Annotated in this window: 201 protein-coding genes and 1 other RNA gene (2 of these 202 cut by a window edge); 88 read left to right on the top strand and 114 right to left on the bottom strand. The window is 65.7% G+C overall.

The genetic code is table 11. The features are described 5' to 3' along the window. Window positions 1-1,360, bottom strand: the 5' portion of a protein-coding gene (gene yccS / locus PIGHUM_RS11475; RefSeq protein WP_124079718.1) for a YccS family putative transporter. The gene continues 833 nt to the left of window position 1, outside the view; 1,360 of the gene's 2,193 nt are visible here — the first part of the coding sequence; its start codon is at window positions 1,358-1,360; its stop codon lies off the left edge, out of view. A 177-nt stretch (window positions 1,361-1,537) separates the two neighbouring features. On the opposite strand from yccS, the gene PIGHUM_RS11470 reads away from it, so the two are divergent. The 4 genes from PIGHUM_RS11470 (at window position 1,538) to PIGHUM_RS11455 (ending at window position 5,648) form a co-directional block, all read left to right on the top strand. Beyond that, on the top strand, window positions 1,538-2,509 hold the full coding sequence (locus PIGHUM_RS11470; RefSeq protein ID WP_124079717.1) for a thymidylate synthase: 972 nt from the start codon (window positions 1,538-1,540) through the stop codon (window positions 2,507-2,509). A 92-nt stretch (window positions 2,510-2,601) separates the two neighbouring features. Beyond that, the gene (locus PIGHUM_RS11465; protein WP_124079716.1) at window positions 2,602-4,551 is read left to right on the top strand and encodes a putative bifunctional diguanylate cyclase/phosphodiesterase; all 1,950 of its coding nucleotides are present in this window, start codon (window positions 2,602-2,604) and stop codon (window positions 4,549-4,551) included. A 238-nt stretch (window positions 4,552-4,789) separates the two neighbouring features. Then, window positions 4,790-5,101 (top strand): ArsR/SmtB family transcription factor, encoded by a 312-nt coding sequence (locus PIGHUM_RS11460; protein WP_124079715.1) that lies wholly within the window; start codon window positions 4,790-4,792, stop codon window positions 5,099-5,101. A gap of 19 nt (window positions 5,102-5,120) precedes the next feature. Further along, entirely contained in the window at window positions 5,121-5,648 is a 528-nt protein-coding gene (locus tag PIGHUM_RS11455) for a rhodanese family protein (protein ID WP_124079714.1), read from the top strand. A gap of 104 nt (window positions 5,649-5,752) precedes the next feature. Here PIGHUM_RS11455 and PIGHUM_RS11450 read toward each other — a convergent pair whose 3' ends face one another. Together PIGHUM_RS11450 and PIGHUM_RS23885 are read right to left on the bottom strand one after the other, a co-directional pair. Beyond that, complete coding sequence (locus PIGHUM_RS11450; protein WP_124079713.1) at window positions 5,753-6,421, bottom strand: dienelactone hydrolase family protein; 669 nt, start codon at window positions 6,419-6,421, stop codon at window positions 5,753-5,755. Between the two features lie 131 nt (window positions 6,422-6,552). After that, a complete protein-coding gene (locus PIGHUM_RS23885) occupies window positions 6,553-8,085 on the bottom strand; it encodes a methyl-accepting chemotaxis protein (RefSeq protein WP_124079712.1) in 1,533 nt (510 codons plus the stop codon). A gap of 328 nt (window positions 8,086-8,413) precedes the next feature. On the opposite strand from PIGHUM_RS23885, the gene PIGHUM_RS11440 reads away from it, so the two are divergent. After that, window positions 8,414-8,899: a dihydrofolate reductase gene (locus tag PIGHUM_RS11440; RefSeq protein WP_124079711.1), complete on the top strand. Its 486-nt coding sequence runs from the start codon at window positions 8,414-8,416 to the stop codon at window positions 8,897-8,899. 57 nt (window positions 8,900-8,956) lie between these two features. Here the strand turns inward: PIGHUM_RS11440 and PIGHUM_RS11435 are convergent, their stop codons facing one another. From PIGHUM_RS11435 to PIGHUM_RS11370, 14 genes are all read right to left on the bottom strand, one after another. Then, window positions 8,957-9,286 (bottom strand): P-II family nitrogen regulator, encoded by a 330-nt coding sequence (locus PIGHUM_RS11435; RefSeq protein ID WP_124079710.1) that lies wholly within the window; start codon window positions 9,284-9,286, stop codon window positions 8,957-8,959. 11 nt (window positions 9,287-9,297) lie between these two features. Continuing rightward, the gene (locus PIGHUM_RS11430) at window positions 9,298-12,399 is read right to left on the bottom strand and encodes an efflux RND transporter permease subunit (RefSeq protein WP_124079709.1); all 3,102 of its coding nucleotides are present in this window, start codon (window positions 12,397-12,399) and stop codon (window positions 9,298-9,300) included. Window positions 12,400-12,404: 5 nt separating this feature from the next. Continuing rightward, window positions 12,405-13,553: an efflux RND transporter periplasmic adaptor subunit gene (locus PIGHUM_RS11425; protein WP_124079708.1), complete on the bottom strand. Its 1,149-nt coding sequence runs from the start codon at window positions 13,551-13,553 to the stop codon at window positions 12,405-12,407. Next, window positions 13,550-14,794, bottom strand: a complete 1,245-nt coding sequence (locus PIGHUM_RS11420; RefSeq protein ID WP_124079707.1) for a TolC family protein — start codon at window positions 14,792-14,794, stop codon at window positions 13,550-13,552. Before PIGHUM_RS11420 ends, PIGHUM_RS11425 begins: the two co-directional genes overlap by 4 nt. A gap of 85 nt (window positions 14,795-14,879) precedes the next feature. Next, a complete protein-coding gene (locus PIGHUM_RS11415; RefSeq protein ID WP_124079706.1) occupies window positions 14,880-15,404 on the bottom strand; it encodes a hypothetical protein in 525 nt (174 codons plus the stop codon). 42 nt (window positions 15,405-15,446) lie between these two features. After that, window positions 15,447-18,320, bottom strand: coding sequence for an aminomethyl-transferring glycine dehydrogenase (gene gcvP, locus PIGHUM_RS11410; RefSeq protein ID WP_124079705.1), 2,874 nt, complete (start codon window positions 18,318-18,320; stop codon window positions 15,447-15,449). Continuing rightward, a complete protein-coding gene (gene gcvH, locus PIGHUM_RS11405; RefSeq protein ID WP_124079704.1) occupies window positions 18,317-18,697 on the bottom strand; it encodes a glycine cleavage system protein GcvH in 381 nt (126 codons plus the stop codon). Before gcvH ends, gcvP begins: the two co-directional genes overlap by 4 nt. A 67-nt stretch (window positions 18,698-18,764) precedes the next feature. Further along, the gene (gene gcvT, locus PIGHUM_RS11400) at window positions 18,765-19,871 is read right to left on the bottom strand and encodes a glycine cleavage system aminomethyltransferase GcvT (RefSeq protein ID WP_124079703.1); all 1,107 of its coding nucleotides are present in this window, start codon (window positions 19,869-19,871) and stop codon (window positions 18,765-18,767) included. Between the two features lie 43 nt (window positions 19,872-19,914). Next, a complete protein-coding gene (locus PIGHUM_RS11395) occupies window positions 19,915-20,790 on the bottom strand; it encodes an SAM-dependent methyltransferase (protein ID WP_246013124.1) in 876 nt (291 codons plus the stop codon). A gap of 130 nt (window positions 20,791-20,920) precedes the next feature. Then, window positions 20,921-22,135, bottom strand: a complete 1,215-nt coding sequence (locus tag PIGHUM_RS11390) for a BaiN/RdsA family NAD(P)/FAD-dependent oxidoreductase (RefSeq protein WP_124079702.1) — start codon at window positions 22,133-22,135, stop codon at window positions 20,921-20,923. Beyond that, window positions 22,135-24,396 (bottom strand): arginine/lysine/ornithine decarboxylase, encoded by a 2,262-nt coding sequence (locus PIGHUM_RS11385; RefSeq protein WP_124079701.1) that lies wholly within the window; start codon window positions 24,394-24,396, stop codon window positions 22,135-22,137. Before PIGHUM_RS11385 ends, PIGHUM_RS11390 begins: the two co-directional genes overlap by 1 nt. 437 nt (window positions 24,397-24,833) lie before the next feature. Next, on the bottom strand, window positions 24,834-25,397 hold the full coding sequence (gene dcd, locus PIGHUM_RS11380) for a dCTP deaminase (RefSeq protein ID WP_124079700.1): 564 nt from the start codon (window positions 25,395-25,397) through the stop codon (window positions 24,834-24,836). 142 nt (window positions 25,398-25,539) lie between these two features. Further along, window positions 25,540-26,553, bottom strand: a complete 1,014-nt coding sequence (locus PIGHUM_RS11375) for a Bug family tripartite tricarboxylate transporter substrate binding protein (RefSeq protein ID WP_124079699.1) — start codon at window positions 26,551-26,553, stop codon at window positions 25,540-25,542. A gap of 53 nt (window positions 26,554-26,606) precedes the next feature. Next, entirely contained in the window at window positions 26,607-28,097 is a 1,491-nt protein-coding gene (locus PIGHUM_RS11370; RefSeq protein ID WP_124079698.1) for a chlorohydrolase family protein, read from the bottom strand. A 366-nt stretch (window positions 28,098-28,463) separates the two neighbouring features. Here PIGHUM_RS11370 and PIGHUM_RS11365 point away from each other — a divergent pair, with 366 nt between their 5' ends. Further along, window positions 28,464-29,372, top strand: coding sequence for a LysR family transcriptional regulator (locus PIGHUM_RS11365; RefSeq protein ID WP_124079697.1), 909 nt, complete (start codon window positions 28,464-28,466; stop codon window positions 29,370-29,372). Window positions 29,373-29,399: 27 nt separating this feature from the next. On the opposite strand, the gene PIGHUM_RS11360 is transcribed toward PIGHUM_RS11365, so the two are convergent. Then, window positions 29,400-30,071, bottom strand: a complete 672-nt coding sequence (locus PIGHUM_RS11360; protein ID WP_124079696.1) for a TetR/AcrR family transcriptional regulator — start codon at window positions 30,069-30,071, stop codon at window positions 29,400-29,402. A 156-nt stretch (window positions 30,072-30,227) separates the two neighbouring features. Here PIGHUM_RS11360 and PIGHUM_RS11355 point away from each other — a divergent pair, with 156 nt between their 5' ends. Genes PIGHUM_RS11355 through fahA form a run of 3 tightly spaced genes read left to right on the top strand, consistent with a single transcriptional unit; the run spans window position 30,228 to window position 33,058 of the window. After that, window positions 30,228-30,800, top strand: a complete 573-nt coding sequence (locus PIGHUM_RS11355) for a cupin domain-containing protein (protein WP_124079695.1) — start codon at window positions 30,228-30,230, stop codon at window positions 30,798-30,800. Window positions 30,801-30,826: 26 nt separating this feature from the next. Then, a complete protein-coding gene (locus PIGHUM_RS11350; protein WP_124079694.1) occupies window positions 30,827-31,780 on the top strand; it encodes a Bug family tripartite tricarboxylate transporter substrate binding protein in 954 nt (317 codons plus the stop codon). Between the two features lie 9 nt (window positions 31,781-31,789). Beyond that, window positions 31,790-33,058: a fumarylacetoacetase gene (fahA, locus tag PIGHUM_RS11345; RefSeq protein ID WP_124079693.1), complete on the top strand. Its 1,269-nt coding sequence runs from the start codon at window positions 31,790-31,792 to the stop codon at window positions 33,056-33,058. 45 nt (window positions 33,059-33,103) lie between these two features. On the opposite strand, the gene PIGHUM_RS11340 is transcribed toward fahA, so the two are convergent. After that, a complete protein-coding gene (locus tag PIGHUM_RS11340; RefSeq protein WP_124079692.1) occupies window positions 33,104-37,198 on the bottom strand; it encodes a translocation/assembly module TamB domain-containing protein in 4,095 nt (1,364 codons plus the stop codon). 26 nt (window positions 37,199-37,224) lie between these two features. After that, window positions 37,225-39,096, bottom strand: coding sequence for an autotransporter assembly complex protein TamA (locus tag PIGHUM_RS11335; protein WP_124079691.1), 1,872 nt, complete (start codon window positions 39,094-39,096; stop codon window positions 37,225-37,227). Between the two features lie 445 nt (window positions 39,097-39,541). On the opposite strand from PIGHUM_RS11335, the gene PIGHUM_RS11330 reads away from it, so the two are divergent. Both PIGHUM_RS11330 and PIGHUM_RS11325 read left to right on the top strand, forming a co-directional pair. After that, window positions 39,542-40,855: a hemolysin family protein gene (locus PIGHUM_RS11330; RefSeq protein ID WP_124079690.1), complete on the top strand. Its 1,314-nt coding sequence runs from the start codon at window positions 39,542-39,544 to the stop codon at window positions 40,853-40,855. A gap of 157 nt (window positions 40,856-41,012) precedes the next feature. Next, entirely contained in the window at window positions 41,013-41,327 is a 315-nt protein-coding gene (locus PIGHUM_RS11325; protein WP_124079689.1) for a hypothetical protein, read from the top strand. A 48-nt stretch (window positions 41,328-41,375) separates the two neighbouring features. Here the strand turns inward: PIGHUM_RS11325 and PIGHUM_RS11320 are convergent, their stop codons facing one another. From PIGHUM_RS11320 to PIGHUM_RS11310, 3 genes are all read right to left on the bottom strand, one after another. Beyond that, window positions 41,376-42,341, bottom strand: a complete 966-nt coding sequence (locus tag PIGHUM_RS11320) for a Bug family tripartite tricarboxylate transporter substrate binding protein (protein WP_124079688.1) — start codon at window positions 42,339-42,341, stop codon at window positions 41,376-41,378. Window positions 42,342-42,364: 23 nt separating this feature from the next. After that, window positions 42,365-43,324, bottom strand: a complete 960-nt coding sequence (locus PIGHUM_RS11315) for an amidohydrolase family protein (protein WP_124079687.1) — start codon at window positions 43,322-43,324, stop codon at window positions 42,365-42,367. A gap of 113 nt (window positions 43,325-43,437) precedes the next feature. After that, window positions 43,438-44,331, bottom strand: coding sequence for a LysR family transcriptional regulator (locus PIGHUM_RS11310; RefSeq protein WP_124079686.1), 894 nt, complete (start codon window positions 44,329-44,331; stop codon window positions 43,438-43,440). 108 nt (window positions 44,332-44,439) lie between these two features. Here PIGHUM_RS11310 and PIGHUM_RS11305 point away from each other — a divergent pair, with 108 nt between their 5' ends. From PIGHUM_RS11305 to PIGHUM_RS11285, 5 genes are all read left to right on the top strand, one after another. Then, window positions 44,440-45,312: a fumarylacetoacetate hydrolase family protein gene (locus PIGHUM_RS11305; RefSeq protein WP_124079685.1), complete on the top strand. Its 873-nt coding sequence runs from the start codon at window positions 44,440-44,442 to the stop codon at window positions 45,310-45,312. Then, complete coding sequence (locus PIGHUM_RS11300; RefSeq protein WP_124079684.1) at window positions 45,309-46,496, top strand: 3-hydroxybenzoate 6-monooxygenase; 1,188 nt, start codon at window positions 45,309-45,311, stop codon at window positions 46,494-46,496. Before PIGHUM_RS11305 ends, PIGHUM_RS11300 begins: the two co-directional genes overlap by 4 nt. After that, entirely contained in the window at window positions 46,493-47,524 is a 1,032-nt protein-coding gene (gene gtdA / locus PIGHUM_RS11295) for a gentisate 1,2-dioxygenase (protein ID WP_124079683.1), read from the top strand. Before PIGHUM_RS11300 ends, gtdA begins: the two co-directional genes overlap by 4 nt. Window positions 47,525-47,714: 190 nt before the next feature. Continuing rightward, window positions 47,715-48,737, top strand: coding sequence for a Bug family tripartite tricarboxylate transporter substrate binding protein (locus PIGHUM_RS11290; RefSeq protein WP_160142242.1), 1,023 nt, complete (start codon window positions 47,715-47,717; stop codon window positions 48,735-48,737). A gap of 78 nt (window positions 48,738-48,815) precedes the next feature. Beyond that, window positions 48,816-49,808 carry an ABC transporter substrate-binding protein gene (locus PIGHUM_RS11285; RefSeq protein ID WP_124079681.1) on the top strand — a complete coding sequence of 331 codons (993 nt, stop codon included), beginning with the start codon at window positions 48,816-48,818 and terminating at the stop codon, window positions 49,806-49,808. Here the strand turns inward: PIGHUM_RS11285 and PIGHUM_RS11280 are convergent. The 5 genes from PIGHUM_RS11280 to PIGHUM_RS11260 form a co-directional block, all read right to left on the bottom strand. Beyond that, window positions 49,805-50,755, bottom strand: a complete 951-nt coding sequence (locus PIGHUM_RS11280; protein ID WP_124079680.1) for a hydroxymethylglutaryl-CoA lyase — start codon at window positions 50,753-50,755, stop codon at window positions 49,805-49,807. The two genes, PIGHUM_RS11285 and PIGHUM_RS11280, sit on opposite strands and share 4 nt — an antisense overlap. 19 nt (window positions 50,756-50,774) lie before the next feature. Further along, window positions 50,775-52,010, bottom strand: a complete 1,236-nt coding sequence (locus PIGHUM_RS11275) for a CaiB/BaiF CoA transferase family protein (protein WP_425466710.1) — start codon at window positions 52,008-52,010, stop codon at window positions 50,775-50,777. A gap of 26 nt (window positions 52,011-52,036) precedes the next feature. After that, window positions 52,037-53,044: a Bug family tripartite tricarboxylate transporter substrate binding protein gene (locus tag PIGHUM_RS11270; RefSeq protein ID WP_124079679.1), complete on the bottom strand. Its 1,008-nt coding sequence runs from the start codon at window positions 53,042-53,044 to the stop codon at window positions 52,037-52,039. A 368-nt stretch (window positions 53,045-53,412) separates the two neighbouring features. Next, window positions 53,413-54,393 carry a Bug family tripartite tricarboxylate transporter substrate binding protein gene (locus tag PIGHUM_RS11265; protein ID WP_124079678.1) on the bottom strand — a complete coding sequence of 327 codons (981 nt, stop codon included), beginning with the start codon at window positions 54,391-54,393 and terminating at the stop codon, window positions 53,413-53,415. A 111-nt stretch (window positions 54,394-54,504) separates the two neighbouring features. Further along, entirely contained in the window at window positions 54,505-55,584 is a 1,080-nt protein-coding gene (locus PIGHUM_RS11260) for a 4-oxalomesaconate tautomerase (RefSeq protein WP_124079677.1), read from the bottom strand. A 60-nt stretch (window positions 55,585-55,644) separates the two neighbouring features. Between PIGHUM_RS11260 and PIGHUM_RS11255 the strand changes: the two genes are divergently transcribed. Next, complete coding sequence (locus tag PIGHUM_RS11255) at window positions 55,645-56,553, top strand: LysR family transcriptional regulator (protein ID WP_124079676.1); 909 nt, start codon at window positions 55,645-55,647, stop codon at window positions 56,551-56,553. 128 nt (window positions 56,554-56,681) lie between these two features. Here PIGHUM_RS11255 and PIGHUM_RS11250 read toward each other — a convergent pair whose 3' ends face one another. Then, complete coding sequence (locus PIGHUM_RS11250) at window positions 56,682-57,017, bottom strand: thioredoxin family protein (protein WP_124079675.1); 336 nt, start codon at window positions 57,015-57,017, stop codon at window positions 56,682-56,684. Window positions 57,018-57,141: 124 nt separating this feature from the next. Here PIGHUM_RS11250 and metG point away from each other — a divergent pair, with 124 nt between their 5' ends. Next, on the top strand, window positions 57,142-59,205 hold the full coding sequence (gene metG, locus PIGHUM_RS11245) for a methionine--tRNA ligase (protein ID WP_124079674.1): 2,064 nt from the start codon (window positions 57,142-57,144) through the stop codon (window positions 59,203-59,205). Window positions 59,206-59,282: 77 nt separating this feature from the next. On the opposite strand, the gene PIGHUM_RS11240 is transcribed toward metG, so the two are convergent. Continuing rightward, window positions 59,283-59,534: a DUF6356 family protein gene (locus PIGHUM_RS11240; RefSeq protein ID WP_124079673.1), complete on the bottom strand. Its 252-nt coding sequence runs from the start codon at window positions 59,532-59,534 to the stop codon at window positions 59,283-59,285. Window positions 59,535-59,812: 278 nt separating this feature from the next. On the opposite strand from PIGHUM_RS11240, the gene PIGHUM_RS11235 reads away from it, so the two are divergent. From PIGHUM_RS11235 to PIGHUM_RS11200, 8 genes are all read left to right on the top strand, one after another. Continuing rightward, entirely contained in the window at window positions 59,813-60,004 is a 192-nt protein-coding gene (locus PIGHUM_RS11235; protein ID WP_124079672.1) for a DUF3460 family protein, read from the top strand. An 11-nt stretch (window positions 60,005-60,015) separates the two neighbouring features. Then, window positions 60,016-60,891, top strand: a complete 876-nt coding sequence (locus PIGHUM_RS11230; protein WP_124079671.1) for a segregation and condensation protein A — start codon at window positions 60,016-60,018, stop codon at window positions 60,889-60,891. A gap of 57 nt (window positions 60,892-60,948) precedes the next feature. Next, the gene (gene panC, locus PIGHUM_RS11225; RefSeq protein ID WP_124079670.1) at window positions 60,949-61,791 is read left to right on the top strand and encodes a pantoate--beta-alanine ligase; all 843 of its coding nucleotides are present in this window, start codon (window positions 60,949-60,951) and stop codon (window positions 61,789-61,791) included. A 125-nt stretch (window positions 61,792-61,916) separates the two neighbouring features. Further along, window positions 61,917-62,213: a hypothetical protein gene (locus PIGHUM_RS11220; protein WP_124079669.1), complete on the top strand. Its 297-nt coding sequence runs from the start codon at window positions 61,917-61,919 to the stop codon at window positions 62,211-62,213. Continuing rightward, window positions 62,200-62,502 (top strand): cell division protein ZapA, encoded by a 303-nt coding sequence (locus tag PIGHUM_RS11215; protein WP_124079668.1) that lies wholly within the window; start codon window positions 62,200-62,202, stop codon window positions 62,500-62,502. The genes PIGHUM_RS11220 and PIGHUM_RS11215 overlap by 14 nt, the downstream gene beginning before the upstream one ends. Window positions 62,503-62,564: 62 nt before the next feature. Next, a non-coding RNA gene (gene ssrS, locus PIGHUM_RS11210) (6S RNA) lies at window positions 62,565-62,745 on the top strand. A gap of 343 nt (window positions 62,746-63,088) precedes the next feature. Beyond that, entirely contained in the window at window positions 63,089-63,907 is an 819-nt protein-coding gene (locus PIGHUM_RS11205) for a sulfite exporter TauE/SafE family protein (protein WP_124079667.1), read from the top strand. Window positions 63,908-63,932: 25 nt separating this feature from the next. Continuing rightward, complete coding sequence (locus PIGHUM_RS11200; protein ID WP_246013120.1) at window positions 63,933-64,679, top strand: SIMPL domain-containing protein; 747 nt, start codon at window positions 63,933-63,935, stop codon at window positions 64,677-64,679. Window positions 64,680-64,687: 8 nt separating this feature from the next. On the opposite strand, the gene lgt is transcribed toward PIGHUM_RS11200, so the two are convergent. After that, window positions 64,688-65,491, bottom strand: a complete 804-nt coding sequence (gene lgt, locus PIGHUM_RS11195; protein WP_124079666.1) for a prolipoprotein diacylglyceryl transferase — start codon at window positions 65,489-65,491, stop codon at window positions 64,688-64,690. Window positions 65,492-65,716: 225 nt separating this feature from the next. Between lgt and PIGHUM_RS11190 the strand changes: the two genes are divergently transcribed. Together PIGHUM_RS11190 and msrA are read left to right on the top strand one after the other, a co-directional pair. Next, entirely contained in the window at window positions 65,717-66,043 is a 327-nt protein-coding gene (locus PIGHUM_RS11190) for a c-type cytochrome (RefSeq protein ID WP_124079665.1), read from the top strand. Window positions 66,044-66,202: 159 nt separating this feature from the next. Further along, on the top strand, window positions 66,203-66,745 hold the full coding sequence (gene msrA / locus PIGHUM_RS11185; protein WP_124079664.1) for a peptide-methionine (S)-S-oxide reductase MsrA: 543 nt from the start codon (window positions 66,203-66,205) through the stop codon (window positions 66,743-66,745). Window positions 66,746-66,766: 21 nt separating this feature from the next. Here the strand turns inward: msrA and PIGHUM_RS11180 are convergent, their stop codons facing one another. Continuing rightward, entirely contained in the window at window positions 66,767-67,108 is a 342-nt protein-coding gene (locus PIGHUM_RS11180; protein ID WP_124079663.1) for a response regulator transcription factor, read from the bottom strand. Window positions 67,109-67,334: 226 nt separating this feature from the next. Between PIGHUM_RS11180 and PIGHUM_RS11175 the strand changes: the two genes are divergently transcribed. The 3 genes from PIGHUM_RS11175 to PIGHUM_RS11165 all read left to right on the top strand — a co-directional run bounded on the left by PIGHUM_RS11175 (window position 67,335) and on the right by PIGHUM_RS11165 (window position 70,326). Next, window positions 67,335-67,799, top strand: coding sequence for a tripartite tricarboxylate transporter TctB family protein (locus PIGHUM_RS11175; RefSeq protein WP_124079662.1), 465 nt, complete (start codon window positions 67,335-67,337; stop codon window positions 67,797-67,799). A 12-nt stretch (window positions 67,800-67,811) separates the two neighbouring features. Continuing rightward, on the top strand, window positions 67,812-69,314 hold the full coding sequence (locus PIGHUM_RS11170) for a tripartite tricarboxylate transporter permease (RefSeq protein ID WP_124079661.1): 1,503 nt from the start codon (window positions 67,812-67,814) through the stop codon (window positions 69,312-69,314). Window positions 69,315-69,423: 109 nt separating this feature from the next. Then, window positions 69,424-70,326 carry an NAD(P)-dependent oxidoreductase gene (locus PIGHUM_RS11165; protein WP_124079660.1) on the top strand — a complete coding sequence of 301 codons (903 nt, stop codon included), beginning with the start codon at window positions 69,424-69,426 and terminating at the stop codon, window positions 70,324-70,326. Between the two features lie 68 nt (window positions 70,327-70,394). On the opposite strand, the gene mobB is transcribed toward PIGHUM_RS11165, so the two are convergent. The 3 genes from mobB to mobA are packed head-to-tail and all read right to left on the bottom strand — an operon-like array spanning window position 70,395 to window position 72,811. Then, a complete protein-coding gene (gene mobB / locus PIGHUM_RS11160) occupies window positions 70,395-70,925 on the bottom strand; it encodes a molybdopterin-guanine dinucleotide biosynthesis protein B (protein WP_124079659.1) in 531 nt (176 codons plus the stop codon). Beyond that, window positions 70,922-72,214, bottom strand: a complete 1,293-nt coding sequence (gene moeA, locus PIGHUM_RS11155) for a molybdopterin molybdotransferase MoeA (RefSeq protein ID WP_124079658.1) — start codon at window positions 72,212-72,214, stop codon at window positions 70,922-70,924. Before moeA ends, mobB begins: the two co-directional genes overlap by 4 nt. 9 nt (window positions 72,215-72,223) lie before the next feature. Continuing rightward, window positions 72,224-72,811 (bottom strand): molybdenum cofactor guanylyltransferase MobA, encoded by a 588-nt coding sequence (gene mobA, locus PIGHUM_RS11150; protein WP_124079657.1) that lies wholly within the window; start codon window positions 72,809-72,811, stop codon window positions 72,224-72,226. Window positions 72,812-72,949: 138 nt separating this feature from the next. Here mobA and apbC point away from each other — a divergent pair, with 138 nt between their 5' ends. Together apbC and PIGHUM_RS11140 are read left to right on the top strand one after the other, a co-directional pair. Beyond that, window positions 72,950-74,038 carry an iron-sulfur cluster carrier protein ApbC gene (gene apbC / locus PIGHUM_RS11145; protein ID WP_124079656.1) on the top strand — a complete coding sequence of 363 codons (1,089 nt, stop codon included), beginning with the start codon at window positions 72,950-72,952 and terminating at the stop codon, window positions 74,036-74,038. Between the two features lie 143 nt (window positions 74,039-74,181). Continuing rightward, window positions 74,182-75,276 (top strand): helix-turn-helix transcriptional regulator, encoded by a 1,095-nt coding sequence (locus PIGHUM_RS11140; protein WP_124079655.1) that lies wholly within the window; start codon window positions 74,182-74,184, stop codon window positions 75,274-75,276. Window positions 75,277-75,348: 72 nt separating this feature from the next. Here PIGHUM_RS11140 and PIGHUM_RS11135 read toward each other — a convergent pair whose 3' ends face one another. Continuing rightward, window positions 75,349-76,302 carry a hypothetical protein gene (locus PIGHUM_RS11135; RefSeq protein ID WP_124079654.1) on the bottom strand — a complete coding sequence of 318 codons (954 nt, stop codon included), beginning with the start codon at window positions 76,300-76,302 and terminating at the stop codon, window positions 75,349-75,351. A gap of 418 nt (window positions 76,303-76,720) precedes the next feature. Here PIGHUM_RS11135 and thiC point away from each other — a divergent pair, with 418 nt between their 5' ends. Together thiC and PIGHUM_RS11125 are read left to right on the top strand one after the other, a co-directional pair. Beyond that, the gene (gene thiC / locus PIGHUM_RS11130) at window positions 76,721-78,634 is read left to right on the top strand and encodes a phosphomethylpyrimidine synthase ThiC (protein ID WP_124079653.1); all 1,914 of its coding nucleotides are present in this window, start codon (window positions 76,721-76,723) and stop codon (window positions 78,632-78,634) included. Between the two features lie 347 nt (window positions 78,635-78,981). Continuing rightward, window positions 78,982-79,767 carry a thiazole synthase gene (locus tag PIGHUM_RS11125; protein ID WP_124079652.1) on the top strand — a complete coding sequence of 262 codons (786 nt, stop codon included), beginning with the start codon at window positions 78,982-78,984 and terminating at the stop codon, window positions 79,765-79,767. Window positions 79,768-79,813: 46 nt separating this feature from the next. On the opposite strand, the gene thiD (PIGHUM_RS11120) is transcribed toward PIGHUM_RS11125, so the two are convergent. Then, window positions 79,814-80,638 carry a bifunctional hydroxymethylpyrimidine kinase/phosphomethylpyrimidine kinase gene (thiD, locus tag PIGHUM_RS11120; protein WP_124079651.1) on the bottom strand — a complete coding sequence of 275 codons (825 nt, stop codon included), beginning with the start codon at window positions 80,636-80,638 and terminating at the stop codon, window positions 79,814-79,816. A gap of 157 nt (window positions 80,639-80,795) precedes the next feature. Between thiD (PIGHUM_RS11120) and PIGHUM_RS11115 the strand changes: the two genes are divergently transcribed. Beyond that, window positions 80,796-81,095: an antibiotic biosynthesis monooxygenase family protein gene (locus tag PIGHUM_RS11115; protein ID WP_124079650.1), complete on the top strand. Its 300-nt coding sequence runs from the start codon at window positions 80,796-80,798 to the stop codon at window positions 81,093-81,095. 43 nt (window positions 81,096-81,138) lie between these two features. Here the strand turns inward: PIGHUM_RS11115 and PIGHUM_RS11110 are convergent, their stop codons facing one another. Further along, complete coding sequence (locus tag PIGHUM_RS11110; protein WP_160142241.1) at window positions 81,139-83,409, bottom strand: putative bifunctional diguanylate cyclase/phosphodiesterase; 2,271 nt, start codon at window positions 83,407-83,409, stop codon at window positions 81,139-81,141. Between the two features lie 239 nt (window positions 83,410-83,648). On the opposite strand from PIGHUM_RS11110, the gene PIGHUM_RS11105 reads away from it, so the two are divergent. Beyond that, complete coding sequence (locus tag PIGHUM_RS11105) at window positions 83,649-84,329, top strand: protein-L-isoaspartate O-methyltransferase family protein (protein ID WP_124079648.1); 681 nt, start codon at window positions 83,649-83,651, stop codon at window positions 84,327-84,329. 17 nt (window positions 84,330-84,346) lie between these two features. Continuing rightward, on the top strand, window positions 84,347-85,657 hold the full coding sequence (locus PIGHUM_RS11100; protein WP_124079647.1) for a TolC family outer membrane protein: 1,311 nt from the start codon (window positions 84,347-84,349) through the stop codon (window positions 85,655-85,657). 110 nt (window positions 85,658-85,767) lie between these two features. On the opposite strand, the gene PIGHUM_RS11095 is transcribed toward PIGHUM_RS11100, so the two are convergent. The 5 genes from PIGHUM_RS11095 to PIGHUM_RS11075 all read right to left on the bottom strand — a co-directional run bounded on the left by PIGHUM_RS11095 (window position 85,768) and on the right by PIGHUM_RS11075 (window position 90,555). Beyond that, window positions 85,768-86,454 (bottom strand): isochorismatase family protein, encoded by a 687-nt coding sequence (locus tag PIGHUM_RS11095; RefSeq protein ID WP_124079646.1) that lies wholly within the window; start codon window positions 86,452-86,454, stop codon window positions 85,768-85,770. A gap of 37 nt (window positions 86,455-86,491) precedes the next feature. Then, a complete protein-coding gene (locus tag PIGHUM_RS11090) occupies window positions 86,492-87,520 on the bottom strand; it encodes a Bug family tripartite tricarboxylate transporter substrate binding protein (protein WP_124079645.1) in 1,029 nt (342 codons plus the stop codon). A 117-nt stretch (window positions 87,521-87,637) separates the two neighbouring features. Then, window positions 87,638-88,639: an amidohydrolase family protein gene (locus PIGHUM_RS11085; RefSeq protein ID WP_124079644.1), complete on the bottom strand. Its 1,002-nt coding sequence runs from the start codon at window positions 88,637-88,639 to the stop codon at window positions 87,638-87,640. 31 nt (window positions 88,640-88,670) lie between these two features. Continuing rightward, a complete protein-coding gene (locus PIGHUM_RS11080) occupies window positions 88,671-89,525 on the bottom strand; it encodes an amidohydrolase family protein (RefSeq protein ID WP_124079643.1) in 855 nt (284 codons plus the stop codon). A gap of 58 nt (window positions 89,526-89,583) precedes the next feature. Next, window positions 89,584-90,555, bottom strand: a complete 972-nt coding sequence (locus PIGHUM_RS11075; protein ID WP_124079642.1) for a Bug family tripartite tricarboxylate transporter substrate binding protein — start codon at window positions 90,553-90,555, stop codon at window positions 89,584-89,586. Window positions 90,556-90,755: 200 nt separating this feature from the next. Here PIGHUM_RS11075 and PIGHUM_RS11070 point away from each other — a divergent pair, with 200 nt between their 5' ends. The 6 genes from PIGHUM_RS11070 to PIGHUM_RS11045 all read left to right on the top strand — a co-directional run bounded on the left by PIGHUM_RS11070 (window position 90,756) and on the right by PIGHUM_RS11045 (window position 96,560). Then, window positions 90,756-91,820, top strand: a complete 1,065-nt coding sequence (locus PIGHUM_RS11070; protein WP_124079641.1) for a Bug family tripartite tricarboxylate transporter substrate binding protein — start codon at window positions 90,756-90,758, stop codon at window positions 91,818-91,820. 11 nt (window positions 91,821-91,831) lie between these two features. Continuing rightward, window positions 91,832-92,539, top strand: coding sequence for a 4-carboxy-4-hydroxy-2-oxoadipate aldolase/oxaloacetate decarboxylase (locus tag PIGHUM_RS11065; protein ID WP_124079640.1), 708 nt, complete (start codon window positions 91,832-91,834; stop codon window positions 92,537-92,539). Between the two features lie 44 nt (window positions 92,540-92,583). Beyond that, window positions 92,584-93,567, top strand: coding sequence for an ABC transporter substrate-binding protein (locus PIGHUM_RS11060; protein WP_124079639.1), 984 nt, complete (start codon window positions 92,584-92,586; stop codon window positions 93,565-93,567). Between the two features lie 184 nt (window positions 93,568-93,751). Then, complete coding sequence (locus tag PIGHUM_RS11055; RefSeq protein ID WP_124079638.1) at window positions 93,752-94,606, top strand: amidohydrolase family protein; 855 nt, start codon at window positions 93,752-93,754, stop codon at window positions 94,604-94,606. Between the two features lie 10 nt (window positions 94,607-94,616). Further along, window positions 94,617-95,513: a substrate-binding domain-containing protein gene (locus PIGHUM_RS11050; RefSeq protein ID WP_124079637.1), complete on the top strand. Its 897-nt coding sequence runs from the start codon at window positions 94,617-94,619 to the stop codon at window positions 95,511-95,513. Window positions 95,514-95,615: 102 nt separating this feature from the next. After that, the gene (locus PIGHUM_RS11045) at window positions 95,616-96,560 is read left to right on the top strand and encodes a LysR substrate-binding domain-containing protein (RefSeq protein WP_124079636.1); all 945 of its coding nucleotides are present in this window, start codon (window positions 95,616-95,618) and stop codon (window positions 96,558-96,560) included. A 279-nt stretch (window positions 96,561-96,839) separates the two neighbouring features. Here the strand turns inward: PIGHUM_RS11045 and PIGHUM_RS11040 are convergent, their stop codons facing one another. From PIGHUM_RS11040 to PIGHUM_RS11000, 10 genes are all read right to left on the bottom strand, one after another. Then, a complete protein-coding gene (locus tag PIGHUM_RS11040; RefSeq protein ID WP_124079635.1) occupies window positions 96,840-98,879 on the bottom strand; it encodes an acyltransferase family protein in 2,040 nt (679 codons plus the stop codon). Continuing rightward, complete coding sequence (locus PIGHUM_RS11035; RefSeq protein WP_124079634.1) at window positions 98,879-100,195, bottom strand: lasso peptide biosynthesis B2 protein; 1,317 nt, start codon at window positions 100,193-100,195, stop codon at window positions 98,879-98,881. The genes PIGHUM_RS11040 and PIGHUM_RS11035 overlap by 1 nt, the downstream gene beginning before the upstream one ends. Window positions 100,196-100,283: 88 nt before the next feature. After that, the gene (locus PIGHUM_RS24345; RefSeq protein WP_281279075.1) at window positions 100,284-100,406 is read right to left on the bottom strand and encodes a hypothetical protein; all 123 of its coding nucleotides are present in this window, start codon (window positions 100,404-100,406) and stop codon (window positions 100,284-100,286) included. Window positions 100,407-100,472: 66 nt separating this feature from the next. Next, window positions 100,473-101,342 carry a P-loop NTPase family protein gene (locus PIGHUM_RS11030; protein ID WP_124079633.1) on the bottom strand — a complete coding sequence of 290 codons (870 nt, stop codon included), beginning with the start codon at window positions 101,340-101,342 and terminating at the stop codon, window positions 100,473-100,475. Then, window positions 101,332-101,640: a PqqD family protein gene (locus PIGHUM_RS11025; protein WP_124079632.1), complete on the bottom strand. Its 309-nt coding sequence runs from the start codon at window positions 101,638-101,640 to the stop codon at window positions 101,332-101,334. The genes PIGHUM_RS11030 and PIGHUM_RS11025 overlap by 11 nt, the downstream gene beginning before the upstream one ends. 146 nt (window positions 101,641-101,786) lie before the next feature. After that, window positions 101,787-103,079, bottom strand: coding sequence for a 3-deoxy-D-manno-octulosonic acid transferase (locus PIGHUM_RS11020; RefSeq protein ID WP_124079752.1), 1,293 nt, complete (start codon window positions 103,077-103,079; stop codon window positions 101,787-101,789). An 8-nt stretch (window positions 103,080-103,087) separates the two neighbouring features. Then, entirely contained in the window at window positions 103,088-104,083 is a 996-nt protein-coding gene (waaC, locus tag PIGHUM_RS11015; RefSeq protein WP_281279074.1) for a lipopolysaccharide heptosyltransferase I, read from the bottom strand. Window positions 104,084-104,124: 41 nt separating this feature from the next. Beyond that, a complete protein-coding gene (locus PIGHUM_RS11010) occupies window positions 104,125-105,411 on the bottom strand; it encodes an ATP-grasp domain-containing protein (RefSeq protein ID WP_124079631.1) in 1,287 nt (428 codons plus the stop codon). 87 nt (window positions 105,412-105,498) lie between these two features. Next, entirely contained in the window at window positions 105,499-107,058 is a 1,560-nt protein-coding gene (gene pgi, locus PIGHUM_RS11005) for a glucose-6-phosphate isomerase (RefSeq protein ID WP_124079750.1), read from the bottom strand. A 56-nt stretch (window positions 107,059-107,114) separates the two neighbouring features. Next, entirely contained in the window at window positions 107,115-108,488 is a 1,374-nt protein-coding gene (locus PIGHUM_RS11000) for a phosphomannomutase/phosphoglucomutase (RefSeq protein WP_124079749.1), read from the bottom strand. Window positions 108,489-108,773: 285 nt separating this feature from the next. Here PIGHUM_RS11000 and PIGHUM_RS10995 point away from each other — a divergent pair, with 285 nt between their 5' ends. The 10 genes from PIGHUM_RS10995 (at window position 108,774) to PIGHUM_RS10950 (ending at window position 120,865) form a co-directional block, all read left to right on the top strand. Continuing rightward, a complete protein-coding gene (locus tag PIGHUM_RS10995; RefSeq protein WP_124079630.1) occupies window positions 108,774-109,889 on the top strand; it encodes an MraY family glycosyltransferase in 1,116 nt (371 codons plus the stop codon). 366 nt (window positions 109,890-110,255) lie between these two features. Continuing rightward, complete coding sequence (gene glmM, locus PIGHUM_RS10990) at window positions 110,256-111,611, top strand: phosphoglucosamine mutase (RefSeq protein ID WP_124079629.1); 1,356 nt, start codon at window positions 110,256-110,258, stop codon at window positions 111,609-111,611. Between the two features lie 178 nt (window positions 111,612-111,789). Further along, window positions 111,790-112,935, top strand: a complete 1,146-nt coding sequence (locus PIGHUM_RS10985) for an MraY family glycosyltransferase (protein WP_160142240.1) — start codon at window positions 111,790-111,792, stop codon at window positions 112,933-112,935. 11 nt (window positions 112,936-112,946) lie between these two features. Beyond that, on the top strand, window positions 112,947-113,411 hold the full coding sequence (locus tag PIGHUM_RS10980) for a MarR family EPS-associated transcriptional regulator (protein WP_246013116.1): 465 nt from the start codon (window positions 112,947-112,949) through the stop codon (window positions 113,409-113,411). After that, entirely contained in the window at window positions 113,408-114,682 is a 1,275-nt protein-coding gene (gene tviB, locus PIGHUM_RS10975; RefSeq protein WP_124079627.1) for a Vi polysaccharide biosynthesis UDP-N-acetylglucosamine C-6 dehydrogenase TviB, read from the top strand. The genes PIGHUM_RS10980 and tviB overlap by 4 nt, the downstream gene beginning before the upstream one ends. 12 nt (window positions 114,683-114,694) lie before the next feature. Then, entirely contained in the window at window positions 114,695-115,741 is a 1,047-nt protein-coding gene (locus PIGHUM_RS10970) for an NAD-dependent epimerase/dehydratase family protein (RefSeq protein ID WP_124079626.1), read from the top strand. Between the two features lie 99 nt (window positions 115,742-115,840). Next, window positions 115,841-116,851 carry an NAD-dependent epimerase gene (locus tag PIGHUM_RS10965; protein ID WP_124079625.1) on the top strand — a complete coding sequence of 337 codons (1,011 nt, stop codon included), beginning with the start codon at window positions 115,841-115,843 and terminating at the stop codon, window positions 116,849-116,851. Beyond that, window positions 116,848-118,182 carry a UDP-glucose dehydrogenase family protein gene (locus tag PIGHUM_RS10960; protein WP_124079624.1) on the top strand — a complete coding sequence of 445 codons (1,335 nt, stop codon included), beginning with the start codon at window positions 116,848-116,850 and terminating at the stop codon, window positions 118,180-118,182. The genes PIGHUM_RS10965 and PIGHUM_RS10960 overlap by 4 nt, the downstream gene beginning before the upstream one ends. Window positions 118,183-118,382: 200 nt before the next feature. Further along, window positions 118,383-119,603 carry an oligosaccharide flippase family protein gene (locus PIGHUM_RS10955; protein WP_124079623.1) on the top strand — a complete coding sequence of 407 codons (1,221 nt, stop codon included), beginning with the start codon at window positions 118,383-118,385 and terminating at the stop codon, window positions 119,601-119,603. 62 nt (window positions 119,604-119,665) lie between these two features. Continuing rightward, the gene (locus PIGHUM_RS10950; protein ID WP_124079622.1) at window positions 119,666-120,865 is read left to right on the top strand and encodes a glycosyltransferase; all 1,200 of its coding nucleotides are present in this window, start codon (window positions 119,666-119,668) and stop codon (window positions 120,863-120,865) included. A 108-nt stretch (window positions 120,866-120,973) separates the two neighbouring features. Here PIGHUM_RS10950 and PIGHUM_RS10945 read toward each other — a convergent pair whose 3' ends face one another. Then, complete coding sequence (locus tag PIGHUM_RS10945) at window positions 120,974-122,920, bottom strand: acyltransferase family protein (protein WP_124079621.1); 1,947 nt, start codon at window positions 122,918-122,920, stop codon at window positions 120,974-120,976. Window positions 122,921-123,253: 333 nt separating this feature from the next. Here PIGHUM_RS10945 and PIGHUM_RS10940 point away from each other — a divergent pair, with 333 nt between their 5' ends. From PIGHUM_RS10940 to PIGHUM_RS10925, 4 genes are all read left to right on the top strand, one after another. After that, window positions 123,254-124,474: a glycosyltransferase gene (locus tag PIGHUM_RS10940; protein WP_124079620.1), complete on the top strand. Its 1,221-nt coding sequence runs from the start codon at window positions 123,254-123,256 to the stop codon at window positions 124,472-124,474. 20 nt (window positions 124,475-124,494) lie between these two features. After that, entirely contained in the window at window positions 124,495-126,474 is a 1,980-nt protein-coding gene (gene asnB, locus PIGHUM_RS10935; protein ID WP_124079619.1) for an asparagine synthase (glutamine-hydrolyzing), read from the top strand. Between the two features lie 201 nt (window positions 126,475-126,675). Next, on the top strand, window positions 126,676-127,575 hold the full coding sequence (locus tag PIGHUM_RS10930; protein WP_246013114.1) for a glycosyltransferase: 900 nt from the start codon (window positions 126,676-126,678) through the stop codon (window positions 127,573-127,575). A gap of 68 nt (window positions 127,576-127,643) precedes the next feature. Further along, complete coding sequence (locus PIGHUM_RS10925; protein ID WP_124079617.1) at window positions 127,644-128,780, top strand: glycosyltransferase family 4 protein; 1,137 nt, start codon at window positions 127,644-127,646, stop codon at window positions 128,778-128,780. A gap of 41 nt (window positions 128,781-128,821) precedes the next feature. On the opposite strand, the gene PIGHUM_RS10920 is transcribed toward PIGHUM_RS10925, so the two are convergent. The 5 genes from PIGHUM_RS10920 to PIGHUM_RS10900 form a co-directional block, all read right to left on the bottom strand. Then, a complete protein-coding gene (locus PIGHUM_RS10920) occupies window positions 128,822-129,907 on the bottom strand; it encodes an EpsG family protein (protein ID WP_124079616.1) in 1,086 nt (361 codons plus the stop codon). Window positions 129,908-129,932: 25 nt separating this feature from the next. After that, window positions 129,933-132,167, bottom strand: coding sequence for a polysaccharide biosynthesis tyrosine autokinase (locus tag PIGHUM_RS10915; protein ID WP_124079615.1), 2,235 nt, complete (start codon window positions 132,165-132,167; stop codon window positions 129,933-129,935). 13 nt (window positions 132,168-132,180) lie between these two features. Further along, on the bottom strand, window positions 132,181-133,329 hold the full coding sequence (locus PIGHUM_RS10910) for a polysaccharide biosynthesis/export family protein (RefSeq protein WP_124079614.1): 1,149 nt from the start codon (window positions 133,327-133,329) through the stop codon (window positions 132,181-132,183). Between the two features lie 67 nt (window positions 133,330-133,396). Then, window positions 133,397-133,822 (bottom strand): arsenate reductase/protein-tyrosine-phosphatase family protein, encoded by a 426-nt coding sequence (locus PIGHUM_RS24420; protein ID WP_160142239.1) that lies wholly within the window; start codon window positions 133,820-133,822, stop codon window positions 133,397-133,399. 118 nt (window positions 133,823-133,940) lie between these two features. Then, entirely contained in the window at window positions 133,941-135,446 is a 1,506-nt protein-coding gene (locus PIGHUM_RS10900) for a capsule assembly Wzi family protein (RefSeq protein WP_160142238.1), read from the bottom strand. A gap of 372 nt (window positions 135,447-135,818) precedes the next feature. Between PIGHUM_RS10900 and galU the strand changes: the two genes are divergently transcribed. The 7 genes from galU (at window position 135,819) to PIGHUM_RS10865 (ending at window position 142,195) form a co-directional block, all read left to right on the top strand. Then, window positions 135,819-136,661 carry a UTP--glucose-1-phosphate uridylyltransferase GalU gene (galU, locus tag PIGHUM_RS10895; RefSeq protein ID WP_124079611.1) on the top strand — a complete coding sequence of 281 codons (843 nt, stop codon included), beginning with the start codon at window positions 135,819-135,821 and terminating at the stop codon, window positions 136,659-136,661. 6 nt (window positions 136,662-136,667) lie between these two features. Next, entirely contained in the window at window positions 136,668-137,570 is a 903-nt protein-coding gene (rfbA, locus tag PIGHUM_RS10890; RefSeq protein ID WP_124079610.1) for a glucose-1-phosphate thymidylyltransferase RfbA, read from the top strand. Beyond that, complete coding sequence (rfbC, locus tag PIGHUM_RS10885) at window positions 137,567-138,136, top strand: dTDP-4-dehydrorhamnose 3,5-epimerase (protein WP_124079609.1); 570 nt, start codon at window positions 137,567-137,569, stop codon at window positions 138,134-138,136. The genes rfbA and rfbC overlap by 4 nt, the downstream gene beginning before the upstream one ends. Beyond that, the gene (gene rfbD / locus PIGHUM_RS10880; protein WP_124079608.1) at window positions 138,133-139,014 is read left to right on the top strand and encodes a dTDP-4-dehydrorhamnose reductase; all 882 of its coding nucleotides are present in this window, start codon (window positions 138,133-138,135) and stop codon (window positions 139,012-139,014) included. Before rfbC ends, rfbD begins: the two co-directional genes overlap by 4 nt. After that, a complete protein-coding gene (gene rfbB / locus PIGHUM_RS10875; RefSeq protein WP_124079607.1) occupies window positions 139,011-140,039 on the top strand; it encodes a dTDP-glucose 4,6-dehydratase in 1,029 nt (342 codons plus the stop codon). Before rfbD ends, rfbB begins: the two co-directional genes overlap by 4 nt. Before the next feature lie 94 nt (window positions 140,040-140,133). Next, the gene (gene lptG / locus PIGHUM_RS10870) at window positions 140,134-141,297 is read left to right on the top strand and encodes an LPS export ABC transporter permease LptG (RefSeq protein ID WP_124079606.1); all 1,164 of its coding nucleotides are present in this window, start codon (window positions 140,134-140,136) and stop codon (window positions 141,295-141,297) included. Window positions 141,298-141,373: 76 nt separating this feature from the next. Further along, window positions 141,374-142,195 (top strand): symmetrical bis(5'-nucleosyl)-tetraphosphatase, encoded by an 822-nt coding sequence (locus PIGHUM_RS10865; RefSeq protein WP_124079605.1) that lies wholly within the window; start codon window positions 141,374-141,376, stop codon window positions 142,193-142,195. 95 nt (window positions 142,196-142,290) lie between these two features. Here PIGHUM_RS10865 and PIGHUM_RS10860 read toward each other — a convergent pair whose 3' ends face one another. Next, window positions 142,291-143,802 carry a Fic family protein gene (locus tag PIGHUM_RS10860; RefSeq protein ID WP_124079604.1) on the bottom strand — a complete coding sequence of 504 codons (1,512 nt, stop codon included), beginning with the start codon at window positions 143,800-143,802 and terminating at the stop codon, window positions 142,291-142,293. Between the two features lie 212 nt (window positions 143,803-144,014). Between PIGHUM_RS10860 and PIGHUM_RS10855 the strand changes: the two genes are divergently transcribed. Genes PIGHUM_RS10855 through PIGHUM_RS10845 form a run of 3 tightly spaced genes read left to right on the top strand, consistent with a single transcriptional unit; the run spans window position 144,015 to window position 147,050 of the window. Then, the gene (locus tag PIGHUM_RS10855) at window positions 144,015-145,448 is read left to right on the top strand and encodes a mannose-1-phosphate guanylyltransferase/mannose-6-phosphate isomerase (protein WP_187697775.1); all 1,434 of its coding nucleotides are present in this window, start codon (window positions 144,015-144,017) and stop codon (window positions 145,446-145,448) included. After that, the gene (locus tag PIGHUM_RS10850) at window positions 145,445-146,143 is read left to right on the top strand and encodes a nitroreductase (RefSeq protein WP_124079603.1); all 699 of its coding nucleotides are present in this window, start codon (window positions 145,445-145,447) and stop codon (window positions 146,141-146,143) included. The genes PIGHUM_RS10855 and PIGHUM_RS10850 overlap by 4 nt, the downstream gene beginning before the upstream one ends. A gap of 4 nt (window positions 146,144-146,147) precedes the next feature. Further along, complete coding sequence (locus tag PIGHUM_RS10845; protein WP_160142237.1) at window positions 146,148-147,050, top strand: LysR family transcriptional regulator; 903 nt, start codon at window positions 146,148-146,150, stop codon at window positions 147,048-147,050. Here PIGHUM_RS10845 and PIGHUM_RS10840 read toward each other — a convergent pair. The 5 genes from PIGHUM_RS10840 to PIGHUM_RS10820 all read right to left on the bottom strand — a co-directional run bounded on the left by PIGHUM_RS10840 (window position 147,038) and on the right by PIGHUM_RS10820 (window position 151,620). Then, window positions 147,038-147,862 (bottom strand): alpha/beta fold hydrolase, encoded by an 825-nt coding sequence (locus tag PIGHUM_RS10840; protein ID WP_124079601.1) that lies wholly within the window; start codon window positions 147,860-147,862, stop codon window positions 147,038-147,040. The genes PIGHUM_RS10845 and PIGHUM_RS10840 overlap by 13 nt on opposite strands. Beyond that, window positions 147,859-148,743, bottom strand: coding sequence for a sulfurtransferase (locus PIGHUM_RS10835; protein WP_124079600.1), 885 nt, complete (start codon window positions 148,741-148,743; stop codon window positions 147,859-147,861). The genes PIGHUM_RS10840 and PIGHUM_RS10835 overlap by 4 nt, the downstream gene beginning before the upstream one ends. Beyond that, on the bottom strand, window positions 148,740-149,714 hold the full coding sequence (locus PIGHUM_RS10830) for a Bug family tripartite tricarboxylate transporter substrate binding protein (RefSeq protein ID WP_124079599.1): 975 nt from the start codon (window positions 149,712-149,714) through the stop codon (window positions 148,740-148,742). Before PIGHUM_RS10830 ends, PIGHUM_RS10835 begins: the two co-directional genes overlap by 4 nt. An 85-nt stretch (window positions 149,715-149,799) precedes the next feature. After that, window positions 149,800-150,303, bottom strand: a complete 504-nt coding sequence (locus tag PIGHUM_RS10825) for an aromatic-ring-hydroxylating dioxygenase subunit beta (RefSeq protein ID WP_124079598.1) — start codon at window positions 150,301-150,303, stop codon at window positions 149,800-149,802. Between the two features lie 9 nt (window positions 150,304-150,312). Next, on the bottom strand, window positions 150,313-151,620 hold the full coding sequence (locus PIGHUM_RS10820; RefSeq protein ID WP_246013111.1) for an aromatic ring-hydroxylating oxygenase subunit alpha: 1,308 nt from the start codon (window positions 151,618-151,620) through the stop codon (window positions 150,313-150,315). 298 nt (window positions 151,621-151,918) lie between these two features. Here PIGHUM_RS10820 and PIGHUM_RS10815 point away from each other — a divergent pair, with 298 nt between their 5' ends. From PIGHUM_RS10815 to PIGHUM_RS10805, 3 genes are read left to right on the top strand one after another with little or no spacing between them, the layout of a single operon-like run. Next, window positions 151,919-154,759, top strand: a complete 2,841-nt coding sequence (locus PIGHUM_RS10815; RefSeq protein ID WP_246013109.1) for a xanthine dehydrogenase family protein molybdopterin-binding subunit — start codon at window positions 151,919-151,921, stop codon at window positions 154,757-154,759. Further along, window positions 154,756-155,304 carry a (2Fe-2S)-binding protein gene (locus PIGHUM_RS10810; protein WP_124079596.1) on the top strand — a complete coding sequence of 183 codons (549 nt, stop codon included), beginning with the start codon at window positions 154,756-154,758 and terminating at the stop codon, window positions 155,302-155,304. Before PIGHUM_RS10815 ends, PIGHUM_RS10810 begins: the two co-directional genes overlap by 4 nt. 1 nt (window position 155,305) lies before the next feature. Next, entirely contained in the window at window positions 155,306-156,586 is a 1,281-nt protein-coding gene (locus PIGHUM_RS10805) for a c-type cytochrome (RefSeq protein WP_124079595.1), read from the top strand. A 13-nt stretch (window positions 156,587-156,599) separates the two neighbouring features. On the opposite strand, the gene PIGHUM_RS10800 is transcribed toward PIGHUM_RS10805, so the two are convergent. Continuing rightward, on the bottom strand, window positions 156,600-157,514 hold the full coding sequence (locus tag PIGHUM_RS10800) for a LysR family transcriptional regulator (protein ID WP_124079594.1): 915 nt from the start codon (window positions 157,512-157,514) through the stop codon (window positions 156,600-156,602). A 117-nt stretch (window positions 157,515-157,631) separates the two neighbouring features. Between PIGHUM_RS10800 and PIGHUM_RS10795 the strand changes: the two genes are divergently transcribed. Both PIGHUM_RS10795 and PIGHUM_RS10790 read left to right on the top strand, forming a co-directional pair. After that, window positions 157,632-158,618 carry a tripartite tricarboxylate transporter substrate binding protein gene (locus PIGHUM_RS10795; RefSeq protein WP_160142236.1) on the top strand — a complete coding sequence of 329 codons (987 nt, stop codon included), beginning with the start codon at window positions 157,632-157,634 and terminating at the stop codon, window positions 158,616-158,618. 41 nt (window positions 158,619-158,659) lie between these two features. After that, window positions 158,660-159,892: a flavin-dependent oxidoreductase gene (locus PIGHUM_RS10790; RefSeq protein WP_124079592.1), complete on the top strand. Its 1,233-nt coding sequence runs from the start codon at window positions 158,660-158,662 to the stop codon at window positions 159,890-159,892. Between the two features lie 22 nt (window positions 159,893-159,914). Here PIGHUM_RS10790 and PIGHUM_RS10785 read toward each other — a convergent pair whose 3' ends face one another. The 5 genes from PIGHUM_RS10785 to PIGHUM_RS10765 are packed head-to-tail and all read right to left on the bottom strand — an operon-like array spanning window position 159,915 to window position 164,739. Beyond that, window positions 159,915-160,715, bottom strand: coding sequence for an HpcH/HpaI aldolase family protein (locus PIGHUM_RS10785; RefSeq protein ID WP_124079591.1), 801 nt, complete (start codon window positions 160,713-160,715; stop codon window positions 159,915-159,917). Window positions 160,716-160,755: 40 nt separating this feature from the next. Then, a complete protein-coding gene (locus PIGHUM_RS10780) occupies window positions 160,756-161,730 on the bottom strand; it encodes a Bug family tripartite tricarboxylate transporter substrate binding protein (RefSeq protein WP_124079590.1) in 975 nt (324 codons plus the stop codon). 47 nt (window positions 161,731-161,777) lie between these two features. Next, window positions 161,778-162,995 (bottom strand): Rieske 2Fe-2S domain-containing protein, encoded by a 1,218-nt coding sequence (locus tag PIGHUM_RS10775; protein WP_246013107.1) that lies wholly within the window; start codon window positions 162,993-162,995, stop codon window positions 161,778-161,780. Between the two features lie 41 nt (window positions 162,996-163,036). Beyond that, window positions 163,037-163,966 (bottom strand): 3,5-dioxohexanoate:acetyl-CoA acetone transferase, encoded by a 930-nt coding sequence (gene kce / locus PIGHUM_RS10770; RefSeq protein WP_124079589.1) that lies wholly within the window; start codon window positions 163,964-163,966, stop codon window positions 163,037-163,039. Between the two features lie 2 nt (window positions 163,967-163,968). Beyond that, window positions 163,969-164,739 carry an SDR family NAD(P)-dependent oxidoreductase gene (locus PIGHUM_RS10765; RefSeq protein WP_124079588.1) on the bottom strand — a complete coding sequence of 257 codons (771 nt, stop codon included), beginning with the start codon at window positions 164,737-164,739 and terminating at the stop codon, window positions 163,969-163,971. Window positions 164,740-164,888: 149 nt separating this feature from the next. Between PIGHUM_RS10765 and PIGHUM_RS10760 the strand changes: the two genes are divergently transcribed. Together PIGHUM_RS10760 and lldD are read left to right on the top strand one after the other, a co-directional pair. Further along, entirely contained in the window at window positions 164,889-165,815 is a 927-nt protein-coding gene (locus tag PIGHUM_RS10760; protein ID WP_124079587.1) for a LysR family transcriptional regulator, read from the top strand. 49 nt (window positions 165,816-165,864) lie between these two features. Further along, window positions 165,865-167,001, top strand: coding sequence for an FMN-dependent L-lactate dehydrogenase LldD (gene lldD / locus PIGHUM_RS10755; RefSeq protein WP_124079586.1), 1,137 nt, complete (start codon window positions 165,865-165,867; stop codon window positions 166,999-167,001). Between the two features lie 9 nt (window positions 167,002-167,010). Here the strand turns inward: lldD and PIGHUM_RS10750 are convergent, their stop codons facing one another. The 11 genes from PIGHUM_RS10750 to PIGHUM_RS10700 all read right to left on the bottom strand — a co-directional run bounded on the left by PIGHUM_RS10750 (window position 167,011) and on the right by PIGHUM_RS10700 (window position 177,536). Next, window positions 167,011-168,210 (bottom strand): PepSY-associated TM helix domain-containing protein, encoded by a 1,200-nt coding sequence (locus tag PIGHUM_RS10750; protein ID WP_246013105.1) that lies wholly within the window; start codon window positions 168,208-168,210, stop codon window positions 167,011-167,013. 61 nt (window positions 168,211-168,271) lie between these two features. Further along, the gene (locus PIGHUM_RS10745; protein WP_124079584.1) at window positions 168,272-170,659 is read right to left on the bottom strand and encodes a TonB-dependent siderophore receptor; all 2,388 of its coding nucleotides are present in this window, start codon (window positions 170,657-170,659) and stop codon (window positions 168,272-168,274) included. 80 nt (window positions 170,660-170,739) lie between these two features. Next, window positions 170,740-171,735 carry a FecR family protein gene (locus PIGHUM_RS10740; protein ID WP_222929248.1) on the bottom strand — a complete coding sequence of 332 codons (996 nt, stop codon included), beginning with the start codon at window positions 171,733-171,735 and terminating at the stop codon, window positions 170,740-170,742. Between the two features lie 60 nt (window positions 171,736-171,795). Beyond that, window positions 171,796-172,311, bottom strand: a complete 516-nt coding sequence (locus PIGHUM_RS10735) for a sigma-70 family RNA polymerase sigma factor (protein ID WP_124079582.1) — start codon at window positions 172,309-172,311, stop codon at window positions 171,796-171,798. Window positions 172,312-172,415: 104 nt separating this feature from the next. Further along, window positions 172,416-173,180 carry a lysophospholipid acyltransferase family protein gene (locus tag PIGHUM_RS10730; RefSeq protein ID WP_124079581.1) on the bottom strand — a complete coding sequence of 255 codons (765 nt, stop codon included), beginning with the start codon at window positions 173,178-173,180 and terminating at the stop codon, window positions 172,416-172,418. Window positions 173,181-173,284: 104 nt separating this feature from the next. After that, window positions 173,285-174,577, bottom strand: coding sequence for a dihydroorotase (locus PIGHUM_RS10725; protein WP_124079580.1), 1,293 nt, complete (start codon window positions 174,575-174,577; stop codon window positions 173,285-173,287). A 5-nt stretch (window positions 174,578-174,582) separates the two neighbouring features. Then, window positions 174,583-175,530 (bottom strand): aspartate carbamoyltransferase catalytic subunit, encoded by a 948-nt coding sequence (locus PIGHUM_RS10720; RefSeq protein ID WP_124079579.1) that lies wholly within the window; start codon window positions 175,528-175,530, stop codon window positions 174,583-174,585. Between the two features lie 10 nt (window positions 175,531-175,540). Continuing rightward, the gene (pyrR, locus tag PIGHUM_RS10715) at window positions 175,541-176,062 is read right to left on the bottom strand and encodes a bifunctional pyr operon transcriptional regulator/uracil phosphoribosyltransferase PyrR (RefSeq protein WP_124079578.1); all 522 of its coding nucleotides are present in this window, start codon (window positions 176,060-176,062) and stop codon (window positions 175,541-175,543) included. Window positions 176,063-176,095: 33 nt separating this feature from the next. Continuing rightward, entirely contained in the window at window positions 176,096-176,518 is a 423-nt protein-coding gene (gene ruvX, locus PIGHUM_RS10710) for a Holliday junction resolvase RuvX (protein WP_124079577.1), read from the bottom strand. A gap of 198 nt (window positions 176,519-176,716) precedes the next feature. Next, window positions 176,717-177,283, bottom strand: coding sequence for a YqgE/AlgH family protein (locus PIGHUM_RS10705; protein WP_124079576.1), 567 nt, complete (start codon window positions 177,281-177,283; stop codon window positions 176,717-176,719). Window positions 177,284-177,371: 88 nt separating this feature from the next. Further along, the gene (locus PIGHUM_RS10700; RefSeq protein ID WP_124079575.1) at window positions 177,372-177,536 is read right to left on the bottom strand and encodes a rubredoxin; all 165 of its coding nucleotides are present in this window, start codon (window positions 177,534-177,536) and stop codon (window positions 177,372-177,374) included. 136 nt (window positions 177,537-177,672) lie between these two features. Between PIGHUM_RS10700 and thiD (PIGHUM_RS10695) the strand changes: the two genes are divergently transcribed. The 7 genes from thiD (PIGHUM_RS10695) (at window position 177,673) to PIGHUM_RS10660 (ending at window position 185,950) form a co-directional block, all read left to right on the top strand. Continuing rightward, window positions 177,673-178,506, top strand: a complete 834-nt coding sequence (gene thiD, locus PIGHUM_RS10695; protein WP_246013103.1) for a bifunctional hydroxymethylpyrimidine kinase/phosphomethylpyrimidine kinase — start codon at window positions 177,673-177,675, stop codon at window positions 178,504-178,506. A 220-nt stretch (window positions 178,507-178,726) separates the two neighbouring features. Next, complete coding sequence (thiE, locus tag PIGHUM_RS10690; protein WP_124079573.1) at window positions 178,727-179,407, top strand: thiamine phosphate synthase; 681 nt, start codon at window positions 178,727-178,729, stop codon at window positions 179,405-179,407. A 2-nt stretch (window positions 179,408-179,409) separates the two neighbouring features. Continuing rightward, entirely contained in the window at window positions 179,410-180,693 is a 1,284-nt protein-coding gene (gene hemL / locus PIGHUM_RS10685) for a glutamate-1-semialdehyde 2,1-aminomutase (RefSeq protein ID WP_124079572.1), read from the top strand. A 53-nt stretch (window positions 180,694-180,746) separates the two neighbouring features. Further along, window positions 180,747-181,973, top strand: a complete 1,227-nt coding sequence (gene argJ, locus PIGHUM_RS10680; protein WP_124079571.1) for a bifunctional glutamate N-acetyltransferase/amino-acid acetyltransferase ArgJ — start codon at window positions 180,747-180,749, stop codon at window positions 181,971-181,973. A 133-nt stretch (window positions 181,974-182,106) separates the two neighbouring features. Next, window positions 182,107-183,606, top strand: a complete 1,500-nt coding sequence (locus tag PIGHUM_RS10675; RefSeq protein WP_124079570.1) for a Fic family protein — start codon at window positions 182,107-182,109, stop codon at window positions 183,604-183,606. A gap of 164 nt (window positions 183,607-183,770) precedes the next feature. After that, on the top strand, window positions 183,771-184,718 hold the full coding sequence (locus PIGHUM_RS10670) for an ATP-binding protein (RefSeq protein WP_124079744.1): 948 nt from the start codon (window positions 183,771-183,773) through the stop codon (window positions 184,716-184,718). A gap of 110 nt (window positions 184,719-184,828) precedes the next feature. Beyond that, the gene (locus PIGHUM_RS10660) at window positions 184,829-185,950 is read left to right on the top strand and encodes a thiamine phosphate synthase (protein ID WP_187697774.1); all 1,122 of its coding nucleotides are present in this window, start codon (window positions 184,829-184,831) and stop codon (window positions 185,948-185,950) included. A 33-nt stretch (window positions 185,951-185,983) separates the two neighbouring features. Here PIGHUM_RS10660 and PIGHUM_RS10655 read toward each other — a convergent pair whose 3' ends face one another. Together PIGHUM_RS10655 and PIGHUM_RS10650 are read right to left on the bottom strand one after the other, a co-directional pair. Further along, window positions 185,984-186,841, bottom strand: a complete 858-nt coding sequence (locus PIGHUM_RS10655; RefSeq protein WP_124079569.1) for a sulfotransferase domain-containing protein — start codon at window positions 186,839-186,841, stop codon at window positions 185,984-185,986. Beyond that, window positions 186,838-187,731, bottom strand: coding sequence for a phosphoenolpyruvate carboxykinase (ATP) (locus PIGHUM_RS10650; RefSeq protein ID WP_124079568.1), 894 nt, complete (start codon window positions 187,729-187,731; stop codon window positions 186,838-186,840). The genes PIGHUM_RS10655 and PIGHUM_RS10650 overlap by 4 nt, the downstream gene beginning before the upstream one ends. Window positions 187,732-187,842: 111 nt before the next feature. Between PIGHUM_RS10650 and cysC the strand changes: the two genes are divergently transcribed. After that, the gene (gene cysC, locus PIGHUM_RS10645) at window positions 187,843-188,469 is read left to right on the top strand and encodes an adenylyl-sulfate kinase (protein ID WP_124079567.1); all 627 of its coding nucleotides are present in this window, start codon (window positions 187,843-187,845) and stop codon (window positions 188,467-188,469) included. Here cysC and PIGHUM_RS10640 read toward each other — a convergent pair. The 9 genes from PIGHUM_RS10640 to PIGHUM_RS10600 all read right to left on the bottom strand — a co-directional run bounded on the left by PIGHUM_RS10640 (window position 188,447) and on the right by PIGHUM_RS10600 (window position 198,310). Continuing rightward, the gene (locus PIGHUM_RS10640; RefSeq protein WP_160142235.1) at window positions 188,447-189,706 is read right to left on the bottom strand and encodes a nucleotidyltransferase domain-containing protein; all 1,260 of its coding nucleotides are present in this window, start codon (window positions 189,704-189,706) and stop codon (window positions 188,447-188,449) included. The two genes, cysC and PIGHUM_RS10640, sit on opposite strands and share 23 nt — an antisense overlap. After that, window positions 189,703-191,475, bottom strand: a complete 1,773-nt coding sequence (locus PIGHUM_RS10635; RefSeq protein WP_222929247.1) for an ABC transporter ATP-binding protein — start codon at window positions 191,473-191,475, stop codon at window positions 189,703-189,705. Before PIGHUM_RS10635 ends, PIGHUM_RS10640 begins: the two co-directional genes overlap by 4 nt. A gap of 77 nt (window positions 191,476-191,552) precedes the next feature. Beyond that, window positions 191,553-192,047 carry a lasso peptide biosynthesis B2 protein gene (locus tag PIGHUM_RS10630; RefSeq protein WP_124079565.1) on the bottom strand — a complete coding sequence of 165 codons (495 nt, stop codon included), beginning with the start codon at window positions 192,045-192,047 and terminating at the stop codon, window positions 191,553-191,555. A 16-nt stretch (window positions 192,048-192,063) separates the two neighbouring features. Then, the gene (locus PIGHUM_RS10625; RefSeq protein ID WP_124079564.1) at window positions 192,064-194,001 is read right to left on the bottom strand and encodes an asparagine synthetase B family protein; all 1,938 of its coding nucleotides are present in this window, start codon (window positions 193,999-194,001) and stop codon (window positions 192,064-192,066) included. Beyond that, on the bottom strand, window positions 193,998-195,686 hold the full coding sequence (locus PIGHUM_RS10620) for a cobaltochelatase CobT-related protein (protein WP_124079563.1): 1,689 nt from the start codon (window positions 195,684-195,686) through the stop codon (window positions 193,998-194,000). Before PIGHUM_RS10620 ends, PIGHUM_RS10625 begins: the two co-directional genes overlap by 4 nt. Beyond that, window positions 195,679-196,653 (bottom strand): AAA family ATPase, encoded by a 975-nt coding sequence (locus PIGHUM_RS10615; protein ID WP_124079562.1) that lies wholly within the window; start codon window positions 196,651-196,653, stop codon window positions 195,679-195,681. Before PIGHUM_RS10615 ends, PIGHUM_RS10620 begins: the two co-directional genes overlap by 8 nt. 50 nt (window positions 196,654-196,703) lie before the next feature. Next, a complete protein-coding gene (locus PIGHUM_RS10610) occupies window positions 196,704-197,642 on the bottom strand; it encodes a phosphoenolpyruvate carboxykinase (ATP) (RefSeq protein ID WP_124079561.1) in 939 nt (312 codons plus the stop codon). Then, window positions 197,635-197,928, bottom strand: a complete 294-nt coding sequence (locus PIGHUM_RS10605; RefSeq protein ID WP_124079560.1) for a lasso peptide biosynthesis PqqD family chaperone — start codon at window positions 197,926-197,928, stop codon at window positions 197,635-197,637. The genes PIGHUM_RS10610 and PIGHUM_RS10605 overlap by 8 nt, the downstream gene beginning before the upstream one ends. 169 nt (window positions 197,929-198,097) lie before the next feature. After that, entirely contained in the window at window positions 198,098-198,310 is a 213-nt protein-coding gene (locus PIGHUM_RS10600; protein ID WP_124079741.1) for a DNA gyrase inhibitor YacG, read from the bottom strand. A gap of 274 nt (window positions 198,311-198,584) precedes the next feature. Between PIGHUM_RS10600 and PIGHUM_RS10595 the strand changes: the two genes are divergently transcribed. Then, on the top strand, window positions 198,585-199,514 hold the full coding sequence (locus PIGHUM_RS10595) for a sugar phosphate isomerase/epimerase family protein (protein WP_124079559.1): 930 nt from the start codon (window positions 198,585-198,587) through the stop codon (window positions 199,512-199,514). 50 nt (window positions 199,515-199,564) lie between these two features. Here the strand turns inward: PIGHUM_RS10595 and zapD are convergent, their stop codons facing one another. The 3 genes from zapD to PIGHUM_RS10580 form a co-directional block, all read right to left on the bottom strand. Then, window positions 199,565-200,320, bottom strand: coding sequence for a cell division protein ZapD (gene zapD, locus PIGHUM_RS10590; RefSeq protein ID WP_124079558.1), 756 nt, complete (start codon window positions 200,318-200,320; stop codon window positions 199,565-199,567). Between the two features lie 328 nt (window positions 200,321-200,648). Beyond that, a complete protein-coding gene (gene coaE / locus PIGHUM_RS10585; RefSeq protein WP_124079557.1) occupies window positions 200,649-201,317 on the bottom strand; it encodes a dephospho-CoA kinase in 669 nt (222 codons plus the stop codon). After that, entirely contained in the window at window positions 201,311-202,165 is an 855-nt protein-coding gene (locus PIGHUM_RS10580) for a prepilin peptidase (RefSeq protein WP_124079556.1), read from the bottom strand. The genes coaE and PIGHUM_RS10580 overlap by 7 nt, the downstream gene beginning before the upstream one ends. A gap of 336 nt (window positions 202,166-202,501) precedes the next feature. On the opposite strand from PIGHUM_RS10580, the gene PIGHUM_RS10575 reads away from it, so the two are divergent. Next, the gene (locus PIGHUM_RS10575; RefSeq protein WP_124079555.1) at window positions 202,502-203,320 is read left to right on the top strand and encodes a copper resistance protein NlpE N-terminal domain-containing protein; all 819 of its coding nucleotides are present in this window, start codon (window positions 202,502-202,504) and stop codon (window positions 203,318-203,320) included. Window positions 203,321-203,327: 7 nt separating this feature from the next. Here PIGHUM_RS10575 and PIGHUM_RS10570 read toward each other — a convergent pair whose 3' ends face one another. Then, window positions 203,328-205,559: a glycoside hydrolase family 31 protein gene (locus PIGHUM_RS10570; protein ID WP_124079554.1), complete on the bottom strand. Its 2,232-nt coding sequence runs from the start codon at window positions 205,557-205,559 to the stop codon at window positions 203,328-203,330. A 356-nt stretch (window positions 205,560-205,915) separates the two neighbouring features. After that, entirely contained in the window at window positions 205,916-207,805 is a 1,890-nt protein-coding gene (gene mnmC / locus PIGHUM_RS10565) for a bifunctional tRNA (5-methylaminomethyl-2-thiouridine)(34)-methyltransferase MnmC2/FAD-dependent 5-carboxymethylaminomethyl-2-thiouridine(34) oxidoreductase MnmC1 (RefSeq protein ID WP_124079553.1), read from the bottom strand. A 47-nt stretch (window positions 207,806-207,852) separates the two neighbouring features. Here mnmC and PIGHUM_RS10560 point away from each other — a divergent pair, with 47 nt between their 5' ends. Continuing rightward, window positions 207,853-208,722 carry an inositol monophosphatase family protein gene (locus PIGHUM_RS10560; RefSeq protein ID WP_124079552.1) on the top strand — a complete coding sequence of 290 codons (870 nt, stop codon included), beginning with the start codon at window positions 207,853-207,855 and terminating at the stop codon, window positions 208,720-208,722. 6 nt (window positions 208,723-208,728) lie between these two features. Here PIGHUM_RS10560 and PIGHUM_RS10555 read toward each other — a convergent pair whose 3' ends face one another. The 3 genes from PIGHUM_RS10555 to PIGHUM_RS10545 all read right to left on the bottom strand — a co-directional run bounded on the left by PIGHUM_RS10555 (window position 208,729) and on the right by PIGHUM_RS10545 (window position 213,064). After that, complete coding sequence (locus PIGHUM_RS10555) at window positions 208,729-210,075, bottom strand: phospholipase A (RefSeq protein WP_124079551.1); 1,347 nt, start codon at window positions 210,073-210,075, stop codon at window positions 208,729-208,731. A gap of 41 nt (window positions 210,076-210,116) precedes the next feature. Beyond that, window positions 210,117-211,784 (bottom strand): long-chain-fatty-acid--CoA ligase, encoded by a 1,668-nt coding sequence (locus PIGHUM_RS10550; RefSeq protein WP_124079550.1) that lies wholly within the window; start codon window positions 211,782-211,784, stop codon window positions 210,117-210,119. 98 nt (window positions 211,785-211,882) lie between these two features. Further along, a complete protein-coding gene (locus PIGHUM_RS10545) occupies window positions 211,883-213,064 on the bottom strand; it encodes an aminopeptidase (protein ID WP_124079549.1) in 1,182 nt (393 codons plus the stop codon). A gap of 64 nt (window positions 213,065-213,128) precedes the next feature. Here PIGHUM_RS10545 and PIGHUM_RS10540 point away from each other — a divergent pair, with 64 nt between their 5' ends. After that, window positions 213,129-214,334 (top strand): M20 aminoacylase family protein, encoded by a 1,206-nt coding sequence (locus PIGHUM_RS10540; protein ID WP_124079548.1) that lies wholly within the window; start codon window positions 213,129-213,131, stop codon window positions 214,332-214,334. Here PIGHUM_RS10540 and PIGHUM_RS10535 read toward each other — a convergent pair. The 8 genes from PIGHUM_RS10535 to PIGHUM_RS10500 form a co-directional block, all read right to left on the bottom strand. Beyond that, complete coding sequence (locus PIGHUM_RS10535; protein WP_124079547.1) at window positions 214,300-215,583, bottom strand: glycerate kinase type-2 family protein; 1,284 nt, start codon at window positions 215,581-215,583, stop codon at window positions 214,300-214,302. The genes PIGHUM_RS10540 and PIGHUM_RS10535 overlap by 35 nt on opposite strands. 154 nt (window positions 215,584-215,737) lie before the next feature. Next, on the bottom strand, window positions 215,738-216,448 hold the full coding sequence (locus PIGHUM_RS10530) for a glutathione S-transferase N-terminal domain-containing protein (protein WP_124079546.1): 711 nt from the start codon (window positions 216,446-216,448) through the stop codon (window positions 215,738-215,740). A gap of 121 nt (window positions 216,449-216,569) precedes the next feature. Then, the gene (locus tag PIGHUM_RS10525; protein ID WP_124079545.1) at window positions 216,570-217,532 is read right to left on the bottom strand and encodes a 3-hydroxyacyl-CoA dehydrogenase family protein; all 963 of its coding nucleotides are present in this window, start codon (window positions 217,530-217,532) and stop codon (window positions 216,570-216,572) included. Then, window positions 217,532-218,602, bottom strand: coding sequence for a fumarylacetoacetate hydrolase family protein (locus PIGHUM_RS10520; protein WP_222929246.1), 1,071 nt, complete (start codon window positions 218,600-218,602; stop codon window positions 217,532-217,534). Before PIGHUM_RS10520 ends, PIGHUM_RS10525 begins: the two co-directional genes overlap by 1 nt. A 27-nt stretch (window positions 218,603-218,629) precedes the next feature. After that, window positions 218,630-219,598 (bottom strand): Bug family tripartite tricarboxylate transporter substrate binding protein, encoded by a 969-nt coding sequence (locus tag PIGHUM_RS10515; protein ID WP_124079543.1) that lies wholly within the window; start codon window positions 219,596-219,598, stop codon window positions 218,630-218,632. A 191-nt stretch (window positions 219,599-219,789) separates the two neighbouring features. Continuing rightward, window positions 219,790-220,509 (bottom strand): GntR family transcriptional regulator, encoded by a 720-nt coding sequence (locus tag PIGHUM_RS10510; protein WP_124079542.1) that lies wholly within the window; start codon window positions 220,507-220,509, stop codon window positions 219,790-219,792. A 72-nt stretch (window positions 220,510-220,581) separates the two neighbouring features. Next, the gene (locus tag PIGHUM_RS10505; protein WP_124079541.1) at window positions 220,582-221,481 is read right to left on the bottom strand and encodes an alpha/beta fold hydrolase; all 900 of its coding nucleotides are present in this window, start codon (window positions 221,479-221,481) and stop codon (window positions 220,582-220,584) included. 14 nt (window positions 221,482-221,495) lie between these two features. Beyond that, entirely contained in the window at window positions 221,496-222,563 is a 1,068-nt protein-coding gene (locus tag PIGHUM_RS10500) for a tartrate dehydrogenase (RefSeq protein ID WP_124079540.1), read from the bottom strand. Window positions 222,564-222,699: 136 nt separating this feature from the next. Here PIGHUM_RS10500 and PIGHUM_RS10495 point away from each other — a divergent pair, with 136 nt between their 5' ends. Further along, window positions 222,700-223,620, top strand: a complete 921-nt coding sequence (locus PIGHUM_RS10495) for a LysR family transcriptional regulator (protein ID WP_124079539.1) — start codon at window positions 222,700-222,702, stop codon at window positions 223,618-223,620. 25 nt (window positions 223,621-223,645) lie between these two features. Here the strand turns inward: PIGHUM_RS10495 and PIGHUM_RS10490 are convergent, their stop codons facing one another. The 5 genes from PIGHUM_RS10490 to aspA form a co-directional block, all read right to left on the bottom strand. Continuing rightward, window positions 223,646-224,380 (bottom strand): amino acid ABC transporter ATP-binding protein, encoded by a 735-nt coding sequence (locus PIGHUM_RS10490; RefSeq protein ID WP_124079538.1) that lies wholly within the window; start codon window positions 224,378-224,380, stop codon window positions 223,646-223,648. A 37-nt stretch (window positions 224,381-224,417) separates the two neighbouring features. Then, on the bottom strand, window positions 224,418-225,110 hold the full coding sequence (locus PIGHUM_RS10485; RefSeq protein ID WP_124079537.1) for an amino acid ABC transporter permease: 693 nt from the start codon (window positions 225,108-225,110) through the stop codon (window positions 224,418-224,420). 11 nt (window positions 225,111-225,121) lie between these two features. After that, window positions 225,122-225,871: an amino acid ABC transporter permease gene (locus PIGHUM_RS10480; protein ID WP_124079536.1), complete on the bottom strand. Its 750-nt coding sequence runs from the start codon at window positions 225,869-225,871 to the stop codon at window positions 225,122-225,124. Window positions 225,872-226,026: 155 nt separating this feature from the next. Then, a complete protein-coding gene (locus tag PIGHUM_RS10475) occupies window positions 226,027-226,929 on the bottom strand; it encodes an amino acid ABC transporter substrate-binding protein (RefSeq protein ID WP_124079535.1) in 903 nt (300 codons plus the stop codon). Window positions 226,930-227,115: 186 nt separating this feature from the next. Next, window positions 227,116-227,862, bottom strand: the 3' portion of a protein-coding gene (gene aspA / locus PIGHUM_RS10470) for an aspartate ammonia-lyase (protein WP_124079534.1). It continues 678 nt past the right edge of the window; 747 of the gene's 1,425 nt are visible here — the last part of the coding sequence; its start codon lies off the right edge, out of view; it ends in the stop codon at window positions 227,116-227,118.

The raw sequence follows: 227,862 nt of genomic DNA, 5'->3' as shown, positions 1-227,862 counted from the left end.
GCACGGTGCCCAGCACGCGCTGCACCAGCCTGGTCCGGGTGGCGCCGTAGCTGGGCGCGCAGACGAACAGCGTGGTCAGCACGATCCAATAGCCTTGGTCGGGATGCACCAGGTGCAGCATGCCGTAACCGGCCGCCAGGGCCAGTGTCAGCCGCACGGCGTAGCGGAATACGGGCGCGCCGGGCGTCAGCTGCAGGCGCACGCGGTCGATCGCCTCACCCAGCGATTGCGGCGACCGGTCGAACAGGCTGTTGTCCTGCTGCTGCTCGTCCAGCTTGTCGGGATTGCTGGCCTGGCCGAGACGGCGGTCCAGTTCGGCCAGGTTGCCCGACAGCGCCGCCACCGAGCGCAGCAGGCCGGACCACTCCGGACGGCTCTGGCGGCGCAGGTAATCGAGCGAGGCATCCAGGTCGGCGCGCGCCTGCCGCGACGCGTCGCCCGCGTCGAACGGCCGGCGCAGCCGGATCGCGCGCGCCAGCCGGCGGCAGGCCTGCCCCTGCAGTTCCAGCAGGCGCTGGCAGCGGAACAGGATGTCGCTATGGAAAAACGCCTCGGCCAGCTCGTTGTACGGATAGTGCGAGGAACTCGCGCGTTCGTGCACGTCCTGGGCGATGAAATACAGGCGCAGGTAGCGCGCGGTCTTGCGGCCCGGCCTGCTCTGGCCCAGCCTGCTGAAGATGCTTTCCTTGGCGGCATTGAGCGCGGCCACCACCTTGCTATTGAGCTGGGCCAGCGCCAGCCGGCGGGCCTCCAGGTCCACGCCGCGCACCGGCTCGAACAGCGAGGCCTTGCGCACCAGGTAATCGCCCAGCACCGCATACAGCCCCGCCAGCCGCTGCTGCACGGGCTGGTGCACGAACACCGCGGCCCACAGCACCGACAGCGCGCCGTACCAGGCCGCCCCGGCCATCAGCAGCGCCGGCTCGTGCCAGAAGCCGCCATGGCCGCGGCTTTGCTCGACGCCTATGGTGGTATAGATGGCGAGGATCAGGGTCGCATAGCCGATCGCCCGATAGCGTTCGCCTATGGCCCCCAGCATGGTCAGCCAGAAAGTCGATACCACCATGCCCGCGAGGAACAGCCATGGATACGGAAACAGCGCCTTGACCGCGATGGCGGCCACCGCGAAACATGCCAGCGTCACGGCCAGCGCCAGCAGCCGGCCCCGCCAGTTGTCGTCCGTTTCGGCCAGCGCGCAGGCAATGACGCCCAGAAAGGCGGGAATGACCAGGTCCATCCGCTCCTGCTGCCAGCACAAGGCCATGATGCCGGCCAGGGCGATGAACACGCGCAGGGTGTAGACGAAGGGGTCGAGCGCCCAGAGACGGCGCAGCAGAGCGGGCAAGGCGAATGCGGACATGGGAAATGACGGAGAACGGCCTGACGCACTATCGCATGCAGGAGCCGTGCCAGCCACTCATGCGCACCCTATTCGTGCATGAATCGCTGCGGCAGGCCCGCCGGCAGCCTCCATGCGATAATCGACCGGCACATGTCCCTGCCGGCCGCCCGGCCGCCGGCAATTCCCGGCCCGCCCATGAAACAGTACCTAGACCTCGTCCAAGCCATCCTAGACACCGGATCCTGGCAGACCAACCGGACGGGCATACGCACGCTCAGCATGCCCGGCGCCGCGCTGCGCTTCGACCTGCAGCAGGGCTTCCCGGCGGTCACGACCAAGCGGCTGGCGTTCAAGTCGGCCATAGGCGAACTGGTGGGCTTCCTGCGCGCGTCGCGCAGCGCCGCGGAATTCCGCGAACTGGGCTGCAAGGTCTGGGACCAGAACGCCAACGAGAACGCGCAGTGGCTGGCCAACCCGTATCGCACCGGCGACGACGACCTCGGTCCCGTCTACGGCGTACAGTGGCGCCAGTGGCCGGCCTACAAGGTGCTGGATGCCGCCGCCGCGGAACAACTGCGCGACGCCGGGCAGCGCGGTTACGCCCGCGTCGCCGAATTCGTCGAGGGCGGCGCGCCCAAGGTGCTGCTCTACAAGGCCGTGGACCAGTTGCGCCAGTGCCTGGACACCATCCACCAGAACCCTTCCGACCGCCGCATCCTGTTCCACGGCTGGAACTGGGCGCAGATCGAGGAAATGGCGCTGCCGCCCTGCCACCTGCTCTACCAGTTCCTGCCCAACGCGTCGACCGGCGAAATCTCGCTGTGCCTGTACATCCGCTCGAACGACGTCGGCCTGGGCACGCCGTTCAACCTCACCGAAGGCGCGGCGCTGCTGCACCTGGTGGGCCGCCTGACCGGCTACCGGCCGCGCTGGTTCAGCTATTTCATCGGCGATGCGCACATCTACGAGAACCACCTGTCCATGCTGCGCGAGCAACTGGCGCGCGAGCCCTACCCGGCGCCGCAGTTGGCCTTGTCCGAGCGCATTCCCGACTACGCGCAGACCGGCCGATACGAGCCGGAATGGCTGGAAAAAGTGGAACCGGGCGATTTCTCCCTGGTGGGCTACCGGCATCACCCGCCGCTGACGGCGCCGATGGCGGTGTGATCCGCACAAACCAGAAGTAGCGCCGCCGGCCTGGCGCGTGGCACTATCGGGCATGCGGCTTGCAGTCGCAGCGTGCCTACGAACTGCCATTTATGGACACACTGCTCCCCTTTTTCCTCTCCGCATTGACGCCTGTCGCCCTGACTGCCGGCTACGTCGCTCTGCGGGCCTGGCTGCCGGGCAGGGATAACGGCCGGTACCACCTGGCCATCCTGTTCGGCGCCGCCATGTGGCTGACGCTCGTCTCTTCGGTGCGCCCGGGCGACGGAACCCTCGTCGACATGCGGGGCACCATCCTGACGCTGGCCGTGCTGTTCGGAGGCTGGCTTCCCGCCGCCGTGGCGCTCGCCGTCGGCGTGGCGGCCCGGCTCTGGATGGGCGGCGCGACCGCGCTCATCGGCGTGGCAGTCATGGTTTCCACCTATCTGGGCGTCTACGCCATCGTGCGCCTGCTTCCCGGCCTGTTTCCCGCCGGCCGTCCGGCATCGTTCGGCGCCCTCGCGCTGGCTGGCGCCTGGACCGCCCTCAACCAGTTCCTCGCCTTGTGGAGCGCCGGCCTGCAGGCCCATCTGCTCCTGACCATGCCGGCCTCGCAGTTCTGCGTCACGCTCATCGCCGGCGGCTTGCTGATCGTGATCGAACAGCGCACCAACCTCGGCCAGAAGCTGGGCGAACAGCAGGACCTGATGCGGACCATGCTGATCCGGGACAGCGCCACCGGCCTGCTGAACCGGACCGGCTTCTGGCTGGAACTGGGCGCGGCGCTGCGCGCCCTGCCTGGGGAAACCACCCATCAGCTGGCCATCCTGACCATCTCGCTGCGGCGCATGCGGCGCGTCCGGGCGGCCCTCGGACCGAGCGACACGGACGCCCTGCTGCTGGACGCCGCCCGGCGCCTGAACCAGAGCCTGGGCGTGGCATCGCTCGCGCGGCTGGACGACATCACTTTCTGCCTGTACACGCCGGTCGAACACCTGCACGAAACCTCCGGCCTTGCCGAAACCATCTTCCAGGCATTCCGCAAGCCTTTCACCCTGCATGGCGGCGAAGTCCACCTGGGCCTGAACATCGGCGTCAGCGCCGCGCCGGCCGACGGCGACAGCGTCGAAGCGCTGATTGCGCACAGCAACCAGGCGCTCGCCCGCTCCGTCGCTCTGGGCGAGAACAAAATGCAGGTCTACAGCCACGACATCGCCGTCCCGGCGATCCGCCAGTTCAAGCTCGAAGTGGGCCTGGCCCGCGCGCTCGAAACCGGCGCCGAACTCTGGCTGGCCTACCAGCCCAAGGTGTGCCTGCAAACCGGCCGGCTCCACTCGGTCGAGGCGCTGTGCCGCTGGTCGTCGCCGGACCTGGGCAACATCGGGCCGGACGAGTTCATCGCGGCCGCGGAAAGCTCCGACCTTATCATTCCGCTCGGGCTGTGGGTGCTGGAAGAAACCTGTCGCCAGCTCGCCGGCTGGAAGGCGCAGGGGCTGCACGTGCCCGCGGTCGCGGTCAACCTGTCTTCCAAGCAATTGCTCGACCCCGACTTTCCCGACAAGGCCCGCCTGTGCGCGGCACGGCACGGCCTGCCGACCTCGCTGCTCGAATTCGAATTGACCGAGACGGCGATCATGTCCAATCCCGACTCGGCCCTCGCCATGCTGCACGGGATCAAGCAGGCGGGCTTCAAGCTCGCCTTGGACGACTTCGGCACCGGCTACTCCAATATCCGCTACCTGAAGAACCTGCCCGTCGATTACCTCAAGATCGACAAGACCTTCATCGAAGGCCTGGGACGGGACAGCGACAGCGCCGACCTGTGCCGCGCCATCTTCCTGCTGGGCAACGCGCTCGATCTGGACATGCTGGTCGAAGGCGTGGAAACCGAAGCCCAGCGCGTCGAGCTATGCCGCATGGGCTTCCGGCTCGGCCAAGGCTATCTGTTCTCCCATCCCGTGTCCGCGGCGCAGTTCGCGCAGCGGTGGCTGGGTGAAGATGCGCCCATGCCGCTCGAGAGGCAAACGGCCCCTCTCACTCCGGAGCCGACTCCGCGGTCTTGACGCCTTCTTGCCGCCGGCAGCGCCGGGACGCCCAGCCGGCAACGGTGTAGAAAAAACGGTCGAGCCGGCGATGACGATGCGCGCCCGGGTTGCAGTCCTGTCCGCCGCCTGGGCGGCCCCGGCCTTGGACAAGGCGGCCGCGGCGCCCACGGAACCCAGTGCCAGCAAGGCCCCGTCTTAAAATTCTTGCTTGGTTTTTTTATTAGATTAATCTAAATTAGAATTTATTGAAATAATCATGACATTCCGCAAGAAAGACCAGCAGTTCCTGCAGGACGGCGCGGCCAAGGCCGCGGCAATGTTGCGGGCAGTCGGCAACGAGCACCGGCTGCTCGTTCTTTGTCTTCTCATCGAATATGGGGAAATGACGGTCGGCGCCCTGCTCGAGAACGTGGCATTGAGCCAGTCGGCCTTGTCGCAGCATCTGGCCAGGATGCGCGAAGAAGGGCTGGTGACGTTCCGGCGCGAAGCGCAGACGCTTCACTACCGCATCGACAACCCGGACGTCGCCAAACTCATCGCCACGCTCAAGGCCATTTTTTGCCCATGACCCTACAAAGGCCGTAACCATGCCCCTGAAATCCATCTCTCCCCAGGCCGCCCGTGAACTCGTGGACCGGGGCGCCGTTCTGGTCGATATCCGCGCCGCGGACGAGCATGCGCGCGAGCGGATCGCGCAGGCGCGACATGTCCCCATGGAGCGCCTGCGGAGCGGCGGACGGGCTCTCGACGGCGCTTCGGCCGTCATCTTCCATTGCCGCTCGGGCAACCGGACGCGGATGAATGCGCAAGCGCTGGACGCCTGCGCCGCCTGCGACGCCTATGTGCTCGAAGGCGGGCTGGACGCCTGGAAGAAAGCGGGACTGCCCGTCGTTGCGGATGCCTCGCAACCCTTGGAATTGCAACGGCAGGTGCAGATCACCGCGGGCTCGCTGATCGTGCTGGGCGCGGTACTGGGCGCCACGGTCTCGCCGTGGTTCCATGCGCTCTCGGGCTTCGTGGGAACAGGGCTCGTTTTCGCAGGCGCGTCGGGATTCTGCGGACTGGCGCGCGTGCTTACGCGCATGCCCTGGAACCGCAGGGCGCTGGCGGGATGACCGCCCATCGGTTCACTGCCTCGAGATAGCCGGGCACGCGGAAAAAACAAAACGCCGCAGCGCACTGCGGTGCGCTGCGGCGTTCGATCCGGGAAACCGGACGATCAGCCTACGTGCTTGTGCAGCAGCTCGAGCGTGCGCGAGAGCGCGAGATCGGCGGCGGCCTGGTCGAAGGAACCACGCTGTTCGCAGTTGAAGCCATGGCCGACGGGGTAGGTGTAGATGGTCACGCCGGGCTGCGCGGCGCGGACCTTTTCCACGTCCGACATGGGGATGGAGTGGTCGTGCTCGCCGAAGTGGGCGATGGTCGGGATGCGCGGCGTCTGGTCCGCGATCGCGGCGATGCCGCCGCCGTAGTAGGGCACCGAGGCCGACAGGCCATCCAGGCGCGAGGCGGCGGCCCAGGCCACCGTGCCGCCCCAGCAATAGCCCACGATGCCGACCTTGCCGGCTTCGCTGGCGACGGCGGCAGCGGCGGCGACGTCCTTCAGGGCGTCGTCGATCGTGACCTTCTGCATCACTTCCTTGCCCTTGGCGACGTCGTCAGGCGTATAGCCGAGCTGCACGTCCGGCTGCACGCGGTCGAAAAACGCCGGCGCGATGGCCAGGTAGCCTTCTTGCGCATAGCGGTCGCACACGCTGCGGATGTGCGAGTTCACGCCGAAGATTTCCTGGCACACGATGATGCCGCCGCGCGGCTTACCGGCGGGGTCGGCGCGGTAGGCGGAGATAGTGGCGCCGTCAGCGGCGGTCAGTTCGATCTGCGTTCCCATGATTCCCTTGCTTGCGATTGAATAAGTGCTTTGTCCAGCCGGGGCGCACACCGCCCCGGACGCCCAGTGCGCAGCAGCGCACGCCAGCCAAAGGTTGTATCAGAAATCGGGCGGACTGACAGCCCCTTGTCTCACCTGCTGACTTGAACCTTGAATCGGGACGCGGCGGCGGTCAGATCCTGGGCGGTGTCGTTGAGGGCCTGGAATTCGGCGCGCAGGCTGGCGTTGATGGCGAGGCTGGCGTCGGCCTGCTGCGAGAGCTGTTCGACACTGTTCGAGACGACGGCGGCCGCCTTGGCCTCGTCGTCGAGGCCGTCGGTCAGGGCATGGATGACTTCCTTGACCTGGGCTACCGTCCGGTTGACCTGGCCGACCATGCCTTGGGCGCGGCCGGCCAGTTCGACACCCGCGCCGGCGCGCTGCCGAGTTTCCTCGATCTGCGCCAGCGCGGTGTTCTTGCTGTCTTCGATGTGCTGGATGGTCGCGACGATTTCCTCGGTGGCCATGCGCGTCCGCTCGGCCAGCTTGCGCACCTCGTCGGCCACCACCGCGAAGCCGCGGCCGTTCTCGCCGGCGCGGGCGGCCTCGATCGCCGCGTTGAGCGCCAATAGATTGGTCTGCGCGGCGATTTCATTGATCAGGCCGAGCACCTGAGCGATTTCGTCGAACTGCGCGCCGAGCGCGGACAGCGAGACGGCCAGTTTCTCGACCGAACCGAAAATGACGCCGATCTCGCCCGCGGTGGCGCCAACGATGTCCGAGCCTTCACCCATGGTCGTCTCGCTTTCTTCGGTCAGCGCGCGGGCTTCGGCGGCGCTGTTCGACAGATGCTGGATGGTGACGGTCAGTTCCTGTACTGCCGAGGCGATCCGCTGAGTGGCGTCGGTCTGGAGTTCGATCGAGCCGTGGGCCGCCGTGGCGCTGTCCCCCATGCGGGCGGCGCCGGCGGCGATGTGGTCGGCCTGGCCTGTCAGGGTGCCGATGAGCTGCGCCAGGCGCTGCTGCATGGCATAGACCTCGGCCAGCAAAGGCAGGCCGTTCAGGTCGCCAGCCTCCAGGCGGCAGGTCAGGTCGCCGCGGCCGATACGGTGCGCAAGCATGGCGACCTTGGCGCTTTCGAGCGCCTCGCGGCGCAGGCTGATGGCCATGTAGCCGAGCATCAGGACCTCGGCCGCGACGTAGGCCACGTGTTCGGCCACGTCGAGCAACCGGCCGCCGCTCTTGAAGACATAGACGCCGTACTGCGCCTGCTGCAAGAAGTAGAAGCCGATGTGATGGACGCCGATGACAAGCGTCGCCGCCAGCAACGGGCGCCAGTCGCGGTAGAACAACAGGAAGGCCAGCAGCACGAACACCGAGAAGTGGGCTTCGATAGCGCCGCGCTGCAGCTGGATCAGCAGCGCGGCGAGCACCATCTGCGCGCAAGCCATGGCGATGCGCGCCGGCAGGCTGCCGGGCGCGGCGCGCTGGATCAGGACAGGCACGACCAGGGCCGGCAGGCCGACCGCCGCGGCCAGGAGCAGGGCGCCGCCGTACAGGCCTGCGCCGAGCGCGGCCGCCAGCATGACGGCCAGGCTCATGATCATCATCCGGTCGGCCTGCACCTGTACCGTATGAAGCAGGCTTTCGTCGTCGGCAAGCATGCCGGGGGTCCTGGGGGTCATCGTCGTCATCCTCCGCAAAGGTCGAACGGGAGCATGTCCCGCATGCGGAACCACGCCAGGAGCGCCAAGGAATAGACCGCCCAGGCGCCGATGGCCAGCCAGGGCCACAAAGCGCGCCGCGCGCATTGGATCGAATCGTGTTTCACGCCGGGTCCGCTAAAAAACAGCCAGCTGCCACGCGGAAATTTGCGTTACAAGCAATATTTCTGCGGCTAAAGCAACCAAATAGCGTTTATCGGCAGAAAAAAACGGGAATGAACCCTTTTTTGCCGCCGGGCCGCCCCAAGGCAAAGGCGCCCCCCTGGAGGACAGCGGGTACACTACGCCCATGCCTCTCGTCACCCTCGTCGTCGCCTACGCCAGCAACCGCGTCATCGGACGCGACAACGCCCTGCCGTGGCGGCTGCGCGGCGACCTGGCGCATTTCAAGCGCACCACGCTCGGCCATCCCATCGTCATGGGCCGCAAGACCTGGGAATCGCTGGGGCGGCCGCTGCCGGGCCGCGAAAACATCGTGATCACGCGCGATGCCGGCTATACCGCGCCGGGCGCGACCGTGGTCCACACGCTGGACGAGGCGCTGGCCGCGGCGGGGCCGGCGCAGGAAGTGTTCGTCATCGGCGGCGCGCAGATCTACGCCGCCTCGATGGCGCGGGCCGACCGCATCATCGCCACCGAAGTCCACGCCGAGGTGAAAGGCGACGCGTATTTCCCACCCCTGCCCGCCGCGCAATGGCGCGAGGCCGCGCGCGAGCCGCAGCCCGCGGAAGACGGCCTGGCCTACGACTTCGTCATCTACGTGAAGGCCGGCTGAGCGCCCGCCGCGCAAGCGACGCCGGGAAGCCGGCCGGACGCCGCCCGGCCGGCGAGCTCACCCCTCGGACGGCGCATGCCACAGATAGTCGCAGCGCCCCACCTCCGTCATCCAGACCAGGCCGTCGCCCACGTGGCCGGTCACCGCGGCCTGCTTGAGCGCTTCGAACAACTGGTCGGCATGCTCGTCCGCCGCCACGATCTCGATCCGGACCTTGGGCGAAAAATCGAGCAACTGCTCCTTGAGGTTGTGCGGCGGATTGCGCTTGGGCGCGCTGCAGCCCTCCACCTTGGCGATCGTCATGCCGGGGAACCCCGGCGCGCGCATCATCGCCTCCCGAACCTCGTCCAGCCGATTGGGCCGGATCACCGCCTTGATTTCCTTCATGACATTCCCTCCTAGGCTTCGGGTGTTTTCTCGTCGAACCAGCGGTACAGCGTGGGCAGCACCAGCAGCGTCAGCAAAGTGCAAGTGATCAGTCCGCCGATCACCACCACGGCCAGCGGCCGCTGCACCTCGGACCCCGGGCCGGTGGCAAACAGGAACGGCACCAGGCCGAGCATGGCGACGGTGGCCGTCATCATGACGGGCCGGAACCGCATGGTCGCGCCCTCCACCACCGCGGCGTCGAGCGCCTTGCCCTCCAGCCGCAGATTGCGGATGTAGGACACCATCACCACGCCGTTGAGCACGGCGATGCCCCATAGCGCGATAAAGCCGACCGAGGCGGGCACCGACAGGTATTCGCCGGTCACGAACAGGCCGATGATCCCGCCTATGGAGGCGAACGGCAGCACGGTGATGATCAGCGTCGCGTAGCGCACCGAGTTGAACAGCAGGAACAGCACGAAGAAGATCGCCGCCACGGTGGCCGGGACGATGATGGACAGGTGGCCGAGCGCGCGCTCCATGTTCTGGAACTGGCCGCCCCACTCCAGGTAGTAGCCGGTGGGCAGCTTGACCTTGTCCTGCACCACCTGCTGCAGTTCGGCGACGAAGCCGCCCAGGTCGCGGTTCTGCACGTTGATGGCCACCACGACCCGCCGCTTGCCGCCTTCGCGGCTGATCTGCGCCGGCCCGTCGAGCACGTCGATGCGCGCCAGGCTTTCCAGCGGCACGCGCACGCCTTCCGGCGTGGTCAGCAGGATCTGGCGGATCGCCGGCACGTTGCCGCGAAACGATTCGGGCAGGCGCACGGCCGCCGAGAATCGCCGCTCGCCCTCGTAGATGTCGGTCGCCTCCTTGCCGGCGATGGCGACCTCGATCACGTCGTGCACGTCCGAGACGTTCAGGCCGTAGCGCGCGATCGCCTGCCTGTCGATGTTGATGGTCAGGTACTGCTGGCCGCTGACGCGGTCCACGCGCACGTCGCGCGAGCCCTGCACCGTCTCGGCCACGCGCGCGATCTCCTGGGCCTTGTGCAGCAGCCGGTCCAGGTCCTCGCCGAAGACCTTGACGGCTACGTCCGAGCGCACGCCGGTCACCATCTCGTCGACCCGGTCGGAAATCGGCTGGGCCATGACCACCTGCGCGCTGGGAATCACGCGCAGCCGCTTCTGGATCTCTTCGGCGATGTCGTCCTGGGTCCAGCCGTCCGGCCATTCCTCGCGCGGCTTGAGGCTGACGATGGGGGTGGATTCGTTCTGCGCCTGCGGATCGGCCGGGCTTTCGCCGCGTCCGACGCCGGAGATCGCCGACTTCACGCCGGGCACGCCCATGATGATTTTCATGGCCTGCTTTTCCAGCGCGATGGACTCGTCCAGCGAAATGTTGGGCACGCGGTTGATGCCGGGCACGATGGAGCCTTCTTTCATCTCCGGAATGAAGGCGGTGCCCAGCAGCGGCAGCAGCGCCAGCGACAGCGCGAACGCGGTCACCGCCAGCAATACCGTCTTCTTGGCGTTGCCCAGCGCCCAGTGCAGCATGCGCAGGTAGTGGCGCTTCATGAAGCCGATCAGGCGCGTGTCGTGTTCCGCGCCGCCCTTGAGCAGGTAGGACGACAGCACCGGCGACAGCGTCATCGACAGCACCAGCGAAATGGCCAGCGCGATCGCGATGGTGTAGGCCAGCGGCGCGAACATCTTGCCTTCCATGCCCTGCAGCGTCATCAGCGGCAGGAACACCAGGATGATGATGCCTATGCCCGAGACCACCGGCGTGGCGACCTCGGCCACCGCTTTCAGGATGATGCGTATCTTGCTCGCTCCCGTTTCCCGCGCGTGCCCGAGATGAGCGAAGGCGTTCTCCACCACCACCACCGAGCCGTCCACCATCAGGCCTATGGCCACGGCCAGGCCGCCCAGCGACATCAGGTTGGCCGAGATGCCCAGCCGGTTCATCGCCAGGAAGGTCAACAGCGGGGTCAGCACCAGCGTGGCCACCACGATCACCGACGAGCGCACGTCGCCGAGGAACAGGAACAGGACCACCACCACCAGCGCCACACCCTCGAGCAGGACCTTGGCCACGGTCCAGAGCGCGGCATCGACCAGTTCGCTGCGGTCGTAGTAGGGCACGATCTGCAGGCCGCCCGGCAGCATGCCCTGGCCATTGATCTCGGCCACGCGCTGCTTGATCCGGGCCACCACTTCCTTGGCATTGCCGCCGCGCATCATCATGACGATGCCGCCGACCGACTCGGTCACGCCGTTCTTGACCACCGCGCCGTAGCGCACTTCGTGGCCCATGGCGACTTCGGCCACGTCGCGCACGTAGACCGGCGTGCCGCCGGACTCGGCCAGGACAATGTTGGCGATGTCGTCCAGGCTTTCGATCAGGCCCACGCCGCGAATCAGATACTGCTCGGCGTAATGCGGCAGCACCCCGCCGCCGGAATTGGCGTTGTTGCGCGCCAACCCCTGGTAGACCTGCTGTAGCGAGATGCCGTAATGGCTCATGCGGTCGGGATTGACCAGCACCTGGTACTGCTTGACGTAGCCACCCTGGGAGTTGATCTCGGCCACTTGCGGAATGGAACGCAGCAACGGCCGCACCACCCAGTCCTGGACGATGCGGCGCTCGGTCAGCTCCTGCTGGGTCAGTTCGCGGTCGCCGTCGTCGAGCCGGTCCAGGGTGTACTGGTAGACCTCGCCCAGGCCGGTGGAGACAGGACCCAGCACAGGCGTCACGCCGCCGGGCATGCGCGAGCCGATCTCGATCAGGCGCTCCATCACCAGTTGGCGGGCGAAGTACACGTCGGTCGCATCGGTGAACACCAAGGTGATCAACGACAGGCCGGGCTTGTTGAGCGAGCGCATTTCCTCCAGGCCCGGCAGGCCGGTCATCGCGATCTCGATGGGCACGGTGACGAAGCGCTCGACCTCCTCGGGCGAGCGGCCAGTGGCATCGGTGGCGATCTGCACCTGGACGTTGGTCACGTCGGGAAAGGCATCGACCGACAGCTTGCGCATCGCATCCAGCCCCACCACCAGCGCCACGACCGCGAGCACGACGACGATCAGCCGCTGCTGCAGGGCAGCGCGGACTATCTTCTCTAGCATGGCGCTTACTCCGGGTCGATGCCAGTACGCTGGCTATTGAGGTGGAAGGCGCCCGACACGACGATGCGCTCGCCGGCCTTCAGGCCCGAGACGACCACGCGCCTGTCGTCCTGCGAGGACGCGCCCATCTGCACCTGCGTGGCACGGAAACGGCCGGGTTCGGCCTCGACGTAGACGATGTCCTGGTTGTCGGACCGCACCACGGCCGAGGCCGGGATCACCAGCTTCTCGGTGGGCCGGCTGGCGATCAGCATGGTGGCCAGCATGGCCGGCTTGAGCCTGCCGTCGGCGTTGTCGATGGAGGTGCGCACCGATACCGTGCGCGTGCCCGGGTCGACCACCTGGCCGACGTAGATCAGCTCGCCGGCGATCTTGCGGTTGCCCAGCGCGGGTACTTCGATATCGACCGTCTGCCCCGCCGCGACCAGGTCGGCCTGCTGCTCGGGCACTTCGGCAACGGCCCAGACGCGCGAGAGGTCGGCCACGGTGAACAGGGCGTCGGCCGGTTGCACGACCTGCCCGGGCGCGATCTTGAACTCCACGACCGAGCCGTGCAGCGTGGAGACCACGGGCGAGAACGAACTGATCTCGCCGGTCTTGTCCATGTGCGAGACCGCCTTTTGCGACATGCCCAGCACGCGCAGCTGGTCGTACGCGGCGCGCAGCTCGGCGGCGGCCACAGCGTATTCGTTCTCGCGCCGCTGCAGCTCGGCCTTGCCGATCACGTCGGCGGCGAACAAAAGGCGTGCGCGCTCTTGCGCGTTCTGTTGCAGCTCGGACTGCGCCTTGGCCTTGAGATAGGCCAGTTGTGCGCTGCCCAGCTCGGTGCTGTGCAGGCGCGCCAGCACGGTGCCCGGCCCGACGGTCGCGCCCAGCGTGGTCTCGATGTCGGTCACGCGGCCCGTGACGGGCGCGCCGATGCGCGCCATGCGCCGCCGGTCGAAATCGATGCGGCCGGCCACGCGCAATACGTCGCTGAACGGCTCGAGCGCGACGGGCGCGACCTTGACGCGGGCCATCATGGCCTCGTCGGCCACGACCAGGCTCGGGTCCGATTGCTCGACGACGGGCGCGGGCTCGGGCTTTTCGCCGCATGCCGCCAGGGCGAAACACAGCGCGAGCAGCGCCGCGGTGGAAGAAAGACGCGGAATCATAGCGGGGCACCTGCGGAAGAGTTGGCGAGCAGCCGCTCGATTTCTATGGCGGCCGTCTGCAGATCGAATTGGGCGGCGATGAGGTCGTTGCGCGCGGTGCGAAGCACCCGCTGGGCATCCAGGTAGTCGATGATGCCCCGCTCGCCGTAGCGGTAGGCGGCCTCGGCCACGCGCAGCGCGGCCTCGGCCTGGCGCACGATGCCCGACTCCAGCGCGTCCGCCTGCGACGCGGCGATCTGGAACTCCTGGTAGGCCGAGTCCAGCTGTTGGGTCAGTTCGAACTCGCGCGCCTGCATCAGGCTGCGCATACGGATGACCGTGGCCTGGGCCTCGGCCACCGGCCCCTGGCGCCGGTCCCATATCGGCACGCTGACCACTACGCCGATCTGGGTATCACGCACGTCGGGATCACGGCTGGAGGTCGCCTTGAGCGCGACCGTGGGCAGGCGCAGCGAACGCTCGTAATCGACCGCCGACTGCGCGCGCCGCAGTTCGGCGCGGTACTGCGTCAGTTCAGGGTTGCTCTCCAGCATCACGCCGCGCAGCATCTCCAGCGGCTCGAGCGTGCCGGTCAGGCCCATGCGTCCCCGCACCGCGAAGCTCGGCGGCAGGATATCCCCGACCTGCTGGCGCAGGAAGGACTTGGCCTGGTTGACGCGCAGCAAGGCGCTCTGGCTGTTCTTCTGGGCATTGAGCAGCTCGGCGCCGACGCGGATGGCCTCGTACTTGGGCGCATCGCCCACGTCGACCCGGACCTGGGCCCGGTCGTAGAGCTGCTGGGTCAGGGCGAGGTCTTCCTGGGCCGCGGCGAACTCGGCCTCGCGGCGCAGGGTCTCGAAAAAGCCGCGCTTGACCTGCGCGACGAGGTTGGCGATATAGGCATCCTGGCCCGCCGTCGTGATGCGCAGGGTGCCGGTCGCCAGTTCATGGCGCAGGCTGCGCTGGCTGGGCAGGTCGATGCGCTGGGTCACTGCCAGCGTCTGGCCGGTGCCGGCCGCCGCGCCGGGCTGGCGGGCCGATACGCGTCCGGTGGTGAACTCCACTTCGGGATTGGGGTAGGCGCCGGCGGTCGTGATGCCGGCCCGGGCGGCGTCCACGCCGGCCGCGGCCGCCTCCACGCCTTTGTTGCCCTGCAAGGCGAGGGACAACAGCTGGTCGAGCGTGTAGGGCTCCGCGGCAGCCGCCGCGGAGCCGCACAGGCTCGCCAGACACACTGACAGAACGAGTGCGTAGGGTTTCATGATTCTCGAAAAAACGAATACGCGCGACGGCATCCTGCCGTCGCCAAGACGCATGCGGCGCCAAGGGCCGCACGGAGCGAGGGGCTCAGGCGCGCGGTGTCGGCGGCCGGTAGGCGCGAAAGACCGGCGCGGACAGCGGGGAGTGCAGCGGCGCGAGCGGCAGGGCGTCGTCCAGGTCCGGCAGCGCCACCTGGCCGCAAGGCGGCAGGTCGAATTCGTGAGGATCGGGAACGGTTACCGCGTAGCCCGCATCCGGACGCAGCGGGCTGCAGGACAGGCTATCGACGGCGACGTCGTCCAGATCGGGCGCGGAGATCTGCTCGACGATGTCGAACTCCTCGTCCAGGTCGAACTCCCAGCCGGGAAGGTCGAGGGGCTGCTGCAAGACTCCCGGAAAGGAGAGCTGCATCGCGGTCATGGCGGAATCGCCGTGGGCCGCGCCGTGAGCGGACGCATCGGGCAGGGCCATCGCCCGATGGGCGACGATCAGGGCATGCGGGTAATGGCTGATGGCGTGCGTGTCCTGCCGGCACGAAACCGACTCTGCCCACACCCATTGCAGGGGCAGGCACAACAACGCGAAAAACACATACCAGTAACGACCACGCATGGGCGGCATTTTACCGCAGACGGCCAGCCCTGCGATTGGGTCTCATTTCCCGGGCGCCGCCGCGCCGTCCTCCAACGGGCAGGCACACACCAGGTTGCGGTCGCCGTACAGGTTGTCCACCCGCGCCACCGGCGGCCAATATTTGTGTTCGCGCAGCCAGGGCAGCGGATAGGCGGCGCGCTCGCGCGCATAGCCATGGCGCCACGCCTCGGCCAGCAGCATGCCGGCCGTATGCGGCGCATTCCTGAGCAGGTTGTCGGAGGCGTCCTGCGCGCCGGACTCGATCTCGGCGATCTCCGCCCTGATCGCGATCATCGCCTCGATGAAGCGGTCCAGCTCGGCGCGGCCTTCGGACTCGGTCGGCTCCACCATGAGCGTGCCCGGCACCGGAAAGCTCATGGTGGGCGCATGGAAGCCATAGTCGATCAGGCGCTTGGCGACGTCTTCGGCATCGATCCCGCAGCGCTGCTTGATGGGCCGCAGGTCGAGGATGCATTCGTGCGCCACGTAGCCGCCCCGGCCCGCGTAGAGCACCGGGTAGTGGGCAGACAAGCGGCGCGCCACGTAATTGGCGTTGAGGATGGCCACCTGGGTCGCGCGCCGCAGCCCTTCTCCGCCCATCAGCGCGATATAGGCCGCCGGAATGGGCAGGATGCCCGCCGAGCCCAGCGGCGCGGCCGACACCGGGCCGCAGCGCGCCCCGGGCGGCAGGCGCCCGTCCTCGCCCACCGCGCCGGGCAGGTAGGGCGCCAGGTGCGCCTTGACCGCGACCGGCCCCGCGCCGGGTCCGCCGCCGCCATGGGGAATACAGAAAGTCTTGTGCAGATTCAGGTGCGAGACGTCGGCGCCGATGCGCCCCGGGCGCACCAGGCCCACCAGCGCGTTCATATTAGCGCCGTCGAGATAGACCTGGCCGCCGCCCTGATGAACGATGTCGCAAATCTCGCTTATCGCATCCTCGAACACGCCGTGGGTGGAAGGATAAGTCACCATCAGCGCGGCCAGCGCCGGCCCGGCCGCCGCGACGCGGGCGCGCAGGTCCTGCACGTCGATGTTGCCGTCGCGGTCGCAGGCCACGACGGCCACGCGCATGCCCGCCAACTGCGCCGAGGCGGGATTGGTGCCGTGGGCCGAGGCGGGAATCAGGCACAGGTCGCGTCCGGGCTCGCCGCGCGCCGCATGGTAGGCGCGTATCGCCATCAGGCCGGCGTACTCGCCCTGCGCGCCCGAATTCGGCTGGAAGCTGATGGCTTCGTAGCCGGTGATCTCGCACAACGCCCGCGCCAGCCAAGCTTCCAGTTCACGGTAGCCGGCGCTCTGCGCGGCCGGCGCGAAAGGATGCAACGCGGCGAAGCGCGGCCACGTGATGGGCATCATCTCGGCCGTGGCGTTGAGCTTCATGGTGCACGAGCCCAGCGGGATCATGGTGCGGTCCAGCGCGAGGTCCTGGTCGGACAGCCGGCGCAGCCAGCGCAGCATGTCGGTCTCCGAATGAACCGAGCGGAACACCGGGTGCGCGAGGATGGGGCTGCGGCGCGCCAGGTCCTGGGGAATCGCGCACGCGTCGTCGGCCTGCGCATCGTCCGGCATTTCCCCTTCGCACGCCGCGCCGCAGCCTTGGGCGAACACCCGCAGGAGCGCATGCAGATCGTCGCGCGTAACGGTCTCGTCGAGCGAAAGCGCCACGTGCCGCGGGTCCAGCCGGCGCAGATTGATCCCCGCCTCTCGCGCGGCGTTCAGGACGGCGTCGGTATGCGCGCCGGTGCGCAGCAGCAGCGTATCGAAAAAGACCTCATGGACGGCCTCCACGCCCAGCCCGGCAAGCCCCTGCCTGAGCCGGCAGGCCTGCGCATGGACGCGGCGGGCGATGCGCGCGATGCCTTGCGGACCGTGCCAGACGGCGTACATGGCAGCCATCACGGCCAGCAGCACCTGCGAAGTGCAAATGTTCGAGGTCGCTTTCTCGCGGCGGATGTGCTGCTCGCGCGTCTGCAGCGCCAGGCGCAGCGCGGGCTTGCCGGCGGCATCGCGCGACACGCCCACCAGCCGCCCCGGCAGATTGCGCTGCAGGCCGTCGCGGCAGGCCATGAAGGCCGCGTGCGGACCGCCGAAGCCCATCGGCACGCCGAAGCGCTGCGCCGATCCGATGGCGATATCGGCGCCCCATTCCCCCGGCGGCCGCAACACGGCCAGGGCCAGCAGATCGGTGGCGCAGGCGACCACGCCGCCCGCCGCCCTGACCTGCTCGGCAATCGCGCCATAGCGCCGCACCTCGCCGGTGCTGCACGGGTATTGCAGCAGGACGCCGAAACACGCCGGCACGTGATCGGTTTCGTCGCCCGCGACCACTTCGATACCCAGCGCGGCGGCGCGGGTGCGCACCACTTCCAGGGTCTGCGGGTGGCAGCCCTCGGAAACGAAGAAAACATTGCTGGCGGCGCTGGAACTGCGCCGCGCCAGGGTCATGGCCTCGGCTGCCGCCGTCGCCTCGTCCAGCAGCGAGGCGTTGGCGATATCCAGCCCGGTCAGGCTGCACACCATGGTCTGGAATACCAGCAGGGCCTGGAGCCGGCCTTGCGAGATCTCCGGCTGGTAGGGGGTGTAGGCGGTGTACCAGGCCGGGTTCTCGAGGATGTTGCGCTGGATGACCGGCGGCGTATGCGTGCCGTAATAACCTTGGCCGATGTAGCTGCGCAGCACGCGGTTGCCTTGCGCCAGCTCGCGCATCCAGGCCAGCACGCCGGCCTCCGGCCGGCCCGGCGGCAAGTCCAGCGGCTCGGCCGAGAGGATGGCGGGCGGCACCACCTTGCGGACCAGGTCCTCCAGGCTGGCGGCGCCGACCTGGGCCAGCATCCCCGCCACTTCGTCATCGGACGGCCCGATGTGGCGGGACGAGAACGGCAGGTCGGCGGTCACTCGGCCTCGACGGACGCCTGGTAGCCGGCGGCGTCGAGCAGGGCGGCGGTGTCGGCCATGCTGTCGGGCCGAATCTTGAAGATCCAGGCTTCGTAGGGAGCCTGGTTCAGCATTTCGGGGCTGGCGGAGAGATCATCGTTGAAGGCGACGACCTCGCCGGCCACCGGCGCGTAGATGTCGGATGCGGCCTTGACCGACTCCACCACGCCCGCCGTTTCGCCGGCGGCCAGGCGGGCGCCCACCTTGACGTCGCCGACGTACACCAGGTCTCCCAGTTGGTCCTGCGCATTGTCGGTGATCCCCACCACCAGCAGGTCGCCGTCGGCGCGTATCCATTCGTGGGTCTTGGCGTACTTGAGTTCGGGAGGCAGATTCATGGATACGGTCCTGGAAAACGGGTGATGGATGGGATTGTAGTGAACCTTGGCGGCGCCGCGCGCGCCGTCAGGGCTGCGCATCGTCCAGGACCCGGCCGCGCCGCACGAAGGGCAGCGTGCACAGCCGTGCCGGCAGACGCCGGCCGCGGATCTCGACCTCGGCCGCATCGCCGGCAGACGCGCCCTCCGGCACGCGCGCGAAAGCGATGGATGTGCCCACCGTGGGCGACATGGTGCCGCTGGTGACCATGCCCGGCCCGTATTCGGTATGGACCGGCATGTGCGCGCGCATCACGCCGCGGTCGAGCAGCTTCAGGCCCAGCAACTGCCATTTCAGCCCCAGCGACAACGCGGCCCGGCCGACGAAATCGCGCTGCGGGTCGATATCGGCCACGGTCCAGGCCAGGCCGGCCTCGGCAGGCTGCGTCAGTTCGTCCATGTCCTGGCCGTACAGGTTCAGGCCCGCTTCCATCCGCAGGGTATCGCGCGCCCCGAGCCCACATGGAGCCACATCGGCAGCCAGCAGATCGCGCCACAGCGCGGGCGCCTCGGCGGCCGGCAAGATGATCTCGACGCCGTCCTCGCCGGTATAGCCGGTGCGCGCGACCAGCCAGCCGCCGTGCGCCTCGGCCGCGAACGGCGGCAGCGCCTGGACCAGCGCGCCCAGCCGGCTGCGGGCCTGCCCGAGGCGCTGGCGGGCGGCCGGCCCCTGCACGGCGATCATGGCCAGGTCGCGGCGCGGCTCGATCGCCACGTCATGGGCGCCGGCCTGCGCCACGCGCGCCAGCCAGGCGAGATCCTTGTCGGCGCAGCCGGCGTTGACCACCAGCCGGTAGTGCTCGGGCGTCAGCAGATAGACGAGCAGGTCGTCCACCACCCCGCCCTGAGGATTGAGCATGCACGAGTACAGCGCCTTGCCCGGCTCGGCCAGGCGGGCGACGTCGTTGGCGAGCACGTAGCGCAGGTAATCGCGCGCCTGCGGGCCGGCCACGTCGATACTGAGCATGTGCGAGACGTCGAACATGCCCGCGCCGCGCCGCACCGCGTGATGCTCTTCGATTTGCGAACCGTAGGACACCGGCATGGACCAGCCGCCGAAGTCGATCATCCTGGCGCCCAGCGCCAGGTGCTCGGCATGAAGCGGGGTCTGCTTGGACGCTTGCGTGCTGCTCATCGGGTTCCTCTTCCTTCCGCCCGGCGGCACGCCGCCCGAACGGTCACGCGCGCGTCGCGCGCCACGCCGGCGCGCCCTTCGAACGCTCGCCCTCCATGGTATTGCCATCGACCTTGCCGCGATAGACCGCCGTGCCGGCCCTGAACGAAATCTCGTCGCCGCGCAGGACCACGTCCCGCAACGGCTCGCCACCCAGCGTGCCGGACACCTGCTGGAAGGTCTGTTCCAGTTTCAGCTCCTGGCCGCCCAGCTTCCAATTGCCGCCGATCTGGGCCGGCACGATCCACAGCAGCGCCGTGCACCAGGTCTGGCAATCGCCGCCTACGGTCGCCTGCTGGTCGGGCGCCCATTCCCCCATGGGAAAGGAGTTGGACACGATGCGCGTGCCGGGCTTGAGTTCCAGCAGGCGCGGACGCAGGCGGTCATTGATGGCGGGCAGCAGGAACATCGTGATGACGCTGTAGCCGGACAGATTGCTCTCGAACAGATCGGCGGTCGCGAAGGTGGCGCGATCGGCCACGCCGGCCGCCGCGGCGTTGCGCCGCGCCAGGTCGGCCATCTCGGGGTTGTATTCGATGCCGTGGGCGCGTATGCCGCGGCCGGCCGCGGTGATGACCGTGCGGCCATCGCCCGATCCCAGGTCCAGCAGGTTGTCGGCGGGCGTGGCCTGGGCCATTTCGAGCATCTTGTCGACCAGCGCCTGGGGCGTGGGCACCCAGACCACGTCCTTGCCCTGCTGGCCGACCTGCGGCACATAGGCCTGCGACCCGGAAGCCGCCTCCTGCGCCGCGGCCGCCGCGGCGAAAGAGCAAGACAAGGCCAAGGACACCGCCGCCGCCCCTGCCCGCGCGCGGCGCAGGCAGGCAAAGCGGTGCGACGGATGGAACTGCGGCGAACTGCGTAACGGCGCAAGCATCATGGACATCCCCTTTCTGGTGCAGAAATGGACCCTTCCCCTACCCGCTTCACGGAGTACCTGAATGGTAGCTGAATCGGCTTTCGGATGGGGACCGGCATTGCGCGCTGGACGCCGGCGGCACGCGAGACGCTCAGACCGCCTTGCCGCAGGCCGCGCCGGAAGCCCAGGCCCACTGGAAGTTGTAGCCGCCCAACCAGCCGGTCACGTCCACCACTTCGCCGATGAAGTGCAGCCCCGGCACGTTCCTGGCTTCCATGGTCTGCTGGTCCAGTCCGCGGGTGTCCACGCCGCCGCGCATCACTTCGGCCTTCTTGTATCCTTCCGTGCCCGAAGGCACGAGAGTCCAGCACTGCATGCCCTGCGCGAGCTGCCGCAGGGTATGGTCGGGCAGGTCGGCGATACGCTGGGCCTGCTGGCCGGGATGCGTCGCCGCGAGCCACTGCTCGGCCAGGCGGCGCGGCACCATGCCGGCCAGCACGTTGCCCAGTTGCTGGCGGCCGCCGGACTTGGCCGCCAGCAACTGGGCCGCGAGGTCCATGCCGGGCGCCAGGTCGATCACGATGGGCGCGCCGGGCTGCCAGTAGCTGGAGATCTGCAGCACCGCGGGGCCGGACAGGCCGCGGTGGGTGAACAGCAGGTCTTCGCGGAATGCGGCGGCGCGCCGGCCTTCGCCGGTGGCGATATCGACCTCCAGCGCGATGCCTGCCAGCGGCACGAACGGCTTCCACGCCGCCGCGTCGAAGGTCAGCGGCACCAGCGCCGGCCGCGGCTCGACCACCTTGAGGCCGAATTGCCGGGCGATCTTCAGGCCGAAGTCGCTGGCGCCGATCTGCGCCACTGGCAGGCCGCCGGTGGCGATCACGACGCGCGTGGCGCGCAGCACGCCCGACGACGTGCGCAGCGCGAAGCCGCCGGCCGCTTCCCGTTCGACGGCCTCGACGCTGCAGGGCATGCGCCATTCCACGCCACCCGCATCGCACTCGGCGCGCAGCACGCGGATGACGTCTTCGCTGGATTCGTCGCAGAACAACTGGCCACGGTGTTTCTCGTGCCAGGACACGCGATGGCGCGCCAGCAGCGCCAGAAAATCCGCCGGCGTATAGCGCGACAGCGCCGACCGGCAGAAATGGGGGTTGACGGAAATGAAATTGGCCGGGCCCGCGTCGCGGTTGGTGAAATTGCAGCGCCCCCCGCCCGAGATCCGGATTTTCTCCGCCAGCCGGCGGGCGTGGTCGATCAGGACCACGCGCCGGCCGCGCTGGCCGGCCACCGCCGCGCACATCATGCCGGCCGCGCCGGCGCCGATAACGGCGAGATCGAAAACCGCTGCCCCGCCACCAGGCATCAGACGTCCTTCACGCAGTCCACGTAGTGGCGCCGGTCGCCGTTGGGCAGCACCTCTTCCACCAGGCCGTGGATGTCGGTGCCGAAGCCCGGGAACTGGGCATTGAACTTGCGCGCGAACTGCAGGTATTTGACGATGGTCTGGTTGAAGCGCTCGCCCGGGATCAGCAGCGGGATGCCCGGCGGATACGGCGTCAGCAGCACGCTGGTGATGCGGCCTTCGAGATCGTCGATGCCGACGCGCTCGATCTCGCGGTGCGCCATCTTGGCGAAGGCGTCCGAGGGCTTCATCGCCGGCACCATGTCGCTCAGGTACATCTCGGTGGTCAGCCGCGCCACGTCGTGCGCCCGGTACATGTCATGGATGCGCGTGCACAGGTCGCGCAGCCCCACCTGCTCGTACTGCGGATAGTCGTGGCAGAACTCGGGCAGGATGCGCCACATGGGCTGGTTCTTGTCGTAGTCGTCCTTGAACTGCTGCAGCGCGGTCAGCAGCGTGTTCCAGCGGCCCTTGGTGATGCCGATGGTGAACATGATGAAGAACGAATACAGGCCGGTCTTCTCGACGATCACGCCGTGCTCGGCCAGGAACTTGGTGACGATGGACGCCGGGATGCCGGTCTGGCCGAAGGTGCCCGACACGTCCAGCCCCGGGGTAACGATGGTGGCCTTGATCGGGTCGAGCATGTTGAAGCCCGGCGCCAGGTCGCCGAAGCCGTGCCACTCGTCGTCGCCTTCGAGCAGCCAGTCGTCGCGCTCGCCGATGCCGTCGGCCGCCAGCTTGTCCGGCCCCCAGACCTTGAACCACCAGTCCTTGGTGCCGAACTCGGCCTCGACCTTGCGCATCGCGCGGCGGAAGTCCAGCGCTTCCAGGATGCTTTCCTCGACCAATGCGGTGCCGCCCGGCGGCTCCATCATCGCCGCGGCGACATCGCACGACGCGATGATCGCGTACTGCGGCGAGGTCGAGGTGTGCATCAGGTAGGCCTCGTTGAAGATGTGGCGGTCGAGCTTGCGGTTCTCGGACTCCTGCACGATGATCTGCGAGGCCTGGGAGATGCCGGCCAGCAGCTTGTGGGTCGAGTGCGTGGCATAGACCAGCGCTTCGGTGCTGCGCGGGCGGTCCTTGCCGATGGCGTGCATGTCCTTGTAGAAGTGGTGGAATGCCGCGTGCGGCAGCCAGGCTTCGTCGAAGTGCAGCGTATCGATGGTGCTGCCCAGCAGTTCCTTGATCTGCTCGACGTTGTAGACCACGCCGTCGTAGGTGCTCTGGGTGATCGTCAGGATGCGCGGCTTGCGGCCGGCGTTGTCGCGCGCGAACGGATTCGCGTCGATTTTCTTCTGGATGTTCTCGGGCATGAATTCTTCGAGCGGAATCGGCCCGATGATGCCCAGGTGGTTGCGCGTGGGCCGCAGGAACACCGGCACCGCGCCCGTCATGATGATGGCGTGCAGGATGGACTTGTGGCAGTTGCGGTCCACCACGACCACGTCGCCGGGCGCCACGTTGGCGTGCCAGACGATCTTGTTCGACGTGGACGTGCCGTTGGTCACGAAGAAACAGTGGTCGGCGTTGAAGATGCGGGCGGCATTGCGCTCGGACGCCGCCACCGGCCCGGTATGGTCCAGCAGCTGGCCCAGCTCGTCCACCGCGTTGCAGACGTCGGCGCGCAGCATGTTCTCGCCGAAGAACTGGTGGAACATCTGGCCCACCGGGCTCTTCAGGAACGCCACGCCGCCCGAGTGGCCCGGACAGTGCCACGAGTACGAGCCGTCCTGCGCGTACTTGACCAGCTCGCGGAAGAACGGCGGCGGCAGCGACTCCAGATAGCTCTTGGCCTCGCGGATGATGTGGCGCGCCACGAACTCCGGCGTGTCCTCGAACATGTGGATGAAGCCGTGCAGTTCGCGCAGGATGTCGTTGGGGATGTGCCGCGACGTGCGCGTCTCGCCGTACAGGTAGATGGGAATCTCGGCGTTGCGGAAGCGCAGTTCGCCGATGAAGGCGCGCAGCTTGCTCACCGCCTGCGCGACGTCGTCCGGCATGCCGTCGCCGAACTCCTCATCGTCGATCGACAGAATGAACGCGCTGGCGCGGCTCTGCTGCTGCGCGAACGACGACAGATCGCCGTAGCTGGTCACGCCCAGCACCTCCATGCCCTCGGCCTCGATGGCCGCGGCCAGGGCGCGGACGCCCAGCCCGGAAGCATTCTCGGAACGGAAGTCTTCGTCGATGATGACGATGGGGAAGCGGAATTTCATTGAGGTTGAGGCCCCCCCCTACGCGCTTCGCGCGCCCCCCAGGGGGCGGTGCTGGCGGACTGGCGGAGCCAGATCCGCGGCCCCCTGGATGGGCAACTCGCAGCGGCAGGGATTGCAAACGGTTGAAAAACGGCCGGCAACGTCGCACGAAATACGCGGGCAGCAGCCGAACGCAAGAATACACAACTAGCGTAAAACAATTTGATGTCAGGCACTGCCACAAAAGCACTGTCAGCCAGCGAAGCACCAGCGCAACACCCCAAGATGAAGGTGCCAGACCCAGGATGCGGTGGATCCGGCTCCGCCGGCCCACCCGCATCGCCCCCTGGGCCCGGCGCCGGGCCGCCCCAAGGCGGGCCCAGGCCCCCTCGGGGGGCTGCCGCGTAGCGGCTGGGCGCTCACCATGCTGGGCACGCGTCAGCGCGTAGGGGGGACCTCTACGTCCGGGGCAGCGTTACGCCTTGTTGTCCCTGATACTTGCCGCCGCGGTCCTTGTACGAGGTCTCGCAGACTTCGTCGCTTTCCAGGAACAGCATCTGCGCGCAGCCTTCGCCGGCGTAGATCTTGGCGGGCAGGGGCGTGGTGTTGGAAAACTCCAGCGTCACGTGGCCTTCCCATTCGGGTTCGAGCGGCGTGACGTTGACGATGATGCCGCAGCGCGCGTACGTGCTTTTGCCCAGGCAGATCGTCAGCACGCTGCGCGGAATGCGGAAATACTCGACCGTGCGCGCCAGGGCGAACGAGTTGGGCGGGATGATGCAGACTTCGCCCTTGAAATCGACGAAGGATTTCTCATCGAACGCCTTGGGGTCGACGATGGTCGAGTTGATGTTGGTGAAGATCTTGAATTCGTCGGCGCAGCGGACGTCGTAGCCATAGCTGCTGGTGCCGTAGCTGACGATGCGCTTGCCGTCGACCGACCGCACCTGGCCGGGCTCGAACGGGTCGATCATGCCATCGGCCGCCGCGCGGCGGATCCAGCGGTCGCTCTTGATACTCATGGCCGGGGGTCTCGTCGGGGAACGCTGTTGGTCACAAAGCGTGGATTGTAGCTGTAGTCGGAATCGCTTTCGCGTCCGGCCGCGCTGCCCGGGAGGAAGGCGGCCGGCGGGCCCGCCGCTCCCCCCGTCCCCGGTTCGGCGTTCAGTCCAGCTTGATGTCGAGCGCCTTGATCACGCCGCCGTACCGCCGGGAATCCTCGGCGATCGCCGCCGCGAGTTCCGCCGGTGTTCCGCCCAGGCCGACCGTTCCCTGTCCGGCCAGGGTTTCGCGCGCTTCGGGCGAGCGCATCACCTTGGTGACCGCGCGGGCGATCTTTTCCCGCAATGCCAGCGGCGTCGCCGCCGGAGCCATCAGCCCCGACCACGAAACCGCGTCGCCGAACGACAGGCCCGTCGTTTCCTTGAGGGTCGGCATATCGGGCGCCAGGGGCGAGCGCTGTTCGGCCACGATGCCCAGAGCCTTCACCCGCCCGCCGCGAATGAAGGGCAGCGCGGTAGGCAGTTGCGCGATCATCATGTCCACCTGGCCGCCGGCCACGTCGGCCAGCGCCGCGGACATGCTGTTGTAGGGCACGTGCAGCAGGCTCACGCCGGCGCGTTCGGCGAAGATCTCGGCAGCCAGATGCGCCTGGCTGCCGATCCCGGGCGAGGAATAGCTCAGCCGGCCGGCCTTGGCGTGGGCGATCAGCCCCCGGGCGTCATGGACGCCCAGGCCGTTCGACACGACCAGGACGTTGGGCACCGCGCCCACCTGGCTGACCGGCGCCAGGTCCTTGGCGATGTCGAATGGCCGCTTGCGATAGAGATGCGGATTGACCGCCAGGTCGGAAACCGGCACGGATACCAGGGTGTAGCCATCCGGCGCGGCCTTCACCACCGACGAAATGCCTATCGTGCCGACACCGCCCGGCTTGTTCTCGACCACGACCGGCTGCCCCCACTCCACCGCCAGTTTCTCGGCCAGCACGCGCGCGAGCAGGTCGGCGGCTCCGCCCGCGCCATAGGGAACGACGATCCGTACCGGCCGGTCCGGATAGGCCTCGACGGCCTTCTGCGCATGAGCGGTGGACGCCAGGCAGGCCAGGCCCGCGCACAGCGTCGAAGCCAGGCCGCGCGCAAGGCGCGGAACAGCCAGGGAAAGCGTGGAAGATTTCATGGACATATCCTCGAAACGATCGAACACCGGGGCGGCGAATGAGCGGATCCCGCTCATTCGCAATCCGGGCAGAAAGAAGGGGGGCACATCATGCGCGCCGTGCGCCGCAGCGGATCCCAGTCCTGGACCTGGCCCCACACCCGTTCGGCGAAGGCCTGGGCCTCGCCCCGCAGCGCGCCCAGGTCGACATCCGGAATCCGGCCTTCGCGCATGCGGACCTCGCCGCTGGTGATGACCATATCGACGTCGTCGCCCACGCCGCATTCGACCAGGCTGCGGATCGGATCCCAGATCGGACCGTAGCGCAGCACGTCCTTGCGGGCCAGGTTGATCGCGACGATGTCCGCCTTGGCGCCCGGAGCGAGCCTGCCGAGATCGTCCCGGCCCAGCGATCGCGCCCCGCCCAGCGTGGCGGCCTCGAAAACCTCTTCGGCCGTGGCCGCGGTCAGATCGTGGCTCATGACCTTGCCGTGATAGGACGCCGTGCGCATGTTCATGATCATGTCGCGCGGATACGTATCGCTGCCTATCGTCATGTTCACGCCCGCCTCGCGGTACGACTTCCATGAATCCAGCACACGGGCGCGCCGCACGATGTTGACCGGGCAGTGGGAAACGGAGACCTTGCCGTCGCCCATGCGCCGCAGGTCGCTGCCGCCCGAATAGTTCAGCCTGGGACTATCGGAGATGAAGTTCGCATGGCCGATGTTGAGCGCCGGTGTCAGCATCTCGACACTGTCCAGCAGTTCGATCGGCGTCTTGCGGTATTCGCGCACGGTCTCGTAGAACTCGATCACGTTGTAGCCCGCATGGGTCGCCATCGGCACCCCCAGGTCGCGCGCGGCGGCGACCGTCCTGCGCAGGATGTCCACGCTGCAATTTTCCACCTCGCGCGGCACCAGTATCCCGTGCACCAGGTCGCTGGCGTCGGCCTCGACGCGCTCGATGAATGCCACGGCATCGTTGAACAGATGCAATCCGCCGTCCGGGTAGGGGGCGCGCGTCAGGTTGCCGTCCTCGTCGGAAGCCCAGCGCCCGCTGTCGTACCCCGGCCCGAGATAACCGCGGATCCCGAGCGCCTCGCACTGTTTCCACAGCGCTTCCTGGACGATGACGTGTCCGCCCAGTTCGACGAACGTCGTCACGCCGTTGCGCAGCAGCTCGCTCACCGTGAACGCGGCATGCAGGGCGACGCCGGCGTCCACTTGCGCCTGCTCCCGGGTCAGATAGTTGGGATAGCCCTGTATGCGCGTGCCGGCGCGCGCAATCGTGACTTCCATGTAGGGCTGGCCGAACAGATCGGGGCGGCCGATGTCGGTCAGCAGCTTGTGCAAGGCGCGATGGCCGGAATGCACGTGCGTGTCGATGAACCCGGGCATCAGCAGACAGCCCGGCGCCTCGATGACGCGGTCCGCCTCTCCTTCGTAGCCGTCCCCCGCATGCACGATGCGATCGCCTTCGTAGACCACGCATGCATCGCGGTACAGCGCGTGCCGCCCGTCCTTGAATCCCACCACCCACTCGCCGTTGATCCTGGTTTTCATCCTGGTCATACCCTCCGTGTTCTGCGAATATTCGGCCCATCGATTCGTCACCGACGGCACATACTCAGCATGCTGATCAAACACACGGACTGTCAATCCAGGGACCGGCGACCGAACAGCGGGGAGACGCGCACCACTGCGCGGCCGTCATGCGCGCAGAAGCACCGATTCGATGCAAAACGGCACGTTCAAAGGGAAAACGCGCACCGGAAGAGGTAGAAAACGCGTGCCGCGATAGCTGCAGTCTGGCCTGCGCGGCGCAAGCCACAGGGATTGTCTATATCGATTCCCAAGTGGAATATTTGATTATGAAGGCCCTGCCCGGCCGCGCAATGTCGCAAACATGCCATCAACGAGCGCCCATACATGGATGTCAAACACGTCGACCTGCATCTCCTGATGATCTTCGATGCGGTGCTGTCCGAAGGCAACGTCACGCGCGCCGCGGACCGCATCGATATCAGCCAGTCCGCCGTCAGCAAGGGGCTGGCGCAGCTGCGCGAGATTTTTCGCGACCCGCTGTTCCTGCGCAATGGAAGAGGTGTCGTTCCCACCCACAAGGCCATGGAAATGGCCACGTCGGTTCGCCAGGCCATCCTCGCGCTGCACGCGCTGGCCTCCCCTTCGGCGCCGTTCGCGCCGCACTCGGCGCGGCTGCATTTCAACATCGCCGCCACGGACTACGTCAGCTTCATGCTGCTTCCGCCCCTCATGCAACGGCTGGCATCCGTCGCGCCCTCCGTGTCGGTGGCCATTCATCCGATCGAGCCGCTGATGCCCGAAGAACTGCTCTTGCTGGGCAGAGTGGACCTGGTGCTCTCGCCCGTGCCCACCGCCATGTATCCGGTCTACCGCCAGGAACTGTTCAGGGACGACTACGTCTGCCTGCATCGCATCGGCCACCCCTTGGACGGACGCAGCATCGATGCGCAACATTTCGCCTCCCACCGGCACGTCGCCATGCCGCGCCAGAACGGCGCGCGCGAGCGCGTGCTGCAGGACGCCATGCAGCAGCACGGCGTATCGCGCGATGTGGCCGCGCAGGTGCCCCACATGCTGTCCATCCCGCCCACGCTGGTATGTACCGACCTGATCGCAACGATCACCCGCCGCGTCGCCACGTCTTTCTGCGGACTCTATCCGCTGCGCATGGCGCCGCATCCGCTGCCGCTCGGCGAATTTGTCGTATCGCAGCTCTGGCATGAACGCACGAACGCGAGTCCATCCCAGCAGTGGCTGCGCGCGCTGCTGCTGGAAATCGGCCAGGCGCTTTGAGGCCCCGGCGGCGGCAGCCCGCAGACGCTATTTGCCGGAGGGCGCCTCCAGCCCCGCCACCAGGAAGTCCAGCATGCGCGACAGCGTCGCCTCGACGCCCGCTGCCGAGGCGGCCTGCGGGACGATGTCCGGCATCAGCCGGGCGACGCGGCCATTGTCGGCGCGGATGTACATCATGCAGCCGAACACGCACTGCAGGCGCAGGTACAGCTCGTCGCGCGACAGCCGCGGGCAGGCGCGGGCCAGCAGGTCCACGAACAGGCGAGCGACTTCGTCGTGCACGCCGAAGACGATGTTCTTGACGGTGGGGTCCGGTTCGACCGAGCAGATGGCCGACAGTCGGTTGAAGGTCGCTCCCTGCTCGGTCTGGCCGATGCGCATGCCGGGGCCGATGAAGGCCTCCAGCACGGCACGCACCGGCGGGCGGCCGGCGCCGGCGGCGGCCGCGCAGGCCTGCAGCAAGGCGCGCCGCTCGGCGCTCATGCGGCCGGCGCGCGCCTCGAAGATGGCGCGCAGCAGGCCTTCCTTGGTGCGGAAGTAATAGTGCACCGCCGCCATGTTGGCCCCGGCGGTGGCCGTGATGGTGCGCAGCGAGACGCCGTTGTAGCCGTGTTCGGCGAACAGGCGTTCGGCAACGTCGACGATGCGGTCGCGGGTGGAGGCTTCGTCCGCGGGTGCGGGGTCGGCAGCGGTGGACATGGATAGGGCGCGGCAATGGAACAGTCGGCATCTTAACTGCAAATTCGGCACAACGATTCAGTCAAATGATTAAATCAATCGATTGACTTAATTTTGCCGGATTCCTATCATTGCGCCGATCGGCGCGCTCCATGTCCGCGCCAACAAAGGAGAGTCATGCAAGGAAAGATCCGCCGCGTCGTGACGGGCCACGACGCGCAAGGCCGCGCCGTCGTCCTGGAAGACGGCCACGCGCCCAATGTTCGCCACGACCCCAGCCGGCCCGGCTATTACCTGACCCAGCTCTGGCTGACGCCGGCCGCGCCCGCGCCCATCGGCAACGGCCCCGACCCGACGCTGGGGCCGGTCACGCTCACCCCGCCCGCGCAGGGCACGGTAGTGCGCATCATCGAGTTCCCGCCGGCCGGCCAGGAGCTGCGCGACGTCGATGCCGACGCGGCCAGGCAGGCCTTCGCCATGTTCGGCGGCGACCATGCCCTGACCGGACACGGCGACGCGCCCAAGCGCCACCCGTTCATGCATCGCACCGAGACCATCGACTATGCGATCGTCCTGGAGGGCGAGATCACCATGCTGCTGGACGAATCCGAAGTCGCGCTCAAGGCGGGCGAGGTGCTGATCCAGCGCGGCACCAACCACGCCTGGACCAACCGCACCGACGCTCCCGCACGCGTCCTCTTCGTACTGGTCGACGGCAAGTTCGATCCGGCCATCGCGGCCCACCCCTGATATCAAACAAGCATAAGGAGACCTTCATGCGCACGACCAACCGGCTGTTCGCCGCCCTGTTCGCCGCCTTCTGCGGCACCGCCGCGGCGCAAACCTATCCGGTCCATTCCATCGAAATCATCGTTCCGTATTCGGCGGGCGGCAGCGTGGACGTCATGGCCCGCGCCTTCAGCCGCGAACTGGCCGACATCCTCTCGACCCAGGTCGTGGTCAACAACCGCGACGGCGCGGGCGGCACGATAGGCGTGGCGGCGGTGGCCAATGCGCGGCCTGACGGCCATATCGTGCTGTTCTCGCCGTCCTCGCCGCTGACCCAGGCGCCCTACCTGATGGGCCGCGTGCCCTACCAGCCGGACAGCATCACGCCGATCTGCCAGATCTTCGAGAATCCGTTCGTCATCGCCGTGCGCAAGGAATCGCCCATCCAGTCGCTCAAGGAGCTGCTCGACCAGGCCCGCGCCCAGCCCGGCAAGCTGTCCTACGGCCACGCCGGACCGGGATCGGTGCCGCACCTGGCCACGGCCAACCTGGCCAAGTCCTCGAACGTGTCCTTCAACGAGATCGCGTTCCGCGGCGATGCGCAGGTCATTCCGCAACTGCTGGGCGGACACGTCGATTTCGGCGCGCTGGGCGTCTCGTCTGTGGTCGGCAAGGATTTGCGCATCCTGGCGGTGTACGGCGACAAGCGTCTGCCGGGCCTGCCCGACGTGCCGGCCATCACCGAGTTCGGCATCAAGCACGCGGTCATCGCCCGCAACGGCCTCTACGTCAACCGCGGCGTGGCGCAGGCGACGCGTGACAAACTGGAGCAGGCCTGCCGCACCGCCACGGAAAAAACCGAATTCCAGACCGCGGCGAGCCAGCTGTACCAGCAGGTAAGCTACCTGAACAGCGCGACCTTCGCGGCCCGGCTGGCCGGCGACCACGACACCAACCGTGCGCTGATCCAGTCCCTGGGCCTGTTGAAAACCGGCAACTGAGAACCGTCCATGTTCGAGATCATCGATCCATCGCTGCGCGCCTTCGTCGAGGTCGCTCCCGACAGCGGCTTTCCCATCCAGAACCTGCCCTACGGCATTTTCTCCACGCCCGGCCAGGGCATGCGCGCCGGCGTGGCCCTGGGCGGCTGGATCGTCGATCTGCACGCGCTGGAACGCGCCGGGCTGCTGCCCGTTGCGGACGAGGCCAGGCTGTTCGGCCAGGGCAGCCTGAACGCCTACGCCGCCACCGGCCGGCCGACCTGGGCCGCGGTGCGCGCCCGGCTGGCGGCGCTGCTATCCGGTCAGGACCCGCGCCTGCGCGACGACGCGGACCTGCGCGTCCGCGCGTTCGTTCCGATGGAACAAAGCACGCTGCACCTGCCCTTCGAGATCGCGTCCTACACCGATTTCTATTCGTCCGAAGAGCACGCCACCAATGTCGGCAAGCTGTTCCGCGACCCGGCCAACGCCTTGTCGCCGAACTGGAAGCACATGCCCATCGGCTACAACGGCCGGGCCAGCTCGGTGGTGCTATCCGGGCACGATTTCCACCGCCCCATGGGCCAGTTGCCGGTCGCCGGCGGCGCGCCCGCATGGGGCGCTTGCCGGCAGCTCGACTTCGAACTGGAAACCGCGTTCTTCATCGGCCGCGGGTCGGAGCTCGGCACGCGCATCGGGCCGGATCAGGCCGCCGAGCATATTTTCGGCATGGTCCTGATGAACGACTGGAGCGCGCGCGACATCCAGCGCTGGGAATACGTCCCGCTGGGGCCGTTCCAGGGCAAGGCCTTCGCCACCTCGATCTCGCCCTGGGTGGTCACGCTCGACGCGCTCGAGCCTTTCCGTGTGGACGCCCCGGTCCAGGACCCCGCCCCGCTGCCCTACCTGCGCGAGCAGGACCGCCACGCCTACGATATCGAACTGACGGTGGAACTGGCCACGGCCGGCGGCGCGCGCGCGCCGATCGCGCGGAGCAACTTCCGGCACCTGTACTGGACCATGCCGCAGCAGCTCGCCCACCACACCAGCAGCGGCTGCAACGTCCGCGCGGGCGACCTGATGGGTTCGGGCACGATCAGCGGTCCGGCCGGCGACGCCATGGGCAGCCTGCTGGAGATGACCCGCAACGGCTCGCAGCCGCTGGCGCTGCCCGACGGATCGAGCCGGACCTTCCTGGAGGACGGCGACGAAGTCGTGATCCGCGGCGAGGCGCGCCGTGGAGAACTCCGCATCGAGCTCGGCAGCGTGCGCGGCCGCGTGCTGCCGGCCCGGGACTGAATCCGGGAACATCGGCAGGATCGAGCGCGCAGCCGCGCGCCCGGCTCAGTCGTCGAACAGCACGTAGTACAGCAGGTCCAGCCCGTTCAGGGTGCCGCCCTTGGCGACCACGGAGAGGCGCCGGCTGAGCTGGTAGCTCAGCTTGACCACGCCGTCCCGGCCCGACAGCGCCTGTTCGAAACTGGCGTAGATACGGTCGCTCAAGCGTTTGCCGACGACCAGGAACTGGCTGTTGGAGATGGCGTTGTAGGACGAAGTGCTGTCCCCCGCCACCGTTCGGTCGGGCAAGAGGCCGCGCGAACTTCCGACGTTGCCGGACCGCACCCCGATCTCGTCCAGGCCGAGCTGGCGCGAGATCGGCTCGCTGCCCTTGGGTCCGAGCAGCGAGGTCGCGGCGCTGAGCAGCAGCGTGGCGTCGGCGCTGCCGCCGCCCTCGTCCGGGCCGCGCCCCAGCAGCAGCCATGACAGTTTCTCGACATCGCTCACCTCCGGGGAAGACGTCAGCGCGATGCGCGGCCGGCGCGCCGTGCCGCTGATCTGCACGCCCGCCTCCACGCGCGGGCCGACGCGCACGGCGACGATGTCCAGCAGGGGATCGTCGAGCGGGCCCTGGAAGGTGATCACGCCGCGCCGCACGGTCAAGGTCTGGCCATAGGCATCGAAGCGGCCGCCGCGCGTACGCACGGTGCCGCTCGAACTCAGCGCGCCGCCCGTGCCGGCGACCTTCAGCTCGCCGGAGACGCCGGTATCCAGGCCGAAGCCGGTCAGGTAGAAGCGGTTGCCCAGCTTCACGCCGACGTCGATCGCCACATCCAGCGTTTTCTTGGGCCGCTCTTCGCCGCTGCGACGCACATAGACGTCGTCGGACAGCGTGGCGGGCGCCTGGGTGCCGAGGTCGACCCAGCCCGTATCCACGTCGAACAGTCCGGCCACGCGCATGCGGGCCGGCGCGATGTCCATCGTGAGTTCGCCCGAACCGGCGATGAAGCGGTCGGCGCGCTGCACGGCGGGGAAGCGGTCGGCCTTCAGGCGCGCCTGGCCGGACGCGTCGGCAAGCCGCCATTCGGCCGTGATCTCCAGCTTGCCGCCCTGGCTTTCGTCGCGGATCCAGGCGCGCACCCGCGAATCGCGCGGCGTGACGCGGATCACGCTGGGGAAGGACAGCGAATCGAGCACGATGCGGTCGTCGCGCAGGCTGGCCTTGAGCGTGCCGTCGAGCAGCCGGATGCCGTCGTCCAGGCGCACCGCCCGTATTCCGTCGCCCTGCAGGCCGCCGCTGGCGCGCCATTGCCCCCCCTGCTGCACCACCTGCACCGTCCCGGCCACGCGGCCGCCGAGCTCTACCGCGTCGCCAGTGAACAGGCTCACCCAGCTCAAGTCGCAGATATCGACCTGCGCCTGCGCCTGAGCGGGCCGGTCCCGATCCAGCGCCACCGAGCCGCCGCGCGCCACCACGCCCGCCTGGCCGTCGACGCGGACACTGCCCAGGCGCTCGCCCTCGACCATCCCTTGCAGCGTCACGCGGCTGCGGCCGTCATTGCCGTCGGGCACGGCGCGCACGTTTAGATCCAGCGTACGCAGGCCGAGCGGGAACGGCGGCTCGCCCGGGACCCACAGGTCGCCGCCGCGGCGCCGGATCGCCACGTCGCCCTGCAGCGCGCCGGCAAAGCGCACATTCCAGTCCGCATCCAGCACGACTACGCGGTCGGCCGGCACCGTTTTTCCCGCCAGCGCGTCCATGGTGAGATCCGGCGCCCAGGCCAGCCCCTCGACCCGGCCGCGCGATTCCCAGCGGCCGTCGCCGCCGCGCGAACCGTCGTGGATCAGCATGCCGCGCTGCCCGCCGGGCAGACTCAGGGCCACCTGCGCCGCACCGGCCTCCCATTGCCACTGGGGCGCCGCGGCACCGGGCAGGTAGCTCAGCGCCAGCGGCGCCTGCAGCGACAGGCCCACCGGCGGCCGCGCCAGGTCGAACGCCGATATCGTGCCGCGCCAGCCGGCCAGCGCATCGCGCGCCTTGCCGCCGCCCTCGCTCCAGCCGCCATCGAAACGCACCGCCAGCGTCGCCGGGGCGGACTGGTCGGCGGGAACGAACTCGGCCTCTACCGAACCTTCGTGGCTGGCCATGGTGCCTTGCAGGCGCAGCGTGCCCTGGCGCATGGTGGCCTGCGGCGCGTCGGAAACGCTTACGCCTTCCAGGCGCAGGTCGATGTCCGCCGGCGCCGCGGCGAAACCGCCGGCCTGGCGGGAACGGGCCGTCGCGGCGGGCTTGGCCGCCCCCAGGTCGACCCGGCCTTGCCCGCGGGCGACCCGGACGCCGCCCGGCAGCGCCAGTTCGCCCGCATCCAGCGTCATGTCCAGCATGGGCGCATCGAGCGTGTCACCCAGCGTGCCGCGCGCTGCGAGGCGCCCGCCCAGCAACCCAGACAGCTTCGCCAGTTGCGGCGCCTGCACGTCGAAAACGAGCCGGTCGCCCGCATGGCCGAAGGCGCCCTTGGCGCTCAGCCGGTTGCTGCCCGCGCCCAGCGCCGCATCGATATGCCCGATCCGGGCGCCGGCGAACGCCAGGTCCAGGCGGCCGTCGAGCGGCTCGCCGTTCCACCGGCTGCCCTCGTCGATCTTCAGCACCGCGCTCCCCTGGGGCTGCGGCTTGAGCGCGCCTTTCAATTCCACCCGGGCGGAAACCCGGGCAGGCGGCATGACCGAGCTGCGCACCCATCGCGCCGGGTCGAACCGGTCCAGCTTCAGTTCCGCGGCGAAGCGGCCCGGATCGTCCAGCTGCAATTGCCCTTGGCCCTGCGCGCGCGCCTCGCCCGCCGCCAATTCGAGTTGGGTGAGGTGCACCACCTGCTCCTGCACGCGCGCGGCCAGCTTGAGCGCGAGCGGCAGCTCGCGCGAGCGATCGGCCAGGCTCGCCTGGACGGACTGGACCGCCGCATCCGCCTTGAAAGCCACGGTGCCGCCCATGCGCGTGGGCAGCGCCGCGCCATGCAGCTTCGAGGCATCGAGGTTGCGCACCTCGAGCCTGCCGTCCAGGTTGCCCACGGCATCGTCCGGCGCATCGGCGCGGCGCCACGCGACCTGCCCCTGCAGCTTGCCGCCGCCCAGCAGGTCGATGGTCAGCGCCCCCAGGTCGAGCCGCTCGAAGGTCTCGACCGGCACGCTCAATTGCGCGGCGACCGCGGACACCGGCACGCCGTTCTTGTCGAGCGGCCGCGCGGCGGCGTTGCGCAAGGTGATGGGCCCTTCGAGGATGAGCGGGTCCGAATCCGGGCGGATGGCCAGTTCGGCGTCCAGGCCCAGGTTCGCCTCGGGCGCGCCCGCCACCCAGGCGGACGGATCGATGCCCTTCAAATGCAGGTTCAGGCCGCGCAGCGGAAATCCGGCCAACAGCGCCGCCTGGCCCCTCGCATCCACCCCCACGCCGGCGCCGTCGCCGCGCAGCGAGAAATCCAGTTGCTCGAGCGAACCCGTGGCGGTCGCATTCAGGTCGAAGCCATGCGATTGCTGGCGGCCCACGGCGTGCATGGACGCCTGTACGGAAAACGGCGCGTCCGCTCCGAGGCGGGCCTCGCCGCGCAGGGTCGCCACCGCCTGCGGCGCCTGGACCTGCAGGTTGGCGAGCAGGATCCGGTGCTCGGCGCCGGACGACCCGGCGCGCATGTCCAGTCCGGCCAGGGTCACCGGCAGGCGCTCGCCGTCGTTGTCGATGACCAGCTCGCCCACGGCCAGCTTGTCCACGTCCACCGCCAGCGGCAGGCGCAATGAGGCGAGCGGGGTGTCCGGTTCATCGGAAGGACGCAAGCCCAGCCGCACCCGCTGCGCCGCCAGTTCCCTCACGTGCAGGCGCATGCCGCGCAAGGCGCGCCATGCCACCGCCAGGCGCAGGCCCTCCACATCCGCGTCGACCGCGGGCAGGCGGACCTCCAGGCGCTCGATCTCCAGCCCGCCGGCCACGGATCCGCGCAGTCCGTCGACCTGCGCCGTACCGCCCGCCAGCGCCACCCCGGTGCGCAGCGCCCAGGCCGCGCCCGGGGCAGTCGTCGCGACCCAGGCCGCCGCGCCCACCAATGCCGCTGCGGCCAGCGCCAGGCCGCCCGCCAATACCCACGGCCAACGGCGGCGGCGTCGCGGAGGCACGGGCGGACGTTGGGCGGCAGGCGGACTCAAAATGCGACTCCCAGCGAAAAGTGCAGGCGGATGTTCTTATCGCGCAAGGCGTAGGCCAGGTCCACGCTGAGCGGCCCGGCCGGCGTCTTCACCCGCAGGCCGGCGCCCACGCCGGTGGCCAGTTTCATATCGGAAAAACGCGAGGCGACGTTGCCGGTATCCACGAACACCGCCGCGCCGAAGCGGTCGTCGAAATAATGCGTGCCTTCCACGCTGGCCACGAACAGCACGGAATCGCCCAGCACGGCGTTGCCGACCTCGCGCCCCAGGCCGAGGTAGCGGTAGCCGCGCACCGTGCGCGCGCCGCCGGTGCGGAACGAGAAATCGTCCGGTACCCGGTTGATGTCCTGGGCCCACAGGCGGCCGACTTCCCCGCGCACGGTCACGACGTCGCGCTTGGACGGCGACCACCAGTATTGCCCGCGCAGGCTCAGGCGGTTGAAATGGTTGCCGCCGTCCAGCGCCGCGCCCACCCCTCCTCCCAGCGCGATCAGCGAACCTTCGCGGGGGTCGTACTTGTCGTTGACGTCGCGCCGGATGAGCTCGGCCGTCGCCGTTGCGGTGCTGGTGGTATAGGAGTTGTAGCCGTCGATGTCGGTCAGCTCGTGGGCCAGCCGCGCGCCGTAGCGGGTCTCGTATTCGACCCGGCTGGCGATACTGGACGGATAGGTCTTGGCGCGGATCGCGCCGACCGCCAGCCTGCGTACGTGCAGGCCCTGGATATCGGAATCCTGGGCCAGCACGCCGAAGCTGTCGCGAAAGCCGTTTTCATTGGGCGCCAGGTGGATATCCGCATAGCCCAGCTTGCGCAGCCGGTCCAGGCGCAGGCCGGCCTCGAGTTCGAAGGGATGGCCCAGCACCACGTTCTGCCGATAGACCGTTTCGATGCGCGGTCCGGCCTCGTCGTCGATGCCCAGCGCCACGCTCATGCGGCGCGGCCGCGACTCCACCACTTCGGCCAGCACCGGCAACTCCAGGAACTGCGGCCCGCGATAGGCCTGCTCGGTACGGGTCTGTTCCTTGTCCAGCCCTTCGGGCAGCAGCGCCGGATCCTCGTCGGCGTCGGGCGTCAGCCCGCGGCGGTCGACGTCGAGCTTGGCGCCGGAGAAGAACGGCGACCCCGACAGCGTCTGCTGCCAGCCGACCATGCGGCTGCGGTCGTAGGGCTCGCCCGGCGTCACCCGCACGTAGCGCTCGACCACGCCGGGGGGCACGCGCTTGAGGCCATGCACTTCGACGCCGGACAGGCGCACGGCCGGACCGCTGTCCAGGCGGACGTGCAGGGCCGCCCTGGCCCGGTCGGCATTGATGTCGGCCGCCGTCTCCACCAGCCGCGCCACCGGGAAATCCCGCTCGGAGGCCGCATCCAGCAGATTGCGCTTGGCCGTTTCCCATTCGCTGTTGCGAAAGGGGCTGCCGGCCTGCAGTTCCCAGCCCTGGCGCAGGGCTTCCGCGCGCTCCGCGTAGCCGGCATCGGCGATGGCGCCCATGAACGTGATGTCCACGGTTTCGATGGTCGTGCGTTCGCCGGGCGTGATGGAGATGTCCCAGGTCGGCCCGGCGACGTCGGTGCCGGCCTCCAGCTCCACCTGTGCGGAGAAGTAGCCTTCGGTGGCCAGCGCATCCTGCGTCGCCTCGCGCGCACGGCGGCGCAGGCGCATGCCTTCGCCGCCATCCTGGTCGTCGGCCATCTCGGCCATGCTGTCCACGGCGCGCGTGACCGCCTCCAGCGCGCTGGCGGGCAGGCCGCCCGGATCGATGGTGACCTCGGGCTTGGCTGCCAGCGCCTCGCGCGCCAGCAGCGCGCAAAGCAGCACCGATGCCAGCGGCAGCCGGGAGAAGAACGAGCGCGGCCTGGACAGGCGCATCAACCGGGAAAAAATGGCACCCTCGACACTGCTTGGACCCGTTCGACAGACAAACTCATGACACTTACGCCGTATTGGTTCGGTTACCCACCAGTTGCTCCCCGCGCAGCCCATTGATCCAGGCGCCGCGGATCCGGCCCCGCCGGTCCGCCAGCGCCGCCCCCTCGGGGGGGCCCGCGCAAGCGGGCAGAGGGTGCCGCACCTTCAAGCATAGCGGATCGCCCGGCGCCCTAGCTGCGCCTGGCGCCGCGGCCCGTCGACCAGAGCGAAACAGGAGGTAAGTAGCATTGCCGATTTGGATTATGGCCGCCGTCGGCTATGCTACGGTCTCATCTCAATACAGGGCGGGGGAAATTCGGCCAGATAAGGCCGGTTTCGCAGGCGTACAGGGGGTTTTCCAACAAAATGACGGAACACGCACGCTTGACCAGGTCCGCCTGAAAAAATGGAAATTGGCTTACTTCTGATTTTGTTCATCGCCAACGGCATCTTCGCCATGAGCGAAATTGCCGTGGTCACCGCCCGCAAGTCCCGTCTGCAGCAGCGCGCCGACGATGGCGACCCCAAGGCCCGCGCGGCCCTGGAACTGGCCGAACACCCGACGCGCTTCCTCTCCACCGTACAGATCGGCATCACCTCGATCGGCATACTGACGGGTATCGTCGGCGAAGGCGCGCTCGCGCAGCCGCTGGCCGAGACCATCCGCCAGCACGTGCCCTCTCTGGCGCAGGCTGCCAGCGCCATCGCGCTGACCCTGGTGGTCATCGTCATCACCTTCCTGTCCATCATCATTGGCGAACTGGTGCCCAAGCGCCTGGGACAGATGCATGCCGACACCATTGCCGGGCTCATCGCCCGGCCGATGGGGGTGCTCTCGTGGGTCGCCACGCCCTTCGTCAAGCTGTTGTCGCTGGCCACCGACAACGTGCTCAGGCTGATGGGCGCCAAGGAGAACAACGACCATCTCGTCACCGAGGAAGAGATCCAGGTCCTGATGGCGCAAGGCGCCACCGCCGGCATCTTCGAACATGCCGAGCAGCAAATGGTGCGCAACGTGTTCCGGCTGGACGAGCGCCGCCTCTCGTCGCTGATGGTGCCGCGCTCGGACATCGTCTACCTCGACGTCAATTCCCCGCTGGAAGCCTCGCAGGGCAAGATCGAAAGCTCCCACTACTCGCGTTTTCCGGTCGTGCGCAACGACCTCTCCGACGTGATCGGTTTCGTGCGCGCCAAAGACCTGCTGGCGCAACTGATGGCGGGCGAACCGCTCGACCTGACCGCCCGCCTCACACCCGTGCTCTACGTACCCGAGACGCTCACCGGCACCGAACTGGTACAGAATTTCCGCGACTCCCATACCCAGACGGCGCTGGTCGTGGACGAATACGGCGACGTCCAGGGGCTGGTCACGCTGCGCGACGTTCTGGAGGCCATCGTCGGCGCATTCCACACCTCGGCCGCGCCGGAAGAGTCCTCGGCCGTGCAGCGCGAAGACGGCTCCTGGCTGCTCGACGGCCTGCTCGACGTCCACGAAGTGGAAGACATGCTGGGCCTGCAACATCTGCCCGAAGGCGACTCCGGCACTTATCACACCCTGTCGGGCATGCTCATGCTGCTGCTGGGCCGCATCCCGCTCACCGGCGAGAAAGTGGACTGGGCGGGCTGGAACTTCGAAGTCGTCGATATGGATGGCAAACGCATCGACAAGGTCATCGCCCAGCGCATCGCGGATCCCGAATTACCCCAAGAACCCTCTTGAAAACCCGTACGAACGCCCGCATTGTCCAGGACATTGCCGCACAATGCGCCTTCTCGGGCATCCGTCCGCGCCTCGGCTGCCGGGAACTTTTTCCCCGCAGCCACCGCCCAACCGCTTTTACCGCAGCCGCCGGAGCCACCCGGCACCACGCCCTCTCATGACTGACACCATCGCCAAATTGCTGCGCACCGTTCTCGTCGCCGGCATCGCCCTGCTCGGGATGATCATGGCAGCCGTCCTGGTCGTCTCGACGGCCGTGGCCCTCGCTATCGTCTATGTCGTAGCCAGACTGCGGGGCAAGCCCTTCGCCGCGCAGACCTACTGGAAACGCTCGCAGGGCCGCTGGGGCTTCGGCGAGCCGGCAGCCCCTGCCGAGGCCGGCCGCAGCCGCAGCCAGGCCGCGCGCGGCGGCTACAACAGCCGGATCCGCCGCAACGACATCATCGATGTGGAAGTGCGCGACATCCCCTGACGCTGCCGGCCCCGATTTTCCGCGCCGCCGCTGAGCGGCGCGGTCGGCTTATGGCGCCGGTTTCACCAGTCCGCTGCGCGCCGCCACCTCCTGCCATTTCGGCAAGCTTTGCCGGATCTCGTCCGCCAGCACCGCCGGCTTGCTGCCTATCGGTTCGAAGCCCATTTCGGTGATCAGCTTTGCCTGCTTCGGATCCTTCATCATCTTCGCCATGGCATCGGAAAGCGTATCGATGACGGCGGGCGGCGTGCCGGCCGGCGCGAACAGGCCGGTCCAGTTCTCCACCACGAAGCCGGGCGCCGTACTCTCGTCCACTGTCGGGATGCCGGGCAGCTGGTCCGAGCGCTGCCTGGAAGTAACCGCCAGCGCAGTCATCCTGCCGCTGCGGATGTGGGGCAGCAGCGGCGCGGCCATGGCCCAGATGGCGTCCACGTGGCCACCGAGCATGTCGTTGACCGCGGGACCCGAACCGCTATAGGGCACGTCGGTCCATTCCAGCGACATGCGCTGGCGGAACAGCATGCCGGTGAACTGGCTCGCCGTACCGGTGCCGGTGGAGGCCACGCTCAGGGGCTTGGCATGGGCGGCCTCGATGAACTCCTTGACCGACTTGACGCCGAGGCCCGGCCGCACCACCAGCACCCCCGGCGACGATATCAGCAGGGACACGGGGGCGAAGCTCTTCACCGGATCGATCTTGCCGGTCTTGCTGACCACCGCCGAGGTAACCAGCGAGTCGGAATTGACGAACAGGGTATAGCCGTCGGGCGCGGCGGCGGCGGCGAAGGCGGCGCCGATCTCGGTATTGCCGCCCGGCTTGTTCTCGACCAGAAAGGTCCCGCCCAGATGGACTCGCATATATTCGGCCGCGAGGCGCGCCACGGTATCCAGCGTGCCGCCAGGCGCCACGGGCACGATGATGCGGACCGGACGTTCGGGATACGCGGCCCGGGCGGGGCCGGCGTGCAGCAGCACGGCGCAGGCTGCCGCAAGCAGCAGTCGGGGTTTGTTCATGATGGTCTCCGGTGAACGGCGGATCAGCGCGCGTACTTGGGGAAGAGCTTCAGGGCGTTGCCGCGATTGATGGCTGCGTGGCGTTCCTGGCCGATGTCCAGCGCGGCCAGGTTGCGTACGGATTCGACGGTGCCGGTCTCTCCGGCCATCGGCCAGTCCGTGGCGAACAGAATGCGGTCAGGCGCCGCGACTTCCTGCAGCGAGCCCATCGTGCTCGCGGTGGGTGACAGGGCGGTGTCGTACCAGAACAGGCGCAGCTTGGCGTACACCTCTTCGATGGACCACTGGGGCAGGCGGCGATCGATAGTGGGCGAGACGGCCACGCGCCATGAGATGTACGGCAGCGTGCCGCCGGCATGGGCGAGAATGAACTTGATGTTCGGATAGCGTCCCAGCGTATCGGCATAAAGCATGTTGACCGCGGCACGGGTCGTGTCGAACAAGTACTCGACCAGAAACCCCGGGAAAGGCAGATCGATCTTCTTGCTGCTGGGGTGATAGGTGGGATGGATGAAAACGACGGCGCTGCGCCGATTCAGTTCTTCCATGAGCGGATCGAAGACGGCATCGCCGAGAAACTTCTCGCCATAGCTGGCGAAGAGCATCACGCCGTCCATCTTCAGGGTGTCCAGGGCGTAGGCGATTTCTTCGCGGCCCCGGTCCAGATCGAAGGGATCCTGGATGGGCAGGCTGGCAAAGCCGCCGAAGCGGCCCGGCCACTTCTCGCCGATCTCGACCGCGAACTCGTTGCAGCGCCGCGCCAGCCGGGCCGCCTCGTCCAGGGAGCCGAACAGGAAACCCGGATAGGCCACCGAGGTGATCAGCGTGGCGATGTCGTTGGCCTCCATCATCTTCAAGGCCAGTTCGGGCGACCAGTTGGGGTAGCGGCCCTGCGCCGGCACGGCGCCGGCGTCGATGGCGGCCTGCCGGTAGAAGTCGGGGATCATGTGGGTGTGGACGTCGATGCGATGGGCGTTGGCCATGGAGTCTCCTTCTTGTCAGCGTGCGACTTTAGGAGCGGACCGGGCGCATGTCCATAAACCCCCGGCTATCGACCGTATTGGCAAAGCCGAAATTGCCGGCCGGCCCGCCAGGGTCAATCGCGGAAAATATCGGCCGCGGTGGCCCGCAGCCAGCGGCAGCCGGCATCCTTGTGATAACGGTCGTGCCAGTATTGGCGCACCAGGTAGGAAGGCAGTTCGATCGGCACGTCGAAATACTGGACGGCGCCGTGGGCGGAGATGAGCTTGGCCAGGTGGATGGGGGCGAGCGCCACCAGGTCCGTCTTGGCGATGACTTCTTCCAGCCCCAGGAACGAGGGCACCCACAGGGCGATCTTGCGGCTGATGCCGGCGTCTTCGATGGCCTTGTCCAGCATCCAGTGCGCAGTGCCGGTGGTAATGACCGACACGTGCGATTCCTCCAGGAACTGGGTGCGCGTGAGCTTGCGGCGAATGCGCGGATGGCCCGCGCGGGCCAGGCATACGTAATGCTCGGTGAACAGCTTCTGCTGGTGAAAACCCGCTTGCATGCTCAGCGTGAAGCCCATGGCCAGGTCGGCCTCGCCGGACTCCAGCCGCCGGGGCGTGTCCGGATCCAGGTCCTTGACTTCGATGCGCACGTGGGGAGCGACTTCGGCCAGCCGGTTCAGCAGCCGGGCCAGGACCACCATCTGCCCGGTGTTGGTCATGCAGATGCGGAATATCCGGTTCGAACTCGTCGGGTCGAAATCGGGTTCCACGCCCTCCGTGCCATTGAACAGCGCCAAGGCAGCCTGGATGGCCGGCGCCAGCGCCGCGGCGCGCGGCGTGGGCTCCATCCCCAGCGAGGTGCGCACGAACAGCGGGTCGTTGAAATGTTCGCGCAGTTTGCCCAGGCGAATGCTGACCGACGGCTGGCTGAGGCCGAGCGCCTCGGCCGTTGCGGAAACGGCGCCGGTCTTGGCCAGGTGGTCCAGCAGCGCGAGGTCTTTGAGGTCGAGCTTGCTCATTGTCTCCAGATTGCATTTTTTTATGCACTCTATAGAAGACCGTGAATTGACGCAATATGGCGCCACTCCTAAAGTCCGCGGCATGATTGGGTGAACCAGGAGATTTCAATGTTGCTTTGCCGCTTCGATGCGGATCGTCTGGGTGTGGTCGAGGGCGAGATGGTCCGTGACGTGACGCGAGCGCTGGACGCGCTGCCGACTTACTCGTACCCCTTGCCACGCCTGGACCCGCTGATCGCCAACCTGCCCACGGTTCAGGCCCGCATCCGCGAGATCCTGCCCACTGCGCAGGCAGTCCCGCTTGCCGACGTCGCGCTGCTCAGTCCCGTCGCGAATCCCGGCAAGATCGTGGCGGCGCCGGTCAACTACCTCAAGCATCTGGCCGAAGCGCGCGAAGATGCCGAAATCCATCATCGCAACCAGGTCGGGGAGATCCAGCGCGTGGGCCTGTTCCTGAAGGCCACCAGTTCGCTGGTGGGCCCGTCGGCAGGCGTGGCGCTCAAGCACCTGGACCGCCGCAACGACCACGAAGCCGAGGTAGTGGTGGTCATCGGCCGCGAGGGCCGGGACATTCCCGCGGCGCGCGCGGCGGACTACATCGCCGGCTATTGCGTCGGCCTCGACATGACCACGCGCGGCCCGGAAGAGCGCAGCATGCGCAAGTCCATCGATACCTACTCGGTGCTGGGCCCATGGCTGACCACCGCCGACGAGGTGCCCGACCCCGCCAGCCTGGGCTTTCGCCTGACGGTGAACGGCGAGCCACGGCAGGACGCCAACACGCGCGATCTCGTGCTGGACATTTCCGCCCTGATCGAGATGGCGTCGTCGTTCTACACCCTGTACCCCGGCGACCTGCTCTACACGGGGACGCCTGAAGGAGTGGGCCCGGTCGTGCCCGGCGACGTCATCGACGTACGGGTGGAGCGCCTGGGAGGCATGCGCGTGAACGTCAGGTCGGCAGAAGGAGAGCGCGCATGAGCGACAGGAAACAGCCCGTTCTGGTGGTGGGCGGCGGCATCGGCGGCATGGCGGCGGCATTGGCACTGTCGCGCCAGGGGCGTGACGTCCACGTCTTCGAACAGGCCGACGAATTCAAGGAAATCGGCGCCGGCATCCAGCTCGGACCGAACGCTTTCTATACCTTCGATGCGCTGGGCGTGACCGAGGCGGTACGCGAACTGGCGGCCTTCCCCGACGACATCATCGCCATGGACGCCTTGTCCGGCGAGCGCCTGGTGAAACTGCCCGTGGGCGAACTGTTCCCGCAGCGCTTCGGCCGGCCGTACGGACTGATCCACCGGGCCGACCTGCACACCGTGCTGCTGGAAGCCTGCCGGCGTTCCGACAAGGTGCGGCTGCAAGCCGGCACCAAGATCACCGGGTTCGAAGATACCGGCAGCGCGGTGCGCATCGCCACCGAAACGGGCGAGACGATAGAAGGCGCGGCGTTGATCGGCGCCGATGGCCTGTGGTCCACCATCCGCGGCGACATCGTCGGCGACGGCAAGCCGCGGGTATCGGGCCATATCGCGTACCGCGCCGTGCTGGCGACGGAAGACGTGCCGCTCGAGAATCGCCTGAACGCGATGATCGTATGGATGGGACCGAAGTATCACCTGGTCCACTATCCCCTGCGCGGCGGCAAGCTGTTCAACCTGGTGGCGGTCTTCCACAGCGACCGCTACGAGGACGGCTGGGACACCTACGGCGACCCCGAGGAACTGCATCTGCGCTTCGAAAACGCGCATCCGCACGTGCAGAACATGCTGGCGAAAATCGAATCGTGGCGCATGTGGGTGCTGTGCGACCGCGAACCGGTGGCCAACTGGAGCAAGGGCCGCGTGACCTTGCTGGGCGATGCCGCCCACCCCATGCTGCAATACCTGGCCCAGGGCGCCTGCATGGCCATGGAAGACGCGGTATGCCTGGCGGGCAAGCTTGCCGCCACGCCGGACGACATTCCCGGCGCATTCCTTGCGTACCAGCAGGCCCGCTACCTGCGCACGTCCAGGACGCAGCTCACCGCGCGGCTGTATGGACACGCCTATCACGCCGCCGGCGCCACCCGCGACCTGCGCAACGCCTTCCTCGCCTCGCGCTCGGCCGGGCAAACGGTGGAAAGCATGGCCTGGATGTACGACCCCAAGGAAATCCCGCAATGACGGCCGGCGGCACTGAAGCGCGCCGCGCCTTCTATGAGCGGATCGACGCCCGCAGCTGCACGCCGCTGTGGGAGGTGATGCATGCGCTGGTTACCGAGACGCCGTCCACGCCCTGCGTGCCGGCGCAGTGGACGTGGGAAACCATGTGGCCCTTCCTGAAGCAGGCGGGCGAGCTGATCAGCGCGGAAGAAGCCGAACGGCGCGTGCTGGTGCTGGAGAACCCAGGCCTGCGCGGCCGGTCCCGCATCACGCACAGCCTGTACGCCGGCCTGCAATTGATCCTGCCCGGCGAGACGGCGCCGCCGCACCGCCATTCGCAGGCGGCGATGCGATTCATCCTGCACGGACGCGGCGCATACACCGCCGTGGATGGCCGGCGCATCGCCATGTCCGAAGGCGACTTCATCATCACGCCGTCATGGTCGTTCCACGACCACGGCAATCCGTCGGACGAACCGGTAGTGTGGCTCGACGGCCTGGACGTGCCCATCGTCGAACTGTTCGACGCGCAGTTCAGGCAGGACGCCGATGCGGTCATGGCGCTGGAGCCCGGCGACGGCACCGAGAACCTCGCGGAGTTCGGCATGGGCCTAAAGCCGGTGGAGTACCGCCCGGCCCGGCGCACCTCGCCCCTGTGGTGGTACCCCTACGACCGCAGCCGGGAGGCGCTGGCCAAGCTTGCCGGCGCGCGGGCGCCGCATGCCTGCTGGGGGCACAAGCTGCAGTACGTGAACCCCGTTACCGGCGACTGGCCCATGCCCACCATGGGCACGTTCCTGCAATACCTGCCCGCCGGTTTCAGCGGCCAACCTTACCGGTCCACCGACGCGACCGTCTATGCGGTGCGCGAAGGCAGCGGCGCGTGCCGGATAGGCGGAAAAGAATTCCGCTTCCGTCCCAAGGACGTCTTCGTCTGCCCTTCCTGGATGCCCTATTCCTTGCAGGCGGACAGCGACGCGGTGCTGTTCAGCCTGTCGGATCGGCCGGCCCAGCAAAGTCTGGATATCTGGCGGGAACAGTTGAGTTAAGGACTGCGCGGCCGCGCGCCGCTCATGCGGATCGATTGGACGGATCTGGACGAGCGAAGCATTGATTTCTTCAATAGCGCGTATAAGCCGTGCAGCATCGACCATAGAAAGGCATCCAGTCTAGGATTGGCCGAAATTTCGACAGGAGACACATGTGCTGAAGACCATCAGGTTTTCAATGGCGAAATCGATGTCCGCAGATGGCATCGCCGAACATCGACTGGGGGGACATGTCCCGCCCGCAATTCGCAAGGCCGCAGCGGCCTTGCTCGCGGTGGCGCTGGCCGCCGGCCCGGCGGCCGCCCATGCCGCCTATCCGGATCGTCCGATCAAGATAGTCGTCGGGATGGCGCCGGGCGGCACGCCCGACGTGATCGCCCGCTTGATCGGCGAAGGCCTGTCCAAAGAGCTGGGGCAGTCCGTCATCGTCGACAACCGCCCCGGCGCGGGCGGCACGCTGTCCGCGCGTCAGGTCGCTCGAGCCCCGTCCGACGGATATACGCTGCTCCTGGCCGAGCTTCCCCAACTCGCGACGGCGCCGCTGCTGTTCAAGGATCCTGGGTTCGACATATCCAAGGATTTCTCCCCGGTCGGAACGGTGGCCGTCACGCCCATGTTCATCGTCGCCAATCCGGAAAAAGCGCCGGGGCTGGAGACCTTGCCGGCCATCGTCGCCAAGGCGAAAGCGTCGCCGGGGGAAATCAAGTACAGCTCGTCCGGCATAGGCAGCCTGCATCATCTCGCCATGGAGGTTTTCAGCGCGCGGGAGGGAATTCAGCTGACCCATGTGCCGTACAAGGGCGCCGGCCAGTCCGTGCCGGCGCTGGCCGCGGGCGAGGTCGACATCGGCGTCGCCGCGCTGCCCGCCGTCTATCCCTACGTCAAGACCGGCAAGCTGGCCTTAGTGGCGAGCACGTCGAATCAGCGCCTGCCGCTCGCCCCCGACGTCGTCCCGGTCTCGGCGAAGCTTCCCGGGTACGAGTTTTCTTCCGAGCTGGGGTTGATCGGTCCGGCCAACATTCCGCGCGACGCCGTGGCCAGGTTGTCCCGGGCGCTCGAAACCGTTCTGGGGAGCGCGCACGTGCGCGAGCGCCTGCAAGGGCTGGGGTCCATCGCGAGCTGGAGCACACCCGAAGCCTGCGCGGCCCAACTGAAAAGCAACATCGAGAAATACGCGGACGCGGTGAAGCTCTCCGGGATCCAGGCCAATTGAATCTTCCCTGCCGGCGTCGCCGCGCGGCCTTTCAGCGGCGCGGCGGCGCCAGCGGCTCGACCGACAGATCGGATGCACATGAACAGACTACGAATGAATTTCGCCTGCGGCGATTACGACAGGGTGCAGGCGCTGAAAGAAGGCAGGATAGATGTTCCCGGAATCGATCTGAACCTCATCGCGCTGCCGCCGGAAGACATCTTCTTCCGCATGCTGAAGCACCGGGAGTTCGAGGCTGCGGAGATGTCCCTGTCTTCGTATACCTTGTCCCGGCAGGCTGGAGAGCCGGCGTTCGTCGCCATTCCCGCCTTCGTGTCGAGAACCTTCCGCCATTCGTGCGTCTACGTCAATGAACGATCCGGGATCAGAAAACCGTCCGATCTTCGGGGGAAAAAAGTCGGATGCCCCGAATATCAGATGACGGCGACGGTATGGATACGGGGAATGCTCTCCGACTACTACGAACTGCCCGTGGACAGCGTGACGTACTTCACCGGCGGCCAGGAACAGGCGGGACGGCAGGAGAAAATCCCGCTGAACCTGCCGGACAACATATCCGTCGTGCCGATCCACCAGGAAAAGACGCTGGCGCAGATGCTGCTGGATGGAGAGATCGACGCGCTCTACACCGCGCGCACGCCTTCGACCTATGCCGGCGAGCACGGCCCCATCCGCCGCCTGTTCGAGGACTACGGCCGCGAAGAGCGCCTTTACTACGACCGAAGCCGCATCTTCCCCATCATGCACACGGTGGCGATGCGGTCGGACGTCTACCGGCAGAACCGGTGGGCCGCGCGTTCGCTGCTGGCCGCGCTCGAGGAAGCCAAGCAAATCGCCTGCGACGCGCTGCACGAGTTCGCCACGCTGAAGGTCATGATGCCCTGGCTCGGTTCCGACCTGCGCGACACGAAGGCACGGATGGGCGCGGACTTCTGGCCGTACGGCGTCGAACCCAACCGCCTGGTGCTGGAGACGTTCCTGCGCTACTTCCACGAGCAGGGCCTGTCGGCCGAGCGGCTCGGGATCGAAGACATGTTCGCGCCCGAGACGCTCGACGCCGCCCGGATCTAGCCCGGGTGCCGCGCCGCTTCGGGCAGGGGATAGCGCCGGCTCGAAGGGCCGGCCCGCAGCAGGCGGCTGGACAGGGGATGATCGATCATCTGCGCGAGCAGGGAGGCCGCCCGCACCAGCCCGGACAGATCGACGCCGGTGTCGTAGCCCATCAGGGCCAGCATATGGACCAGGTCCTCGGTGCAGACGTTCCCGTCGGCCCCGGGCGCGTAAGGGCACCCGCCCAGACCGCCGAGCGACGCGTCGAAACGGACCACGCCCGCCTGCAGGGCCGCCAGCACATTGGCCAGGCCCATGCCCCGCGTATCGTGGAAGTGCGCGGTCAGGGCCAGCGCCGGCCAGCGCGTCCCGACGCGCGTGAAAACTTCGTAGACCTGCCGCGGATGGGCCATGCCAGTGGTGTCGCACAGGACGATCGCATCGATGCCGATGTCGACCAGCTGCTCGATCGCGGTCATGACCGGACCGGGCGCCACCTCGCCCTCGAAGGGGCAGCCAAAAGCGGTCGAGAGCGAGCAGGCGATGGAGGCCCGTGATTCCGCCTGCCGTACGATCCGCGCGAAATCCCGGATCGACGTTTCCGGCGTGCGGCGCAGATTCGCGAGACTGTGCGAAAGGCTGACCGACATGACCAGATTGATCTCGTCCACCCCGCAGGCCAGCGCCCGCTCGCATCCCCGCTCGTTCGGCACGAGGGCGGTGTAGCGCACGCCCGGCGCCCGGGCGATGCCCTTCATGACCGCCTCGGCATCGGCCAGGCTGGGAATGGCCTTGGGCGAAGTAAACGAGGTCACCTCGATCTTGGCCAGGCCCGTGGCGCTCAAGGCGTCGATGAGCTCGATCTTGCGCTCGGTCGGGATGAAGCCGGACTCGTTCTGGAAACCGTCGCGCGGCGCGACGTCGTGGATGAACAGGCGGCCTGCGGCAGCTTGCAGCGCATTATGCATGGTGGCGGTATCCTCTCGCTCAAACGATTCCGGCGCTGCGCAGCTTGTCCAGCTGCCCCGCCGTGAGACCCAGCTCGGCCAGTATCTCGGCATTGTGTTCGCCCAGGCGCGGGCCCAGCCACTTGACGCGTCCCGGCGTGGCGCTGAGCTTGGGCACGATGCCCGGGAAGGTGACTTCGGTCCCGTCCGGAAGCGATGCCGGCATGAGCATGCCGCGGTGGCGATAGTGTTCGTCGTTCAGGATGTCCCGCGCAGTGTAAATGCGCCCCACCGGCACCTCGGCCTGCTCCAGGACGCGCAGCACCTCTTCCAGCGGACGCTGGCCCGTCCAGCCGGCGATGACCTGGTCCAGCATGTCGGCATGCCGCACCCGGCCGGCGTTGTCCTGGAACTCGGGGGAAGCGGCCAGGTCGCCGCGCTCCATGGCGCGCATCAGCCGCCGGAAGATGGCATCGCCATTGCCCGCAATGACGACATAGCTGCCATCGCAGCACAGGTAGGTGTTCGACGGCGCGATGCCGGGCAGCGCGGAGCCGGTACGCTGGCGTACCTGGTCGAACAGGTCGCACTCCGGCACCAGGCTTTCCATCACCGCGAACACCGCCTCATAGAGCGCGACGTCCACCACCTGGCCCGTACCGCCCGCCTGGTCCCGATGACGCAGCGCCATCATGATGCCGATGGTGGCATAGAGCGAAGCCAGGGTATCGCCCAAACTGACCCCCACCCTGACGGGCGCGCGATCGGCGTAGCCCGTGACGTGGCGCAGGCCGCCCATGCATTCGGCGATGGCGGCGAAGCCTGGCCGGCTGCTGGCCGGGCCGTCCTGCCCGTAGCCCGAAATGCGCGCCATGACGAGGCCCGGGTTCACGCGCGACAGCTCTTCCCAGCCGAGATTCCATTTCTCCAGCGTGCCGGGCCGGAAGTTCTCGATCAGCACGTCGGCTTCCGCGGCAAGGCAGCGCACGATCTCCTGCCCCTCCTCGCTCTTGAGGTCCAGGGCCAGCGACTTCTTGTTGCGGCTCTGCACGTACCACCACAGCGAGGTACCCTCGTGCAGGCGGCGCCAGTTCCTGAGCGGATCGCCGCTGCCCGGGGGTTCGATCTTGATGACCTCCGCGCCGAACTGGGCGAGCAGCGAGCCGGCGTAAGGCCCCGCGATCAGCGAACCCAGCTCGAGTACCTTCATGCCTGCGAGCGCATCTCTTTGCATCGTCGCCGTCTCTTCCTTTTCATCGAATGTCAGGATGGTCATTGGTGGGGTTCCCTTCGCGCCGGCGGCTATTCCAGCCGGATGTTGGCGCGCTTGCCCAATTGGGAGTAGACGGTCAGATCCTGGCCGATCTGCTGCCGAAAGGCCTCGGCGCCGCGCGCGTCCACCTCGTAATACCGGTCGTTCAACTCGCGCTTGAATCCGGGATCCGCGAGCACCGCGGCGACGGCCGTCTCGATGCGGCGCCTGATGGCCTCGGGCGTCTTGGCCGGCGCGAACAGGCCGAACCAGACGGTAAGGTCCATGTCCTTGAACAGCGGCGTTTCAGCCATCGCGGGCACCTGTGGCATGAACGAAAGCCGCTTGGCCGAGCTGACGGCCAGCATCCGCAGCTTGTTGCCGGAAGCGTAGGGGGTCAGATTCGGTATGGTGCTGAATATGATCGGCACCTGGTTGCCCAGGCCGGCACTCACCGCCGGGGCGCAGCCGTTGTACGGAACATGAAGAACAGCCGTATGCGCATACTGGTTGAACCCGGCGCCGACGAGGTGCTGCGGCGAGCCATTGCCGCATGACGCATAGTTGGCCTTGTCGGGATTCGAGCGGACATAATCGACCAATTCGGCCAGGTTGCCGGCGGGTACGCTGGCAGTGACGCCGATGGCGACAGGCGAGGACGCCAACAACGAAACCGGCTGCAAATCCTTGGTCACATCGTAGCCGCGCGTATAGTCGAGCGCCGCATTGATGGTAATGGTGTTGTTGTTCAGCAGCAGCGTGTAGCCGTCAGCGGGCGCACGGGCGACGTAGCTCGAGCCGATATTGCCCACTGCGCCAGTGCGGTTGTCCACGACGATGGGCCGGTCGTTCAGATGCCGGGACAGGTTCTGCGCGAGCAGCCGCGCAATGGTGTCCGCTCCCCCTCCCGCCGGATAGGGAACAACGATGGTAATGGGACGGGACGGGTAGCCGTCCGGCGATTCGGCCGATGCAGGCATCGACAGCGCGATCCCCGTCAGAAGGGCGGCCAGGGCCAGATGTGCCGCGCGGGACGCGGGGTGAGCATGGGAACCCATTCTTCTAGTCTCCTTTGTTCGAAAGCCGGCTTGTGTGTCCGGCACGATAGAGACCGAGATATAGCTAGGCAATGCAATACGGCAAATAAGCGCTATTGGCGAATGCAATTCCCATGGCGATAGGCGCAAAGCACATGCCGACCACGCTTGTCCGCCCGACACAGGCAGACATTCGACGCAGGCGGACGAAAAAAAGCGCCATCCGTTGCCGGACAGCGCCTTCTTGTACCCATTGCAGGAGCCCCAGACCCAGGATGCGGTGGATCCGGCTCCGCCGCGCCGCCCCAAGGCGGGCCCAAACCCCCTCGGGGGGCTGCCGCGTAGCGGCTGGAGCTCACCATCCTGGGCGCGCGTCAGCGCGTACGAGGTTACTCAGCAGTGATCTTCGCCGCCTCGACGACCTTCCTCCAGCGAGCGACTTCCGACTTGACGAACTCGCCCAGTTCCTGCGGCGTGCTGGTCTGCGGATCGGCGCCGTTTTCCTTGAACTTGGTGATGACCTCGGGGTCATGCAGCGCGACGTTCAGCTCCTTGTTCAGGCGATCGACGATGGCCTGGTCGGTGCTGGCCGGGGCGAACAGCGCGTACCACTGGGGCACGCTCACGCCCTTGACGCCCAGCTCTTCCAGCGTCGGCACGTCCTTGAGCACTTCCGAACGCTTGTCGCCGGCCACTGCCAGGGCCTTGATCTTGCCGCCCGGCAGGTGCGGGTAGGCGCTGAACAAGCTGGGGAACATGACTTGCGTCGTGCCGGCCAGCGTGTCGGTCATGGCCGGGGCGGAACCCTTGTACGGCACGTGCAGCATCGGCGCGCCGGTGACCATCTTGAACAGCTCGGCGGTGACGTGGGGCGCGGTGCCCTGGCCGGCCGACGCGTAGCTGACGGCCTCGGGATTCTTCTTCGCCTTTTCGATCAGTTCCTTGACCGAGTTGACGCCCAGCTTGGACGACACCACCAGCAGCGTGGGCGAGCTGGCCAGCATGCCGATGGGCTTGAAATCCTTGACCGGGTCGTAGCGCAGCTTTTGCAGCGCCGGATTGATGCCGTGCGTGGCGATGTAGCCGAACAGGATGGTGTAGCCGTCGCCCGGGGCGCGGGCCACGTATTCGCTGGCGATGGCGCCTTGGGCGCCGGCCTTGTTGACCACGATGACGGTCTGCTTGAGACCTTCGCCCATCTTTTGCGCGATGACGCGCGCGAATGCATCGTTGCCGCCGCCCGGAGCGGTCGGGACGACGATGGTGATGGGACGCTCGGGCCACGCGGCCTGCACGGCGGTGGCGCCGAAGGTCAGGGCGAGGGCAGTCACGCCGGCGGCAAACGCCGGCACTCGGATCGAGGCTTGCATAAACGGGTCTCCGTATCGTTGCCAGGCGGCAACAGACTGCCTGGCTGATCGCGCTGTCCGGGCGGACGGCATGCTTGCCGCCACTCGGATCAACGCAGTCCTAAACTAATCTTAAAAAAGATGGGCAGGCAAATAGAGCTGCCCTTCCATGATCTTCCTCGCGGTGCGGATCAGGCCCGCGCCGCATACTTCCAGCGAATTCGCCGTGCCGCGCAAATCCACATCGACGTCGATGCGGCCCGACGGATGGGCCACCTCGATGCGATGCATGCCCGCGGGACGCGGCGCCCCGAGGTCATAAGCCACCGTGCCCGGCGTCACGAACGCAGTCGCCACGCCGATCGCGCCGGTTACCGCATGCGAGCGGTGGCACTTGAGCGGGGTGAAATACCGCGACACCACCATGCCGGCATGCGCACCGGCGCTGACCAGCACCGGCTTGGGAATCACGCTGTCGGACACGTCGCCCAGCCCCATCAGCCGCCCGGCCTCGCGGCGCAGCGACTCCAGGCGTTCCATGAAAGCCGCATCGGCATCCAGTTCGGCGGGCGTCTCGTTGCCGAGTTTGCCCAGCGAGGCAGCGCGCACGACCATCAGCGGCATGGCGGCATCGATGCAGGTCACTTCCACGCCGTCGATGATGTCGCGCATGCTGCCGGTCGGGAACACTTTGCCCGTGACGGCGCCCCAGGCATCGAGGAAATCGAGGCGGATCGGCGCGCCGGTACCCGGCACGCCGTCGATGCTCGCATCACCCTCGTATTCTGTATGTCCGTCCGGCGTCTGCACCAGCGCGTCGATGGTCGAGCGGGTGTTGACGTTGTAAATACGCACCTTCGTCTGGCCGGGCTGGCCCGTGACGATCCCTTGGTCGATGGCGAACGGGCCGACGCCCGACAGCATGTTGCCGCAATTGGGACGCGTATCCACCAGGGCCCGGTCTACCGAGACCTGGGCGAACAGATAATCCACGTCGCAGCCAGGCTGTTGCGAGCGCGAGACGATCGCGACCTTGCTGGTCAGGCTGTTGGCGCCGCCCAGGCCGTCGATCTGCAGCTCATGCGGCGAACCCATGGCGGCCAGCAGCACGCGGTCGCGCTTGGCGATGTCAGACGGCAGCCATTCCGAACGGAAATAAGGACCACGGGACGTGCCGCCCCGCATCAGGACACAAGGAATGGTTTTTTGCATAACAGCATCATGAGCGCCTGCATGGTGCCAGTAAAGTGCAATTTTTATATAATTTCATGCATGGCACGCATCAATTTCGACCTCCAGGAATTGCAGGCTTTCGTCGCCGTGGCCGAACGCTCGAGCTTCCGCGCCGCCGCCGAAGACCTGCACCTGTCGCAGCCTGCGCTCAGCCGCCGCATCGAGAAACTCGAGACCATCCTGGGCGCGCGCCTGCTCGACCGGACCACGCGGCACGTCGCGCTGACCAACGTCGGCCGCGTCTTCCTCGAACGCTCCCGGGCCGCGCTCGACGAACTGGAAGGCGCCATGCTCGGCGTCAGCGACCTCGCCGCGCAGCTCAGCGGCCTGGTCACCGTCGCCTGCGTGCCCTCGGTCGCCTACTACTTCCTGCCGTCGGTGCTGCGCGAATTCACCGCCAAGCATCCGCGGATACGCGTGCGCGTCATCGACGAAGGCGCCAATACCGCCCTCAACGCGATCACCTCCGGCCGGGCCGACTTCGGCGTCAACTTCATCGGCACCCAGGAAAACGAAGTCGATTTCAAACCCATCTTCAAGGAAAACTTCGTGCTGGCCATGCGCAAGGACCATCCGCTGGCGCACCGGAAATCCATCACCTGGGACGAACTCTCGGGCGAACGCCTGATGACCGTGGACAAGGGCAGCGGCAACCGCCTGCTGATCGAAGCCGCGCTCGCCAAGAGCGGCCGGCGTTCGCAGAACGCCATCGAGGTCAGCCACATCCTGACCCTGCTGGGCATGGTCGAAGCCGGCCTGGGCGTCGCCGCCGTGCCCCAGCTCGCCCTGCCGCTCACTTCCCACGCCACCCTGGTCGGCATTCCCCTGGCCCAGCCGCGGGTCAGCCGCACCCTCGGCCTGATCACAAAGCACGGCCGCGCGCTGGCGCCCGCCGCCAACGTCCTGTACGGCATGCTGCGCGAAGCGGGACGCGCAGCTCGGCAGTAGTAGGCCCCCCCCTACGCGCTTACGCGCGCCCCCCGGGGGGCGATGCGGGTGGACCGGCGGAGCCGGATCCACCGCATCCTGGGTCAAACTCCACGCGCTTTTTTGTGGGTGCGGAGACGGGAGCTGCACTAGAGATGGGGGCGGTCGACCAGCGTCAGCGCGTCCGTGATCGCGCCGGGATCGGCCGGGCGCACCAGGCGGGCGACTTCGCGGCCTTGGTCCAGGAAGATCAGCGTCGGCCACAGTTTCACCGCGAACGACCGTCCCAGCGGGCGGCCCTTGCCGTCTTCCACTTTGACGTGCCGCACGCTCTCGTGGCCAGCGAATGCCTGCGCGATGGCGGGCTGCGCCGCCTGGCAGTAGCCGCACCAGTTCGTGCCGAACTCCAGTACGGCGGGCTCCTGCCAGGCGTCGACTTCCTCGCGGGAAGGGGCGTCGCTCGAATAGACGGTGCTGAAGGGCATGGCGCTTCTCCTTGTTCGCCTCAGTATGACAAATAAGCGCGGGCCGGCCGCGTACAAGGTGTAAATGCCCGCCACCGGCTAAAATCGATCCGGTCCAACCTTTTTTCGCCCTCTTTCTCCGCTCATGTCGCGCACCTTATTCGTCACCACCGCTCTGCCCTATGCCAACGGCTCTTTCCACATCGGCCACATCATGGAATACATCCAGGCCGATATCTGGGTCCGCAGCATGCGCATGCAGGGCCACACGGTGCACTTCGTCTGTGCCGACGACGCCCACGGCGCGCCCATCATGCTCAAGGCGGAATCCGAAGGCATCACCCCGCGCGAACTGGTCCAGCGCATCGCCGCCGAACGCCCCAAGTACCTCCAGGGCTTCCATGTCCGGTTCGATCACTGGCACTCCACCGACAGCGACGAAAACACCGAACTGTCGCGCCAGATCTACCTGCGCCTGCGCGATGCCGGCCTGATCGAAACCCGCACCATCGAACAGTTCTACGACCCGGTCAAAGGCATGTTCCTGGCCGACCGCTACATCAAGGGCGAATGCCCCAAGTGCGGCGCCAAAGACCAGTACGGCGATTCCTGCGAAGTGTGCGGCGCGGTCTACGCGCCCACCGACCTGCGCAATCCCTATTCGACCCTGACCGGCGCCACGCCGGTCCTGAAAAGCTCGGACCACTTCTTCTTCAAGCTGTCGGACCCGCGCTGCGTCGAATTCCTCCAGCAATGGACCGGCAGCGTCAACGGCAACGGCTCGCCGCGCCTGCAGCCCGAGGTCTACGCCAAGACCCGCGAATGGCTGGGCGAAGAAGGCAAGCTCGCCGACTGGGACATCTCGCGCGACGCCCCCTACTTCGGCATCGAGATCCCCGACGCGCCCGGCAAGTATTTCTACGTCTGGCTCGACGCGCCGGTCGGCTACCTGGCCTCGCTCAAGGCCTATTGCGCCAAGGCCGGCCTGGATTTCGACGCCCTGCTCGACCCGCAATCCGACACCGAGCAGTACCACTTCATCGGCAAGGACATCATCTATTTCCACGCGCTGTTCTGGCCGACCATGCTGCACTTCGCGCAGCGCAAGACGCCCGACGGCCTGCATGTGCACGGCTTCATCACCGTCAGCGGCGAAAAGATGTCCAAAAGCCGCGGCACCGGCATCTCGCCGCTGCGCTATCTCGAACTCGGCATGAATCCCGAATGGCTGCGCTACTACATCGCCGCCAAGCTCAACGCCCATGTCGAAGACATAGACTTCAACCCCGAGGATTTCGTCGCGCGCGTCAACAGCGACCTCGTCGGCAAGTACGTCAACATCGCCAGCCGCGCTTCGAACTTCCTGATCAAGCATTTCGACGGCCAGCTCTGCTTCGAAGGCGGCGTGCCGGTCGAACTCGACGCCGAGCTCAACGCGGCGGCCACGCAGGTGCGCAATGCCTTCGAAGCGCGCGAGTACGGCAAGGCCATCCGCGAGATCATGGCCACGGCCGACCGCATCAACCAGGCCTTCGACACGGCCCAGCCGTGGGTGCTGGCCAAGCAGCAGGACGACGCCGCCAAGAAGCAGCAGTTGCACGAGATCTGCTCGCGCACCATGGTCGGCTTCAAAGCGCTGTCGGTGATGCTGGCGCCGGTGCTGCCGGCGCTCGCCAGCCGCGTGGCGCGCGAACTGTTCGGCCTGGACCGCGACTTCGAATGGCGCGACGTGGCGGTGCCGCCGCAGCGCATCGCGCCCTACCAGCACCTGGCCCAGCGCGTCGATCCCAAGCTGCTCGACGCGCTGTTCGAGCCCCCCGCGCCGCCCGCGCCCGCTGCGGTCGAGCCCGGCGGCGAGGCCATCGCGCCCACCATCACGATCGACGACTTCGCCAAGATCGACCTGCGCATCGCCAGGATCGTCGATTGCGAACACGTCGCCGGCTCGGACAAGCTGCTGCGCCTGACGCTGGACGTCGGCGAAGGCCGCATGCGCAACGTGTTCTCGGGCATCAAGTCGGCCTACAAGCCCGAAGACCTGATCGGCAAGCTTACGGTCATGGTCGCCAACCTGGCGCCGCGCAAGATGAAATTCGGCGTTTCCGAAGGCATGGTGCTGGCCGCCAGCCATGGCGACGAAAAAGCCAACCCGGGCATCTACGTGCTCGAGCCGGTCTCCGGCGCCCAGCCTGGCATGCGGGTGCGCTGACCCAGCGCGAATACCCGCCTGCATCGCAGGCGGGCATCAGGAAGAGACAGACGAAAACGGCGGAAAAGCGGCGCCGCTCAGCGCCCGCCAGCCTCGGACGGCTGCCCTGGCATGCGGCCGTGCTTGACGCGGTTCAGCACCATGCGGTCGTTCAGCTTGCGCACGATGGAAGACCCGGTGCTCACGCACAGGAAAGGGAACAGGCCGTGCACCAGGCCGGCCAGCGCGCCGGCCAGCATCTTGAAGGCGAAGCCCCACGAGGCGGCCAGGTGTTCGAAATACGTCTCGCCGACGGACTCGGGGTGCGAAGTAAACGACCAGTTGCTCATGGCGAAGATCTCGAGGTGTTGTGCAATGGTGAATACTTTATCAAGTCGTCCTGGCAAAATTACTGCAAATATCGCCGCCGATTCCCCATAAAAGAGAATTTTTTTCTCCATATTCTATAAAATAAGCGAAATTCAACATCTCGGGAATCCTATCGCTTCGAGCGGCCCTCGCGCCGGCCTCGCCGGCCCGCGGTGCAGTAAACTCCCGGGTGCGAAGCGCCGCCGACGGCGCCGGTACGCGCCCTCGGCGGCGCGGCATGCCAGAACAAAGGTTAGTCATGGCCAAGAGTTACGAATCCGACATCACCCAATTCCTGCAAGACCTCAAGCAGCAGCGCCCCAACCTGGAAGCCCGGCAAAAGCAGGGGCGCGCCCGTCTGTGGGACAAGAACATCGACCTGGAAGTCGTCGATGGCTTCAAGGCCGCGGCCGTGCCGCAAAAGCCGTATGTCTATCAGACCGACGACTGACACGCCCCGGCATGGGATCCTCCCCGGACAAAGGGCTGGCCGCATTGGCTGACCCCGCGGTCGACAGCACCCCGGACGTCGTCGACGGCGTGGCCATTGCTCGGCTCTACGGCGAACCGCTGTTCGCCCTGCCGCAGGATCTCTACATTCCTCCCGATGCGCTCGAGGTCTTCCTCGAAACCTTCGAAGGGCCGCTCGACCTGCTGCTCTACCTGATCCGCAAGCAGAACTTCAACGTGCTCGACATCCCGATGGCGGAGGTCACGCGCCAGTACCTGTCCTACGTGGACCAGATACGCAAGCACAACCTAGAACTGGCCGCCGAGTACCTGCTCATGGCCGCGATGCTGATCGAAATCAAGTCGCGCATGCTGCTGCCGGTGCGCAAGGCCGACACCGCGGAAGACGTCGAGGATCCCCGCGCCGAGCTCGTGCGCCGGCTGCTCGAGTACGAACAGATGAAGCTGGCCGCGCAGCGGCTCGACCGCCTGCCGCAGCTGGGCCGCGACTTCGTGCGCACCCAGGTGCTGCTGGAACAGACCACGCAGCGCCGCCTGCCCGACGTCGACGCGGACGAGTTGCGCGACGCCTGGGCCGACATCGTCAAGCGCGCCAAGCTCAACGCGCACCATCACATCTCGCGCGAAGCACTGTCGGTGCGCGACCACATGAGCCAGATCCTGCGCCGGCTGCAGAGCGTGCGCTACATGGAGTTCACCGAGCTGTTCATGGAGCGCGTGCACGACGGCGCGGGCGTGCCCGTCATCGTGGTCCACTTCATCGCGATGCTGGAACTTGCGCGCGAATCGCTGCTGGAAATCACGCAGGCCGAGCCCTACGCGCCGATCTACGTCCGCCTGGCCTTCACTTCCGTACAACCCCACTGAGGCCCCGCGCCCGCCGCGCCGGCCGGCCCGCCACCCTTTTCCTACCCAGCCAATACCATGAAGGTCGTCCACACCATCGAAGAATTGCGCGATCAACTGCGCGGCCAACTGCGGGTTTCCTTCGTCCCGACCATGGGCAACCTGCACGAGGGCCACCTGGCGCTGATGAAGACCGCCCGACAGCATGGCGACCCGGTCGTCGCCAGCATCTTCGTGAACCGCCTGCAGTTCGGCCCCAACGAAGACTTCGACCGCTACCCGCGCACGCTGCCGGCCGACATCGAGAAGCTCGAGCGCGACCGCAACGTCTACGCTCTGTTCGCTCCCGACGAACGCGAGATGTATCCCGAGCCGCAGAACTTCCGGGTCCAGCCGCCCGACGACCTCGGCGGCATCCTCGAAGGCGAGTTCCGGCCGGGCTTCTTCGCCGGCGTATCCACCGTCGTGCTCAAGCTGCTGTCCTGTGTCCAGCCGCGCGTGGCCGTGTTCGGCAAGAAGGATTACCAGCAGTTGATGATCGTGCGCGCCATGTGCCGCCAGTTCCAGCTGCCGGTGGAAATCGTGCCGCAGGAAACCGTGCGCGCCCAGGACGGCCTGGCGCTGTCCTCGCGCAACGGCTACCTGAGCGCGGACGAACGCGCCGAAGCCCCGGTGCTCTACGCCACCCTGCAGCGCATCCAGGCCGAATTGCGCGGCGGCCGCCGCGACGTGGCCGCGCTGGCGCGCAACGCCGCCGACACCTTGTCAGGACGCGGCTGGAACGTCGACTACATCGCCGTGCGCCGCCAGCGCGACCTGCTCGCGCCCACGCAAGAGGAAGTGGACCGGGGCGAACCGCTGGTCGCATTGGCCGCCGCCAAGCTCGGCGCCACCCGGCTGATCGACAACCTGGAGCTGTGATGCCCGCGCGGCGCCGACCAAGTCTCACAACCCTTGCAAGCAATTGATACAGGGCGCCGCGGCGGGGTTCCCGTCCACCGGGTGTTCGCTACAATCCCCGGCTCTGGATGGTTTACGATACGCCCATGATCGAAGATCTCGACCTTCTCGCCAGCCGCATCAGCCAGCTCACGGCGCTCACGCAAAGCCTGCGCGATGAAAACGCGGCCTTGGGCAAGAGCCTTGCGCAGCGCGACGCGCACATCCACATGCTGCGAGAGACGCTGGCCTCTGCCCAGACCCGGGTCGATCAGGTGCTGGCCCGGCTGCCCGCCGAGCCGGCCGAAGAAGCCGAAGGCGAGGCCGAAGCCGCCGAGGACGATTCTTCCACCGCAGCAGATGGCGCCGAGCCGGGCGCCCGGAGTCTATATGGAACGCCTTGACGTCACGATACTGGGCAAGGAATATCCGCTGGCCTGCGAGCCTGCTGAAAAGGAAGCCCTGCTGAATGCGGCCAACATGGTCGATCGTGCCATGCAACGCATCCGGGCCAGCGGCAAGATCGCCGGCAACGAGCGCATCGCGGTCATGGCTGCGCTACAATTGGCCGGCGAGCTGCTGCAGGCCAAATCGCCCGACGCGCGGCTTGCAGTCGGCGACTACAAGCGTAAAATCGAAGACATGCATCGCATGGTCGATGCCGCCTTGGGCAGCCAAGAAAAATTGTTTTGAGTTCGATGCTGTTTTGATGTTTGTGCGGAGCTTTTCCCGTCCGCGCAAACGAGTATGATCAGTTTTCCCTGCCGTGTTCGTGTTTGGCCTTATATTTCTTGGACCCATGCTTATGGCATGAGGTTGTGGAAATTGCCCGCGGGCGTGATCGTCTCTCCGTCAGACGAACCCGAAGCGAGGCTGACCGCGACCACCTTGAACCCCGGTTCAAGATGCCGGCCTAGCGACACAGGCGGGGAACCCCATTTAGCCCCCCCGTACGCGCTCACGCGCGAAGGGAGGCACACCCCCTACCCGCTTACGCGGGCCCCCTCAAGGGGGCAGCACTGGCGGACCGGCAAAGCCGGATCCGCGGTGCTCTGGGTTCTCTCACCACGGCCTCGTGGAACTTGGTGTGTTGCGGATTGCCTTTGGTCCGCGCTTCTACTCCTTCCCTCTACTGCTTGAACGCACTGCTGCGAATGCGCGCCCGCGTTCGGGCATGTGCATTGGGTCTCCTGGTATTCTTGCCCGTTGGTTCGTATAACGACAGCGATCCAGTCTGAGGTCGCTCGCCAATTCTTGCCTACGGAGACGACGTTTACCCATGGATCCCTTATTCATCCTCGCCCTGCTGGTGCTGGGCGCCTGCACAGGCTTTGCGGCCGGGCTGCTCGGTATCGGCGGCGGCATGATCATGGTGCCGTTCCTGACCATGCTGTTCAGCTGGCAGGGACTGCCCACCGAGCTGATCGTCCATGCGGCGATCGCCACGTCCATGGCCTCCATCCTGTTCACCTCGATCTCCAGCGTGCGCGCGCATCACAAACGCGGCGCCGTGCGCTGGGACATCGTGGCCAGGTTCGCGCCGGGCCTGGTGATCGGCGGCCTGTTGGCGGGCGGCGCGATCTTCTCGGTGCTCAAGACCGGCTGGCTGGCGCTGGTGTTCGCGCTCTTCGTCGGCTATTCGGCCATCCAGATGCTGCTGGACAAGAAGCCCACGCCTACGCGCCAGATGCCCGGCGCCGCGGGCACGTCCGCGGTGGGCGCGGGCATCGGCTTCCTGTCGGGACTGGTGGGAGCGGGCGGCGGATTTGTGTCCGTCCCTTTCATGACCTGGTGCAACGTGCCGCTGCGCAACGCAGTCGCGACCTCGGCGGCGCTGGGCTTTCCCATTGCGCTGGCCAACACCGCGGGTTACATCTGGTCAGGCATGCAGCAGGCGATCACGCAACCCGGCATGCTCGGGTATGTCTATTGGCCCGGACTGCTCGCACTGATCGTCTCGAGCGTGCTGACCGCGCCGTTCGGCGCGCACACCGCGCACAAGCTGCCGGTGCGCTCGCTCAAGCGCATTTTCGCCTGCCTGCTGATGCTGCTCGCGGCCTACATGCTGTACAAGGCCGTGACAACGCTGGGGGCTTGAACAGAATCAATAACAAGGATAGCCAATGATGGAATTTCGCCACCCCGTTTCCCTGCTGCGCCGGATCGGCTGCAGCGCAGCACTGGCCGCGGCCGCGGCGTTGCCGGCCCTGGCCGCCGCGCAGACCGCCCTCCAGGCCGCCCCCGACGCGGCCAATACGCGGCCCACGCTCTCGCTGTCCGCCGCGGCGACTTCGGAAGTGGCGCAGGACAAGGTCACCATCACGCTGTCCAACGAAATCGAGGGCGCCGACCAGGCCAAGCTGTCGCAGCAGCTCAATCAGGTACTCGAATCCACGCTGGCGCAGGCCAGGCGCGACCAGGCCGTCACCGCACGCAGCGGCAACTACAACGTCTGGGCGAACACCGACCGCAACGGCCGCATTACCGGCTGGCGCGGCCGGGCGGAGTTGATCCTGGAATCGCGCGACTTCGCGGCCGCCAGCAAGCTGGCCGGCGAACTGAGCCGCCAGATGGCCGTCTCCAACGTGGCTTTCTCGCTCTCGCGCGAGGCGCGCGAAGCCGAGGAGCAGCGCCTGCTCAACGAAGCCGCCCAGGCCTTCAATACGCGTGCGACGCAGGCCGCCAAGGCTTTCGGCTTCACCGGCTACGCCGTCAAGCAGCTGGACTTGAGCGGCGCGGGCACCGTTACGCCCATGCCGCGCGCCTATGCCATGGCCGCTTCGGCCGAAGCCAAGACGGCCGACCTGCCGCTGGAAGGCGGCAAGTCCAACGTAACCGTGTCGGTGCGCGGCACGGTCTACCTGCAATAGGCGATGCTTCAGGAACGGCGCGGCGCGAGGGTATCGCCGCCGCGCCGCGCCCAGACGAACATCGCCGCGCCAGCGATGATCATGGGCAGGGACAGCCACTGCCCCATGCTCAGCCCGGCGGCCAGCACGCCGAGAAAACTGTCGGGCTCGCGCGTGTATTCGACCAGGAAGCGGAACAGGCCGTAGCCCATCAGGAACACCGCGCTGACCTGCCCCACCGGCCGCGGCTTGCTGGCGAACAGCCATACGATGGCGAACAGCAGCAGCCCTTCGAGCCCGACCTCGTACAACTGCGAAGGGTGGCGCGCCAGGCCGTCGCCCGCCTGCGGAAACACCATCGCCCAAGGCACCGTGCCGGGACGGCCCCACAATTCGCCGTTGATGAAATTGCCGAGCCGGCCCGCCGCCAGGCCGAGCGGCACCAGCGTCGCCACGAAATCCCCCACCTGCAAGAAGCGCAGGCCGCGCTTGCGCGCGAACAGCGCCATGACCAGCAGTACCCCGATCAGCCCGCCATGGAAAGACATGCCGCCGTGCCACACCTCGAGGATCTCGAGCGGATGCACCAGGTAGTAGGCCGGCTTGTAGAACAGCACGTAACCCAGACGGCCGCCCAGCACCACACCGAGCACGCAGTAGAACAGCAGGTCATCCAGGTCGCGCGCCGTCAACGCCGTCTTGCCGTGGCGAATGCGCCAGCGGCCCAGCGTCCAGGCCAGCACGAAAGCGACCAGGTACATGAGGCCGTACCAGCGTATCGCCAAAGGACCGAGCTCCAGTGCGATAGGGGAAAACTGCGGATGAACCAGCATCGGAATACGCTTCCATGAAAGGGCCGGGCACGTGCCATCCCGGCCGCGGATGTTGAGCATGCCGCGATGATAACGCCCTCGCGCGCCGCCCCGGAGGATACGCCCCTGCCTGTGACAGATCGACGCAGCCGGGCCGGGAACCGCGTCCGCGCCACCCCGACTGGCTACACTACGGCTTTCTTGGAACGCGGCGTGCACATGCGCGCGCCTTCATCCGGAGTACAGATGTCCGTTCGTCCCATTCGCCTGGGCGCGCTGCTTGCGCTGCTTGTCCTGCACATGGCCGCGGGCGCCCAGACCACGGGCCCCGACCTGATCCACAGCAAGAACTGCCTGGGCTGTCATCGCGTCGACGCCAAGCGCGTCGGCCCTTCCTACCAGAACGTTGCGCAGCGCTACGCCAACGACCCCGAGGCCGTCGACAAGCTGACCCGGTCCATACTCCGGGGCAGCTTCAAGAAGTGGGGAGCGATCCCCATGCCGGCGCAGACCAACGTCAGCGAGGCCGAAGCCCGGCAGCTCGCCCAGTGGATCCTGACGCTCAAGCCTTGACGCATTCGGTATACGTTCTCCGCATACCGCCTATACGGCTGCGACATACTATATAGAGCAACGCAATCGGCCTGGAACCCTGGCGCGGATTGCATCTCTGACCCAGTATCGGTCCGGCCCGGGCGGCCGGCTTCCTCCACTTCGCCACACGAGGCCATCATGAGCGCACAGATCGAGCAAGCCGTATTCGGCGGCGGTTGTTTCTGGTGCATTGAAGCCGTATTCCAGCAGATCGAGGGCGTGATCCGCGCCGACTCGGGCTATGCCGGCGGACATGTCGACAACCCCACCTATCACCAGGTTTGCGATGGCGGCACCGGCCACGTCGAGGTCGTCACCGTCACCTACGACCCGGCCGTGACCAGCTACCGCGAATTGCTCGAGATCTTCTTCGCCTCGCACGATCCGACCACGATGGACCGGCAGGGCAACGACGTCGGGCCGCAATACCGGTCGACCGTCTTCTGGCAGAACCCGGAACAGGAAGCGGCGGCGCGCGAAGTGATCGCCGACCTCGACGCCCGCGGCGTATTCGGCGCCCCCATCGTCACCCAGCTGCTGCCGCCCGCGACGGTCTGGCCCGCCGAGGACTACCACCGCGACTACTTCCTTCGCAATCCCGGCCAGGGCTACTGCGCCTTCGTGGTCGCACCCAAAGTGGCCAAGATGCGCAAGAGCTTCGCACACAAACTCAAGCAATGATGCGCGCAGGCGGACGTGCCGCTAACGCGGCGCCTCCGGCTGTCCGGCGTCGGGTTCGGCCACGCGCAGCCCATAGGCCGGCGCACTCGACAGGCGCTGGTAGTGCACCATCCAGACCAGCTCCACCGCATTCCTTACCCCGAGCTTGGACAGCACCCGCGCGCGATGGACCTCTACGGTGCGGATCGAGATCCCCAGCCTGTCGGCGATCACCTTGTTGGCGCGCCCCTCCATCAGCAGATCCATCACTTCGCGTTCGCGCGGCGTCAATGCCCTCATCCAGTCCTGCCCCTCGTGCTCCCACTGCATCGCTTTCCTTGTCTTTCTGTCGAAATCTGTCTTGCGGACCGTGGCGGCGCTCATACGCAGCGCCGTGCGAAACAGTCTGGCATACGAAAGGCGGCCAAATCATCTGTCAACACTGACAGGAGTCTGAACATCCCATGGCTCAAATCGGCACAAAGTTGTGCCAATCCATCGTTTTTCGGGAAAACCCCGACTCGTAACGAGCAATTTCCTTATTCATGCGGGCGCGCCGTGAGCTAACATGCCCGCCTTGCAAGTGAAGTCAGATAGGAGCCCACTTCCAATGCGCATACAGTCTCAACAAAACTTCTGGGCCGGGGTGATGTTCGTCATCCTCGGCCTGTTTTTTGCCACGTTCGCCGTGGAATACCAGATGGGAACCGCGGCCAAGATGGGGCCGGGGTACTTTCCGTTCTGGCTTGGCGTGATCCTGGCCGTCCTCGGCGCGGTCGTCGCCATTGCCGGCCTGTCGCCCAAGGCCGAACGCACCGAAGTCGCCAAGTTCAACTACAAGACCTTGGGGGTCATCATCGGCAACGTGGTCCTGTTCGGCATTCTGCTGCGCTACCTGGGCCTTTACGTTTCCGCCTTCCTGCTCGTCGTGCTCTCCAGCATGGCCAGCCACGAGTTCAAGTGGAAGGTCGCCATCCTGAACGGGATCTGCCTGGTGGTGGCCATTCACTTCATCTTCATTGTGGGCCTGGGTCTGATCTTCCCGCTGTGGCCTTCGTTTCTCGGCATGAACTAAGGAAAGCCATTCATGGAAGTCATTGAGCACTTGGCACTCGGTTTTGGGACGGCACTGACGTTCCAGAACATCATTTACGCCTTCCTGGGCTGCCTGATCGGGACCTTGGTCGGCGTGCTTCCCGGCCTGGGCCCCGTCCCGACCATCGCGATGCTGCTGCCCATCACGTACGCGCTGCCGCCCGTGGCCGGCCTGATCATGCTGGCCGGCATCTACTACGGCGCGCAGTACGGCGGTTCCACCACCGCCATCCTGGTCAACCTGCCCGGCGAAACCTCGGCGGTGGTGACCTGCCTGGACGGCTACCAGATGGCGCGAAACGGCAGAGCCGGACAGGCGCTGGCAATCGCCGCGCTCGGTTCGTTCTTCGCCGGTTGCGTGGGCACGCTGCTGATCGCCGCCTTCGCGCCGCCGCTGGCCGAAGTCGCGTTCCAGTTCGGTCCCGCCGAATACTTCTCGCTGATGTGCCTGGGCCTGATCGGCGCCGTGGTGCTGGCCTCCGGCTCGCTGACCAAGGCGATCTGCATGATCTTGCTGGGTCTGCTGATCGGCATGGTCGGCACCGACGTGAACTCCGGCGTGGCGCGTTTCTCGTTCGGCATCCCCGAGCTGACCGACGGCATCGACTTCGCCGCCGTGGCCATGGGCGTGTTCGGCTTCTCCGAGATCATCAACAACGTCGAGATGAAGGAAGACCGCGAAGTCTTCCTGGACAAGATCGGCCACCTGTACCCGACCTGGAGCGACATCAAGGAAGCGGCTCCCGCCGTCATCCGCGGTACGGCCATCGGTTCGGCCCTGGGCATCCTGCCCGGCGGCGGCGCGGTGATGTCCTCGTTCGCGTCCTACACCGTCGAGAAGAAGCTCGCCAAGGATCCCTCCAGCTTCGGCAAGGGCAACATCCGCGGCGTGGCGGGTCCGGAATCGGCCAACAACGCCGGCTCGCAGACCTCCTTCATCCCGCTGCTGACCCTCGGTATCCCGGGCAACGCGATCATGGCCCTGATGGTCGGCGCCATGACCATCCACAACATCCAGCCGGGCCCCCAGGTCATGACCTCGAACCCGGACCTGTTCTGGGGCCTGATCGCCTCGATGTGGATCGGCAACCTGATGCTGGTGATCCTGAACCTGCCGCTGATCGGCATCTGGGTCAAGCTGCTGAAGGTTCCCTATCCCATCCTGTTCCCGGCCATCCTGCTGATCTGCTCGATCGGTGTGTACACGCTGAACTACAACGTGTTCGACATCTGGATGACGGCGGCCTTCGGTGTGGTCGGCTACATCTGGTCCAAGCTGAAGTGCGAAGGCGCCCCGCTGCTGCTGGGCCTGGTGCTGGGCCCGATGATGGAAGAAAACTTCCGCCGTGCTCTGCTGCTGTCCCGCGGCGACTTCACGACCTTCGTGACCCGTCCGCTGTCGGCGACCCTGCTGGCCTTCGCCCTGCTGCTGATCCTGATCGTGGCCTCGCCCGCGATCCGCAAGAAGCGCGAAGAAACCTTCGTCGAAGACTGATGACGAAACCGCCGTGCCTCGCGCACGGCGCTTCGATAGCGCAAGGCGTCCCACGGGACGCCTTTTTTTTGCCAAGGCCCACGGTACACTCTCGGCAGGAGACCAACACATGCCATCGATCGGAACCAAGACCTACGAGGCCGCCGCGCCGCTCAACGTCACTTTCATCGGACTGGGCGTCATGGGCTTCCCCATGGCCGGCCATCTGGCCCAGGCCGGTCATACGGTGTGCGTCTACAATCGCACGCCTGCCAAGGCCCGGGACTGGGTGCAGGAATTCGGCGGCACCGGCGCCCCCACGCCGCGCGAAGCCGCGCACGGCGCGGACGTGGTTTTCATCTGTGTCGGCAACGACGACGACTTGCGCAGTGTGGTGCTCGGTCCCGATGGCGCGCTGGCGGGCATGAAGCCGGGCACGCTGCTGGTCGACCACACCACGGCATCGGCCAAGGTCGCCCGCGAGCTGCACGCCGTCGCGCAAGAACAGGGCATCGCCTTCATCGATGCGCCGGTCTCAGGCGGCCAGGGAGGCGCGGTCAACGGCGTGCTGACCGTCATGTGCGGCGGCGAGGCCGATGCCTTCGAGCGCATGCGGCCGGTCGCCATGGCCTATGCGCAAGCGGTTACGCTGATCGGCACGTCCGGCTCGGGCCAGCTCGCCAAGATGGTCAACCAGATCTGCATCGCCGGTCTGGTCCAGGGCCTGTCCGAAGGCATTGCCTTCGGACAGAAAGCCGGCCTGGACATGAAGCTGGTGCTGGGCGTCGTCTCCAAGGGCGCGGCGCAGAGCTGGCAAATGGAGAACCGCGGCGCCACCATGGTGGACGGCCAGTTCGACTTCGGTTTCGCGGTCGACTGGATGCGCAAGGACCTGAACCTCGTGCTGGACGAGAGCCGCAGCAACGGCGCGCGCGTGCCCGTCACCGCGCTGGTGGACCAGTTCTACGCCGACGTGCAGCAAATGGGCGGCAACCGCTGGGACACCTCGTCGCTGGTCAAGCGGCTGCGCTGATCCGGCACTCGGTCGGCCTGCAACGCGTCAGGCCGCACGGCCACACAGCCGCTGCGCCTGGCGGCGCCCTACCGCGCCAGCGCGGCGAGGGTCCGTTCCAGCGGCCAGGCCAGCCGCTCCACCAGCGCGGCAATAGCCCCCAGGTCATGCGGCGCCACGACCGGCAGCGCCGCCCCGCCCGGCGGCGCTGCATCGCTGACCAGCGCTTCGATACCGGGATCCTCCGGATACAGCCAGGGCTTGCGGTTGGATTCGCGGTAGATTTCGATCTTTACGTGCGGATCGCGCTTGAAGCCCTCGACCAGGATGAAATCCACCGGCGAGAACAGGCGCAGCAATTCATCCAGCCGCGGCTCGGCTTCGTCCCGCAATTCGTGCATCAGCGCCCAGCGGCGGCCGGACGCCACCAGGACCTCGGAGGCCCCCGCCTCCCTATGCCGGTAGGAATCCTTGCCGGGCTTGTCCACGTCGAAATGATGATGGGCGTGCTTGAGCGTCGAGATCCGGTAGCCCCGGTCCTTCAGCACAGGGATCAATGCCGCCAGCACCGTCGTCTTGCCCGCGCCGCTCCAGCCGGCAAAGCCGATGACGCGCGTCATGTCAGACCCTCGAAAAGCAGCACGCTGACGACCTCGCCGGCCGCGACGTCCCCCTGGTCATGCCCCAGCACGATCAGCGCGTTGGCCTGGCTCATGCTGCGCAGGATGCCCGACCCCTGCGCGCCCGTGGTGCTCACCTGCAGGCGCCCGTCATCGGCCTGCGCGACGACTCCGCGCTGGTATTCGGTGCGTCCCGGCCGCTTGCGGATGGGCGCGGTACAGAACGCGCGCGCCAGCGGCAGAGCTTCGGGCCGGGCGCCGCTCATCGCCAGCAGCGCATCGCGCACCAGCGCGTAGAAGGTCACCATGACGGCCACCGGATTGCCCGGCAGCCCGAACAGGACGGCCTGGCGCGCGCCGGAGCGGATACGGCCGATCGCCATCGGCCGGCCCGGCCGGATGGCGATGCGCCAGAACAGCACTTCGCCCAGCCGCGACATCACGGCTTTCGTGTGGTCGGCCTCGCCGACGCTGACGCCGCCCGACGTAATGACCACGTCGGCATTGGCCGCCGCATCCAGGAAAGCGCTCTCCAGCGCGGCGGGATCGTCCGCCACCACGCCCAGATCCAGCACCTCGACGCCCAGGCGATGCAGCATGCCCCACAGCGTATAGCGGTTGCTGTCGTACACGCAGCCCGGCCCGAGCGCCTCGCCGACCGAGCGCAATTCATTGCCCGTGGAGAAAAAGGCCACGCGCAGCCGGCGCAGCACCGGCACCTCCGGCATCCCCAGCGAGGCCAGCAGCCCCAGGTCGGCCGGCCGCAGCAAGCGCCCGGCGGCCAGCGCCGTCTCGCTCCGGGCGAGATCCTCGCCGGCCCGGCGGCGATTGTCGCCCACCCTGGCCACGCCGGCGGCTATCGCAATGCGATCGCCCTCGCGGCGTACGAGCTCCTGGGGCACGACCGTATCCAGGCCTTCGGGGATGACCGCGCCCGTCATGATGCGCACGCACTCGCCCGGGGCGGCGCGTCCGGCGAACGCCTGTCCCGCCAAGCCGCTGCCGACCACGCGCAGCACGGTCTCGCCCTGCTCCGCGAGGTCCTGGCCGCGCAAGGCATAGCCGTCCATCGCGGCGTTGTCCTGCGGCGGCACGTCGATGGCCGACACGACGTCGCGCGCCAGGACCCGTCCCAGCGCCGAGCGCAAAGCCAGCATCTCCACGCCAGCCACGTGCGGCACCATTTGCCGGATGAACTCGCGCGCCTGCGCGACCGGCAGGTCGTGCGGGTCGTAGCCGGCAACACAGGACGAGATCGCTTCGAGCGAGGGCGGGCTGGGTTCAGTCATATCTATCGTTCACAAGCGCTGCAGTTCGGCCTCGGTGTTGGCGCCCGCGAAGACGGCAGCGTCCTCGAACAAGACCTCCGCGCGCCGGTGCAGCCTGGTCCAGGCATCGACCCTGCGCCCGCCGCCGGCCAGGAAACGCGCCAGGCTGTCTTTGAGCGTGGCGGCCATCAGGCAGAACACCGGCTGGGTCCGCAAGCCTCCGGGCCCGGACGTGGCGGCCACGGCGATCTCGGCATCCGCCGCTTCCAGCCCCTGCGCCAGCCGTTGTACGAGATCCTCCGGAAACCCCGGCGTATCGCAGGGCACGGCGGCGAGATAAGGCGTGGCGCATTGCTCCAGCCCGGTCAGCATGCCCGCCAGCGGCCCGGCATACCCCGGCACGGAATCCTGCCAGACCGGCACGCCCAGGGCCGCATACGCGGCCAGGTTGCGGTTGGCGCTGATCGCGACCCGGCCCACCTGGGGCGCCAGCCGGCGCAGCGCAAGGCCGACCAGCGGCTCGCCGCGCAAATCCCGCCAGCCTTTGTCCACGCCTCCCATGCGGCGGCCCTGGCCGCCGGCCAGGACCAAGCCGGTCGTGGATTCTTTGTCGATCATGCGGTCGAGTATAGACGAGGCCTCCCCGCCATCCGCCATTCCCGCGCCTGGCGCCGAGGTGGTCTAATATCCCTTATCGAGACAGGCGGCGCGCCTCGCGCCGCCATGCCACCACACCATTCAGCATTCCCGAGCCCCATGGCCACTTCCGACTCCCTCCTCCAGGCCCTGCAAGCGGTCGTCGATCCCAACACCGGCAAGGACTTCGGCTCCACGCGCGCGATCAAGAACCTGGAAATCCACGGCGCCGACGTCTCCTTCGACGTGGTGCTCGGCTACCCCGCCCAGAGCCAGGTCCCGGCGCTGCGCAGCGCGCTGATCGCCGCGGCCCGCACGGTGCCGGGCGTGGGCAACGTCAGCGTCAACGTGCGCAGCGACATCGTCGCCCATGCCGTGCAGCGCGGCGTGCAGCTGCTGCCCGGCGTCAAGAACATCGTCGCCGTCGCCTCCGGCAAGGGCGGCGTGGGCAAGAGCACCACCGCCGCCAACCTGGCGCTGGCGCTGGCGGCCGAAGGCGCGCGCGTGGGCCTGCTCGATGCCGACATCTACGGCCCCAGCCAGCCGCAGATGATGGGCATAGAAGGCAAGCCCGCCAGCCTCGACGGCAAGTCGATGGAGCCCCTGGAAAACTACGGGGTGCAGGTCATTTCCATCGGTTTCCTGGTCGCGCGCGACGAAGCCATGATCTGGCGCGGCCCCATGGCCGTGCAGGCGCTGGACCAGCTGCTGCGCCAGACCAACTGGAAGAACCTGGACTACCTCATCGTCGACATGCCGCCCGGCACCGGCGACATCCAGCTCAGCCTGAGCCAGCGCGTGCCCATCACCGGCGCGGTGATCGTCACCACGCCGCAGGACATCGCGCTGCTGGATGCGCGCAAGGGCGTGCGGATGTTCGAGAAGGTCGGCGTGCCCATCCTCGGCGTGGTCGAGAACATGGCCGTGCACGTCTGCAGCAACTGCGGACACGTCGAGCACATCTTCGGCGCCGACGGCGGCAAGAAGATGGCGGCCGAATACCAGGTGGAGTACCTGGGCGCGCTGCCGCTGGACATCAACATCCGGCTGCAGGCCGACAGCGGCAGGCCCACGGTCGTCGCCGATCCGGAAGGCGAAGTCGCGGGCCTCTACAAGAACGTGGCGCGCCAGGTGGCCATCGCCATCGCGGACAAGAACAAGGACTTCTCGTCCAGGTTCCCGACGATTTCCATCAGCACCCAGTCCTGAGCGCAATGCGGCTGGGCACCCTCGGCAGTCCGGTATGATGGGGAAAAGCGGGGTTTGACCCTATCTTCGCGCCCAGGCGCCGGCAGCGCGGAGAAGCGGTCTTCCCACGATACCCAGGGAGGGGCGGCGTCGCAGTGCGGACGATGGATGACAACGAACACGTGCTCCAGCTCGTGGAGCAGCTCTACAGCGGCATACTCGATGTTTCCCGGTGGGACGACGCGCTGGTCCGGCTCAGCCATACGCTCGGAGCGGTCAGCAGTGGCGTAGCGAACATGCATCTCGCCACGCGTATCGTGACGTTCGACGAGGCCCTCGCATTTCCCGCCGACCTGAACGCCCAATTCGCGCAGGTGCAGGAAATCGACCCCGGGCGCGCGGCCGTGCCTTTGCTCGCGGCCGGCAAGATCTACGTCGACTACGCCTACCACGGAGAGCCCAACCTGCGGCGCATGCCGTTCTACAGCGATTTCATGCACCCCAACGGCCTGGGCAGCTACACCCTCATTCCCATGGGCGAGCATGACGGACGCCTGTTTGCCTTCTCGGTACAGCGCGAACTCGGGCACGGCCCCCTGGAACAGCATGATCTGCGTCTCATGCATGCCATGCTGCCCCACCTGTGCCAGGCGCAGACGCTGCGCATGCAGCTGCAGCACAAACGGCACCACGCCGACGTCTCGCGCGGCATGCTGGACAGCCTGGCCTTCCCGCTGTTCGTCTGCGATGTCCGCGGCCGGATCGTACAGGCCAACACCGCCGCCAGCCGGTGGCTCGACAATCCTGCCTGCCCATTCGCGGCAGGACCGGCCCATGTATCGCCGCCGGTGGCCAGGATGCTGCGCGGCGCGTGCGGCCTGGACGGCGATCGCGCCCGCGCGGATGCGCTGACGCTGGCCAACGGCGACCGGATGGTCGTCCTGCCGTTCGCGCCGCTGTTCGAGGGCTCCGGCGCCGACGATCTGGCGATGGTGGCGGTCCAGGGCGACCGGTGGCAGCCGGTTCCGCCCGGCACGCTGCTGCGCACCCTGTTCCGTCTGACGCCGGCTGAAATCCGCCTGGTGCAGCATCTGCTCCGACACGACGACGCGCTGCCCGCCGTGGCCGAGTCCATGCAGCTCTCGCTGCACACGTTGCGCACCCAGCTGCGCTCCGTGTTCGACAAGACGCATACGCGGCGGCAATCCGATCTGCTGCGCCTGCTGGACCGCCTCGGCCTGCTCAGGCAGGCTTTCTGAAAAACGGCCCCGCGCTACCCGCTTGGCGGGGCCGCTGTCCCCCAGCGGGCAGCGAGACCCGGCTCGCCCGGGTCAGGGCTCCAGGTCGTCGAACTGCGCGTAGGTCAGGCTGGTGCCGCCGCCCAGGCTGGACGAGAACGTGACCGTCCCGGGATTGCCCGACGTGCTGGAGAAGGTGGTCGTGATCGTCTCGGTAGAGATCTTGGTTTCGAGCGTGCCGCTCACGAAACCGCTCTTCGGCCAGGAATAGGACAGCGGCGATTTCGCCAGCTTGGCGTCGTACGAGAACGCAGCGCCGAGCACCGGGTCGGCCCCCTTGGCCGTGAACTGCAGCGCGGAGAATTCTTCGGTATCGGTGGCAGCCCGGTACGCGAATGCCGAGGCATAGTTGGTGATCGTCACCGGGTAGGTCTTGCCTCCATAGCTGTTCGTCAGCTTGAGCTCGGGGGTCTCGACCTTGACCGTATTGACGTCGTCGCTCTCGTCGGCAGCCGTCCCATTGCTGGCGTGCGCGATGTCCATCTTCAGCGAGCCGCTGGCCAGCGTATCGTCGAACATGGCGCCGGCCCCCAGCGTGGCGGTCGCCTTCAGCGCCCAGTCGGCGCTGTCGTCGTAAACCTCTCCGCTCACCGCGTCGAACACGACGGTCGCCTTGCCGGAGAAAGGAATGCCGTCTTCGGAGAACGTGCATTCCGTCGCGGTGAGCGCTACGGTGTCGCCAGCCGAGAGCGCGCCGCTGTCGTCGGCATCCGTCCAGATGCCCGTGGCCGAGCCGCCTTCATCGCATTCCACGCTCGCGGCATCCGGCTTGGCCAGCATGATGGCCGGGACGATGATGCCCTCGATGGCCTGCGACACGCCCATGCCCGTGAACGCCGTTTCATGGCCGTACCACTGCATCTGCTTGTTCGTCAGCGAGGTGGAACCGCCACCGCCGCCGCCGCTATCCCCGCCGCTGCCGCCGCCGCAGGCGGCCAGCGTACCGGCGGTCATCAACACAGCGACAGCACTCGACGTCTTCGACATTTACCATCCCCCAATGAATAGGTGCATACGAGGCGGCCATTGTCGTAAACACGCGGTCTCTTGCGCATCATCCGAATGGATGATGAAACGCATCATAAGGAGACCGGCGCGGCTCGCCCGCCTCGCACTGCAGCATGGCTCGCGCTGGACTTTGGCCGCCGCAAGCCTATACTTATGCCCGTGACGCAGGGGTACTCGGCGTCCGGTCCGCCCATCGAAAGGCGGCCCGGCGACGGGTTGAGATAACACCCTCAGCACCTGTACGGATAATGCCGATGCAGGGAGCGTTTTCCGGCGGAACCCGCGTTCCCGCTCCAAGGCCCAGTCTTCTGCCTCGTCCCCGCCAGGGGCCCGGCCGCGGCGCATCCGGAAAATCCCTTCCTTCGTTCGGCTCCGGAAAACCTTTCTTGGAGCTTCCATGAACGCCAATCCCAAGTTCCTCGCCGCCACGGCGCAGGTCGACCAGGCCGCCATCCAGCCGCTGCCGAAGTCCCGCAAGATCTACGAACAAGGCTCGCGCCCCGACATCCGGGTGCCTTTCCGCGAAATCGAGCAGGCCGACACGCCGACCATGTTCGGCGGCGAGAAAAACCCGCCCATCACGGTCTACGACACCAGCGGCCCCTACACCGACCCGACGGTGAAGATCGATATCCGCTCGGGCCTCGCCCCGCTGCGCGAGAACTGGATCGCCGAGCGCGGCGACACCGAACAGCTGGACGGCCCCACCAGCGCCTACGGCAGGGAACGCCTGGCCGACCCTAAGCTGGCCGAACTGCGTTTCGATCTGCACCGCACCCCGCGCCGCGCCAAGGCCGGCGCCAACGTGACGCAGATGCACTACGCGCGCCGCGGCATCGTCACGCCCGAGATGGAATACGTGGCCATCCGCGAGAACCTGCGCCGCGAGCAGTACATCGAGTCGCTGCGCACCAGCGGCCCGCAGGGCCAGCGCCTGGCCGAGCTGCTGGGCCGCCAGCACCCGGGCCAGTCTTTCGGCGCCGCCATCCCGGCACGCATCACGCCCGAGTTCGTGCGCGACGAAATCGCCCGCGGCCGCGCCATCATCCCGGCCAACATCAATCACCCGGAAATCGAGCCGATGGCCATCGGCCGAAACTTCCTGGTCAAGATCAATGCCAACATCGGCAACTCGGCCGTGAGTTCGTCCATCGCCGAGGAAGTGGAGAAGATGACTTGGTCGATCCGCTGGGGCGGCGACACGGTCATGGATCTGTCCACCGGCAAGCACATCCACGAAACGCGCGAATGGATCATCCGCAATTCGCCCGTACCGATCGGCACCGTACCCATCTACCAGGCGCTGGAGAAGGTGGACGGCAAGGCCGAGGAGCTGACCTGGGAGATTTTCCGCGACACGCTGATCGAGCAGGCCGAGCAAGGGGTGGACTATTTCACGATCCACGCCGGCGTCCGGCTGCCGTTCGTGCCGATGACGGCCAAGCGGATGACGGGCATCGTGTCGCGCGGCGGTTCGATCATGGCCAAGTGGTGTCTGGCGCATCACAAGGAGAGTTTCCTGTACGAGCGCTTCAAGGAGATCTGCGAAATCATGAAGGCCTACGACGTCAGCTTCTCGCTGGGCGACGGGCTGCGTCCGGGCTCGATCTACGATGCCAACGACGATGCGCAGTTGTCGGAGCTGCGCACGCTGGGCGAGTTGACGCAGGTGGCCTGGAAGCACGATGTGCAGGTGATGATCGAGGGGCCGGGCCATGTGCCCATGCATATGATCAAGGAGAACATGGATCTCCAGCTGGAGCATTGCCACGAGGCGCCGTTCTATACGCTCGGGCCGCTGACTACCGATATCGCTCCGGGCTACGACCACATTACGTCAGGGATCGGCGCGGCGCAGATCGGCTGGTACGGGACGGCGATGCTCTGTTATGTGACGCCGAAGGAGCATCTGGGGCTGCCGAACAAGAAGGATGTGAAGGACGGGATCATTACGTACAAGATCGCGGCGCACGCGGCGGATCTGGCGAAGGGGCATCCGGGCGCGCAGATCCGGGACAATGCGCTTTCGAAGGCGCGGTTCGAGTTTCGCTGGGAGGATCAGTTCAATCTGGGGCTGGATCCGGATACGGCGAAGGAGTTCCATGACGAGACGCTGCCGAAGGATTCGATGAAGGTGGCGCATTTCTGCTCGATGTGCGGGCCGCATTTCTGCAGTATGAAGATTACGCAGGATGTGCGGGAGTATGCGGAGCAGATCGGGGTGAGCGAGGTTGAGGCGTTGGACAAGGGGATGCGGGAGAAGGCGGTGGAGTTCGTGAAGAAGGGGGCGGAGATTTATCACCGGTCGTAAGGGGCTGGGGAGGCTTTGGGTACACTGCATTGAGAGCGTTGTTGGCCCGCGCAACCGGCTTGGCCCGGCAGGCGGCATGGCGGCATTGGGCCGGGTCCCGGCTTTGCCGGGACTTCCCGTGATTCGGGCGGGATTCGGGGCGGGCGAAAAACTCGCGCGGGGACAGTCCCCCGGACTGTCCCTAATGCCGCGCTCAAACAGTTCCGCCCTTGCTTCCCCGAATCCCGCCCGAATCACGGCCGGCCCAATGCCGCCATGCCGCCTGCCGGGCCAAGCCGGTTGAAGCAGCACGATGCCACGGCCTTAGGGCTCCAGCATCATCGATAGAGATTTCAGGACATTAAGCAATGACAGACACATTCACGCTTGCCGGCAAGACATATTCTTCCCGCCTGCTGGTGGGCACGGGCAAGTACAAGGATTTCGAACAGACCAAGGCGGCCATCGACGCGAGCGGGGCCGATATCGTCACCGTCGCCATCCGCCGCACCAACATCGGCCAGAACGCCGGCGAACCCAGCCTGCTCGACTATCTTCCCCCCAGCGAATACACGCTGCTGCCCAACACCGCCGGCTGCTATACGGGCGAGGATGCCGTGCGCACGCTGCGCCTGGCGCGTGAGCTGCTGGATGGGCACGATCTGGTGAAGTTGGAAGTGCTGGGCGATTCGCACACGCTGTTTCCGAACATGCCCGAAACGCTCAAGGCCGCGGAGACGCTGGTCAAGGACGGGTTCAAGGTGATGGTGTATTGCACCGACGATCCGATCCAGGCGCGCATGCTGGAGGACATCGGCTGCGTGGCGGTGATGCCGCTGGCGTCGCTGATCGGCTCGGGCATGGGCATCCTGAACCCGTGGAACCTGCGCCTGATCATCGATCAGGCCCGGGTGCCCATCATCGTCGATGCGGGTGTGGGCACGGCTTCGGACGCGGCCATTGCGATGGAGCTGGGTTGCGACGGGGTGCTGATGAATACGGCTATCGCGGCTGCGCAGGATCCGGTGTTGATGGCGAGCGCGATGAAGAAAGGCGTGGAAGCGGGCCGCGAGGCCTATCGGGCGGGGCGCATGCCCAGGAAGCTGTACAGCGCGTCGCCGAGCTCGCCGACGACGGGGTTGATCCAGTCCTGATGCCGGCTGGGCCGGAAAGCCGGTTCGCCAGTTCGCCGGAGCCGCGCTACCACCAGCCGTGGAAATGGTGCACCGGCCCGTGCCCCGACCCGACCCCCAGCCGGTCGGCATGGCGGATGGCTTCGGTCAGGTAGGCTTTGGCGCGGCGCGCGGCTTCGGGTACGTCGGCGCATTGCGGCAGCAAGGCGGCCAGGGCAGCCGACAGGGTGCAGCCGGTGCCGTGGGTGTTCTTGGTTTCGATGCGCGGCGCGGCGAGTTCGATCATTTTGTCGCCGTCGTGCAGCAGGTCGATGGCCACGTCGCCGGGCAGATGCCCGCCTTTCAGGAAGACCCAGCGCCGGCCCTGGTGGGGCAGCTGTTCGCGCAGCCGTTCGGCGACGCGGCGCATTTCCTTGACGGTTTCGACCGGGCGCTGCTCGAGCAGTACCCCGGCTTCGGGCAGGTTGGGCGTGAGCATCGTGATCTGCGGCAACAAGGCCTCGCGCAGCGCGCCGACCGCATCGCGCGCCAGCAGCGAATCGCCGCTCTTGGCCACCATGACCGGATCCAGCACGACGTGGGGCGGTTTCCAGTGCGCCAGCCGGTCCGCGACCGTCTCGGTGACCGGACGGCTGCCCAGCATGCCGATCTTGACGCCATCGGCGGGCACGTCGGCGAACAAGGTGTCTATCTGCTGCGCGACGAAGGCCGGGTCGATGGGCAGCACGCCCGTGACGCCCTGGGTGTTCTGCGCGGTCAGCGCCGCGATGACGCCGCAGGCGTAGGCGCCCAGCGCGCTCATGGCTTTGACGTCGGCCAGCACGCCGGCGCCGCCCGAGGGGTCGACGCCCGCGATGGTCAGGGCCTTGGGAATGGAACGAACGTCAGACATGGCGATCCTCGGGGCACTTTCGGCGGACGAGCGGCGCGGTGCGCCGGGCCGCCAGTATAGTCCGCCCCGATACCCGGCCCGCTTGGCCGCGTGCGCCGCGCGCAGGTAACATGGCTACCCCGCTCCTTCGAGCACGTCGCCCCGGACCAGGACCACCATGATCTACGAACTTGCGCGCATCGCCATCAAGCCCGGCACCCAGGAACGCTTCGAAGCCGGCGTCCAGGAGGCAGCCCCGCTGTTCCAGCGGGCCAAGGGCTGCCATGGCATGGAACTGCACCAGACGCTGGAAGACGCCAACGCCTACCTGCTGGTGGTGCACTGGGAAACCCTGGAAGACCACACCGTCCACTTCCGCGGCTCGGAAGATTTCAAGGCATGGCGCGCGCTGGTCGGCGACTACTTCGCCGCGCCGCCCGAGGTGTGCCACACCAGCGTCATCGCCAAGCCGTTCTGACCCGGGCGCATCGCGCGCCGCCGGTCCGCGCGGCTGGCGGGGTTCACGGCGCCGGATCGGCCAGCCCGTATTTCTCGATGAAGCCCCAGCTTTCGCCCGCGGGGCTGGGCCGCCCGACGAAGAAGCCCTGGATCTCGGTGCAGCCGGCGCGCTGCAGTTCGTCCCACTGGGCCTGCGATTCCACGCCCTCGCCCGTGGTCCGCATTCCTAGGCTGTGCCCGAGGTTGACGATGGCCTGCACGATGCGCGCGGATTCCGCGTTGGTGCAGATGTCGGACACGAAGGCCATGTCGATCTTGATGCGGTCCGCGGGAAAGCGGCGCAGGTAGAGCAGCGACGAATACCCGGTGCCGAAGTCGTCGAGCGAAATGCTCACCCCCATACCCGCCAGTTCTTCCAGCGTCGCCTGCACGTCCGCCGTGCTCTGCAGCAGTACGGTCTCGGTGATCTCCAGTTCCAGCCGATGCGGCGCCAGGCCGGCCGCGGAGAGCGCATCGCGCACCTGCCTGACCAGTTCGCCGCTGCGGAACTGCCAGGCCGACACGTTGACCGCCACCCGCAGCTCTCCGGGCCATTTGGCGGCCTGGGCGCAGGCGCTTTCCAGCACCCATTTTCCCAACGGCACGATCAGGCCGGTTTCTTCGGCGACGGCGATCACCTGCGGCGCGGCCAGTTGGCCGGGCTCGGGATTGCGCCAGCGCAACAGCGCCTCGAACCCTTCCAGGCGCGCCGACTGGGTATTGACCAGCGGCTGGTAATAGACCTCGAACCCGTCTTCGGACAGCGCTTCGCGCAGGGCTTTTTCGGCCGTGCGCCGCATGGCCTGCTCCTGTCGCATCTCCGTCTCGAACAGGCGCCAGCGCCCCCGCCCTTCGCTCTTGGCGCGGAACAGCGCCATCTCGGCATTGTTCAGCAATTGCTCGGCGGCCCTGCCCTGCGACGGATACAGCGTGATGCCCACGCTGCAGCCCATGACGATGCGGTAGTGGTGAAAGTACCAGGGCTGGGAGATGCCGCTGACGATGGCGTCCGCGACCGCCGTCACCGACTCGCGGCTGGCCGGCTGCTGCAGCACGGCGAACTCGTCGCCGCCGAATCGGGCGACCAGTTGCCCGCCTCCCACAATCCTGCAAAGGCGCTCGGCCACCATCCGCAGCACCTCGTCGCCCACCGCGTGCCCCAGGCCTTCGTTCACGTATTTGAAGGAATCGAGGTCCAGCAGCAGCAAGGCTGCGGGCTGTTCGCCGCCGGCGTCCAGGCGCGGGCCGATCTCCTCGGTGAACATCAGTCGGTTGGGCAGCCCGGTCAGTTGGTCGTGGCGGGACAAGGCGTAAGCCGCGCGGGCCGATTCGTACTGGGCGCGGATCTGCCGGCGCCCCAGCCCCAGGCAGACGGCGATGATGAGCACCAGCAGGAAAGTCCCGACGCCGATGGCCAGCGCATCGCCATGCCAACCGGCCGCGACGGTGCCGACCGGCACGCTCACGGCGACCATCAGCGGGTAGGACGTCTCCACCGCCAGGGCGGTCAACCGCATCACGCCGTCCAATTGATGGCGCACCTCCACGGCCTGCCCGTCGCGCAGCACCGGCAGTCCCTCGCCATCGTGCTGCAGCGAGAAAAAGCGCCGGCCTATGGTGCCCGGAACGGCCGGATGGCGGGCCAGCAGGCTGCCATCGGTGCGGTACAGGTCGATCGCCGTCTGGTCGCCGGCCTTGACCTGCCCGTAGAGGCTCTCGAAATAACTCAGCTGGATGCTGCCTATCACCAGCCCGAGCATGCGCCCGGCCGGTCCGCGGACCTTCTGGACGAGATTGAGCGTCCATTCGTCGGTGATGAAGTTGCGCGTAGGCAGGCTCAGATGGAACTCGGCCGCGGGATCGGCCACCAGCGCGCGGTAATACTCGCGGTCCGCCACGTTGATCCAGGGCGGGTTGCTGGTACGCGAGAAACCGAGCAGATCGCCGTTGGCGTCCACCACGGCAAGCGCGTCGAGGTAGGCCAGGCTGTCCGTCTTGGCCTGCAGCAGCTGGAAGATCTCGCGGCTCGAAGCGATCGACGCAAAGGCGTCGGCGCTCGTTCCGCCGCGGTCCTGGATACGGTCGGCCACATCGCGCTGTGCGGACTCGAGCCCCTGCAACGCGCGCTCGGCCTCTTCGCTCAAGACCATCGCCAGGTTGACCAGTTCGCGCGACTTGCTTTCCTGGGCGCGGCGCTCCAGGCTGATGACGAGGGCGACCGCAGCCGCCAGCACCAGGATGATGACGCCGCCGGCCAGGACCGTCAGGAAACGGACACGCTCTTCCCGCAACAAGGTGGAGGACCGTGGTGATGCAACAACCTTGGGTGGGATCGACGGCGCATTCATGGCGGCGTGTAAGAGCAACTCAGGCCCTATGATACTGGCTACGCTCCAGCTTGAGCGGGCATCGCCGCGCAGCTATCCGCCGCAGGCGCGCCAGGCTGCGATCGGCCCGTTCGTCCACAGTCGCGGCAGCGGGGTAGAATGACGCGTTTGCTTACGCCTTTTGCCATTATTCATTCTTGTCCGCCATGAACGCAGCCACTCTTCCAGACGTCGAACACGCCCGATTCAATATGGTGGAACAGCAGATCCGCCCCTGGGACGTCCTCGACCCTCAGGTGCTGGAACTGCTGTTCAAGGTCAAGCGGGAAGAATTCGTGCCGGCCTCGCTGCGGGCGCTGGCCTTCATCGACACCGAGATCCCGCTGCGCATTGAAGACTACGACAGCGGCGAATGCATGCTCGCGCCCAAGCTCGAGGCCCGCCTGCAACAGGAACTGGCGCTCAAGCCGACCGACAGCGTTCTCGAAATCGGCACCGGTTCGGGCTATCAGACGGCGCTGCTCGCCGGCCAGGCCCAGACCGTCGCCTCGGTCGAGATCCTGCCCAAGCTGGCCGCGTTCGCACAGGCCAACCTGAAGCGCGCCGGCATCGGCAACGCCACGGTCCAGGTCGGCGACGGCAGCAAGGGCTGGGGCACCACCGAGTACGACGCCATCCTGGTCACGGGCTCGGTGCCCGAAGTGCCGGACAGCCTGAAGTACCAGTTGCGCGTGGGTGGCAGGCTCGTCATCATCGTGGGCCAGGCTCCGGTCATGACGTTGCTGCGCATCACCCGCACCACCGCTGCCAGTTTCGAGACCGAGTCTCTGCTCGAGACCGTGGTCAAGCCCCTGCGGGGCATTACCGTATCCAAATTCAAATTCTGATCGGAGCCTTCGTAACGATGCGCGCCTGGCAGCATGCCCCGACGCTTTGCGCGCTGCTGAGCGCGTGTGCGATCGTCCCGGGGGCCCACGCTCTCGACCTCGAGCAGGCCTACCAGGCCGCTATCGCCAACGATGCCACCTTCGCCTCGGTGCGCTCGGCCTATACCGCCAACCTCGAGAAACTGCCCCAGGCGCGCGCGACCCTGCTGCCGGCCGTCAGCCTGACCGGCAACCGCGCGGAAGCATCCACCACCCGCCTGCCCGGCGTGCAATACACGGCCGAGACCTACACGCTGCAACTGGTCCAGCCGCTGTTCCGCTGGTCCAGCTGGCAGAGCTACGAGCAGGCCAAGCTGCAGCTCGCCGTGGGCGAAGCACAACTGGCGCAAGGCCGCCAGGACTTGATCCTGCGGGTGGCGCAGGCCTATTTCGACATCCTCGCGGCCCAGGACAACCTGACCTTCATCGGTGCCCAGAAAGAGGCGATCCGCGAACAGCTCGAATCGGCCAGGCGCAATTTCGAGATCGGCACCGCCACCATCACCGACACCCATGAGGCCCAGGCGCGCTACGATCTGGCCCAGGCCCAGGAAATCCAGGCGGAGTCCGACCTGGCAGTGCGCATCAGCGCGCTCCAGCAGATCACCAGCGCCCCGGGCGGCGACCTCGCCAAGCTGCCGCCAAGCGTCAACGTGCCGGCGCCGCAGCCCGCCAACGTCGGCGCATGGTCCGAGCAGGCCGAGGCCAACAGCCTGACGGTCGCGCAGGCCAGCCTGACGCGCGAGATCGCCATGCGCAACATCGAAATCGCCAAGGCCGGCCACTACCCCACGGTAGACCTCGCCGCCAACGTGGCGCGCACGCGCGGCCTGGTGGGCCAGACCATCGTCAACGATTTCTACACCACCCGCTCGGTGGGCGTACAGGTCTCGGTGCCCATTTTCTCGGGCATGGGCACTACCTCGCGGGTCACCGAAGCGGTCGCCCTTTCGGAAAAAGCCCGCAACGACCTGGAGGCCGCGCGCCGCGCCGCCGTGCAAAACACCCGCGTCGCCTTTCAGGGCGTCCATGCCGGCCTGGCCCAGGTACGCGCGCTCGAAGCCGCACAGGTCTCCAGCCGCAGCGCGCTCGAAGCCAACAAGACCGGCTACGAAGTCGGCGTGCGCATCAACATCGACGTGCTCAATGCCCAGCAGCAGCTCTACTCCACCGAACGCGACCTCGCCAAGGCCCGCTACGACGCCCTCATGTCCGGCCTGCGCCTGAAAGCCGCCACCGGCATCCTGGGCGAAGACGACGTCAGCCAGATCAATAGGCTGCTGAGGTAATCCCACCTCGCTTGTTACGGCTCGTTCTGCCGCTGGATGTCATCAAACGGCTGGTCGGGGCGTAATCTCCGGCGCGTAAAACTGCGGGGCTGGCTACCCGCCCGACCCCGCTACTTCTTCGCCGCGACGAGGCATCCGAGCGCCTCGTCGGTGGTCATGACGTCGCCGAAATAGACTGCCACGTTGTTGAGCGCCGCGGCATGCTCCTCGTCGGTCAGCGCCGCATTGCCGTCGGCCAGCATGACGACGCGATAATCGCGCATCATCGCGTCGCGCGCGCTGGACTCGCAGCACACGTTGGTAAGCGTACCGGCTATCAGCAGGCTCTCGATGCCGCGGCTTCTCAGTTGTTCGTCGATGTCGGACGAACCATCGATGAAAGCGCTGAATTTGGTCTTCTTCACGTGCAGATCGCCCGGCTGCGGTTCGAGCCCCGCGTAGAGCTTGAATCCGTCGTGGCGCTCGTCGAGCTGGGTCAGGCGGCGGTCCCGATTGGCGGGCAGCATCATGTAGGTGTGATAGTTGGCCCAGGTCTGCAGTACGCCGGCAGCAGTGGTCTGGATGTAGACCACGGTGCCGCCGGCGGAGCGCAGCGCCTGCGCCATGCGGTTGATGTTCGGCACGATGCTGCGCGCTCCCGGCACCTCGGAGGCAAACCCCTCGGCGACGAAATAGTTCTGCATGTCGACGACCAGCAGCGCGGTCTTGCCGGCATCGATGGCCTCGTGCGCCCATATCCGGCCCCGGCGGCGGAGGATCCGGTCCTTGATGAACTGCGGCATGGCGTAGGGATGCATCGAATTCTCCTGGATTGACGCCGGCGGGAAGCCCCGCTCAGCGGTTCGGCTCGATGTTGGCCGCCTTGACGACCTGCTCGTAGTGCTCGCCGGTCGCTTTGATGTAGTCCCGGAACGCCTCGCCCATCAGCGGGGCCACGTCGAGGCCGACGGCGTTGAGCCGCTCGCGGACGGCCGGCTCATCGAGAATCTTGCGAACCTCCTGGCCGATCCGCTCGGCCAGAGCCGGCGGCGTCTTCGCTGTCGCGTAGAGGCCGACGAAAAGGCTGCCGTCAATGTTCGGATAGCCCTGCTCGGCAATGGTCGGAATGTCCTTGATGAAGGGCGGCCGCTCCTTGGTCATCAGGCTGAGGGCACGGACCGTGCCGGACTGGATCGCGGTGGTTGCCGTGGCCGGGCCGGTAATGCTCATTTGCACCTCGCCCGCGGTCACCGCCGTCACCGCTGGGGCGCCGCCGCGATAGGGCACTTGCAGCAGCTTGATGCCCGCATCGAGCGCGAGCCCTTCCATGACGATCTGGTTGACCGTGCCCGAGCCAGGCGACGAATACGTGTACTTGCCGGGAGCAGCCTTGGCGGCGGCGACCATCTGCTTGATGTCGGCGAACGGCGCCCCCTTGTGGCCGAGCAGCACCAGCGGCACGCTGACCACGCGCATGATGGGCAGCAGCGCCTTACGCGGCTCGAAAGGCATCGTCGGGAACAGCCGGGCCGGCACGGTGATGAAATCGCCGGTCGTCATCAACAGCGTGTGGCCGTCCGGCGCCGAGCGCACCACCTCGCCGACGCCGATGGTGCCGCTCGCGCCGGAGCGGTTTTCGACCACCGCCGACTGGCCGAGCGTTTCCGTGAGGCGCTGCGCGATGAGACGCGCGGCGATGTCCGCGCTGCCGCCCGGCGGGAACGGCACGACGATGCGCACCGTCCGGCTCGGAAAATTCTGCGGCTGCGCTTGCGCCGGCGCGGCCAGCAACGCGGAGGCCAGCGTGCAGGCGGCGACCGCGAGCATCGGTTCAAACAGCCGCCGCGAGCCGCGGGGCGAAGAACGGCACAGAGGATATTGCATGGAGTCTCCTTGGTTGAATCCCGGGGCTGCCCACTACGCAAGATCGGAACGCGCCTGGCCGGCCCGTTCGCAGCGGGCGGGCCGGCCGCCTGAGGCGGCGTCCGGCCCGCCCTGTCCCTAGACCTTCAGGCGGGAATAGACCCGGCGGGCGTTGTCGGTGTAGATCTTCGCCTTGTCGGCGGCGCTCAGCGAGGAGCCTTCGATGTAGCGCTTGGTGTCGTCGTAGTGGAAGCCCGTTTCGGGGTCTATGCCTCGCACGGCGCCGATGGTTTCCGACGCGAACAGGATGTTCTCGGGCGGGATGACCTTGAGCAGCAGGTCGATGCCGGGCTGGTGATAGACGCAGGTGTCGAAGAACACGTTGTTCAGCAGCAATTCCTTGAGCGGCGGCTTGCCCATGTCCTGCGCCAGGCCGCGGTAGCGGCCCCAGTGGTAGGGCACGGCGCCGCCGCCGTGCGGGATGATGAACTTCAGCGTGGGGAAGTCCTTGAACAGGTCGGACGTCAGGAACTGCATGAAGGCGGTGGTGTCGCCGTTGATGTAGTGCGCGCCGGTCGCGTGGAAATGCGGGTTGCACGAGCCGCTGACGTGGATCATGGCAGGCACGTCCAATTCCACCATTTTCTCGTAGAGCGGGTACCACCACTTATCGTGCAGCGGCGGATCCTGCCAGTTGCCGCCGGTGGGATCCGGGTTCAGGTTGCAGCCGACGAAGCCCAGTTCGTTCACGCAGCGCTCGAGCTCCGGAATGCACTTGGCCGGCTCCACGCCCGGGCTCTGCGGCAACTGGCACACGCCGGCGAAGTTCTTCGGGTACAGCACGGTCAGGCGGTGGATCAGGTCGTTGCAGACCGTGGCCCATTCGCTGCTGGTCTGGAAGTCGCCTATGTGGTGGCCCATGCCGACCGCCTTGGGCGAGAAAATCGTCAGGTCGGTGCCGCGCTCGCGCTGCATGCTCAGCTGCTTGGTTTCGACGCTTTCGCGCAACTGGTCGTCGGAGATCACGGGACGCGGAAAGATTTCGCACTTGCCGCACTCGCACGACTGCACCTGCAGGCGGCGATACTCGTTCAACTCCTCGGGGGCGGTCGTAAAGTGACCGTGGCAATCGATGATCATGGAAACTCCTGTCTACTGAAGCGGGAACGCGCTAATCGCGCAGCGCGGGATACAGTTGCTCGGCTGTCTTGTGGAAGACCCAGTCGAGGTCGTCGGCGGAGGCCCAGGCCAGGGCCTCCCGGGAATCTTGCAGGATGTCGCGCAGGCTGCCCGGGCTGGCCGGGAAATTGGAGCCCCAGGCAATGCGCTGCACGCCGAACGCGTCGAACGCGCGCCGGAAGAACGACTCCGGATCGGCCCTGCCCTGGCACGCCCGGCCGATGATGACCGGCGTGAGCTTGAGGTGCACGTTGGCATGGTCGGCCAGCGTGAACAACTCGCCGGCTGCGTCGTAAGGCGGCCCTTCTTCCAGCGGCACCCCCAGGAAGTGGTCGAGGATGATGGGCAGTTCCGGATAACGGGCCAGCAGCTCGCGCAGCTGCGGGATGCCCGCCAGCCGCATCTGCACGCATACCGGGATGCCCAGTTCGGCGGCACAGTCCCAGGCGGGATAGGTGGCGGGGTCTCCCAGGCCGGGGGCCTGGCCTTCGATCGTGCTGCCGGCGGTAAACAGGCGCAGGCCGGTCAGATTGCGCCCCGCCCAGTGGCGGATGCGCTCGGGCGCATCCGCCGCATGGACGTCCACCGAGAACACGCCGGTGAACCGCTGCGGATACTGCGCCACCGCGTCGGCCACATAGCCGTTGTCGAAACCGTAGCAGGTCGACGCATGCACGATGGCCGCCTTGGCCACGCCCGCCGCATCCATTTCTGCGATCAATTGCTCCAGCGTGGCCGGACGCTCCTGGGACCACACCGACGGCTTGCCGAACAGCGGCGCGCGCGGATAGAGACGGGTGTCGGGACTGATGATGTGCGGATGGATATCTACGACTCTGCGCTTCATTGAGGTGCTTGCTCTCGTCATTGAGCGCCGCGCGGCATGCACGGCGCCGGGGGGCCGGTCATTGCTGCGGTATCTTCGCCCGCTCGATCACGCTCTTCCATTTGGCCATGTCGGCCTCTATGCGCGCGGTCATGGCCTGCGGAGAACTCCCGGCGGCAACGTAGCCCATGGCCTGCAGCGCCGCCTGCACGTCGGGCGCGGCGACGGCGGCCTGGATCGCCTTGGACAGGCGCTCGACGACGTCCGCCGGCGTGGCGGCGGGCACGCTGATGCCGGCCCAGGACGACGCCTCGAAACCGGGCACGCCGCTCTCGGCAATGGTCGGCACGCCGGGCAGGCCGGGGAAGCGCTTGTCCGCCGTCACGCCGATCGCCTTGATGGTGTTCGAATCCAGCTGGCCGAGGATGGGCGAGAGAATCTCGAACGCCACCTGCACGTCGTTGGACCGCACCGCGGCAATCATGTCGCCCGTGGTCTTGTAGGGAATGCTGACGGCGTCGATGCCCGCCATGGACTTGAACAGCTCGGCCGCCAGATGCTGCGTGCTGCCTATGCGCGACGTGCCGATGTTCATCTTGCCGGGGTTGGCCTTGGCGTAGGCGATCACGTCGGCCACGGTGCTGAGCGAAGAATTGCCGTTCGTGATCAGCACCAGGTCGAAGCCGGCGATCGACGATACGTGGCGGAAATCCTTCGTGAGGTTGTAGGGCAGGCTCTTGAAAAGCGCCGAGCTGATGGCGGTGCCGTTGCCCGTCAGCAGCATGGTGTAGCCGTCCGGACGGGACTGCAGCACCTGCATGGCGCCCGCGGCGTTGCCTGCGCCGGGCTTGTTCTCCACGACCACGGGCTGGCCCACCTGGGCCGACAGGGCCTGTGCGACGCGGCGCGTGACCAGGTCGCCGGCGCCGCCCGGACCGAAGCCCACCACGATGGTCAGCGGCCGGGTGAAGGACTGCGCCTGGGCCGTGGCGCAAACGATCCCTGCTGCGAGTACCGCGCAGCAACGGTAAATGAAGGGGGTCAGGGGCATGCGGTGTCTCCGTTTTTATGCAGTCGTCCAGGCAGTGCCCGGCAAGCCGCATTCTGCGGGCCACCGCCGCTTTGATCCATTGAGTATTGCTGCCGCTCACTTGAGCAAATGCTCAAGGGTGGCGTCCGCGCCCCCCGGCGTCTTAACCGTCCGCTCAAGCCTCAGGCATTTTTACTCAATAGACCCGGAGCCGGCTCTGCATGCACCATGCGCTATTCACCAGCACCCACGACACCGGCATCACTCTCGAGTGCCGGCCCAAGGAGACAGCCGTGACCTTCCCCCCACTGCGCATCGGGCGCATCCCCCATGTCCTGCTCGCGGCAGCCCTGACCGCGACCTGCTCGCTTCCTGCCGCGGCGCAGCAAAACTATCCCCAACGCCCCATCCGCATGTACCTGCCCTACGGCCCCGGTGGCGTCGGCGACCTGACGGCGCGCATCGTCACCCAGAAAGTCAGCGAGATCCTGGGCCAGCAGATCGTCATCGACAACAAGCCCAGCGCCGGCGGCGTGCAATCCTTCCAGGCCGGCCTGCAGGCCGCCGCGGACGGCTATACGCTGGTGCAGGGCGGCAACGGCACCGCCATCACGCAGACGCTGGTCAAGGACCTGCCCTACAACATCGTCGACGACTTCACCCAGGTCGCCGTCATGTCCAAGTTCAACCTCATCCTGACGGTCAAGCCCGATTCGCGCTTCCACAACCTCAAGGAACTGATCGCCTACGCCAAGGCCAACCCCGGCAAGCTGAGCCTGGGCACCACCAACGTCGGATCCAGCCAGCACCTGGGCGCCGAACTGTTCAAGTCGGTCGCCGACATCAAGGCCGAGACCATTCCCTACAAGACCAGCGCGGCGCTGCTGACCGGCGTGCGCTCGGGCGACATCGATGTGGGCTTCGATTTCGTGCCGCCCATGCTGTCGTCGATCAAGAGCGGAGCCATCCGCGCGCTGGCCATCGCCGCCGACGGCCGCAACGCCAACCTGCCCGACGTGCCGACCACGGCCGAGAGCGGCCTGGACGGCTACGTCGTGGCCTCGTGGAACGGCGTCTCCATCCGCCAAGGCACGCCGCGGCCCATCATCGAAAAGCTGAACAAGGCCTTCGTGGAAGCCGTCAACTCGCCGGAAGTCGGGCAGAAACTGCGTGAAATGAACTCCGAGCCCTACGCGCTCAGCGCCGACGAATCGCGCGCCCTGATGAAGGCCGACATCGCCAAGTGGAAGGCGGTGATCGAGAAAGCGAACGTCCCCATCAACTGAACGAGCCCATCATGAAGAACGTCGTAGTACAGAACATTCCGCGCGGTCCGCAGGACCTCATCGAGGAGCTGGCCGAGCATGGCGTGGCCACCGTCCACGAAGCCATGGGCCGCGCGGGCCTGATGGCCCCTTACATGCGCCCCATCTATCCGGGCGAAAGCATCGCCGGATCGGCCGTGACCGCGCTGGTGGCGCCCGGCGACAACTGGATGCTGCACGTGGCCATCGAGCAATGCCGGCCCGGCGACATCCTGGTGGTCGGCGTGATGTGCGAGAACACCGACGGCATGATCGGCGACCTGATCTCCACCTCGCTCCAGACCCGCGGCATCAAGGGCGTGGTCATCGACGCCGGCTGCCGCGACGTGCGCGCGCTGACCGAGATGCGCTTCCCGGTCTGGTCGCGCGCCATCTCGGCGCGCGGCACGGTCAAGGCCACGCTGGGCAACGTCAACCTGCCGGTGGTCTGCGCGGGCATCAACGTCAACCCGGGCGACGCCATCGTGGCCGACGACGACGGCGTGGTCGTGGTGCCGCGCGGCGAGATCGCCGGCACGCTGGAACTGGCGCGCCAGCGCACCGAGAAGGAAAGCAAGTCGCGCCAGCGCTACCTCGCCGGCGAACTCTCGCTCGATATCGCCAACATGCGTCCGGCCCTGCAGGCCGCCGGCCTGGTCTACGTCAAAAGCGCCGAAGACCTGGACAAGCTGGACCAATGAAAACGTCCGCCACGACTCCCCAGACACACTGACCGCAGATCGCCATGACTCAAGCACAATCTCTTCCGCTCAAGATCGCCATCGCCACCTACGGGCACACCGCCGCGCTCAAGAACGGCCAGGTACCCATCGCCGGCGTCCAGCCCGACTTCGTCGAGGTCAAACCCATCATCGCGGCCTTCCGCCGCATGGTGCGCGACGTCGAATTCGACGTCTGCGAAATGGCCCCCGCCACCTACATGATCGCGCGCGAAGCCGGCAGCCCCTTCAAGGCGCTGCCCATCTCCACCTTCCGCCGCTTCCACCATGCCGGCCTGGTCTACCGCACCGACGCCGGCATCCGCGAACCGCGCGACCTCGAAGGCAAGCGCGCCGGTGTACGCGCCTACTCGGTCACCACCGGCATCTGGACGCGCGGCATCATGACCAATGAGTACGGCGTGGACAACTCCAAGATCACCTGGGTGGTCGACGACGAGGAACACGTCACTTCGCTGCAGCTGCCGCCCAACGTGGAACATGCGCAGGACGGCAAGTCGCTGGTGGATCTGATGGCCAGCGGCTATCTGTCCGCCGCCTTTACCGACAACGCCGGCATCGGCCGCGCCGGCGCGCCCACCGACGGCTGGCAGTCCGGCGGCCGCATCAACCCGACCGAATACGTCGAGATGTTCCCCAATGCCGCCGAGCTGGAAGCCGAGTGGTACAAAAAAACGGGCATCTATCCGCTGCACGCGCTCATCGTCGTCAAGGACGAAACGCTGGCCAAGCATCCCTGGATCGCCAAGTCGCTGTACGACGCCTTCCTCGAAGCCAAGAACATCTATCTGCGCCAGCTCGAAGCCGGCGAATCCGTCTCCGACAAGGATGCGCACTATCGCGCCATGTCGCGCATCGTCGGCAACGACCCGCTGCCCTACGGTTTCGAAACCAACCGCAAATCGCTGCAGGCGATGATGGACTACTGCCACCAGCAGGGCTTGCTGAAGAAGCAGCACAAGCTGGAAGACATGTTTATAGAGGTGTGACCCCCCCCTACGCGCTTCGCGCGCCCCCCCAGGGGGGCGGCACTGGCGGACCGGCGGAGCCGGATCCGCTGTGCCCTGGGTTAAACCCGACACGCTTCGATGCAAGGAGTTGGGTGGGGTAGGCCGGCGGGGCCGGACCGCGGTCTGAAGGATCAACGCAATACCAAGTAAAGGATTAAAAGTTATGGCAACTCGTCTCATCGATATTCATCCGCACATCATTTCGCCGGATACGCAGCGCTATCCGCTCGACCCGCTGGGCGGCAAGCGGTCGGGGTGGTCGGCGGAGCGGCCGGTTACGTTCGAGGAGTACGACGCCGCGATGAAGGCGGCCGGCATCGACAAGGCCGCGATCGTGCATTCTTCGACGACGTACGGGTTCGACAACTCCTATCTGGCAGACGCCATCGAAGGCAAGACCGACCGTTTCGCGGGGGTCTATTCCATCGACATGCTGGCCGACGACGCTGAGCAGAAAATGAAGTACTGGGCCGGCCGCAACATGTCCGGCCTGCGCATTTTCACCACCGGCAGCACCATGCCCGGCCAGGCGCCCTGGCTGGAAGACCCCAAACTGGCGCGGTCGTGGGGCCAGGCCGGCGACATGGGCATCCCCGTGTGCGTGCAGATGACCAAGGCCGGCATCCCCGCTCTGGAGAAGCTGCTCCAGGCGCATCCCCAGACCATCGCCATCATCGACCACATGATGAAGCCGCCCATCGCCGGCGGCCCGCCGTATGCCGAAGCGCAGTTCCTGTTCGACCTGGCCCGCTACAAGAACGTCTACCTGAAGTTCAGCAGCCGCAACACCGAAGAGATCTGGAACGGCAAGGCCACGCCGGAGACCTTCCTGGGCAAGGTGGTCCAGGAATTCGGCGCCGACCGCATCGCCTGGGGCTCGAACTTCCCTGCCGCCGAGGACAGCCTCGCCGACATCGTCGCGGCGCTCAAGCGCGCCATCGCCTTCCTGCCGGAGCAGGACCAGCACTGGATCATGGCGGGTACGGCCCAAAAACTGTATCCCACCTTGAAAGACTGAGAGGAATGCAATGAGTACCGCTCAAACGGAACAAGTCACGCTGAAGACCAATCTGGCCGATTCGCCTGTCGTGGCGGCGATGAAGGACGGCCGGGTGGCGTCGGACGTCGTCAAGCTCGACTTCTGCGGCCCCAAGACCGCGCACGACGGCTTCAAGCCGATGATCCGCAACAACGCCTTCGATGCGGGCGAGCTGGCCATCGTCACCTATCTGCAGGCCAAGGCCTACGGCAAGCCGCTGGTGATCCTGCCCGCGCCCGTGGTCGGGCGCTTCCAGCATCACTGCATCGGTTTCAACAAGGAATTCGGCCATCTCGATCCCAAGGACATCGAGGGCAAGAAGGTCGGCGTGCGCACCTATGCGCAGACCACCGGCCTGTGGGTGCGCGGCATCCTGCAGCACGAATACGGCGTGGATCTCGACAAGGTCGAGTGGTACACCGTCGACGAATCGCACCTGGCCGAGTACAGCGATCCGGCCAACTGCCACATGCTGCCCAAGGGCTCGTCGATTCCCGACATGATGCTCAAGGGCGAACTGGCCGCCGCGATCCTGGGCAACGACATGCCCAAGGACCCGCGCGTGGAGAGGCTGATTCCCGACCCGCACGCCGCCGCCAAGGCCTGGTATGAACGCGAAGGCGTGGTGCCCATCAACCACATCTTCACCGTGCACCAGGACGTCACGCGCAAGCATCCCGAAGCCGTGCGCGAGATCTACCGCATGATCAAGGAAAGCCGCCAATACGCGCCCGAATCCGCGCTGGCCACCCTCCCCCCCATGGGCATGGAAGCCAACCGAAAGGGCCTGGAAATGGCGATCCAGTGGTCCTACGAACAAAAGATCATCCCCCGCAAATTCTCGGTGGACGAACTGTTCGACGACGTGACCGGCGCGCTCAACTGAGCCGTGCGCCGGTCCGGGCCGCGCGGGCCCGTCATGCCCCGCGCGGCCCGGTTGAGTACAATCACCCCCCGGCATAGGCATGCTTGGATTCTGGGGGGCAGCATGACGCAGATCGACTGGTACTTGCAGGTCAACTTGAAGGCTCGCCATCTGCGCCTGATCACCGCCCTGTACGACTACGGCAACCTCAAGCAGGTAGCCGAAACCTCGCACGTCACCGTTCCCGCGGTTTCCAAGGCGCTGGCCGAACTCGAAAAAGGCCTGGGGCTGGAGCTGTTCACCCGCACCGCGCAAGGCCTCAAGCCCACTCCCTACGGCGAATGCCTGGTGCGTCACGCGCGCACCCTGCTCACCGAGCTGCATCAGGCCCGCGACGAACTCAAGGCGCTCAACTCCGGCGCCGAAGGCAAGGTCCACATCGGCACCTTCCCCGCCGCCACCTCCATGCTGCTGCCGCAGGCCATCACCATCCTCAAGGAACGCTCGCCGCGCACCAACGTCCAGGTCACCGAAGGCACTGCGCACACCCTGCTGCCCGAGCTGTGGCAAGGACGGGTGGACATCGTGGTCGGCCGCCTGCCGCTGCGCACCGCGGCCGACGGCTTCGAAGAAAAACAGCTGCTGGACGATCCCGTCCAGCTCATGACCCGCCGCAGCCATCCGCTGGCCGGCCGCAAGAAACTCAAATGGTCGGACCTCCAGCCCTATCCGTGGGTCCTGCCGCCCAGCGGCACCATCCTGCGCGCCCCGCTCGAGCGCACGCTCGAAGAACACGGCGTGACCATGCCCAACAACTACGTCGAGACCCTGTCCACGCACCTGGCGTGCACTTATCTGCAAATGACCGACGCCATCGCCGTCATGGCTGGAGCCTCGGCAGCCGAGTCGTCCGAACCGCTGGCCGTCCTGCCGCTCAGCTTCCCGCACCTCATGCGGCCGAGAGGCGTGCTGTGGAACCGCAACCGGGGGCTGACCCCCGGCGCCGAACTGATGATCGAATGCCTGGAAGATGCCGCCGAGCGGATCAGAAGGCGTTGCGCGGCCTGATCGTCAAGGCAGTGCCCAGGCATGGCGTTCGATCAGGGCGGAATGATGCTGCCCGTAATGGTTTCCCAGCAGCCGAGCGCTTCGACGGCCGGCGCTTCATACGGCTCCATGGGAGCGACCTGATCGGTCTGGTTGTCGCTGGAAAGCATGGTTGGCACTCCAAAAAGGTTTTCTGAAGAAAGCTCGACACTCGATAGTTGATGGGAAAACCATTCTATTGCAGCGAACTTCATCGCACCAGCCTGGCGCGGCTCGGGCGGTTGAGCGGGACGGCGGCCTTCAGTCCGGGGCGGAGCCCTCGACGATGCTTTCCAGCAACGGCATCAAGCGGACGGCGCCTGCGTAGGAAAGATGGTTGAAATCCCGATAAAGCGCCACGCCGCTCTGCGTGCCATAGCAATAGCCAGCACCTGAATTGCACAGGTACGGTACCGGATCCAGTATATGGACGGCAGGCGATGCAAGCTCGGCAAATACCGTGTCGACGAATGCCGTCCTTTCCCTGTGCTCTGCAAGCGGGCGGCGGATCGCGTCGGGATCGCCGCCGAAACGCATCAGCTTCGCCATCTGGTTGGGCACCCAATACCGATATATCGGCACCTGGCCCACGATGAACACGGCAATCCCGTGCTCGCGCAGCGTTGCCACCGTCTTGACGAAATTGCGCCTGAAGACATTGCGCGCATCGGCCGCGCTCCTGGACACCGTTTCTTCGTCTGCATAGTACGCGTCCCGCTGCCCGGCCCCCTGCAGCTGCTGTTCCCTGCCTTCGGTGAACTCTGTCCAGAAGGAGGCGAACACTACCTTCTTTATCTTGTTCCGGATCAGATAGTCGATCATTTCCCGATTCGACCGGTCGCATTGTGAATCGGCGAGCGACTCGTCGCGCGCTACGTTGTATACGCCCATTACGGGAATGCATCGGTATACCCAGAGATTCTGGCCGTGGCGGTTCGCAAGCTCCGCCAATACCGGCGCCACGACGCCTGCGTGGCTGTCGCCCCAGAGCACGATGTCCGGAGGCCTGTCGCCATGCATCGCCCCGACGGCCAGATGTGGAGACACACGGTGCGGGGTCAGCCTCTGCGGAGGTACGCGATAGGCCTCTGTGTACGCTTGCAGGACATCCTCCGGCATCCGATGCGGATAGCCGTGTCCCAGATCGATGACGACGCCAGCGCCGATCGCCGCCAGGATGCCTGCTCCAAACATGATGAGCGCGGGCCGCTGCCCGACTGCCGGCCCCCGAAATGGCCGTTCGATGTATCGGTAGGATCCCACGGATACCACGACGGAAATTGCCAATAGCGCCGCGACGGCAAGCGTGCCCAATGGCGAAGCCGAGACATATCGGGCAAAGACGAGCAATGGCCAGTGCCATAAATACAGGGAATAGGAAATCAATCCGACGCAGACCACCGCCCTTGCCGCCAATGCTCGATCAACCCAGGTCCGCCCAAGGCTTCCGCAGAAAATGACGGCGGCGGCTCCGGCACAGGCCAGGACGGACGACCAAGCCGAGAACACGGTGTTCCGGCCGAATCCGACGATGGCGATCAGAACGGCCAGCATGCCGGCCGCCGCCAGCGCTTCCCTTGCCCAGAATGGCCACTTCACCCCGGCTCGTGCGTCGGTCTCCCGGACCGCCAGCAGCACACCCAGCAACAGCTCCCAGGCGCGTGTCGGCAACAGGAAGAAGACAGCGTCGGGATCGACGATGATGAAGGATGCGCTCAAGCCCAGCGACAGCGCGATCGCGCCGAGCAATACCGGCGCCTGCCAGCGCTTCGACGCGCGCCACAGGAGCAGGAGCAGAGGCGGATAGAGAATGTAGAACTGCTCTTCCACCGACAATGACCAGCTGTGAAGCAGCGGCATCGTCTCCGCTTCTTCGTTGAAGTACCCGCTCTTCAGCCAGAAATACAGATTCGATGCGAATAGGGAAAGCGCCAGCAGGGAACGCCCGAAATTCTTGAAGTCGGTGGGCATCAAGATGAACGACGATGCGATCACGGTGAACACGATCACCGCAAGCAAGGCGGGCAAAATGCGCCTGGCCCGCCGAATCCAGAATTGCGCGAGGGAGAATGTCCCCGCGTCGCGCTGCCGGGCGATGCTTCTGGTAATGACGTAGCCGGAAATGACGAAGAAAATGTCTACGCCGACATAGCCGCCGCCGAAGCCGCGCCATCCCGCATGGTAGAGAACCACCGCGATGATGGCCACGGCGCGCAGACCATCGATTTCCGGTCGATATTGCGATCGCGTCGCTTGAATCATCTGTTCGGCTGGACGGATCGCGCTATTGCGGCGCGGCATCACCGGGAATCGGCCGAACCCGGCTCTGGATCGGCCTCGATCCGCAGACTCACCGTGAAATGGGCATGCACATTCGGATCGTCATGGCCGTCCAGAATCCTGCCCTCGACTTCCACCCAGGCGTGGCCAGGCAGGCCTCCATCGGTGGGAGTCTTACGAAAACCCTGCACCCACGTGGCGCGACGGCCGTCGTTCCTCAATGCCGCCAGCACGGCCAGCGAGCGGATCACGCAGGCGCCGGCCTGCGTGATCCTGGCCTTGCGCACTAGCGCGGTCGACCAGCGCGCGGCGCTGAGATAGCGGAGTTCGTCCCAGTGCATGCCGCGCCGGCGTTTCAAGCCTCGGACCACGTCGTGCGGATTGGAATGCCGGCGCAGGCTGCCCAGGACATCCAACAGGATCGGGGCGAACAGGACGAGATCGCGCAGCAGCCCGACCGCCTTGCCCAGGTAATAACGGGGGAAGTAGCCGTCACGCATCGCCGCCCGATCCAGCAGCAGGCGCGCAAGCAGACGCGAGCGCACCGTGTGCTCGAGAACGAGGCGCTGCCGCGCCGGATCGCAGATGGACAGGAAGGCTTCGAGGGAATGCCGCAGCCCCAGGACTGCCGCCCGGCGGCGCAGGCCGTCCATCGTCACCCGGCCCGACTCCAGCAGTACCTGCAGATCGAGATAGTCCGACGCCTTCAGGCGCCAATGATCCCCGCACCAGCCGCGGTTGATGACCAGACCCGCGAGCACCTGGCCGGTCCAGTCGAAAGCCGGGATGGACGGAGCGCCGTCCACGGCCAATTCCATGGAATGGGCTTCCAGTGCGGCATGCAGCGCCTTGCTCCGCCTGGCGTTCATGCTGCCCAGCGGCATCAGGCTGCGGTGGATGTCGGCAATCTTCCGGCCCTGGCCGTTCAACAGCGTGCCAGCGTTGTGGCTTTTGCTGTCGGGAGGAGCCGGAACGAACGCCCACCCCGCGGGCAGCCTCGAAACCGCCTCGGGCAGAGATTCAGGAGGAACGTACAGATCGATATCGCCATGCGAACGCATCAGGCGATCGGGATACGCGTGCTGGAATACGCCGCCCTTGAATGCGTAGTAGCGCATATCCGACGCGTTCCAGCACTGCCGCAGTTCTGCGAATGCCGTCTCGAGGACGGCCTTCTGCATTTTGTGCCGAGTGTATTCCAGCCCCAGCAGGCGGCGCAGCGAATGTCCGTCTGGCAGGACGCCGAACAGCCATCCGGTCAGTCTCCAGGCCCAGGCGTCTTCCGCTTGCAGATCGGTGAAGTTCCGCTCGGTAATGGCGATGCGGATACGTTGCATCGACGCCGTCTTGTGCTCCAGCCGGGAATTTTCCGGTGGAGCGATGGGGATCAAGGCATGCACTCGGCCTGGGCGGTCGAAGTACGGATCAGCCGGGGATGCCGGGACTACCCGTGACGGTTTCCCAACAGCCCAGCGCTTCGACGGCGGGGGCTTCGTAGGAAGGTTCTTGAGGCAAGGCCTCGCTGTTCTGGCCAGGGTTCGCAATCATCGCGGATACTCGGCGTAAAGTCGGTCGAACTTCATTTTATTTCACGGACGCCGCTTTGCGCCACCACTATAGTGCATCCCCTGATACACGCCGCCCAAGGATAACGGACGCCACCCATTGCTCATGGCTTCGGCGCGCCGCCGGAAGCAAAGGCTGGCCCACGGCCTCCCAAAGATACTGCGCCTGCGCGACCGCCGGCAGCGATGCCAGCGGGTAGGGCTGGAAATTCCGCAAATAGTGGATGGCGCCCAGGCGCAGCGGCGAGCTGGCCATGTCGCGGTGCCAGCGGATGTTCCAGAGGTGCTTGATGCCTTCCGGCGACGGCTCCCGTCCGCTGCTGGGCCGGGTATCCGCATGGACGTTGTCGGGCAGCAGCCGAACGTGCCGGTCTACGCTGGTGCACTCGCCGGAGCGCATATCCACCCACAGGGTATCCTCGGCCACGGCCATGGCGCCGCCGGCGAGCTGTTTCAGCAGATGCGTGGATTTGCCGCTGCCGCTGCGGCCGAGCACGGCAGTAACGCCGCCGCCGGCGGGCGCGATGTAGCCGCTCGCATGCAGCATCAGCACCCCGCGCGCGCGAATCGCCTCGATCACGGCCAGGTGCAAGGCAATGCGGGGGAAATCCCCCCAGTAGTCCAGGCGCAGGCCGGCTCCAACCTCGAGCCGGCAGCCTCCCGAGGACGAGCGCGCCAGCAAGGTCTGTCCGTCCAACAGTTGCACGTCGGCGGACTGGCCGGGCAGGAACGTGAGGGAACGCCAAGCGGACGGAGCGCAAGCCTCCTGCCTGCGTCCGGCCTCGTCGTCCAGCCGCCTCAAAGAAAGCGGGCCGTCCTGCCACAACGGCGCCAGGGACGGCAGCCGCTCCGCCACCCATTCCGCCACCTGCGCGGGGACGCTCTCGTCGCACTGCATCTTGCGGCGTTCAGGCTGCATCGTTCGCCGGCGGTTCGTCCGAATTCCGAATAGTGATCAGCGCGTGGCCGGCGAGCGACTGGGCCCATGCCGCGACATCGGCGCCGGCATGCTCCGCCGAAATCTTCCATGCCTGGACGAGGATCTGCGCGAGCGTCGCGGCATCGGCCGGACAGGCCCGCCACAGCAGGACACCGGTGGAATTGAGGCGAAACGCCTCTCCGGTGACCGAATTCATGATGACGCCCTCAGTGCCGAGATCGGTGAAAACGACATCCGGATTGAGCGTGATGCGGGAATTTGAAATGATGGTTGCCATAGGCTGTTACGGAACAGTCCGGTGATGATGATGGATCTCGGGCGGGCTTGCGGGGCCGCGCGCTGCGCACGCAGGCGGTCCGGGAGGAAAGCAGGAGCCCCGGAAAGTACCGCCTCCGGCATCCGGGCGCAACTCGCCGCCCCTGCTCACCCCAGCCACCGTCCCACCGCCGCCAGCACCCTCGCCGTTGCTCCCGTATACGCACCGCTGAACTGCAGCGCCGCCTCGCGCATGGCCTGCCGCCGTGCGGCGTCGTCGAGCAGCGCTAGCGCCTGGAGCCAGGCCTCGTCGACATCGGCTGCCCGCAACGCGGCCCGGGCAGCGATGGCGTCTTCGGATGCCTGCGAAAAATTGAAGGTATGGGGCCCCACGATGACAGGCACACCGCAGGCGGTGGCCTCGATGAGATTCTGGCCGCCCAGCGGCGCGAAGCTGCCGGCGACGATGGCGACGTCGGCCGCAGCATAGTAGAAGGGCATCTCGCCCAGGCTGTCGCCAAGCAGCACCACGGTACCGGGGGCGGCGGCCGGGAACGGCATGCCGGCCAGGCGCGAGCGCCGCTCCACGGCCAGGCCCGCGGCCTCGGCCATGGCCGCCACCTCGTCGAAACGCTGCGGATGGCGCGGAATCACCACGGCCAGCGGCCGGATCCCGCCGGCACTGGCGGGCATGGCGCGCACGGCGGCCAGGATGGCGGCCTCCTCGCCCTCGCGCGTGCTGGCCCAGGCGACCACCGGCCGGCCGAGACGCCGGCGCCAGTCAAGGCCGGCCTGGATCAGCTCCTGCGGCAAGCGCAGGTCGAATTTCAGATTGCCCACGACCCTGGGATCGCGCGCGCCGATTTCGCGCAGGCGGTCCGCATCGGCCTGGGTCTGCGCCAGGACGGCATCGAGACCGCCGTAGGTGCGGCGCGCCAGGCTGGCTACACGCCGGGTCTTGCGCGCCGATGCGGCCGACAGCCGCGCGCTGACCAGCGCCAAGGGCACGCCATGGCGGCGCCCCGCCGCCACCAGGTTCGGCCATACCTCGGTCTCGACCAGCAGGCCGCAGCGCGGCAGGAAATGGCGGTAGAAACGGCGCACCGCCCCGGGCATGTCGTAGGGCAGCCAGGCTTGGCGCAAACGGCCCTGAGCGATGTCCCGCTCGAACAGGCGGGCCCCTTCGGCACGGCCGGTGGCCGTCATGTGGGTCAGCAGCACGGGCAGGCCCCGATCCAGCAGGGCGAGCACCAGCGGCTGCGCCGCGCGGGTCTCGCCCAGGCTGACGGCATGCACCCATACCGGCGCGGCATGCTGCTCCGCCTTGGCAGCGCCGTAGAAACCGAAGCGCTCGGCGGGAAACACCCCGTACCCCGGTTCGCGCCGGGCGCGCCGCCAGATGCGCCAGAGCAGGAACGGCGTCGCCAGCCGCCACGCCAGCGTATACACGCCTTGCAGCAGCGCGCCTTTCATGGACGCCATGCCTCGGCGGCGCCCGGCCCGCGCCCCGGCTCCGCTGCCGGCAAGGCCTGGCCGATCGCCGCGAGCACCTGTTCGCACGACGGCGGCGTGCCCTTGCCGCCCAGGCTGGCCGTGAATGCCGCGCCGGTCACAGGCGCCAGCGCCGGATCGTAGTCGGCATAAATGCCTACCGTGGGCCGCCCCAGCGCGCCCGCCAGGTGCGTCAGGCCACTGTCGAGCCCCACCACCAGGGACGCGCCCGCCAGCACCCCGGCTGCGTCGGCCAGTCCCATGCGCGGCAGCGCCTGCGCCATATCGATACCGGAGATCAGCCGCTGCGCGCGTGCCTGCTCCTCCTCCGAGCCGGCGAACACCAGCGGCGCATAGCCCGCCACCGACAGCCGCTCCAGCACGATTCGCCAGGACGCCTCCGGCCAGAGCTTGGTCGCCCGGCTGGCGGACGGCATGATCGCCACATAGCGCATCGGCAGGCCGGCCGGCGGCTCGGCCCGGATGCCGAAATCCGGCGGGCCCTCCAGCGCGTACCCCAGCGACAAGGCCGCCAACTCGCGCATCCGCACCACTGCGGACTGCTCGAACACCACCCGGTGCCGATATCGATAGAAAAACGAAGCGAAAGGATCTCGCGCCGAGCGCAGGTCGCAGCCGTGCAGGGGGCCATGCGCCCAGCGCGCCACCAGCGCCGACTTCCACAAGCCCTGCATGTCGATCACCGCGTCGTAGCGCTCGGCCTGCAGCCGCCGGCGCAGCGCCAGGCGCTCGGCCTTGACCGGCGCCGACCACCAGGCCTTGCGCCAACGGCGCAAGGCGATGGGAATCACTTCGTTCAATTGCGGGTGCAAGGCAGGAATCGCCGCGAACGACTCCTCGGCGATCCAATCGATCCGGGCACCGGGAACATGGCGGACGATGTCGGAAACGGCAGGCAGCGCATGGACGATGTCGCCCATGGAAGAAGTCTTGACCAGAAGAATGCGTGGCACGGACGGAAGGCGGTCGGGCCTGGCGGTGGAAAGGGCGGATTTTAACCCGCGATGCCCTGCGGGCTGCCGGCGCGCGGCATCCGCCGGAACCTGGCCGCCAGCCCCCGAAGCCGGCGCAGCACGGCGGGCCAATCCTTCCCTGCCAACCGTCGCCGTACCGCCCGCATCAACCGGGCGTCGCCCCACGGCACGTCGAGGTGGAAGGCACCGACGTGCGACATGGCAAGCCCGGCATAGCGCTGGTGGAAATGCCCCCACCGCGTACCGGGCAGCGCCGGACGCTCGACGATCTGCGGCCGCATCGCGGCAGGGACGATGGCTTGCAGGCAGGCCTGGACCAGATCGTGGCCCGCGCCGCACGCCATGTGGGCGGTGCCGGTCAGGCGCGGATTGATCTCCAGCAGCCACGCTCTCTCCTGCTGATCGAGAATGAAATCGAAGCCATGGAATCCCGACAGCCCCATCCGGCTGGCGAGCTTGGTCACGGCATCCAGCATGCCGGCGTGCGCGATCCGCTCGACCACCACGGAAGGCCCTCTCTCCCGATGCGTGGCCAGCACCTTCAGCGAAAGGTGCGCAACGACCTCTCCCTTGATGCAGAAGATTGAACACGTCGCATCGGCTCCGGGGTGATACTGCTGCATGACGATGCTGCGACGATGGGCCGCCTCTCGATCGCAGGACAGATCGAACAGCCATGCGCGCAGCCGTCGATACGGCATGCGGAACGAGGACGGCCGCGCCGCCTCGTCCCTCGGCGCCGTCAACTGCCGGTACGCATGCCGCAACTCATCGTCGGAGTTGGCCACCCGCACCCCCGAGCCGGCGGACGAACCCTCTGCCTTGAGCACCACCGGAAAGCAGGCGGCGGGAGGACAGGCCGATTCTCTTTCGCCGTCCAGCACCCGGCCCTCCGGCTGCAAGAGATCTTCCCATTGGCCAACCCACTGGAAAAAGGCCGAACGGCTGGAAACGATGTCGAAATACGCGGGATCCCCGAGCGAGCGCTCCAGCAGCTCCCGGGTTTCAGGCGCCGCTCGCCACAACGCGTGCAGCATCCGGGCCGCTACGTCGCCGCAGGGAATGACGATGGAAGGCCGCTCGGCCGCCAGGATGCGCCGCAAATCCTCCTGGGGCGACAGCGAGAGAGACGGGCGCAAATGCCTGGCGCCGGTCACGTACGCCAGCAAGTGGTATCTGGAGCAATAGGCGATGACCTGGACACCCTGCTCCACGAATGCCCATGCCAGCAAAGCCCCGATATCGCCATGCCCTTCCCCCACCAGCAAGACCGGGCCGGGCAGAACAACGGAAGACGGGATGGACATGGGCTGGCGCAGCGGCAATCTGCTTAGAATCGCGACCGCTTATTGTAACAACCAGTTTCAATTCGCGATAGCGATGCTGCGGCCAGGCTACACCCCGCCGTTCTCCCACTGCGCCACCCAGTAGGCCGTCGATGCGTCATGCCCCTCGGCCAACCGCCCACTCGTCAGTTCGGCGGCAATGCCCGTGGCCAGGATCTTGCCGTACTCCACGCCCCATTGGTCGAAGGGGTTGATTCCCCACAACACGCCCTGCACGAACACCTTGTGCTCGTACAAGGCCAGCAGCGCGCCGAGCGCATGGGCGTTCAGGCGCGGCAGGACGATGAGGCTGGAAGGCCGGCCGCCGGGATGCGCCTTGTGGCGGGCCAGCCAGGCCGCGCGCGCGGCATCCGGTTCCTTGGCCGCCAACTCGGCCTGCAGCGTCTGAGCGCTCTTGCCCTTGAGCAAGGCCTCGCGCTGGGCCAGGCAATTGGCCACCAGCAGGCGGTGATGCTCCGGAAAAGGATGATCGGCATCGCGGCAGATGATGAAGTCCACCGGCGCGCCCTCCGGCCCCTGGTGCAGCCACTGGAAAAACGTATGCTGGCCGTCGGTACCGGGCATGCCCCACACCACCGGGCCCGTCGGCAGCGAAACCGGGCGGCCCGCCCGATCCACCGACTTGCCCAGCGATTCCATCTCGAGCTGCTGCAGATAAGGCACCAAATGCATCAGCCGGGCATCGTAGGGCGCGATATTCAGCGATGCATAGCCGTACACATTGCGGTTGACCAGCCCGGTCAGCGCCATTTGCACCGGCATATTGTTTTCCGGCGGCGCCGTGGCGAAATGCTCGTCCATCGCCGCCGCCCCCTGGCGCAGCCCGTCTAGCGCTTCGGCGCCTAGCGCGAGCGCGATCGGCAGGCCGATCGACGACCACACCGAATAGCGTCCACCGGCCCATTCCCAGAACCGGAAGATCCGTTCCGGCGCCACGCCCATGCCTCGGGCCGCCTCCGGATTGGCGGTCACAGCGACCACCTGGGCCCACGGCTCGGCAATGCCGGCCTCGCGCAGCCATTGCAGCGCGCGCTGCGCATTGCTCATGGTCTCGACCGTCGTGAACGACTTGGACGACACCACCACCAGCGTACGATGCGGATCCAGGCCCAACAGGCCCGCCTCGATCGCGTGTCCGTCGATATTGGCCACGAAACGCATCTCGCGGCGCGTTCCGGCATAGCCCAGCGCCGCCACCACCAGCTTGGGGCCCCAGTCGCTGCCGCCTATGCCGATATGCACCACGCTGTCGAAGCGCCCTTCGGCGTCCAGGTGCCGCACGAAGGCCCGCAGCCTGTCCTGCTCGTCGCGCACCTTGGCTGCCGCCATCCCGGGTGGCTCTTCCGCCCGCAGCGCGGTATGCCAGGCAGCGCGCTGCTCCGTGCCGTTGACCGCGCTGCCCTGCAACAGGCGGCTGCGCCAATCGTCGAAATCCCGCGCGACCAGCAGCGCCAGTCCGGCGGCGCGCAGCGCCGGCGACTGCGCCTGCGTGCTGAGGTCGAGCGACAGGCCCGCCGCCTGCAGCACGCGCAGCGTGCCGCCGCGCCGGTCCGCCTGCCCGGCAGCCTCGGCAAACGCCTGCCACGCAGGCAGCTCCGCCAACGGCATCTCTACCCGGGCCCCACCGGATTCGCGCTCGGTCATCGCCATCCTGTCCCTTGCCCTCAAAACGGCAGCTTGGCGCCCGGAGCGACCCGCAGCAACTGGGTACGAAAATCCTGCTGGATACGCGCCAGCGCGGCAGCGTCGTCGGCTTCGAAGCGCAACACCACCACCGGCGTCGTATTCGACGCCCGAGCCAGGCCGAAGCCATCGGCATACTCGACCCGCACGCCATCGATCGTGATCACGTCGCGCGCACCGGTGAACTGCCCCTGCTCCTGCAGGCGCTTGACGACTTCGAACTGTTCGCCCTCGGACGTTTCCATCTTCAGCTCCGGCGTCGAGGTCGCCTGCGGCAGCGCCTCGAGCACCGCGGAAGGATCTTCCGAGCGCGACACGATCTCCAGCAGGCGCGCGCCCGTATACAGGCCGTCGTCGAACCCGTACCAGCGCTCCTTGAAGAAGGTATGCCCGCTCATCTCGCCCGCCAGGGGCGCGCCCGACTCCTTGAGCTTGGCCTTGACCAGCGAATGCCCGGTCTTCCACATCACCGGCTTGCCGCCCGCCGCGCGCACCTCTTGCGCCACATAGCGGCTGCACTTCACGTCGTAGATGATCTCCGCGCCCGGATTGCGCGACAGCACGTCGCGCGCATACAGGATCAACTGGCGATCCGGCCAGATGATCTGGCCCGACTTCGTCACCACGCCCAGCCGGTCGCCGTCGCCGTCGAACGCCAGGCCCAGCTCGCAATCGGTCTCGGCCAGGCTGCGCTTCAAGTCTTCCAGATTGTGCGGATCGGCCGGATCCGGATGGTGGTTGGGGAAAGTGCCGTCCACATCGGTAAACAGCTCGACCACCTCGCAGCCCAGGGCCTTGAACAGCCGCACCGCCACCGGCCCGGCCACGCCATTGCCCGCGTCCACGGCAATCTTCATCTTGCGGGCCAGCTTCACGTCGCCGGTAATGCGCGCCAGGTAATCCGGCACCGGATCCCATTCCCTGCGCGTGCCGCGCACCGCCGCATCGCCCCCTTCGTCCTTGAGCATGGGATCGCGCAGCGCAGTGATCGCATCGCCATACAGCGTCGTACCGGCCATCATCATCTTGAAGCCGTTGTACTCGGGCGGATTATGGCTGCCCGTAATCGCCACGCCCGAGCCGGTGCCGCCCACGTGGGCCGCGTAATAGACCAGCGGGGTCGGCACCATGCCGATATCCAGCACGTTCACGCCGCCGGCCATCAGGCCCGCCTGCAGCGCCTCCGACAGCCCGGGCCCGCTCAGCCGGCCATCGCGGCCGATCACGACCTCCTGGACACCCTGGCGCCGAGCTTCGATGGCCAAGGCCGCGCCCAGGCGGCGCGCGAAGTCCGGGCTCAGGGGCGTGGGGACGACGCCCCGAATGTCGTAGGCCTTGAAGGCGGACGCGGCAATATCCGCAGGCGAAGAATGGGAAGTCCCCACGAAAGGCTCCTGATATAAACGCAACAATTACACGAACTATAGAGGATACAATCCCGCGCTTATGCTTTTTTTCATTACACGTAACCTACGTTACGTCCGACAACCCGCGTAGCGCCGCAGAAACGGATGCATACACGCCAGCGGGCGGAAGTCGTCTATAAGAATTACGTGACAAACGGACCTCCAAACCAGGCCGTCTCCATTTTTAAATAATAAAAAACGAGGCGTCGGCACTCGCAGCCAGCCGTAGGGACCATGTTCAACTTTGCTTGCAGCTTCGTCATTTCCCTTTTGGCTACCGCGCTCGTCATGCAGGCAGGCCGCTATAGCCGGGCCGCCATCGACCTGGATATGGACGGCGCCCAGCGCTTCCATGCCCGTCCGGTTCCACGCATAGGCGGTATCGGCCTGGTCGTAGCCTGTAGCACCGCCACTGCGGCGCTCGCATATTGGGACCCCTTCCTGGCCAGCCTTCTGGCCATATTGCTGTTCTGTTCCGCGATGGTTTTCGTGGCGGGGCTGGCCGAAGATCTCACCAAGCAGGTCCGGCCCGCCATCCGCCTGGCCAGCGCCTTCGCCAGTGCCGGCCTGGCCGCCGCGCTGCTCCAGGCCTGTATCACCAGAGTAGGCATCGCCGGCCTCGACGCCTATCTCGCCCTGCCGCTGGTCGGCGCGCTGGCCGCCGTCCTGTGCACCGCGGCCCTGGTCAACGCCGTCAATATCATCGATGGCTTCAATGGCCTGGCCGGCGTCACCAGCCTGGCCATGTCGGGCTCGCTGGCCTATGTCGCATTGCAAGTGAACGACCCATTCGTGCTGGCCGGCGCCCTCATCCTGTGCGGCGCCCTGCTCGGCTTCCTGGTCTGGAACTACCCGCGCGGCCTCGTATTCCTCGGCGATGGCGGCGCCTACTTCGTCGGTTTCATGCTGGCCCAGCTGGGCATCCTGCTGGTGGCCCGCAATCCCCAGGTCTCGGCCTGGTACCCGGCTCTGCTGTTCATCTACCCCATATTCGAGACCGCCTTCTCGATCTACCGCAAGAAGCTGGTTCGCGGGATCTCCCCCAGCATCCCGGACGGCATGCACCTGCACATGCTCATCTACAAGCGCGTCATACGCTGGATGGCCCCCGGCCACGACACCGTCCTGCAGACGCGTCGCAACGCCGCCACCTCGCCGTATCTGTGGGGCTTGAGCCTGCTTTCCATCGTGCCGGCAACGCTGGGCTGGCAGTACGGGAGCCTGCTGGCGGCATTCCTCGCGCTCTTTATTGCCGCCTACCTGTGGCTGTATACCGCCATCGTGCGATTCCGGACACCTAAATGGATGGTGCTGCGGGGCACCAAAGTCTCCCAGTCCTACCACACATAGAACGCGGTTTAACGGGTAAAACCTGCCCGAAACCGTTAGCACGAAAACATTAACAAAACGGCGTAACTATGCGTAACAACACCTCTCCTGGGAAAACCGGTCAGGAAAGGACACGTTGTGCCTTTATTTTGGACAATCTCCGCATTTTGTTACAATCCGGACATAGAACGTAATAGTCCGCCCTCTATCCTGTCTGCCTGCAGTTTGCTCCGTCAGCGGCGGCCCTCCCGAGATAACAGCCGCGCCGGCTTTTACGCCCCTCATACCGCTTCCAGCGCATTTCCGAACCAGGAATACGCTGGGGGTTTGTTGTCTTCGGCGCCGGACGAACCACCAAGCAGGACGCACGAAAAACAGGGAAGAATCATGGCGGCAGCAAAAGCAAAATATTTTGGCACCGACGGCATACGCGGCAAGGTGGGAGGAGAACTCATCAATCCCGCCCTCGCGCTGAAACTCGGCCATGCCGCCGGCCGCGTCCTGCTCCAAGGCGCACCCGCAGGAACCCGGCCCACCGTCCTGATCGGCAAAGACACCCGCATTTCGGGCTATATGCTCGAATCCGCCCTGGAAGCGGGGCTCTCGTCGGCCGGCGTCGACGTGGTACTGGCCGGCCCTATCCCCACCCCGGCCGTCGCCTACCTCACGCGCGCGCTGCGCATGTCGGCCGGCATCGTCATCAGCGCCTCCCACAATCCCTACGGCGACAACGGCATCAAGTTCTTTTCAGCCCAGGGCACCAAACTGCCCGAGGCGCTCGAACAGGCCATCGAAGCCGCCATCGAACAGCCCATGGCTTGCATGCCCTCCGAGGGCCTGGGCCGCGTCAAGCGCCTGGACGACGCCGCAGGCCGCTACATCGAATTCTGCAAAGCCAGCTTCCCTCATGACATGACGCTGGGCGGCCTCAAGATCGTCGTCGATGCCGCCCACGGCGCGGCCTACCACATCGCCCCCGACGTCTTCCGCGAACTGGGCGCAAATGTCGTCGGCATTGGCTGCGAGCCCAACGGCTTCAACATCAACGAAAAAGTCGGCGCCACCCATCCCGAGGCCTTGGCAGCCGAAGTCAGGAAACACCAGGCCGACCTCGGCATCGCCCTGGACGGCGACGCCGACCGCATCCAGGTCGTGGACGCCGGCGGCCGCATCTACAATGGCGACGAACTGCTCTACGTGATCGTGCGCGACCGCATGTCCCGCGGTCCGGTGGCCGGCGTGGCCGGCACCGTCATGACCAACTACGCCTTCGAGCGGCGCATGGCCGAGCTCGGCGTCGACTTCGTCCGCACCGCCGTCGGCGACAAACACGTCATGGCGGCGCTGCAGGAAAAGGGCTGGCTGTTCGGCGGCGAAAGCTCCGGCCATATTCTCTGCCTGGACCGCCACAGCACCGGCGACGGCATCATTGCAGGGCTGCAGGTCGTCGCAGCCATGAAGCGCGCCCACAAAAACCTGCCCGCACTAACCTCCGAATTGCAGCTGTTGCCGCAGAAACTGGTGAACGTCAGGCTTCAACCGAACCTGGAATGGGAATCCCATGCCGGACTGGCGCAAGCGTACCGGGACGTCACGGCCACGCTGAAAGGCCGCGGGCGTGTATTGATCCGGCCCTCGGGAACGGAGCCCAAGCTACGCCTGATGGTCGAGGCCGAAGAAGAATTGCTGGCCGCGAAATGCGTCGACCGGCTTGCCAATAGCCTGTCTCCCTCTCATGCATGAGTTTCTTACCGTTTTTTTAACGAAACATTTTTTGGACGGATGTTCTGCCCTTTCATCAATCCCCCAAACCAAGGATGGCATCCTGTTCGGATGCTGCGATAATTACCCCTCTTTGGGCTCGGCGGCCAACAGCCTGTGCCCAGTTCCGCAAGCTTGAGCCACACCGCCGATGAGCAACATGATCGTCCCTGAAATCTGGCAGAAAGGCGGCACCGCAGCCATTCTGGCTTTCTTTGCGGTACTGCTGCTGCTGCCGGTCGCACGCCGTTTCCAGTTGCTGGATTTCCCCGCCGGCCGCAAAGACCACCAACAACCCACGCCGGTCATCGGCGGCCTGGCCATGGGTATCGGCATCTTCGCGGCAGAAGCTCTTTACCAATTGGGTACAGGCGAGTTCAGCCAGGAAATCCTGGCCTACGCGACAGGCGGCGCGTTGCTGCTGGCAATCGGCCAGCTCGACGACAAATACGATCTGCCCTGGTGGCTGCGCATCTGCGCGCAGGCAATCGCAGCCCTCATCACCGCAACCTGGGGCGACGTCCGCGCCGAGCACCTCGGTCCGCTGCTGGGGCTGGGTACGGTCTCCCTGGGAGACTGGTCCATTCCCTTCACCGTTTTCGCCACGGTCGGGCTCATCAACGCGCTCAACATGATCGACGGCATGGACGGTTTTGCGGGTTCGCTCTGCCTGACCGCGCTGCTGATGCTCGGCGCGGCGGCCCTGTATTCGGGGAATACGCCGCTGGCCGCAGACATCGCTCCCCTGTGCGGCGCCCTCCTGGCCTTCCTGTACTTCAACATGCGTTTCCCTTGGCGCAAACGCGCCAAGGTCTTCATGGGCAACGGCGGCAGCGCCTTCCTCGGCTTCACGGTGGCCTGGGTCGCATTCCGACTCACCCAGACGCCGGGCCATCCCGTCTCCCCCACGCTGGCCCTGTGGCTGGTCCCGATCCCGCTGATCGACTGCCTGGTGGTCATGACGCACCGCATTCGCCGCGGCACATCGCCCTTCAAGGCCGACCACAACCATATCCATCACCTGATGCGCGATGCGGGCGTCAGCCCGATGCGGACCATCGTGACCGTATGCCTGTTCAGCCTGCTCACCGGCCTGGCCGCCGCCCAGTCGCTGCGGGCCGGTTTCAACGACACGCCCTTGCTCGTGGCATTCGCCGGGCTGCTGGTGCTGTGGCATTGGGTCACTTCCAAGCGCGGGCGTGCATTGGCCCTGCTGCGGCCGCTCGGCCGCAGCAAAGAGGAGGAGGGTATCGCACGCGCGGCAGAGGCCGCCGGCCCCATTTCCATGGAAAGCGACGCCGGATAACTCCGTTTCCCATGAAGACCTTCTCCACCGACCTCAACCTGGTGAGCCGATCCAGCGGCCGCATCGTTCATGACATGAACGCATACTGCAACCTGACCAGCGAGGACGAAATCCAACACCGCATCTATAAATTGCTGGAAGCCCGGCCCGAAATATCGCAACGTGAACTGGCCGATGCGCTGGGCATCAGCCTTGGCCGCACCAATTATTGCCTGAAGGCGCTGGTGCGCAAGGGCTTGGTCAAAATGGAAAATTTCCGGCGCAACGGCAACAAGCTGAGCTACGCGTATTTGCTCACCCCCACCGGCATGTCCGACAAAATCCGGCTGACGCATAAATTTCTCCAGCGCAAGCGTGCCGAATACGATGCGCTTCGAACAGAAATCCAGGAATTGGAACAAGACATCGGCAAACTGAACCGGTCTCCAGTTCTCGCCCCTCATCCCCCATTAACCACCGCCAACAAGAAAGCATGACCTCATCAGACATCCAACTCGCCGTCGTAGGACTGGGCTACGTCGGCCTGCCGCTGGCCGTGGAATTCGGCAAACAACGATCTGTCCTGGGCTTCGACATCAATACTAGGCGCATCGACGCCCTGCGCGCCGGGCATGACGCCACGCGCGAAGTCAGCGATGAGGAATTGCGCGAAGCCTCCGGGCTGCGCTATAGCGCGGACCCCGAAGACCTGCGCGCGTGCAACGTATTCATCGTCACCGTTCCGACTCCGATCGACGAGCACAAGCGGCCGGACCTGACTCCTCTCGTCAAGGCCTCGGAAACGCTGGGCAAGATCCTCAAGCGCGGCGACATCGTCATCTACGAATCGACGGTCTACCCCGGCGCCACCGAAGAAGACTGCGTTCCCGTGCTAGAGCGCCATTCCGGATTGAAATTCAATGTGGATTTCTTCGCCGGCTATAGCCCTGAGCGGATCAACCCCGGCGACAAGGAGCATCGCGTTGCCTCGATCCGCAAGGTCACCTCCGGCTCGACACCCGAGGTCGCGGAACTGGTGGACCAGCTCTACCGCCAGATCATCACCGCCGGCACTCACAAGGCCGAGAGCATACGCGTGGCCGAAGCTGCTAAGGTCATCGAGAACACTCAGCGCGACCTGAACATCGCTCTCATCAACGAGCTCGCCATCATCTTCAACCGCATGGGCATCGACACCGAGGCCGTGCTACAGGCCGCCGGCACCAAGTGGAACTTCCTGCCCTTCCGCCCGGGCCTGGTCGGCGGCCACTGCATAGGCGTGGACCCTTATTACCTGACGCACAAAGCACAAAGCATCGGCTACCACCCCGAAATCATCCTGGCCGGCCGTCGCCTGAACGACGGCATGGGCGCTTATGTGGTCTCGCAACTTGTCAAGGCCATGCTCAAGCGCCGCATCCAGGTCGAAGGCGCTCGCGTCCTCGTCATGGGCCTGACCTTCAAGGAAAACTGCCCCGACCTGCGCAACACCCGCATCGTCGACATCGTCAAGGAACTGTGCGACTACAACATCACCGCCGATGTCTACGACCCCTGGGTCAGCGCCGACGAAGCCCGCCACGAGTACGGCATCAGCCCCGTGGCGCAACCCGAACCGGGCAGTTACGACGCCGTCATCCTGGCCGTAGCCCACGACCAGTTCAAGGCCATGGGCGATGCCGACATCCGCGCCCTGGGCAAGCCTGAACACGTCTTGTACGACCTGAAATACGTGCTGCCTCGGCATACTGCCGATCTGCGCCTGTAAAGAAGCTGCTCCATGACGACTTATACCGAACTTCAAAGTACCCTGCGCGCTCAACCCGCCACGTGGCTCATTACTGGCGTGGCGGGCTTTATAGGCAGCAATTTGCTGGAAACCCTGCTCAAGCTGGACCAGCAGGTGATAGGGCTGGACAATTTTGCGACAGGACACCAGCGCAACCTGGATGAAGTCCAGACGCTGGTAAGCGTCGAACAATGGGCCCGCTTCCGCTTCATCCGCGGCGACATCCGCAATCTCGACGATTGCCGCCAAGCATGCACAGGCGTCGAATACATTCTGCACCAGGCTGCGTTGGGCTCGGTGCCTCGCAGTCTGGCCGATCCCATTGCCACGAACGCGACCAATATCGACGGCTTCTTGAACATGCTGGTCGCAGCGCGCGATGCCGAAGTGAAAAGCTTCACGTATGCGGCCAGCAGTTCGACCTATGGCGACCATCCCGGCCTGCCCAAGGTGGAGGACACCATAGGCAAGCCTCTCTCACCCTATGCGGTCACGAAGTACGTGAACGAACTTTATGCGGACGTGTTCGCGCGCTGCTATGGGTTCAAGGCTGTCGGGCTGCGGTATTTCAACGTATTCGGACCGCGTCAGGATCCGGACGGCGCCTATGCCGCGGTTATACCCAAATGGACCGCGGCAATGATCAAAGGAGATGCGCTTCATATCAATGGAGATGGCGAGACCAGCCGCGATTTCTGCTTTATTTCAAATGCCGTACAAGCCAACCTGCTGGCTGCCACGGCAACCGCGGAAGCAACCAACCAAGTTTACAACGTCGCAGTAGGTGGGCGCACTTCGTTAAACCAGCTTTTTGGGGCTCTACGGGAAGCCCTCGGCGCCAATGGTATTGGTTACACAGCCAAACCAATTTATCGAGACTTCCGCGCTGGAGACGTGCGCCATTCGCAGGCCGATATCGGCAAAGCGGCCCACTTGCTCCACTACGCCCCTACCCACGACATCATATCCGGTATTCATGCCGCAATGCCTTGGTACATTAAATTCCTGAGTATCACCGCCAAGCCATCAGCTGCGTAATGCCCTAGATGCGATTTCATCCCCCTTCAGGTAGAAGCCACGCTTGGCGAACCCCAAGCAAGGCTCGGATTCGCTCCAACTTTCCCTCGGCTCTGGAAAATGAAAATTCTTTTAACAGGGGCAGCCGGATTCATCGGCATGCATACGGCGCTGCGATTACTTGATCGCGGAGATGAAGTAATCGGTGTTGACAATCTAAACGACTATTATGAAGTCGCATTAAAAGAAAGTCGCTTATCCCGCCTTCTCCCTCACCCTGGATTCTCTTTTCTCAAGTTGAATGTAGAGGACAGAGAGGGCATGTCTGGGGCGTTTTCGAAAGAAAAGCCTGAACGGGTCATCCATTTGGCGGCTCAGGCGGGAGTGCGCTATTCACTTCAAAACCCCTACGCCTACATCGACGCAAATCTTCAAGGTTTCCTCAACATTCTTGAGGGATGCCGCGCGCAGAACGTTGAGCATTTGGCATATGCGAGCAGCTCGAGCGTATACGGGGGGAATACGGCTCTTCCGTTTTCTGAACACCAGAACATAGACCATCCCGTGAGTCTGTATGCGGCGACGAAGAAAGCCAATGAACTGATGGCCCACACATACAGCCATCTTTTCCAGATACCAACAAGCGGATTACGCTTTTTCACGGTCTATGGACCGTGGGGGCGACCGGATATGGCGCTCTTTATTTTTACCCGGGCAATACTGGAAGGCCGTCCGATCGACATATTCAACAACGGTCTGATGACACGCGACTTTACTTACATCGACGACATTGTCGAAGGAGTCATTCGGGTCATCGACAAACCTGCAGAACGAGCTCCCGAGTTCGACCCGAGCCATCCCGATCCTGCAATCAGTAACGCCCCATATCGTGTCTTTAATATAGGTAACATGCAACCAACGCCTCTAATGGACTATGTCCATGCGCTAGAGGAGGCGATAGGGATAGAGGCGAAGAAGAACTATCTTCCAATGCAGCCTGGCGATGTACCCGCTACAGCCGCGGATACATCCGAGCTCGACAAATGGGTGGGATTCAAGCCGAACACCCCGGTAAAAGAAGGTGTTCGTCGTTTTGTTGAATGGTATCGGCAGTATTACAACATATTATGAAAATTTCCATATTTGGCACGGGCTACGTAGGACTTGTCTCTGGGGCTTGCCTTGCGGACGTCGGGCACAATGTCTTGTGCATGGATGTTGACGCTCAAAAAATCGACCGTCTCAATCAAGGTGAACTCCCGATCTGGGAGCCGGGGCTTGACACGCTGGTCGCTCGAAACGTAGAAGAGGGTCGCCTTAGCTTCAGTTCAGATGTTGAACATGCGGTACAGCACGCCGACATACAGTTCATTGCAGTAGGAACTCCTCCGGATGAAGATGGCTCGGCAGACCTCAAATACGTTATTGCGGTTGCCGAATCCATAGCTCGCCACATGGATCGATACAAAGTAATCATTAACAAATCCACCGTTCCCGTCGGCACCGCGGATAAAGTTCAGAAGGCGGTTGAACAAATTCTGGAAAACCGTAACGCGAAAATTTATTTTGACATCGTTTCCAACCCGGAATTTCTCAAAGAAGGAGCGGCAATCGCCGATTTTCTTAAACCAGACCGAATCATCGTGGGCACCGGCTCGCCCCGGGCACAAGCGCTGATGAAAGAACTGTACGAGCCATTCAATCGTAACCACGAACGAACACAATTCATGGACGTGCGCAGCGCAGAACTTACCAAATATGCTGCAAACGCTATGTTAGCAACCAAAATTAGCTTCATGAACGAGCTCGCGAACCTAGCAGAGCGGTTAGGCGCGGACATCGAGGAAGTTCGCAAGGGAATCAGTTCGGATCCCCGCATCGGGTTCCATTTCAACTATCCGGGTTGCGGTTATGGCGGCAGTTGCTTTCCTAAGGATGTTCAAGCTCTGGAGCGGACGGCGGCTCAAATTGGCTATGACGCACAATTGCTGAAGGCAGTAGAAGCAGTCAATAACCGCCAAAAAACCATTCTTTTTTCGAAGCTTGCCAAGCACTTCGGAGATGCGCCTGACTCCCTCGCCGGAAAAACCATTGCCGTGTGGGGCCTGGCATTCAAACCAAACACTGACGACATGCGTGAGGCTCCCAGCAGAGTACTGATCGAAGCTCTATGGGAAGCAGGCGCAAAAGTTCAAGCATTCGATCCGGTAGCCATGAACGAAGCCCGACGCATCTACGGTATGCGCCAAGACTTTCATCTGGCTGAAGACAAGTACAGTGCCCTGAACTATGCCGACGCTCTGGTCATATGCACGGAATGGCAACAATTTCGAGCGCCTGACTTTGACGAAATTGCTACCCGCATGCCCTCAAAGCTCATCATAGACGGGCGAAACTTGTTCCAGCCAGACCGGTTGAAGACCCTTGGATGGACGTATGTAAGCATCGGGCGAGAAATTTGATGCCATAAGGAGCTTCCATCGACATTGAAGCGGCAAATGCCCGAAAGGTATAAGGCAGCATTACGATGCTGGGGCCCCAGCATCTTTTCTAAATAAATGGCCAACTTGACCAAAATATTCACGTGACAGGATATTCGAAAGCACACACCATCGGACGAAGACTTCTGTCCCGATTCGGAGGCGGAGGTGGTGGCCGGCTGATGGCGGTCGCCTGCAGCCTTTTATCCTCGGTAGTCCTTGCTCGAGCCCTTGGGCCTGACCAATATGGCCTCTATGCATTGGCGCTATCCGTCGTATCCATGTTGGCGCTAGCGGTGCATCTTGGCCTTCCCAATCTGGTCATTCGCGAAACCGGGCGAGCTCTCGCTACTGAAGAATTTTCGTTGATGCGCGGCATTCGGGTATGGGCAGCGGGAATCATGCTATGCACCGGCATCCTCGTTGCAGGTGGCTTCCTGGCTTGGCTCTACATCTATCCCTCGTTAGCCGAGGCTCGCCGATCAGCGTTTCTTGCCGCAGCTCCTCTCATCATCCTTTTGGCCATCGCGACGGTATCGAGTGGTGTACTTACCGGCTTGAGGAAAATTCTCTGGGGTGTCTTACCTAATCAAGTCGTACGTCCCGTGCTACTTTCGCTAGCCGTACTACTCTGGATTCTTCTCGGACGACCGATCGATGCAGTAAATACCATGCAAATGCACACTGTGGTAGCTGCACTAACAATCATAATTGGTCTTACTGCAATCCGGCATTACAGTCCGAATCTCCATAAATTCAGAATAGCGCTCAATAAGAAAAACTGGCAATCCGCGCTAATTCCACTGACACTCGTCGTGGCTATCCAACTGATCAGCACAAATACCGACCTAATATTACTGGCCATATCCGTACAAGATGCCGAAATCGGCCGATATCGCATAGCAGTTTCCATAGCCCAAATAGCCATGTTTGGGATGACTGTTGGACAAGTGGTCCTGCAAGCACACGCCGCGGGCCTTCATGCGACCGGCCAGCATGACGCACTTCAAAAAATCGTCAAAGAAGCATCGCGCCTGGGATTTGGCTTAGTTGCCCTGGCAACCCTTATACTGATTCCATTTGGCAAACCGCTGCTAGGCCTTGTCTTCGGCCAACAATTCGCCCTCGCCGCAACTCCGCTCGCCATTATCCTGATTGGAAAACTTATCACCGCATACGTAGGCGCTTCTGAAGTCATGCTAGCCATGGGGGGAGAAGAAAAAATCCTCCTCTGGGCAAACATCAGTAGTTTAGTAGTAAAAGTGCTCAGTTGCGTAATTCTAATCCCGCTATATGGGGTAGAAGGGGCGGCCGCCGCCACAACTCTTTCAACAGCCCTGGCAGCCGTTCTAACTGCAGTTGCCGTGAAACGCAGGCTGCACCTTTCGACCACCGCATTCTAGGCACATACCAGACGCCTGCCGCTCGCGACCTGGCTCTTTAGCAGAAAAGGAAAAATTTTTAAATGACCGCGCTCGACACCAATAGCCAGGTATTTAATAAAAACGAATCTATCCGATCGGACAAGAGACTACCTAATTTTCTTATTTACTCAATCCAGGGTTGGACTGATATGTGGGTCAGCAAGCACTGGATTGCTGCGGCCCTCGCCGAACACGGGAATGTCTACTTTGTAGAACCATATCGCGGAGCATTTTTGCGCGGCAGGGGAGCAAAACTAAAAGATTTCTTCAATGGCCCCCGCTTCCGGATGGAGAGCAAAGTCAATGTTGTTACAATGACAAGCCCCCCTGGCTATTACAGCGGTCCGGGTTGGTACCGCGCCCTATCGCGCGGTCTCATGAAAGCTCAAACATCCCGCCTCCGCCGCAAACTCGGTGGCGGCCCGACATATGTTCTCACTTTCGATTATCGCAGCGAGCCACTCATTCGAGAACTGGGCTCAGTAGAACGAGTGCTCTACTATGCGATCGACATCATATCCAGTCACAAGAACGATCCTTGGTGGCCCGAATCATCACTGATACGCACAGCAGACGCTGTACTTACAACAAGTCAACGCCACAAGGACAGACTGATCAATTCCTTTGGGAGGCAAGACATTGAGGTAGTGCCTCACGGCGTGGACTTTATCAATGCCGCCAAGGTTTCTCCGCAGCAGCCGATAGAGTCCAAAAACAAAAAAAACGTCATCGGCTACACAGGGTCAATTCACGACACCTATGTCAATTTTGATGTCATCCGAACTGTTGCAACGCAAAAACCGGACTGGGAATTTGTTTTTATCGGCCCCGTCAATCGAAACGCTCTTTCTGTTGGAGCGTCAGAACGCATTCAGCAAATTGCCTCGCTTCCGAACGTAAAATTTCTGGGTGCCAAACCCTACCAGGAACTTCCCGGCTACATCTCGAGCTTTGACGTCTGCATAATGCCCTATGCGTTAACCGTCGACAACGAACCATTCAAGACGCTAAACTACTTTGCGCAAGGAAAGCCGGTAGTTGCTGCCGACGTCCCCGGTGTTTCGGAGTACCAGCACTTGCTCTACACATACAGGACTGCGGAAGAAATGATTATCGGGGTTGAAAAAGCTTTGGCGGAATCAACCGACTTCCCTCTTAAGGCCGAACGCATCGAATTCGCCAGGCAACGAGATTTCTCCCAAGTCGGCCGTAAATTGATGCAACTCTTCGGCTTAGCCTAAGCATAAACACCGCGACAGCGCTTCATTTGACAGACAAAGCCGATAACAAAATTCTCGACTTCTTCTGTCGAAGCAGTCCACCCGAGTTAGGGGTGAGTTCCCGGAAATTCACTTAGACGCATCAAGCGCAGCTTGAAAAGTTGACCCTTCTCCTGTCGACATAAACTCCCGCGCGGCCTGCTTCGCCCCAAACACGTTTATGTGTCTTCCGTCATAACTATACGGTACGCCGGCGCGGGTAAGATTGGAGGTCGCGCCTGCCGAAAACAGCGTATCTCGTTTCAAGAAAATAACATTGCTGTACTTCTTCGCTTCATTCTCAACCAAAGCATTAGCTTCTTCAACGAGGCGGTCAGAGTTGGTGGATATATTTTCAATATTGAAAGATACACCTTGAAGAGCACTCTTTTTATATAAGAACATTATATTTTCATCAAATCTCTTTGGAGAGGGCATGATAACAACAAGCTTCGCTTTCGATGCAGCATATGCGATTGCATTGCGAACCTCTTCCATGTGCCCTTCTCGTGAAACAGCTTGCCAATCCCCTCCCAACACCACGAAGTCATAATTTTGGACATTCTGGGAAAAAAACGTTCTGTCATACATACACTGCTGGTAGGAGCGCTGCATTTTCGATGCAGTGTACCCATCCTGCAAACTCGGATAACACCAGTTAGTAGTAACGGAATGCACCTGGAACCTCAAAGTCTGACCCACTTCATCCCAAAGAGGATCATATTGAGCGGCGTAGGAGTCACCAAACAAAAGAGCCTTTTTCTCCGATCCTGCCATTCCCAGCCAGCACTCGACTCCGGCCGCATCAACGGAAAAGTGCGATGAAAATGCATCGTTGAAGCACCAGCCATTATCTTTCGTAGGCATGTCCAATCTTTCATCAACGGCCCAAGCGGGTAGTCTTTCCGGAAATCCTTTCAGTACATACCCCGCCATTCCCACTCCAAAGGCAGCGACCAAGCCTACGGCTCCAACGGTGAAAACAGCTCTTCGACCAATTCGCTCTTTTTTACGGAAGGGTTGTTCAACAAATCGCCAGCTTACATAGGCAAGGACCAATGATAACGAAACCAAAAAAAACGCCAGTTCGGCTGTACGCTCTACACCAAATCGAAATCTGGAAAAAACAAGAATAGGCTGGTGCCATAGATATGCGCTATAACTGATCAACCCAATCCCGACGATAGGTTTGAACGATAAAAACTTACCAGCCATTGTCTCTTGGTGAGCGCAAGCTATCACCAGAACAGCCCCAATTGTCGGAATCAATGCCGACACGCCCGGAAATGGAGATTCTCCGCTAAGAAAAGCTACCGAACCAAAAATGAGAACCAAGCCCAATAAACTACCGAACTGCTCCAGTTTTAACCTCCACCCTAAACCACCCCTAGCGGTTTTAAAAACTGGAAGGGCAATCGCCAAAAGCGCACCTAACAGAAGTTCCCAGGAACGCGACGGCAGCATATAAAACGCAAATGAAGAGTCTTTTCGAACGGCATATAAAGCCAAGCAAAAGCTGGCAAAAGCGATAAGACCGATGATCAGCAACAGATTTTTCTTTTCCTTCTTCCGAAGCAAAAACATAAAGACCGGGAAAAATAGATAGTACTGCTCTTCAACGGCGAGACTCCAGGTATGAAGGAGCGGCAGCAATTCAGAGCTGGTGGAAAAGTAGGTTCCACTACTGCGCCAAAAAAATATATTTGATGCAAATACCGCCACCGCAACTACACTACGGGCAAAGTTCCTTAAATTGTCCGGCGGCAACCAAAGCCATGCAAAAGGCAGGCACACAAACAAGACTACGAACAATGCAGGCAGAATACGGCGAGATCTTCTCTCATAGAAGTGCACAAGAGAAAATCTCTCCTTGCACAAGTCTTCGATAATAATTCCTGTTATCAGATACCCGCTGATTACAAAAAAAACGTCCACCCCCACGAAGCCGCCACCGAACCCGGTAACACCCGCATGAAAAAAAATCACTGGTAAGACGGCTATGGCACGAAGGCCATCAATTTCCAATCTATAACGCAACTCGCACTCCCAGAGGACCGGCGCTTAAGTTTTCAAACAAAGGGGGTGGTAAATGCCACACGAGCTCGACAAATCAGCAAAGCAGGCTCAAAAATCTGAGGCCCTGGAACCATGACAGAAAAATTAAAGCTGGAATATAACAAGCTATTTTTTGTGACTTTACTCCATTTTTGTTACCGGCGGTAGCCTTGCCAAGGTGCGATCCTTCTCTCACTCCTTTATAATCCACACCAAGCAGTTTGGCACACAGGCATCCATCATTACCAATCGTTACATACAAAAATCGGCCAGATCAAATGGGCCAGCCTCATCTTTCCTGACGGCTAACTATCAATGGCGCTAACAAACTCTCTCATTCCTACGCTTTATCTTACCCGCACCGGATTGCTCGAACCCCTGGGGCAAAGCCAGGTCATGGCTTATCTGCGTGGTCTTTCACGTGACTATCAAGTGACCTTGATCACTTACGAAAAGGATCGCGATTGGGCCGACACCAGTCGCATGGAGGCGGCCAGACGGGAATGTGAGTCATACGGAATTCATTGGCTTCCCCAGCGTTTCCGATTTCGCCCTCGTATTATTGCACCTACGATCGACATGATCCGGATGGCGCGACTCGTCGCTGGTTCGGTAAAACAAAAAAAAATAAAACTGATACACGCCAGGTCTTACATACCCGCAGCTGTAGCTCTTTTCGTAAAAAAAACCTTAGGCGTACCATTTATATTTGACATGCGGGCCTTATGGCCGGAAGAGTTGATTGCTGCAGGCAGGTTGAAGCGTAATTCCATTATGCATTGGTTCATAAAGCGCGCAGAGCGAGCTTGTTTGGAGAAAGCTGCAGCAGTTGTATCACTAACACACTCTGCGGTTGAGCACCTTAAGGAAATATATCCGAAGACGCGAGGACAACGGTTCTCTGTCATACCCACCTGCGCAGATCTTGATCGGTTTACTCCCGCAGATGAGACGCCAGAAAATCGCACATTCGGCTGCCTGGGTACAGTGCTCAGCGGTTGGTTTCGCATCGATTGGCTGGCTTCTTTCTTTAATCTGGCCAGCAACAAGGATCCTGAACTCTCGTTCGAACTGACTACACTGGATGATCCAGAAAAAGTAAGAGCAGCGCTCGGGCCTGAGTTACAAAAACGCGTCACTATAGAATCATCCTTCCCTGACCAGGTGCAGAACATACTGAGAAGACAGATAGCCTCCGTAATGTTTTTTACGCAGGGACTCAGTAAGCTAGGGAGCAGCCCTACGCGCATGGGCGAGATTCTAGGCTGCGGCATTCCCGTGGTCGCGAACGACGGGGTCGGCGATGTCGCAAAAATTATAAAGGACTACAGAGTTGGCGTGGTCATCCGCAAGCCAGAGGAAATGGCGAATGCATGGGATGAACTCCAATTATTACTGTCCGAACCAGATCTGGCGACTCGCTGCCGTAATGCCGCAGAAGATATATTTTCCTTAAAGGCTGGTACGGACTCATATCGTGCTCTTTACACGGTAATTCTTGGCAACCGAGGATCCGTTCCTCCTAGCAATACGTAGAAACCAAGGAACAATAATTCATGTGTGGATTGGCAGGTTTTCTCGACCCTACGCCGCTTTCCAACGACGCATCTGGGGAACGCATTCGCGCGATGACTGCATCGCTGCACCGCCGTGGCCCAGATGCAGAGGGGCATTGGTTGAATGATGGCATTGCGCTGGGGCATCGGCGGCTCGCGATTATCGAGCTGTCCGAAGCCGGGGCTCAGCCCATGATTTCACAGGATGGTCGTTTCGTCATTGCGTTCAACGGGGAAATTTACAATCACCTGGAACTCCGGTCAATAATAGAGAAATCGGCTGCCGAGCCGAAATGGCGTGGGCACTCCGATACAGAAACATTACTGGCTTGCATAGCGCATTGGGGCATAGACGAGACTTTGCAGCGCGCCCACGGTATGTTTGCAATTGCGGTTTGGGATACTCAGAGAAAAAATCTCATTCTCGCCCGAGACCGGATGGGCGAAAAGCCTCTCTATTGGGGGTTTGCAGGACGAGCTTTGGTCTTTGCTTCAGAATTGAAAGCACTAAGAAAGCACCCGGATTTTCCGAGACAGGTTTGCCGCGAAGCGTTGGCCCAGTATATGAGGTTTGGCTACATTCCTAGTCCGCGAAGCATACATCCCAACATTTATAAGCTCGAGCCTGGCAGCATTCTTGAAGTAGATTCACTGTCTTTTTCTCGTCCCGACCGGCCCTTGAGGCCAGGCGAACATCTGGGTCCACTACGAATTCGGCAATATTGGTCCTTGAATCACACGATAGAGTCCGGCCTGCAGGCGCCTATCCTGAATGAAGATGATGCTGCCTTTGAACTAAGCGAAACACTCGAAAATGCCATCGTGCAACAGATGATTTCAGACGTTCCATTAGGCGCGTTTCTTTCAGGCGGCATAGACAGTTCGCTGATAGTGGCCTTAATGCAAAAGCGGGCCTCTCAACCCATCAAGACGTTTACTATCGGATTTGATGACTCTCGATTCAATGAAGCTCCTTATGCTGCAGCGGTCGCGCGCCATCTAGGAACTGAACACACAGAGATACTGGTTACTGATGCCGAGGCACGCGAAGTAATTCCTTCCTTGCCTGAGTTCTACGATGAGCCATTTGGTGACTCATCACAAATTCCGACTCATCTGGTCTGTCGCGCTGCCCGTACCCGGGTCACAGTTGCACTTTCGGGTGACGGAGGCGACGAACTATTCGGCGGCTACAACAGGTATTTTTGGCATAGGAAGGTATGGCGCCGTTTTGATTGGATTCCGTTCCCCCTGCGACAAGCTCTGGGGAGGGCTCTTTCTTTCCCTTCTGTTGACGCTTGGAACCACTCGGCTGAATTAATGGGGAAAGCAGGCGTTATATCCATTTCTCGCCCTGGCGACAAGGTGCATAAACTTGCTTCCCGGTTTATGCACGTCAGAACCATCGATGACCTGTACAAGAGTTTGGTCTCCGAGTGGGAACAACCAAAAGCATTAATTCCTCACTTCGCAGGTGAACCGCCCTCCATGCTGTCTGATCCGCTCCCCGGCGGTATGCATCCGCTTGCTCGCATGATGGCACAGGACATTCGCAGCTATCTGCCAGATGACATATTGTGTAAAGTTGACCGTGCCGCGATGGGAGTGAGCCTGGAAACAAGAGTCCCCTTTCTTGACCCTCGCGTAGTTGCGCTTTCCGCCCGGATCCCCATGAGAATGAAGATTCAGGGCAACATCGGCAAACTGCCATTGCGCAACATTCTATATAAACACGTTCCTCGTGAACTCATCGAACGTCCGAAAGCAGGATTCGGCATTCCGGTCGGAACTTGGCTACGCGGCCCCCTAAGATCGTGGGCAGAAGATCTTCTCACACCAGCGGCGTTGGCAAATGACGAATTGCTAAATCCCGCGCCTATCCGCAAAGCCTGGGCCGAGCACCTTTCCGGAAATCGGGATTGGACACCTCGCCTTTGGATGATATTGATGCTGCAGAGTTGGCGCCAGCATGAAGCCTAGTTCGTTGAAAATAGACCATCATACTCTGAGAGGTTTGGAATGAGATTGCTAGCGCTTTCTCGATACACTCGCCTAGGAGCCAGCAGCAGACTTCGCTCGCATCAGTATTTCCCTCTCTTCGAACGAACAGGCTGGGACGTAACGAGTATTCCACTATTTTCAGATGACTATGTCAACAATCTTCAAAGTGGCCACCGAAGCTTGAGCCATATTTGGAAAAGTTATTATCATCGAATTATGGCTATTATGCGCAGCCGCAAGTTCGATCTGATTTGGATAGAGAAGGAATGCTTACCCTGGATACCTGCCTGGGTAGAACTCTCGCTTCTCAAAAATGGCACGCCATACGTCCTAGATTATGATGATGCAGTATTCCATTACTACGACCAGCACTCAAAAGGTTTGGTGCGGCGCATTCTTGGCCAAAAGCATACTGATCTTATTCGCAACGCTTCACTGGTTATAGCTGGCAACGAGTACCTGAACACCTATGCTCGGCAAGCCGGTGCACACAACGTGGTGGTCATACCCACCGCTATCGATCTCGAACGCTATCCCGTTCCAAAAAGCAAAGCGGGAACGACAGTCACACTCCCTCATGTCGGATGGATAGGCCAACGTTCAACTGCCCATTTTTTGCGTCCGCTGGCCCCTTTATTTTCCGAGCTGGAAGCACAAGGCAAGGGCCGATTCTCTGCCATTGGTATTGATACCAAAGCATTCGATTTACCGATGCATTCCATTCCATGGTCAGAGAGCACCGAAGTTGCTTCAATTAGCAGCCTGGATGTGGGAATCATGCCACTGGTCGATGGGCCATTCGAGCGTGGCAAATGCGGCTATAAGTTGATTCAATACATGGCCTGCGGAATTCCCGTCATTGCATCTCCAGTCGGGGTAAATGGCAAGATCGTCGAGCAAGGCAGGAACGGTTTTCTAGCAGCAACCGATGAGGACTGGAACCGCGCTCTTTCCACCTTGCTCGAAAACCCAGAATTGCGCAAAGAAATGGGGGCCGAAGGTAGACAAATAGTTGAGAATGAATACTGCATTCAGGTTACCGGCCCCAGACTCGTCCAATCATTGGCAAAGTTGGTATAACTATCTCGGCTTTTATCCAAGAGAATTTTCACACCATTGATATCACTTTCGCGATCAACGGAATAATTTTGAAAATCCTATTATTCGCAAATACCGACTGGTATCTTTATAATTTTCGTCGTTCTCTAGCAATTGCCCTTCGGGAAGAAGGACACAATGTAATCTTAGTGTCGCCAGAAGGCCCCTATGGAGAAAAGCTCCGCGAACTTGGCTTCCGGTGGATACCTGCGCCAATGAATCGACGCAGCCTTAATCCGGTTCGTGAGCTACGACTGATCCTATGGCTACGAAGATTACTTTCCTGCGAAAAAATCGACTTGATCCATAACTTCACAATCAAATGTGCCGTATATGGGTCGCTTGCCAGCCGTTTCTCACGCTCTCAAGCGCGAGTCAATGCAGTCGCCGGCATGGGATATGTATTTACCAGCGAAAATTTCAAAGCCCGCACGTTACGTCCCATCGTCCGCATATTGATGTTTGTGGCTCTCGGCGGCAAACGCACTCGCCTCATTCTTCAAAATCCAGACGATGTGCACCTGTTTGAACAGGCAAAATTGGCAAAGCCGGCCAACATTCGCCTGATACCGGGGTCGGGCGTCGATTGCCAGAAATTTTCCCCGCCTCTCAGCAAACCAGCGAGGAGTGTTCGTACGATGCGTGTGCTGCTCCCCGCGCGGTTATTATGGGACAAGGGGCTTGCGGAATTTATAGAGGCCGCAAAAGAATTGCTTCAGAGTGGGAGAGAAATCGAATTTCTCATTGCAGGCACTCCTGACCCGGGCAACCCCGCCGCTGTACCTGAAACAACCGTTCGACAATGGGAGAAGGACGGTTTGCTCCAATGGTTGGGACATGTGGATGATATGCCCGAGTTATTTCATTCTGTTGATGTGGTCGCTCTGCCTAGCTACAGGGAAGGTTTGCCGAAAGGACTCATCGAAGCAGGTGCTTGCGGACTGGCGCTTATCACAACGGATGTTCCTGGATGCCGAGAAGTAGTGCAGCATCGCAAAAACGGCCTTTTGGTCCCGGCAAAAAACGGACAAGCTCTTGCCCAAGCCATTGCCGAACTACACGACGATGTCGCGCTTAGGCACGCAATAGGCACAGCAGCACGACAAACCGCACTAGACGAGTTTGACGAAAAAATCATCATCAAACAGACCTTGGCCGTGTATCAGGAATTTACCCCAGTCCGCTGAAAGCTGTGACCCGCCTTAGAGCCAACCTAAGCCTGCTAGCTTCACTGCCAAAGAAAGACCCATGGATAAAACTGGTAAGGCAACCAGGCAAATGCATGGCTAGCAAAAAACAACCATACAGCCAATATAGATGCGCTATATCCCAGCAAGGAAAAAACTACCAGTTGGTTTTTTGCTGCGAATCGACCGAAAACATCTGGCAAACGAGACAAGACAAATAGTTGCAGCGGAATCCAATAGAGAGCGACACGATCGACTGCTGTCGAGGACGAAGACACCATAAGCAACGGAACAAACATCACCCCGCTGACAGACATCCATGTCCAAAATGTTTGCGCTCTAGCGTCTAAGCGAAACCGCTTTCTAAACAACAAAAACAATATTGCTGGAATGCAATTCATAGCGACGCGTATTGCGGCGCCAGAGGAATCATACTCCTTATCAACATATCCGTATTTCAGGTTATCAATAGATTCTTGTAGCAGCAACACATACAACACCAGACACACCAGCACCACGCCCAGCATCACCATAAGCCGATTTTTTTGGCCGGAGAATAATACCAAAGGCACTAACACAATCGCACTTTTATGAAAGAGACCAGCGACTGCGATCCAGAACAGGAAAGCAACGACACCCCGCTGCTGTAGGGCCGCCATTCCCAACATGGCTAACCCAATGGCGACCCCTTGCCTGGTATACCCCATCGCTACAACAACTACCAAATAGGGAACAGCCACCGCAAGCGCCAACCATGGTCGAGGTTGGCTGCGACAAAACACAGCAAGCCCAACCGAGAAAATCGCCGCACAAACCAAATTGACGAAATAAACGCCGCCTACCCAGTTTGCACCCAGCCAGTTAAGCAGAGTATAGGCGGGATCCCCTCGGCCATTCGCTCCTGGGGAGCCAAAGCTCTTCCCCTCCATGGCATCGATATGCCACAGATAGCTGACCCAGTCCCCGCCCACTTCGTGGCGCCAGCCTATCATCAATGTCAACAGCGCTATTGCAACAAGCCACGCCCCCTCCATTGGAAATGCTCGCTGCGAACCACGCGCGACGGGACGCATGTGCGTAATGGCCATCCATGCCACACAAAAAAACAATACCCAATAAGGAAGCATTGATTAATCGCTCAGCGAATCACGATTACTTGCCGTAGCTATAGTAATAGCGATATGACGAACCATACCCTACTCGGCGTTTCTTAACGCCGTTGAAAATAAGGCCCTTCACCGAGATGCCGGACGCTTCCAACTTCCGAATGGCATCTTTGACTTCGCCCTTCGTGCTCTGCTCCGCCCTGACCACCAGGAATACCGTGGAAGCGCGCCGCCCCACTGCCAAGGTATCGCCTACCGGGAGCACCGGAGCTGAATCCAGCAGAATGTGGTCATATTCTTCCTGGATCTGATCGAGCAAGGCGCCAAACGAATCGCTAAGCAGCAACTCGCCGGGATTTGGCGGAATTTGTCCAGCGAAAAGCACATCCAAGCCAGTCACTGCCCCTGCATCTCGCACCAACGCCTGCTCCAGCGGAACAGTGCCCGCCAGCACATCGGAAAGTCCACCCCTGGATTTCTCACCAAAGTAAGCAGCCAATCTCGGACGCCGAAGATCAGTTTCAACAAGTAGAATCCGTTTGTCACCTGAAGCAAGCAACGCACTCAAGTTCGCCGAAACAAAACTCTTGCCTAGCCCCGCAGTTGCCCCTGTGATGACGATATTTTTATTCGTTGCACCTAGAGTTGCGAACGTAAGGCCAGTCCTCAATGAACGCAGGCTTTCAACAGCGATGTCATCTGGAGCCAGAACGGCAAGCAGTTGGTTTCGTCCCTGCACCACCGACGGAATCTTGCCTTGCCCTCGCTTGGCTGAATCCAGCTTAGGCTGAACCGAGCTTTCTGGCACACTCGCGTACGAAACCAAGCCGGTCGCTCGCTCTATTTCTCCAACGTCCCGGATCGTCGGCCGCAAGGCCCGGGCAACAAATGCGGCACCCGCCCCCAAGGCCAATCCAATGAGAATAGCAGCCGCAACCACCGCCTTCTTTTTGGGCTCTACTGGAGCGGTATCACGAAGCGCATAATCGATAATTCGGACGTTCCCTATCGTTCCCGCCTTGGCGACTTTCAGTTGCTGCACGTTATTCAGGACAGCAATGTATAGCTGATTGCTGACCTCAGCATTCCGCTGCAGCCGTAAAAGATCGCGCTGAGCCTGCGGCAACTTATTGACCTGTTCATTTATCCCCCGCTCTTTCTCGCTTAGCGCAGCGATCTGAGTTTCTATAACCTTAAGTTCCGGATGCTCCGCCCGATACAGTTGCCGCAGTTCATCCCGCTTCAGTTGAAGCTGCAAACGGTTTCTTTCCATCTCGACCGCTTGACTGAGCAGGACATCAGCCGATTTTTCAACGCTGACGGTATTGGTGCGAGTGCGGAAACTATTCAAAGCATCTTCGGCGCGCTCGACATCACGCTTGATTGCCGGAAGCTGCTCTTCCAGGAACTTCAGTCGCTGATCAGCCTCTGCGCTACGGCGATCGACGTTTTGCACAAGATAGGCCTTGGCAATAGCATTAACCAGACTTTGTGCAAAAGCCAAGTTTGGATGACTGAAACCAACACGGATAACGCTGCTCTTTTTACCCTCTTCGTCCACAGTCAGTCTTGCGAGAATATTCCGGTATGCCGTGATCGGAGAATCTCGAGTAACCGCAAACTCCGTACCTGGACGGGCAACCAATTTTGCAACGGAAAGCCGCGCCGGATGACCATTAACAGAAAAATTCAACGCAGCGCCAGGTACGCCTTCCCCAAGAACATTGCCATCAGCACCGTGCAAGCTATAGCCAGCCTCTGTCGCGATCAACGTGTAGGGGACGCCATAGAACTGCTCTGGAATAGAAAACTCCGTAACTTGTAACGTTTCGCCACCCCAGGCGTACGACCCCATACCTAGCCACGCCCGAGCGGGCTCCGACCCGCGATAGGTTCTCGCAAGCCATCCACCTATCAATGGAAAACGCTTCGGTTGCACTCGGATATCAGCATTCAACTGCTGTACAGCTTTGAGAATCACTTCCCTGGAGGTGATGATTTCCAGCTCGCCACTAACAGGGCTGCTGCTTACACCGAGGGCATCCGCGATATCCTGCACGCCTCCAAGCATACCTGCTTTCTTTTGTTCTATCTGGATCAACGCATCCGCGTAGTAAATCGGAGTTGCCATGATTGCATATGCCACACCAATTGCCAGCGCGGCAAAAAAGAAGCTGCAGACAAGCCAGGCATGTTGCAACAGGGTATCGAGCAGATCCGACAGACGGATTTCTGCCCCATCATCTTGGCGATCAGCGGAAGAGGGAGTAGCAGCAATCATAGTAGAGACGAAATCAGTTTTGGGCTGACGCGCGCAGCAAAGACGCGGACGGGATGATATTCTTTACGACGCGACCGAACCTGGCAACTGCAGCCGGATCAACGTATACGACGTCGCGTGCTTTCAAATCAAAGCGATCGGCGAGCACCATCGCATCTGGACTGGATGCATTGAGATGCCATATTTGCGATCGTTGATTCGCACCTTCACGGATAACATACAAATTCCCCGCCTTGGCTGACAGCAGGTCGAAGCCTCCTGCATCGGAAAGCGCTTCCGCGAGACTCATCCGTCCTCGAGGCATAATCAACGATTGCTGCTTGAGCACGTCGCCCATGACAAAAATCTTGTTGTACCGATTTTCTGGTATGGTCAGCACATCGTTGGTTTGCAAGGGGAAGTTCTGGGATACATCGCCGCTGTAGAACAATGCAAATAAATCAACAGGGCGCTGTTCTTGCCCACGCTGCAATGTGGCTCTACGCAAATCGGCGGATTCCTGCAGCCCTCCGGCTTGCGAGATGATATCCGTGATCGTGAGTTGCACATCCGTTATAGGCACGACACCAGGCTTGGCCACTTGACCCAACACGAAGGCTCTCTGGCTACGATAATCAGCTACTGAAACATCGACTTGCGGCTCGACCAAGACTTTTGACAGTTTTTTCGTCAATTCCGCGCGAATCGCCTGCACCGTACGCCCTGCGGCCTTTATCTGACCGGCATAGGGATAGAAAAAGGTGCCATCGGCATCAACGATGCGGCCGGCAAGGTCCATTGACGTACCAGCCGGATTATTGAGTTCCGGATGATTCCAGACCGTAATTCTCAATACGTCCCTAGGGCCTACCAGATATTGATACGCGTCGATGGGCTTTACCGTTGCAGCGCGACGCCGTGCCTCATTTGCGCTTTCTTCCTTCTCGCGCTCCTGTACCTGCATGGCAACCACAGAAGGAGTAATGGCAAAAATATCCGCACGATCCTCGATCAGGCTTGCGTCCGCCTCATCGTAAACATAAGGCCGATCCGTTTCATCGAGGGTAGGAGCCGAGACTCCCAGATAGGGGCCAGGAGCAAGACTGCACCCTCCCAGGCAGGCGGCAAGAACGACAGCGGAACCGACGTTGGCAGCACGACTCAGTTTTAACGAATTCAACATGGCAAAACAGCTCCTGGCTGCGACAGGGAATAAATCACCTGATATTGAAACTAAAGACAGTCTTGTTTTAAGCGGTCGCCTTGGCGCACACCAAGCCGGCGGCGCTCAGACGCTCCACCCAGGCTTTGGCGCCATCATTGCATTGTTGCCAAGCCAGTTCGAAGGCTGGCAGCGGCTCATTGATGGGGTCTGCGATTTCCAGGCTTTGCCACTGTCCAAGCAGGAAAGTCTTGCCCGAGGCAACAGGATAGCGCCGCTGGACTTCTCGCCTGTGCTCTGAGTCCATTATGAAAATGGCAGCAGCCAGCGCAATTTCTGCGCTGGTTACGGCGCCTGCACGCTTTTCCGGGGGCAGCGGCACGCCATGAGCATTTGCCACTTCTATCGCATGAGGATGCGGGGGTCGGCCCACAGGCGCCGCAAGTCCTCGGGAAATAACCGAAGCCTCCAGTCCACTGTGACTCAAGTGATGGACAAAGAGGGCTTCGGCCATGGGGCTCCGACAGACGTTACCGGTACACATGACCAGCAACAGAGGAGCTCGGCTCGAATCATTATGCATTTATTCGTATCAGCAAAATCACGAAAATATCAGTGCCGCAGCGACCATGTCATCTGGCAGACCCCAGCGGCACATTCATTGAGAAGAGAACGCCATAGGCGTTATCAAAATTACCAGCAGTTCGGCGCAGCATCATTACCCCGGCACTAAAGGTCGCCGGCCGCATCACCCAACTGTACGCAAACTCTGCTCCATACCAGCGTGCAGAATGGGGAAAAAGCTGATTGGTGGCTTGATTTGCCTCGTTGACTTCGGCCTGCATGACCCTGAAGCTATATCGGGAAAAAAACTGAAAGTCGTCAGGCACCACGGTCACCCCCGCCGACAACATCCGCCCTGAGCCCCCGATAGGATGTCCGATAGGCATCCCATCATGATACAAGCCATTTTTGTATGTCGTGTGGTTGTAGGCCGTACCCGGCATCCCCTGGCCTAGCCCGAACACCCGTCGAGCCATGGTATCGGCCGCTTCTGCGTGCCATTGCACACGCGTCGATCCGACCAGATGCTTGAACTGCACACCGACCTGGGCCAAGTGGTGCGATGGCAACCTGCCTGACTCGTCCTCCCCGGCCAACTGGCCATAAAGGGTCAGTGGATTGTCCCAGACATTCAGGGTGTAGCGTACGTCGACACCAGACAACTCGTTACTGGGGTCACGACCTGCGGCGTACTCGTTCGACTGTCCTGTGACGGCATTCCAGAACGCGCTCCAGCCATTGTCACGACCTTCCCCGCCCCACTCAATGAAGCGCGAGGCGCCGAGCTCCAGCCCCTTGAACGGCCTGGCAAACACCCGCATGTTGAATACCCTGGCATCCGGCACCGAGGTATCGTGCAACATCTGGCCAGCGAAGATGTTGTAACCCCATGGGCCAATCCAGGCCAGCCACGGGCTTTCCGGAGCTGTTTGCTTCGCCCGCTGTAATCCTATGCCAGGAATGGAAGTGGCCGCATTTCCCCAGTTGATGCTTCCGTCGACACCAGGCCCCCAGTAATGGGCCAGTTGCCCGACATATACCGCCTGACCGAGAAAACGCCCGGAGACATAGCTCCCGTCCAGGCTGACCTTAGATTGCTTGCTGGTCATGGGATCCAGCAGTCCGCTGACTTGCAGTTTTCCGGCTACGGAGTCATTGCCGCCCTGGAAGTAGGCGCCCCCCGTTGCAGCAGCATGACTTTGGCTGCCAAACCCCAGTTGAGGGAGGGAACCCGAATTGACCTGCGCCGTGATCCCGTATCGCGTGGACTTCTGATCTTCGAGATAACGATGTATCGCCAAGATGGCATGAGCATCGGCACGGTTCAGCCCTGTTTTCTTGCGAGTCTCCAGCGCTGCCTCCAGCACCGAAACGGGGATGGGCCAGGTAGAAGTGGACACGTAGCCGATGACACCTCGATCCACGAGCCACTGGATATCGTCCCGGAGGCCGGAGTTTCCGGCCTCCACCATTGCCGCCGCCTGGGCAACCGCGTTGGCTGGCACCAAGATACCCAGCATCGCCGCGGCGAGCACACCAGCGGCAAGACAACGGCTCAGAAGCTTGTTCGACATGAGTGAGAGGCACCTGCAGGGTGCGAACATGGGAAAGACAACTGCCAAGACGATGGCCAAGAAGGCCCCTCCGCCTACCTGAGCGAGTCGCCCCGAACCATACCATGAAAGCTTCTGAGCCATCGCATCCCCTTACACATATAACAAATGCGTGTCTTCAGCCAACGACCGGCCAGCCTTCAACGCGGTAGGCGACTCAAATGCGATACAAATACGTTGCAGACGCATGACCCAGGCCAGCGCCCATTTGTAACAAAATATTTTAGCGGTAACCAGACCTCCCTTATACCGCTCAGAAGAGCGGACTTTCTCCAACATCGGTAAGATGTTGCGTAGCCCCCTCTCACACGCACCTCTATTTAGAGAATCCGTATGAACCCTGTACGCATCGCGGTTTTCCCTGTGGCCGGACTAGGCACACGCTTCCTCCCGGCGACCAAGGCCATGCCCAAGGAGATGCTGCCAGTCATCGACAAGCCGCTGATTCAATACGCCGTGGAAGAGGCCGTCGCCGCCGGGATCACCACCCTCATTTTCATCACTGGCCGCAACAAGCGTGCGATCGAGGATCACTTCGACACCATCCCGGAACTCGAGGCGGAGCTGGTGGCCAAGCACAAGGTCGAGCTGCTCAAGACGGTACGCAACATCATCCCGCCATCAGTCAACTGCATATATATAAGGCAGCCCGCGCCACTGGGCCTTGGCCATGCGGTGCTCTGCGCCGAACCTGTAGTAGGACGCGCACCGTTCGCCGTCCTGCTGGCAGATGACCTCATCGATGCACAAACTCCCGTTACGAAGCAACTCATCGATACCGCCGTGGCTCAAGGCGGCAGCGTGCTCGGAGTTCAGGATGTAGCCCGTGAGGAAACATCGAAATATGGCATTGTCGATACGCATGACAAAACAGACCAGACAGCCCAGGTGTTCGATATGGTCGAGAAGCCTGAGCCCGCGTCCGCGCCCTCAACTCTGGCGGTAGTCGGCCGCTACGTACTGGAAGGGGAAATCTTCGATCATCTTCGCAATGTCGGCAAAGGCGCGGGCGGCGAAATCCAACTCACAGATGGAATAGCTTCCCTCATGAAAGCGCAACGCAAGGTTTTTGCGCATCGTTATGACGGAAAACGTTACGACTGCGGCAACAAGGCCGGCCTGTTCGAAGCAACGCTGGCACTGGGGCACAAATATCACGGTTTCAAGGTGAACTGAGACGCAATGGCTGCCAATACTCTTTCAAAAAGAAAAGGCCTCATACTAGCGGGAGGCTCGGGCACACGTCTGCACCCCGTCACGCACTGCGTCAGCAAGCAACTGATGCCCGTATATGACAAGCCGATGATCTACTATCCGCTATCGACGTTGATGCTGGCCGGGATCAGGGACATATTGATCATCACGACTCCACGCGATGCCCAGTCGTTTCAGTACCTTCTGGGCGATGGCAGCAAGTGGGGGGTAAACATCAATTATGCCGAGCAGCCCAGCCCCGACGGATTGGCGCAGGCATTCCTGATCGGGGCGGATTTCATTGGCCGGGATAATGCCACGCTGGTCCTAGGAGACAATATATTCCACGGACACGGCCTCCCAGAACTGATGCGCCGCGCCGACGAACGGCCGCAAGGCGCGACGGTTTTTGGTTATTTCGTCAGCGACCCGGAACGCTATGGAGTCGTTGACTTCGACGCCTCGGGCAAAGCAATCGGCCTGGAAGAAAAGCCCCGCCAGCCCAAGTCAAGCTATGCCGTGACCGGTCTTTACTTCTACGACAATGATGTGGTGCACCTGGCTCGCGAGGTTCGCCCTTCGGCCCGCGGCGAATTGGAGATCACCGACCTGAACAACGCCTATCTGCGCAGGGGTGATCTACAAGTGGAAGTCCTGGGCCGAGGCTATGCCTGGCTCGATACAGGCACTCACGAATCCCTGCTGGATGCCGCCAACTTCATCCAGGTCATGCAGGCCCGCCAGGGCCTGCAGATCGCATGCCCCGAGGAAATCTCCTGGCGGCTGGGCTGGATAAGCGATGCACAGCTCGAGGAACAAGGCGCCGCGCTCGCCAAGAACAACTACGGCAAGTACCTGCTGAACCTCCTCAAGCAAGAGGTGCGTTTTTGAAAATCGTTGCAACGCGCCTGCCAGGCGTATTGGTTTTCGAACCCAAGGTATTCGGCGACGAGCGTGGTTTTTTCGTCGAGACGTTCCGCCAGACATGGCTGCAGGAGGCCGGTATTGACCAGGCCTTCGTGCAGGACAATCAATCCCGTTCGCGCCGTGGCGTGCTGCGGGGGCTGCACTATCAGCTGACCAACCCGCAGGGCAAGCTGGTTCGCGCCGCCCGCGGCAGGGTCTACGACGTGGCCGTGGACATACGCCAAGGCTCGCCCAATTTTGGACAATGGGTCGGAGTCGAACTCGACGACGTCCACCACCGACAGCTCTGGATACCTCCGGGCTTTGCCCACGGCTTCTGCGTGCTGTCGGAGCAAGCCGAGTTCGTCTACAAATGCACGTCGTATTACGACGCGCCTTCGGACTCCGGTGTGCTTTGGAACGACCTCGACATCGGGATCCAGTGGCCAGATGTGGGCGTGCCGTTCCAGCTGTCGGCCAAGGACATCGCCATGCCGCGCCTGTGCGATAAAGCCGCTGAAACACTTCCACCGTACGATAGTCGGCCATGACCATTCTTGTGACAGGCGCAGGAGGCCAGGTCGGCCGGGAACTAGTGATGCGGAATAGGCCTGGGCTGGCGGTCGCGGGGCTTGATCGCACGCAGTTGGACATTACCGATGCCAAGGCTGTGGCGGATGCACTGGCGCATCACCAAGCCACGGCCCTGGTGAACGCCGCGGCGTATACCGCCGTGGATAAGGCTGAAAGCGACTCGGCGGCCGCTTTTGCGAGCAACCGCGATGCGGTGGAAGGGCTGGGGCGTGCATGTGCCTCTGCCGGTATTCCGCTGTTCCACTTGTCCACGGACTATGTGTTCGATGGCGGCAAGGCCGGCGCATACACGGAAGACGACGCGCCCAACCCGACCGGCGTTTATGGAAAGAGCAAGCTCGCAGGCGAACAGGTATTGCGTGCTGCCCATGCTCAGCACCTGATCCTCCGGGTATCGTGGGTTTTCGGCGCGCATGGCAATAATTTCGTGCGCACCATGATCCGGCTGGGCCGGGAAAGACAGACATTGCGCGTGGTCGCCGACCAGTTCGGCGGCCCAACCCCTGCATCCGCGATCGCCGACACGCTTCTGGAGCTCGCGGGCACCTACCTGCGCACCGGCTCTCTGGCCTGGGGCACTTATCACTACGCAGGCTCGCCCGTGGTGTCCTGGCATGCTTTCGCGCAGGCCATATTCGAAGAAGCATCCGGTCTCGGCCTTACCAATCACATACCCGACGTCGCGGCGATTCCATCCACTGAGTACCCAACCCCTGCCCAGCGGCCGGCGAACTCGGCATTGGACATGACGCGCGGCCGTACGCTGCTGGGACTCTCTCCCCCTGAATGGCGCAGCGCGCTGCGCGACGTATTGAATACCTGGAAGAACTCATGAGCTACACCCCCAAGAACATATTGGTAACGGGCGGCGCGGGTTTTATCGGCGCGAACTTCGTTCGTCATCTGCTGGCATCGACCGCCAGCATCAAGATTGTCAATCTCGACTTGCTGACCTATGCGGGCAGCCTGGAAAACCTGCGGAATCTTCCTGCCCTCGAGCGCCACTGCTTCGTCCAGGGAGATATCTGCGACCGGGAACTGTTAGACCGGCTGCTCCGCGAGCATGAAGTGGACACCATCGTGCATTTCGCGGCCGAAAGCCATGTTGACCGTTCCATCAGTGGCCCTGGGGCGTTCGTCCGAACCAATATCGAAGGTACCTATACGCTGTTGGAAGCCGCCCGCCAGTTATGGCTGGGTGAACAGGGCTTAAGCCGCGAATCGGCTCAAGCATCGCGTCGCTTCCACCATATTTCCACGGACGAGGTCTATGGCACGCTCAAGCCTGAAGACCCCGCCTTTACCGAAACCACCCCCTACGCGCCCAATTCGCCATACTCGGCCAGCAAGGCCGCCTCTGATCATTTGGTACGCGCCTACTTTCATACCTACGGATTGCCGGTCGTCACGACCAACTGCTCGAACAACTACGGACCGTATCAACACGGCGAAAAGTTCATTCCCACCGTGATCCACAGTGGCCTAAATGGGCAGTCCATTCCCGTCTATGGCGACGGCCGCAACATTCGCGACTGGCTCTATGTCGAAGACCACTGCCGGGGCATCGAGCGCGTGATACGCGACGGCCGCCTGGGCGAGACCTACAACATCGGCGGATGCAATGAGTGGCGCAACATAGACATCGTCGAGCGGATCTGCGCGTTGCTCGATACGCGCCGCCCCGATAGCGCACCGCATCGCCGGCTGATCAGCTTCGTAACTGATCGTCCTGGCCATGATTGGCGCTATGCAATCGATGCAACCAAGATGCGTGATGAATTGGACTGGCAACCCCAGGAAAGTTTCGATAGCGGGATAGAGAAAACCATCGACTGGTACCTGGGCCGCCCGGGCCATTGATGTCGCGGGCAAACTCGCAGCCTGCGGCATCAGAAGGCCTGGCCTCGGATGCCCTTCCTTTACACTAGGGGCTTGCCCTTCCCCAAGTCCTCCCGTGAAAACCGCCCGCCGCTACCTGGCCACTGAAATCTACCGCCACTCCGCCGTCGTCCTCCTTGCGCTGGTAGGCCTTTTTTCGTTCTTCGCCGTAGTCGATGACCTGGACCAGGTCGGACGGGGCGGGTTCAAGCTCTACCATCTGATCTTTCTCGAGGTGCTGGCCCTACCCACCCGGGTCTACGACATTCTTCCCATCGGCTTGCTGATAGGCGCAATTCTCGCTTTGGCTGGCCTGGCGCAGCGGCACGAACTGGTGATCCTGCGCGTCTCCGGGGTGAGCGGCATGCGGCTGCTGGGCATGCTGTGGCTGGTGTCGGTGCCGGTGATGGTGCTGGCGCTGGTGCTTGCCGAATGGCTGACGCCTGCGGCGGAGATCAAGCTGAACGAGACGAAGCTGACGATCACGGGGAGCGCCGGGGGGCGTTCGTCGGGGATGCTGCGCAGCGGCTACTGGTTCAAGGAAGATACGCAAACCGGGGAGCGGATCATCAATGTGGGCGGCCTGCAGGCCGGCGGTGGTGCTGTGGATGTGACACTGTACGAGTTCACGCCCGAGAAACGGCTGGCGTCGGTGGTGGTGGGCTCGCGCGGGAATTTCGGCACAGGCGAGCTGCAACTGGAAGATGTGACGGTGACGTCGATTGCACCGGATCTGGAATCTTCGTTGGATGCCGGTACGCGCCCACAGCAGGCGCCGGTGGTGGTGAGCAAGGAGGCGCGCCGGGCGGTGGCGACGACACTGACGCCGGAACTGCTGCTGGCGCGGGTGCTGACGCCGGAGCGGATGTCGTTCAGCGACTTGTTCGACTACGTGGGCTACCTCAACAAGAACCATCTGGTGTCGGACCGGCAGATCGTGGCGATATGGCGCAAGCTGATCTATCCGTTCACGCTGCTGGCGATGATTACGATCGCCGCGCCGGTGGGCTTCATGCAGACGCGCCGCGGCGGCGTGGGCTTGAAGATGTTCGTGGGCATTTTGCTGGGCGTGGCGTTTTTCATGTTGAACCAGCTGTCCTTGAACGTGGGGATGCTGAATCGCTGGCCTGCGTGGGTGACGGCGGTGGCGCCGAACGCGCTGGCGTTGGGTATCGCGCTGCTGGCGGTGCTGAGCATGGAGTACGGCAACAGCTGGCGGGCGCGGATGGCGCGGCGATGAGCGCGCCCGCGCGGCTGCCCGTAGGGCGCGTGTCCTTCCCTGGGGAGGATGTCGCGCGGCGACAGGAGGGCGCACCGTGAGTACGTGGGTGATCGGGGATGTGCAAGGTTGCTGCGCACCGCTGGAGGCGCTGTTGGGGCAGCCCGATATCGCCCATGATGCGGATGCCCGCTTCTGGTTTGCCGGCGATCTGGTGAACCGCGGCCCGGCGTCGCTGGCGACGCTCCGCCGCGTAATGGCGATGGGCGACCGCGCGGTCGCGGTGCTGGGCAATCACGATTTGCATTTGTTGGCGGTGGCCGCCGGGCTGCGCAAGCCGGGCAAGTCGGACACGATCCAGGAGATACTGGACGCGCCGGATGCGGCCGATATCCTTACGTGGCTGCGGCACCGGCCGCTGGCGCATTTCCAGCACGGCCATTTGATGGTGCATGCCGGCGTGCTGCCGAGCTGGACGGCGGCGCAAACGCTGGCCTTGGCAGGCGAGGTCGAGGCGACGCTGAGAGGCCCGGACTGGCCGACGTTCCTAGCGCAGATGTACGGCAATGCGCCCGCCACCTGGGTGGACGGGCTGCAGGGCGTGGACCGGCTGCGGGTGATCGTGAACGCGTTGACGCGCATGCGCTTTTGCGCGGCCGATGGCACGATGGAGTTCGCGGTCAAGGACGCCGCCAAGCACGCGCCGCCCGGGTTCATGCCATGGTTCGACGTGCCAGGCCGGGCGACCGAGTCGGTCACGGTAGTGTTCGGGCACTGGTCCACGCTGGGCCTGCTGCAGCGGCCCGGCCTGCTGGGACTGGATACGGGCTGCGTCTGGGGCGGCCGGCTGACGGCGGCGCGGCTGAACGATCACAAGCTGGTGCAGGTGGCGTGCCGGCAGTTCCAGGCGCCGGATTAGCGCCTCGAATTTCTCTACGTACCTGTCTTCTGCGGGCCAGAGAATCTACAGAACCACAAAAAACTCTATTTGCGCCAGCTTTATAGAGAAAAACTCTACACCCGCTTGTCGATATATTCCGCGAAATGACGAGCGACGACTCCCTCGATACGCATCACCTGTTCATCGCTGAGTTCTTCGACGAAGCCGCGCTTGCGCTTGGACAGCGAGCCGTGTCCTTGCACGATGATGTCGATGAGCGAATTCAGCTTCGATTGACGCATGTCCAGCCAGGTTTCGAGCTCACGTACAGTCTGGTCATGGCTGCGCAGATATTCCACTTCGGAGGCCAGGTCTTCCTCGACACAGAGCTTGCAGCACTGGAGCACGAACTCGCAAATCTCGGTAGCGTCGAAGTAGGCGTAGAGCCACAGAGGCTGAGGTGACATCACCCGAATGGTGGCGCTGTCGCCGTCCAACTGATAATTCACCAGCTCGGTGCGAGGCTTCGAGTAGGCCTTCAACAACGCGGAGTAGCGGTCCAGCTGCTTCAACATGCGAGCCGAAAGGGGCAACACCACGCCAGCCGGCGTGAACCCGGATTGGCGCAGGAGGTGGTGAAGAAGGAACCGGTGCAGGCGGCCGTTACCATCAAAGAACGGGTGCACGAAAACCAGACCAAAGGCAGCACAACTGGCTGCCACCACAGGGTCCATCACGCCCTCGGCGGCATACGCCGCAACCCGACTGACGGCCTCCATCATGGGCCTCACTAGTTCGACCGGTGGGGGAATAAAGTCGGCGATATTGCGCAGGCGCCCCGGGCGGGACAGCCAGTTCTGAGACGTTCTATAGCTGAACTCGGCACTCACGGGCGTCACGATGAGATTCTGCCAATCGCATAGCCTCTCTTCGCTCAACTCGCCCGGTTCGCCCGCCGCTTCAAGCAAGTGCCGGAACTTGGCGGCACGATGACCGTCCGGAATCTCGTCCTCGATGCCATAGGTTGAGCGAGTTTCGGAAAGGTATAAATAGTCCACTGCCCGGCTGAGCATCTCCGGTTCAATGGCATCCATCGCCCTGGCCACTTTGGCACCCAAATCTTCGGCCAACAGCCCCCGCAGCGTTTCGGTCTTGCGCACCAGCGGGCTGAACTCGCGGCCCCCAAGCAGGTTGTTGACCACCGCGAACTGCGGGCTGGACGTTTCCGGTCCCACCACGTAGTTATCGGCATTCAGCAAGCGCACGCGCGGGGTTCCCGGCGGCGCCCGGTAGTCGAAATCCGCTCCGGCCAGCCAATGAGCAAGATATCCGGCTTGGCGGGCGTAGGCCGATGTCGGCCGCGCGGCCAGCCATGCCTGGATGTCCGTGAGAACTTGGCGATGCTCGAACAACGCACCGAGCACAGCCAGATTCAGGTGTTCGCGCTTGAGGGCAAAGGTGAGCTGCTCCACCGTCGATTGCTCGGCAGACGCCCGACCGCGAGCCAGTTCGATGCGTTCCGTGCCGTCAATAGCCTGCGTGCGGGTCTCCGTCGTTCGCTCACCCAGCCAAAAGGTCTGGCGAAGCGGCGGCACCGTTAGATTGAAACGGGCGATCAGAGCGTTGTAGCCGAGCGCGGTAGCCATTGTTGGGGGCGAGAAAATCTCTAAAGAATTTAAATTTTATCTATATTACGGATAAAATTTTAGAAAAATTCTACTTTTTAACGGCTTACGAACAATCCATGACGGGCCGCTCAAGTTGGTGATGGTCCTGGCATCCTCCACATCATGGCCGCTCTTGCGCTCCCCCGGTATCATCTGGAAGCGGAATCGCGACTCCCACCACGGACCCTGCAATGACCCACCCCTTCGTTCCCGTCCTGATGGCGGGCGGCTCCGGAACCCGGCTGTGGCCGTTGTCCCGCGAACACTTCCCCAAGCAGTTCCTGGCCCTGGACGGCGGTGAGCGGTCCATGCTCCAGGCAACGCTGGAACGCCTGGGTGATCTTCCAGCCGGCAAACCGCTGGTGATCTGCAACGACAGCCACCGTTTCCTGGTGGCCGAGCAATTGCGCCAGCTTGGCGCGCTGAACCGCAACATCCTGCTCGAACCGGTAGCGCGCAATACCGCGCCGGCGGTGACGCTGGCCGCGCTGCATGCCCTGCGCGAGGGCGATCCGGTGCTGCTGGTACTAGCGGCGGATCATGTGATTCGCGACGAGGCGGCGTTTCAGGCGGCGGTGCGCCACGCACTGCCGTTGGCGGAACAAGGCCGCTTGTTGACCTTCGGCATCGTTCCGGACAAGCCGGAGACCGGGTATGGCTATATCCGCCGCGGCACGGCGATCGAGGGCGGAGCCAGTAGCGTCGCTGCGTTCGTGGAGAAGCCCGAGCGCGCGGTGGCGGAGCAGTACCTGGCCAGCGGCGAATATCTGTGGAACAGCGGCATGTTCATGTTCCGCGCCAGCCGCTACCTGGAAGAACTGGGCAGATTCCGCCCCGACATCCTGGCCGCCTGCCGCGCCGCGATGGCCGCGCCCAGCCCGGACCTGGACTTCATCCGGGTGGACACCGAGGCGTTCAAGGCCTGCCCGGAAGAGTCCATCGATTACGCTGTGATGGAGAAAACGGACGCCGCCGCGGTGGTACCGCTGGACGCCGGCTGGAGCGATGTGGGTGCGTTCGGTTCGTTGTGGGAGGTATTGCCGCACGATGCCGATGGCAACGCGTTGCAGGGCGACGTGATCGCCGCGGACAGCACGAACAATCTGGTGATCGCGGAGAATGCGCTGGTCGCGGTAGTGGGACTGCACGATACGGTGGTGGTGCAGACCAAGGACGCCGTGCTGGTGGCGCCGCGTGCCCGGGCACAGGAAGTCAAGCAGATCGTGGGCCGCATCAAGGCCGCCGGCCGCACCGAGCATCAGCAGCATCGGCAGGTGTACCGGCCCTGGGGGCATTACGATTCGGTGGACAACGGCAAGCGCTATCAGGTCAAGCACATTACCGTGACGCCGGGCGCCAAGCTTTCGGTGCAAATGCATCACCACCGGGCCGAGCACTGGATCGTGGTGTCGGGCACGGCCAAGGTGACGCTGGATGGCGAGGAGCGGCTGTTGACCGAGAACGAGTCGGTTTATCTGCCGCTGGGCGCGGTGCACGCGCTGGAGAATCCTGGAAAGATTCCGCTGGAGCTGATCGAAGTCCAGGTGGGAAGCTATCTGGGCGAAGATGATATTGTGCGGTTCGAAGACCGCTATGGACGTGCACCGGCGGAAAAACGTCCATGACCCAGCCCGCTCGACCGGATCTTGCCGGCGCATTCTCCCGCTTGCTGACCGACCGCTGGAGCTGCCGCGGCTACCTCCCCTCCCCCATCCCGCGCGAAACCATCCTGCAGATCCTCGCGCTCGCGCAGCGCACGCCCTCCTGGTGCAATACCCAGCCCTGGCAGGTGAGCATCGTGTCGGGCCAGGCGATCGAGCGCCTGCGCGCGGATTTGTCGGCGCACGCGGCGGCGCATCCCGACGAGGTCGCTTCCGACATACCGTTTCCGCGCGAGTATCCGGGCGTTTATCGCGAGCGCCGGCGGGAGTGCGGCTTCCAGTTGTATGAGAGCGTGGGCGTGCAGCGCGGGGACCGCGCCGCGTCGGCGCGGCAGGGGGCGCTGAATTTCCGTTTTTTCGATGCACCGCACGTGGCGCTCGTTACGTCGGCGGAGGCGCTGGGTCCGTATGGGGCGATCGATTGCGGCGCCTATGTGAACAATTTCATGCTGGCCGCACAGGCCTGCGGTGTGGCCAACATCGCCCAGGCGGCGCTGGCGCAATATGCGGATTACTTTCGCGAGCGCCTGGGATTCGGCGCCGACCGGATCCTGGTGTGCGGGATTTCGTTCGGCTATGCGGATCCGTCACATCCCGCCAATGGTTTCCGCACCTCGCGCGAGCAGGTGGCCAAGGTGGTGTCTTTCCTGGACGAGTGAGCGGTTGCAAGTATCCCTGAACCTGGACGACCTGATGCTGTTCCAGGCCGTCGTCGAGAGCGGCTCGCTGACTGCCGCCGCGAGCCGGCTCGGCGTGCCGCGGGCCACGCTGAGCCGGCGCCTGATCGCGCTGGAGAAGCGCTGCGGCGCGATGTTGCTCAAGCGCAATACGCGCAAGGTGTCGCCTACCGCGCTGGGGCTGGATCTGCTGCGCGATTGCGCCGATATCGCCCAGGCGCGCGATAGTATCGCGCGCAAGATCGCCCGCAGCGCCACCAGTCTGTCGGGCACGCTGCACGTGGCCATGCCTATCGAGTTCGGCGCGGCCTGGATGGGGCAGGCGCTGTCGGAGTTCGCCGTCGAGAATAGCGATCTGCAACTGGTCGTGGATACGACGACGCGGCCGATCGACCTGATCGGCGAGGGCGTCGATATCCTGATCGCGTTCGGCGAGCCCAAGCCTTCGCGCCTGACCGTGCGCAAGCTGGGCGGCATTCGCTACGGGCTCTACAGCAGCCCGGCCTATGCGGGGTCGCAGCCGCGGCCGCTGGACGCGGCCGCGCTGCCTGCGCTGGACTGGGTGGTGACGGAGCTGCAATCGCACCAGGGTCTGACGACCGCTTCGCCGCTGGGGGCCGGCCGGTCGGTGCTGGGGCGGGTGCGGGCGCGCGTGAACAGCATCCGCCTGCTGCGCGAGATGGTCGCGGGCGGGACCGGCATCGGCCTGATCCCGGAGATCCTGGCGCGCGACTACGTGCAGACGGGCCAGTTGGTGCAGATCGTGCCGGAGTGGCAACCGCGTCTGCCGCTGTACGCCTATATCGTCTCGCGCACGCGCGTGCCGCGCGCCACCACGGTTTTGCTGCGCTACCTGGCCCAGGCCATACGCAAGGCTCAGGACGAGTGAAAGTGGCGCGCGAGCGCCGCTTCGAACGCCTGCGCGTTTTCGAGGTGCGGCAGGTGGCCGGCCTGCGGGATCTCCACCCATGCCGCGGCCGGCATCGCCGGTGCCAGGTCGCGCATGGCGGGCACGATGGCCGCATCGGCGCTGCCCGCCAGCATTGTCGTGCGCACCGGGCAGCACGACAGCGCCTCCACGTAGTCGAAGCGGCTGATGGCGCGCGCGCATTGCGCGAAGCCTGCCGCGTCGGTGGCGGCGATCTGGCCGGCGAGCGCGTCCAGCCAGCCTGGCCGCTGCTCCATGGTGTGCGGCGTGAACCAGCGCGCCAGTGTTTCGTCCACGAGCGTGGCGGTGCCGTCGCGCTGGGCCCGGGCGATGCGGTCTTCCCACATCGCGGGGTAGTTGTCCGGCGAGCGAGGCGGCGCGTCGCAGGCGAGGAGGCTGTGCAGGCGGCCGGGATGGCGCGCGGCGAGGTCGTAGCCGATCATCGCGCCGAGCGAGACGCCGATGAAGTCGAAGCGGTCCGCGCCCAGGCTGGCCGCGAGCTGGACGATGGCATCGGCCAGGCTGGACAGGGACACTTCTGCTTGCGCGGCCGGCACGCCGCCGTGGCCGGGCAGGTCGATCGCGATCACGCGGTGGGTGCGCTCGAGCTGCGCGCGCGCGCCTGCCCAGATGCGGCTGTCGGTGAGGATGGAGTGGACCAGCACGACAGCCGGCGCGCCGGCCGGGCCGCTTTCGGTGAAACCCAGGCCCGTGGCGGGGTCCAGGCGGGACTTCGTATTTTCTTGCAGCAGTTGATCCAGGTTCGTGTTCATTGTTTCCTTGTCTCTCCGGTCTCGATCGGCAGCGCGGAATTCGCGCCCCACTCCGACCAGGAGCCATCGTAGACCTTTACCTGGCGTTCGCCCAGCATGTGCAGCGCCAGGGCGATCACGCAAGCGGAAACGCCGGATCCGCACGAGCAGACGAAGCGCTTGTCCTGGCCCAGTTCCACGCCGTGCGCGCGCAGGGCTTCGGCCAGTTCCGGCGCCGGCAGGTAGGACTGGGTCCGGGGGTCGAGCAGACGCTCGTAGGGCAGGTTCAGGCTGCCGGGGATATGCCCGGCGCGCAGGCCCGGGCGCGGCTCGGGCGCCAGGCCCTGGTAGCGCTCGGCGCTGCGCGCGTCCAGCAATTGACCATGGGGATCGGCGGCGGCCTCGGCGGCTTCCGGCTGGCCGGCCAGCGCCGCGGCATCGGATACGGCCTGCCAGTCGCCCGGGCCGGCCGGCGCGGCGGGGCCGCTCGCCAGCGCCAGGCCCGCCGCGCGCCAGGCCGGCAAGCCGCCGTCCAGTACCGCCACGCGCGCATGGCCGAAGCCTTTGAGCATCCACCACAGGCGCGGCGCGTTGCGCACGCCGTAGGTGTCGTAGACGACGATGCAGTCGCCCGCGCGCACGCCCAGCCGCCGCATCACCTGTTCGAAATGCGCCCGCGTGGGCAGCGTATTGGGCAGCGCCGCGTGCGGATCGCTGGCTTCGGCCAGGTCCAGGAAACGCGCCCCGGGGATGTGCGCGTCCTCGAACTCGCGCCGGGCGTCGCGCTTCTCGGGAGGCAGCGGGCTGGTGCAGTCGATGACGACGACCCCGCCGGCGGCCATGGCGCGTTGCAGGGCCTGCGGCCGGATCAATGCGGAGTCGTCCATGGCGGGCCCGTTCATTCGATCTTGATGCCGGACTCGGCCACGAATTCCTGCCAGCGCTTGATCTCTTCGCCGACGAACTTGGTGAATTCCTCGGGCGACAGGTTGCCCGGCGGGCTGCCCATGGCTTCCAGCTTGCGCGTCATCTCCGGCGTGTTGAGCGTCTTGCGCACCACGGCGGACACTTTCTGGATCACCTCGGGCGGCGTGCCGGCCGGCGCCAGCAGGCCGGTCCATCCTTCCATGGAATAGCCGGGCACGCCGGACTCGGCGATGGTCGGCACCGAGGGCGACTGCGGATAGCGCTTGGCGCTGGTGATGGAGATCGCGCGCAGGCGGCCCGACTCGATCCACGGCTGCGCATCGGAATAATTGGCGAAGGTCATCTGCACGTCGCCCGCCACCGCGGCCGCCACGGCAGGCGCGCCGCCGCGGTAAGGCACGTGGGTCATCTCGGTCTTGGTCTCGTACTTGAAGACCTCGCCGGCGAACTGGGTCAGGCCGCCCGCGCCGCCGAAATTCAGCTTGCCCGGGTTCTTGCGGGCATAGTCGATCACGTCGCCGGTCGTCTTGAACGGCAGGCTGGGGTTGACGGCCAGCACCAGCGGGTTGGTGTTGAGCAGCGCGATCGGCGCAAAGTCGTTCAGGCCGTGGTAGTCCAGCTTGTAGATGAACTGGTTCAAGGTCTGCGGCGCGGCCAGCCCCACCAGCAGCGTATAGCCGTCGGGCTTGCTCTTGGCCACGTAGGAGGTGCCCAGACTGCCGCTGGCGCCCGCCTTGTTCTCGACCAGGAAGGGCTGCTTGAGGGCTTCCTGCAGACCTTCGGCGATGATGCGCGCCATCTGGTCGGCAATGCCGCCGGGCGCGTACGGCACGATCAGGCGCACCGCGTGCGTGGGCCAGGCAGCGGCATCGGCCGCATGGACGACGGGCGCACAGGCGCAGGCAAGCGCCGCGGCGCTCCAGGATGCGATCTTGGCTTGGATCATGGATGGTCTCCTCGGTCGGCAATGACGCCGCTCTTGTCGTCGCGGACGGGCTCGTAGCGCGCCCGTCCGCCGGTTGTCGCCTCAGCTAGACGGGAATCACGGTGAGGACGTCGATGCAGCGCGAATCGAGCACGACGGTGCGCTCGCGCAGCCGCATGCCGGACGCCGTGCGGCTCACCCGGTCGAGATAGCGCCCAGCGCCGTACAGCATCGATTCGCCGCTCTCGAAAGTGCGGTAGACGCTGAAATTGGAGCGCACGCGCCAGCCGCCTTCCTCTGCGTCGATACTGGCCGGCCCCAGCACATGGGTGTACCAGTGCGGCTCGTAGATGTTGGCCGTGCGCAGCGCGGCGATGCGGTCGCGCAGCATGCCCCGCCCGTGGCACAAAATGATGCCCACCGGCAGGCCGGCGGCGACGTTCTCGCGCGTGGTCAGCCGATAACAGCCGTCCTCGGTGAAGAAATCCGGCCAGGCCTCCAGCCTGTCGTCGTCCAGCGCGTGGGCGTAGTCCGCCAGCAGTTGGCGGATGTCGTGCCCGGCGTCGGCGGCGTCGCCCGCGCGCGCCTCCCTGCGTTCCAGTACCTGCATGCTGTCCCCTCAGAATCCCATGATCTCGCGATAGCCGTGCCAGAATCCGCGCACCGACGCTTCGGTGGCGCGCGACGATTCGTTGGACTCGGCCACGCGTCCGCCCATCTCGATGAAGGCCGCGCGCTCGGGCGCGCCCACCGTGCCGCGCTGCACGAACTCGTTGATGCAGCCGTCCTCCAGCGCCACCAGCCCGGCCGCGCCGGTCAGGTTGGACTGGCGCACGCGCATCTCGGTCTGCTCCGGGGTGTCGCGTTCGTAGCCCAGGAAGATCCATTTCAGCTCGGTCTTGTCCACGCCCTTGGGCGCGAAGAAGCGGATGGCCAGCGAGTTCAGCGTGAACTGGAACACCAGGTTGGGAAACACCGTCTGGATGCTGTGGGTGATGCCGTCGTCGAACTCGTCCCAGGCATCGAGCAGTTGCGGCCCTTCGAGCGCGGAGTCGCCGTGCTTGGCGCCGTACTTGGCCGAGTGCACTTCGGCCGTCAGGTACTCGCGGTCGAGGTTGAAGGTGGCGCGCTTGGAGTAGCTGATGTGGTGCCACTTCTTGTCGGACAGGACGATGCCGCCGTCCATGTCCAGGCGATTGACCTTGAAGGTGGTATAGAAAGTGTGCAGCAGCGTGGCGTGGTAGGAATCGCGCACGTTCTCGGCATACAGCTTCCAGTTGTTGTGGATGATCTGGCTGTGCCGGCCCAGGATCTTGAGCGGCCGGCCGAAGTTGCGCTGGATGAAGGCGCTCATGCGCGGGCCCAGGTATTCCTCCAGCGGCGGCGTTTCGTCGGACAGCGTGCCGAATACCAGGCCACAGAAGCTCGCCACGCGCACCGGCTGCAGCCGGTGCGCCGACACGTCGAAATCTTCGGGCATGCCGCCCTTGCCGTTGACCCCTTTCTGGAACGCGATGGAGCGCAGCCGGCCGTCGAGCCGGTACGACCAGGCGTGGTAGACACAGGTCAGGTGCTTGGCGTTGTCCTTGCCGCGCAGTGCGACCAGCGCGCCCTTGTGGGCGCAGCGGTTGACCATTGCATGGATCTGCCCTTCCGCGTCGCGCGTGACGATGATGGGCGTCTCGCCCATCCAGGCCGTGACGATGTCGCCCGGGTTGGCGATCTCGGGCTCGATACAGAGATACTGCCAGACCGGTCCGCGGAAGATGCGCTGCTGTTCGCGCTCGTAGACCTCGTCATCCGAAAAAACCTGGAACGGCACCCGCGTAATGCCCTCGCTGGGCCAGTTCACGAGCGATGCTGCTGCCTCCATCCATGCCTCCTTGACGCCGGAACGGCGCTCGACCAATGGTGCGATGGTAGGCATTCACCCTGCTGTGGCATAGCCACATGGGTGCAACTCATTATCCCGTTTTTGAGTCGAATAGAGTCCAATTTCGGAAAGATGGTTATATGCATATCACTCGTGTGCATTAAGGCGGCCGCGTGCGCCTCGGCAAGCGGGGCCCCATGCCGAGCCTGCCAGAGCGCTTGCCATGCTCGAGACCGAACGGCGCGTGCCCTGTACCGCGACACCGACTGTCTCGATTGTCACCATCTGAATGCAGATCGCTCTCCATTTTGGTGCGAGCATGACTGCCGGGGTTTCCGAGCGAGGAGCGAACGTGAAGCACGATGCTGGATACGCCAGGCATGGCGCGCAGGCGTCCGCCGCGGGGCTGTCGCGCCGCGGCTTTCTGAAAGCGGCGGCGGTGGCAGGCGTCACGGTCTGGATCGCGCCGCTGTACAGCCCGGCTTTCGGCGCCCTGTTCGAGGAAAGCATTCTCCGCAGCCCGCAGTGGGACCCCGCGACCGGGCGCACGCGCTTGCGGATCGACGGCCACGCCAAGGTGCTGGGCGAAAAGGTCTTCGCGCGCGACATACGCGCCGCCGACATGCCCCACTGGCCCCGGCAGCAGTCCCACGCGCTGATCCTGCGCGCCGCACGGGCGGACCGTGTTTATGAAGGCTTCGACCTGACCGCGCTGGGCGACGACCTGCGGCCGGACAAAGTGGTCACCGCGGACGACCTGGCGCGCGACAGGCTCGCCTTTCCCGATTTCTACGGCGAAGACATGCTGCTGCCCGTGGGCAAGACGCCCGCCTACCTGGGCCATGCTGTCGCCATCCTGATCTTCCACGACTTCCCGCGCTACAGCCTGGCACGGGGACGCCTGCATACGGGCGGCGACGCGATCCGCTACGGCGCGCAGACCGGTCCGCTGGAGCGCGAGCCATGGGGCGCGTTCCGCTATGTACGCATAGGCGGGGCCACTTCCGACGAGCCGGACGTCTATTCCAGCCTGAAGGACAGCCCGATCTTTCCCACCGAGAAGAAGACCCTGGTGTGGCCGTCCACCAGCCCCGAGGACAGCCTGGACGCGCGGGGCATGCGCGCCGCCGCGCAGATCGGAGAGGAACTGGAGTCGCCGCCGGCCGACTGGCTGGTCATGAAGCGCCGCTACACCACGCAGTCCATCGACACCGCGGCACTGGAGCCGGACAACGCGAACTGCTGGTACGACCCGGCCACCCGCTCCCTGCACATGGTGCTGGCGACGCAGTCGCCGCAGGAGGTGGCCGAAGCCGCCGCCAAGATGGTGGCCGACAGCGGCTTCCCGCTCGACCGGTTGTTCGTCCATCCCTGTTATACGGTGGGCTACGGATCCAAGGACCATTGCAACGTGCCCTTCTACGGCCTGGTCGCGGCGCTGTACGGCGACGGCCGGCCGGTGCGTTTCGCCACCGACCGCTTCGAGCATTTCCAGAGTTCGCTCAAGCGGCATGCCTTCGACATGCAATACACCATGGCGGTGGACCGCAAGACCGGCAAACTGCAATCGTTCCAGGGCATGCTGAAGGGCGACGGCGGCGGGCGCGCGAATTTTTCCCCCTCGGTGGTCATGGTGGGCGCCACGGCCGCGCAGTCGGTCTACTACTTTCCCAAGAACGATCTGATTGCGGTGGCCGAGGCCAGCCGCGCCGTCGACGCCGGCTCGGCGCGCGGCTACGGCACGCTGCAGAGCATGGCCGCCACGGAGATGATGATCGACGAGATGGCCGAGCGGCTGGGCCTCGATCCCATCGAGTTCCGCGCCCGCAACGCCCTGCTTTCCGGCATGAAGAATACCCAGGGCGCCATCGCGGGCGGCGCGCTGCGGGTGAACGAAGTCCTGGAGCGCGCGCGGCGCCACCCCTTGTGGACGGACCGCGAGCAGCGCAAGCGCGACTACGAGGCGGCCCATCCCAACGAACGCTACGGCGTGGGCTTCGCCTGTGTGCAGAAAGACTTCGGCACCGGCGGCGAAGCGGCCTTCGTGCGCGTGGCGCTTACCCGCGAGGGCCGCGTCGTGCTGCACCATACCGGCGTCGAGATCGGCACGGGCATGAGCACCTCGCAGGCGGTGATGTGCGCCGAATGGTTCGGCCGGCCGGCCGACGAGTGCCACACGGCCGTCACCGACTGGGCCGACCTGCCCATGGTCGGCAACGTCGATACCTATACGGTCAAGCAGGAAGAACAGGACAAGCTGGCCGCCGATCCGCTCTGGACGCCCGTCCATGCCTCGCCCTCCAGCGCCAGCAACTCCGTCTACTTCTTCGGCCACGCCACCCTCGAAACCGCGCGCGTGGTGTTCGAACACGGCCTCTGGCCCGCCGCCATGGCGATCTGGAGCCGCGGCGAAGGCGGCGGCCAGGCCGCGCCGCTGGTGGTGCGCCGCGAAGACGCCCGCTGGACCGAACGCGGACTGACCGCCAACGGGCTCGAGCCGCTGCCGCTGGAGCGCCTCGCCGAACAGGCCTACGCGTCCGGACTGGTGACGGCCGCCGTGGGCCATACCTTCAACCGCTGGCAGTGGGCCGAGGCCGATTTCACCGTGGGCGGCGCCACGGTGCGGCGGCCGCTGGACGGCCTGGCGGTGCGCTACGGCGACGGCAGCCGCGGCGCCGCGCCCTACGAGGTCATCGAACGGGCCAACGTTTTCTATCCGCCGGCCCAGCGCAACAATGCCGGCGTGACCTACTACAGCGCCAACGCCGCGCTGGCCGAACTGGCCGTCAACCTGACCAGCGGCGACGTGCGACTGCTGTCGCATCATTCGGTCCTCGAGTGCGGCAAACCGGTGGTGGAGGAGCTGGTGTCGGGCCAGTTGCAGGGCGGCGTCGCCATGGGCATCGGCCACGCGCTGCACGAATACCTGCCGCTGTACGAAGACGGCCCCGGCAACGGCACCTGGAACTTCGACCGCTACCACCTGCCGCGCGCCCGCGACGTGGCCGTATGGACCCAGAGCGGCGAGATCCTGCCGCCCATCTCGGAGACCGATCCGGCCAAGGGCATAGCCGAGGTCGTCATGATTCCCATCGTGGCGGCCATCGTGAACGGCATTGCGCACGCCATCGGCCACCGCTTCGCCGATCTGCCCGTGACGCCCGAAAAAATACGCAAGGTGCTGGAGACATGACCATCGCGACTTCTCCCCTGACGCTCACCGTCAACGACAGGCAAGTGGGTCCCGTGGACGTGCCGGACACGCTGATGATGGTCGATTTCCTGCATGAATACCTGGGCCTGACCGGATCGCGCTTCGGCTGCGGCATAGGCGTGTGCCACGCCTGTACGGTGCTGCTCGACGGGCCGGACGGCCCCGAGGAAATCCGCACCTGTATCACGGGCGCCCACTATTTCAACGGCAAGCGGGTGCGCACCGTGGAAGGCCTGGCCCAGCGCGACGGCCAACAGCGCATCATTGCCATCACGCCCATCCAGCAGGCCTACCTGGATCACTACAGTTTCCAATGCGGCTACTGTACGCCCGGCTTCGTGATCGGAGCGACCGCACTGATGGAAAAGCTGAAAAAGCAGCCCGTGCGCGCCAGAGACCTGGAAGAGACGATCACCGAACACCTGGGCCGCCACATCTGCCGCTGCACCGGCTACGTGCGCTACTTCGAGGCCGCCAAGGCCGTCATCCTGGCCACGCCCGGCCTGGTCGCCAAGGAGGACTAGCGTGAGAAGCAAGCACTTCCGCTCGCGTGGCGCCGTCGTCGCGCTGGTCATCCTGCTGCTGGTGGCCGCCGCGGTGGCGGCGGCCATTCTGGGCAACCGCGACGATCCGCCCGACCGCGCGCCCCAGCAGGTCCAGGCCACCGCCGAGCAGCTGCGCCTGGGACGCTACCTGGCGCGCGCCGCCGATTGCGCCGCCTGCCACCAGACCGCCCAGGGCGCCGCCTACGCGGGCGGCTTTCCGTTGGAAACGCCGTTCGGCACGGTGTACGGCACCAACATCACGCCCGACCCCGACCATGGCATCGGCCGCTGGACCGCCGACGAGTTCTACGGGGCGCTGACGCGGGGCAAGGCTCCGCACGGCCGCAACCTGTACCCGGCCATGCCGTACACGGCCTACCACGACATCGCGCGCGCCGACGCCGACCTCATTTATGCCTACCTGATGAACGTGCGGCCCAGCGCCCAAGCCAACAAAAAGCCCGACATCCCCTTCCCGCTGAACCTGCGCATCCTGATGTCCGGCTGGAACCTGCTGTTCTTCGACAAGGATCCGCTGCCCGCGGCGTCGCAGGGCGAATCGCAGCAATGGGTGCGCGGCCGCTATCTGAGCAACGTGCTGGGCCATTGCGGCGAATGCCATACGCCGCGCGGCGCGCTGGGCCAGGTCAAGCGCGACGAATGGCTGCAAGGCTACGCGCTGGGCCGCTTCGAGGCGCCTTCGCTCACGCCCCGGGCCCTGGCCGAACGCGGCTGGAACCCGGCGGACCTGCAGCGCTTCCTGCGCACCGGCCTGGCCCCGCAAGGCATCGCCGCCGACGAGATGTATCCGGTCATCCTGCACAGCACGCAGTACCTGGGCGACGACGACCTGGCCGCCATGTCCGCCTTCATGCTGGGCGACCATCCGCCCCCGCCCGTGCCGGCGCCCCAGGCGCGGCCCGAAGACGGCCCGCCGTCTGCCGGGCGCCGCGTCTACCTGAACACCTGCGCGGCCTGCCACGGCATCGACGGCAACGGCCATGCGCCAGGCATGCCGCCGCTGGCCGACAACAGCACGGTGCGGCTGGAAAGCCCGCGCAACCTGCTGCTGTCCATCCTGGACGGCCTGCCGGGGCAGCGGTTGCCGGACGGCACCGAAATCGGCGAGATGCCCGGTTTCGCCCGCCGCTTGAGCGACGACGAGGTCGCCCAGTTGACCAATTACCTGCGCGCCGCCTGGGGCGGCCGGCCGGGCGAGGTGGCGGCCGGCGACGTCGCGAAGCTGCGGGAGGGGAAATAGGGATTTCCGGCCCTCAGCCCCGGCGCACCGGCGACACCATCCTGGGCAGCAGCTTCCTCATCATGTTGCAGAAATCGTCGGCGCACGGCGCCAGTTCGCGCGCGCGGTCCCGCAGTTCGTAAAAATCGAGTTCGATGACAGGCGCGGCGAGCTGTTCCAGGCGGATGCCGCGTCCCTTGCACGCCGGGATGGCCGTGGACGGCAGGATGGCAATGCCGCGGCCGGCCTCGGCCAGGCCGATCTGGGTCTCGATGAAATTGACGACGAAGGCGGGCGGCGCGCTATGGCCGACTTGCGCCAGATGCTTGTCGATCAATTGCTGCAGCGGATTGTCGAACGGCAGTTTGATGAAGCGCGCCGATTCGAACGCGTTCCATGCCCGCGGCGCGCGGGCCATCTGGAAGCGCGGCGCGGCGCTCGCCGCGACCAGGGAAAAATTGAACAGCGGCTTCCTGATTACGCCGGCCGCCGGCTTGATGAACATGCCCAGGCCTATGTCGAGTTGGCCGCCCCGCACCATGCTGGACACCTCGGACAGCTCCGTATCGACCAGGTGCAGGCGCACGCCCGGATATTGCTGGGCGAATGCGGCGATGACCGGCGGCAGCAGGTAGGAGCAGGTCAGCGGCGGTGCGCCGACCGACAAGGCCGTGGCGGCGTGCTGGGCCGATCTGCCCAGCTGCTCGACGATGTCTTCGACGCTGCTCACGTTCTGCTCGGCGACCGGCAGGAAAGCGCTGCCGAAGCGGGTGAGAGTGACTTGGCGCGTGGTTCGGTCGAACAGACGGAATCCGAGCTGTCCTTCCAGTTCGCGGATCATCAGGCTCAGGCCCGATTGGGCGATGTGCAGCTGCTCGGCGGCGCGAGAAAAATTCCTGAGCCTTGCGACGACCAGGAACGCCTTGAGCTGGCGGTGAGAGAAATTCATGGCGCTCTATCTATACGCTTATCTGCTTAATTCATACTGTATTCATATTTCCCTCGGTGTTAAAGCTCGTATTGAATGACGACTCCACGATTCACCACCGTTCGCCTGGAGGTAGTCATGCCGATTGTCCCGCGTTCCGCATCCCGCCTGTTCTGTGCGTTGTTCTCGCTCGCCGCGGCCACGGCGGCCCACGCCGACGAGTCCTATCCTTCCCGCGCCATCCGCATCATCGTGCCGTTCTCGGCCGGCGGCGGCATCGACGTGCTGGGCCGCACCATCGGCCAGAAATTGTCGGAGGCCTGGCAGAACGCCGCCGTTGTCGAAAACCGGCCGGGCGCCAGCGGCAACATCGGCACGGACCTGGCCGCGCGCGCCGCCCCCGACGGCTATACGTATCTGATGACGGCAAACACGATCACCATGACGCCCAGCCTGATGCAGAACGTGGGTTTCGATCCGGTCAAGGATTTCTCGCCTGTCATGCCTATCGCCGTAGGCAGCCTGGCCCTGGTCACCCGCCCCGACCTGCCGGCCAAGACCGTGCAGGAACTGTTCGCAATGGCGCGCCAGAGCGAGAAAAAACTGAACTACGGCTCCCCCGGAACCGGCACACCCCACCATCTGGCCATGGAGCTGGTCAAGCAGCGCGCGAACATCGACATGGTCCACGTGCCCTACAAGGGCTCGGGCGGCCTGGTCAACGACGTGATGTCCGGCCAGGTCGATCTGGCCTTCGTTCCCGTGCATCAGGCGCTGCAACTGGCCCGCGCCGGCAAGATGCAGATGCTGGCCGCCGGCGGCACGCGGCGCACCGACGTGACCCCCGACATTCCTTCGCTGGCCGAAGCCTCGGGCATCGCCGACGTGGACGTGGACATGTGGTACGGCCTGTACCTGCCCGCGCGCACGCCCAAGCCCGTGATCGACAAAATCAACGCCGAGGTCAACCGGACCCTGCGCATGCCGGACGTCATCAAGAGCCTGTCCATGCAGGGCCTGCAGCCCAGCGGCGGCACGCCGGACGACTTGGCGCGCCTGACCCGCGACGACCTGCAGCGCTGGGCGGCCGTGATACGGCAGGCCAGGCTGAAAGCCGACCAGTAACCGATAGCGAGTCCACGACTCGAAACACGAGGAGCTTGTAGATGGAAGTCATGATCATAGGAGGCGGAATCGGCGGCTTGACGCTGGCGCTCTCCTTGCACCGGGTGGGCATCGCGTCGCGCGTGTTCGAAGCCGCGCCGCAGATCCAGGCGGTGGGCGTAGGAGTGAGCCTGCTGCCCCACTGCACCAAGGTCCTGGGCGGGCTGGGCCTGAACGATGCGCTCGCAGACGTTGCCGTCACCACGACCACCACCTCGTTCTTCAACCGCTTCGGGCAATACGTCCACAGTGAGAAGACCGGCCGGCACGCCGGCTACGAGTGGCCTCAGTTCCAGGTCCACCGCGGCGACCTGCAGATGATCCTGTTGCGCGCATGCCAGGAGCGGCTGGGCGCGGACCGCATCGTTACCGGCCACCGCTGCACCGGCTTCACCCAGGGCGCGGGCAGCGTCACCGCCCACTTCGCCGATCCGTCCGGCGCGCCGCTGGAGCCGCATACCGCCGATGCCCTGATCGCCTGCGACGGACTGCACTCGGTCGTGCGCAAGCAACTGCATCCCGACGAGGGCGAACCGGTGTACTCCGGCGTGAACATGTGGCGCGGCGTCACCCGCTGGAAGCCTTATTTCGACGGTGCGACCTATGTGCGCGGCGGCTGGCTCACTCCGGGCAAGATGGTGATCTATCCGATCCGCAAGGCTCTGGACGAGAACGGACTGCAATTGATCAACTGGGTGGCGGAAGTCACGACTCCCAAGTACGAACGCCGCGACTGGAACCGGAAAGGCCGCCTGGAGGATTTCATCGACGTCTTCGACGACTGGCATTTCGACTGGCTGGACGTCCCGGCGATGATCCGCGCCGCCGATTCCCTGCTGGAATTCCCCATGGTCGACCAGGATCCGCTGCCATGGTGGACCCAGGGACGCGTCACCCTGCTGGGCGATGCCGCGCACCCCATGGTGCCGCGCGGCTCGAACGGCGCGGGCCAGGCCATCCTCGATGCCCATGCGATGGCCGAGGCGATGGCCGCGGAGCGCGACGTCGAGCAGGCGCTGCAACGGTACGAAGCGGTACGGCGCCCCGCCACCACGAACATCGTGCTGACCAACCGGGTCATGCCGCCCGACGCCATCCTCAAGGAAGTCTACGAGCGCACCAACGACCAGCCGTTCCAGCTTATCGAGGACGTGATCAGCCACGAGGAGCTGATGGCGATCTCCGACGGCTACAAGCGCGTCGCCGGCTACGACCACGCCTCGCTGGCCGGTTGATCGGGCACGGCCCCGGGGTTCCTCAATACTGCGCCGCCGGGGGCCGGCCTTCGCGACCGCCTCCGAATTCCGCCCGCCAAGCCGACTGCGCCGCTCTGACCTGGGCAAGCAACAAGCCCAGGTCGGAGGCAAGCACGACGAAATCCGCGCCCTGCCGCGCGAGGAGCGCGGCCGACTCGAGCGTCGCGGCCAGCGTGCCCACCGGCTTGCCGACGCGCTTGCAGCGTTCGATGGCGGACGCCAGCGACGCCTTGACCTCGGGATGGGCGCTATCGCCATAATGGCCCATGCTGCCCGCCAGGTCGGTCGGGCCGATGAAGACGGCGTCGACGCCATCGACCGCGGCGATCTCTTCGATGCAGGCCAGCGCCTGCGGGGTTTCGATCTGCACGATCAAGCCGATGCGGCCGTTCGCCTGCCGGAAATGATCCGGCATGGCGCCGAAACGGGATGCGCGGCTCAGACCCGCCATGCCGCGCGAGCCCTGCGGCGGATAACGGACCGCCGCCACCGCCCGCCCGGCCTCGTCCGCGCTCTGCACGAAAGGCACCAGCAGCGTATCCGCGCCCGCATCCAGCAAGCGCTTGATGACGACGGGCTCGTTCCACGGCGCGCGCACCACCGGCAGCATGGCGGTATTGCCGATCGCCATCAGCATGTGGGCCACGTCTGCGACGTCGATCGGCGAATGCTCGGCATCGACGATGGCCCACTCGAAGCCGTTACAGCCTATGGCTTCGGCCACGATGGGACTGCCCGACATCAGGAAGATGCCGAGCGGCGCGGGTCCGGCGCCGCGCAGACGAGCGAGGAACGGGTTCATGGCGCCAGTCCGCCGCGTGGTGAGATAGACATGCGCGTCCTCATTCGGGTTGTATTCCCGCCGTTTCCGCCACCGCGGCCCAGCGCTCCAGGTCGCGGCCGATCGAGTTCGCGTACTCCTGCGCGGTGCTGCCCACGGGCTCGACGCCGATTTCCACGAAGCGCTTGCGCACCTCGGGCCTGGCGACCATCTTCATCAGCACGTCCTGAAGTTTCTGCACGACGTCCGGCGGCATCCCGGCCGGACCGATGACGCCGACCAGCGTGGCAACCTCGGTACCCGGCAAGCCGGCCTCGGCCACCGTCGGCACATCCGGAAAGGTCTCGCTGCGGGTTTCGTTGGTATAGGCCAGCGCGCGCAGCTTGCCGGACTTGATCAAGGAAGTCAGCGGCGGCAGGTCGGCAATCGCCATGGTCACCTGCCCGCCCATCAGCGCGGTGATCGACTCGCCGCTGCTCTTGTACGGAATAGCCAGGAATTTGGTGCCGGTCCGCTGCTTGAACAACTCGGTGGCGAGCTGGAACAGCGCGGCGCTCGAGGCATAGCTGACTTTCTCGGGATTCGCCTTGGCATAGCCGACCAGCTCCGCCACCGTATGCACCGGCATCGACGCGTTGACGGTGATCAACAGCGGCAGGCGCCCCACGATCGATATCGGCGTGAAGTCTTTCTGCGGCGAGTACGGCAGAGACTTGCGCATGACGGGATTCATGACCAGCGGCCCGGACGGCGCCATGAGCAGCGTATAGCCGTCGGCCGGAGCCTGCGCCAGGTGTTCCATCGCCGCGATCCCTTGCGCGCTGGGCCGGTTCTCGACGATGACCGGCTGCCCGAGCGCATCGGATATTTCCTTGCCGGCCATTCGCGCAAGGACGTCGGTTCCGCCGCCGACCGCATACGGCACGATCAGGCGTATGGGCTTGGACGGATAGACGGCGGGATCGGCCTTGGCCGCCACCAGGCTCGGCAGCGCCATCGCTGCCGCGAGCACAATACAGGTCCCTCTGCGATTCATGGAAGTCTCCTTGGATGTTGTTGTGCTGCGGTTGCTACGGCGAGGGGCTAGGATGCCGGCTCCTCGACGGGCGCGGGCGTGCCCTGGCGGGACCGCCCCGGCTGCGTCGGCAGCGTGAGCGGTTCGGCGCGCTTGCGCCAGTGCTTGGTCGGCCGGCCGTTGCGCAGGGCGTCGAGCTCGCGCCAGAAGACCCGGCGCAGCGTCACCACGCCCAAGTCCGACTTGCCCAGCATCTCCTGGCGGCGGTCCGCCACCACGCCCTGACCCCGCTGCGCGATGTAGTCCTGCGCCGATATCAGCCCCGCCAGGAAGTCCTCTTCGGAAGGCCCTTTGCGCTGGTGGAAGAGCTCGTCGTAGTGCTCGTCCGCGTTATAGCCGCCGAACTTGCGGAAGTAGGCGCGAAACCGCTCGTTGGCCGGCTCGTCGCCCGGCGCCATGGCGTAGATCGTGAAGCGCGTGCTGTGCTCGTCGTCCTGCGGCACCATCCAGATGCCGAAGTCTATCCAGGGATCGCCCTTCTGCAAGCCTGGCACGACGACGTGGTTGTTGTTGGGAAAGGTCCAGTCGCTCTTGCGGATATTGTCGTCGGCGCGCACGGCGACCTGCTCGATGCCGGCCTCGTTCTCCGTGTACGACAGGTCGGGCATCATGGTCGTGACGGCGTCGCCGAACGGCCCGACCCGCAAGGCCTGGTGCACGAAGCTGACGTGGACCGCGTCGAGCGAATTCTCGATCTGCTGGAACCAATTGATCTTCCACGTTTCCTTGGTGACGGCGATGAGCACGCCCGGCGCTTCGAACACGTCCTTGCGCGGCAGCTCGAACCCGGGCGGCTCGCCCTCGCCCAGATAGGCGAACACCATGCCGCAGTATTCGTGCACCGGGTAGCCCGGTATGCGGCAGTTGGGCGGCACGCGCGCCTCTTTCTCGGCCGGGCGCTGCACGCACTGGCCGCTGCCGTCGAATTGCCAGCCGTGGTAGATGCAGCGGATCTTCTCGCCCTGTATCCAGCCGGTGTGGAGCAAGGTCTGGCGATGCCGGCAACGCCCGCCGACCAGATAGGGCGTACCGCTCTCGCCGCGGTACAGCGTGAGTTCCTCGCCCAGGGCCTTGACCGGAATGGCCTCGCCTGGCTGGAGGTCGCGCGAGAGCGCGACGGGATGCCAGAACATTCGCAGCAAGCGCCCCATCTCGGTACCGGGACCGGCCTGCGTCAACAAGGCAAGTTGATCCGCGCGGCTCGGCGCGGCGTTGGGCGTATCCATTCGACCTCCATTCATGGCGGAATCGGGATGCAGCCCGCGGCTCAGAAGCCGACGGCCGCGGCTCCCTTGAGTTTGAGCATTTCACGCGCCTGCGCCGGCGTCGCGACGGCAAGCCCGAGTTCTTCGAGGATGCGGCGCATCTTGGCCACCTGCTCGGCATTGCTCTTGGCCAGCGTGCCGGGGCCGCTCCACAGGCTGTCCTCCAGGCCGACGCGCACATTGCCGCCCATCACGGCCGACTGCACGCCGGTAAACATCTGGTTGCGGCCGCAGCCGAGCACCGACCACAGATAATCGTCGCCGAACAGGCGGTCGGCGGTGCGCTTCATATGCAGGATGTCTTCGGCATGCGCGCCGATGCCGCCGCGGATGCCGAACACCGACTGTATGAACAGCGGCCCTTCGAGCAGGCCGCGGTCGCGGAAGTGGGCCGCCGTGTAGAGATGGCCGATGTCGTAGCATTCCAGTTCGAAGCGCGTGCCGTTGCCGCTACAGGACTCCAGGATGTGGGCGATGTCCTTGAACGTATTGCGGAACACCCGGTCGTCGCTTTGCTCCAGATACGGACGCTCCCATTCGAAGCGGAAGTCGCGGTAGCGCTCGAGCATCTCGTACAGACCGAAATTCATCGAGCCGAGGTTCAAGGACGCGATCTCGGGCTTGAGCCGCAAGGCGGGCTGCAGGCGTTCCTCCACCGGCATGGTGGGAGCGCCGCCGGTCGTGATATTGACGACCACGTCCGAGGCAGCCTTGATGCGGGGCAGAAAACGCATGAACGCTTCCGGCGTCTGGTCCGGACGCCCGTCGCCCGGATCGCGCGCATGCAGGTGGACGATGGCGGCGCCGGACTCGGCCGCGCCCAGCGCCGCCTCGGCGATTTCATCGGGCGTAACGGGCAGGTACGGCGACATGCTCGGCGTATGGATGGAGCCGGTCACGGCACAGGAAATGATCACGGGACGCTGGGCCATGGTCAGATTCCTTGCGCCGCGCCGGCGCGCGCCATCAAGGCCTCATCGCCCACGGACAGCTCCTGCCCGCGCAGGTCCTCGGGCCGCTCATCGGCCAGCCACGCGACGACACAGGCCGAACGCTCCGGCGGCGCGAGCTCCGCGCGCGGGATGCGGCTGATCTCGTTCATGCCCGACTGGCGGATGAGGCCCTGCATATCCGTATCCACCACGCCGGGCTGGAGACTGTAGGCCGCGACCCCCGCGGCGCCGTATTCATGGGCGACACAGCGCGTCAGCATGGACAGGCCCGCCTTGGCGCTGCAGTATGCCGACCAGCCTTCGCGCGGCGTGAGCGCCGCGCCCGTGCTGATGTTGACGACGGCGCCCTGCGCCCGGGCCAGCGCGGGCAGCGCCGCGCGCAGCAGCCGATAGGGTCCGGCCAGATTGGTATCGAGGTTGCGCAGCCAGTCATGCGGATCGCCGTCGGCGATGCGCGCGATGGGCGCGATCTGCCCGGCGTTGTTGACCAGGACGTCGAAGCGGCCATGCTTCTCGAGCACGTGGCCGACCAGCGCCGACACATCCGCATCGTCGGTCACGTCGCACCGCACCGCTGTGCACGGAACGCCCAGCGCCGCGGCGTCCCGCCTGGCCGGCTCCGCCTTTGCCGGATCGCGCACCGCCAGCACGCTGCCTATGCCGCGGCGCGCCAGGGCCACCGCGATCGCCGCGCCTATGCCGCGCGCCGCGCCGGTGACCACGGCCATGCGGCCGGATGATGTCGATGCCATGGAGTCTGCCTCGCTTTATCTTTGTTCCGGACCGATCGACTCGGCCTGCCATGGCGACATGTTGGTTCCGGGGATTGATTTAGTCCAATTGAAAATTCGGCTCAATTGATACACGATACGTATCATCGAAAACGCCGGGAGCGACAGCCATGGAAATGCGGCAACTGAAGTACTTCGTCGTGCTGGCCGAAGAGCTGCACTTCCACAGAGCCGCCGCGCGGCTGTCCATTTCGCAGCCGCCGCTCAGCAGCGCCATCAAGCACATGGAGGCAGAGCTCGATACGCTGCTGTTCGAACGCAATACCAAGACGGTGGCGCTCACCGCGGCGGGCCGCGCGCTCTACCCCCAGGCCGTGCGCACGCTCGCGCAATTCGACCTGGCCTGCACCGTGGCGCGCCGCACCGGGAGCGGCGTCCTGGGCCAGCTTCGCGTGGGCTACACCGGCGGCATGCTCTTGCGCGGCGCACCGCAGATGGTGCGCGAGTTCGAATCGGTCCTGCCGGGCGTGGAAGTCTCTTTGTGCGAGATGGCCTCGGCCGCCCAAGCCGACGCCATCGCGCACCGCCAGCTCTCGGGAGGCTTTCTGCACGCCATGGTGGTGCCGCCCGAACTCGACTTCATCACGCTGCAGCGCGAGCCCTTCGTTTGCTGCCTGCACGCCTCCCATCCCCTTGCGTCGCGCCGGCGCATCAGTCTTCGGCAGCTCGCGGGCGAGCCGTGGATCATTTTCCCGCGGCACATATCGCCCAGCTACTTCGACGCCGTCATCGCGCTGACCACGGCGGCCGGTTTTTCTCCGCAGATCAGGCACGAAGTCACGCACTGGGTCAGCGCCGTCATGCTGGTCGCCCAGAAGTCCGGCGTGGCGGTGGTGCCGCAGGCGTTCGCCATGTCCAGGCTCGGCGACGTCCGCTATCTGGCCATCCAGGAAACGGCCAGCCAATCGCTTGCCCACTTCGTCTGGCGCAAGGACGATGACGATCCGGTTCTGCAGCGCTTCACCCGCCACGTGCGCGACTGGAAGCCGGCGATTCGCGTAAGATCTGCGACCACCGGCCGTTCATCGGCCGGATAAAGAGACCGCGCGACGAAGGCGCCAAACCTGATTTTCCGGGGCATCTCTCATGATCATTTCTTCCGCGGGCGATTTTCGCGCAGCCGCGCAGCGCCGTCTTCCGCCCTTTCTCTTCCACTACATTGACGGCGGCGCCAACGCGGAAAGCACGCTGCGCCGCAATGTCGAAGACCTGGCCGACGTCACCCTGCGGCAGCTCGTTCTGCGCAACATGACGGACTTGAGCCTGGAGACCCGGCTGTTCGGAGAGACCCTGTCGCTGCCGGTGGCGCTGGCGCCCGTCGGCCTGACCGGCATGTATGCGCGCCGCGGGGAAGTCGGCGCAGCGCGCGCGGCCGACCGCAAAGGCATACCGTTCACGATGTCCACCGTTTCGGTCTGCCCGATCGAAGAGGTCGCTCCCGCCTTGCGCCGTCCGATGTGGTTCCAGCTCTACGTGCTCAAGGACCGCGGCTTCATGCGCAATGCGCTCGAACGCGCCGCCGCGGCCGGCTGCTCCACGCTGGTGTTCACCGTCGACATGCCGGTGCCCGGGGCGCGCTATCGCGATGCCCATTCGGGAATGAGCGGCCCGCGCAGCGCGCTGCGGCGCTACTGGCAAGCCGTGAACCATCCGGGATGGGCATGGGACGTGGGCCTGCGCGGCCGCCCGCACGACCTGGGCAATGTCTCCGCCTACTTGGGCAAGCCGACCGGACTGGAAGACTACATCGGCTGGCTGGGCGCCAATTTCGATCCATCGATTTCCTGGAAGGATCTCGAATGGATACGCGAATTCTGGCGGGGCCCCATGGTGATCAAAGGGATTCTCGATCCGGAGGATGCGCGCGATGCGGTTCGCTTCGGCGCGGACGGCATCGTCGTTTCCAATCACGGCGGGCGCCAGCTCGACGGCGTCATGTCGTCCGCCCGAGCGCTCCCCGCGATCGCGGATGCGGTCAAGGGCGACATCAAGATCCTGGCCGACTCCGGCGTGCGCAGCGGCCTGGACGTGGTGCGCATGCTCGCGCTCGGCGCCGATGCGGCGATGCTGGGACGCGCCTATATCTACGCGCTGGCTACCGCCGGCGAGCAAGGCGTGGCCCAGCTGCTCGACCTAGTAGAAAAGGAAATCCGCGTGGCCATGACCTTGACCGGCGCGAAATCCGTGAGCGACATCTCCGCCGAGCTGCTGGCACGCGAATAGACCCGCACGCTAATGCAGGCCTCGCCTTGCGGCGCCCACCTGCCGAGCATGGCGCTTCTTGCGCCAGATGAATACCCCGGTCACGCTCAGCACGGCTACGGCGATGCCGAGCGCGGCCACCAGCAGCCGGTACGGCAAGCCGAACACCTGCGCCATGTGCAGGCCATACATCCATTGGTTGAAGGCATTGCCCGCCGCGCCGGGGTCGCGCGGCAGCACCAGCCCGCGGACCTGGCCGGACTGCCCGTCGATGATGATGCCGGTTGCCCCGTCGCCGTCCCGGACGTCGAGGTCGGTGTGCAGCCAGTAGCCATAGACGCCGCGCGCCGCGAGCCTGACCAGGAACACTTCCTCCGCGGTCTGCCAGCCGTTGCGCCGCGCCAGTTCGCGCGCGGCTTGCCGGCCGGCTTCCAGCGCTTCGCGCCAGCCCAGCGTCACCGGCGGCGGCGACGGCGGGAGCGGCCCGCGCAGCGGTTCGTTGAACGTCAGCAGGCGCGTCATGACCGGGTAGTACACCTGGTCGCGCAGCGTGAACATCACGCTGGACCAGGCGAACACGAGCAGCAGCGCCCACAGCCACAGGCCGCCCGCGCGATGCAGGTCCAGGGTCAGGCGCGTGGCGCTGGCTCCGGCCTTGATGCGCCAGGCCACCGCCCAGCGCTGCCACCAGTTCCTGGCGGCTCCGGCACGGCGGTCGGCCGCCGCGCCGCGCGGCAGCGTCAGGGCCAAGCCCACGAAACAGTCCAGCGTCCACGCCAGCGCAACAATGCCCAGCGCCAGGCGTCCCCACCAGGGCGGAGCCGCCAGCAGGCTGTGCAGCCGGTAGACGAAACTCACGGCGGTACGCGGATCCCATAGCGACGCGCCCCAAAGCCGGACGCCGAGCAGTTCGCCGGTGTAGGGGTCGAAGAATACTTCGTCGTAGCCGAGCGCCGCCGGCTGCCCCGGACCGGCCTGGGCGCACGGCCGGACCCGCATGCGCACGGAACGCCCGGGCTCCGCGCGCAAGGGCAGCAGGTCCGAGCACGCGCCGGGCAAGGCCGCCGTCATTCGCTCCCGCAGCAACAGCGGATCCAGGGGAACGCCGCCGGGCGGCGCGGCGACGACGAACAGGTCGGGGTTCAACCACGCCTCGAGTTCATCCTCGAAGGCAAGCACGCTTCCCGACACGCCCAGCACCACCAGGAATCCGGCCAGCGCCAGTCCCATCCACCTGTGCGCGAGGACCAGTCCGCTCCGCAGCGACCAGGCCGACCCGCGCTTTCGCACTTCACCAGGCATACCGGGCGGTCAGCATGGCGGTGCGCGGCGGCCCGTACAGGCATGCGGTCGAAGCGTAGCAAGAGGTCAGATAGCGCTTGTCGAACACGTTGATGACGTTGAACGTGAATTTCCAGCGGGCCAGTTCGTAGCCCAGCATCAAGTCGTAGAGGGTTCTGCCGGGGACTTGCGCGGAATTGGCGGCGTCGAAAGAGCTGCCCACGTAGCGCGCGCCGCCGCCGATCACCAGTCCGCTCAAGGCCGTGTCGGCAAGCCGGTAATCCAGCCAGAGCGAAGCCATGCGCCGCGGCGTATCGGCCGGCCTGCGGCCGATCTCCACGGGGTTGTTGCTCTGCGTGACCTTGGCGTCGTTCAGGGTCAGGGCCGCGCGCAGGCGCAGATTGCGCGCGATCTCTCCGGCAGCCTCCAGCTCGATGCCCTTGGAGCGGATCTCGCCGGTCTGCACCAGGCCGCCGGGATGGTTCACCTGATCCGGATCGCGCGTGGAGACGTTGCGCTGGACGAGGTCGTAGACGGCCAGGGTAACCAGCGTGCGCGAGCCCTCGGGCTGGTACTTGATGCCCGCCTCGTACTGCCGGCCTTCGGTGGGCTTGAAGGGCGTCCCGTCGTAGTAGGTTCCGGTAAGGGGTTCGAAGGATTCGGCGTAGGAAACGTAGGGGGCGATGCCGCCGGGCGCCAGGTAGGTGAGGCCGAGGCGGCCGCTGAACGCGTGATCGTTCTTCTTGGCGACAGTGCCGGCGACATGGCTGGTGGTGGTGGACCTGGCCCAGTCCTGCCGGCCGCCGACCGTCACCACCCAGCGGTCCATGAACCGGCTCTGCTGCTGCGCGTACACGCCGACCTGCTGGGCGCGGACGTCATCGTGATTGCGCAGGGCCAGCGCGGGCGCCTGGCCGTTCAGGCCGCCGTAGACCGGATCGAACATATCGATCGGCGACACCGCGCCGCGATAATTCCAGGTCGAAAAATGGCTGCGGCCGTAGTCGACGCCCAGCAGCGTCGTATGCTCGCCTCCGAAGGCCTGCCATTTGCGCTGCAGATTGGTGTCGGCCACCCAGGTGGTCGATTCGTCGCTGCGCCGGACGGCCTGGCGGGAGACGGTGCGATTGTCGGCGGCCACGGCCACGGGGAACACATAGCCATAGCGCAGGGACGACTCGGAATAGCGCAGGCTCTGACGCAATTGCCAGCCGTTGTCGAAGGTGTGCTCGGCCAGGTAGCCGGCGGACTTGCTCGTGGTGTCCCAGTAGTTGAAGTCCGGTTCGCCCAGGTTGGCGTGCACGGACGGGCTGCCCAGCGGATTCGCGCGTATCGTGCCCGAGTAGGGCAGGCCGCCGTAGTAGGCCGACTTGCTGCGCTGGTAGTGGGTCAGCAGCGTGAAGCGGGTCTGCGCGGAGGGTTGCCAGGTCAGCGCCGGCGCGATGTACGCCCGGTCGTCCCGGTTGAAATCCACATAGCTGTCGCTTTCGCGCACCAGCCCCGTCAGGCGGTAGTAAAGCGTGCCGTCATCGTTCAAGGCGCCGGTATGGTCGGTCGCGAGCTGGCGCCTGTCGTAGGAACCCAGCTGCGCCTCGATCTCGTGCCGGGCTTCGGGCTGCGGCCGCTTCGACACCAGATTGACGACCCCGCTGGGGCCGGACTGGCCGAACACCACCGACGCCGGCCCTTTCAATATCTCGACCCGGTCCAGCCCGTACGCTTCGTTAGGCGCGTCGAGAATGTTGTAGTTCAGCCGCATCCCGTCGCGCAGCAAGCCGGCATTGCTGACGACGAAGCCGCGCAACGTGATCGCGTCGTAGGCATTGCCGTCGCCGTTCGAATAGGCGGCCGGCCCGACTCCCGCCGTGTAGCGCAATGCGGTGCCGACGTTGAGCGTGCCCTGGGCGTCCAGCGCGTCGCGCGTCACGACGGAAATGGACTGCGGCGTCTCGATGATCGGCGTATCGGTCTTGGTGCCCACCAGGCTGCGGCGCGCCACGTAGCCGTCCACCGGGCTCGTGGCAGTCTCCGCCTCGGCCTGGCCGACGACCGTGACCGGCGCCAGCATCGTCGTGTCTGCAGCGGCGCCGCGCGTGATCGTCACGATATTGCCGTCGATCTCGCCCACCAGGCCGCTGCCCGCGAGCAGGCGCTCGAGCGCCTGTTGCGCGGTGAACGTCCCCGCCACGGACGGGGCGGTGCGGCCCGCCACCAGTTCGGGCTGGACCATCAGCTCCAGCCGGGTCTGCCGCGCCAGTTGGTTGAGCGCCTGTCCCAGGGGCTGGCTGGCGATGTTGATGGATGCCGGGCCGGCGACATCCGCCGCATGGGCGGGAATGCCGACAGCCAACGCCAGCGCCAGGAGGGACGGCGCGGCGCGAAAACGGGGACACTGCATACGGGTAGCTCCGGGAAGGGTGAGTGCGATCCTTCTCGTGTAGACGCGCGAGGGCGCCCCACCCCAACCCCTTGGCCGGATTATTTTTGCGCGGCGACGATTTCGGTCGCGCCGTCGCCCCGGCGCAATTGCACAGGCAGCACGCGCGGCAGGATGCGGATGAAATTGTCCAGCCGATAGGGGTCGAACGTCCCGGTCACGCGCAGCGCGGCGACGCGCGGATCGCGCACGATCATCCCGGTGTCCGCATAGCGCTCGAACTCCGCCAGCACGGCGGCGAGCGGCGTGGCGTCGAACGCCACCCGGCCGTCGCGCCAGGGCGCGAAGCCGCCGTTGCCGACGTCGGCGACCGCACCCAGGCCGCCGCCGTCGCCGCTCACCTGCTGGCCGTCGGTCAGCTCCACGGCGGCGTCTCCGGATACGCCGCCCGACACGCGGACGCGCCCGTGGTCCACCGTCACGCGGACGGTGTCGGCACCGGGAAAGCCGGGCGTATGGCGGACCGAGAAGCGGGTGCCGAGCACAGCCACCCGCGTGCGGCCGGCCATGACGACAAATGGCCGCGAAGGATCGCGGCTGACGTCGAACACCGCCTGCCCCTGCTCCAGGCGGATCTCCCGGCGCCGCCGGTACAGGGCGACCTCGAGCCGGGTCGCCACGTCGAGCGTCACCTCGCTGCCATCGGGCAGGCGCAGCGCGGTCTGCTGGCCGCGCACAGTGGCATAGGCCTGGGTGAACAGCGGCCGGCCGTACCGCCGGTCCCAGGCCAGGTAGCCGCCCGCGGACAGCGCGGCCACGCCCAGCGCGAGACCGGACCGCAGCAGCCATCGCCGCGGCGGCACAGCGGCACGGCGATCGGCGGCGAGCTGGGCGCGCAGCCGCGCGACATCGGCCGCCGGCAGCGCGTCGAGGCCTCGCCAGTCGCGCTCCCAGCGCGCGAACGCCTGGCCATGCCTGGGGTCGGCGGCCAGCCAGGCGTCGAGGCGCTGCCGCTCCGCGCGGTCCAGGCCGTCGCGCGTGCGCACGAACCAGTCGAGGGCCGCTTCGTCGAGAGATAATGAGTGATGATCAGGCACGGGAGAACGAAGGATTCCGCATTCAGATAAAGACGCGTGGGAGACGGCTGCCCCTACCCCTCACTGCCGGTCATGGCCCGGCGGGGCGTCGAGGCGCTCACGGCAGCGCCTGCAGGCCAGCATGCCGGACTTGATGTGCCGTTCGACCATTTTGACCGAAATACCCATGGCCTGCGCGACTTCGGCCTGGGACAGGCCATCGAACTTGTGAAGAATGAACGCTTCCCGGCATCGCAAGGGCAAGGCGGCGATGGCGGCCACCATGGCCTCGACCGCCTGGGCGGAAGAGGCCGCGGCTTCGGGCTCGAGCGCGCGCGGCGCCATCGCTTCGTCCACCGCGTCCGGCGCATCGCCGGCATGCGCGGGCGCGCGGGTGCGGGAACGGCGGTGGCGATCGATGACCAGGTTGCGCGCGGTGCGGAAAAGCACCGCGCGCATGTCCCCTATCGACGTCCCGGAACGCTGCATCCCGATCACGCGCGCGTAGCTCTCCTGCGTCAGATCGGCCGCCGCGTCGCGGTCGTTCAGGGCACGGGCGAGGTAGTTGAGCAGCTCTCTGTAGTAATGGGCGACCATGGATCGTTTCGATTGGCAACGAGTCCGGGCTCGAGGCGAGATTCCCGTAAAAGAGAATCATTCCCATTCTAGCAAGAACGGCGGGATGAACTCGCGGGCGAACTTCAAGCGAGCACTTCCGCCCGGATCGCCTCGCGCACCCGCGTGGCCATCGCATGCCGATGATCGGCGTCTTCCTCCGCAGGCACGACGGACGGCAGATAGACCACCTGCACGGCGACGCCGGTCGTGCCCAGCACACGCCAGGCATTGCCCAGCAGGCTTTCGTCCCCCACATAGGCGGGCAGCGTGCTGCGTTTCCCGTGGTGCAGGTAGCGCAGCGCCACCGGCAGGACCGGCACGCCGGCGCGGCGGGCGGGCTCGAACAGGCCGGCGTGGAAAGGCAGCACGTCCAGGCCGTCGGACGTCGTGCCCTCGGGAAAGAGCCCGATCAACTGGCCGCGGCCGAAGCGTTCGCCCATGGCCTGGGCAACGTGGTGCACGGCGCGCCGGTTGCCGCGTTCGATGAATACCGTGCCCACGCCCGCGATCAGCCAGCCCAGCACGGGCCAGTCGCGCAGTTCGCGCTTGCCGACGAAGATGGTGCAGCGCACGCTGCTGAGCGCGTAGATGTCCAGCCACGATACGTGATTGGCGATCAGCAGGGCCGGGCCGTCGACCGGCGGGCGGCCGCTGACGTAGACCCGGACGCCGCACCAGCGCAGCAGCCAGCGGGACCACCAATTGTTGACCCGGTCGCGCCGCGCCACCTCGAGCCGCCGGAACACGGTGGCCAGCACGAGGAGCCCGAATATCACCCACAGGGCGACGAGCAGGAAACGCAGCGTGAACCGCAGCAAATGCGCAGCGAAATGCAAGCAGGCCACCATGTCAGCAAGCGCCGGGGTTCCGCAGGAAGCAGCGGATCCGGCTCCGCCGGTCCGCCAGCTTCGCCCCCAGGGGGGCGCGCGTGAGCGCGTAGGGGGGGATCATCTCAGGCAGCCGCCTCGTAGGCGACGTGGCCGGCCACGATGGTGGCGCGCACTTTGCCCGGCAGTTCCATGCCCAGGAAGGGCGTGTGCTTGCCCTGGCTCAGCAGGCTTTCCTGGCTGACCAGCCAATGCGCATCGAGGTCGACCAGGCACAGGTCGGCGAGCGAACCCACGCCCAGTTGGCCGCAAGAGGCCAGCACCTTGTTGCCCAGCACCTTTGCCGGCTCGATGGTTACGCGCGCCACCGCCTTGGCGACGGGCTGGCCGGTATCCTGCGCCCATTTGAGCGCCAGCGACAGCAGCAGCTCCAGGCCGGTGGCGCCGGGCTCGGCTTCGTCGAAGGGCAGCAGCTTGTAGTCGTCGTCCACCGGGGTATGGTCGGAGCAGATCGCGTCGATGGTGCCGTCGGCCAGTGCCGCGCGGATCGCGTCGCGGTCGCGCTGGCCGCGCAGCGGCGGCGTCAGGCGGCAGTGCGAATCGAAGTAGCCGATGTCCACGTCGGTCAGGTGCACGTAGTGCGCGCCGACGTCGCAGGTGACCGGCAGGCCTTCGGCGCGCGCGCGGCGCACCAGTTCCAGGCCGGCGGCGCTGGAGATGCGGCACAGATGCAGGCGCACGCCCGAGGCGCGCTGCAGTTCGAACAGCGTATGCAGGGCGATGGTCTCGGCCTGCTCGGGCACGCCGGACAGGCCCAGGCGCGAGGCCATCGCGCCGCTGGCCGCCACGCCTTCGCGGCCGAGCCAGGGGTCTTGCGGGCGCAGCCACAAGGTGTAGTCGAAGGTGCGCGCGTACTGCATCGCACGCAGCAGCACGCCGGTATCGGTAATGGGCATGTCGGCCTGCGCGAAAGCCACGCAGCCGGCTTCGGTCAATTCGGCCATCTCGGTGATGATCTCGCCCTTGAGCCCGACCGTCACCGCGCCCAGCGGATAGACGTGCGATTGGTTGAGCTGGCGCGCGCGATGCTTGAGCATCTCGACCAGGCCGGGTTCGTCCAGCACCGGATCGGTGTCGGGCGGCAGCACCAGGCTGGTCACGCCGCCGGCCAGCGCGGCCTGCAGTTCCGACTCGAGGGTGGCGCGGTGCTCGAAACCGGGTTCGCGCAGGCGCGCCGAGAGGTCGACCAGGCCAGGCAACACGGCCAGGCCCTGGGCGTCGATCACGCGGCTGGGCACGAAGCCGGCTGGCGCCTGGCCGATGCCGACCACGCGGCCGGCGGCGATGTATACGTCTTGAACGGCGTCGATGCCGTTGGCCGGGTCGATCAGGCGGCCGCCCTGGATATGGATTTTCATGGGGGTCAGGCTCCTGCGACGATGCTCATGACGGCCATGCGGACCGCGATGCCGAACGTAACCTGGTTCAGGATCACGGCCTGTTTGCCGTCGGCCACGGACGAATCGATTTCCACGCCGCGGTTCATCGGACCGGGGTGCATGACGATGGCGTCGGGCTTGGCCAGCGCGAGTTTCTCCTGCGTCAGGCCGTAATGCTTGAAATACTCCTGCGCCGAGGGCAGCAGCGCGCCGCGCATGCGCTCGTTCTGCAGGCGCAGCATGATGACCACGTCCACGTCCTTCAGGCCTTCGTTCATGTCGGTGAACACGCGCACGCCCATCTGCTCCAGGCCCGAGGGCAGCAGCGTCAGCGGGCCGATGGCGCGCACTTCGGGCACGCCCAGCGTGGTCAGCGCATGGATGTCGGAGCGCGCCACCCGCGAGTGCAGGATGTCGCCGACGATGGCCACCCGGAGCTTGGTGAAGTCCTTCTTGTAGTGACGGATGGTGTACATGTCCAGCAGGCCCTGGGTGGGGTGGGCATGGCGGCCGTCGCCGGCGTTGACCACGTGCACGTGCGGGGCGGCGTGCTGGGCGATCAGGTGCGGCGCGCCGCTGGAGGCGTGCCGCACCACGAACAGGTCGGCCTGCATGGCCGACAGGTTGTTGATGGTGTCCAGCAGCGACTCGCCCTTGCTGGCGGACGATGCGTTGATGTTGAGGTTGTAGACGTCGGCCGACAGCCGCTTGGCCGCGATCTCGAAGGTGGTGCGAGTGCGCGTGGAGTTCTCGAAGAACAGGTTGAACACGCTCTTGCCGCGCAGCAGCGGCACTTTCTTGATGTCGCGGTCGGCCAGCGGCACGAAGGATTCCGCGGTATCGAGGATGTGGGTCAGGATTGCGCGCGGCAGTCCCTCCACGGTCAACAGGTGGGTAAGCTCGCCGTTGCTGTTGAGCTGCGGATTGCGCATGGTGCGGCTCCTATGCCGGCAGGTTTTCGAAATCGAACTGGAAGCGGTCGCCGTTGCGCGACAGCACCAGGCTCTGGTCGGCCGGCAGGTCGACGGTGGCGGCGGCGATATCGGCCGCCACGGGCAGTTGCCGCCTGCCCCGGTCCACCAGCACGGCCAGCTTGATCGAGGCCGGCCGGCCGTAATCGAACAGCTCGTTCATCGCGCCGCGTATGGTGCGGCCGGTATAGAGCACGTCGTCGATCACGACCAGGTGCTTGTCGGCCACGTCGAACTCGATCGAGGTGGGCTTGACCTGGGAATGCAGGCCGATGCGCTCGTAGTCGTCGCGGTAGAAACTGATGTCGAGCATGCCGGGCGCATGGGGGAGGCCCAGGTCGCGCTGCAGGCGCTCGGCGATCCAGGCGCCGCCGGAATGAATGCCGACCAGGTGGGTGAGGTCCGCCGGCAGCGTGGCCAGCAGCTCGCGCACGGCGTCGCGCAGCCGTGTATAGAGCGCCTCGGCGTCCAGGAGTGAGAGGGTTGGATTCATGGCATTCCCGAATGAAAAAGGCCGTGCGGCCGCCTAGGACGGCGGCGGACCGGCGTCGAAATAGCTTTGCAGGATGATGGCCGCGGCCACCGCGTCCACGCGCAGGCCGCGCCCCGCGCGCCCCATCTGCGCCTGGGCCGCCAGGCTGGTGCCGCGCTCGTCCACCAGCTCCACCGGCAAGCCGTAGCGGCCATGGAGCTGATTGGCGAACTTGCGGCATTGCGCCGTCATGGGCTGCTCGCCCCCGTCGGCATCCAGCGCCAGCCCCACCACCAGCCGATCCGGCTGCCACTCCCGCAGCAACTGCTCCACCCGCGCAAACCGCGCCTCGCGCGTAGGATTGGCAAACACCTCCAGCGGCCGCGCATGCCCGGACAAGCTATTCCCCACGGCCACGCCAATGAACTGCGTACCGTAGTCGAAAGCCAGGAGGGTCTCTTGCGATGCCGGCGTCAAACAGCGGCTCCTCGGATCGCCAAGCGACCCGCAAGAACCTCAGCTACCCGGCAAGCAGCGGCTCCGGCCCCGCCAACCCCACCCACGAAGCACGTTGGGTTACCCCATGGGCACAGCGGATCTGGCTCCGCCAGTCCGCCAGTGCCGCCCCCCCGGGGGGGCGCGCGTAAGCGCGTAGGGGGGGGGCTCACCTCGGCCTCAAGCATGCCCGGCTTCGCCCGCGAGCATGATCGGGGCGATGCCCAGCAACCCCAGCGCGGCGTCGAAACGCTCGGCGGGCGGAACGTTGAAAATGATGTCGGGCGAGGCGGACACGCTCAGCCAGGCGTTGCCGGCGAGTTCCCCTTCCAGTTGGCCCGCTCCCCAGCCGGCATAGCCCAGGGTCACCAGCATCTTGCCCGGTCCCTGGCCTTCGGAGACGGCCTGCAGCACGTCGCGCGAGGTGGTCAGGGCGAGGCCGCCCACCTGGATGGACGAGGTGTACTCGCCCGCCGGGTCGTGCAGCACGAAGCCGCGGTCGGTCTGCACCGGCCCGCCGTAGAACACGGGCGCCTCGGCCCGGTCGGCATCGGCCAGGGAAAGCTCGATGCGTTCGAACAGCGTGGCCAGCGTCAGGTCGGTCGGCCGGTTGATGACCAGGCCCAGCGCGCCTTTCTCCGTGTGCTCGCACACATAGACGACGGCGCCGGCAAAATTCGGATCCGCCATGCTGGGCATGGCGATCAGGAACTGGTTGGTAAGATCGATGTGGGCGCGTTCGCTCATACCCGGATTGTAAACGCCGCCAGGCGGCCGGTGTGGGGGCCCGCCCGGCTGCGCGCAGCCGGGCGGAGGATCGGCGCAAGGCTCAGATTTAGATTTCCACCATTTCGAAGTCTTCCTTGCGGGCGCCGCATTCGGGACAGACCCAATTGGGCGGGACATCCTCCCATTTCGTGCCGGGAGCGATCCCCTCCTCGGGCAGGCCGGCGGCTTCGTCGTAAATCCAGCCGCAAATCAGACACATCCAGGTACGCATGATTTTTATCGTCGCTTGCTGCGCCCGCCCCGCGAACCGGGAACTACCGGGCATCCATTAGAATCTCGCATCTTACCGAATCACAATGGGCCGCGCGCTCTCCTGGCCGCGCGGCTCCGCTTTTCGAGACGTCTCGTTGACTGCCGCCCCCACGCCTCCCCTCGTTCTGAGCTTTGCCCCTTCCGATCCCAGCGCCGGCGGCGGCGTGCAGGCCGACCTGCTGACCTGTGCCAGCATGGGCTGCCACGCCCTGACGGTGCTGACCGGCTATACGGTGCAGGATTCCGCCGGCCTGGAGGACAACGACGCCATCGCCCCCGAATGGATAGACGACCAGGCCCGCAGCCTGCTCGAAGACATGCCTGTGCGCGCCTTCAAGGTGGGCGGGCTGTTCTCGGCCGAGGCGGTGGCCGCCGTGGCCGAGATCCTGGCCGACTACTCCGCCGTGCCGGTGGTGCTGCACCTGGGCGCCGACCCGCCCGGCTCCAACGATGCCGAAACCGAGGATTCGGCCGAGGAAATCATGGCCGCGGTCATCGAATTGCTGGTGCCGCAGGCCACCCTGGTGGTGGCCGACGGACTGCTGCTGGAGCAATTGGCGGCCGACGGCCTGCTCGACCTGGAAGACGACGACGATACCGGAGCCCGCTCGCTGCTGCGGCGCGGCACCGCCTGGGTGCTGGCGACCGGCCTGCACCAGCCGGGCGAAATCGTGGTCAATACGCTCTACCAGGGCGGCGAGACGGACGAGCCGTCCACCGAATACCGCTGGCCGCGCCTGCCCGGCAAGTTCCGCGGCGCGGGCGCGACGCTGTCGGCCGCGCTGGCGGCGCTGCTGGCCAGCGGCATGGAGGTGCGCGACGCCGCCCCCGAAGCCCAGGAATACACTTGGCAGGCGCTGGCTTCGGGGTTCCGCCCGGGCATGGGCCGGATGCTGCCCGACCGCTTTTTCTGGGCAAAGAGAGAGTAACCCCCCCTACGCGCTGACGCGCGCCCAGCATGGTGGGCCCCCAGCCGCTACGCGGCAGCCCCCCGAGGGGGCCTGGGCCCGCCTTGGGGCGGCCCGGCGCCGGGCCCAGGGGGGCGGTGCTGGCGGACCGGCGGAGCCGGATCCGCGGCACCCTGGGTTGAACCCAATGCGCTTCGTGGGCGAAGCTGAGAGAAGTGAGCGGCGGAACTGGAGGATTGGGATGGATAGGGAAGAGGGTGCGGTAGCCGGGCTGTATGGCATTACGCCGGAATGGGACGATACCGGGCGGTTGCTGGAGGCCGTGGAGGCGGCGGCGCGGGGGGGGATGCGCGTGCTGCAGCTGCGCCGCAAGGAGGCTGCGCCTGCGAAGCGGCTGGAGCAGGCGCGCGCGCTGCGCGAGGCGTGTGCGCGGCTGGGCCTCGTGCTGATCGTCAACGACGACTGGCGGCTGGCGCTGGACGTCGGCGCCGACGGCGTCCATCTCGGGCGCGACGACGGCGACATCGCCCACGCGCGCCAGGCGGGCGGCGCCGGGCTGCTGATCGGCGCCTCCTGCTATAACGAACCTGAACGGGCCCGCGCGGCGCTGGCGGCGGGCGCCGACCACGTCGCCTTCGGCGCGGTGTTCGACTCGCCCACCAAGCCGGCCGCGGTGCACGCGCCGCTGTCCTGCCTGGCCGAGGCCCGGCGGCTGCGCCTGCCCGGCACCGGCGTCCGGCCGCCGGTGGTGGCGATCGGCGGCATCACGCCGCAGAACGCGCCGCTGGCCGCCCAGGCCGGGGCCGACGCGCTGGCGGTGATCACCGCGCTGTTCGGCGCCGCCGACATCGAAGCCACGGCCCGCGCCTTCAGCCAGGCATGGGCCGGCGCTTCCCACGACAACGCAAATCGCAAGGCATGAGCATGATCCGCAACGTAGAACTCTTCGAACGCGCCTGCCGCACCATTCCCGGCGGCGTCAATTCGCCGGTGCGCGCCTTCCGCTCGGTGGGCGGCACGCCCCCCTTCATCGAACGCGCCAACGGCGCCTACGTCTGGGACGCCGACCAGAAGCAGTACATCGACTATGTGGGCTCGTGGGGCCCGGCCATCCTCGGCCACGCCCATCCCGAGGTGGTGAAGGCCGTACAGGAGGCCGCGGTCAACGGCCTGTCCTTCGGCGCGCCCACCGAGGCCGAGATCGAACTGGCCGAACTGCTGGTGCACCGCCTGCCGTCCATCGAACAGGTGCGGCTGGTCAGCTCCGGCACCGAAGCCACCATGAGCGCGATCCGCCTGGCGCGGGGCTACACCGGCCGCGCCAAGATCATCAAGTTCGAAGGCTGCTACCACGGCCACGCCGACAGTCTGCTGGTCAAGGCCGGCTCGGGCCTGCTGACCTTCGGCAACCCGACCTCGGCCGGCGTGCCGCCCGAATTCACCGCCCACACCCTGGTGCTGGACTACAACGACGTCGCCGGCGTCGAAGCCGCCTTCGAGAAATACGGCGACGAGATCGCCTGCGTGATCGTCGAGCCCGTAGCCGGCAACATGAACCTGGTGCAGCCCGTGCCCGGCTTCCTGCAGGCGCTGCGCGACCAATGCACGCGCTTCGGCGCCGTGCTGATCTTCGACGAAGTGATGACGGGCTTTCGCGTCGGCCCGCAAGGCGTGCAGGGCCGCACCGGCATCGTGCCCGACCTGACCACGCTGGCCAAGGTCATCGGCGGCGGCATGCCCATCGGCGCCTTCGGCGGGCGGCGCGACATCATGGCCCACATCGCGCCGCTGGGCGGCGTCTACCAGGCCGGCACGCTGTCCGGCAACCCGGTGGCCGTGGCCGCCGGCCTGACCACGCTGCGCCTGATCGGCCAGCCCGGCTTCTACGAACGGCTCGAAGCCCAGACCGGCAAGCTGGTCGCGGGCCTGCGCGCGGCCGCGGCCAGCGCCGGCGTAGCCTTCAGCGCCGACCACGTGGGCGGCATGTTCGGCCTCTACTTCCGCGACGCCGTCCCGGCCTCGCTGGCCGAAGTCTCGGCCGGCGACACCGCCGCCTTCAACAAATTCTTCCATGCCGCGCTGGCGCGCGGCGTGAACTTCGCGCCCTCGGCCTTCGAAGCGGGCTTCGTCTCCATCGCCCACGACGACGACATCATCGCCCGCACGGTGGCCGTGGCCGGCGAAGCCTTCGCCGAACTCAACCCCTGACCCGGCGGCGCGGACCGTTCCGCGCCACGCTCTTTCCGATCCGCGAGGACACCATGGCTGTCAATCTGCACATACCCGCTCCCGAGCAGGTCTTTCCGGTCAACGGCATCGATATCGGCGTCACCGAGGCCGGCATCCGCAAGGCCGGCCGGCGCGACCTGACCGTCTTCCGCCTGGCCGAAGGCACCCACGTGGCCGGCGTCTTCACGCGCAACCGCTTCCGCGCCGCGCCCGTGCAGGTCTGCGAAGAACACCTGGCGCAATCGCTGCCCATCCGCGCCATGGTGATCAACACCGGCAACGCCAATGCCGGCACCGGCGAACCCGGCCTGGCCGCCGCCCGCGCCACCTGCGCGGCCGCCGCCGGGCTGCTGCAACTCGACCCCAGGCAAGTCCTGCCCTTCTCGACCGGCGTCATCCTCGAACCGCTGCCGGTCGAACGCATCGAGGCCGGCCTGCCCGCCGCGGTCCAGGCGCTGGGCGCGGACAACTGGATCGAAGCCGCGCACGGCATCATGACCACCGACACCCTGCCCAAGATCGTCTCGTGCAAGGCGGTCATCGGCGGCCACGAAATCACCATCACCGGCGTCAGCAAAGGCGCCGGCATGATCCGGCCCAACATGGCCACCATGCTCGGCTTCATGGCCACCGACGCCACCATCGACCAGGGCCTGCTCAGGCGCATGGCCGGCCCGGTCGCCGACGTCTCGTTCAACCGCATCACCGTGGACGGCGACACCTCCACCAACGACTCGTTCATCATCGCCGCCACCGGCCGCGCCGCCCTGCGCATCGAATCCGAGTCCGATCCGCTCTACCCCGAACTGCTCGCCACCCTCAAGGCCGCCGCCACCCAGCTGGCGCAGCTGATCGTGCGCGACGCCGAAGGCGCCACCAAGTTCATCGCCATCACCGTCGAGAACGCCGGCACCCAGGAAGAAGCGCTCAAGGTGGCCTACTCCGTGGCCCACTCGCCGCTGGTCAAGACCGCCTTCTACGCCTCCGACCCCAACCTCGGCCGCATCCTCGCCGCCATCGGCTATGCCGGCATCGACGACCTCGACGTCGGCCGGGTAAACCTGTGGCTGGACGACGTGTGGGTCGCCAGGGACGGCGGCCGCAACCCCGACTACCAGGAAGAAGACGGCCAGCGCGTGATGAAGCAGCCCGAAATCGCGGTGCGGATCTCGCTGGGACGCGGGGACGTGCGCGAAACGGTCTACACCTGCGATTTCTCGCACGAGTACGTGAGCATCAACGCGGATTATCGGTCGTGATGAAGAGATGGATGGGGACGTCCCCATCCATTTCGAGAAAAACGTCTCACAAAACAATAAACTTCGATTGAATCGATAATTTCCAAAAAATAATTATAAAATTTCGATTCCGCTTAACGAATCTCGAGTGGACATGACGACGGCAGGTTACGCACAGCTCATTGACCGGCTAGCCCTGCCAGTTCGTCCCCTGGCCCGGACCGCCCATGTCAGCGGGTCGGTGAACCGGCGCATCGATTCCGTGGACCGCGTTCTTTTTCCACGCGGCGTCGCGCTGGAAGACAGCGTGATCGGTCACCTGGAGTTCGCCTTGCGGCACGAAGGCGTCAATCTGGAAGTGATCGACGCACTGTTTGCGACATGGCGGGAGCCGGGAATCCTTGCGAACCGCTTGCAACAGGCGCCCAACGGCGAGCCGATCCGTCGGGCCTGCCACTTGTGGGAATGGCTGACCGAAGCCTCTCTACCTATCGAGACCGTACCGAAAGCCGGCTACGTCGACCTCTATTCCCCGGGAGGCTACGTCACGGCAGAACATCCCATCAACGACCGCAAGTTCCGCGTGCGGAACAACGCATTGGGTACAGCCGACTTCTCGCCCATCGTCCGGCGCGAGGCCATGCCGGCAGGTCCATCCCTGCCCGAACTCTGTGAGCGCGCCCGAACGACGCTGGCCTCGGTCGCCGATCCGGCACTCTACGAACGCGCCCTGAGTTACCTCTATTTGTCGGAAACGCGCAGCAGCTTCGCCATCGAACACGAATCTCCAAGTTCGGACAAGCAAGAACGGTTCGTGCAATTGCTGCGGCGGGCCGGCGAGATGGCACAAGTGAGCGAGGAATGGCTCGTCAGTCTCCAGAACGCCGCGGTGCGCAACGTCTACAGCCAGGAGGCCTCCTATCGGACCAAGCAGAACTGGCTGGAAGACGCGACAGGCCGCATCACGTTCTTCCCCGTGCCGCAGGCGGATCTGGCCCGCTCGATGCGGGGCTGGGAGGACTTCACCAACGACAGCGGCCGCTGCACCGACGTGCTCGTCAAGGCGGCGATCTCGGCATTCGGCTTTGTCTACCTCCATCCCTTCCTGGACGGAAACGGACGGCTGCACCGATTCCTCATCCACCATGTGCTGACCCATTCGGGACTGCTGCCTGCCGGCACCGTGGTGCCGGTCTCGGCAGTCATCCAGCGACACATTCCGGAATATCTCGGCGTGCTGACTGGCTTTTCCCAGCCTGTCACGCGGCTCTGGAACTATGTCCGCGGCGATCCGGACCCCTATGTGACGGCTCATCCAGGCAGCGGCACCTATCGATTCTTCGACGCCAGCAACGAAGTCGCATTCCTTCACCGCATGATCCAGCTCGCCGTAGACGAAGAAATTCCCCGCGAACTGGCGTGGTTGAGCGGCTACGATCAGGCCTTCGAACGTCTGGATGCGGAACTGGATCTGCCCAGAAAAGATTTATCCGCGCTCATACGCATGGCCCAATCGCAACAAGGGCGCCTATCCCTGCATCGGCGCAAGCAATATGTTCACCTGCCTGCCGCAGTACTCGACCGGATCGAACAGGTTGTTTGCGAGGCCTTCGGAATCGCCCGCCCAAACCTCGCTGAGGATCAAGAAAAGTAACCCGTTTTCGATAATTCCACATTTTTTTGCCAAGAAATCATCGATTCTCGATCCCACTGAAGTTTTTTCGAAGTTTGGCGTACAAATTAGGGCGCCTGGCAACATCCCCCATCTCCGACGATAGGAACCCAGCTGTGTCGAACGCTCCCTTCAACCCAGTCGATCTGGCCTCCTTCCTGAAACGCGCCGAAGGCGTCCTCGCCCAGCTCGAGGCCTGGCTTCCGCCCGCTCCGCCTCCCATCGACTGGAACGCCCACGCTTTCCGCTGGCGCAAGCGCAGCACGCGCGGCTGGCTCGAGCCCGTCCGTCACATCGCCACCATCGATCTCGAAGACCTCCAGCACATCGACCGCCAGAAGGCCGTCATCGACCGCAACACCATCCAGTTCCTCGAAGGCAAGCCGGCCAACAACGTCCTCATGACCGGGGCGCGCGGCACCGGCAAAAGCTCGCTGGTCAAGGCCATGCTGGCCACCTACGGCAGCCGCGGCCTGCGCCTGATCGAGGTCGACAAATCCGATCTCGGCGACCTCCAGGAAATCGTCGAAACCGTCGCCGACCGGCCGGAACGCTTCATCGTTTTCTGCGACGACCTTTCGTTCGAAGAGGGCGAGCCCGGCTACAAGGCGCTCAAGTCCGTCCTCGACGGCTCCATCGCGGCGTCCACCAACAATGTGCTCATTTACGCGACTTCCAACCGCCGCCACCTGATGCCCGAGTACATGCACGAGAATCTCGACGCCAAGCACCAGAGCGACGGCGAGATCCATCCCGGCGAAACCATCGAGGAAAAGATCTCGCTGTCCGAACGCTTCGGCATCTGGCTCTCGTTCTATCCCTTCAAGCAGGACGACTACCTCGACATCGTCGCCCACTGGCTGCGCGACCTCGGCTGCAGCGAAGACTCCATCGCCCGTTCGCAGACCCAGGCCCTGCAATGGACCCTGGAACGGGGCTCGCGCTCGGGCCGCGTCGCCTGGCAATTCGCGAAGGATTGGGCCGGCCGGGAGGCCTCGCGCGCACGCGCCGAGGCGGATGCCCAGGCGCCCCGGCAAGGACCGCTGGCGGATTGGCGCGGCGGCGCCCTGGACGATATGGCCGGCATCGAATAGCTGGCCCGGACCGTGCCGGCCCTGCACGCCGGCAGCCGGACCGGAGACGTACCGGCAACCGATACAGAATGCGGCTTCAAGAGAGCCGCGCCCCCAGGCAAGGACCCCGCATGACCGCAGCTCCCACCAAGATCGTAGACGTAGCCGTAGGCGTCATGCTCCAGCCCGACGGGCGCCTCCTGCTGGGCCAGCGCCCCGCCGGCAAACCCTACGCCGGCTGGTGGGAGCTCCCCGGCGGCAAGCTCGAACCCGGCGAATCCGTTCTGCAGGCCCTGGCCCGCGAACTCCACGAAGAACTCGGCATCGCCGTGCTCGAATCCTCGCGCTGGATCACCCACGTCCACGCCTACAGCCACGCCACCGTCCGCCTCTACTTCTGCCGCGTCACCCGCTGGGAAGGGCAGCCGCGCGGGCTCGAATCCCAAGCCCTCCAGTGGGCGGGAATCCGCGCCGCCAACAGACCCGAGATCGAAGCGGCGGAACACGAGCTGGCCGGGCGCATCGCCGCGCTGGAGGCCCGCCTCGCCCGCGGCGAACAGCCGACCGACCTGGAGATCGCCCAGGCGCGCGCGCAGGCCGCCGAAGACGCGCTCGGACTCGCCCTGGAGCCCCGCATCGGCCCGCTCCTGCCCGCCACCCTGCCGCCCTTGCGCTGGCTGCATGTGCCCGACACCTACGTCATCTCCGACATAGGCGCGCCCACCGGGATCGAGCCCTTTCTGCGGCGCCTGGACGCGGCGCTGGCGCGCGGGGTAAAGCTGGTGCAGTTTCGTGAACCCGCCTGGCCCGGCGGCGCCGCCGACGGCGCGCTGCGCGAGGTGCTCGGCCAGGTCGTCGCACGGGCGCACGCCGCAGGCGCCAAAGTCCTGCTCAACAGCGTCCATCCGCAAACGTGGCGCGCCGATGCGGACGGCCTCCATCTGCGCGCGGCAGACCTCGGCGGCGCCCGTCCGGCCCTGCCCCGCGGGGCCCTGCTGGGCGCCTCGGCCCATACGGCGCGCGAACTCGAACAGGCCCGATCGCTCGACGCCGACTTCGCGGTGCTGGGACCGGTCCTGCCCACCGCCTCGCACCCCGGCCAACCCGGGCTGGGCTGGAGCGCCTTCGCCGCACTCGCGGACCAGGCCGGACTGCCGGTGCTCGCGCTCGGCGGGCAGTCCGAACGCACCCGGGCCCAGGCCATCACCCACGGCGCCCACGGCATCGCAGGGATACGCGGCTTCCACGAGTAAAGCCTCACGGGGCGCCCGCTGCGCAGGCGCTCCTCAGACGGGTTCGCCTGCCTCGTCCAGGTATCCGAAACGCCGCATCACCGCCCCGTGGTCCGCCAGAATGCGCGCGACCTGGCCCGGGTCCAGCCTGTCCCGCCAGCCGCCGCTGCGTCCCTCGCGGAAGAAACGTTCGGCGTGGGCGGGACGCTCGCGGAAACCCGACTCCGCTTCCTGCCCCGCCAGCACCTCGAACGAACTGAAGCGGACGGCCTTGGCCACCCGCCCGGCATCGGCCGGCATGCCGAGAAAACCGGCGACCCGGGTGAACGTCTCCAGCGGCTGCGCCAGCATGTCTTCATAGCGCACAGGCAGGCACGCCAGGCCGGGCGCGTCCACCCAGCTGAGCACGTGGCCGGACCAGCTCAGCATGCGCTGGAACACCTGCAGCCCGCCGCGGGCCGCCGCATGCCTGGCCAATGCCGCGTCCGGATCGGCCATGCGGGCGATGGTCGCGTCCCGCCCCAGGTTCCAATGCTGCGCTGCGGACGATACGACGTCGAGCGGGTTGCGCACGATATAGACGGCGCCGCGCGTCGACCCGGTTCCCACCAGCGGCCGTCCGTCCGGCCCGCGGGTATAGGCATCGTGGATCTTGCAGTAGCGGACGCCCGTCTCGCCATCGCACCAGTCGTAGACATCGGGGCGCAAGCGCTCGATTTCCTCCAGCGTCAGATCCGCCGTATCGAACCCCAGCACCGCATCCAAGGTGCTGCGGCGGCTGGCGATGTCGCCTACGCCTATGTCGTTGATGCTGACGGGCCGCTCGCCGTCCTGCTGCAGATTGGCCAGGAAAGCGCGCATCCAGGTATTGCCGGACTTCGGATAGGACGCCAGCCAGTAGATGCCGCTCATGCCTGGCTCTCCATGTCATCGAGCAGATACTCGGCGAGGACGTTTACGTCCATGCCTCGCGCCGGGCGCTCCACCGATGCGATGCCGACCCGCGCTCCCAGCCCGCCCGTGTGCAGCAGCGCCCGGTCCTCGCGCACGAAATACTCCATCAGGCCCGGCTGGTAGGCGAGCGCCTTCAGCATGCCGAAACGCTGCATGCCGCGCACTGCCTGGACCCGCAGCGCCGTGGCGCCTTCGATGCCGGCCAGCGCGTAGACCGAACGCACGGGCAAGGCCCGCTCTGCCAGGCTGGCGCCCAGCGGCAGACTGAACCGCTCCATGCCGGGCCGCACGGGCGAAAGCGCCGCGGTGTCGATTCCCAGCGCCCGGGCGGCATCGGCCCACAGCTTGAGCCGTGCCAGACCCGGCAGGACCCGCCCCTGGCCGTCCACCGCGACCACGTCGTCGGCCAGGACCTGGTGCCCGCGCAGCATGAGCGCCGCGGCGACCGTGGACTTGCCGCCCCCCGAGGCGCCGGCGCAGACCATGCATTGCTCGCCGACCCGCACGGCCGCGCCGCGCAGGACGGTCAGGCCGCGCTGGGCAAGCAGCGCGCTGATGACCGGCCCCAGCAGGAAGAGCCGGACGGCGGCGGCATCGGCGCCGGGCGACGGGTCGATCGACACCTGCGCGCCGCGCTCGACCAGGTAGCGGGCGATGCCGGGAACCTCCAGGCTGAACCAGTCGCCGCCGATCCGGGTGAACGGTCCAGTCCGCCGACCGCCTGGCGCGTCGGCCGCATCCACGCGCAGCACGACGTCGGGGGTTTCCGATGCGCGGCCGGTGCAAGGCAGGAGTTCCGGAAGCTCCAGGTCGCTCCGGATAAGAAGATCAAAGGCGGTGAATCGCAAAATGGAGCCGGAGGGAAAGTTATAGTAGAGACATTGGATTCTAGGGGCGCACCCGGACGCAGGCAAACGCCGGCCGGCGCGGCGGCCGCCCCCCCCCCCCTCTTCGACACGATGACAGACGCCCACGCCCGACCCGAACCACGCCCGCATGACCCCCGGGACGACGACCGGCCTCTGCCATCGGCATACCGCGCGCATTGCGTCTGGATGACGGGCCTGTCGGGCGCCGGCAAATCCACGCTTGCCGACCTGCTGGAACAACGCCTGCGCGCGGCCGGGCAAGGCGTGTGCGTGCTGGACGGCGACCGCCTGCGCCTGGGCCTGAACCGCGATCTGGGCTTTTCCGCCCAGGACCGGGCGGAGAACATCCGCCGCGTCGCTGAAGTCGCCAGGCTCATGGTCGATGCCGGGCTGGTCGTCATTGCCAGCCTGATTTCCCCGTTCCGCGACGACCGCGCCAAGGCGCGGGCGCTGTTCGCGCCGGGCGAGTTCGTCGAAGTCTACGTCGACACCCCGCTGGCCGTGTGCGAACAGCGCGACGTTAAAGGCCTGTACGCGCGGGCGCGCCGCGGCGAACTCCCGCAGTTCACCGGCATAGACAGCCCTTACGAGCCCCCTGCCGCCCCCGAAATCCACTTGCGCTGCGACAGCATCGCCGCGCCGCAAGCCGTGGACGAACTCCTGCGCGCCATCCCGGCCGCGGCCCGGCCGCCGCTCACTCTTGCAGCCAGGTCCTGAACGCCACCAGCCGGTTCACCTCGCCGCGCAGGCTGGACTCCCGCCTGGCCTGCCATAACCGGGGCAGCCACTCCTTCATCAACAGGCGCCAGTACGCGAAGTACCACAGGTAGATGCGCCAGCTCGAAGCGTGCGCCGGATAGCGCGCGGCGAGCCTGGCCCGCGGCAGGAACACCCGCCCCAGCACGAAGCGCAACTTGCCCAGCGCCGAGTAGCGGCCCGCCACGCCGGCCTGGAAGGCGACCTCGCTGCGGTCGTGATAGCTGCGCAGCATGAGCAGGGCGGCGAGGTCGAGCTGCTGCCCGGATACCTGCACGGAACCCGCCCCCCGCCAATCGATGCCGCCCACGTTCCAGTAGCGCTGAGTCAGCTGGAGGGCCAGCGCACAGCCCCGCGTATGGCGCCGCTGCGCCGCCAGCCGCCAGAACAGCGGCCAGTCGATGGCGGCGGTGCGCAGCAGGAACGCGATATCGCTGAGCAACAGCGGGCCGTTGTTGAATTCGTGTTCGTACACGGTGTGCACGATCAGATGCAGCAGCAGATCGGTCGCGCCTTCCATCGGGATCTGGTCCGACCCGATGGACCAGGTGCGGACGCGCTGCCAGAAATCGGGACTCTCGGAGAGGTCGGCTCGCGCATCCGGTCCGGTTTCCGGATGGAACAGGCGCACGTGCAGCTCGATCAGCGCCGTTCCCGATGCGGTGCGCAGTCCGGGAAGGTGCTTCTTGCGCGCCTCCTCGTCGAGCGCGGCCTCGGGATGGCCGGGCAGGACATCGATCCGCGTCAGCCCGCCGTCTAGCAGCGCCCTGTAGGCCTGCACCGCCCGGTCCATCGGCACGAGGATATCCAGGTCGCGCATGGTCCTCAACGCCGGATGCGGGTAGGCGTGCCAGGCCAGACACGCGCCTTTCAGCGCCATGTGCGGAATGCCTGCCTGCGCCAGCAGCCGGTGCACGAGGACGAGCTCGCGCTGCAAGGCCAGCAGGCGCATCGTCCAGCTCTGGCGCAGGCGGACCAGTTCCCGGCCGAACGCCTCCGGCAGGTGCAAATGGCCATGGACGCGGCGCAATTGCCAATCCAGCAGCGGCACGATCCGGTGCTCTCTGGCCATCGACAGCACGGCGTCCCAGTCGGCCTGCGACAAGGCGTCGATCCTGTCCTGGCCCACCGCCCTGGTCTCGGAAAGCATGTCCAGCAGCAGGTCCTGCAGGACCTGCCGCGACGTGAAGGCAGTCATGATGTAATTCCTGTGGTCGAGGCGGGCGCGATCTCCCGCCAGGTTCCGCATGCTTTCACCCGGCCATGCTCGAGCACCGCCACCTGGTCGGCGTGTTCGAGCGTGGCGATGCGATGGCCGATGATGAGGACCGTCAGGTCGCCATGCAATTGTTCGATCGCATGGCGTATGCGCCGCTCATTCTCCATGTCGAGCGCGCTGGTCGCCTCGTCCAGGATGAGCAGGCTGGGGCGGCGCAACAGCGCGCGCGCCAGCGCGATGCGTTGGCGCTCGCCTCCGGACAGGCGCACGCCGCCGTCGCCGACCACGGTATCGAGGCCCTGCGGCAATTGGGCGACGAAGCCTGCCGCGGCGCGCTCCAGCGCCCGGGCGAGGTCGTCCTCGCTGGCCTGGGGCGCCGCGCACAGCAGGTTGGCGCGAATAGTGTCGTGGAAAAGAAAGGCATCCTGCGGGACGTAGGCCACCTGCGCGCGCCAGGCGTGCCGGGCGGCGCCGGAGATTTCCTGCCCATCGACCAGCAGTTGCCCCTGGTCGGGCGCGACCAGGCCCGCCAACACGTCGGCCAGCGTGCTCTTGCCGGCGCCCGAGGCGCCCATCACCGCTGTCGTGCTGCGCACCGGGAGCGCCAGGCTGACCCCGTCCAGCGCGGGACGCTCCCGCTCGCCATGCAGGACCCGCACGCCCCGGACCTCGATGACGCGTTCGGCCGCGAACGGCCGCGAAGCCTGCGCGGCCGGCTCGGCATGCAGGCGGCACTCCTCCAGCAAGACCTGGGTCTGCTGCCAGACCGGCATGGCATGCAGCCAGTGGTGCAGTTGTTGATGCGCGGCCATGAACTGGGGGATCAGGCGGCTGAACACCAGGACCAGCGTCAGCAGAACCGGGACCGGCGTTCCCCACCACAGCCCGATGGCAAGGTAGCCGACCAGCAGGATCGCGCCGGAAACCTGGAAACAGGCCTGGGACAGGCCGTTGCTGATGCCGAAACGCAGCACCTGCCTGCGCAGGGCGGCCGCACTGTCCTCGAACTGCCGCAGGAAGCCCGCCTCGATGCCGAGGGTCTTGGCCAGCCGCATGCCGGCCAGGTTCTCCTGGACCTGGCCATGCATGGCGCGGTTCGCCCCCATGAGCCCCTGCCCCAGCGACAAAGCGTGGCGGCGCTGGCCCCGCAACGCGACGAACACGAGTGCGCCGCTCGCCAGGGCGATGCCGGTCAGCGGCAAGGACAGCAGGCTGGCGGCGGCCAGGTTGGCCGCCATCGCGGCCAGGCCGGCCAGCAGTTGCAGGCCGTAGTGCAGCCCCACCCCGACGCGGGACACGTCGGTCAAAAGAAGACTGGCGTGCTCGCTGCTGCGCCGGCCCGTCAGCCACCGCCACTCCGCCGCCAGCAATGCGGCGAAACAGCGCGCGCGCAGGGCGTCCACGAGATGGTGCTGAACGTGCTGCCCGAGACGGTCGCGGCCGAACTGAGCCGCGCTGCGCAACACCACCAGCAGCAGGAAGACCGCCAGCCAGAACGCCAGGCTTCCGTGCTGGGAGATCGCCTGGAACCAGCCGCCCACTCCGCCCGCCGCGCGCGGCCCGGCCGCGCCGCCCAGGCCGTCGAGCACCGGCACCAGCAGCACCAGTCCGATGCCTTCGGTCAGGCCGCACAGCAGCATCAGCCCGAGCAATGCCAGGAGCTGGCCGCGCGGCGCCAGTCTCAGCAGCATCCAGAACTGGGCGGGGGACGGCGCGCGCCCTTCGGGCGGCCGGGCGGGCGCGCTCACTGGTGTACCCTCCTGTCGCTGCGCGACATCCTCCCCGCGGGAGGACGCGCGCCCTTCGGGCGGCCGGGCGGGCGCGCTCATCGCGCTTCCAAGCCAGGCGACACGAACACGCCGACCACGGCATAGCGGCCGAACGACAGGCCGCCGGTCACCGGCACCGGCCCGGCGGCCACCCAGGCATGGGCCAGCGGGGTTGCCGAACCCGCCTTTTTGGTCAGGCCGAAGCACAGCACGTACGGCACCCGGTAGATGCCGAGTAGCACGCGGCCGGCGATGGCCTGCGGAAAACAATTCGATTCCCAGGGCGTATAGCGGGCGGCGATCCGTACGACCCGGCCGACGAGGCGCGCGCGCCGCTCCTGTTCGCGCGACAGCAGCGGCACCCAGGGAGCGGGCGCCTGCTGCTGCCGTCCCAGCCACGGCGCGAGCCTGCGGAACGACACGGCGAGCACCAGCGCCCGGCCGATGCCCAGCAGGCACCACGCCGGCACCAGCCAGCACAGTACGAAGAATGGCAGCCTGCGCAGCGTAGCCAGCTTGCGCATCCACACGGCAATGCCGTTCTTGGCCATGATTCGGTCGGCCTCCTCAGTTGCGGTCGTCGACGTAGCGGATGAACGTCCCCACGGACATCCCCCGCATCAGTTTCAACCGGTACTCGTTGGTGACGGCGCCCTCGTGCCATCCGCCTTCGGGCCAGTTTTCCAGGGCCCGGCCCATCGCCTCCAGATCCAGGTAGCCGGCGATGCCCGGATGTCCGGCCATCTGCTGCCAGGCATCGCGCAGGCCCTGCAGGTCCGCCGCAGCGCCCTCGTGCCAGTCTGCGGCCTGCAGCCCCTTGCTGCGTGCATTCAGAATTTCCGGGGGCAGCACGTCCGCCATCAGGCGGGTCAGCAGCCACCGTTTGCGCCCCGCGTTCAGGTACTGGCTGTCGGGCACGGCCAGGCCGAACTCGATCAGGCGGACGTCGGCGGTCGGATCGCGCATGTCCAGCCCCATGGCCTGGGTCGCTGCGAAATGATTGCCCAGGTCGACCCGCTCCAGCATGGCGATGCGCATGTTCCGGCCACTGGCCCATGGACGATAGTCGAGGTCCCAGCCCAGATCGCCGGCACGCTTGCGGGTTCCCATCCGCGCCATGAAGCCGGGGTGGATCGCGGAGTAGTCGGTGGGCGACCCATAGTCGGCTTTGCCGCGCCACGCGCGCAGGGCGTGCCAGAGGGCCGCCGGCACATAAGGCCCGAACGAGAGCGCGGTCAACCCCAGCGCGCGGTGGCCGGCGCGGCGCCTGAGCGCGTTCATCTCCCGCCACCACGTCAGCCAGCGCCCCTGCGCCAGCAGCGCGGGCAGCCGCTGCTCGCCGGTATACGAGATGCTGACGTTGCCCAGCTGCCCTGTCAGGAGCACCTTCGCCCCGCGCGCTGCCGCATCGGCTTCGATGGCATGGATCCACACCTGGTTGCAGGGATTGCGGACGGCGCTGTCCAGGCGTTCGATGGCGGCCTCCAGGCCCTTCACCGGGGAAGTGCCGCCGCTGCGGATCAGCACGTGTTCGATATTGGCGAAGCGGGCCGCCAATGCGCGGGCGCCGTCGCTCTCGTCGCCATGGCGTCCGCGCCGCACCGGATGCGCGTAGCCTTCGCGCGGCACCGCCGTATAGGCGAGCAGCCCTTTTCCCTGTCCGGCCAGTTGCCGCGCCGCGATTGCCGCGATCGTCGAGCTGTCGAACCCCGAACTCAGATGCGAGGCGACCCTGCCCGTCGTTCGCAGCCGGCACGCCACCGCCCGGTCGAGCTGTTCCCGGAACGCTTCCAGGTATTCGCCGTCGCTGGACAGGCGCAGTTCGCGCCGGGCATCGAAATCGTGGTAGCGCTGCGTCGTGACTTTTCCCGCGTCGAGCACCAGCACCTGGCCCGGCTCGACACACTGGATGTCCCGGAAAAGGGTGTTCGCGCCATCTTGCGGCAACAGGCACAGGTAATCGTGCAAGGCCGCCTCGTCCAGGGCGCGGGGCACCCATGGCCACGCGAACAGGCCTTTGGGCATCGATGCGAACACGAATGCCCCGGCATGGCGATGCCAGTACAGCGGCCGGATGCCGAGCGGATCGCGCGCCAGCCACAGGCGCCGCCGCGCAGGCTGCCAGCAGGCGATGGCGAAATCGCCGAGCATGCGCTTGGGCGCATCGGTATCCCAGCGCAGGCACGCGCCAAGCGCCAGCGCGCTGTCGGCCATCCGGGCCAGCGACGCCGCATCCAGGCCCAGGCCGCGCGCCAGCTCCTCGCGATTGTCCAGCCTGCCGTCGAACAGCAGAACGGTCTGGCTTTCCGCGTCGTGCAGCGGCTGGCGGTCCATGCTGTCTTCGGGCGTGGTCCGCAGCAGCGTGCGCACGAAGCCGGCCTCGCCCTGTTGCCAGCGATGCTGGGCATCGCGCCCGTAGGGGGCGAGGACGGCCTGCACGCGCTCGAGGGCGGAACGGTCCACGGGAGTCTGGTCCAGGCGCACGACGCCGGCGATCGCTGTCATAGGTGTCTACCCAAAGAGGGGGAATGGCCGGCCTCGGCCGGGACCAGGAGCTGGGCCAGGCGCTCGAACAGCACCTGGGCGACCCGCTCCGGCTCATGGACGCTGGCCGATCGCCGATAGTAGCGGCCCACGTCGTGGCCCATGCCGATGGCCGCCAGTTGCAGCGGGCTGTCTTCGATGCGCGCGATCACCGCCCGCAGGTGATCTTCCAGCAGGCCGCGCCCCTGGACGGCCACGGTGGCCGCATCATAGGGCGCGCCGTCCGACAGCACCAGCAGCACCTTGCGCTGCTCGGGCCGTGCCGCCAGCCTGGACGCGGCCCAGTGCAGGGCCTCGCCATCGACGTTCTCGTGGCCGAAGCCTTCCCGCAAGAGCAGGCCCAGGCCCGTGCGGGCGCGCCGCCACGACTGCGCGGCCGATTTGTAGACGATGTGCCGGACGGCATTCAGACGCCCCGGATGCGCCGCCGCGCCGTGCTCGCGCCACCGGCGCTCGACCGGATTGTCCGGGCCGAAGCAGGTCGTATAGCCCAGGACCTCGCACGCCAGCCCGCAAGCCTCCAGGGTCTGCACCGCCATGTCGATTGCCAGCGCGGCCATCAGCAGCCGCTGGCCGCGCATCGATCCCGACTGATCCACCAGCAAGGTCACGCAAGCCTCGGGCACGCGCGCGGCCGATTCGACACGAAACACGCGCTGCCCGCCATTGGGTACGGCCAGCCGGCTCAGCCGGCGGCTATCGAGCCTCCCGGCTTCCTGCTCGGTGTCCCAATGGCGCTGCCGGGCCGCCTGCAGCAGCCGCTGCAGGCGTTGCGCCAGGCGCCGCACACCGGCACGGTCCACAGTCTGCAGGCGCGCCAGGCCCGCCGCGTCGCGGGGCTCGAGCCATGCGGACGCGGGCCCCTGCTCGTCCCATCCTGCATGGTAGATCCGGTAATCCGGATACGACCTGGCCAGGCTCTGCGCCGCCCCGGCGCCGGCAGCCGCGGCCTCCGGCGGCGCGGGCAGTTCGGCGCCTTCCGCGTCCGGCCGCGGCGCGGCGGATTCGCCCTGGCGCGGCTCGCCCGGCAGGCTTTCTTCCTGGCCGGCCTGCGGGAAACTCGCGGCAAGCGCCCGCGTCAGCGGCTCGACCAGGCTGGCAAAGCGCGCGCCGTCCTCCAGGCTGCCGTGCGCTTGGCGCAGCACCGCCGCGATGGCGGCATCGCCGGGCCTGGCAGGCAGCCGCGCCTTGTCCACCCGCCACGGCCACCGGCGTTTGCGCGCGGGCTCATCCGGCGCAAGCCCGCCGAGCAATTCCAGCAGGCGCGCCTCGTTGCCGCCGCCCAATGCATGCCGGGCCGCCGCGTACAGCCATGCGAGCTCCGCCATGCCGGGACCGAGTTCCGGCGCGGACGCCAGGTTGGATGCCATGCCGGGCAGGTGCCGGCTGGCCAGGGTTTCCACGCGGGCCCGCTCCAGCACCGCATACCAGGGCAGTTGTTCGGCGGGCAGATCTTGCCGCGCCGCCGGCTCGTGCCAGCGCCTCCACGCGGCGGCCGAATCGGCGCGCGCGCGGTGCCGGGCCCCAGGGGACACGTTCGCCGCGACCGGAATCCCTACCGGCTCCGGGCATGCTGCGCCGGCATAGGCGCGCAGCCACGCCTCGCTCCAGGCCGCCTCCGCGGCCGGGGCGGCCTCCTCACGCACCGCCGTGCTCCGGCAATGGCCCGCCGAGCTCTTCGGCAAAGCAGCGTTGATACAGTTCGGCGACCAGCGGACGCTCGGTCTCGTCGCAACGATTCCAGAACGCCCAGCGGAAGGCCTCGCCGTCATCGCCCAGCAGGCGCCAGTTCTGGCCCCAGCTGAGCAGGCCGCGCAAGGACAGGAGCGTGGACAGGTCGGACTGCCGGAAGGCCTCGCGGCACAGCCCGGCCAGGCTGACCATGCGCTGCGCCCGCTGTTCGCCGAGTTCGGGAAGCTGGGCCAGCAGGATGGCCGTTTCCTGCTCCGCAGGCAGGTAGCCCAGCTCCGCGACGATGTCCCAGCGGTCCATCTGGCTCTGGTTCAGCGGCTGGGTGCCCACGTAGAGCCCGGAGGCGTCGCCCTGGCCGGCGGTATTCGCCGTCGCGAAGAGCCGGAATCCGGGATGGGGCGTGATGACGCGATTCTGGTCGAGCAAGGTCAGGCGGCCGTTGGATTCGAGCAGGCGCTGGATGACGAACATGACGTCCGGCCGCCCTGCATCGTATTCGTCCAGCACCAGCGCCACCGGGTGCTGCAGGGCCCAGACCAGCATGCCCGGCACGAACTCCGTGACCTGCCGGCCCTCGCGCAGCAGCACCATGTCGCGGCCGACGAGATCGGCCCGCGTGACGTGGCCGTCGAGGTTGATGCGCACGCATGGCCAGTTCAGCCGCGCCGCGATCTGTTCGATGTGCGACGACTTGCCGCTGCCATGCGGACCATAGAGATAGACGCGCCGGTTGTGCGCGAACCCGGCCAGCAGCGCGCGGCATATTGCCGGCTCGAAACGGAAGGCCGGGTCGGCGAGCGGCACGTGCTCGGCCAGTACGCCGGCGCCGGCGCTGAAGGCGGGGACGCGCCAGGGCACGGACATTCCGAACGCGGACTCGGTCTCGCAGGACACATCGGGCAGGGAACTGGGTTCGGTCATGGCAGGCAAATTCGTTCGTACCGTAATAGCTGGAGCCGTCGATGCGGGCATCATGGATGCGCGGCCATGTCGGCAAGCAGGGCGTCGATCAGGGCATCCAGGCGAAAGCCCTCGGTGGGCCGCCGGACGCGGGCGAGGCGAATACGGCCGGCCAATTCGCTGCAAGCCCGGAGGTGTCCGGGGCCCTGCTTCATGCCTTCCACGTAGCGCAGCCGGTAAGTATGTTCGCGCAGCACGGTGAAGCGCCCCACCCCGCGCAGCGGCTCGACGTGCACGGCCTCGCCGTCGCCACGCTCCAGCAGGTAGACCCAGCGCAGGGGCAGCGGCTGCGCGGAGAACTGCCCGCCCAGGGGATAGTTGAACTTCTCGACGTTCGGCCGGATGCGCCGCAAACCGGTGGTGGCGATGCCCAGCCTGTCGGCCACATCCTGCCACAGCTTGACGCGCGGCATCCCCGGCAAGGCCAGGCCGTCGCGCGTTACCGGTGTAACGTCGTCCGCCAGGATGGAATGGCCCCTGCGCATGAACCCGGCAGCAAGCGTGGATTTGCCCATGCCAGACTGCCCCACGCAGACCATGCAGCGGTCGCCGATTTGAATGGCATTGCCGTGCAACACCAGCAGGCCCCGCTGATGCAGCAGCGCGCCCATGGCCGACCCCAGCAGGAACAGGCGGATACTGCCATCGTCCGCCCCCTGGTCGGGCTCGACCACGATCGTCCGGCCGTGTTCGACCAGGAAAGTCGCCACGCCGGGCACCTGCAGGCGCAGCCGCCCCGGACTCGTCCACAGCCGCGGACCGCATCGGTGCTCGTCGGCCCACCCGTCCGTACCGACCCGGCCCAGCCGGATCGTTACATCGGGGGTCTGGCCATCCACGCCGCCTGTGGCCGGCAGCAATTCGTGCAGGGCGATCTCGCTCCGCAAGAGCAATTGGTGGGCGCGATAGTGCATGGCGCCCGTAGACGCAAACGGCGCGCGCTCAGACATGCGCGGACGCCGGCACCACCTTGATCAAGCCGTTGTCCTGCAGAGACTGCAGGAATCGCTGCAGATCCGCCCGGCCGGTCGCGGGTTCGATCTCGAACGTTTCGCAGACCGATTCGACCAATTGGTCCAGCGTCCTGGGCTGTTCCAGCCATGCCCAGATCTGGCCGCCTATGCCGCTCAATCCGAAATACTCGCCCCGCTCGACGCTCATCATGACCGTTTCGCCATCCATATCCGTCGCGACCAGGCCATCCTGGCGCATGAACAGCCGATTATCCGTATTCATTGATTCCCCGAGAAATATGTCGTGTCCGCCCCCGGGCACGGCGCAATTTTAGCCAGCTGCACCTGGCAGAAGCCGTTGTCGGCGCGATGAAAACAGCCGAAAAAGCCATGTTGTTCGGCGGACGGGGATACGCGCCGATGGAAATATCCGGCCGGGGCCCGCCGTCAAGTCAATTCAGCGTATGGGGAGCGGAAAACCGTACAGCCCCGTCTCCGGTCAACTCGTCTGCCTCCAGCGGCGCCCCGGGAATCGCGAACTTGTCCGCGGCCCAGGCGCCCAGATCGATCTGGCGGCAGCGCTCCGAGCAAAAGGGCCGCCAGGCATTGTCGGGGCTCCACGGCGCAAGCCGGGAACAGGTGGGGCATTTCACTTTCTTGACCATGGCGGGATTGTAGCGGCTCCGGCCTCGCAAACTGTTGCACGACACCAGCGCGAAGAGCGCGGCCGCCGCAGACGGCTGCGATTCCGGATGGACGCCCTGCTCGCGCCGGACCAGCCGGCGCACGGCCCCCCGTGCAGATCGTGCAACATTAAGTTACCGGCACGCGGAGCGGGGATCCCGTATCTATGCTCCTACCCAGCTGAAAAGCCAGGCATCCAGACTCGATAAGCCTCAAGCGGCATTTTCATTTTTCCGACTTGCGTAGGGGACTCACATGATCACTCGCAGAACGATGCTGCTGGCATCGCTCCTTCCCACGCTGCCCGGCGCGGCGGGCGCGAAGACCTCGCCGGCCGAGACAGGAGCCGTTGCGCGGTCCCGACTGGGCCTATGCATGCACCAGACCACCTCGGCAAAAGCGGGATTCCAGGCTTCCATGGAGGGATGGTCGCGCGCCGGCATCGAATATGTGGAATTGACGGCCAAATCGCTCGATGATTTTTTGAAAAACAATACCCTTCAGGCAGCAGGCCGGCTTTTGGGAGATTTGAATCTCACCGCGGTGAGTTGCACGCCGGGGCTCACCGAAATATGGAATCCGCATCCGGGCAGGAAAGCCGCCCTGGAGGTCTGGGAAAGGCGATGCCAGCAGTTTGCGGAACTCGGCTTGAAGCGCATTTACGGCTCAGCCAACACCAAGTCGAAAATGACATTGGATGACTACAAGGCTGGTCCGGCATGCATGCGCGAAGCCGCCGACATCGCGCAGAAATACGGCATGACCGCCATGATCGAATTCAGCCGCAGCTCTACTTATATTTCGACGCTGCCCACGCTCCTGAAGCTCATCCGCGAGGCGGACCATTCGCATCTCAAGCCCGTTTTTGATTTCTACCATTTCTTTACCGGGCTCAGCAAAACCGAAGATCTCGACATGCTGAAGAACGGCGAGATCGGGCACGTCCACTTCCAGGACGTGCCCGACCTGCCGCGCGAGCTGCTGGACGGCAACAGCCGCGCCGTGCCTGGCGAAGGCATCGCGCCGCTGCAGTCGACGCTGAAAAAACTGCTGGACAAAGGCTACTCCGGACCATTGTCCGTGGAGCTGTACCTGCCTGAACTGCAGGGAGGAGATCCCTTCGAGACGGCCCGCCGCATCCGCGCGCATGCCGAGCCGGTGATGCGCAGCGCCGAATCCCTATGAACGGCCGGTGAACGGCGGCGCTGCGCGCGGAAGGGCCGCCGCCCGCCGCGCTAAATGCTGTTGCACAGCGTCAGTTCGAAGGGCACCTCGGCCGTGACCGGCTGCGACTTCAGGTCCGCGCCCTGCACCGAGAACCGCACCGAAACCATGTATTTGTTGGCACTGATCTCGGGGAACACGCCTTCTCTTTCATCGACGCGTATACGCAGCAACTGGTAGGCCTTGCCGCCCAGCATCTGCTGGTACGCGCCGCCCTCGGCCACTATCGGCATCTGCCTCCCCGACTCGCGCAGCATCTTGAGCACGATGGCCAGGCCGTCGCGGACAGGCAGGAAGGGGCCCACCCACTGGATCAGGTCTTGCACCCGCAACTCCGCCGGCTTGTGTTTCCAGGCATGGAAAGACGGCACGTCGAATTCGCATGCGCCGCCGGGAATCGCCAGCCGGCTCCGTATGGTGGTGAGCCATTCGTTCTGGCGCAGGGGCTGGCCGGTCTTGCCCTGGGCCGCCAGCGAAGACGACGCCTGTTCGATGCTGCCCAGCATGGTGTCGAGCGCCTTGCGGTCCACGCCGGGGTGCTCGCGCAGCGCGCCCAGCGATTGGCGATAACGCTCGAGGTCTTGCAGGAGGTCGGATTTGAGGTCGGCGCGCGCCGATACGTCGAGGATTTCGAACAGCGTGGTCAGCGCGACATGATGGCTCCGGGGATCGGGCTGCTGTACGAAGAAAAACAGATTGTCGAAGAGGCTTTCCAGACGCAGCAGCGTGCGGACGCGCTCATTGAATGGGTATTCGTAAAGAACCACGTATGACCGTCCGGAATCGGGGTTTGCTCAACTATACCTGCACCGCCAGGGCTGGGCGACTGGCCGCGGCATTTTCATTGCCTGGCCGCCCCAAAATGAAAAACGCCCCGTCGGGGGGCAGCGCGCCGCGCAGCGGCAAGCGTGGGGGCCATTTCCCATTTCCGAACCGGCCCTTGCGCGGGCGTATTGTCGGAACCCCTCCAATTTCAGATAGGGCCCAGGAGAGATATGCCGCCCGGGCCCGAACAGACCCTACTTTGCAGCAGGTCGGCGCGCGATACGGTTTCGAGATGTGACGCGGACCCGACCGGACGAAGCGACGGCGTGCTCAGACGCCGCCTTGGCCGGTCGGCTCGCTCTCGGCGTCCCGGATGAGCGCCAGCCATTCCCCGTGCCGGAACAGCGTCCGGCTCGTGAGTTGCTGCAAGGAGGTTTCGCCGTCATTGAGGATGACGTCGTCCGCCACGGCCAGGCGCTGGGCGCGCGTGGCCTGGGCGCGCATGATGCGGGCGACCATGTCGGCAGTCAGGCCGCTGCGCCGCTGCACCCGCGCCGCCTGGGTGGCCTCGTCGCAATCGACGACGCAGACCCTGTCCACCCGGTCCGCCCACCGGCCGGACTCCACCAGCAGGGGCACGACGAACACCTGGTAGCAGCCGGCGCGCCGGTTCGCCTCGCGTTCGACCTCCTGGCCGATGAGCGGATGGATCAAAGCCTCGAGCCGCGCCTTGGCGGCCTGGTCGGCGAACACGAGTTCGCGCATGCGCGCACGGTCCATCGCGCCGTCGGGCCCTATCATCTCCGGCCCGAAGGCCTGGCGCAGCGGCTCGATGGCCAGCCCGCCCGGCGCGGTCAGCGCGTGGGCGATGGCGTCGCTGTCGATCACGGCCGCGCCCTGGGCCGCCAGCAGGTCGGCCACGGCGCTCTTGCCCGAGCCTATGCCGCCGGTCAGGCCGATCCGCAAGGGCCGGCCGGGCGTGTATTCGATGTTCACCATGGCGCCAGCTTAGTCCAGAAGTCCGCGCCCAGCAGCCCCATGATCCCGGCCGCCGCCAGGCAGGGACCGAAAGGCATGGTTTCGCCGCGCCGCATCCTGCCGGTGAGCAGCAGCGCGCCGGCGGCAAGCAGCCCCGCCAGCGATGCCGCCACCATGACCAGCGGCAGACTCTGCCACCCCAGCCAGGCGCCGATGGCCGCCAGCAGCTTGAAATCGCCGTAGCCCATGCCTTCCTTGCCGGTGGCGAGCCGGAACGCCCAATACACCGCCCACAGCACGCCATAGCCCGCGATCGCGCCGACGACCGCCGCGGCAAGCGGAGCGAACACCCCCCACAGGTTGACGAACAGGCCCGCCCACAGCAGCGGCAAGGTCAGGTCGTCCGGCAGCAGCGAAGTCTGCAGGTCGATGACGGCCAGCGCCACGCAGGCCGCGCAGAACGCCATGGCCGCCAGCGCCGGCCATCCCACGCCGAGCACTGCCACGCAAGCGGCGAACAGCGCCGCCGTAGCCAGCTCCACGGCCGGGTAATGCCAGGCGATGCGCACGCCGCAGTGCGCGCAGCGGCCGCGCAGCGCGATCCAGCCGAACAGCGGCACATTGTGACGCCATGCGATCGGATGCCGGCAGGCCGGGCAATGCGAGGCCGGGCGGGCGAGATTCAAGGGCGCATCGGCCGACGCAGGTTGGCCGCACAGCTCCGCGCACTGGGCCTGCCAGGCGCGTTCCATCATGACGGGCAGTCTGACGATCACGACGTTGAGGAAACTGCCCACCACCAGCCCCAGCACGATGGCCGAAGCGTAGGCCAGCCACGGCGTGGCGGCGAGTATCTGCACGAATGACATAAGGAGAATCGAAAATCGCCGCCGCGCGGCCTCCCGCAAGCTTAACCTTCCCGCGCGCCCGCCATGCGTGCAGCCGGACACAAACGCCCCAGCCCAGGGCCGCGCGCAGCCCGCTCAGGGCCGGCCAACTTCGATACAACCACTCTTTCGTGGCGGCATCCTCCACACAACAAGGTAGACTTCCGGTAAATCCAAACTTCCCCAGCACTACCTCCCGTCGCATAAAGCAACCGTGCCCCCCAGGGCGCCGGGGATCCGGCTCCGCCGGTCCGCCAGCGCCGCCCCCTAGAGGGGGCCCGCGTAAGCGGGTAGGGGGTGAGCCCTCCAGGAACTGCCATGCATACTCCGTCCCAGCCCTTCCCGCTTTCCCGCGCAGCTTCCCTGGCCGCCGCGCTCGTCGTCGTCGCCAGCCTGGGCGCCTGCGCGGTTGCTCTGCCCGACCAGACCCGCTCGGGCACGCCGCCCGCCGCCAGCGCCGAGGCGCCCCCGCCGCCGGACGTCACGCAGCAGGCTCCGGCATCGGCCGCCGCCGGCGTGGACCGCGGCGCGCCCATCGGCCAGCCGACGACCTTCCGCGGCGTGATCCCCTGCGCCGATTGCGCCGGCCAGCGCATCACGCTGACGCTGCTGCCCGACTGGACCTGGCGCATGCGGCGCGTCTATTTCGGCACGCGCGACAACAAGGAACTGAGCTTCATCAGCACCGGCAAGTGGCAGCGGCTGGTGGACGCGCCCGGGCGAATCCGGCTGACGGGCGACCGCAACGAAGGCGGTCTTTACGAGTTCGTGTCCGGCAACACGCTGCGCATGCTGGACCAGAACGGCGAACCCATCCAATCGACGCTGAACTATTCGCTGACCCAGCAGTTCGAGACGGACTTCATTCTCGACACGTTCACGATGCGCGGCAAGGTGATCGCCCAGGGCGGCGATTCGACCTTCGCAATCTGCAGCACGGGCAAGCGCTATCCCGTGGCCCGCACCGCCCAGGGGCAGGCATTGGCCGACGCCTACGCGCGGCTGCGCGTGGCGCCGGGCACCCCGGTGCTGATGTGGATAAACGGGCGCATCGCCCGCGACGGCCAGCCGCCGGCCGAATCGGTGGTGGTCGAGGGGCTGGCCCGCGGCACGCTGGACAGCCCCTGCGACGACTGAAGAAGCTTCAGCGGGCGCGCGAGATCCGTACCTCGGCCCCGCGGCGCTTCACCTCCAATCCTTCGGAAGGCAGGATCTTCAGGCCTTCCAGGCCCTTGGCATAGCTCGAGCCCTGCATCTGCATGACGCGGATCTTGTTGCGCATCACGCTGGGGTTGTGCACCGGCATGCCGAACAGCCAGACTTCGTCCAGCAGGCGGGCGGAGTTGAATTCGCCGGTGTGCTGGGCGGCGGGCCCCAGGCACAGCATGTGGCCCTCGCGGCCGAATATCGGCAGGCGGTCCAGGCCGCACTCGAAGGTCCAGGTCGTGCCGCCTTCGTAGCGCCAGCCGGTGTTCAGATCCCACCAGGCCTCGCCCTTGGGAAAATAGACACGGATCTGGTTGCCGGGCTGCACCGCGGGTGCGACCAGCAGCGCCGGCCCGAGCAGATATTGCAGCTCGTGGGCATGCGCCTCGGCGTCGTCCGGGAAGGACAGCGCCATGGAGCGCTGCACCGGCAGGCCGGTGCGGGCCGCATCCTCGATCACGCCCAGCACGTAGGGAATCAGGCGATAGCGCCACTGCATCAGCGTCTGCGCATGCTGCAAGGCTTCCTCGCCGAAGTCCCAGGGCAGCAGGCCGGGCACGGCATGCAGGCGCAGGTGCGAGCTGAACACGCCGGCCGCCAGCCAGCGCAGGTAGAGCTCGGGCGTCATGCCGTCGAGCGGGTGGTCGGGCGAGCCGATGTCGTGGGCATGGGCGGGCAGGCCGCTGGCCCCGTTGGTCAGTGCGGCGCGCAGCGACTCGGCCAGCCCCTCCCAGGTGTTGGGCACCGGCACGGACGCCTGCATGGGCTGGCGCTGGGCGGTGGGAAAAAGATCGCGGGTCCAGACCGCGCCTTCGGGCGGCGTCCTGTTCCAGGCGGCGGCCTCGAACAGGCAGCGCTTGGCCAGCATGGGATAAATCGTGCGCAGTCGCGCGCCGGTATCGCCGTTGCGGGCGCCGACCTGGTCGGGGATGTCCAGCTGCACGTCGCAGGAGACGGCATCGACGCCTTCGTCCATGATCTGGCGGACCTTGTCGCGCCAGAACGACCAGACGTCGCGGTGGGTCAGGTCGAGCAGGCCGAACGGCGCGCCGGCGGTAGCGGGCACGCCATCGAACACGTGCGCGGCGCCGCTGTCTTCGTCGACCAGCAGCCAGCCTTTGTCTTCCAGTTCGGCGAACATGGGATTCTGGGTCTGTACGCCGGGAAAGCCCGGCGTGCAGACCTTCAGGTCCAGCGCCTTGAACTCGCCCAGCACCTGGCGCGGATCGGGGAAGCGGCTGGCGTCCCATTCCAGATTGAGCTTGGCGCGGGCCTCCCAGGCCGCGGGCGGCTGCAGCGACACGGCATCGAAAGGCACGCCGCGCTCGCGCATCTGGCGGGCCACCCCGGCGAGCTGCGCGGCATCCGTGCCGGCCGCCTGATGCAGCCAGGTGCCCATGCTCCATAGCGAGGGCTGGCCGGCGCGGCCGGTCAATTGCGTGTACTGGTTCAGGATCTCGCCGGGTTCGCCCACGAACAGGAACAGATCGAGCTGGGCGTCGGCAATGGTCAGCACGTAGCTGTCGGGCGCGAACTCTTCCAGGCAGACGTCGTGCACCACCGGTTCGACGGTGTTCACGTACACCCCCCAGCCGCGCGGGCTCCAGGCCAGCGGCAGCGCGCGCGAACCGGGCTCGTCGGACTCGACGCGCTCGGCGCGGCGATCCAGCATGATGGTGCTTTCGCCCAGGCCGTAGACGGCCTCGGCCGGCTCCAGGTCGAACGCGAGCGTCCACGAGGCGGGCGCGGCCGCATCTTCGGTGCCGAGCGCGTACAGGTCGGCGTCGGCCGACGAGGCCAGAATCTTCTGCCCCTTGCGGTACAGGGCCAGGCGCAGCGGCTGCGTGGCGATTTCGAGCGCGTGTTCGCCCTGGACGATGCGAAACCCGGGCTGCCCCTCCAGCTCGACCTGTTCGACCACGGCATCCCCGATGGCTTCGGGTCGCGCCAGCAGGTCGTGCAGCGCCGCCGCCCTCGCGGCCGAGCCGGATGCCGGCTTGCCGGTGGCGGCAGGCGTACCGATGCTCAGCCGAAACACGCCCGGCGCGCTGGCCTCGACCAGCAATGCCTGGCCCTGGTCCGTCGTGAAATGGACGCTGACCGAATTGGACGTGTTGATAGACAGGGATTCCAGACGCTGGTAGCGGGAGGAGTCGAATTGAAGTGGCACAGGTTTCCCTCGATCGCTTTTCGACAATTAGGCAATACGACAAGCAACAACGCGGCCTTGCCAAGCGCCGCCTTCCGACCTTAATCTGCCCTTCTCGCGCAGGCGGGACCAGGCTGGGTTCAGGCGCCCGCGGCGCCTCAAACCTGGCGGCGGGAAGCGACGCTTTTTGCCAAAGCTTCTATTTTGACGGAATCGGAGAGCCAAATAAACCGCGCGAGCGGTCGATGCCCGGGAAAAACCGGGAGATCGGGGGGCAACGGCGGGACGAACCGCTCCTCCGGCGCATTGTTTTTGCTGCTAATCTTTCTATTTTCCCACGTTTCTGCAATCTTTCGGGCGTATCGGGGGGGCTTCCGTCAGCGCCATGTAACTTGGCGCAGCAAATCTCGTTCCAGCATCAGGGGTTCGCCTTCGAGCGAGGCGGCGATCAAATCGCCCGCCAGCGCCGACCAGGTCAGGCCGCGCGAGGCGTAGCCTGACGCCACCCACACCCCCTTCGCGTCGGGCAATTCGGCCATGACAGGCAAGCGGCCCGGCAGCACCGCCCGCCAGCCGGCCCAGCCCTCCAGCGCGGCCGGATCGGTCCCGTCGGCCAGGCCGGGCAATAGCCGGGCCGCCCGTTCCAGGTTCAGCGCATGGCCCTCGGCCGTGGCGGCGGCCTGCGCGGCACCGTGCACGTAGGTGCTGCCCGCCACCCGCCGGCCCTCGACGGGCGGCAGCACATAGCCGTCCCCGGCCACCACGCAGCGCGGCAGCCCGGCGTCCCGGCCGGCCGTTTCCGGCACCAGCGAAATCTGCCCGGCGATGCGCTTCTGCCCGAAAAACTGCGGCGCCTCGCCGCCGAGGCCGCTGTCGCGCAGCAGGCGTGCGGCGCCAGCGGCGTTCGCGGCCACCACGACCTCGGCCTGGGCCAGGACCTCTCCCGCCTCGTCCAGCACCCGCCACTGCCGCCCGCCCGGCGCATCGGCCGGCACGGCATCGAGACGGGCCGCGCGGCCGGCGCGCATCACGATGCCGGACACTCCGAGCAGGGCCGCGCACAGCAGATGGGGCCGCACCCGCAGGCCGCCGGGGAAAAACACACCGCCCCGCGCCGCCTGCCAGCCCGCCAGCGCGCCGGCCTGCTCGCGCGTGACCGGCCTCACCCATTCGCCGGGAAAACCCAACTCTTCCAGCACGGCGTGCATCTCGGCAGCCTTGGCGTCGGACTTGGCCAGCTGCAGCGTCCCGCAGCGCGCCACCACGCTGCCGTCCAGCCAGGGCGTCCACCGTTCGGCGGCTCGCAGCGCGCCGGCCCGGGCCAGGCGCGCGCGCGGATTGTCGTCGCGCGCCAGCAGCGGCGTCAGCGCCGCCGCCAGGTGGCCGCGCGGCGCCGGCTCGCCGGCCGCGGGATCCAGCACCGTCACGCGCCAGCCGCGCAATGCCAGCGCATGGGCCACGCCGGCCCCGGCCACGCCGGCGCCCACTACCACGGCATGGCGTTCGCCAAAGACCGGCGCCGGGGCGGGCGCGTGCCGGCGCTCGAAACGCGGCGCGAAGCGGGCAACCGTCATATGGCGCTTGCCGCCGAAGCCCGGCTGCTTGTCCACGATGAAACCCGCGCTCTGCAGAGCCCGCCGCACCGCGCCCGCGCTGGTCCAGGTGGCGGCCGTCGCGTCCGGGGCGGCCAGCCGCGCCAGCCCCTTGACCAGGCCTTCCGACCACATATCGGGGTTGCAGGCGGGATCGAAGCCATCCAGGAAGAAAGCATCCGCGCCCAGGCTCAATTGCGGCACGACCTGCGCGGCCAGGCCGAAAGCCAGCGTCAGGGTCACCGCGCCGCCGTCCAGGTCCAGCCGATGCAGGCCGGGCAGGAGCGGCGGCCACTTTTCGAGCAGCCGGTCCGCCATCTCGCGCCAGGCCTCGGGCAGGCGCCCCGGCAGCAACTGGGCGAGGTGCTCGCGCGCGAAAGGATGCGCTTCCACGGAAACCACGTGCAGGCGGCGGCTGCGCAGGGGATCCTCGCGCCAGGCGCGCCACAGCGCCAGGAAATTCAGGCCCAGCCCGAAGCCGGTCTCGCACACGGTGAAGCGCTCGCGGCCGCGCCAGCGCTGCGGCAGGCCGTTGCCTGCCAGGAACACGTGGCGCGCCTGCTCGACCGCGCCCTGGGCGGCGTGATAGACGTCGCCATAGCGCGGGCTGTAGGGAATGCCGGACTCGAAGGCCGGCACGGAAGGAATCAGGGGCGTGAACACGGGCGCAATCATACCGCCCGGCCCTTACGGCCGCGGCACGAAGGTCGTACACTTCCTCCATGAGCACCCCCGCCGCCCCCTCTCCCGCCAAGTCAGCGCCGCTGGATATCTTCAAGGCGCTGGAAGCCGCCGTCACCGCCGCCCATGCCGGCGCCGCGATCCTGCAGGCCTATGCCCACAAACGTTCGGAACTGGTCGTCGACCTGAAGGCGCGCAACGACCTGGTCTCGCAGGCCGACCGCCAGGCCGAGGCCGCGATCATCGACGAGCTGCGGGCACGCACGCCGCAATTCGGCATCGTGGCCGAAGAGACCGGCGGCTCCCCCTCCGGCCCGGCGAGCTGGTACATCGACCCGCTGGACGGCACCACCAACTTCGTCCATTCGATTCCCCACTACGCCGTGTCCATCGCGCTGGTGGCGCAAGAGAGCTGCGGCGCGGCCGACGAAAGCGGCCAGGACGGCCCCGGGCCGCTGGTGGCGGTGGTCTACGACCCCTGCCGCGAAGAGATGTTCACCGCGGTGCGCGGCGTGGGCGCCTGGCTCAACAGCCACCGCATCCATTGTTCGCGCAACGACACCCTGGCCGACTCGCTGCTGGCCACGGGCTTCCCGTACAGCGACATGTCGTTCACCGACAATTACCTGCCCATGCTGCGCGACGCCATGCACGCCACGCGCGGCGTGCGGCGCAATGGCGCGGCGGCGCTGGACCTGGCCTGGGTGGCCTGCGGCCGCTTCGACGGCTACTGGGAACTGCGGCTCAAGCCCTGGGACGTCGCCGCCGGCACACTGCTGGTGCGCGAAGCGGGCGGCATCGCCATGGACCCTTTCGGACGGTCCGACTGGCCGATCGAGGGCGACATCGTCGCCGGCTCGGCCGGTGTGGCCCGAGCCCTGCACGCAATGATCGAAAAGAACCTGGCCTAGACCGGTTCAGCGCACCACCATCAGCCCGATCCGCACCTGCGACTTCGCGCGCACGTTGTAGTCGAGCAGCGTTTCGCCGTAGCCGTTGAAATACTGCACGTGCAGGAAGCCGTTGATCTTGCCCAGCCCCAGCTTGCTCAGCGGATAGGCGGCATCCAGCAGCACGGACCCTTTCTCGTGGCCCTTGCGCAGCAGCGCCGACAGCATCAGCCCGTTCTCCCTGGCCCAGCGGAGCTGGTAATCGACGTGGCCGCGGTAGTCGGAAATATCGGAATTGCCATTGCGCGAGATGAAGTACTTGACCTTGGGCCCGAAACTCAAGGTGCTGCCGTCCTCCAGGCGATAGCGCAGCATGGGCCGCGCATACAAGGTGTTGAGGGCGCGCGACTGGCCGCCGTCGCGGCCGTTGGACTCGTGTTCGAAGCCGCTCTCCAGGCCGATCGACGAGCGCTGGTCTTTGGACTCCCAGACGCGCTCGGACAGCCAGAAGAACGCCGGCCGGTAGCTGCTGTCGCGGAAAGGCGCGGACTCTTCGCCGAGGTCCCACCACGAGGTCTGGCTGTAGCCCAGATAAAGATTGTTCAGAAAGCCCGTGTCGCGCTCGTCATTGGGCTGGAACAAGCGGAACTTCAGGCTGATCTGGAAGCGCGCATTGAGACTGGGGCGGCCGCCGACGCTGAAATACACCGGTTCGTACGGCGACACGGCGCTGCGGAAGTAGTCCAGCACCGTGCCCTCGTGGCTCTGCGCCGCGGCGACCGCGGCCGGCGCCGGGCCTTCCGTCGCAGTGCTGCGCAGCGCGGGCGCGGCATTCGTGCCGGCGATGCTGGCCAGCACCCCCGCGGCGGGCGTCGCCGGGGTCCCGGGCGGTGCGGCAGGATCGACGATGGGACCGATGGCCGGCGAGCCGACGACGACGCCCTTTTCCCGGATGGAGGTATCCAGCGCCAGCAGAACCGGCTCGCCTTCGATGGAAATCGCCTGCAGCCCGTCGACGCCGGCAGGTACCACGGCGGACCAGGCCATCTGGGAGAAGCGCCCCACCGGCACGCTCAGCGCGGCCGAGGCGCCCACCAGGCGAGCCGGCGTGCGGATCGCCTGTCCCTGCCCGTCGCGCCATTGCAGGATCAGTTCCTGCGGCGGGTTCCAGATCGCCGTCGCGTTGCCATCGTTGAAGAACGTGGCCTCGATGCGCACCGTTTCGCCCGGACCGGCCTGCAAGCGGTCCAGCCGAAACGCCACGCCGGCCTGCGCCGCCTGCATGGACAGCGCCAGCGCGGCGCACAGCCCCAACGGCAGCAACGCGCGCCGCAGCAGGCCTTGCGGACGATGCGGAAGACGACGAGAGAACATTCTGGTGATCGCTGGGCGCGCGTCGGCGCGTAGGGAGACGCTCATCGCAGCTCGCGGCGGAGGATCTTGCCGACGTTGCTTTTGGGCAGTTCGTCGCGGAATTCCACGTGGCGCGGCCTTTTGTAGCCTGCCAGGCGATCGTGGCAGAAGTCCTTGACGGCTTCCTCGGTCAGCGTGGGATCGCTGCGGACGATGATCACCTTGACCACTTCGCCGGAATGTTCGTCGGGCACGCCGATGGCGGCGCATTCCCGCACGCCGGGCATCTGCGACACCACCGCCTCGACCTCGTTGGGATAGACGTTGAACCCGGAGACCAGGATCATGTCTTTCTTGCGGTCGACGATGCGGACATAGCCGCGCTCGTCCATGATGCCGATGTCGCCGGTCTTGAAGAAACCGTCCGCGCTCATCGCGCGGGCGGTTTCTTCAGGCATGTTCCAGTAGCCCGCCATGACCTGCGGCCCGCGCAGCGCGATCTCGCCGCGCTCGCCGCACGGAACCGGCCGGCCGTCGTCGTCCTGGATCTGCGCATCGGTGGAAGGCAGCGGCATGCCTATCGTGCCGGTGTATTCCTTGATGTCCACGGGCGTGCACAACGCCACCGGCGAGGTCTCGGACAGCCCGTACCCTTCGCACAGCGGCGAGCCGGTCGCGGCGATCCAGCGGTCGGCCACCGCTTTCTGCACCGCCATGCCGCCCCCCACGCTCACCCGCAGTGCGGAAAAATCCAGCGACCCGAAGGACGGATGATTGAGCAGCGCGTTGAACAAGGTATTGACCGCGGGAAACAGCGTGAAGCGATAGGGGGCCAGGGCCTTGATCAAGGCCTGGATGTCGCGCGGATTGGGCACCATGACGTTGAGCCCGCCCGAATGGATGCCGAGCATGCAGCAGACCGTCAGGCCGAAGATGTGATAGAGCGGCAGCGCGCAGACGAAGATCTCCTGCTGGCTCCCGGCGCCGCCCTGCGCCGTGCCGGTCAGCAGCCACGCCTCGCACTGCAGGACGTTGGCCACGATGTTCCGGTGCAGCAGCACCGCCCCCTTGGCCACGCCGGTGGTGCCGCCGGTGTATTGCAGGAAGGCGACGTCGTCGGGCCCGATCGCGGGCAGGTCCAGCCGCAGCCGGGCGCCCGCGGCGAGCGCGCCGCCGAATGTGACCGCGCCCGGCAACCGGTAGGGCGGGACGAGCTTCTTCACGTGCCGGACCACCACATTGACCACCGTCCCTTTCAGCGCTCCGAGCAGGTCGCCCATGGACACCAGCGCGACGTGGCGGATGGTGGTGCCCGGCAGCACGCGTTGCAGCGTATGGGCGAAGTTCTCCAGGATGACGATGGCTTCGGCGCCGCTGTCCTTGAGCTGGTGCTCGAGTTCGGTCGCGGTATAGAGCGGGTTGACGTTGACCACGGCGAAGCCGGCCCGCAGCGCGCCGGCGATGGCCACCGGATACGGCAGGATGTTGGGCATCATCAGCGCCACCCGGGCGCCGCGCCGCAGCCCCAGCGACTGCAGCCACGCGCCGAACCGGCGCGACAGCAGATCGAGCCGGGCGTAGTCCATGGTCCGCCCCATGCAGGTGAACGCGGGACGCTGCGCATGGCGCTCGAAGGCGTCTTCCAGCAGATGGACCAGCGAGCGGTAGCGTGCCGCATCGATCTGCGCGGGCATGCCCGGCGGATAGTGGTCCAGCCAGGGTCGTTCCATGCGAGGTCTCCTGATGTCGTTATCGGGGTGCCGCGGCGCGCCGTCCGGCGAACGGGGCGTGCTGCCGCGGATGGCGCCTGACGGGCCTACGGGGTCGATCATAGCCGAGGGCCCTGCGCGCGTTGGTCCAATTCGCGCAGCCGGCGCTGGCGTTCGGCGTGCGGCAGCCGGGCCAGCTCGCGCGCCTGCGCCAGAAACGGCCCCAGGCTGCCGTCGCGGCAGCTGCCGCACTGCCGCGCCAGGGCCAACAGCGCCGGCACCCACTGCTGATAGGTGCCGATGGCGGCGAAATGGGCGTTGTTCAAGGGTTGCGCGAACCAGCCGTCATAGCCGCCGTAGCCGCCCCACTGGTCGCGCTTGAGCGCCTCGTAGCGCTGCCGCAGCCCGGCGATGATCGCGGCCTTGCGCTCGCGCAGCCGCGCGATCTCCGCCGGGTCCAGCTCCTCGGGCAGCGGGGTGGCGGGCGCCGGCTTGGCGCGCGTGCCGGCCTCGCCGTAGGCCTCCAGCAATTGGCGGCGGGTATCGCGCAGCAGCGCCAGGAAGTCCGCGCGCCGCTGCGCGTAGATTTCGTAGGCCGGCCGCAGCGCGGCATTCTCCGGTTCGCGCAGCCAGCGCTCCACGCCCAGTTGCTCGACCGCGGTGGCCAGCGACTCATTGAACGCCGTGTCGTTCTTCGCGTAGACCGCCTGGTGGGTCAGCTCATGGAACACCAGCCGCGCCACCTCGCCCGGCGGCAGGCGGATGAAGGTATTGACCAGCGGGTCGCGGTACCAGCCCAGCGTGGAATACGCCGGCACGCCGCCCACGTGCACGTCCCATCCCTGTTCGCGCAGGTCCCGGGCCTGCGCCCGCGCCGCTTCCTCGCGGTAATAGCCCCGGTAGTCGATGCAGCCCACCACCAGGAAGCACGACGGCTTGAGCCGCAGCGACAGCTCCGGCGTGGCGAACACGTTCCAGACGACGTAGGGCCGCTCGACGTCGGCATACTCGGTATAGCTGCCGTTGTCGGGCAGCCCGAGCACTTCGCTGGCATAGCGCCGCGCGGAGCGGGCGTAACGCAGCCGCGTGCGCAGATCATCGGTGCTGGACGGATCGGCCAGCACCTGGTCCAGCGGACGGGCGGCCTGAAGCAGCGCCGAATGGCCGGCCACCGATTGTGCGTAATACTCGAGGTTGGCGCAGCCCGCCAGGAGCAATAGCGCTCCCAGGGGGGCGAAACGGCCGGCTTGGCGGAGCCGGATCCGCGGTTTCCAGAGAATGCGCCCGATCCATGCTTTCATTAGGGATAATGGGCTTCCCCCTCCTCCATGCCGGCGGGGGTGCTTGAGAAAATCAGGAGGTCTCATGAATCTGCTTGAACCCATCGTCGCTTTCCAGGCTTCGCTGCAGGCCATCCGGCGCGACCTCCATGCGCATCCCGAGCTGTGCTTCGAGGAACACCGCACGGCCGACACCGTCGCCCAATTGCTGGAATTGTGGAACATTCCGGTCGAACGCGGGCTGGGCCGCACCGGCGTGGTCGGCATCCTGAAGGGCAAGGGCGGCGACGGCCCGGCCATCGGCCTGCGCGCCGACATGGACGCGCTGCCCCTGCAGGAGCTCAACACCTTCCCCCACGCCAGCGTCCACCCCGGCAAGATGCACGCCTGCGGCCACGACGGCCACTGCGCGATGCTGCTCGGGGCCGCCCATTATCTCTCGGAGCACCGCGATTTCTCCGGCACCGTCTACCTGATCTTCCAGCCGGCGGAAGAAGGCGACGGCGGCGGGCGCGCCATGATCGAGGACGGGCTGTTCACGCGCTTCCCCATGCAGGCCGTGTTCGGCATGCACAACTGGCCCGGCATCCCCGTGGGCAGCTTCGCGCTGACGCCCGGCCCCATGATGGCGTCCAGCAACGACTTCCGGATCGAAGTGCACGGCAGGGGCGCGCATGCCGCCCTGCCCCACCTGGGCGTCGACCCAGTCATGGTGGCGGTGCAGATCGCGCAATCGCTGCAAACCATCGTCACGCGCAACAAGAAGCCCATCGACACCGCCGTGCTCAGCATCACGCAGATCCACGCGGGCTCGGCGACCAACATCGTTCCCGACGACGCCATCATGATCGGCACGGTGCGCACGTTCACGATCGAGGTCCTGGACCTGATCGAGCGGCGCATGCGCGAAATCGCCGAGGGCACGGCGCAAGCCTTCGGCGCGGAGGTCGAAGTCACGTTCCTGCGCAAGTATCCGCCGCTGGTCAACCATCCCGGGGAAACCCGCTTCGTCGCCGGCGTGCTTCACGGGCTGGTCGGCGCCGACCGGGTCGATGCGGCTGCCGAGCCCACCATGGGCGCCGAGGACTTCGCCTTCATGCTGCAGGAAAAGCCCGGCTGCTACGTATTCATCGGCAACGGCGACGGCAGCCACCGCGAGGCCGGGCATGGCCTGGGCCCGTGCACGCTTCACAACGGTAGCTACGATTTCAACGACGATCTGCTGCCGCTGGGCGCGAGCTTCTGGGTGCGGCTGGTCAACGAGTGGTTCGCTCGGCCTCGACCAGAATGACCCGGTAGTCGTTGACGTTGGTCAGCGTCGGCCCGGTGAGGATCAGCGTTTCCAGTTCGTGAAAGTAGCCCCAGGCATCGTTGGCGTCCAGCCAGCGCTGCGGCGTCACGCCCCGCGACGCCGCATGGCGCAGCCGGTCCGAATCCCACCATGCGCCGGCATTGTCCTGGCTGCCGTCGATGCCGTCGGTATCGCAGGCCAGCGCCGAGATGCCGGACTCGTTCCCCAGTTCCGCGGCCAGCGACAGCAGAAACTCGGTGCAGCGGCCGCCGCGGCCGCCCCCCCGGACCGTGACCGTGCATTCGCCGCCCGACACCAGCGCTACCGGCGCATCGAACGGCTCGCCGTAGCGGCGCACCTGGCGCGCCAGCGCGGCATAGGCCTTGGCCACTTCGCGCGCCTCGCCGGTGACGGTATCGCCCAGCACCACGGCCTGGATGCCGGCCCGCCGCAGCACGCGCGCGCCGGCCTGCAGGCTTTGCTGCGCGGTGGCGATGACGTGCGTGTGGACGCGTTCGAACACGGCGTCGCCGGCCTTGGGCGTCTCGGGATGGCGGCCGGCCAGGCCGGCCTCGAGATAGGCGCGCACGGATTGCGGCGCCTGGACTTCGTGGCGGTCGAGGATGGCGAGCGCATCGGCATAGGTGCTCGGATCGGGCACCGTCGGACCCGAGGCGATCGCCGAAGGGTCGTCGCCCGCCACATCCGATACCACCAGCCCCAGCACCCGCGCGCGGGTGGCCGCGGCCAGGCGGCCGCCCTGCAACCGCGACAGGTGCTTGCGCACCACGTTCATGGATTCGATGGGCGCGCCGCTGCGCAGCAGCGCCTGCGTGACTTCGCGCAGCGCCGCCATCGGCACCTCGGGCACCGGCAGCGACAGCAGGCTGGAACCGCCGCCCGACACCAGGACGATGAGCAGGTCGTCGGACCCGAGCTCGGCGGCCAGGTTCAGGATGTCGCGCGCGGCGCGTTCGCCCGATTCGTCCGGCACCGGATGCCCGGCCTCCACGCACGTGATGCGGCTCAGCGGCACGGCATGGCCGTAGCGGGTCACGACCAGGCCGCTCAGCGGCGTACCGGGCGGCCAGGCGGCCTCGACCGCGCGCGCCATGCTGGCGGCGGCCTTGCCCGCTCCTACCACGACCGTGCGGCCCTTGGGTGGCGCGGGCAGGTGGCGGGCCACGATGTGCAGGGGATCGGCCGCCGCGACCGCGGCCTGGAAGGACTCAAGCAGAAGTTGGTGCATACGCAAGAAAAGACAAGTGACGGATAGACAGACTCTTCCGGCACCATATGGGGCGGACCCGCTCTTGCCTAGCTGGATGAAATCCCTATTCCTTCGCGCCGAACCCGTCGCAGCGCGCTCGCGCGCGGCGGCAGGTAGCACCTTGTTGCAACTATCAGGACTGCGGCGCGGCGGGAATCGCCAACCCTTTCTGCACCGCGGGCCGCGCCAGGAAGGCAGCCAGCACGCGCGTCACATTGGCGAAATCGGCCATGCCCACCAGTTCGCCCGCGCCATAGAAATCGACCAGCGTGCGCACCCACGGGAACGTGGCAATGTCGGCAATCCCGTAGTCATCGCCCATGATCCAGGCCTTGCCCTCGAGCTGCCTGTCCAGCACGCCCAGAAGGCGCCGCGACTCGGCCGCGTAGCGATCGCGCGGGCGCTTGTCCTCGTAGTCCTTGCCGGCGAACTTGTGGAAGAAGCCGAGTTGCCCGAACATGGGGCCGATGCCCCCCATCTGGAACATGACCCATTGCAGGGCATGGTAGCGGCCCGCCGGATCCTGCGGCACGAAGCGCCCCGTCTTGTCCGCCAAGTACACCAGGATCGCCCCCGACTCGAACAAGGCCAGCGGCTGGCCGCCCGGCCCTTGCGGATCGATGATGGCGGGGATCTTGTTGTTCGGATTCAACGACAGGAACTCGGGCGATACCTGGTCCTGCTTGTCGAAGGCCACGCGGTGCGGCTCGTAGGGCAGCCCGGTTTCCTCCAGCATGATCGACACCTTCACGCCATTGGGCGTAGGCAGCGAATAAAGCTGGATGCGTTCGGGGTGCCGGGCGGGCCATTTGCGAGTGATGGGAAAAGCGGAGAGATCCGTCATGGGGACATCCTCGAGGAAGCACATGAGACACGGGAGGGCGGACGCGCGTCCGCGACGGGGCACTATACCAGCCCGCCCCCTGGGCCCGCGTCTCGCCAAGCCCCTCTTATCCGCCCCTCTCCTACGCGCTCCGCCACTGCGGCGGCCCGGGCTGCACCGGCGGCAGTTCGTCCTCCAGCAGGCGCAGCGCGCCATGCAGGATCGCGTCGTACCTGGCGCGTTCGGCTTGCATGCTTGCGGGCGTCCAATCGTAGAATCCCGCACCGCTCTTCATGCCCGTGCGTCCCGCGTCGACGCGGCTGCGCAGCGCCTCGGCCGGCCGGTCGGTATTGGACAGGCTGGGATAGATCGTCGCCCCCGCCGCGCTGTGTATGTCCAGCCCGCCGTGATCGCGCTGCATGACCGGACCGGCTGCCAGGAAACGGAAACCGAAGCCGAAGCGCACCGCGGCATCCACATCCTCGGGCGAGGCCACGCCTTCGTCGATCAGATTGAAGGCCTCGCGCGACAGAGCATGCTGCAGGCGGTTCGCCAGGAACCCGGGCAAGTCCTTGCGGACCAGCACCGGCACGCGGCCGCAGCGCCGCATGAACTCGGCAAGCTGTTGCGCGCCGCCGGGCAGCGAAGCCGGGCCCATGACGACTTCGACCAGCGGCACCAAGTGAGCCGGCATGAAGAAATGCAGCCCGTACATGCGCTGCGCCGTCCTCAAGCCGGCGGCGATCCGGCCGATCGGAAAGCTCGAACTGTTGCTGGCGAGCACGGCATCCGCCGGCGCCAGTTCCTCCAGGCGGGCGAACAGCGCCTGCTTGACGTCCAGGCGCTCGGGCGCGCACTCGACGACCAGGTCGATGCCACGCCAATCGACCATGTCGAGCTCGGAAACCAGCGTCACCAGTTCGGCCAGATGCGCGAAATCGCCCAGCGCCGCGCGCAGATAGGCCGGCAGGGATTCGCGGCGGGCCTCGGCGGGTTCGACGATGGCCACCGGACACTGCGCCCTGGCGAACACGGCGGCCACGTCCGCCCCCATGGTGCCGCCGCCGATCACCGCGGCGCGCGGCTGAGCAGGATAGGCGGGCATCACTTGCGGAACTCGTCCGTCTGGTCGCTGGCGAACAGCGATCGCCGCGCATCGAGCCAGGACCGCTGTTCGGGCGTGAGTTCGTCGGCCACGAGGCGGTTGCGCATCGTGCCGATGTTCTCGATCTCGCACTCGACCAGGTCGCCGGGTTTGAGCCAGAAATCCGTGGGATCGGGCCGGAAGGCCGCCACGCCCGAGACCGTGCCGGTGGAGATGATGTCGCCCGGCTCCAGACGCATCACCGACCAGTGCGACACGATCTCGGGGATCTTGACCGACAGGCGGTTGGTGGACGAAACCTGGCGCGGATCGCCGTTGACGCGCAATTCGATCTTCAGATCGTGCACGTCGCCGATGTCGTCGCGCAGCGTCATGCACGGACCGAACGGCGCGAAGGTGTCCAGGTTCTTGCCCAGGTTGAGCAGGCCGCTCTTCATCTCGCGCGCCTGCAGGTCGCGCGCGGAAATGTCGTTGAACACGGTGAAGCCGGCGATGTGCTCCCAAGCGCGCTCGGGCGGAATGTAGCGGCCGCCCTTGCCGATGACGATGGCCAGTTCGATCTCGTGATCGAGCTTTTCGGTCAGTTCAGGATAGACGATGTCGTCGTCCGGCCCGATGATGGACGAGGTGCACTTGAGAAACGAGATCCATGGCGGGATCTGGAATTCCCAGCCGCCCTGGCTGCCTTCGCGGGCATGCTCGCGGAAGTTGCCGGCCGTGTGGATGATCTTGCCGGGGCGCGGCACCGGGGCACGCAATTTCACCGTTGCGGCATCGAACACGATGGGCTCGGCGTCCGGACCGGCCGGTGCAGGCGCGCCGGAGGCCGGCTCGCCCAGCAATTCGACCACGCGGTCCAGCGCGCGCCAGGCGTCGTCGCCCCGCTGCAGCAGCGCCAGCATCGCCGGCGGCAGTTCTTTGCCGGCCAAACCCACCGCGTCGCGCTCGCCGGCCCGGGCCAGCAGCCCCGCATAAGCGGCCGACACGTCCACGATGCGGTCGCCCCACATGAGGCCCACGCGGTCGTCGCCCGTGCGCGGATGTACATAAGTCGCCAACTGTCTTTTCACGCCATCACTCCTCGATGTCCCAGGCATTCAATCCGCTTTCAGGCCCAGTTCCTTGATGATGCCCACCCACCTCCGGCTGTCGCGCTCGACGTAGCTGCCGAAGTCCTTGGGCGTGCCGGGAAGCAGTTCGCCGCCGATTTCGGCGATGCGCTGCCGCATTTCGTCGCTCTTGAGGAAGTCCTGCACTGCGCCGTTGATACGTTCGACCATGGCGGGCGGCGTGCCGGCCGGCGCCCACAGCCCCATCCAGTAGGTCGCCTCGAAACCGGGGAATCCCGACTCGGCCACCGTCGGTACGGTGGGAACCACCTTGGCGCGCTGCGCGCTGCTGATGCCCAGCGCCTTGAGCTTGCCCGTCGCCACGTACTGCTGCGAGGTCGAGACGCTGTCGAAGATCAGATCGACACGGCCGCCCATGATGTCGGCAATCGCCGCTGCCACACCCTTGTAAGGCACGTGCAGCATCTGGATGCCGGCTTCCTTCATGAACAGTTCGGTAGCCAGGTGCGCGGCGCCGCCGCTGCCGGGCGATGCGTAGGTCACGCCACCGTTCTTCTTTTTGGCCAGGGCGACCAGCTCGGCGATGTTGCTGGCCGGGAAATCCGGGCGCGCGACGATGTACAGCGGCAGCACCGCCATGCCGGCCACGGGCGCGAAGTCGTTCTTCAGATCGTAGGGGACCGACGGGTACAGGTAGGCGCTGTAGTGGCTGCTGGACGACGCCATCAGCAGCGTGTAGCCGTCGGGTGCGGCCTTGGCGACCGCGTTGGTGCCGATGGTGCCGGTGGCGCCAGGCCGGTTTTCGGCCACGACCGGCTGCCCGAGCGCCTTGCTCAGGTGCGTGGCCACCAGGCGCCCCAGGGTATCGGACGTGCCTCCGGGCGCGAAGGCAATGACCATTTTGATGGGCTTGTCGGGATAGGCCGCGGCAGCGCTGCCCATTCCGCCCAGCAGGACGGCGCCCAGGGCCCAGCCCGCTGATTTGCGTAGATGCACGATGTTGTCTCCTTGCCATGTACGCCGTCTCGATCGGCGACGTACGAACTGTGGCGGAAAAAACTGACCTCGTCAATTTTTTCGAAAAAATAATTTTTCCAGAGACAAATTCGGCGATTTACCCGGTAATTTTCCTAAATAATTCTCTTATTATGAGATAAATTAAAATCTGATTAATATTTTTTCGAAATTCAATCGTTTTCGAACCACATGGCCGGCGCGTTCAACAACTGCTTGGCCGAGGCGGAGATGTGGCGCTGGATCAGGGACACGGCAAGGTCGGCATCACGATCCATCACCGCCATCGCCAACTGGCGGTGTTCGTCCTGGATATCGCGTTGCGGCCCGGTGTCGGCCACGCGGTTCCAGAGGCGGCGATAGCGGTCCCACTGGTCGTACAGCAGCGCCCGGAAGTAGACCAGCCATTCCGACTGGCAAGCCGCTCCCAGCACCGCGTGATATGCGCGGTGGGCGCTTTCCCAGTCTTCGTTCGCCATGCCTTCGGCATCGCGCTGCGCGAGCGCGCACAAGCGCTCACAGGCCTGCGCGACCTCGCCGAGCCAGGCCTGGTCGCCGTGGGCGATGCTCAGCGAAATGGCCTTGGTTTCCAGCTCGCGCCGCATGAAAGTAATGTCGAGCAGCTTGGCGCGCGAGACGGGCGCCACCCGGAAGCCCCTGCGGTCCTCGAGCACCACCAGCCCTTCGGCCGCCAACTTCATCAGCGCCTCGCGCAGCGGGCTCATGCCCACGCCGTAGCGCGACTTCAATTCCAGCAGGCGCAGGCGCATGCCAGGCTCCAGCCGGCACTCGAGCACGTCGCGTTTGAGTTGTTCGCCGACACTGCTCGCCAGCGTCGGGCCGCTGCCCGACTCCTCGGCAATGGGTTCTTCCGGAAGGGATTTGGCAGGCATCGTCAGGTGCCGGTCCTCGAGGTTGCGGAAGGCAACAATGATATCCGCAAACGATTCCGCGGCACGGCGGCCTTAGCCCGCGATCCCCCAGAACCTCCGCACTTCCTCCCACAACACCTCGGGCGCCTCTTCGGCGATGTAGTGGCCGCAGTCCAGCGGCCGGCCGTCCACCTGTTCGGCCTGCGGCCGCCACAGCCCGAGCACGTCGAAATACCGCCCCACCACGCCCTTGCCGCCCCACAGCACGCGCAGCGGGCAGGCAATGCGCAGGCCCCGGGCGCGGTCGGCGCGGTCGTGTTCCAGGTCGATGGCGGCCGCGGCGCGATAGTCTTCGCAGATCGCGTGCGGCCAGTGCGCATGGCGGGCGCAGCGCTCATACTCGGCCAGGGCCTCGGCGGTGAACGGCGCCAGGCCGGCGTGGCGGCCGCCCATGATCGAGCGCACGTAGAAGGCCGGATCGGCGCCTATCAGGCGCTCCGGGAGCGGCGCGGGCTGGGTCAGCAGGAACCAGTGGTAATAGGCCTGCGCGAATCCGCGCGTGGTGCCTTCGTACATGTCGAGCGTGGGCGCGATGTCGAGCAGCATCATGCGCTCGATCCGTTGCGGATGATCCAGCGCCAGCCGATGCGCCACGCGCGCGCCGCGGTCGTGCGCCAGCACGTGGAAGCGCTCGTGCCCCAGCTCCCGCATCAGCGCCACCGCGTCGCGCGCCAGTTCGCGCTTGGAAAACGCCGCATGGCCGGCGGGCTCGTCGGCCGGTATGCCGCTGTCGCCGTAGCCGCGCAAGTCCATCGCCACGCAGCTGAAATGCCGCGTCAGCGCCGGCCACAGCTTGTGCCACATGGCGTGGGTCTGCGGATGCCCGTGCAGGAGCAGCAGCGCCGGCCCCGACCCGGCCATGCGCGCGGCGATCTCGACGCCGTTCACGCGATGGCGCGCGACAGGCAGCGCGAACAGCGGAGTGGCGGCCATGGCGGATTCCATCTTCAGGCGCGCGCGACCAGTTCGGCGACCGCCTTGCCCACGTCCGAGGTGACGGCCTGGCCGCCCATGTCGCGGGTGCGCGGTCCGTCGGACAGCACGGTTTCGATCGCGGAAAGAATGGCGTCGTGCGCCGGCTTGTAGCCCAGGAACTCCAGCATCAGCGCGCCCGACCAGATCTGCGCGATGGGGTTGGCGATGCCCTTGCCGGCGATGTCGGGCGCCGAGCCGTGCACGGGCTCGAACAGCGAGGGGAAGGCGCGGTCCGGGTTGAGGTTGGCGGACGGCGCGATCCCGATGGTGCCGGTGCAGGCCGGGCCGAGGTCGGAAAGAATGTCGCCGAACAGGTTGGAGGCCACCACGACGTCGAACCAATCCGGATGCAGCACGAAATTCGCGGTCAGGATGTCGATGTGGAACTTGTCGACCTTCACGCCCGGATAGCGGCCGGCCATCGCTTCGACCCGCTCGTCCCAGTACGGCATGCTGATGGCGATGCCGTTGGACTTGGTGGCCGAGGTCAGGTGCTTCCTGGGTCGCGAGGCGGCCAGCTCGAAGGCGAATTTGAGCACGCGGTCCACGCCGGTGCGCGTCATCACGGTCTCCTGCAGCACGACTTCGCGGTCGGTGCCTTCGAACATGCGGCCGCCCACGCTGGAGTACTCGCCCTCGGTGTTCTCGCGCACCACGTAGAAATCGATGTCGCCCGGCTTGCGGCCGGCCAGCGGCGAGGGCACGCCGGGCATCAGGCGCACCGGCCGCAGGTTCACGTACTGGTCGAACTCGCGGCGGAACTTCAGCAGCGAACCCCACAGCGAAATGTGGTCGGGCACGGTGGCGGGCCAGCCCACCGCGCCGAAGAAGATCGCGTCGTGCCCGCCGATCTGCGCTTTCCAGTCGTCCGGCAGCATGGCGCCATGCTGCGCGTAGTAGGCGCAGGAAGCGAAATCGAACTGGTCGAAGGACAGGGCGATGCCGAAGCGGTCGGCGGCCGCCTCCAGCACGCGCAAGCCCTCGGGGACGACCTCCGTGCCGATGCCGTCGCCGGGAATCACTGCAATACGATGAGCCATGAGAGCCTTCCTGTTGAGGTGCCCGGCGGAAACCGCGCCATTGCGCCGGCGGGCGAAGTAGACGGGAAACAGTTTATCGCGGGCTTGCCCTTCATAATTCAACAGGATAAAAACCATTATTGAACTGGATTCAATAATGGACACGATTTCCGACCTGGCTTTCTTCGGGCTGCTGGTGCGCCAGGGCAGCCTCTCGGCCGCCGCGCGCGAAATGGGGCTCACCACGCCGGCGGTCAGCAAGCGCCTGCTGCGGCTGGAGCAGCGGCTGGGCGTGCGCCTGCTCAACCGCACCACGCGCCGCATGGCGCTGACCCACGAGGGCGAACTCTACCTGCGCGAAGGCACGCGCATCATGGCGCAGGTCGAGGAACTCGAACACACCGTGGGGCGCGGCCGCGAAGAGCCGCGCGGGCTGCTGCGCATCAATGCCACGCTGGGCTTCGGCCGCCACCACATCGCGCCGGCCCTGTCGGACTTCATCAAGCGCTATCCGGCGGTGCAGGCGCAGTTGCAGCTTACCGACCGCCCGGCCCGGCTGCTCGACGAATCCTTCGATGTCTGCATCCGCATCGGCGACCTGCCCGATGCCCGCCTGACCGCGCGCAAGATCGCCGCCAACCGCCGTCTGCTATGCGCCTCGCCGCTTTATCTCAAGCGCTGCGCGCCGCCGCGCACGCCGCGCGAGCTCGCTCGGCATCCCTGCATCGTCATCCGCGAGAACGAGGGCGCCTACGGAACCTGGCAGCTGCGCGCCGGCAGCCGCAGCGAGACGGTCAAGGTACGCGGCCCGCTCAGCGCCAACGACGGCGAAAGCGCGCTGCTGTGGGCGCTGGAAGGCCACGGCATCATCATGCGCTCGGAGTGGGAGGTCAGCGCCTACCTGCGCTCGGGCCGGCTGGTCGCGGTATTGGAGGAATGGGAAACGCCGTCGGCGGACATCTTCGCGCTGTATCCGGAGCGCCAGAACCTGTCCGCCAAGACCACTGCCTTCGTGGACTACCTGGCGCAGCGCTTCGCCCATTTGCAGCAGGGCCGGCAGGGCGGCCCGAGCTGGTAGGTAGAAGGGCCGGCTCGCTTCTGCTTCAATGCGGCAGGATCTTGGACAGGAAATGCCGCGCGCGCTCCGAGCGCTGGCCGGCCGGATCGAAGAACGCCTCCATGCCGGTGTCTTCGACGATGCGTCCTTCGTCCATGAACACCACGCGGTCGGCCACCTTGCGCGCAAAACCCATTTCGTGCGTCACCACCATCATGGTCATGCCCTCGCGCGCGAGATCCACCATGACGTCCAGCACTTCCTGGACCATCTCGGGATCCAGCGCGGAAGTCGGTTCGTCGAACAGCATCGCCACCGGGTCCATGGACAGCGCGCGGGCGATCGCCACGCGCTGCTGCTGGCCGCCCGACAACTGCCCCGGCGACTTGGCCTGGTGCGCTTTCATGCCCACGCGTTCCAGCAGCTGGAGCGCGCGCTGCGCGGCCTCTTCCTTGCTCCGGCCGAGCACCTTGACCTGCGCCAGCGTCAGGTTGTCGAGCACGGACAGATGCGGGAACAGCTCGAAATGCTGGAACACCATGCCCACGCGCGCGCGCAGCCTGGGCAGGTCGGTCTTGGGATCGCCCACCGAAATGCCGTCCACGACGATTTCTCCCCGCTGGAACGGCTCGAGCCCATTGACGGTCTTGATCAGGGTGGATTTCCCCGAACCCGACGGCCCGCACACCACCACGACCTCGCCGGCGGCCACGGACGTATTGCAATCGACCAGGACCTGGAACGATCCATACCACTTGCTGACCTGCTTGATCTCGATCATCCGAGACTCCGTAAAGAAACGCCTGGATCCGGCCGGTTCAACGCACGATCGCGACCCGCCGCTGCAGCACCTTGACCAGCCGCGACGCCGCAAAGCAGATCACGAAATACACCACGGCCGCGAACACGTACATCTCGACCAGGCGCCCGTCGCGCTGCGCCACCTTGGAAGCCGCGCCGAGGAAATCGGTGATGGACAGCACGTAGACCAGGGACGTGTCCTGGAACAGCACGATGGTCTGCGTGAGCAGCACCGGAATCATGTTGCGGAAGGCCTGGGGCAGGATCACGCTGCCCATGGCCTGCCAGTAGCTCAGCCCCAGCGCGTAGGCCGCGTCGGCCTGCCCGCGCGGGATGGACTGGATGCCGGCGCGCATGATCTCGCAGAAGAACGCCGCTTCGAACATCGTAAAGGTGATGACCGACGACCAGAACGCGCCCACCTGGATGGGCGTGCTGGAGCCGATGATCCAGGCGCCGATGTAGGGCACCAGGAAATAGAACCAGAAGATCACCAGCAGCAGCGGCAGCGAACGCATCAGGTTCACGTAGGTGCCGGCCGCCATCGACAGCCAGCGAAAGCGCGACAGCCGCATCATGGCCAGCAGCGTGCCGAAGAAGACGGCGCCCACCGTGGCCATGGCGGTGAGCGTCAGCGTGAAGCTCATGCCCTCCTTGAACAGGTAGGGCAGCGTGCGCCAGATGACGTCGAAGTCGAAATCGTTGAACATGCGCGCCCCCGTCAGCGGCCGCCGCGCGCGGAGCCGATGAAACCGGGCACCGCCGCCCGGCGTTCGACCCAGCGCATGACGCCCACCACCACCAGGCTGAGCAGCAGGTACAGCACCGTCGCCGCGGCGAAGGCCTCGAACACCTGGAAGCTGAACTCCTGCATCGAGCGCGCCCGGCCGGTCAGTTCCAGCAGGCCGATGGTCATCGCCACGGACGAGTTCTTGATGATGTTCATGAACTCGGAAGTCAGCGGCGGCAGCACCACCCGGTAGGCGATGGGCAGCAGCACGTAGCGATAGACCTGCGGCTCGCGCAGCCCCAGCGCGGTGGCCGCGAGCCGCTGCCCGCGCGGCAGCGATTCGATGCCGGCCCGGACCTGCTCGGCCACCCGGGCCGAGGTGAAGAACCCCAGGCACAGGACGGCCGGCCAGTAGGCGCCCCAGGGCGGCGCGATCTGCTTGATGGCATCGCCCAGCGCCGTGGGCAGCAGTTCCGGCATCACGAAATACCAGAGGAACAACTGCACCAGCAGCGGCACGTTGCGGAACAGTTCCACATAGGCCGCGCCCAGGCGCGACGCCCACTTGAGCTGGGTCGTGCGCGCCACCCCGACCAGCGAGCCGAGGACCAGCGCCAGCACCCACGCCGCCAGCGAAGTCGCCACCGTCCATTGCAGCCCGGAGAGCAGCGTATCCAGGTAGGTCCCCTGTCCATCCGGGGACAACTCCCAGAAGATCTTCCAGTTCCAGTGATAATCCATTCGCGAAGCCGAGACTATGGCGAGCCGCTGGCGGCAAATCCCAGGAGCCGCATTGAAGTCAGACCCAGGGCACCGCGGATCCGGCTCCGCCGGTCCGCCAGTGCCGCCCCCTGGGGGGCGCGCGTAAGCGCGTAGGGGGGGTCAACAACAGGGGGTCAATACCTCTCTGGATCGCCCGAGTCGGTCGGATTGGCGATCGCCTTCTTCAGCGAATCGCTCATCGGCACCTTGAGGTTCACGTTGCGCGGCGGGATGGGCTGGTTGAACCACTTGTCGTAGATCTTGGCGAGCTCACCCGACTTCATCAACGCGATCACCGCGTCGTCCACCACTTTCTTGAAAGCGGGGTCGTTCTTGGGTTCGATGATGCCGTAGGGCTCGACGGTATAGGCCTTGCTGCTGACCATCCACTGGTCGGGCTGCTTGGAGTTCGCCACCAGGCCGTACAGCAGGATGTCGTCCATGAAGAAGGCCGCGGCGCGCCCGCTGTCCACCATCAGGAAGGCATCGGCGTGGTCCTTGGCCGGGATGATGTTCAAGCCCAGCTTCTGCCGGCCGTTCTCTTCGGTCAGCCACTTGAGGTTGCTGGTGCCCGCGGTCGAGACCACCGTCTTGCCCTTGAAGTCGGCCAGGTCATTGAGCTTCGCGCTCTTCTTGGCGACGAAGCGCGTGGCCGTCACGAAGGTGGTGGGCGCAAACGAGACCTGCTGCTGGCGTTCCGTGTTGTTGGTGGTGGAGCCGCATTCCAGATCCACCGTGCCGTTGGCGACCAGCGGAATGCGCGTCGCCGAGGTCACCGGCGAGAGCGCGACCTGCATCTTGGAAAGCTTGAGATGGGACTTGACCGCATCGGCGATCTTGTGACAGATGTCCATCGAATAGCCGATGGATTTCTGGCTGTCGTCGAGATACGAGAAGGGGATGGAAGAGTCGCGGTAGCCCAGGGTCAGCGTGCCGCTGTCCTTGATCTTCTTGAGCCGGCCGGAGAGATCTTGCGCCGAGACGGTCGAGGCCGCAGCCAAGGCCAAAGCGGCGGAGAACAGCACGAACTTCTTCATGGAATCTCCTTTCCCTAGATGTCTCGCGGAGTATACCCCTTGAGAGGAAGCCCACCCCCTACCCGCTAACGCGGGCCCCCTCAAGGGGGCGAGGCGCGTGGACCGGCAAAGCCGGATCCACCGCCTCCTGGATCTGGAAAGGGCATCTTGGGTCGAAGGGAGGGCGCGCGAAGCGCGTAGGGGGCGCTATGCCCTATACCGATACGGCTTGGTCAGGACTTCGGGCTTGAGCACTTGAGCCAGGGTCTCGGCGTCGAGCAGGCCGGCTTCGAGGACGAGTTCGGCGACGGGCCGGCCGGTGCGCATGGCTTCGCGCGCGATGCGGGTGGCGGCTTCGTAGCCCAGGACGGGGTTCAGGGCCGTGGCCAGGCCGGCCGAGCGCTGGACGGCCTGGGCCAGCCGTTCGCGGTTGGCGGTGATGCCCTTCACGCAGTTGTGCGTCAGGGTCGCGCATGCCGCCTCCAGGTGCGAGATGCTCTTGACCAGGCTCCACGCGATGATGGGCTCGAAGGCGTTGAGCTGCAGCTGGCCGGCTTCCGAGGCCATGGTGATGGTCATGTCGTTGCCGATCACTTCGTACGCGACCTGGTTCACGACTTCCGGAATGATGGGATTGACCTTGCCCGGCATGATGGAGCTGCCGGCCGCGCGTTCGGGCAGGTTGATCTCGTTCAGGCCGGACTGCGGGCCCGACGACAGCAGGCGCAGGTCGTTGCAGGTCTTGGACAGCTTGCAGGCCACGCGTTTGAGCACGCCCGACAACTGCACGAAGGCGCCGGTATCCTGGGTCGCCTCGATCATGTTGGCGGCGCGCACCAGCGGCAGGCCGGTGATCTCGGCCAGGTACTGCACGGCCAGCGGGCTGTAGTCCGGGTCGGTGTTGATGCCGGTGCCGATCGCCGTCGCGCCGAGGTTGACCTCGACCATCAGCAT

Source organism: Pigmentiphaga humi, assembly GCF_900606115.1.
Taxonomy (GTDB): Bacteria; Pseudomonadota; Gammaproteobacteria; order Burkholderiales; family Burkholderiaceae_B; genus Pigmentiphaga; species Pigmentiphaga humi.
Note: the sequence above shows the minus strand (reverse complement) of the source record. Positions and strands in the feature narration are given on the sequence as shown.

What these genes read in the sequence shown, in the direction of transcription:
- dcd (WP_124079700.1), bottom strand. Translation starts at nt 25,397, where the DNA reads ATGAGTATCAAGAGCGACCGCTGGATCCGCCGCGCGGCGGCCGATGGC.
- msrA (WP_124079664.1), top strand. Translation starts at nt 66,203, where the DNA reads ATGAGCGCACAGATCGAGCAAGCCGTATTCGGCGGCGGTTGTTTCTGG.
- PIGHUM_RS10810 (WP_124079596.1), top strand. Translation starts at nt 154,756, where the DNA reads ATGACCATCGCGACTTCTCCCCTGACGCTCACCGTCAACGACAGGCAA.
- PIGHUM_RS10840 (WP_124079601.1), bottom strand. Translation starts at nt 147,862, where the DNA reads ATGAACACGAACCTGGATCAACTGCTGCAAGAAAATACGAAGTCCCGC.
- PIGHUM_RS10920 (WP_124079616.1), bottom strand. Translation starts at nt 129,907, where the DNA reads ATGCTTCCTTATTGGGTATTGTTTTTTTGTGTGGCATGGATGGCCATT.
- PIGHUM_RS11075 (WP_124079642.1), bottom strand. Translation starts at nt 90,555, where the DNA reads ATGCCCCTGACCCCCTTCATTTACCGTTGCTGCGCGGTACTCGCAGCA.
- PIGHUM_RS10910 (WP_124079614.1), bottom strand. Translation starts at nt 133,329, where the DNA reads ATGTTGAATTCGTTAAAACTGAGTCGTGCTGCCAACGTCGGTTCCGCT.
- PIGHUM_RS10655 (WP_124079569.1), bottom strand. Translation starts at nt 186,841, where the DNA reads ATGAGCGGCATCTACTGGCTGGCGTCCTATCCGAAGTCCGGCAATACC.
- PIGHUM_RS11290 (WP_160142242.1), top strand. Translation starts at nt 47,715, where the DNA reads ATGTCCGCAGATGGCATCGCCGAACATCGACTGGGGGGACATGTCCCG.
- PIGHUM_RS10545 (WP_124079549.1), bottom strand. Translation starts at nt 213,064, where the DNA reads ATGAAAGCATGGATCGGGCGCATTCTCTGGAAACCGCGGATCCGGCTC.
- PIGHUM_RS11100 (WP_124079647.1), top strand. Translation starts at nt 84,347, where the DNA reads ATGCGCGCCTGGCAGCATGCCCCGACGCTTTGCGCGCTGCTGAGCGCG.
- PIGHUM_RS11170 (WP_124079661.1), top strand. Translation starts at nt 67,812, where the DNA reads ATGGAAGTCATTGAGCACTTGGCACTCGGTTTTGGGACGGCACTGACG.
- PIGHUM_RS11060 (WP_124079639.1), top strand. Translation starts at nt 92,584, where the DNA reads ATGACTCAAGCACAATCTCTTCCGCTCAAGATCGCCATCGCCACCTAC.
- PIGHUM_RS10595 (WP_124079559.1), top strand. Translation starts at nt 198,585, where the DNA reads ATGATCACTCGCAGAACGATGCTGCTGGCATCGCTCCTTCCCACGCTG.
- rfbD (WP_124079608.1), top strand. Translation starts at nt 138,133, where the DNA reads ATGACCATTCTTGTGACAGGCGCAGGAGGCCAGGTCGGCCGGGAACTA.
- PIGHUM_RS10980 (WP_246013116.1), top strand. Translation starts at nt 112,947, where the DNA reads ATGAAGACCTTCTCCACCGACCTCAACCTGGTGAGCCGATCCAGCGGC.
- PIGHUM_RS10795 (WP_160142236.1), top strand. Translation starts at nt 157,632, where the DNA reads ATGCCGATTGTCCCGCGTTCCGCATCCCGCCTGTTCTGTGCGTTGTTC.
- thiE (WP_124079573.1), top strand. Translation starts at nt 178,727, where the DNA reads ATGGATAGGGAAGAGGGTGCGGTAGCCGGGCTGTATGGCATTACGCCG.
- PIGHUM_RS10560 (WP_124079552.1), top strand. Translation starts at nt 207,853, where the DNA reads ATGAGCACCCCCGCCGCCCCCTCTCCCGCCAAGTCAGCGCCGCTGGAT.
- metG (WP_124079674.1), top strand. Translation starts at nt 57,142, where the DNA reads ATGTCGCGCACCTTATTCGTCACCACCGCTCTGCCCTATGCCAACGGC.
- asnB (WP_124079619.1), top strand. Translation starts at nt 124,495, where the DNA reads ATGTGTGGATTGGCAGGTTTTCTCGACCCTACGCCGCTTTCCAACGAC.
- PIGHUM_RS10785 (WP_124079591.1), bottom strand. Translation starts at nt 160,715, where the DNA reads ATGAACCCGTTCCTCGCTCGTCTGCGCGGCGCCGGACCCGCGCCGCTC.
- PIGHUM_RS11415 (WP_124079706.1), bottom strand. Translation starts at nt 15,404, where the DNA reads ATGCGTGGTCGTTACTGGTATGTGTTTTTCGCGTTGTTGTGCCTGCCC.
- PIGHUM_RS11205 (WP_124079667.1), top strand. Translation starts at nt 63,089, where the DNA reads ATGGATCCCTTATTCATCCTCGCCCTGCTGGTGCTGGGCGCCTGCACA.
- PIGHUM_RS11140 (WP_124079655.1), top strand. Translation starts at nt 74,182, where the DNA reads ATGGATGACAACGAACACGTGCTCCAGCTCGTGGAGCAGCTCTACAGC.
- PIGHUM_RS11320 (WP_124079688.1), bottom strand. Translation starts at nt 42,341, where the DNA reads ATGAACAAACCCCGACTGCTGCTTGCGGCAGCCTGCGCCGTGCTGCTG.
- rfbA (WP_124079610.1), top strand. Translation starts at nt 136,668, where the DNA reads ATGGCTGCCAATACTCTTTCAAAAAGAAAAGGCCTCATACTAGCGGGA.
- lgt (WP_124079666.1), bottom strand. Translation starts at nt 65,491, where the DNA reads ATGCTGGTTCATCCGCAGTTTTCCCCTATCGCACTGGAGCTCGGTCCT.
- PIGHUM_RS10745 (WP_124079584.1), bottom strand. Translation starts at nt 170,659, where the DNA reads ATGCAGTGTCCCCGTTTTCGCGCCGCGCCGTCCCTCCTGGCGCTGGCG.
- PIGHUM_RS10540 (WP_124079548.1), top strand. Translation starts at nt 213,129, where the DNA reads ATGAATCTGCTTGAACCCATCGTCGCTTTCCAGGCTTCGCTGCAGGCC.
- PIGHUM_RS10820 (WP_246013111.1), bottom strand. Translation starts at nt 151,620, where the DNA reads ATGCCTACCATCGCACCATTGGTCGAGCGCCGTTCCGGCGTCAAGGAG.
- hemL (WP_124079572.1), top strand. Translation starts at nt 179,410, where the DNA reads ATGATCCGCAACGTAGAACTCTTCGAACGCGCCTGCCGCACCATTCCC.
- PIGHUM_RS10535 (WP_124079547.1), bottom strand. Translation starts at nt 215,583, where the DNA reads ATGCACCAACTTCTGCTTGAGTCCTTCCAGGCCGCGGTCGCGGCGGCC.
- PIGHUM_RS10700 (WP_124079575.1), bottom strand. Translation starts at nt 177,536, where the DNA reads ATGCGTACCTGGATGTGTCTGATTTGCGGCTGGATTTACGACGAAGCC.
- PIGHUM_RS10550 (WP_124079550.1), bottom strand. Translation starts at nt 211,784, where the DNA reads ATGGAACGACCCTGGCTGGACCACTATCCGCCGGGCATGCCCGCGCAG.
- fahA (WP_124079693.1), top strand. Translation starts at nt 31,790, where the DNA reads ATGTTCGAGATCATCGATCCATCGCTGCGCGCCTTCGTCGAGGTCGCT.
- thiC (WP_124079653.1), top strand. Translation starts at nt 76,721, where the DNA reads ATGAACGCCAATCCCAAGTTCCTCGCCGCCACGGCGCAGGTCGACCAG.
- PIGHUM_RS11165 (WP_124079660.1), top strand. Translation starts at nt 69,424, where the DNA reads ATGCCATCGATCGGAACCAAGACCTACGAGGCCGCCGCGCCGCTCAAC.
- PIGHUM_RS11220 (WP_124079669.1), top strand. Translation starts at nt 61,917, where the DNA reads ATGATCGAAGATCTCGACCTTCTCGCCAGCCGCATCAGCCAGCTCACG.
- PIGHUM_RS10950 (WP_124079622.1), top strand. Translation starts at nt 119,666, where the DNA reads ATGACCGCGCTCGACACCAATAGCCAGGTATTTAATAAAAACGAATCT.
- PIGHUM_RS11355 (WP_124079695.1), top strand. Translation starts at nt 30,228, where the DNA reads ATGCAAGGAAAGATCCGCCGCGTCGTGACGGGCCACGACGCGCAAGGC.
- panC (WP_124079670.1), top strand. Translation starts at nt 60,949, where the DNA reads ATGAAGGTCGTCCACACCATCGAAGAATTGCGCGATCAACTGCGCGGC.
- PIGHUM_RS10675 (WP_124079570.1), top strand. Translation starts at nt 182,107, where the DNA reads ATGACGACGGCAGGTTACGCACAGCTCATTGACCGGCTAGCCCTGCCA.
- PIGHUM_RS10800 (WP_124079594.1), bottom strand. Translation starts at nt 157,514, where the DNA reads ATGAATTTCTCTCACCGCCAGCTCAAGGCGTTCCTGGTCGTCGCAAGG.
- PIGHUM_RS11470 (WP_124079717.1), top strand. Translation starts at nt 1,538, where the DNA reads ATGAAACAGTACCTAGACCTCGTCCAAGCCATCCTAGACACCGGATCC.
- PIGHUM_RS11310 (WP_124079686.1), bottom strand. Translation starts at nt 44,331, where the DNA reads ATGAGCAAGCTCGACCTCAAAGACCTCGCGCTGCTGGACCACCTGGCC.
- PIGHUM_RS10970 (WP_124079626.1), top strand. Translation starts at nt 114,695, where the DNA reads ATGACGACTTATACCGAACTTCAAAGTACCCTGCGCGCTCAACCCGCC.
- PIGHUM_RS11365 (WP_124079697.1), top strand. Translation starts at nt 28,464, where the DNA reads ATGGATGTCAAACACGTCGACCTGCATCTCCTGATGATCTTCGATGCG.
- PIGHUM_RS11040 (WP_124079635.1), bottom strand. Translation starts at nt 98,879, where the DNA reads ATGCCGCGCCGCAATAGCGCGATCCGTCCAGCCGAACAGATGATTCAA.
- PIGHUM_RS11035 (WP_124079634.1), bottom strand. Translation starts at nt 100,195, where the DNA reads ATGCAACGTATCCGCATCGCCATTACCGAGCGGAACTTCACCGATCTG.
- PIGHUM_RS10780 (WP_124079590.1), bottom strand. Translation starts at nt 161,730, where the DNA reads ATGAATCGCAGAGGGACCTGTATTGTGCTCGCGGCAGCGATGGCGCTG.
- PIGHUM_RS10765 (WP_124079588.1), bottom strand. Translation starts at nt 164,739, where the DNA reads ATGGCATCGACATCATCCGGCCGCATGGCCGTGGTCACCGGCGCGGCG.
- moeA (WP_124079658.1), bottom strand. Translation starts at nt 72,214, where the DNA reads ATGACTGAACCCAGCCCGCCCTCGCTCGAAGCGATCTCGTCCTGTGTT.
- thiD (WP_124079651.1), bottom strand. Translation starts at nt 80,638, where the DNA reads ATGTCTGACGTTCGTTCCATTCCCAAGGCCCTGACCATCGCGGGCGTC.
- mobB (WP_124079659.1), bottom strand. Translation starts at nt 70,925, where the DNA reads ATGACGCGCGTCATCGGCTTTGCCGGCTGGAGCGGCGCGGGCAAGACG.
- PIGHUM_RS10605 (WP_124079560.1), bottom strand. Translation starts at nt 197,928, where the DNA reads ATGAATACGGATAATCGGCTGTTCATGCGCCAGGATGGCCTGGTCGCG.
- PIGHUM_RS11460 (WP_124079715.1), top strand. Translation starts at nt 4,790, where the DNA reads ATGACATTCCGCAAGAAAGACCAGCAGTTCCTGCAGGACGGCGCGGCC.
- gcvT (WP_124079703.1), bottom strand. Translation starts at nt 19,871, where the DNA reads ATGAGCAGCACGCAAGCGTCCAAGCAGACCCCGCTTCATGCCGAGCAC.
- PIGHUM_RS10775 (WP_246013107.1), bottom strand. Translation starts at nt 162,995, where the DNA reads ATGGATACGCCCAACGCCGCGCCGAGCCGCGCGGATCAACTTGCCTTG.
- PIGHUM_RS10790 (WP_124079592.1), top strand. Translation starts at nt 158,660, where the DNA reads ATGGAAGTCATGATCATAGGAGGCGGAATCGGCGGCTTGACGCTGGCG.
- PIGHUM_RS10600 (WP_124079741.1), bottom strand. Translation starts at nt 198,310, where the DNA reads ATGGTCAAGAAAGTGAAATGCCCCACCTGTTCCCGGCTTGCGCCGTGG.
- PIGHUM_RS11200 (WP_246013120.1), top strand. Translation starts at nt 63,933, where the DNA reads ATGATGGAATTTCGCCACCCCGTTTCCCTGCTGCGCCGGATCGGCTGC.
- argJ (WP_124079571.1), top strand. Translation starts at nt 180,747, where the DNA reads ATGGCTGTCAATCTGCACATACCCGCTCCCGAGCAGGTCTTTCCGGTC.
- mobA (WP_124079657.1), bottom strand. Translation starts at nt 72,811, where the DNA reads ATGATCGACAAAGAATCCACGACCGGCTTGGTCCTGGCCGGCGGCCAG.
- PIGHUM_RS10985 (WP_160142240.1), top strand. Translation starts at nt 111,790, where the DNA reads ATGATCGTCCCTGAAATCTGGCAGAAAGGCGGCACCGCAGCCATTCTG.
- PIGHUM_RS11375 (WP_124079699.1), bottom strand. Translation starts at nt 26,553, where the DNA reads ATGAAATCTTCCACGCTTTCCCTGGCTGTTCCGCGCCTTGCGCGCGGC.
- PIGHUM_RS11390 (WP_124079702.1), bottom strand. Translation starts at nt 22,135, where the DNA reads ATGCCTGGTGGCGGGGCAGCGGTTTTCGATCTCGCCGTTATCGGCGCC.
- PIGHUM_RS11105 (WP_124079648.1), top strand. Translation starts at nt 83,649, where the DNA reads ATGAACGCAGCCACTCTTCCAGACGTCGAACACGCCCGATTCAATATG.
- PIGHUM_RS11425 (WP_124079708.1), bottom strand. Translation starts at nt 13,553, where the DNA reads ATGATTCCGCGTCTTTCTTCCACCGCGGCGCTGCTCGCGCTGTGTTTC.
- PIGHUM_RS11265 (WP_124079678.1), bottom strand. Translation starts at nt 54,393, where the DNA reads ATGCAAGCCTCGATCCGAGTGCCGGCGTTTGCCGCCGGCGTGACTGCC.
- PIGHUM_RS11025 (WP_124079632.1), bottom strand. Translation starts at nt 101,640, where the DNA reads ATGGCAACCATCATTTCAAATTCCCGCATCACGCTCAATCCGGATGTC.
- PIGHUM_RS11250 (WP_124079675.1), bottom strand. Translation starts at nt 57,017, where the DNA reads ATGCCCTTCAGCACCGTCTATTCGAGCGACGCCCCTTCCCGCGAGGAA.
- PIGHUM_RS10940 (WP_124079620.1), top strand. Translation starts at nt 123,254, where the DNA reads ATGGCGCTAACAAACTCTCTCATTCCTACGCTTTATCTTACCCGCACC.
- PIGHUM_RS11235 (WP_124079672.1), top strand. Translation starts at nt 59,813, where the DNA reads ATGGCCAAGAGTTACGAATCCGACATCACCCAATTCCTGCAAGACCTC.
- PIGHUM_RS10630 (WP_124079565.1), bottom strand. Translation starts at nt 192,047, where the DNA reads ATGGCCAAGAACGGCATTGCCGTGTGGATGCGCAAGCTGGCTACGCTG.
- PIGHUM_RS11080 (WP_124079643.1), bottom strand. Translation starts at nt 89,525, where the DNA reads ATGAAGCGCAGAGTCGTAGATATCCATCCGCACATCATCAGTCCCGAC.
- PIGHUM_RS10850 (WP_124079603.1), top strand. Translation starts at nt 145,445, where the DNA reads ATGACCCAGCCCGCTCGACCGGATCTTGCCGGCGCATTCTCCCGCTTG.
- PIGHUM_RS11175 (WP_124079662.1), top strand. Translation starts at nt 67,335, where the DNA reads ATGCGCATACAGTCTCAACAAAACTTCTGGGCCGGGGTGATGTTCGTC.
- kce (WP_124079589.1), bottom strand. Translation starts at nt 163,966, where the DNA reads ATGGCCCAGCGTCCCGTGATCATTTCCTGTGCCGTGACCGGCTCCATC.
- PIGHUM_RS11385 (WP_124079701.1), bottom strand. Translation starts at nt 24,396, where the DNA reads ATGAAATTCCGCTTCCCCATCGTCATCATCGACGAAGACTTCCGTTCC.
- PIGHUM_RS24420 (WP_160142239.1), bottom strand. Translation starts at nt 133,822, where the DNA reads ATGGCCGAAGCCCTCTTTGTCCATCACTTGAGTCACAGTGGACTGGAG.
- PIGHUM_RS10860 (WP_124079604.1), bottom strand. Translation starts at nt 143,802, where the DNA reads ATGGCTACCGCGCTCGGCTACAACGCTCTGATCGCCCGTTTCAATCTA.
- PIGHUM_RS10575 (WP_124079555.1), top strand. Translation starts at nt 202,502, where the DNA reads ATGCATACTCCGTCCCAGCCCTTCCCGCTTTCCCGCGCAGCTTCCCTG.
- PIGHUM_RS11325 (WP_124079689.1), top strand. Translation starts at nt 41,013, where the DNA reads ATGACTGACACCATCGCCAAATTGCTGCGCACCGTTCTCGTCGCCGGC.
- PIGHUM_RS10725 (WP_124079580.1), bottom strand. Translation starts at nt 174,577, where the DNA reads ATGAAAATCCATATCCAGGGCGGCCGCCTGATCGACCCGGCCAACGGC.
- PIGHUM_RS10660 (WP_187697774.1), top strand. Translation starts at nt 184,829, where the DNA reads ATGACCGCAGCTCCCACCAAGATCGTAGACGTAGCCGTAGGCGTCATG.
- PIGHUM_RS10760 (WP_124079587.1), top strand. Translation starts at nt 164,889, where the DNA reads ATGGAAATGCGGCAACTGAAGTACTTCGTCGTGCTGGCCGAAGAGCTG.
- pgi (WP_124079750.1), bottom strand. Translation starts at nt 107,058, where the DNA reads ATGCCGTTGGCGGAGCTGCCTGCGTGGCAGGCGTTTGCCGAGGCTGCC.
- mnmC (WP_124079553.1), bottom strand. Translation starts at nt 207,805, where the DNA reads ATGATTGCGCCCGTGTTCACGCCCCTGATTCCTTCCGTGCCGGCCTTC.
- PIGHUM_RS11215 (WP_124079668.1), top strand. Translation starts at nt 62,200, where the DNA reads ATGGAACGCCTTGACGTCACGATACTGGGCAAGGAATATCCGCTGGCC.
- PIGHUM_RS10750 (WP_246013105.1), bottom strand. Translation starts at nt 168,210, where the DNA reads ATGGGACTGGCGCTGGCCGGATTCCTGGTGGTGCTGGGCGTGTCGGGA.
- PIGHUM_RS10855 (WP_187697775.1), top strand. Translation starts at nt 144,015, where the DNA reads ATGACCCACCCCTTCGTTCCCGTCCTGATGGCGGGCGGCTCCGGAACC.
- PIGHUM_RS11065 (WP_124079640.1), top strand. Translation starts at nt 91,832, where the DNA reads ATGAAGAACGTCGTAGTACAGAACATTCCGCGCGGTCCGCAGGACCTC.
- PIGHUM_RS11440 (WP_124079711.1), top strand. Translation starts at nt 8,414, where the DNA reads ATGCCTCTCGTCACCCTCGTCGTCGCCTACGCCAGCAACCGCGTCATC.
- PIGHUM_RS10825 (WP_124079598.1), bottom strand. Translation starts at nt 150,303, where the DNA reads ATGCAGGTACTGGAACGCAGGGAGGCGCGCGCGGGCGACGCCGCCGAC.
- lldD (WP_124079586.1), top strand. Translation starts at nt 165,865, where the DNA reads ATGATCATTTCTTCCGCGGGCGATTTTCGCGCAGCCGCGCAGCGCCGT.
- PIGHUM_RS10480 (WP_124079536.1), bottom strand. Translation starts at nt 225,871, where the DNA reads ATGGATTATCACTGGAACTGGAAGATCTTCTGGGAGTTGTCCCCGGAT.
- PIGHUM_RS11115 (WP_124079650.1), top strand. Translation starts at nt 80,796, where the DNA reads ATGATCTACGAACTTGCGCGCATCGCCATCAAGCCCGGCACCCAGGAA.
- PIGHUM_RS10915 (WP_124079615.1), bottom strand. Translation starts at nt 132,167, where the DNA reads ATGATTGCTGCTACTCCCTCTTCCGCTGATCGCCAAGATGATGGGGCA.
- PIGHUM_RS10475 (WP_124079535.1), bottom strand. Translation starts at nt 226,929, where the DNA reads ATGAAGAAGTTCGTGCTGTTCTCCGCCGCTTTGGCCTTGGCTGCGGCC.
- PIGHUM_RS10955 (WP_124079623.1), top strand. Translation starts at nt 118,383, where the DNA reads ATGGCGGTCGCCTGCAGCCTTTTATCCTCGGTAGTCCTTGCTCGAGCC.
- PIGHUM_RS10705 (WP_124079576.1), bottom strand. Translation starts at nt 177,283, where the DNA reads ATGAGCGAACGCGCCCACATCGATCTTACCAACCAGTTCCTGATCGCC.
- PIGHUM_RS11280 (WP_124079680.1), bottom strand. Translation starts at nt 50,755, where the DNA reads ATGCATAATGCGCTGCAAGCTGCCGCAGGCCGCCTGTTCATCCACGAC.
- PIGHUM_RS11395 (WP_246013124.1), bottom strand. Translation starts at nt 20,790, where the DNA reads ATGATGCTTGCGCCGTTACGCAGTTCGCCGCAGTTCCATCCGTCGCAC.
- PIGHUM_RS11275 (WP_425466710.1), bottom strand. Translation starts at nt 52,010, where the DNA reads ATGACCATCCTGACATTCGATGAAAAGGAAGAGACGGCGACGATGCAA.
- PIGHUM_RS11260 (WP_124079677.1), bottom strand. Translation starts at nt 55,584, where the DNA reads ATGCAAAAAACCATTCCTTGTGTCCTGATGCGGGGCGGCACGTCCCGT.
- PIGHUM_RS10530 (WP_124079546.1), bottom strand. Translation starts at nt 216,448, where the DNA reads ATGACGGATCTCTCCGCTTTTCCCATCACTCGCAAATGGCCCGCCCGG.
- PIGHUM_RS11190 (WP_124079665.1), top strand. Translation starts at nt 65,717, where the DNA reads ATGTCCGTTCGTCCCATTCGCCTGGGCGCGCTGCTTGCGCTGCTTGTC.
- galU (WP_124079611.1), top strand. Translation starts at nt 135,819, where the DNA reads ATGAACCCTGTACGCATCGCGGTTTTCCCTGTGGCCGGACTAGGCACA.
- PIGHUM_RS11370 (WP_124079698.1), bottom strand. Translation starts at nt 28,097, where the DNA reads ATGAAAACCAGGATCAACGGCGAGTGGGTGGTGGGATTCAAGGACGGG.
- gtdA (WP_124079683.1), top strand. Translation starts at nt 46,493, where the DNA reads ATGACGGCCGGCGGCACTGAAGCGCGCCGCGCCTTCTATGAGCGGATC.
- PIGHUM_RS10830 (WP_124079599.1), bottom strand. Translation starts at nt 149,714, where the DNA reads ATGATCCAAGCCAAGATCGCATCCTGGAGCGCCGCGGCGCTTGCCTGC.
- PIGHUM_RS11125 (WP_124079652.1), top strand. Translation starts at nt 78,982, where the DNA reads ATGACAGACACATTCACGCTTGCCGGCAAGACATATTCTTCCCGCCTG.
- PIGHUM_RS11095 (WP_124079646.1), bottom strand. Translation starts at nt 86,454, where the DNA reads ATGCATCCCTACGCCATGCCGCAGTTCATCAAGGACCGGATCCTCCGC.
- PIGHUM_RS24345 (WP_281279075.1), bottom strand. Translation starts at nt 100,406, where the DNA reads ATGATTGCGAACCCTGGCCAGAACAGCGAGGCCTTGCCTCAAGAACCT.
- PIGHUM_RS11465 (WP_124079716.1), top strand. Translation starts at nt 2,602, where the DNA reads ATGGACACACTGCTCCCCTTTTTCCTCTCCGCATTGACGCCTGTCGCC.
- PIGHUM_RS11450 (WP_124079713.1), bottom strand. Translation starts at nt 6,421, where the DNA reads ATGGGAACGCAGATCGAACTGACCGCCGCTGACGGCGCCACTATCTCC.
- PIGHUM_RS11420 (WP_124079707.1), bottom strand. Translation starts at nt 14,794, where the DNA reads ATGAAACCCTACGCACTCGTTCTGTCAGTGTGTCTGGCGAGCCTGTGC.
- PIGHUM_RS10995 (WP_124079630.1), top strand. Translation starts at nt 108,774, where the DNA reads ATGTTCAACTTTGCTTGCAGCTTCGTCATTTCCCTTTTGGCTACCGCG.
- PIGHUM_RS10900 (WP_160142238.1), bottom strand. Translation starts at nt 135,446, where the DNA reads ATGTCGAACAAGCTTCTGAGCCGTTGTCTTGCCGCTGGTGTGCTCGCC.
- PIGHUM_RS11240 (WP_124079673.1), bottom strand. Translation starts at nt 59,534, where the DNA reads ATGAGCAACTGGTCGTTTACTTCGCACCCCGAGTCCGTCGGCGAGACG.
- PIGHUM_RS11350 (WP_124079694.1), top strand. Translation starts at nt 30,827, where the DNA reads ATGCGCACGACCAACCGGCTGTTCGCCGCCCTGTTCGCCGCCTTCTGC.
- PIGHUM_RS10965 (WP_124079625.1), top strand. Translation starts at nt 115,841, where the DNA reads ATGAAAATTCTTTTAACAGGGGCAGCCGGATTCATCGGCATGCATACG.
- PIGHUM_RS10505 (WP_124079541.1), bottom strand. Translation starts at nt 221,481, where the DNA reads ATGGCCGCCACTCCGCTGTTCGCGCTGCCTGTCGCGCGCCATCGCGTG.
- PIGHUM_RS10510 (WP_124079542.1), bottom strand. Translation starts at nt 220,509, where the DNA reads ATGCCTGCCAAATCCCTTCCGGAAGAACCCATTGCCGAGGAGTCGGGC.
- pyrR (WP_124079578.1), bottom strand. Translation starts at nt 176,062, where the DNA reads ATGAATCCAACCCTCTCACTCCTGGACGCCGAGGCGCTCTATACACGG.
- PIGHUM_RS10495 (WP_124079539.1), top strand. Translation starts at nt 222,700, where the DNA reads ATGGACACGATTTCCGACCTGGCTTTCTTCGGGCTGCTGGTGCGCCAG.
- coaE (WP_124079557.1), bottom strand. Translation starts at nt 201,317, where the DNA reads ATGGTGAACATCGAATACACGCCCGGCCGGCCCTTGCGGATCGGCCTG.
- PIGHUM_RS11300 (WP_124079684.1), top strand. Translation starts at nt 45,309, where the DNA reads ATGAGCGACAGGAAACAGCCCGTTCTGGTGGTGGGCGGCGGCATCGGC.
- PIGHUM_RS11455 (WP_124079714.1), top strand. Translation starts at nt 5,121, where the DNA reads ATGCCCCTGAAATCCATCTCTCCCCAGGCCGCCCGTGAACTCGTGGAC.
- PIGHUM_RS10525 (WP_124079545.1), bottom strand. Translation starts at nt 217,532, where the DNA reads ATGCCCGCCTATCCTGCTCAGCCGCGCGCCGCGGTGATCGGCGGCGGC.
- PIGHUM_RS10960 (WP_124079624.1), top strand. Translation starts at nt 116,848, where the DNA reads ATGAAAATTTCCATATTTGGCACGGGCTACGTAGGACTTGTCTCTGGG.
- PIGHUM_RS11070 (WP_124079641.1), top strand. Translation starts at nt 90,756, where the DNA reads ATGCACCATGCGCTATTCACCAGCACCCACGACACCGGCATCACTCTC.
- PIGHUM_RS11230 (WP_124079671.1), top strand. Translation starts at nt 60,016, where the DNA reads ATGGGATCCTCCCCGGACAAAGGGCTGGCCGCATTGGCTGACCCCGCG.
- PIGHUM_RS10640 (WP_160142235.1), bottom strand. Translation starts at nt 189,706, where the DNA reads ATGACTGCCTTCACGTCGCGGCAGGTCCTGCAGGACCTGCTGCTGGAC.
- PIGHUM_RS10555 (WP_124079551.1), bottom strand. Translation starts at nt 210,075, where the DNA reads ATGTTCTCTCGTCGTCTTCCGCATCGTCCGCAAGGCCTGCTGCGGCGC.
- PIGHUM_RS10485 (WP_124079537.1), bottom strand. Translation starts at nt 225,110, where the DNA reads ATGTTCAACGATTTCGACTTCGACGTCATCTGGCGCACGCTGCCCTAC.
- PIGHUM_RS23885 (WP_124079712.1), bottom strand. Translation starts at nt 8,085, where the DNA reads ATGACCCCCAGGACCCCCGGCATGCTTGCCGACGACGAAAGCCTGCTT.
- PIGHUM_RS11255 (WP_124079676.1), top strand. Translation starts at nt 55,645, where the DNA reads ATGGCACGCATCAATTTCGACCTCCAGGAATTGCAGGCTTTCGTCGCC.
- PIGHUM_RS11055 (WP_124079638.1), top strand. Translation starts at nt 93,752, where the DNA reads ATGGCAACTCGTCTCATCGATATTCATCCGCACATCATTTCGCCGGAT.
- PIGHUM_RS11305 (WP_124079685.1), top strand. Translation starts at nt 44,440, where the DNA reads ATGTTGCTTTGCCGCTTCGATGCGGATCGTCTGGGTGTGGTCGAGGGC.
- PIGHUM_RS11330 (WP_124079690.1), top strand. Translation starts at nt 39,542, where the DNA reads ATGGAAATTGGCTTACTTCTGATTTTGTTCATCGCCAACGGCATCTTC.
- PIGHUM_RS11315 (WP_124079687.1), bottom strand. Translation starts at nt 43,324, where the DNA reads ATGGCCAACGCCCATCGCATCGACGTCCACACCCACATGATCCCCGAC.
- PIGHUM_RS11335 (WP_124079691.1), bottom strand. Translation starts at nt 39,096, where the DNA reads ATGCGCCTGTCCAGGCCGCGCTCGTTCTTCTCCCGGCTGCCGCTGGCA.
- PIGHUM_RS11090 (WP_124079645.1), bottom strand. Translation starts at nt 87,520, where the DNA reads ATGCAATATCCTCTGTGCCGTTCTTCGCCCCGCGGCTCGCGGCGGCTG.
- PIGHUM_RS10720 (WP_124079579.1), bottom strand. Translation starts at nt 175,530, where the DNA reads ATGCGCAATCCGCAGCTCAACAGCAACGGCGAGCTTACCCACCTGTTG.
- PIGHUM_RS10730 (WP_124079581.1), bottom strand. Translation starts at nt 173,180, where the DNA reads ATGGTGGCCTGCTTGCATTTCGCTGCGCATTTGCTGCGGTTCACGCTG.
- PIGHUM_RS11045 (WP_124079636.1), top strand. Translation starts at nt 95,616, where the DNA reads ATGACGCAGATCGACTGGTACTTGCAGGTCAACTTGAAGGCTCGCCAT.
- PIGHUM_RS10625 (WP_124079564.1), bottom strand. Translation starts at nt 194,001, where the DNA reads ATGACAGCGATCGCCGGCGTCGTGCGCCTGGACCAGACTCCCGTGGAC.
- PIGHUM_RS11050 (WP_124079637.1), top strand. Translation starts at nt 94,617, where the DNA reads ATGAGTACCGCTCAAACGGAACAAGTCACGCTGAAGACCAATCTGGCC.
- PIGHUM_RS11430 (WP_124079709.1), bottom strand. Translation starts at nt 12,399, where the DNA reads ATGCTAGAGAAGATAGTCCGCGCTGCCCTGCAGCAGCGGCTGATCGTC.
- PIGHUM_RS10615 (WP_124079562.1), bottom strand. Translation starts at nt 196,653, where the DNA reads ATGACCGAACCCAGTTCCCTGCCCGATGTGTCCTGCGAGACCGAGTCC.
- rfbB (WP_124079607.1), top strand. Translation starts at nt 139,011, where the DNA reads ATGAGCTACACCCCCAAGAACATATTGGTAACGGGCGGCGCGGGTTTT.
- PIGHUM_RS11030 (WP_124079633.1), bottom strand. Translation starts at nt 101,342, where the DNA reads ATGCAGCCTGAACGCCGCAAGATGCAGTGCGACGAGAGCGTCCCCGCG.
- PIGHUM_RS11360 (WP_124079696.1), bottom strand. Translation starts at nt 30,071, where the DNA reads ATGTCCACCGCTGCCGACCCCGCACCCGCGGACGAAGCCTCCACCCGC.
- PIGHUM_RS10835 (WP_124079600.1), bottom strand. Translation starts at nt 148,743, where the DNA reads ATGAACGGGCCCGCCATGGACGACTCCGCATTGATCCGGCCGCAGGCC.
- PIGHUM_RS11135 (WP_124079654.1), bottom strand. Translation starts at nt 76,302, where the DNA reads ATGTCGAAGACGTCGAGTGCTGTCGCTGTGTTGATGACCGCCGGTACG.
- apbC (WP_124079656.1), top strand. Translation starts at nt 72,950, where the DNA reads ATGGCCACTTCCGACTCCCTCCTCCAGGCCCTGCAAGCGGTCGTCGAT.
- PIGHUM_RS11270 (WP_124079679.1), bottom strand. Translation starts at nt 53,044, where the DNA reads ATGGGTTCCCATGCTCACCCCGCGTCCCGCGCGGCACATCTGGCCCTG.
- PIGHUM_RS10490 (WP_124079538.1), bottom strand. Translation starts at nt 224,380, where the DNA reads ATGATCGAGATCAAGCAGGTCAGCAAGTGGTATGGATCGTTCCAGGTC.
- PIGHUM_RS10580 (WP_124079556.1), bottom strand. Translation starts at nt 202,165, where the DNA reads ATGTCATTCGTGCAGATACTCGCCGCCACGCCGTGGCTGGCCTACGCT.
- cysC (WP_124079567.1), top strand. Translation starts at nt 187,843, where the DNA reads ATGACAGACGCCCACGCCCGACCCGAACCACGCCCGCATGACCCCCGG.
- PIGHUM_RS10500 (WP_124079540.1), bottom strand. Translation starts at nt 222,563, where the DNA reads ATGGCTCATCGTATTGCAGTGATTCCCGGCGACGGCATCGGCACGGAG.
- PIGHUM_RS10610 (WP_124079561.1), bottom strand. Translation starts at nt 197,642, where the DNA reads ATGTCTGAGCGCGCGCCGTTTGCGTCTACGGGCGCCATGCACTATCGC.
- PIGHUM_RS11285 (WP_124079681.1), top strand. Translation starts at nt 48,816, where the DNA reads ATGAACAGACTACGAATGAATTTCGCCTGCGGCGATTACGACAGGGTG.
- PIGHUM_RS10735 (WP_124079582.1), bottom strand. Translation starts at nt 172,311, where the DNA reads ATGGTCGCCCATTACTACAGAGAGCTGCTCAACTACCTCGCCCGTGCC.
- tviB (WP_124079627.1), top strand. Translation starts at nt 113,408, where the DNA reads ATGACCTCATCAGACATCCAACTCGCCGTCGTAGGACTGGGCTACGTC.
- PIGHUM_RS11180 (WP_124079663.1), bottom strand. Translation starts at nt 67,108, where the DNA reads ATGAGCGCCGCCACGGTCCGCAAGACAGATTTCGACAGAAAGACAAGG.
- gcvH (WP_124079704.1), bottom strand. Translation starts at nt 18,697, where the DNA reads ATGAATCTGCCTCCCGAACTCAAGTACGCCAAGACCCACGAATGGATA.
- PIGHUM_RS11085 (WP_124079644.1), bottom strand. Translation starts at nt 88,639, where the DNA reads ATGATCATCGATTGCCACGGTCACTTTACGACCGCCCCCGAGGAGTTG.
- PIGHUM_RS11435 (WP_124079710.1), bottom strand. Translation starts at nt 9,286, where the DNA reads ATGAAGGAAATCAAGGCGGTGATCCGGCCCAATCGGCTGGACGAGGTT.
- glmM (WP_124079629.1), top strand. Translation starts at nt 110,256, where the DNA reads ATGGCGGCAGCAAAAGCAAAATATTTTGGCACCGACGGCATACGCGGC.
- PIGHUM_RS11010 (WP_124079631.1), bottom strand. Translation starts at nt 105,411, where the DNA reads ATGTCCATCCCGTCTTCCGTTGTTCTGCCCGGCCCGGTCTTGCTGGTG.